Genomic DNA, 230,686 nt, shown 5'->3' with positions numbered 1-230,686 from the left:
ACCATGCTGCGTATCGAAGACAGCAGCGGCAAGCGGGTGATGTACAGCATGCTGCGCAACCGGGCCCACAGTAACGTGGCGTTCCTGCTGGGCGAGTCGTCACGCTACCAGCCGGGCCTGGACACATTGACTATCTATCCGGGGGTGATCAGCAGCTACCCGAACTTCATGTTCAACGTCCCGGCTGGTGAGGTCCCGGCCTTTGTCGAGGCCATGCAGAAGGTACGGCATCAGCCGGAGTTCGACCGGATCGTCGAGCGCTGGGGTATACGCCGCAGCCATCCGCTGTTCTGGAACTACTTCCATGACCTGGACCGCTATATCCGCGAGACCGAGCCACGGGAGGCGGGCGTGCTGGATATGAACAGGTATGAAAATCTTTAGGCGTCGGAATGTGGGACCGGCTTTAGCCGGGAAGGCATTTTCTGATCAAGAACATGTAGCGGGTGCACCGGCCCTTTCCCGGCTGAAGCCGGTCCCACAGGTCATTGCTGATCATAAAGCGGGGGCTATCAGCATGAGGAATGGGAAGGCTGAGAATCATTCCTGACAAAAATACTAGGACTTTGTGTGGCGCAGACGTTTGGCGTAGACTTGTGCCAAGTCTGCGAGGAATTTTTATGACCGCTATTACTATCACCGACGCTGCCCACGACTACCTGGCTGATCTGCTGCAAAAGCAGAATACCCCCGGTATCGGCATCCGCGTATTCATCACCCAGCCTGGCACCCAGTACGCTGAAACCTGCATTGCCTACTGCAAGCCCGGCGAAGAAAAGTCTGACGACAAGGCCATTGGCCTGAAAAGCTTTACTGCCTGGATCGATGGTTTCAGCGAGGCTTTCCTCGATGACGCCGTCGTCGACTACGCCACCGACCGCATGGGCGGCCAGCTGACTATCAAGGCACCGAACGCCAAAGTACCGATGGTCAACGCCGACAGCCCGATCAACGAGCGCATCAATTACTACCTGCAAACCGAGATCAATCCGGGCCTGGCCAGTCATGGCGGTCAGGTCACGTTGATCGACGTGGTTGAAGAGGGCGAGGCCAACGTTGCCGTTCTGCAATTCGGCGGTGGCTGCCAGGGCTGCGGTCAGGCTGACGTGACCCTGCGTGAAGGCATCGAGCGCACCCTGCTCGAGCGCATCCCGGAGCTGACCGGCGTGCGCGACGTGACCGACCATACGCAGAAAGAAAACGCTTACTACTAAGGCGTTCTCAGCTCGTAAAAACACCCCGCTAGAGTTGTTCTTTAGCGGGGTGTTTTGTTTTTGCAAACCGACAAAAAAGCAGGTGGGCATCTGTGGGACCGGCTTTAGCCGGGAATACGCCTTCCCGGCTGAAGCCGGTCCCACAGGGGAAATGCATTGATTAGGCTCGTGTTATTTATGGCCTATAGAGATGCGCATGCCCCGCCCGATACAGCGATGACTCACTGAAACTGTCGTTGGCCAGCACCCGGCCGACGATGATCAGTGCCGTACGGCGAAAGCCTTTGGCCTGAACTTTGTCATGGATATCCGCCAGGGTGCCGCTCACCCAGTCTTGATCCGGCCAGCTGGCGCGATGGACCACCGCGATTGGGCAGTCGCTGCCGTAGTGCGGCGTCAGTTCGGCGACGATCTTGCCCAGATGCTGCACCCCCAAGTGAATCGCCATGGTTGCCTTGTGTTGCGCCAGGCTGGCCAGTTCTTCGCCTGCAGGCATTGCGGTCTTGTCGGCGTAGCGGGTCAGAATCACGCTTTGCGAGATATCCGGCAGGGTCAGTTCGCTGCCCAACAGCGCCGCGCAGGCAGCCGTGGCGGTGACACCGGGGATGATCTCGAATGGAATTTCCAGCTCGCGCAGATAGCGAATCTGCTCGCCAATGGCGCCATACAGGCTAGGGTCGCCGGAGTGCACGCGAGCGACATCCCGGCCCTGTGCATGAGCGGATTTCATCACCTCGATGATCTGTTCCAGATGCAATTCGGCGCTATTGACCACTTGAGTGGCCTGATGCCCCTCGAGCACGGCTGTCGGGACCAGTGATCCGGCGTAAATAATCACCGGGCAACTGCTGATCAGACGCTGGCCCTTGACCGTGATCAGTTCCGGATCGCCGGGGCCTGCGCCAATGAAAAAAACGGTCATGGGCTCTCCGGATGAGCAGTGCTGCCGGCCAGGGCAAAGGTGGCTTCGGCGTTGTTCTGGCGCTTGATCAGCAGCCCGGTATTGCCGCCGCCCAGTTGTACCGCCAGGGCCAGGGCCGCGCTTTCGGCCACGCCCCAGCAGCCGGTACTGTCGAAAGACGCCTGGGAGCGATGGCTGAGCTGGCGCTCGAACGCCGACAGGTGCAGGGCATTGAACAAGACCAGGGGTTTTTCCAGGCGCTCGGCCAGTTCCAGCAGGCCGGGCTCGGCGCGTTTGTGCTCGATGGAGGTCAGGGCGTCGATGGCCGACAGGTCCGTGCCGAAGGCCTCAAGCTGTTGTTCGATCAGTTCCAGCAGTGTGTCGGTGGAGCAGCCGCTTTTGCAGCCGAGGCCAATCACCAGGGTGGGTGCGGGTGGATTCACGATAGCGTCCTCGATCGTCAGGCAGGCCGGGAGGAGACCATGCTGCGCCTTGTATCGTCAATTTCGAGGTGACAGGCGCCAGACATTGACCTGCCGCCGACCACTGCGTAGCCTTGCCGGTTCGAGGTTCCCTGACATGGCCTGCAAACGGCGGTCAGGGCTAAGAAGGGAACGCGGTGCTACTCCGCGGCTGCCCCCGCAACTGTAAACGGTCATATTCATCGCATAGCCACTGCGCAAGCGGGAAGGCGCGCTGAATGCCCGTCGCAACGCAAGCGACGCGCCGCCGTAAGCCAGGAGACCTGCCTCGCGAAATTCTCACTACAACCGGGCGGGGTGATCCGGTGGCGAATCGAACCACGCGCGCAGGCCGTCGGTTCTCGTCCTGCTTGCCCGCCGCTTTGCCAAAGGGCATCCGATGAAAACACTGGCCAAACTCCCCGTCACCATCGTCACCGGCTTCCTTGGCTCGGGCAAGACCACCCTGTTGCGGCACATGCTCGATAATGCCGAAGGGCGTCGCATTGCCGTGATCGTCAATGAATTCGGCGAGCTGGGCATCGACGGCGAAATCCTCAAGCAATGCAGCATCGGTTGCACCGAAGAAGAAGCCAATGGCCGCGTCTACGAGCTGGCCAACGGCTGCCTGTGCTGCACCGTGCAGGAAGAGTTCTTCCCGGTGATGCGCGAGCTGGTAGCCCGTCGCGGCGACCTGGACCATATCCTCATCGAAACCTCGGGCCTGGCCCTGCCCAAGCCCCTGGTGCAAGCCTTCCAGTGGCCGGAAATTCGCAACGCCTGCACCGTCGACGCGGTGATTACCGTGGTCGACAGCCCGGCTGTGCTGGCCGGCACCTTTGCCGCCTTCCCGGATCAGGTCGATGCCCAGCGCAAGCTTGATCCGAACCTGGATCACGAATCGCCACTGCACGAGCTGTTCGCCGACCAACTGGCCAGCGCCGACCTGGTGATTCTCAACAAGGCCGACATGATCGACGCCGAAGGCCTGGCTGCGGTGCGTGCCGAGGTCTCGCAAGAGCTGCCGCCAGCAGTCAAGGTTATCGAAGCCAGCAGCGGGCGCCTGCCGCTCAACGTTTTGCTGGGCCTGGAAGCCGAATCCGAAGTGCATATCGACGGGCGCAAGACTCACCACGATCATCACGAAGGCGACGACCATGACGATCACGACCATGACGCCTTCGATTCGATCTCGATCAAGCTGCCCGAGGCCAACGAAGCGCAGCTGCTGGCGGCCCTGAACCAACTGGTGGTGCAGCACGGCATTCTGCGGGTCAAGGGCTTCGCAGCCATTCCCGGCAAGCCGATGCGCCTGCTGATCCAGGGCGTGGGTACCCGTTTCGACAAGCATTTCGACCGTGCCTGGGCTGCTGACGAAGAGCGCGCGACCCATCTGGTGCTGATCGGCCAGGAACTGGATGCCGTGGTCCTCGAAGCCGCCTTGCGCGCTGCCATCGCAGGCTGACCCATGCACCTGCTGAGAACCCAGCCCGGCGGCTTTGTCCCCGATGACAGCATTGCCGACCTGGGCCAGACCCCGGCCGAGCTGGTGATTCTCTGCAGCGGCGATTCCCATCTGGCGCTGCTGGCGGAAACCGCGCAGCAGCTGCCCGACGACTACCCGAGCCTGCGCCTGGCCAACCCGATGCAGGTGCAGAATCACGCATCCGTCGACCTGTATGTTGATGAGGTGCTGCGCCACGCCAAGGTGATCCTGATTTCCCTGCACGGCGGCGTCGGCTACTGGCGTTACGGCGTCGAGCGTCTGGTGGAGCTGGCGGGGCGCGGTGTGCAGGTGATCATGGTGCCTGGCGACGACCGTCCGGACCCGGAACTCAGCGACCTGAGCACCGTACCCGCCGCCGATTCCGAACGCCTCTGGCACTTCCTGCGCCAGGGCGGTCGACACAATGCCTTGCAGCTGTATCAATTCATGGCCAGTCGCTGGTTGGGCCGTGATTATCCCTGGTCCGAACCGGTCAGCCTGCCGCGCACGGCGATCTACCATCCGCGTCTCGGCAGTGCCGAGTTGGCGGACTGGCAGCGTGACTGGCAGGCCGATCAGCCGGTGGTGGGCCTGTTGTTCTACCGCTCCCACCTGCAGGCGGCCAACACGGCGTTTATCGACGTGTTCTGCCAGCGCTTGCAGGCCCAGGGCCTCAATCCGCTGCCCATGGCCGTGGCCAGTCTCAAGGAACCGGGCTGCCTGAGCGTGGTGGAGGATTTGCTGGATCAGGTCGACGCCGAATTGATCCTCAATACCACTGGTTTCGCCCAGTCCAGCCCCGAGGCGCCGCATCTGCGGCCGTTCCGCCGCAATATCCCGGTGATCCAGGCCATCTGCGCCCAGGACAACGAAACAGCGTGGGCGGCCAGTGAGCAGGGCCTGGGTCCACGGGACTTGGCCATGCACATTGCCCTGCCGGAACTGGACGGGCGCATCATCAGCCGACCGATCAGCTTCAAGGACCTGGCCTGGCGCAGTGAGCGCAGCCAGAGCGACGTGGTCTGCTACCGCGCGCAACCGGAGCGCATGGATTTTGTCGCCGAACTGGCGCGGCGCTGGATTCTGCTCGGGCGCCTGAACAATGCGGACAAGCGCGTTGCCCTCATTTTGGCCAATTACCCGACCCGGGATGGCCGTATCGGTAACGGTGTTGGCCTGGACACCCCGGCCGCAGCGCTGAATATCCTGCGGGCCTTGCAGGCCGGAGGTTATCCCCTGGCAACGGAGTTGCCCGCGTCGGGCACCGAGCTGATCCAGCAACTGCTGGGCGGAGTCAGCAACGATCTGGACAATCTCGATCAGCGGCCCTGCCATCAGAGCATGGCCCTGGATGAATACCTGACCCGGTTCAACGCGCTGCCCGAGGCCAACCGCCTTGCCGTGACCGAGCGCTGGGGCGGTCCCGAGGCCGATCCGATGTTTCGCAGTGGGCGCATGATGATTGCCGGGCTGCGCTTTGGCCTGACTTTCGTCGGCATTCAACCGGCCCGGGGTTATCAGGTCGATGCCAGCGCGGTCTATCACGACCCGGACCTGGTGCCGCCCCACGGTTACCTGGCGTTCTACTTCTGGCTGCGCAAGGCCTATGGCGCCCACGCGCTGATTCACGTCGGCAAACACGGCAATCTGGAGTGGTTGCCGGGCAAGGGCGTCGGCCTGTCTGAGCAGTGCTGGCCGGACGCGATTCTCGGTGCGATGCCCAATATCTATCCCTTCATCGTCAACGATCCAGGGGAGGGTGCCCAGGCCAAGCGCCGCACCCAGGCGGTCATTATCGATCACCTGATGCCGCCCCTGACTCGCGCCGAGACCTACGGCCCGCTGCGCGATCTGGAGCTGCTGGCCGACGAGTACTACGACGCGCAACTGCTCGACCCGCGTCGCGCCCAGGAGCTGCAACGGGACATCCTCAAACTGGTGCGCGACAGCCATCTGGACCGCGAACTGGCATTGGACGACAACCTCGACGATCAGGCTGATGCGGCGATCTGGCTGCCGCGCCTGGACACTTACCTGTGCGACCTCAAGGAATCGCAGATTCGTGACGGCCTGCATGTGTTCGGCGAGTCGCCCGGCGGCCGTCTGCGCATCGATACCTTGCTGGCCTTGCTACGCATTCCCCGTGGCGATGGCCGTGGCGCCCAGTCGAGTTTGCTGCGGGCATTGGCCAAGGCCTTCGAGCTGGGCTTCGATCCTCTGGATTGCGAGCTGGCCGAAGCCTGGACAGGCCCGCGTCCGCAAGCGCTGCTGGCTGTCACGGATCAGGTCTGGCGCAGCGCCGGAGATACCCGCGAACGTCTGGAGCTGTTTGCCAGTGCCCTGATCGAGCGGGTGCTGTTGCAGCACGACTTGAACGATTTGCCGGCGCATGACGACCTGCGCCTGATTTTGCAGAGCCTGCGTGAACAAGTGGCACCGCGTCTGGACGCCTGCGGTCCGGCGGAGATGCAGAGCCTGCTGGATGCCCTGAGCGGCCGTTTCGTCCCGGCCGGGCCCAGCGGTGCGCCGAGTCGCGGGCGTCTGGATGTGCTGCCCACCGGGCGCAATTTCTTCTCCGTGGACGTGCGCAACTTGCCCACCACCACGGCCTGGCGCATCGGTTTCCAGTCGGCCAACCTGCTGCTGGAGCGGCATCTGCAGGATCATGGCGATTACCTGCGCCAGCTCGGCCTGTCGGTCTGGGGCACGGCGACCATGCGCACCGGCGGCGATGACATTGCCCAGGCCATGGCCCTGATGGGCGTGCGGCCGGTATGGGCCACGGGCAGCCAGCGGGTCGATGATTTCGAAATTCTGCCGCTGAGCCTGCTGGATCGGCCGCGTGTGGACGTGACATTGCGGGTCTCGGGTTTCTTCCGCGATGCCTTCGCCAACCTGATCCGCCTGTTCGACGCGGCGGTGCAGGCGGTGGCGGCCCTGGATGAACCGGATGACATGAACCCCCTGGCCGCCAGGGTGCGCGAAGAACGTTGTAGCCTGCAAGCCGACGGGCTCAGCGCCGATGACGCGGTGCGACAGGCCGGTTGGCGCATCTTTGGGGCCAAGCCGGGCGCCTATGGCGCGGGCGTGCAGAACGCTATCGACGGGCGCCTGTGGCAGAGCCGCGAGGATCTGGCCGAGGTTTATTTGAACTGGGGCGCCTATGCCTATGGCGCCGCCGATGACGGTACACCGGCCCGCGAGGGCTTTGCCCGACGCCTGTCCCAGGTCCAGGCGGTGCTGCAGAATCAGGACAACCGCGAGCATGACCTGCTCGATTCCAACGATTACTACCAGTTCCAGGGCGGCATGCTGGCGGCGGTGGAGAGTCTGAGCGGGCACAAAGTCGCCAGTTATCACGGTGACAACAGCCAGCCGGACCTGCCGAAAGTACGTACTCTCAAGGAAGAGCTGAACCGCGTCATACGTTCGCGGGCAGCCAATCCCAAGTGGATCGAAGGGGTCAAGCGCCATGGCTACAAGGGTGCGTTCGAGATGGCAGCGACGGTGGATTTCCTGTTTGCCTTCGACGCCACCACCGAGCTGATCGATGATCACCAATACGCGCTGCTGGCCGATGCTTACTTGCTGGATGATTCGACCCGAGAGTTCATTCGCCAGCATAACCCCGACGCCCTGCGCGACATGACCGAACGCATGCTCGAAGCCCAGCAGCGCGGGCTCTGGCAGGAGCCGGGGGATTATCGGGAAGCGCTGGAAAACCTGCTGCTGGATATAGAAGAGAACTGATGACAAGCATTGCCGACATCCCGCATTTTCCGTTGGCCGCCGTGGTCGGTGCCGATGAGCTGAAACTGGCGCTGTGCCTGACCGCCATCGACCCGAAGATCGGCGGTGTGCTGATCGAAGGGCCACGGGGCATGGCCAAGTCGACCCTGGCCCGGGGCCTGGCCGATCTGCTGGCCAGCGGGCAGTTCGTCACCTTGCCCCTGGGCGCCACCGAGGAGCGACTGGTCGGTACTCTCGATCTGGACGCGGCCCTGGGCGAGGGGCGGGCGCAGTTCTCGCCGGGCGTACTGGCCAAGGCCGATGGCGGCGTGCTGTATGTGGATGAGGTCAATCTGCTGGCCGATCATCTGGTCGATCTGCTCCTTGATGTGGCCGCCAGCGGCGTCAATCTGGTGGAGCGCGACGGCATCTCCCACCATCACTCGGCGCGCTTCGTGCTGATCGGCACCATGAACCCGGAAGAGGGCGAGTTGCGCCCGCAGTTGCTCGACCGTTTCGGTCTTAACGTCGCCCTCAGCGGGCAGACTCTGCCGGCCGAACGGAGCCAGATCATCCGCCGCCGCCTGGATTTCGACAGCGACCCGCAAGGCTTCTGCGCACAGTGGCAGCCGCAGCAGGAGCAACTGCAACAACGCTGCCAGCAGGCCCGTGTGTTGCTGGCGCAGATTGAGCTGGACGACAGCGCCTTGCAGGCCATCAGTGAGCGTTGCTTTACGGCCGGGGTCGATGGTTTGCGTGCTGATTTGGTCTGGCTGCGGGCGGCCCGGGCTCACGCTGCCTGGCGTGGCGCATGGGCCATCGACGAGCAGGATATCGAGGCCGTGGCCGAGTTTGCCCTGCGTCATCGGCGGCGCAACAGTCAGTCCAATGAGCAAAGCGCCCAGGCTCCGACGCCGCCGAATAATCAGTCGGCAGCCGACAAGCCCGACAATGCCCAGGGCCAGTGGGGCGAATTGACCGCCCAGGCCGTCGCTACCGGCCAGCGCCGTGAAGTGCCGAGCTGGCCAAAAAAGCCCTAGGCATCCGTCCTCAAGCAAGTTCGACGGCGGATGCCCAGCCCCGACCTGGTGCGTTGAGCGGCGGTAGCCGTGGCGCCATGGCTGCGGGCGAGCAGGGCGCCATCGCTTGGGTGCCGACCTTGCTGCGCGGGCGTCCGCGTCATCGTCATGAGTTGATTCGTCAGCCCCGCAGCCGTCGTGCACAGGAAATCTGGCTGTTGGTGGTGGATGCCTCGGCCTCGACCCGGCGCTCCCAGGCGTTAAGCAAAGCCAAGGGACTGCTGGCACAGATGTTCGATGAGGGTTATCGCCAGCGCGCACGGCTGGCCCTGCTCACCGCCAGTGGCAGCCAGGCCCGCTGGCAGTATCAAGGGCACAAGGCTTCCCGGGCGCTGCAACCCTGGCTCGACAGCCTCGGCGCGGTCGGCGGCACTCCGCTGCCGGAGGCCCTGCAACAGGCGGCCGACTGGTTGCAGCGGCGTGCGCGGCGCTATCCGGATGAAGTACAGCGGGTCTGGGTGCTGACGGATGGGCGTATCAAGGAAACTGCCGGGCTACCGCAGTTTGCCTGCCCGTGCTGCCTGATCGATATTGAACAGGGCCCGATTCGTCTGGGCCGGGCACAGCAACTGGCGGCGCAGTTAAATGCGCGGTATCAGGCGATAGATGATTTAAAGATTATCTGACTGAGAAACCAGAACATATACAGGGCTGTGGGACCGGCTTTAGCCGGGAAGGCGCCTTTGCTGGCTGAAGAGATGCTGTGAATGCACCCGCCTCTTCCCGGCTGAAGCCGGTCCCACAATGTTGCTCCTGCGAGATGCCGCAGACTCAGGCCGGCATGGTCCAAGGCTTCAGGTCGTAGCCTTCGTTGCTGATTTCAGCACGGGCTTCTTCCAGCCAGTTGGCCAGTTGCGCCTTGTCGGAGTAAGCGCTGCTCGGGATCTGTTTGCGGCCGATACGGGCGCTCATGCGGTCGACGACGGTCAGGTTGAGTACACCGTTACCGTCCTGGGGAGCCCAGGCAACGCATTGAAAAGGTTTGAAAGCGTTGCCTGCAATCAAAAGTACGTCGTTAAAGCGCAGTGGGGCGTTCATGGTCAATTCCTCAAGTGCCCGTATCAATTCAGGTCCGCCGTCGGTGGGCCTACCGCTCGGCCGGTTACTTGTGTTGATGACGGCAACCGGCACATGAGTCACACACAAAGCCGAAATTTTTCCGATTTTTTACAAAGCCGCGTCTTTCAACCCTTCCAGGTCAATCGCCGCCGAGATTTCAGAGCGCTGGCTAATAAGCGCGGCGCCACTAATTACTTTTCGATCTTGGCCATATAGTCAATCGGTACAAGGGTGTGTCAAAAACTTGCTAATGTAAATTTCGGAATCGCCAAGACACTGTTTTAAAAAGATTTATAACTCATGTCCGGTCAATTTGGCGCCAAGGAACCTATATGCATGATGCGGCTACATCGCGACGCCTGTTGATCGTCGATCCTTGCGACGATTGTCACCAGTTAATTCCCGTCCTGAAACTGGCCGGTTGGGCGGTTGACAGCTGTACCCTCGAAGACGCCCTGCGGCGCAGCTGCGACATCGGACTGATTCGCCTGATGCCTCAGCATTTCGAGCATCCCGACCTGGTCAAGGAGCTGATTACTCGCAGCAATACCGAATGGATTGCCGTGCTGACCCCGGATGACCTGCGTCGGGAGAAGATCGGTGACTTTGTTTGTGAGTGGTTTTTCGATTTCCATACCTTGCCATTCGACGTCGCCAGAGTGCAGGTCACGCTGGGGCGCGCCTATGGCATGGCACGCCTGCGCAGCCAGGGCGGTGTGCCGGCCAGTGCGCAGGAGCATGAAATGCTCGGTGACAGTCGCCCCATCCGCGAATTGCGACGATTGCTGAGCAAGCTGGCGCCCACCGAATCGCCTGTACTGATTCGCGGTGAAAGCGGCACCGGTAAGGAGTTGGTCGCGCGCACACTGCACAGCCAGTCCCATCGACGCAACAAACCCTTTGTGGCGGTCAATTGTGCGGCAATCCCTGAGCATCTGATTCACTCCGAATTGTTCGGTTACGAGGCGGGGGCGTTCAGTGGCGCCAAGGAAAGGCGGATCGGACGTATCGAGGCGGCCGATGGCGGCACCTTGTTCCTCGATGAAATCGGCGATCTGCCGTTGGACATACAGGCCAATCTGCTGCGTTTTCTGCAGGACAAGCAGATCGAGCGCATGGGCGGGCGCGAAGCGATACCTATTGATGTACGAATCATCGCCGCGACCCATGTGGACCTGGAGGCCGCCATTCGCAAGAAGCGCTTTCGCGAAGACCTGTATTACCGCCTGAACGTATTGCAGGTGGGGACGGCACCGCTGCGCGAGCGCCATGGTGACCTGGCCTTGCTGGCCAATCACTTTGCTCATTTCTACAGTCAGGAAACCGGGCGCAGGGCGCGCAACTTCAGTCAGGACGCGCTGATCGCCATGGGCAAGCATGACTGGCCGGGCAATGTTCGAGAACTGGCCAATCGGGTGCGGCGTGGCCTGGTATTGGCCGATGGACGGCAGATCGAGGCGGCGGACCTGGGGTTGCTGGGCGACGACGATATCGTCAGCAGCATGGGCACTCTGGACGAGTACAAGTCCCGCGCCGAGCGTCAGGCTTTATGCGATGTCCTGACCCGGCACAGTGACAATCTCAGCGTCGCCGCCAAGGTATTGGGTATTTCACGTCCGACGTTCTACCGCCTGCTGCACAAGCATCAAATTCGCTGATCCTGTTCCAGCAGTTGCTCTACTGCGGCAAAAGCCTGTTCACGGCGCGTATCCCAGTCGCCAGTAATAACCTGAAACGCCTGCTGATGACGTTCCAGCCAGTGCTGACTGTCAGCGAAGAATTTCTGCCGTTGGCCGAGTTGTGGTTGGCAGCGCTGACCATCACTGACCCAGTCGACACCTTCCGGCGCAAGCAGCAGGTGCAGATCATAGCGACGGCTCAACAGTTGCCCTTCCAGCCAGTCCGGGCAAGCACCGAACAACGCCTGGCTCCACAACATATTGCTCAACAGATGGGTGTCGAGAACCACCAATCGAGCGGCGGTAGCGCGGGCGGCATCTTCCCGGGCGAGCTGACCCCGGGCGATGGTATCGATATCGGCGTAGCAGGTGTCGCGGCGATGCAAATCGATGAACTCACGAACGTATTCGCCCACTACGAGGGCGCCGTACTGACGCTGTATCTCGGCGCTGAGCCAGCTTTTGCCGCTGGATTCAGGCCCGGTCAGGACCAGCACTTTCATGCCGTAGGCACCAACGCCCGGCGCCACTCACGCCAGCCGAGCACGGCCAGCAGGGTGAACAGGCCATAGAGCGCAGCCGTCGGGTATAGCGCCTTGTACAGAAACAAACCGACGAAAATCACATCGAGCAGGATCCACAGCGGCCAGCATTGCAGGCGTTTCTGCGCCATCCACACCTGAGCCACCAGGCTGAAACCGGTCAGGGCGGCATCCAGCCAGGGTTGTGCGGCGTCGGTGAAGTGCGCCATGGCGGCGCCCAGCAGCAGGCTGACGACTGCGCCTGCCGCCAACCCCGGCAGCATGGCTTGCACGGTCAGGACGCTGACCGCACGGGCCGGGGCCTGCTGGCGGCGGCTCCACAGTACCCAGCCATAGACTTGCAGGACCGCATAGATGACCTGCAGCAGCATGTCCGAGTAAAGCTTCACGTCGAAGAAGAACCAGCTGTACAGCAGCACCATGATCAGCCCGATCGGCCAGCACCAGAGGTTCTGCTTCACAGTGAGCCAGACGGCGATTACGCCGAGGGCGGATGCCAATAGTTCAAGGCCTGACAACGGCGACTCCTCGAAGGGCGAAAAAAATGGAGGGCGATTGTAAGCATTTGCGCCTGTGGGGTAGCCGAAAATATTTTGCAGCACTGCTCATTGTTGCGCGATGAGCGTTGTCACATGTTGTCTGCTAGCATCGCGCCGCTTTTCCCCGTCAGCCTTGACCGGCATTGAGCATGGCGGGGCGCCATACCTTGTTGGCCCTGTTTGCAGCCGTTTTTGTATACATATTAAGGATGCCTGCCACGCGCACGGCTTCCACTTGGGGGAATGATGGATCTTTGGACCGCCGCTCAGGCGTTGATACTCGGTGTGGTGGAAGGGTTGACAGAGTTCCTGCCGATTTCCAGCACCGGCCACCAGATCATTATTGCGGACTTGATCGGTTTTGGTGGCGAAAGGGCGATGGCGTTCAACATCATCATCCAGCTGGGGGCCATCCTGGCGGTGGTCTGGGAGTTCCGCCGAAAGATCCTCGATGTGATCATTGGCCTGCCCAAGCAGCGCCAGGCGCAACGTTTCACCGCCAATCTGCTGATCGCCTTCATGCCGGCGGTGGTGCTTGGGGTATTGCTCTCCGACCTGATTCACCATTACCTGTTCAACCCGATTACCGTGGCCACGGCGCTGGTGGTGGGTGGCGTGATCATGCTCTGGGCCGAACGCCGCGAGCATATGGTGACAGCGGAAACGGTCGATGACATGACCTGGAAGGAAGCCCTGAAAGTCGGCTGCGCGCAATGCCTGGCGATGATTCCGGGCACCTCGCGCTCCGGCTCGACCATCATCGGCGGTCTGTTGTTCGGCCTGTCGCGCAAGGCGGCTACCGAGTTTTCGTTCTTCCTGGCCATGCCGACCATGGTCGGCGCCGCCGTGCTGTCGGGCTACAAGTACTGGCATCTGTTCAAGCCCGATGACTTCGGGGTGATTGCCATTGGCTTCGTTACTTCATTCATCTTCGCGATGATTGCCGTGCGCGGACTGCTCAAGTTCATTGCCAGCCATAGTTATGCGGTGTTTGCCTGGTATCGGATTGCCTTTGGCCTGCTGATTCTGGCGACCTGGCAGTTTGGCTGGATTGATTGGTCGTCGGCGCAACCTTGAGCTTCGTCACGCCATAAATATTGGCCTGTTGGAGCGAGGCTTGCCCGCGAATTGAGCGCCGCGACAATTCAGACGTACCGCGTCGAGGCCTTCGCGGGCGAGCCTCGCTCCAACGAGGTAACAGCTCGGTGGAGCGAGATTTCCTGCCAGAGGGTAAAAATGCATTCAGATGTGCAGTGGCTCAAATTAAAACTGGCGATTTTCCTGGGCCTGTGTGCGTTGCCAGGAATAGGACTGGTATCGATGTGGCTCAAGGGCGGCTCGCGATTGCCAGCGCTGGCTTATCTGCTGGCAAGCGTACTGGCTTTTGCCTTGTATGCACGGGACAAGTATCAGGCGCGCAACGACGGCTGGCGCACCCCGGAGAAGGTCCTCCATGCCGCCGAGTTGTTGGGCGGCTGGCCGGGGGCGCTGTTGGCGCAGCAGGTGTTTCGCCACAAGACCCGCAAGGCGTCGTACCAAGTGCTGTTCTGGCTGATTGTGCTGCTGCATGAGCTGTTCTGGCTGGACCGGGTGTTGCTTGGCGGGACATTTATATCCCGCCATTTGTACTGACTCAGCTATCAAGCTTGAGCGCGATCTGCTGGCGTTTCGGCAGGCGTGCCACCACCAACTGGTGCGAGCGGGTCAGCAGGTCGGTCAGCTCGCTGTCGCTCAAGGGCGGTGGCAAGACCATGCTGATCCAGTGGGCGCGCGCCAGGTAGGGCGCCGGACGGATGCCAGGACGGTCGACGTAGCCGAGAAAGAGATTGCTGCCGACCTTGAACGCCAGGTCATCGCCCGACAGGCCCATGACCGCGAACATCTTGTTCGTGGCAATGGAAAACACCCGGACGCCGCCCCATTTATAGTCCTCCCGAGCGCCTGGCAGGCTCAGGCAAAAGGCGGCGATTGCTTCGATATCCATGCTCATCTCCTGTTCATGCGCCGTTGTCTTCGTATTTGAAGGCGCTGCTGACGTGCTCGATCCACGCTCTGACGGCGGGCAGCATACCCCGGCGTTGGGTGTAGGCTGCCTGCAGATTGCCGGCGGGCAGCGACCACTCGGGCAGTAGCTGGATCAGGCTGCCGTCGGCCAATTCCTTCTGGCAGTTCAACAGTGGCAGCATCGTCGCACCCAGCCCGGCCAAGGCCGCACCCTTGCGCATGGGAAAGTCATCTATGGCCAGGCGCGGTTCGGCGGAGAAATCCTGGCGTTCGCCGTCACGGTGGGTCAATTGGAAGTGCACCTTGCGCGCGGCGTCGATGGCTCCGAGGATCGGCAGCCTGGCCAAGTCATTCGGCGTGCGGATGTCATGGCCTGCGAGCAGTGCCGGGGAGGCTACCAGCAGTGCCCGGGCAGGGACCAGCTGGCGCACGATCAGTTGCGGGTCTTCGTCGCCGATGTCGCGTACGCGCAGGGCGACATCAATGCTCTCGTTGACCAGATCGACCCGCCGATTGACCAGCAGCATTTCCAGTTGCACCTGCGGGTGGCTGGCAAGAAATTCATTGACCACCGCCGACAGGTTCCACTGCAACATGCCTAACGGGCAGGATACCCGCAGGCGCCCGCGCGGCTCGGTGGACAGCGAGGCCACGGCCTCATCGGCCATTTCCGCTTCCAGCAACATGGCCTGGCAGTGAGTCAGATAGCGCTCGCCGACGGCAGTCAGCGCCAGTTTGCGTGTAGTGCGCTGCAGCAGGCTGACATTCAGGCGTTCTTCCAGTTCGGCAATGCGCCGCGACAGACGCGACTTGGGAATGCCCAATTCACGCCCGGCTGCGGCGAAACCGCCGTGTTCGACGACTTTGACGAAGTAGTAGAGATCGTTGAGGTCCTGCATGAGAAGTTCGACTGTTCTATGAGTGGGGCGAACCTTCGCATTGTTGCGGGTTGGTTGGCTATTGCTTTACGCAGTGGGACGATTTGCGCGGCTTCACTCAACTGCCATATCCGGGGGGGAATGTTGAAGTCGACGCAGCGCATACGGGCGCTACCAGGGATTGGAGCAAACAGGCATGGCAAAGATCATCAAGGCGAAGGCGTTCTGTAACGATGAAGTGGCTTATCTGGCCTGGGAAACCGACGGCAGGATCGATGGCTGCCTGGGTTTTCTGATCACGCGGATTTTTGTCGATACCGGCGAGCGGCGTGTGCTGCCGTCCTGGGTTGCCTTCAAGTCCCAGTCCAACCCCGGATGGGAAGAGCAGGACACCAGTGTCTGGCCCATTCAGAAGTTCTCATGGCGTGACCTGACGCTACGCAAAAGCCGTAATACCCTGGCCAGCCGAACCGGCCCGCTGCGGGTGCGCTATGAGGTTCGCCCCGTTGGCCCGTTGCAGGAAGGCCGGGAGCCGGTCCCGTCGACGGACACCGCGCAACCCGGCAAATACAGCGGCGAACCGATCCCGTTGGCGTTCTATGGAACGGCCATCGAGACCAATGAGATTGTCGCCAGCAACGATCATGGCGACGTCTCGGCGGGCTTCAACAATGGCATCCTGTCTACGCAAAATCTGCGCAAGCAACTGCATACCCCCAAGGGCAAGATGCCCAGTGCCGTGCAGCTGCGCAAACGTATCAGCGCCCCAAACGACCCTTTGCGCACCTTCCTGGCCGCAGATGTGCTGCCCATGTTGCGGGATATCTTTGTCCAGGCAGAAGCGCGAGACGGGCAGATCTACTGTGCGCTGTACGAATTGTCCGATCCTGAGTTGATCGATCTGCTTGTACAGCACGCCGGGCGCACTCATCTGATTCTGTCCACCGCCGGCTACGACGAGAAAAGCAAAAAATGGGACAGCACCAATGAAAAGCCCCGTGCACGCCTGCACGACGTGTTCAGCCCTGAGCGAATTCAGGACCGGATGTTCAATACGTCGTCAGGCATCGGCCATAACAAGTTCGCCGTTGTGCTGGTCAACGGCAAGCCCGAATCGGTCTGGAGCGGCAGCACCAACTGGACACCGAGCGGGTTATGCGCCCAGACCAACAACACCATCGTTTTTCGTTCGAGTGCAGTCGCCCAGGCATATCTGGACTATTGGTTCAGGCTGCTGAAGGACCAACAACCGCGTCCTGAGCCTCTTTATGCCAGCAACAAGGCTAATCAAGGCCCCGAGTTGCGCCTGGCCAATGCCACGCCGGTAGATGCGGCCATCAATCAGGGCGGTGTGCCGGTTCAGCTGTGGTTTTCGCCCAATACGCCGAATCGGGGGAGTCCTGCGAACAGGACGGTGCCGCCGGACCTTGCCGCAGTATTCGAGCTGATGTCCAAGGCTCGACAGGCGATATTTCTATTAGTGTTCAATCCGGGGCGGACCAGTGAGACCGGTGATGACCTGAACACCGCCGTCGCGGCCGCACTGACCTTTGGCCGACACCGCCCCGGCCTGTTGATCCAGGGCGCCATCAGTGATCCGACAGCGATGCCGGGTTACCAGAGCCCGGAGGCGGATGATCCCAAGGTGCCTGCATCTGCCGTGTTCTCCCCGCCGGGCCTGCCCAACGTGTTAATGGTGCGGGCAGAGGCCTTGCACGATCAGATCGGTGATTTCCAGAAGGAGTTGCCGGGTATTGGTCATGCCATCGTGCACGACAAAATTATCGTTATCGACCCGATGTCCGACAAGGACTGCGTGGTGATTACGGGAAGTCACAACCTGGGTTTCAAGGCGTCCTATGCCAACGACGAAAACCTGCTCATCGTGCGTGGCAACAAGTCCCTGGCCTGCGCCTATGCCGTGCATGTTCTCGATGTGGTCGAACACTATCGTTTCCGCGCCGTTCAGCAGGATCGCGCCCGCGAGGCCGGATTGAAGGGCAAAAGTGTGAAAAAGGCGGTGGATAAAGGCTTTCTGCGCGAGGACGACACCTGGCAAGACAAATACATCAATGCCGATGCACAGGACCTGCGCGCGTATCTGCTGGCTGGGGACTAGCCGCGCAGGGCGGTTCCCTTTGCTACCCGGATGACCAGGGCAGTGAAGCCGTAAACCGCCACGGCAGCGAAAATCAGAACCAGCAAGACCAGAATCAGCATGTTCGATGCTCCCCTTGGGCCAGCCGCAATGGCTGGCGTTGAATGAATGGGGCAAGGATCCGCCGAATGGGCGCGGTATAGAAACGAACATGGGTGATGGCGATAATCGATGGAGGCGATGGTTACGGGGCGGCGATCCGTTGGAGCAGGGCTTGCCCGCGAAGAACGATGACGCGATTAACCTGATAAACCGCGCCGCCCAATTCGCGGGCAAGCCTCGCTCCCACATAGAAGGTGCGCTACTGCAATCTATAGACTGTCCTGTTTATGGGACAAACTATCGCAAAAATGCAGACTAATCGTTAATTGATATGACCTGTAGGATTATCCCCACTTGATCGCCAAGTGGCGATTCTCACTTTGGGAAGCATTCATATGAAACTGTTGCATATCGATTCCAGCATTCTTGGTGATCACTCGGCCTCCCGTCAGTTGAGCCGCGCCGTGGTCGACGCCTACAAGGCTGTTGATGCCACCGCCCAAGTCAGCTACCTGGATCTGGCCAGCGAAGGCGCACTGGGCCATTTCAATGGTGCAAGCCTGGCCGCTGGCGGTACACCCGCCGATGCCCGCACTGCCGCGCAGAAGCTGGAAGCCGAAACCAACGAAGCGACCCTGCAGCAGTTCATCGATGCTGACGTCGTGGTGATCGGCGCGCCGATGTACAACTTCAGCATCCCGAGCCAGCTCAAGGCGTGGATCGACCGTGTTGCCGTTGCCGGGCGCACCTTCCGTTACACCGAAGCCGGTCCGGAAGGCCTGTGCGGCGGCAAGAAACTGATCATCGTGTCGACTTCCGGTGGCCTGCATGTGGGTCAGCCAACCGCCGCCGGTCACGAAAACCTGCTGCGTGTACTGTTCGGTTTCCTCGGTATCACCGATATCGAATTCGTCTTCGCCCACGGCCTGGCCTACGGTGACGAGCCGCGCGCCAATGCGATCACCGCTGCGCAGAAGCAGATCGCTGAAGAGCTGTTCGCGACTGCCTGATCAAGCCGCTGGCTTGTCAAATAAACTCCGTCACCTTGTTCAGGGCGACGGAGTTTTTTGTTTTATGGCCGGGCTCAACGTCAACGCCAGCACGCTCGCCAGGACGATGACGGTGCCAACGATAACCATGAGCCCAGGGCATTCGGCTAGAGCGATGGCGGCCATGGACATGGCGGTGGGCGGAATCAGGTAGAGCGCCAGGGCAGCGCGGCTGACATTGCTGTGTGCCAGCACATAGGCCCAGGCCAGATACGCCAGGGCACTGGGGAAAATCCCCAGGGTCAGCACGGCCAGGTTGGCCGGGGCGCAGGCATGTTGCGCGACCTGCCACAGGCCCGGCACATAGATCAGCAGCAGTGCCGTGCCCGACCAGACCGTGTAGCAGACGATGGTCAGCCCGCTGTAACGATGGCAATGACGTTTCTGCAGGGCGAAATACAGGCTCCAGGACAAGGCTGCCAGCGGAATCAGCAGGGCCTGTAGGTTCAGCCCGGCCAAACCATGATCGCCGCCAGCGACGATGGCAATGCCGAACAGGCCGCACAGCACGCAGGCCCACTGCCTGGCATTGACCCGCTCCTTGAACACAAAATGCGCCAGCAGCGTGCTGAACAGTGGCGTGGTTTGCGCCAGTACGCTGGCCGCCCCGGCACTGACACCCTGTTGTCCGTAATTGAGGGCAACGTGGTGCAGGCTTACGGCAAACAGACCGAGCAGGGCCAGTACCGGCAGATCTTGCAGGCGCGGCAGGGAAATACCCATGACCAACGCCACGCCAGCCATGAAGAGCGAGGCCACGATAAAGCGCAGCAGCGCCAGATGAGCGGGGCCGTAGTCGTGCAGCGCAATATGGACCCCCGTTGGCGAATAGGCCCAGCAGAGAATCACGAACAGCGTGGCCATGGCGATTTTCAGGGTGGGCCTGGGTCTTTCGGTTGCTTGAGCGGTGGGCGTGATGGCTTGCATGTCGCGACTCCTGAGCATCGAAGCGGCGAGTATCAAAAAGCCCTTGTCTCACTACAAGTGACTTAAACTGAGCTGACCATTCACTTTGAGTCAGTCATGGAAATCGCCCAACTGCGCATGTTCAAGACAGTCCACGACCTGGGCAGCATCGTCCGTGCTGCCGAGGTCCTGCACTGCGTGCCGTCCAATATCACCTCGCGGCTCAAGTCTTTGGAGCGGGAAATGGGGGCGACGCTGTTTTTCCGTGAAGGACGAGGCTTGCGCATCAGCCCGGCTGGCGAGGTGCTGCTGGACTACGCACGGAAAATCCTCGCCCTGGCCGATGAGGCCCGCCATGCCTTGGGGCCTGGCGCTGCACCCAGCGGCCCGCTGCGCATCGGTGCCATCGAGTCGAGCGCGTCCGGGCGGCTGCCCCGGCTGCTGGCCAAATACCATGCGCTGTACCCCCAGGTCTGCCTGGAGTTGAGCACCGGTAACTGGACCCAGTTGCTCGACGATATTCGCCATCGCCGGCTCGATGGCGCGATTGTCGCGGTAGACGTCGAGCGCCAGGGCCTCAAGCGCGCTGTGATGTACCGTGAAGACCTGATTCTGATCGCGCCGACGTCTGATGGTCCCATGCGTACGGCGGCCGATTTGCAGGGCAAGGCGATTTTCATGTGGCCTGCGGGCTGTCCCTATCGTTTTGCCCTGGAACAATGGCTGTTGCGCCATGAACAGGTGCAGCCAATCACCAGCATTGCCAGCTATGGCGCGATCGTCGGTTGTGTCAGTGCCGGTGCCGGGGTGGCCCTGGTGCCTCGCGGGATCTACGAGCAATACCGGGCCGGGGCGGGTTGGCAGGGCCATGAGTTCGCTGAACTGGCGAGTATCGACAACCTGTTCTACTGGCATGAAAGCGCCGGACGGCACCCTGCCCGTGACGCCTTTGTCGAGTTGTTACAGGCTGAGTTCAGGGAGCCCGTGACACGCTTTGAATAATCTTGTGACTTGCTGGCGCTGAATTTCTTCCTCTTACCCCCATTTGCGCCGTGACCTCTGGTCGCGCTGGAGGGTTGTTCTGAGTTGCGGATCTATATTTATTTGTTGGTAACGACGGAGTTTTCTGCTGCGGCAGCGGTCAATTCCGCAGAGGCTCCAGGATTTACGATTTTGTTACGAACGACGTTTCCTTATCGAAAGTAAGATAACGCCCTGAAGCTTGACCGACTTATCAGTTATTACCGGTGTGAAAAGTTGTAGTGGGTATCTGGCCCGACTTGTGCAGGGCTGTATCCCATGAAGGTGCGATAAGTGCGCCGTTGGCGGGTTTGCCGTGTTGTATGGGTGGAGTAGCAGTTCGAACTTGGAAGGGGTGGGCCTGACGATGGTACGTCTTTGTGCAGTGATGCTGGTGTGTCTACTCGATAGCCTGATTTCGGTGCAAGTGCAGGCCGAGGAGCAGTGGAGTGCGGGTTTCCACGAGTTGAGCTTCCTCGATCCCCTGGATTCCCAGCCGATGAAGGCCATTGCCTTCTATCCGTCCACGGACGACGAACAGGTCACCAAAGTCCAGGGCTATGAACTCCACGCTGGCGAAGATGCCCACATCGCCATGGGCCGTTTCCCACTCTTGATGTTGTCCCACGGCAACACTGGTACGCCGCTTGCGCTGCATGACCTGGCCACCTCTCTGGCGCGGCAGGGTTTTGTGGTGGTCGCGGTGCTGCACCCTGGCGATAACTATCTCGATCACAGCCGTCTGGGTGCCCTGAGCAACCTGTACGGCCGCCCCCTGCAGATTTCCGAAGCCATCAGCGCCGCGCTGGTCGATCCCATGCTGTCGCCTTACCTGAGCCCGCGTCAGGTCGGGGTGATCGGCTATTCCGCTGGCGGTGAGACTGCATTGATCCTCGCGGGTGCCCAGCCGGACCTGCAACGCTTGCGTGAATACTGCATCGAACGTCCGCAGGACCGCGACGCCTGCAAAACCCGGGGCGAGCTGCTGGTCGACCGTGATGACCTGCACGCCAAGGCCGACCCAAGGGTCCGTGCCCTGATGCTGATGGCGCCGTTGAGCCTGATGTTCGGCCGCCAGACCCTCAGTGATGTGCAGGTGCCAGTGCTGATGTATGCCGGTGATGGCGATGAACTGCTGGCTCTGGACAAGAACGCCCAGGCCTTGGCGCGCAAGCTGCCCAAGAGCCCGGAGTTCAAGCTGCTGGCCGGGGCAGGGCACTTTGTGTTCATGGCACCGTGCACCGACGAGCAACGGGCGACCATTCCGGTGATGTGCAACGACCGCGTGGGCGTGGACCGTGAAGATATCCATCGGCAACTGAGTTCCGATGCCGGTCAGTTCTTCGACAGCGCTCTGGGCGTATCGGAGCTGGCCGGGATGCAGACGGCGCATCGTGATCAGGGTGGGTCTGCACAGGCGAGTGCAGGGCTCTGATCAAGAGCACAATCATTTGCGCCGGAATGAGACGCACAAAGGGTTCAAATCGTACGGTGTCGTGCGCATCCCGCGCAGCTTTGGTAAATTCGCTTCCCGCCGTTACCCCGTAGCGCTTCGAACCCGGAAACCCCATGCCGAAGAAACCCGGAAAGTCCACGGTCGCCATGGACCTGTCCCTGCCGAAAAAAGCTTCCAGCCTTACCCTGATCGATGTTGCCAAGGTTGCCGGGGTTTCGCCCATGACCGTTTCCCGGGCCTTGCATCGCCCCGAATTGGTCAGTGAGGAGACCCGCGACAAGGTTCGCGAAGCCGTGCGCAAGACCGGGTATGTGTCGAACATGCTGGCCGGTGGCCTGGCCAGTAACAAGAGCCGTCTGGTGGCGATCTTTCTGCCGACCATTGCCAACTCCATCTTCGCTGACACTGTGCAGGCGCTGATGGACCGTCTTACCGAGGCGGGCTACCAGACCTTGCTGGGTCTTACCGGTTACTCCGCCGAACAGGAAGAGAAACTGCTGGAAGCGGTGCTGGGTCGTCGCCCCGATGGCATAGTCCTGACGGGTACGCTGCATACCGAGTCCAGCCGCCTGCGCCTGGCGCAGTCAGGCATCCCGGTAGTGGAGGCCTGGGACCTCAGTGAGCAGCCGCTGGACATGCTGGTAGGGTTCTCTCATGAGCAAGTGGGTGAAGAAACCGCGCGGCATCTGCTGGGCAAAGGTTACAAGCGCTTTGCCGTGGTGACCATCAGCGACCCCCGCGGTCTGCGGCGCTGCAACAGTCTGATTGCCGAGTTGCAGCGTCATGGCATCGAACAAGTGCCGATGCAGGTCATGACCCCTCCGGCGACCCTTGAGGTCGGCAGGGAAGGGCTCAAGGCGCTGCTCGATCACGGCGAGCGCCCGGATATCGTGGTGTGCAGTTCCGACACCATCGCCCAGGGTATTCTCGCCGAAGCCGCCAGCCGCGGCCTGCAGGTGCCGAGCGATCTTGCGGTCATGGGTTTCGGCGACTTGAGTAGCGCCGCGCAGGTCTATCCGGCGCTATCCACCGTGCGCGTCGATGGCAGCAAGATCGGCCAATATGTCGCCAAAGCGCTGCTGGATCGCTTCAAATACCCCGAAGGCAGCCACGACCCGGTGCGCGTCGACACTGGCTTTACCTTGATCGATCGGCAAAGTACCTGATCTCGTTTTTTTTAAAAAAACCTTGTTTTGTGGCGTTGAATGATTGCGCAATCAGTGTAAGATCGGCCCCAAGGTGATCTGCCTGCCGCGCAGTACCTTTTTTTTGAAGTCTTTATGATTGCGCAATCATTGCACTCACAAAGACCTCGGAGAAGGGCAGGCCAGCACTGCAACACCACACAATAAGGACAACAACAGTGAGCATTCCTACGCCGTCGATAGCGAGGACTAACGTCCGCTATCTCATCCTCGCGATGATCTTTATCGTCACCGTCTTCAACTACGTGGACCGCGCCACGCTGTCCATCGCCGCACCCGCCATGCGCGGCGATCTGGGCTTTGACGCGATCACCATGGGCATCGCCTTTTCTGCCTTCGGCTGGGCCTATACCAGCATGCAGATTCCTGGCGGCATCGTCCTCGATCGCTTCGGTTCCCGCGTAGTGCTGGGCATGAGCCTGATCATCTGGTCGGCCCTGACCTTCCTGCAGGGTTACGTGGACATGTTCAGCTCGGCCTTCCTGGCGCTGTTCGTCCTGCGCTTCCTGATGGGCGTGGCCGAATCCCCGGCGTTCCCGGCCAACAACCGCCTGACGGTGATGTGGTTTCCGCGTCACGAGCGCGGCCTGGCCACGGCTATCTTCCAGTCGGCGCAATACTTTGCCCTGGCCGCGTTTACACCGTTGATGGTGCTGCTGCTCAACAGTTTCGGCTGGCAGCATGTGTTCTTCTGGACCGGCGGCGCCGGGATCCTGATCGGCCTGCTGTGGTTCAAGATGGTTCATGAACCGCGCAAGGACAAACGCGCCAATCAGGCCGAAATCGACTACATCGAAGCCGGTGGCGGCCTGCCCAATATGGGCGACGTGAAGACGCCCTTTAGCTGGAAGCGGGTTCGCGCCATTGGTGGGAACCGCATGATGCTCGGCGTCTACCTGGGCCAGTTTTGCCTGACCTCCATTACCTGGTTCTTCCTGACCTGGTTCCCCACCTACCTGATCGAAGCCAAGGGCATGACCATGCTCAAGGTCGGCCTGGTCGCGGCGATCCCGCCGATTGCCGGCTGCCTGGGCGGCATGATCGGCGGCATCTGGTCGGACTGGATGCTCAAGAAAGGCTTCAGCCTGACCGCCGCACGCAAGACCCCGATCATCTGCGGACTGTTGCTGTCGAGCACCATCGTTGTCGCCAACTACACCCAATCGGTGCCGTTGGTGATCCTGGTGATGTCGGTGGCGTTCTTCGCCAAGGGCGTCGGCAACCTGGGCTGGTGCATCGTCGGTGATGTTTCGCCGAAACGGGCCATGGGCATCAGCGGGGCGATGTTCAACTTCTGCGGCAACATCGCCAGCATCGTCACCCCCATCGCCATTGGTGTGCTGGTCAATCAGCTCGGCTCTTTCGACTCGGCGCTGCTGTACGTCGGTGCCATGGGCCTGCTCGGCGCCTTTGCCTACCTGTTTATCGTCGGGCCGCTCAAGCGCCTGGAAATTGATGATGGTGAGGATGAGCCGCAGCCTGCTGTCGCGGTCCAGCCAACTCATAACTGACTGAATAACTGCAATTTGGTAGCCCTGTGGGAGCGTGGCTTGCCCGCGAAGAACGATACCTCGGTCTGGCAGGTACACCGCAGCGACTGTTTCGCGGGCAAGCCTCGCTCCCACAACGTCATGACAAGCCTTTTATTTGCCCCAAGGAGAGCCCTCATGCTCGCACAACAACAAAACCTCAAATCCTCCGATGACGATCGTATTGCCTGGGTCCGGGTGTCCTCAGTGTTCCTGCCCCTGGCCAACCCGATCAGTGATGCCAAGGTGCTCACCGGGCGGCAGAAGCCGATGACCGAAATCGCCATCCTGTTCGCTGAAATCGAAACGGTCGATGGTCATCGCGGTCTGGGTTTCAGCTATTCCAAGCGCGCCGGTGGCCCTGGCCAGTTCGCGCATGCCAAGGAAATCGCCCCGGCGCTGATCGGTGAGAACCCCAGCGATATCGCCAAGCTGTGGACCAAGCTGTGCTGGGCCGGTGCGTCGGTGGGCCGCAGCGGCATGTCGACCCAGGCCATCGGCGCCTTCGACGTCGCCCTGTGGGACCTCAAGGCCAAGCGCGCCAACCTGTCCCTGGCCCGCTTGCTCGGCGCCCAGCGTGATTCCGTACGCTGCTACAACACCTCCGGCGGCTTCCTGCACACCCCCCTGGAGCAACTGCTGCACAACACCGATATGTCCCGCGAGAAAGGTATTGGCGGTATCAAGCTCAAGGTCGGCCAGCCGGACTGCGCCCTCGACCTGCATCGCGTCAGCAGCGTGCGCAAGCACCTGGGCGATAACTTCCCGTTGATGGTCGACGCCAACCAGCAGTGGGACCGCCCGACCGCCCAGCGTATGTGCCGACGCTTCGAAGAGTTCAACCTGATCTGGATTGAAGAGCCCCTGGACTGCTACGACGCCGAAGGCCATGCGGCCCTGGCGCAACAGTTCGATACGCCCATCGCCACCGGGGAAATGCTCACCAGCGTCGCCGAGCACGCCGAGTTCATCAAGCTGCGCGGCGCTGACTTCCTGATGCCCGATGCGCCTCGCGTCGGCGGTATCACGCCCTACCTGAAAGTCGCGGCCATGGCCGAGCAGGCCGGTGTGATGCTGGCACCGCACTTCGCCATGGAGTTGCATGTGCACTTGGCGGCGGCCTATCCGACCGAGCCGTGGGTCGAGCATTTCGAGTGGCTGGAGCCGCTGTTCAACGAACGCCTGGAAACCCGCGACGGCCGCATGCTGGTGCCGACCCGTCCGGGCCTGGGCCTGTCCATGAGCGAACAGGTCAAGGCCTGGACAGCGCAAGAGGTGGAAGTGGGTATTCGCCCTTAAGCGATGAGAGCAGCTTGTGGGGCGCACTTCAGAAAGCCACAGCAATGTGGGACCGGCTTTAGCCGGGAAAGCACTGCCTTCCCGGCTGAAGTCGGTCCCACAGAAACGCTCCCTGCTTGTGTTTTATCAAGCGTCCTTATGCTGCAACTCGAACAGCAGCAGCGAGCGTGCCGTCACCGTGTAGTGACTATCAAATTCAAAGCTCTCCTGGCCGTGGATATCCGGGCGGTTGGTGTCGAGCAGGCACTTCCAGTCCTTGCCTTCTGGCACCGGCGGCAGGGTGAAGTTGACGCCGTCGTGATGGGAGTTGACCACCAGTAGCAGGGTCGCATCACCCCCGGGGCGACGGATACCGGTTTCCTGGGCGCGGCCGTCCATCAGCATGCCCATGCAACGGGCGTTGCGGTCTTCCCACTGCTCGATGCCCATTTCCTTGCCATCCGGCGCCAGCCAGGTGACGTCCTTGACCCCGATGGCCTCGTTGTAATCGCCCACCAGAAAGCGGTTACGGCGCAGGATCGGGTAGGTCTGGCGCAGTTTGGTCGCGCGCTTGACGAAGTCCAGCAAAGACTTGCCGTCCTCATCCAGATCCCAGTTGACCCAACCGATTTCGCTGTCCTGGCAATAGGCGTTGTTATTGCCGTGCTGGGTGCGGGCAAATTCGTCACCGGCGACCATCATCGGCGTGCCCTGCGCAAACAGCAAAGTGGCGAAGAAGTTGCGCATCTGGCGCAGGCGCAGCTCGTTGATTTCCTTGTTGTCGGTAGGCCCTTCGACACCATGGTTCCACGACAGGTTGTTGTTGCTGCCGTCCTGGTTGTTCTCGTCGTTGTCTTCGTTGTGTTTATCGTTGTAGGACACCAGATCGTGAAGAGTGAAGCCGTCATGAGCGGTGACGAAGTTCACCGAGACATAAGGCCGACGCCCGCGATGGTTGAACAGGTTGCCCGAAGCGGTCATGCGCGCGGCGAAGTCGGCCAGTTGGCCTTCGTCGCCTTTCCAGAAAGCCCGCACGGTATCGCGGAACTTGTCGTTCCACTCGGCCCAGCCCGGCGCGAAACGCCCCACCTGATAGCCGCCAGGACCGCAGTCCCAAGGTTCGGCAATCAGTTTGACCTGGCGCAGCACCGGGTCCTGACGGCAGGCGACGAGGAAACTGTGGCGCTCGTCAAAGCCATCGCGGTAGCGGCCGAGGATGGTGGCAAGGTCGAAGCGGAAGCCGTCCACGTGCATCTCCGTGGCCCAGTAGCGCAGCGAGTCGGTCACCAGTTGCAGGACGCAGGGGTGGCTCAGGTCCAAGGTGTTGCCGGTCCCCGAGTCGTTGATGTAGTAGCGCTTGTCATCGGCATTGAGGCGGTAGTACGAGGAGTTGTCGATGCCGCGCATGGACAGGGTCGGGCCCAGTTCGTTGCCTTCGGCGGTGTGGTTATAGACCACATCGAGAATCACCTCGAGCCCGGCATGGTGCATGTGCGCAACCATTTCCTTGAACTCGGCGATCTTGCCATGGGCCAGGTAGCGCGGGTCTGGGGCGAAGAAGGCGATGCTGTTATAACCCCAATAGTTGGTCATGCCTTTTTGCAGCAGGTGCTGGTCATTGACGAAGGCATGGATTGGCAGCAGCTCCACTGAAGACACACCCAGCTTGCGAATATGCTGGATTACGTCCTCGACCATCAGCCCGGAAAAGGTGCCTTTGAGCTCGTCGGGAACGGAAGGGTGACGCATGGTGTAACCGCGTACATGGGTTTCGTAGAGCACGGTGCGGTCCCAGGGCACGCTGACCCGCTGGTCGCGGCCCCAGGTGTAGGCCGGGTCGATGACCTTGCTTTTCGGCACGAACGGCGCGCTGTCGCGCTCATCGAAACTGAGGTCGCCATCGGGGTGGCCGATGGTGTAGCCGAACAGCGCTTCCGACCATTTCAGGCTGCCGACCAGTTGCTTGGCGTAGGGGTCAATCAGCAGCTTGTTGTGGTTGAAGCGATGACCGTTCTTCGGGTCATACGGGCCGTAGACCCGATAGCCGTAGATCAGCCCCGGGTGAGCGTCCGGCAGGTAACCGTGGAAGATTTCATCGGTGTATTCCGGCAGCTCGATACGTTCCAGCTCGACTTCACCGGTGGAATCGAACAGGCACAGTTCGACCTTGGTGGCGTTGGCGGAGAACAGCGCGAAGTTGACGCCCAGACCGTCCCAATTGGCGCCCAGAGGGAAGGGCAGGCCTTCGCGGATGCGCGACGTTGTAGCGGTCGGCTCAGCGGTGCTGGAACTGTTTTTGTGGGTGTCCTTTTTTGCGGTGCTGGCGTTTCGAGTACTCATAATTGTTCCTGACGTCAAAAGCTTTTCCGAGGGCGGCCGAAGCCGATATCGAAGCGCGAGCGCTTCAACAAAATCCGGGTCAAAGTGGATTCAGCCCGGCAAGCATGGAGAATGCTCGCCGGGCTAGTGAACAGCGGTTACCCCGCTGGGAGTCATGGCGCGGGTGGTTTGGCCGCCGGCTTCTTCGGGGCTGCTGGCTTTTTAGCCGCAGGTGCCGGTTTCACGGCTGCTGGCGCTGGCGGTTTCGCTGCAGGAGCGGCCGGTTTGGCCGCCGCAGGTGCTGCTTTTGGCTTGGCCGGGGCAGGCTTGGCTGCCGCTTTGGCCGGGGCTTTGGCAGCTGTCTTGGGCTCGGTCACGCCGTCGACCTTGGGCAGTTTTGGCTTGGCGGCCTTGCGTGTGGTGGACTTGTCCGGCGCCAGGGCTTCGGCTTCTGCCAGCTTGCGCGCCATTTCCCAGTGGCGCGCATCCTGGCCGTGAGGCTCACCCTCGGATTTCCAGATTTGATACGCGAATTCGCGGATTCTTTTTTCGTCGGCACTCATCTCGACACTCCCAGGTATTACAAAGATTGAATTAGCAAATTGGCAGAAAAGTTCTTGAACGCTGCGCTGAGCAACAGCGCCTTGTCAGTTGTGACTACGGTCTCAGAGAAAAGTCCCTTCCAACTTTGATTCGAATCAGCGAACGGCAAGATGACTCGTGTGTCGCCCCAACTGTCGGCAGTAATCAATGGAGTTTGGGCAGTGCCCAATAGTTCATGGATCAAGCGTGGCACTACAACAATGGCCCGCTCACCCTCGTGGATTCGAGCGAATGCCATGACTTGCCCGGCCTGGCTGCCTGTCACTTCCAGGGCCTGATACTCCCCATGACGGAACAACGCCGGATGTTCGGCCCGAAGCGTGAGCACTCGGGCAATCAGTTGTTGTTTGATGCGACCGTCCTGCCAATGATCCAGCAGTTCAGCCACGTCGCTGGTTTCGCTCAAGGCTGCCTGGCGCAGGGCATAATCCACTGGCCGCCGGTTGTCCGGGTCGACCAGGCTGAAGTCCCAGAACTCGCAGCCCTGATACAGATCCGGTACACCGGGTACTGTCATGCGAAGCAAGGTTTGCGCCAGGCTGTTCAAGGCGCCGGTAGTAGCAATACGGTTGGCCGTGGCCCCCACGGACTGACGCAAGGCCAGACCTTCGGGTTCCAGCAGCAGGCCATTGAGAAAGCTGCGGCAGGCACTTTCATAAGCTTCGTTGGGTGCACTCCAGCTGCTTTGTAGCTTGGCTTCGCGCAAGGCCTTTTCCTGCCAACGGGTCAGCCTCTCAGCATAGGCCTTGTAGTCCGCTTCGCTAGTCAGATCCAGCGGCCAACTGCCAAGCAAGGCCTGGTAAAGCATCAGCTCATCCCCCGGGCTGATGCTCACGCCGTCGCCACGCAAAGGTGTCGCCAGTTGCCGCCAGCGCTCGACCTGTTCGCCATACCATTCGGCACATTCGCTGAGTACGGCCAGACGCGTTCGGCTGTCTTCGCCACGCTTGTGGTCGTGGGTCGCCGTGGCCAGCAGGTTGTCGGGGAAGTAGTCATGCCGGGCGATGCAGGCTTGATGAAACGCCTCGGGCTCGGCACTGAAGTGCTGCGGGTGGAAGCCGACGTCATTGCGCGACAGCAGCACCGCCGAGCGATAGAACGAGGTGTCTTCCACTGACTTGGCGGCTACCGGCGACGTCAGTTGCTGAAAGCGCACGCAAGCATGGCGATACAGCTTGCGCAGACGGCCCACCGGCAAATCACGCCAGGCGATGCCACCGAGCCAGCGTTGCAGGTAGTCGAGCACCGGCCAGTCGGCTTCGCTGAGGGTAGTGCGCGCGCCGTCCATGGCCTGTTGGAAAAACAGGTCATCGAGAGTCGAGCGGCCACAGGCGCTGATATAGGTGCGGTAGATCGGGAAGTTGACGATCAGGGCCAGCAGGGCGCGGCGGATGGCGCCGAGAGTCAGGTCGCGGCTCATCAGGTCGCTGCGCGCTACTTGCAGCAGGGCCTGGGCGACACTTTCGAAATCCCCGGCCAGGGTGCCGTGCAGCACCAGGTCACGGGCGACCAGCACTTCCTGATCGAAGTCGGCAGTGCGCTCGCTGATGCGGCTCCACAGGCTGGCCAGGGCAGGCTGGCCCTTGGAGGCGTGTTGCAGCAGCGAGACCTGGTTCATGAACTCGTAGCCGGTGGTGCCATCGACCCCCCAGTCCCGGCGCAGCTCTTCATCGGCGCCGAGGATTTTCTCGACGAAGATCGGCAGGTGTTGCAGTTGCGTAGCGGCAGGGCGTTGACTCAACAGGGCGTCGACCCGACGACGCAGCTTGCGGCAGTAGCCCCGTGGGTCGGCCAGGCCGTCGATATGGTCAATGCGCAAACCATCGACCAGACCTTCGCTGATCAATTGGAAAATCTTGCCATGGGTGGCTTCGAAGACATTGGCGCGCTCGACCCGCAAACCGCCCAGCTCGTTGATATCGAAGAAACGCCGCCAGTTGATGTCATCACCGGCGGTGCGCCAGCTGGCCAGGCGGTAGTGCTGGGCTTCGAGCAACGCGTGCAGGCGCTGGAAACCTGCTTCGTTGCGCGAGTCGTAATGTTCGAGGATCGCCTCGATGGCCTTGGACACGGTCGGATCTTTGGCCAGTGCTGCCAGTTCGGTCTTGGCCTGGCGCGCCCGTTCGTAGGCCTGGGGGTATTGGTCCAGCGCAGTAAAGCGCTGGCCGATCTCCTGCAGGCGCGGCTCGTCGCTGCCTTTCAGCAGGTCGCCGTAAGTAATGGGGTTGATCGGGAAGTGATGCTGATAGTGCTCGATATGAAAGGTGCCCTGGGCGGCATCGAAGCGCAGGGGGATTTCGCCGGCCTGTAGCACGGTGCCGTAATCGGTGCTGAGGAACGGCAGCAGCAGTTGGCCCTTGAGCAAAGGGTCGGGGGAGTGCCACTGGATATCGAAAAAATCTTTATACGGGCTGCTGCGGCCCCATTCCAGCAGGTCCAGCCACCAGGGATTGTCCGAGCCGCCCACCGCCATATGGTTGGAGACGATATCGAGGATCAGGCCCATGCCTTGTTCGCGCAGAGCAGCGACGAGGCGGCGTAGGGCGTCTTCGCCACCCAGTTCCGGGTTGATCAGCCGTGGGTCGACCACGTCGTAACCGTGCATGGACCCGGCCCGGGCCTGCAACAGAGGTGAGGCGTAAATATGGCTGATGCCGAGCCTGGCGAAGTACGACACCAGTGGGATGGCGTCATCCAGGGTGAAGTCTTTATGGAATTGCAGGCGCTGGGTAGCGCGCAGGGGCGCAATGACACTCATCGATCACGATCCCCCGCTTGCAGACGGGACTGGGAAAGTATTTCCAGGCGACGCGCGGCGTCTTCGTTGTCCAGCAGGCGCGCACAGTCCCCCGCCAGTCGACGACGCCAGTTGGGGTGGGTGTCGATGGTGCCGGGAAGATTGGCTTGTTCCAGCACGCCCATGGCGTCTTCTATGGGCAACAACACCAATGGCGCGCGGGTATGACCCAGGTAGCGGATGCTGGCGTCGATGATCTGGGCGTCGTCGGCGTTCTCGGCGTCGAAATCATGATTATTCTGTGCCAGTGCCCGGCGCAGGCCCTTGATTTCGTGCTCGCGACCTTCGCGCCAGTGCTTCTCGCTCAGGGCGTCAACGTGCCCAAGGCGGCTGTTCCACTCGATATCCAGCTCGCTGAGCCAACCGGCCAGGGTCGGCAGGTCATGGGTACTGGTGGTGGCCAAGGCGTCGGCGGACCAGTCGAGGATTGGCTTGAAATGGGCGTTGTGCTGTTCGAACAACAACACGCGCATACCGAGGATGGCCCGAGCCGAAAGCTTGTCGTGCAGACCTTCGGGGACTGTGCCGAGGTCTTCGCCGAGCACGATCGCCTTGTGCCGCCAGGATTCCAGGCTGAGCAGGCGCAGCATGTCGTCCAGCGGGTAATTCAGGTAGGCACCTTCGCTGGGCGGCGAACCGAGGGGCACCACCCACAGGCGTTGCAGACCCATGACATGGTCGATGCGCAGGCCACCGGCATGGGCGAAATTGGCCCGGAGCATTTCGATAAAGGCGCGAAAACCGTTGCGCTGCAAACCCTCGGGAGAAAACGCGGAGATGCCCCAGCTTTGCCCGCTGCGATTGAGAATGTCAGGCGGCGCGCCCACGGTCAGGGCCGAGAGCAATTCATCCTGACGGCTCCAGGCCTGACTGCCGGCGCCATCGGCGCCCACGGCCAGGTCAGCAATCAACCCGACGCTCATACCGGCGCTGCGCGCTGCATGCTGTACGCGCTCAAGCCCGCGAGCGATCAGCCATTGGGCGAACGCATGGAAGCGGATCTGCACACTGTTTTGGTTGGCGAATTCGGCAATGGCTTCGCTGCGCGGATCCTTGAACGGCTCGGGCCATTCATGCCAGTTATCGCTGATGCCGAGGCTGGCACTGGCATCGCGCAGGGCTTCAAAACGGCAGTGGTTTTCCAGCGCCTCGCCGCCTCTGTGGCGGAAGCTGTTGAAGTCTTCGTGCAGCGGATGTTCACCGCCGCTGAAGTCTTCGAACAGCGCGCGCAGCAACAGCCATTTGGCGTGTGCGGCAACGGGCCAGTCGACCAGAGGCAGTTCGCTCAGACGCTTGAGTTCATCGGCCAGGCCGGTGCGTTCGATGGCGGCACGCAGGGCGCGTTCGCCAAGGATGATGCCGGGGGAGCAATACAGGCTGTTGAGAAACAGGCGGCTTGACGGAGAATAAGGGCTGAAACGCTGGGTATCGCTGGCGAACATGGCATGCAGCGGGCTGATGGCTACGGCATCGGCACCGCGCTCACCGGCGGCGCGCACCAATGATTCAAGAGCCTGGGTATCACCGAAGCCGCCATCATCTTCGCGACGCAGCGAGTACAGCTGCACCGTCAGGCCCCATGCCCTGGGCACGCGCTGATCGGTGGCCATGGCCAGGCTATAGCAAGTGGCCGGGGCGACGGCGATGGTCAGGTGTTGCCCGGCAATCGCCAGTTGTTGATAGCCGACTGCGGCCAAGGCAGGCAGCTCGGCCTGGGCAGTCAGTTGCGCTTCCAGCGTGGAACCGTCTTCCTGATGCAGGACGAAGGGAGTATGCGGCGTGAACCAGGAGGACAGGTCCAGTGCACTGCCATGGTCGACAGTCAGCAGCGGTGGGGCGCCTCGACTCAAGCGCGCGGCCTGCAACTGTTGCAGGCTTTGGTCGATGGCGGCGTCGTCATGGGCGGGGTGGCCGAGGCTCTCGAGCACCTTGCACAGCACCGGGTCACTGACTATCTGAGGCCGGCCGTTGGCATCAATCCAATTGACCGCCAGACCGGCCTCATGGGCCAGGGTCTGCAATTGCTCATTGTTCATCCTGTTCCTCCAGAACATCACTTGCTATCAGGCTGACAATGGCCGTGTAGGCATTGAGGGTGCCGCGGCGGGAAAGTTCGACTGAATCGGGGGCTGACTGAAACAGCACATTGGCCTCGGCCAGTTTCGCCGCGTCAACGCCATGGGCGCCGAGGTTCAGATCGATGCGCAGGATCTGTCCGTCGCCCATGCGCCAGCGGGCGCACAGCGCGCCATCGCCGAGGACATCAGCCCCCAAGGCCTGCGCCCCCGGCAGACGCGGGATGATATGGCGATGACGCAGTTCCAGCAGATGTTGGTACAGCGTCTGCCAACTGCGATGGTCCTGACCCTTGTCGGTTTCCAGATACAGGGCATCCAGGGCCGGGCGCGAGTGTTCGAAGGTCTGCAGGGCGTTGGGATCGGGAATCCGCTCGCGCTGCTGTTCATCGGCAAAGGCGGCAAAATCGGCGAACTCCGCCCGACGTCCTTCGCGTACCGCATCGGCGAGTTCGTCGTGGTGATCGGTGAAAAACAGAAACGGCTCGCTGGCCGCCCATTCTTCGCCCATGAACAGCAGCGGAATCATCGGTGACAGCAGGAGCAGGGCGGTGGCAGCACGCAGGGCCGGACCCTGGCACAGCTGGGAAAGCCGTTCGCCAAAGGCGCGATTGCCGACCTGATCATGGTTTTGCAGGAAAATAATGAAAGCGCTGGGCGGCAGATGGCCGCTTGGCTCGCCTCGCGTATGACCGTGGCGGGTTGGCTCGCCCTGATAGACGAAACCCTGACTGAGCAGGCGTGCCAGCTTCTGCGTAGGCTCCTTGGCGAAGTCGGTGTAGTAGGCGTCGGTTTCCCCGGTCAGCAACACGTGCAGGGTGTTGTGGGCATCGTCGTTCCACTGGGCATCGAAGCCGCGTTCGAGCAGGCTGGCCTGATTCAGTTCGTTTTCCAGCATCAGCCAGACATGCCTTGGCGCATCGATCTGTTGCCTGACTCGCTGGGCGAACTCCTGCAGGAAAGTCGGATCGTCGATGGCGTGCACGGCATCCAGGCGCAGGCCGTCGAAGCGGTATTCGAGTAGCCACATCAGGGCGTTATCGATGTAGTAGTCGCGCACCTCGCGCCGCCGAAAGTCGATGGCATCACCCCAGGGCGTCTTGATATCGCTGCGGAAGAAGCCCTTGGCGTAGCTGCCCAGATAATTGCCGTCCGGGCCGAAGTGGTTGTAAACCACATCGAGAATGACCATCAGGCCAAGACCGTGGGCGGTATCGATCAGGTGCTTGAGTTGTTCCGGCGTGCCGTATGACGACTGGGGTGCGTAGGGCAGGACCCCGTCGTAACCCCAGTTGCGTTCGCCAGGGAACTGCGCCAGGGGCATCAGCTCGATGGCTGTCACCCCCAGCTCGACAAGGCGGGCCAGGTGCAACTCGACCCCGGTGTAACCGCCGAGGCTGCCCACATGCAGCTCGTAGATGACCGCTTCGTGCCATGGCCGACCCTGCCACGCACTGTGCTGCCAGTGATAGGCCAGCGGGTCGACAACGATGCTCTGGGAGTGCGCGTCATCGACCTGCGCGCGGGAGGCCGGGTCGGGCACTTCCAGTTCACCATCGATGTTGTAGCGATAACGGCTGCCTGCCTTGCATTGCGTCTCAAGGACAAACCAGCCGTCGTTCTGCGGCAACATGGCCAAAGAGCGGCCGTCTTCTATTTCAACACTGACGTAATAGGCATCCGGTGCCCAGAGGGCGAACCGCACATGCTCGGGATCCAGCAACACGGCGCCGTGGCGCCAGCTCTCGTCCGTACGCAGAGGCATCCATTGTCCCCTTATTTCAGTAATGTAGTGTCACACCTGCGTTTTTCTTCAACAGATCCTGATACAGCTCGGCATAGGGTTCGACCGCTTGATGCCAGTTGAAGGGTGCAGCCATTGCCCGGCAGCGCATGGCGTTGAGCAGGGCAGGGTTGGCGAAGACCTTGAACGCGCGGCTCAGGGCTTCGGTGTAGCTTTCCACGCTGGATTCATTGAACAGGAAACCGGTGACGCCATCCTCGATGGTGTCGGCCAGCCCGCCGGTATTGCGTGCCACCGGCAGCGAACCGAAGCGCTGGGCATACATCTGGCTCAGGCCGCAGGGCTCATAGCGCGATGGCATCAGCAGGAAATCGCTGCCAGCAAACATGCGCCGGGCATCGGTCTCGTTGAAGCCGACACGCACGCCGATCTTTCCTGGATAGCGGGCCGCCAGCTCGCGCATGGCGTCCTCTTCTTCCGGTTCACCACGGCCGATCACGGCAATCTGGCCACCCTGGCTGACGATGTACTCGGCGACGCCGATGGTCAGGTCCAGGCCTTTTTGATAGACCAAGCGCGACACCACGGCAAACAGCGGGCCGCTGGACGGTTCCAGTTCGAACAGCTCGCGCACATGATCGGCGTTGATTTCCTTGCGCTGCCATTCATTGGGCGCAAAACGGCAGATCAGGTGTTCGTCGGTGGCCGCATCCCAGCTCGAATCGATGCCATTGGGAATACCGCTGAGCAGGCCTTTCTGTGCCTTGCTCTGCAGGAAGCCTTCCAGGCCGCAACCGAAGTCCGGCGTGGCGATTTCCTTGGCGTAGGTGGCGCTGACCGTGGTGATATGGCTCGCATACGCCATGCCGGCCTTGATAAAGGACAGCTTGCCGTAGAATTCCATGCCTTCGCTGCTCAGGGCTTCGTCGGGAATCCCCAGCTCGCGGCTCGAATGAGTGCTGACGGTGCCCTGGTAAGCCAGGTTATGGATGGTGAAGATGCTCGGCGTGGACTGGCCGCGCCAGCGCATGTAGGCGGGCGCCAGGCCAGCCGGCCAGTCATGGGCGTGAACCAGTTCAGGACACCATTGGGTCTTGACGGCACCGGCGGCGAAATCGGCGGCGGCCAGGCCCAGGCGGGCAAAGCGAATATGGTTGTCGGCCCAGTCACGGCCGTGGTTATCGCCGTAGGGCGTGCCTTCGCGTTCGTACAGTTCCGGGCAGATCAATACATAGATGACCAGGCCGTCCTTCATGTCCATGCGGCCGATCTTGCACGGCGGCAGTGCGGCATGACCACCCAGTTCACTGATCACATGGATAGGGTTGCCACTATTGAGGACTTGCGGGTAGCCGGGGATCAGCACACGGACGTCGTGCAGGTGACGCATGGCTCGCGGCAGAGCAGCAGATACATCGCCCAGGCCCCCGGTTTTCACCAGGTCAGCCAACTCGGAGGTTACGAACAGGATTTTGCGCCTGTTGATCTGCGAAATCGTTGGCTGTGAAGCAGGCAGTTGCAGCAGTGGAACGCTTGTCGTTGCGAAGACCGGCAGATGAGTCAGCTCGCTGGCCGGCTGATTAAAACTCTCTCCCTGTTGGGTTTTGACAGCGGCGCTTATCATCGATTTCTCCCATTTGATTCAGTGTCGGTGCAGCACATTGAGTTCTTATGTGGCCACTTCCTGTGGCCCGGCACAAAAGCCCTACGCAAGATCAATACCCATTTAATGTATGTGTGATGACAGTGCAGGGGTAAAAGGCGCCAATACCAAGGCCCAGCCATTAGCATAGGCGCTCTAACTAGCTGACCGGGGGCATATTCAGAAGTTTCGACTTTTTTTCTCGGAAATGTCTGGCATAAGGATTGGCGGCTTGTCTGTAGGGCTAAAACCGCAGAATGCCCAGGCCTGCAATCACGCCTTTGCGCCTTTTTGGGGCGCCGAAACAGGACCGAAAGGGCCGGATGACCGGTCGTCGGATTGTTTGACAATGCGCCCAGGCAGAGCGCAAAAGCGCTATATCGCTGCCCGATTTCAGCCACCGAATCTGCTTGATCACCTTGTGCGCTGCTTCGCGGTGCAGTCGAAGCACGATCATTGCGCAGTTAGAGACATTTCCTACGATCTGCTCGGAACATTTTGGCGCGCGGCACGATAGAATCGACGTCCGCAGGGCTGGCACGGCAAGCACGATCCAGTCAGGCCCATCTGTATTGAATGTTGAGAATGAGGTTGTAAATGGAAGCCCCAGAGGTGCTGGTATTACAGGCGAGCTACAGCAACCCGGTGCATGCCGATGCCATTGGTTTTGTGCTCAATCACTACGCAGAGGATGTCATGGGCGGGGGTAAGTCACTGCCTGCCGACACGCTGCAGCAACTGGCCGGTGAATTGGCCAAGCGGCCCCATGCTTTCAGCGTACTGGCGTTTGTGGCGGGCCAGCCGGTCGGTCTGATCAACTGCTTCGAGGGCTTCTCCACGTTCGCCTGTCGTCCGCTGGTCAATATTCATGACGTGGCGGTGATCGCGCAGTGGCGGGGCAAGGGCATCAGCCAGAAGATGCTGGCCAAGGTCGAGGAAATCGCTCGTCAGCGCGGGTGCTGCAAGTTGACCCTGGAAGTGTTGCAAGGCAACACGGCGGCCCAGGGGGCTTATCGCAAGATGGGCTTTGCCGGTTATGCGCTGGACCCGGAGATGGGCGATGCGATGTTCTGGCAGAAGGCGCTCTGAGGAGCGCCACACTGCAGTCTGTGGGACCGGCTTCAGCCGGGAAGAGGCCCGAACAGCCGATAGATATTCACTGCCTTGAATATCGCCTTCCCGGCTGAAGCCGGTCCCACATTCATCGATGCTATTTCTTCGCGACTTCAGGCGTAGGCGCGACAGGCGCAGGCTGGGTCGACTGGATCTGAGTGAAGTCGCGCAGATTCTTCGTATACGGATCGCCGATCAGGCGCGGGCGTTCCTTGAAGTCCAGGCTGACCAGGCTGCGGGTCGGGTCCAGTTCGTCGAAGCTCAGGCCGGCCAGTTGTGCCCAGGTATGGATCAGTTGGGAGCTGGTGTACGGGCGGCTCTTGATACTGCTGAAGTCCCAGTTATGGGTCTGCTGCCACTTCGGCGAGGCATAGACCATGAATGGCACGGTATACATCGGCACGGTCGGCGCAGCTTCGTTACGGCCCAGGACCTTGTGGCCCGGCGAGTCATAGACATCTTCGCCGTGGTCGGACAGGTACAGCAGGAAGCCGTTGGGGTCGGCCTTGGTGTATTCCTTTATCAGGCTGGACACGACGAAGTCGTTGTACAGCACCGCGTTGTCGTAGCTGTTGTATAGCTCCAGCTGGCTGTCGCTGATGCCGTCAGGCACGCCCTTGCGGTCGGTAAACTGCTCGAAAGTCGGCGGATAGCGGTACTGGTAGCTCATGTGGGTTCCGAGCAGGTGGACCACGATGAGTTTGCGCGGGGCTGGATCGTTCAGCGCCTTGGCAAACGGCTCGATGGCGTCACCGTCATACTGGCGGGCGTTCTGGTTGCGGTTGTTGTTCAGATAGGTCTGTTCATCCGCCTGTTCCGAGAACGTTGTCAGCATGGTGTTGCGCTTGGTCATGGTCTGCTGGTTGGTGATCCAGAACGTCTTGTAGCCCGCCTGTTTCATCACGCCGACAATGGACGGTGTCTTCAGGTACAGGTCCGGGTTCTCTTCGTCAGCAAAGGTCAGGACCTGTTGCAGCGCCTCGATTGTGTAGGGGCGCGGGGTGATCACGTTGGTGAAGACCTGCAACTGGTCCTTGAGCTGGTCCAGGTTCGGCGTGGTCTGCCGTGGATACCCATATAGATGCATGCGCTGGCGGTTGGTGGATTCGCCGATGACCAGAACCAGGGTCTTGGGAGCATCGGGCTGTTGTTCCTTGAGGTTTTTCAGCGGCGCGACCTTGCTGCTGCTCGACAGCATGTCCTGCATGTTGTCCAACTGCTGGGTATAGCGGTGGTAGGCCACCAGCATCTGCCATGGTACGGCCGGTTCGATGCGGCTTTCGAACGCTTCGATGCCGCCGGCGGTGTCATCATGTCGGGCCAGCTGTTTGGCCAGCGGATAGCCAATGATGCCGACCAGCAGTACCGCCGAGACTGCCAGCGCTCGGCCCTTGGGCATGTACACCGGGCGCAGGCGGGTCCACAGAAACACCGAGAACAGGGTATGGGCAATGAACGCCAGGACGATCCACCAGGCGAAATACTGGGTCATGTACTCGCCCGCTTCAGAGATGTTCGACTCGAACATGATGAAGATGACGCTTTGCGAGAACTCCTGCTGATAGATGAAAAAGTAACCCAGGCTGGCCATGGAGCACGCCCACAGCACGACACCGATGACTGCTGCCATGGCACGGGTCTTGTTCGGGAACAGCAGCATCGGCGCCAGCCAGATGCCGCTCATCACAAAGGCCTGGCGAAAGCCCGAGAAGCCGGAGGTGCCGGTGGAGACAATCAGCAGTTGGGTGATACCGGAGAAGTACCAGAAGAATACGAACAGCCAGGCCACGCCGGCCCAATCAAAACCTTTCGAGGTCGTAGCGCCCCGTTTCACTGTAGACATCAAGCACTCCAGCCTATTTCAGTCGCTTGCGCACGCCATCCTCACGGACGAGGTGACAAAGAAGCTGCAGTATTGCTATCGCGTTGTGAAAAAAGTGTCACAGAGGTGAAGTCGCTGCGGCCAAGTGCTGTCGGGAGCGTTACAATAGATGTCCAGTCGGACAACAAAAGACGTTGGAGTTTTGCGAGGGCGTTACGAGGGGCAAGCCGCCGATCGGGCTTGCCGCGGGGAGGGCGCGAAGAGAAGAAGGATCAGGCGTTCAGGGCGGCAGTGTTGCTCAACTGGGCCTGTTGCAGCATCAGTGTCAGATGCGCGACCTTGTTCTGCAGTTGTTCGCGTTCTTCCTTGAGCTTGCGCAGCTCGTCGCGACGGACTGTGACATACAGGGTTTGTGGTGCGATTGCTGGTAGTACTGTGCCCATTGCTCACCTCGCAAATGGCGGGATTCAACCTGAAAGACCTGGCGCCCTGACAAATTGTCGTTGCGTGTCTCTCTATCGGCGCTGATTCTGATTTCTTTCGGGCTGGAATGGAACTTTTTTATTTTTAATTGTCACGAACCGTTCCTGATCGCGAAAATACGCATTATCAGGCACGCTTCTGTCTAGCATTCCCTTTTCAGGGAACCGATACCCAATCTCTCCGGACTAACCCTTCACGCATCGGAATCGAGCGTGCCGGGCTATAAAGAGAGGCACTTCTTTTCATGAATCAAGGAGCACCTCTACATGCAACTCGGGATTATTGGACTGGGCCGCATGGGCGGCAACATTGCACGGCGTTTGATGCTCGATGGCCATACGACTGTGGTCTATGACCGCGACGAAGTCTCGCGCAAGACCCTGGCCGGTGAAGGCTCTACCGCCGTGAACGACCTGCCAGGCATGGTCGCCGCCCTGGAAAAGCCCCGTGCCATCTGGGTCATGCTGCCCGCCGGTGCGCCTACCGAGGACACTATCGAGACCCTCGGCCAATTGCTCGAAGCTGGCGATGTGATCATCGACGGCGGCAACACCTTCTATAAGGACGACGTACGTAGGGCCAAGGCCCTCGAAGAGAAAGGCCTGCACTATGTCGACGTCGGCACTTCCGGCGGCGTCTGGGGCCTGGAGCGCGGTTTCTGCATGATGATCGGTGGCGATGCTTCGGTGGTCGAACGCCTTGACCCGCTGTTCGCCACCCTGGCTCCGGGTATTGGCGACGTGCCGCGTACCAAGGACCGCAACTCTACGGATGATCGTGCCGAGCGCGGTTATATCCATGCAGGTCCCGCCGGGTCGGGTCACTTCGTCAAGATGATCCATAACGGCATCGAATACGGAATGATGCAGGCCTTTGCTGAAGGCTTCGACATTCTCAAGCAGAAAAACTCGGAAAACCTGCCGCCGGAACAGCGTTTCGACCTGAACATGGCCGATATCGCTGAAGTCTGGCGTCGTGGCAGCGTGGTTTCGTCCTGGCTGCTGGACCTGACCGCCGACGCCCTGGCAACCGATCCGAAACTGGATGCCTATTCCGGCGCCGTGGCTGACAGCGGCGAAGGTCGCTGGACGATCGAAGCCGCCATGGAGCAGGCCGTGCCGGTTCCGGTGCTGTCCAGCGCACTGTTTGCCCGTTTCCGCTCGCGTCAACAAAGTACGTATGGCGACAAATTGCTGTCCGCCATGCGCTTCGGTTTTGGTGGTCATAAAGAAGGGAAATAAACGATGGGGCTGTCGCGTACGCACGAATCCCGCAAGAAGACACCTGAAGTAGCTCCACCGACGACCTTGTTTCTGTTCGGTGCCCATGGCGATCTGGTCAAGCGACTGTTGATGCCGGCACTGTACAACCTGACCCGCGATGGTCTGGTGGACAAGGGGCTGCATATCGTCGGCGTCGATCACAATGCGATCAGCGACGCCGATTTTGCCAAGAAACTGGAGGATTTCATCCGCCAGGAGGCGGCAAAGAAAGGCAGTGAAGGCGCCGAAGTCCTGGATCCGAAGATCTGGGCCGATCTGGCCGGACGCATCAGCTACATACAGGGTGATTTTCTCGACGATTCGACGTACAGCGACATCGCTGCCCGAATCAAGAGCAACGGCACCGACAACGCGGTGTTTTACCTGGCCACGGCGGCGCGCTTCTTCAGTGAAGTCGCCACCCGCCTGGGTAAAAGCGGCTTGCTGGAAGAGGGCGATGAGTACTTCCGGCGAGTCGTCATCGAAAAACCTTTCGGCTCTGACCTGGCCAGCGCCCAGGCGTTGAACGCCTGTCTGCTCAAGGTCATGAACGAGAAACAGATTTACCGGATCGATCACTATCTGGGCAAGGAAACGGTGCAGAACATTCTGGTCAGCCGTTTCTCCAACGGTCTGTTCGAATCTTTCTGGAACAACCATTACATCGACCACGTACAGATTACGGCGGCGGAAACCGTCGGCGTCGAAACCCGTGGCAGCTTTTACGAAACCACGGGCGCCCTGCGTGACATGGTGCCCAATCACTTATTCCAGCTTCTGGCCATGGTAGCCATGGAGCCTCCTGCGGCGTTCGGCGCTGATGCCGTACGCGGGGAAAAAGCCAAGGTCGTCGGCGCGATCCGGCCCTGGAGCGACAAAGAGGCCCTGGCCAACTCGGTGCGTGGTCAATACGCCGCCGGCGGCAAGGGCGACAAGGCCGTGCCGGGCTATCGCGAGGAGGATCGCGTCGATCCCGCCAGCAATACCGAGACCTTTGCGGCTATCAAGGTGATGATCGATAACTGGCGCTGGGTCGGCGTGCCTTTCTACCTGCGCACCGGCAAGCGCATGAGCGTGCGTGACACCGAAATCGCCATCTGCTTCAAGCACGCGCCCTACGCGCAGTTCCGCGACACCGATATCGAGCGGCTCAAGCCCAACTACCTGCGCATCCAGATCCAGCCCAACGAAGGCATGTCCTTTGACCTGCAGGCCAAGCGCCCGGGGCCGACCCTGGAATTGCAGAACATCGAACTGGGCTTTGCCTACAAGGACTTCTTTGAAATGCAGCCTTCGACCGGTTACGAAACGCTGATCTATGACTGCATGACCGGCGATCAGACCCTGTTCCAGCGCGCCGACAATATCGAAAACGGTTGGCGCGCCGTGCAACCGTTCCTCGATGCCTGGGCCGCGCATCCCCATGTCGAGCTGTACAAGGCGGGTGAGGATGGCCCCGAAGCAGCCGATGAGTTGCTTTCCCGAGACGGCCGCGAATGGCACAGCATCGGATGAGCGATTCGACGCAACCCCTCATCCGTTTCCTGCTCTCCGATATCGATGGCACGCTGTTGCGCCCCGATCACAGCCTGAGCCAGGCCAATGTCGACGCCATTGCCCGTTTGCGTGCGGCAGGCATTCATTTCACCCTGGCCAGCAGTCGCCCGCCGAGGGCCATGCGTCAACAGATAGAGGCCCTGGGCATTGCCTTGCCGACGGTGGCCTTCAATGGCGGCAACCTGATCAATCCCGACGGCAGCCTGTTGCTGGCCCATCGCATCGATCCGGCGGCGGCTCGTACCACGCTCGAGTTGTTTGCCCGGCATCCAGTCTCGACCTGGCTGTTTGCCGATGATCAATGGTATCTGCTCGACCCCGAGGGCGATTATGTCGCCCATGAGCAGCACACCCTGGGTTACGGCCCGGTGCTGGTCGAGAGCTTCGAGCCTTATCTGGACCGGGCTGACAAGATTGTCGCCGCCAGCAAGGACTTCGAGTTGCTCAAGCGCCTTGAGGTCGAGCTTAATCCGTTGATCGAGGGCTCGGCCCATGCCGCGCGCTCCCAGGATTACTATCTGGATGTCACCGCCCTGGATGCCAATAAGGGCACCGCGTTGGCCTCACTGGCCGAGCTGCTGGGCGTGCCGCTGGCGCAGACGGCCGCTATTGGTGATGGCGGCAACGACGTCGCCATGTTCCGCCGCGCCGGTCTTTCCATTGCCATGGGCCAGGCCGAGGAGGGCGTACGCAGCCAGGCTGACCATGTCACCGGCAGCAATCTGCAGGACGGCGTAGCCATGGCAATCGAGCAATACATCCTGCCGCATTGAGTGGCATTGCGCTGCATGACCTCGGGTGGACAAGGTTTTATGGCTGCACTGATTGAAGACTATGCCCTGTTGGGCAATTGCAAGACCGCTGCCCTGGTGGCGCGGGATGGTTCGCTGGACTGGTTGTGTTTCCCGCGTTTCGATTCGCCGGCCTGTTTTGCTGCCTTGCTCGGCGAAACCGATAATGGTCGCTGGAAGATTGCCCCCAGTCAGGAGGTTCGGCATGTCCAGCGGCGCTATCTGGACGGCACCCTGATCCTGCAGACGCAATTCGAGACTGACACCGGCCGTGCCCGCCTGATCGAGTTCATGCCTATGGGTGCCGGCAACCATGTAGTGCGCATCGTCGAGGGTCTGGAAGGCGAGGTGAAGTTCGCCATGGACCTGACTATCCGCTTCGATTACGGCAGCTCCGTGCCCTGGGTGGAAAAGCACGACCCCCATACCCTCACGGCGGTGGCCGGGCCGGAGATGCTGGTGTTGCGTACGCCATCGGAGCTCGAGGCCATGGACCATCATACGACCAGCCATTTTCGCGTCGAAAGCGGCCAGCGGCGGGTCTTTACCCTCAGTCATCAGCCCTCCAACGAGCCGATTGCCGAGGCATTGGATGGTGAAGGCGTACTCAAGGAAGCCGAAGCCTTTTGGCTGGAGTTCTCTAATCGCTGCCCCGATGTCGGGCCATGGACCGAACAGGTCAAGCGCTCGCTGATCACCCTCAAGGCCATGACCTACCAGCCCACAGGCGGGATCGTTGCGGCGGTGACCACATCCCTGCCCGAGCAGATCGGCGGTGAGCGCAACTGGGATTACCGGTTTTGCTGGCTGCGGGATGCGACCATGACCCTGCTGGCCTTCATGAACCTCGGCTATTTTGAGGAAGCCAATGCCTGGCGCGCCTGGTTGATGCGCTCGGTGGCGGGTAATCCGGAGCAGATCCAGATCATGTATGGCCTGGGCGGCGAGCGGCGCCTGCCGGAGCTTGAGCTGCCCTGGCTCAAGGGCTATGAAGGCTCAGGCCCGGTGCGCATCGGCAATGGCGCGGCGACCCAGATGCAACTGGATGTCTATGGCGAAGTGGCGGATGCCATGACCCAGGCGGTCAAGGGCGGTCTGCCACGACCGCCGCGCAGTGTGGCGATTTCCAAGGTGATCATGCCGTTCCTTGAGGAGGTGTGGCATAAACCGGACCAGGGTATCTGGGAGATTCGCTCCGAGCCCCGGCATTTTACCCATTCCAAAGTCATGGCCTGGGTGGCGTTTGACCGCAATGCCAGCCTGATCGAGCAGTCTGCGAAGACCGCAGAAGAGCGTGAACTGGCCCGGCATTACCGTGGCGTGGCCGATCAGATTCATGCCGATGTCTGCGCGCACGGCTTCGATGCGCAAATGGGCAGCTTCGTGCAGACCTACGGCGGCAAGGAACTGGACGCCAGCCTGTTGCAAATCGCCCTGACCGGCTTCCTGCCTGCCAAGGATCCGCGGGTGATCGGCACCGTGGCGCATATCGAGCGCAGCCTGATGCAGAATGGCCTGTTGCTGCGCTATGACAGTGAGCGCAGTGACGACGGCGTCTCGGGTCATGAGGGCACCTTCCTGGTCTGTTCGTTCTGGCTGGCCGATGTCTACGTGTTGCTGGGACGCGAGGCCGAGGCGCGGGAGCTGTTCGATCGGCTGTGCGGGCTGTGCAACGATGTCGGCCTGCTGTCCGAACAGTACGACTCGCAAAGCCAGCGCATGCTGGGCAACTTCCCCCAGGCGTTCAGTCATATCGGCATTATCAATACCGCGTTGAACCTGCACCGGGTCGAGTGCCCGGCCAAGAGTCGGAGCGAGGCCTAGCGACTCAAATTGCATGGGTCAGAGGGCCTTGCGCAAAGTCAGGTTAATCCGCTGCTCCCCCAGCAGCGGATGACTGGCCTGTTTGATCGGCTGCACACCGTGAAAGCGCAGCCGGTCAACCCCGCCCCAGACCACCACATCACCATGAAACAGCGGCAGCCGTTGCGGTCTGTCGCTGCGCTCGAAACCGCCGAATTCGAAGATCGCAGCAATTCCCAGGGAAATGGAGACAACCGGCCAACCGTGGTCGGCTTCGTCCTTGTCCTGATGCAGGGACATCTTCGCCCCCGGCACATAGCGGTTGATCAGGCAGGCGTCGGGAACGAAACCGGGAAAGCCGCCCGCTTCAGCGGCAGCTTGGGCCAGGGTCATGAGTTCTTCGGGAATCTGCGGCCAGGGTGAACCGGTTTGCGGGTCCTGGGGGCTGTAGCGATAGCCTTGGCGTGACGAGGTCCAGCCGACACTGCCGCAACAGGTCATGGCTGCCGACATGGTAAAGCCGCCGGGGGTGACCAGATGGCGGAGTGGTGCTTGCCGTACGACCGTACGCAAGGCGGGCAGCAGGCTTTCGCTCAGGGGCAGGGCAAAGCCGCGCAGAATGACGGATTGCGGGCCGATCCGTTCGGTGCCGGTGAGTTGGGGTTGATCGTCGGCGAACAGGTCGAGGGTGGCGGGAGTTTCGGTCTCGTGTCGCATCTTAATGTGGGACCGGCTTTAGCCGGGAAAGGGCAGGTATGACCGAAACATTTTTCTCGGCATTCATATCGTCTTCCCGGCTGAAGCCGGTCCCACAAATAAAGCGCATGGCTTACAGCGCCTTGCTGACCTTGACGTCGGTGATGTGGTCGTCGCTGGCACCGTGCATTTTTTCCAGGGCGGCCCTGGCTTCGTCGACCGAGTTTGATTGCAACTGGGCAAACTCGAAGCGGCGCTCACCGTTCAGCTTATAGCTGACCGCGTATTTGGTCGTTGGGGTAGGCTGGCTCATGGAAACTCCTTCAGCTCAGGCGCGACGTCGAGCGACGCACGATCTTGATCGAGTGGGTAAAGGCGGTTTTGCGCCCACCGTTGCTGTCGGTCTTGCGCCCTGTGGTATCCAGGGTAATGTTCCAGAAGCCGGTGCTGGGCACGGTAATCTTGGCCGGAAACTTGTCGAATGCGCCGCCGTGGTAAGTGTGACGACCGCCATTCTTGAAGCTGCGGAAGTTGGCGTCGTTCATCAGACGGATATTGCAGAGCTGGGAGCACTCGATGACGACCAGATCGTCTTCGTTGAGGTGCTCGCGCTGGTGGACGAATTTCATGGGGACTCCGGGGACGCGCTTTTGGCGCGCTTTTGCAAAAAACCGAAACGATAGCACGCAGCGTCCCGGTATTTATGGTCGATTGCAGTTTTCTTGCAGACTTTCTCGCTAAATGTGTCTGGATCGGGATCTAATCGCGCCCCTGCTTGTCGTACGGCCTGCCGCAATTTTTGCTGCGGCCGCCGAAACCGCAGCAGGCGTATTACTTTTATCTGGAGGGATTGTATGAAACTGGCCGTTGTAATCCTGGCCTTGGCGATGACCGGTTGCGCCACTGTTGAGGACATCGAGCACACACCAGCGACCATGAGCGTGATGTCGGGCAAAAGCCCGCGTGAGTATGCAGACTGCTTCCTGGGCAAGATCGCCGATAGCCGCAAGCCGCCTCTGGTCGAGGCGCATCACGAGGGCCTGCAGATCATCGTGGCGCAGAAGTTCAGCGCTGACCCTGCGGCTATCCTCAATATTGAAAACCGTTCCAGCGGCAGCTCGATCAAGGTTTATGAGCGCCTGTCCAATATGCCGCTGCGACCCAAGGATGTGCAGCGGGCCGCGACCGCCTGTATTTCCGGCTGATGACTGAAGGCGTTACTTGCAGACTACGGTAACGCTGCGGCCTTTGTAGTTGCCGACGTCCACGCCCAGGGTCTTGTCGCTTTCCTTGGGTTGCGGGGTGCCGTCGGTGCCGACAATTTCATAGCCGGTGCCCGCGCAAGAGTCACTGGCTTTTTGATAGCAACTGGCCCAGGACATGGCTTCGCCGGAGCAGTCGATGCTCAGGCCCTGGCGGCCGTTTTTCAATGTGGTGTTGGAGGCGGTCGCGCAGCCGACCAGGCCCAATATTGCTGCAATGCATAACAATCTGATCATGATTTTTTTCGCGTATGTGGAGGGGTGAAGAACGCCTGTGCAACTGAAAGACTTCGACTGTGGCGGTATGCCATCGTTCCGGCATTTTCTGCACATTTCTCACCGAATCAAACTGAATTGAGCGGCGGCGCGGCATGATAAGGCTGTTGTCATCATGCTGTCGCCCGGACGTCATCTGTCTGCAATTGCAGTGCTGTGGAATTGCCACAAATTATGTGGGAGTTCCACCATGCAAATTTGCGTAATCGGTGCTGGGTATGTAGGACTGGTCACGGCGGCGTGTTTTGCCGAAATGGGCAACCGTGTTGTCTGCGTGGAGCGCGATGCACGGCGTGTCGCCGCGCTACGCCGGGGTGAATGCCCGATCTACGAACCTGGCCTGGAAGCGATCATCAAGGCGCAATTGGCCAGTGGACAGCTCAGCTTTACCGATCGGTTGGCTCAGGGTGTCGGGCGTGCCGAGGTAGTCTTCATCGCGGTGGGTACGCCGAGCAATGAAGATGGCTCGGCTGATCTGTCCCATGTGCTCAACGTGGCCGACGAACTGGGACAATGCCTGGACCGGTCGTGCGTGGTGGTGGACAAGTCGACGGTCCCGGTCGGCACCGCCGAGCAGGTGCAGGAGCGAATCAATCGGCACTTGGCCCGGCGTGATGTCCTGGGCCGGGTCAAGGTTGCCAGCAACCCCGAATTTCTCAAGGAAGGCTCCGCTATCGAGGATTTCATGCGTCCGGACCGCATCGTTCTCGGCTGCCCGGATGATGAATCGGCCGAGCTGCTGCATCGCCTGTATAGCCCGTTCCTGCGCAACCGTGAGCGCGCCATGGTCATGGGCGTGCGTGCGGCGGAGTTCAGCAAATACGCGGCCAATGCCTTTCTGGCCACGAAGATTTCCTTCATCAACGAAATGGCCGGGTTGTGCGCCCACCTGGATGTGGATATCGAACAGGTACGCCACGCCATCGGTGCCGACAAGCGTATCGGCACGCACTTTATCTATGCCGGTTGCGGTTACGGCGGTTCGTGTTTTCCCAAGGATGTGCGGGCGCTGATCAACACCGCCGAACAGCAAGGCTTCGATCCGCAAATTCTGCGCGCAGTGCAGGCGCGCAATGCGAAACAGAAGACGCTGTTGTTCGAGGCCCTGGTCCAGCACTTTGGCGGTTATCTACAGGGGCGAGTGGTCGCGCTCTGGGGGCTGTCGTTCAAGCCGGGCACCGATGATCTGCGTGAAGCGCCGAGCCTGGTACTTATTGACGCCCTGTTGGCGGCCGGCGCAAGGATTCAGGCTACAGATCCGGCAGCGATGTCTGCGGTGGCCGAGTATTATTCCCACGCAATCGAAAGCGGTCAGCTACGCTTGAGCGAGTCGTTGTACAGCTGCGCCGAGGGCGCAGACGCGGTCGTTCTGTTGACCGAGTGGAAGCAGTTTCGCCAGCCTGATTTCACCCGCGTAAGGGGGGTGATGCGAATGCCCGTACTGTTCGACGGTCGCAATATCTACGATTGCGTTGAACTATCTGGCCTGGGATTCCTCTACCATGGCATCGGACGGCCAGTAGCGGGCCATTGTAAGGTGACCGCTGCGTGATTAGACTGCGCCGCTAACACCCACAGCCCTTATCAAGGACTTTTATGATCAAGAAATGCTTGTTCCCTGCAGCCGGTTACGGCACTCGCTTTTTGCCAGCGACCAAAGCCATGCCCAAGGAAATGCTGCCGGTGGTCAACAAGCCACTGATCCAATACGGTGTGGAAGAAGCCCTTGCTGCTGGACTGACTGAAATCTCCATCGTGACGGGTCGTGGCAAGCGTGCACTGGAAGACCATTTCGATATCAGCTACGAGCTGGAACACCAGATCAAGGGCACTGATAAAGAGAAGTACCTGGTCGGTATCCGTAAACTGATCGACGAGTGCTCTTTCGCTTATACGCGTCAGACTGAAATGAAAGGCTTGGGCCACGCAATCCTCAGCGGCCGCCCACTGATCGGCAACGAAGCTTTCGCCGTAGTCCTGGCTGACGACCTGTGCGTCAATCTGGAAGGCGACGGCGTGCTGGCGCAGATGGTCAAGCTGCACAAGCACTACGGCTGCTCGATTGTTGCTATCCAAGAAGTCGATCCGCAGGAAACCAACAAGTACGGCGTCATTGCCGGTGAAGAAATCAAGCCGGGCCTGTTCCGCGTGACCGACATGGTCGAGAAGCCAAAGCCGGAAGATGCACCGTCGAACCTGGCGATCATCGGCCGTTACATCCTGACCCCGGATATCTTCGAGAAAATCGAGCAGACCGAGCCAGGCAAAGGCGGCGAAATTCAGATCACCGACGCCCTGATGAAGCAGGCTGCCGAAGGCAACGTGCTGGCTTACAAGTTCAAGGGCCAGCGTTTCGACTGCGGTGGTGCTGAAGGCTACATCGAGGCAACCAATTTCTGCTTCGAGAACATCTACAAGACCGGTAAGGTGAATCACATCGCAGGTCTTGAATAAGCACGATTTTAGTCGTGATGTTTAACGGCTGATTAATAGTGTTGTAGGGCAAAGCCACTTTCGGGTGGCTTTGTCGTTTCTGTCTTACACGGTTATGCTAGCCGTCTGATTAGGGAGACAGAAATGGCCTACGACTTTGACTTGTTTGTTATCGGTGCCGGTTCCGGGGGCGTTCGTGCTGCGCGTTTTGCTGCGGGCTTTGGTGCTCGCGTTGCGGTAGTCGAAAGCCGTTACCTGGGCGGGACCTGCGTCAACGTCGGTTGCGTGCCCAAAAAACTGCTGGTCTACGGCGCACACTTCGCTGAAGAGTTCGAGCAGGCCAAGAGTTTCGGCTGGACGCCAGGGGAGGCCGAGTTTGACTGGGGCACTCTGATTGCCAACAAAAACCAGGAAATCGAGCGACTCAACGGCATTTACCGCAATCTGCTGGTCAATAGCGGCGTGACCTTGCTCGAAGGCCATGGCCGCCTGCTGGGGCCGAATAAGGTCGAGGTCAATGGTCAGGCCTACAGCGCCGAACATATCCTCATTGCCACCGGCGGCTGGCCGCAGGTGCCGCAATTCCCCGGTAGCGAACACGCGATCACCTCCAATGAGGCGTTTTTCCTGCCGCAGCTGCCCAAGCGCATAGTGGTCGTCGGCGGCGGTTATATCGCCGTAGAGTTTGCCTCGATCTTCAACGGCCTGGGCGCGCACGTTACCCAGCTGTATCGCGGCGAGCTGTTCCTGCGTGGTTTTGACGGCAGCGTGCGCAAGCATCTACACGAAGAGCTGGTCAAGCATGGTCTGGACATCCGCTTCAATAGCGATGTCGAGCGCATCGACAAACAGGCAGATGGCAGCCTGCTCGTCACCCTCAAGGATGGCAGCACGCTGGAAACCGACTCGGTGTTTTACGCCACCGGTCGCCGGCCGATGCTCGATAACCTCGGCCTGGAAACCGTCGACATCAAGTTGAACAAGGATGGCTCCATCGCCGTTGATGAGCACTACCAGACCAGCGAGCCATCGATCCTGGCTCTGGGTGATGTCATTGGTGGTGTACAGCTGACGCCGGTGGCCCTTGCCGAGGGCATGGCCATTGCCCGTCGCCTGTTCAAGCCGGAGCAGTATCGTCCGGTCGATTATCGGCACATTCCCACTGCGGTGTTCAGCTTGCCGAATATCGGCACTGTCGGGTTGACCGAGGAAGAGGCGGTCAAGGCCGGGCATGAGGTGCAGATTTTCGAAAGCCGTTTCCGACCGATGAAACTCAGCCTCACCGACAATCAGGAACGCACCCTGATGAAGCTGGTAGTAGATGCCAAGACCGATGTGGTGCTGGGTTGCCATATGGTCGGGCCAGATGCCGGCGAGATCGTCCAGAGCCTGGCCATCGCGCTGAAGGCTGGCGCGACCAAGCGCATTTTCGACGACACCATTGGCGTCCATCCGACGGCTGCCGAGGAATTCGTCACCATGCGCAGCCCCGTGGCTCGCTAGGACTTCACCGTAATTGCTGTTGCCCGGGATTCAGGATGAAACCCGGGTTGTCTGGATTGACAGGACGGACCCACCGTGAAAAGCGCTAATACCTCGGCAGTCATGCCATTGCACCCCGTTGAGCGTGAAGATTTGGAACCTATGCGTCAGATCGATGCCCTGTGGGAGAGCGAGCGACAGTTCCGTACGCTGGCCGACAACATGAGTCAGTTGGCCTGGACGGCTGATCCCGCCGGGCATATCCATTGGTACAACGGCCGCTGGTATGACTATACCGGCGCGACTATGGAGTCCATGCAGGCTCTGGGCTGGGGCGCGGTGCATCATCCCGAGCATGGCGAACGGGTCATGGCGCGGTTGCGGCATTGCTTCGCTACTGGCTCTATCTGGGAAGACACCTTTCCACTGCGCAGCAAGGACGGGCGCTTCTGTTGGTTTCTGTCTCGGGCCTTGCCGATTCGTGATGAGCAGGGCCATATCACCCACTGGCTCGGCACGCACACGGATATCACCGCTCAGGTCAATGCCGAAGAGGCCCTGCGCGAGCTCAACGAAAGCCTGGAATTGCGGGTTGCCGAACGCACCCGTGAGCTGGCCGATATCAATCGTCTGCTGCAAGTCGAGATGGCCGAGCGGGCGCAGGCCGAAGAGGCGCTGCGTCATGCGCAGAAAATGGATGCCATCGGTCAGTTGACTGGTGGCATTGCCCACGACTTCAACAATATGCTGACCGGCGTGCTCGGTGCCCTGGATCTGATCCAGCGCCGGGTGGCGGCGGGGCGGGTGGGCGAGATTGATCGCTATATCAATGCTGCCGTAACCTCGGCCAACCGCGCGGCGGCCCTGACCCACCGCCTGCTGGCGTTTGCCCGGCGCCAGTCGCTCAATGCCTGTCCGGTGGACGTCAACCGCATGGTGGTGTCCATGGAGGAGTTGGTGCGCCGGACCATTGGTGAAAGCATCGAGCTGAAGATTGACCTTGCGGCACAACTGCCGATGACCCATACCGATGAGCATCAGCTGGAAAATGCCTTGTTGAATCTGGTCATTAATGCCCGGGATGCCATGCCCGGTGGCGGGCGCCTGTCGATTCGCAGTCGTTTGGCCTCGATTGCCGTGGCTCAGGATGGTTTGCCGGCGGGGCAGTACATCCAGCTCAGCGTGGAAGACACCGGCAGCGGGATCTCGGCGGATGTGATCGGGCAGGTGTTCGATCCGTTTTTCACCACCAAGCCGATTGGCCAGGGCACCGGGTTGGGCTTGTCGATGGTCTACGGCTTTATTAACCAAAGCGGCGGCCATGTGCAGTTGGATAGCGTTGAAAACCAGGGCACGCAAATTCATCTGTACCTGCCGCGCCATCTCGACGCCGGGCAAGGGGCGGTGGAGGCTGTCGATCTGCTAAACCCGCCTCGGGCCATTCAGGGTGAGCGGGTATTGGTGGTGGAGGATGAAGCCGCCGTACGCATGCTGGTGGTGGATGTGTTGCGTGAGCTGGGCTATTCGACACTGGAGGCAGCCGACAGCAAAAGCGCGTTGCCGCTCCTGCAAAGTGGCGAGCGTATCGACCTGCTAGTCAGTGATGTCGGCCTGCCGGGGCTCAATGGTCGACAGCTGGCGGAAATCGCCCGGCAGCACCGACCTGGTCTGCGGGTTCTGTTCATGACCGGGTATGCGCGCAATGCCCAGGTTCGCGGGGATTTCCTCGAGCCGGGCATGGATATGCTGACCAAGCCGTTTACCGTCGAAGAGCTGGCGCAGCGGGTGCGTCAGATGATTGAAGAGGGCTGATGGGCATGCACCGTTGAGGCGACTTGTGGGAGCAAGCTTGGTTGCGAAAGGGCCAGCGCGGAGTGAAGCTTCTGTAGGAGCTGCCGAAGGCTGCGATAGCGGTGTACCAGATAGACCCATTCGCAGCCTTCGGCCGCTCCTACAGGCCGTGTTTGTTGCGCGGCAGCGCGGTGTTGAGGACGAGGCGAGATATCCTCCGAGTCCAGTTTCAATCCGGATCTTTCGGTGACGTCACCTCTTCAGGCGCCACCTGACTCGCCCGCAAATTCTCCATGGTCACTTCAGCCTTGGCCAATAACAGCTCCAGCAGGCGATTCTGTTGGCGTTGCTCATTAAGTTGCTGACCCAACTGATCATTTTCCCGCTGGCTGGTATTCAGGCGCACCTCCATCAAAGCGCACTGTTGATGGGCCTGCTGGCTGCGTTCGCTGAGCTGACCAATCCTGATCTCGGACTTCTGTAACTGATCCCCCAGCTCGTCGTGCTCGCGCCGGGTGTTTCGAGCTTCGATCAATAGCCTTTCATTGTCGCGATTGAGCTGGGTGATTTCATCCTGGCGTACCGATGCGCTTTGCTGTGCCTGGCGCAGCTCCATCTGCAGTTGCTGCACCTGGCCTTCATGGCGGCGTTGCTCCTGTTCGCGCTGTTCTTTGACCGCGCTGCGGTAGTGCTCCAGAGCATCGCGGGCATGCAGGTGCTTTTCTTCCAGGGAGCGAATCTGTGCGTCCCGGTCTTGCAGGCGTGTATCCAGATCCTGGCAGGCCTGGTTCAGGCGAGCATTCTCGGTCTGTTGGGCATGCAAGGCGTCACGGGTGACGAGGAGGTCGCTGCCTTGCTGTTGCAATTCCGTGGTCTGGCGATTGTGCTGCGTCGCCAATTCCTCCAGCTGACGTTCGGCCTGGGCTACGGCCTCGCGCATCAAGCGTTCGCGCGCTTCCAGCCTGGCCAGGGCTTCATCTATGCGTGCCTGCCCCTGTTCCTGGATGCGCTGGCTGAGATGGCTGACCAGTTGCAACAGCTCATCATCAACGCTGATTTGCGGACTGTCGTGCCCTGGATGATCGCTGTCCAGCTCCTTCAGGTAGCGATGAATCGTGGTTTTCGAGCCGGTATTACCCATTTCGATACGTACTGCATCAATGCTTGGATGCTCGCCACGGGCCAGTAGCGCCTGCCGTGCTTTGTGCACCACCGCCTTGTTTACGCCGCCCCGTGCCATGTTTGCTCCTACGATTTCGTACTGTGGTACGTACTATGTAAGTACATACTACGATATCGTCTAAATCTAAGCTTTTATTCGTTGAATAACAAACGGGATATTGGCGTATTATCCCGTGTCATGAATTATTCTGGTCTGTGGGAGCGAGGCTTGCCCGCGAAATCGGTGTGACTGTCACATCCCGTTCGCGGGCAAGCCTCGCTCCCACAGGTCTCATAAACACCTTGGATTCTTCCATGAGCGAACTGGACCGCTATCTCGACGCGGCCACCCGCGACAACACGCGGCGCAGCTATCGGGCGGCAATCGAGCACTTCGAAGTCACCTGGGGCGGTTTCCTGCCCGCCACGGCGGATTCGGTGGCGCGCTATCTGGCAGCCTATGCGCCGACCCTGTCGGTCAACACCCTGAAGCTGCGCCTGTCGGCATTGGCGCAATGGCACAGCAGCCAGGGCTTTGCCGATCCAACCAAGGCGCCGTTGGTGCGCCAGGTACTCAAGGGGATTCGTGCGTTGCACCCGGCCCGGGAAAAACAGGCCGAGCCCTTGCAGTTGCAGGATCTTGAGCAGTTGATCGGCTGGCTGGAGCAGGAGGCTGCGCGCGCTATTGCCTGTCAGGATCGCGGCACGCTATTGCGCTGTCGCCGCGATGCAGCGCTGGTCCTGCTGGGGTTCTGGCGCGGCTTTCGCAGTGATGAGCTGTGCCGCGTGCAGGTCGAGCACGTCCAGGCGCGGGCGGGCATGGGTATTGAGTTGTACTTGCCGCGCAGCAAGAGCGATCGCGGCAACCTGGGCCGCACTTATCAGGCACCGGCCTTGCAACGGCTTTGCCCGGTGCAGGCCTATATCGACTGGGTCGATTGCGCGGGCTTGAGCCATGGCCCGGTGTTTCGCAGCGTCGACCGCTGGGGCAATCTGGGCGAGGAGGGGTTGCATGCCAGCAGCATCATCCCCATGTTGCGTCAGATGCTCGAGCGTGCCGGTATTGCCGCCGAGCGGTACACCAGCCACTCGCTACGGCGAGGCTTTGCGACCTGGGCCCAACGTAACGGCTGGGATCTCAAGTCGCTGATGAGCTATGTCGGCTGGAAGGACATGAAATCGGCTTTACGCTACATCGAGGCCACGCCCTTCACCGGTCTGGCAGCGCCCGCAGCGGATATGAAGATTTCATCTATTAATAAACATCTCTTATAGTGAAAACCAATCGGCGGCATCAGGTTTGCCAATGAGCCCTTGCCAACGATTGTGCGTAAGCTTCACTCCATCGAATTCACAACCCATCAGGAGATTCACCGATGCCTATCATCAACAGCCAAGTAAAACCGTTCAAAGCGACTGCCTTCAAAAATGGCGCTTTTGTCGACGTTTCGGATGCCGACCTGAAAGGCAAGTGGTCCGTGGTGTTCTTCTACCCAGCCGACTTCACCTTCGTTTGCCCGACTGAACTGGAAGACCTGGCTGACAACTACGACGCATTCCAGAAGCTGGGCGTTGAAATCTACAGCGTGTCGACCGACACCCACTTTGCCCACGCTGCCTGGCACAACACTTCGCCAGCCATCGGCAAAATCCAGTACACCATGATCGGTGACCCAACCCTGACCATCTCCCGCAACTTCGACGTGCTGATCGAGGAAGCAGGTCTGGCTGACCGCGGTACTTTCGTGATCAACCCAGAAGGCCAGATCAAAATCGTTGAGCTGAACGACGGTGGTGTTGGCCGTGACGCTTCCGAGCTGCTGCGCAAAATCAAGGCTGCTCAGTACGTCGCTGCTCACCCAGGCGAAGTTTGCCCAGCCAAATGGCAGGAAGGCGAGGCCACTCTGGCTCCGTCCCTGGACCTGGTTGGCAAGATCTGAGTCGTTTGAATCGGCTAGGGGCGCTGAGCTCTTGAGCACGTAAACCGCATCGCCCCAAAAAACGCCCGGGCGGTCATCGCCTGGGCGTTGTTTTTTCTACTCCAGTAAAAGGAAGCCGCAGCATGTTGGACGCCAATCTTAAAGCCCAGTTGAAATCGTACCTGGAGCGGGTTACTCGCCCCATCGAGATCGTCGCGTCCCTTGATGACGGCGCCAAATCTCGCGAAACCCTCGAGCTGCTCAACGAAATCGTCAGCAGTTCCAACAAGATCACCCTGAATACCGACGGCAACGATGCGCGTAAACCATCGTTTGCTCTGAATAGCCCAGGCGAAAACATCAGCCTGCGCTTTGCCGGCCTGCCCATGGGTCACGAATTCACCTCGCTGGTACTGGCGCTGCTGCAAGTTGGCGGCTACCCGTCCAAGGCCAGTGAAGACACCATCGCTCAGGCCCGTGGCTTGACCGGTGAGTTCAAATTTGAAACCTATTTCTCCCTGACCTGCCAGAACTGCCCGGACGTGGTCCAGGCGCTGAACCTGCTGGCCGTGCTCAACCCTAATGTGCAGCACGTCGCCATCGAAGGCGGTGCGTTCCAGGAAGAAGTGACCGAGCGCCAGATCATGTCGGTGCCGAGCATTTACCTGAACGGCGAACTGTTCGGCCAGGGCCGCATGGGTCTGGAAGAAATCCTCGCCAAGATCGACACCAGTGCCGGTGATCGTCAGGCCGAGAAGCTCAACGCCAAGGCCGCCTTTGACGTGCTGGTGATCGGTGGTGGCCCGGCCGGTTCCGCAGCGGCTATCTATGCCGCCCGTAAAGGCATCCATACCGGCGTTGCCGCCGAGCGTTTTGGCGGCCAGGTGCTGGACACCATGGCCATCGAGAACTTCATCTCGGTACAGCACACAGAAGGGCCGAAACTGGCCGTGGCGCTGGAAGAACACGTCAAGCAGTACGAAGTTGACATCATGAACCTGCAACGCGCTTCCCAGCTGATTCCCGGCAAGGAAGGCGAGCTGCACACCGTGAAATTCGCCAACGGCGCGACCCTCAAGTCCCGCACTGTGATTCTGGCCACCGGTGCCCGCTGGCGCGAAATGAACGTGCCGGGCGAGCAGCAATACCGCAACAAGGGCGTGGCGTACTGCCCGCACTGTGACGGCCCGCTGTTCAAAGGCAAGCGTGTGGCGGTGATTGGTGGCGGTAACTCCGGTGTCGAAGCAGCCATCGACCTGGCCGGTATCGTCTCCCATGTGACCCTGCTGGAGTTCGACGTGCAGTTGCGTGCCGACGCGGTGTTGCAGCGCAAGCTCAACAGCCTGCCAAACGTCACCGTGATCACCAACGCCCAGACTTCCGAAGTCACCGGCGACGGTCAGAAGGTCAACGGTCTGCGCTACAAGAACCGCCTGAACGACGAAGTGATTGATGTCGCGCTGGAAGGTATCTTCGTGCAAATCGGTCTGCTGCCGAACACCGAATGGCTCAAGGGCGCCATCGAGCTGTCGCCACGCGGCGAGATCATTGTCGATGCCCGCGGTGAAACCTCGATTCCTGGCGTGTTTGGCGCCGGTGACGTGACCACCGTGCCGTACAAGCAGATCATCATCGCCCTGGGCGAAGGTGCCAAGGCTTCGCTGAGTGCTTTCGACCACCTGATCCGGTCGTCTATAGAGTCCTGATCGCTTCGCCAACCATAAAAAACCCTGCCTGTTTGCACAGGCAGGGTTTTTTTTGTGTCTGTGGGACCGGCTTTAGCCGGGAAGGCATATGTGTACATCAAAGACATGGAGCGCTTGTACCGGCCTTTTCCCGGCTGAAGCCGGTCCCACAGACCTCATTTCAACGCAGGTGGTGGCGCCCTGTTTACATCGGTGCAGGCTGAATGATCTCTACCCAGTAGCCGTCCGGGTCCTTGATAAAGGCCAGGCTCTTCATGCGGCCATCGCTCAGGCGCTTCTGGAAGGGCACGTTCAGCGCTTCGAAGCGCGCACAGGCGCTTTGCACATCCGGCACCGAGATGCAGATATGGCCGAAGCCGCGTGGGTCGGTGTTGCCATTGTGGTAGCTGAACGCCGGATCGTTTTCGGTGCCGTGGTTGTGGGTCAATTCCAGGATGCCGGGAATCGACTTCATCCATTGCGTGCGGGCCGCATCATCGACAGGGATTTGCGCCTTGTCGACCAGAGCGAGGAAATACAGGCTGAATTCCGCTTCCGGGAAATCACGCTTTTCCACCAGGCTGAAGCCCAGGATGCGTGTGTAGAAGTCCAGGGAGGCGGTGGCGTCCTTGACCCGCAGCATGGTGTGGTTGAACACGAACTGACGGGTGGCGGCTTCAGGTTCAGCGGTCACGCCCGGGAAGGTGTTGAGTTCATGCAGGCTCATGGATGTCTCCGTTGAGGGGTGAAAAGATGGGCGAATGATACGGCGCAAGGCGGGTGGTGCAAACCTGTACATCGATATAAGTCCTTGCCTGTGGGCAGGGCAGGGGCTCAGAATTTCCGCCTCTTTGTTCTGGTAGCGCCCACATGATTCGCCTGCAATACCGTCGTTCATTCTTCGCTCTGTGCCTTGTGCTCGCCTCCGAAGCCGTCAATGCCGCCGACACCCTGGTTGTCTGGCCGGCGGACTGGGAAGTGGAGTCGTTGCCTGTGGCCGATGCGCAGTCGTCGCTGCAAATGAGACAGCGTGCAGTGAAAAAGGATCAGGCCGGTAATCCGGCAATGGTCGTAGAGTTGAGCCAGTCGCGCCTGCAGGCGGGCCATGAGGTCAATGTCCAGGGCGTGCTGCTGGAGATGCGCAAGGCGGTGCAGATCAATTTTGTCCGCAGCGGCTTCCAGAGCGTCTGTACCCAGGTGAAGCCCGGCACCCTCAGTGGTGTTGCCTCGGTGGAAACCACCTGCACCATTACCCAGAACGGCGGCCATGTCATGACCCAGACCCTGGTTGCCGCAGCGAGCAGGGAAATGGCCTGGTCACTGTCCTACGCAGGTTCCGCGCAGGGCTACGAAGCCAATAAGGAAGAGGTGCTGCGTATTCGCGATGGTTTGCGTCTGAATGTCGATCCTTAGCGGGAGGCTCGGCAGTAGCCGTCAGGAGGGCAGGTAAAAACGACAGGCATAAAGAAGCCCGCCGAGGCGGGCATGGGGTGCTAATCCTTTAGCTGCGTTCATCCTGTAAGAATCGATGTGAAAAAAATGTGAAGGATTACGCTGGTCTAGGCCAATTCCTCTCGTTAAAAGGAAGATTCCTACAAGCTAATTGGAAATGACGGGTATTTATTTCGGCGGAGTTACGGATTTGAGTTAGACGTCTTTGTTCTGTCAAGAACGCTTGCTAATAACAGTGCGATAGAACTTTATTGACGTCATTTTTCTAGCGCTTGCGCGTAAAAGAGATAACTTTAGTTGTAAGAATTGTCTGAGTGATCGCGGACTCTGTTTGCAGTTGCAGGAAATGAACGAAATTATACGGTTGCCGACGCTGTATAGCTGTCGCTTTGCTGAACGTATTTGATGATCCGCAGAGGGGGTCTTGACGGACAATAAAAAGCCCTGAATCAACAGGGCTTTTCAGATTGCAGCGCGGGATCAGGCACGCAGCCAGGAATCTACTGTGTCGACGCCATATTGCTCTTTCCACGACTTCAGGCCGCGATGATTGCCGCCCTTGGTCTCGATCAGCTCGCCGGTATGCGGGTTCTGATAGACCTTGACCACGCGTGCGCGGCGGCGTTTCGGGCCTGGCGCTACAGCGCTGATGGATGCGGTATTCGGGTCGAGGATAGCAATGATGTCGCGCAGACCCTTGTCGTAGCTCTTCATCAGCTCCTGGAGTTTCTGTTCGAATTCAATTTCCTTCTTCAGCCCGACGTCATTCTTCAAGGACTCCAGCTGCGCCAGCTGCTCTTGAAGGGCTTTTTCTGCTGCTCGAAATTCGGCAAGTCTGGACAAATAAAATACTCCGGCAATGGGGTGGCTGTGACCAGCCTGGCAAAGCGATAAGACTAGAAGTTCCGGCCGATTCGCTCATTGGTTCGCTACCCGGGTATCAATACGCGTTGACCTGTCACTGAAACTAAAGGGTCACTTCCAGTATCGCAACAGCTCAAGAGGGGTAGTTGTAATCGGTTGCGGGTAAATCATGCACGTTTTTTTCGAGTTAGAAAACACTCTGTATGCAATTGGCTTTATGAAATAAAAAACATGAACGCGACTTCCTACGCAAAAGGGTGTTGTCAGAGGAAGTCGCTTGTAAGTTATTTCTGATAACAGGGGGGCTGGCCGTGCTCTAGATTGGCACTACAGTCCCTGTTGCAGGGCGGGGTCGTCGGGGTTTTGCTGCTCTAACTCGGCGAGTAACACCTGCACTTTCTGTAACTGGCCGTTTTCTTTCCAGTAGCCGATGAGCAGCACCCGGGCGCGGCGGTCGGCCGGCTGGCGCTGGAGGATTTCCGCCAGTTGCTTCTGCGCCGCCTCCAACTGATCCTGATCGTGCAGGGCCACGGCCAGATCATAGCGATAGGCATTGTTCTCCGGGTCCAGTTCCAGCGCCTTGGTCAGGGCCAGCAGGGCATATTCGTTCTGGCCATGATGCAGCAGCCACATCCCCAGCGCATGCTGCAGCTGCGGCGACTGCGGATGGCGTTCCAGCCACTGGCTCAGGAGCTGGCGGGCCGGTTCGGTCTGGCCCTGGCGATCGGCGAGATTGATCAGGGCGATACCGGCCTGGACATTGTTGGGTTCCAGGTTCAGGGCCTGTTGCAAGGCTTTGTTTGCCTGCGCATAAGCCTCGTTATGCACGTAGAGTCTGGCCAGTTGCAGCAGGCTCTGACCGTTGGGGGGTTGGGCGGCCAAGGCTTGCTGATTCTGTTCGACAACCTTTTGCAGGGCCTCGTAATACAAGCCCAGGTCATCCGGCGACAGGTCCAGCAGGGCGCGTGCTGCGGCGAAACGCACGTTGGGCTCGGCGTCGTCGAGACAAGGGCCGAGCAGCAGGCTGCGTCGGGCACCGTCGGTAAGGCGTGCCCCGGCCTCGATGGCTGCCTGGCGAATCATGGGCGATGAATGGCGCAGGTCGGCGCCGAGCAGCTTCATGGACTGGGGGCCGGCGTAATTGGGCAGCTCGCTCAGCAGGCTGGCGCGGCGAATGTCGGAAAGATCTGTTCGAGCCAGCTGTTGATAGAGCACCCGTGCGGCGCCCGGCTTGCCGCCATGGGCCATTTCCAGCGCCTCGGTATAGGTATGGCTGAGCACTGGCTGGACAATGGCCGGAGTCGGGCGGCTGCGGCCCCACCACAGGCCGAGGATAATCGCGATCAATAGCACGGCCAGTGCGATGACGATTGTCCGGCGACGGGTCTTGGGATCAGCGAGGAAGCCTTGCGAGGGCAGTTGGGGCATACCGGTATCCACATCTTTGACGTCATGCAGCTTCGGGGAGTGTCCGGCGTGTGTCAAACGGCACTGGCCAAACAACAGGAAATATTGGGTGGTAACGCCACTTAAATGTGGGAGCCGAATCTGGTGGGAGATCCCGCCCCGTCTACGACGCCGCGCTGTCACGCAGCAAACACCCTGTGGGAGCAAGCTTGCTTGCGAAAGCAATTTTGCCGGTCACCGAAAAACTTGCAACCTGAACCGGCCCTTTCGCAAGCAAGCTTGCTCCCACAAGTCCCCCCGGTGTCAGGATAGTTGTCGCCTCTGCGAATTCTTAAACGCATTCCGGGGGCGGCAAGAGTATGGTCATGTCTTTCTACTCACCCGAACGAAAAGCATCACTGCTGAGAATGATGCTCCCGCCCCTGAGTCTCTCTGTAAAAGAGGTCTCACGGCGTGAGGGGTGCAGCGATGTTTCTCTCTATCAATGGCGCAAACAAGCTGCGGCGCAAGGAACTCAATTGTCCGAAACCAAGCAACCGTCGGAGAATTGGTCAGCCGAATCCAAACTGACGGTGATCATCGAAACATCGCCCCTGTCTGAGCTGGAGCTGGGCGAGTACTGCCGTCGCAAGGGAATTTTTCCCGAGCAAATTGCGGCCTGGCGTAACGCGTTTATCACCAACAGCTCTAATCAGCCGACCGCTAAAAAAGCAGAGGTTGGACAAGCGCGCGAGGATAAAAATCGTATCCGTGTTCTGGAGCGTGAGTTGCGACGTAAAGACGCGGCGCTGGCTGAAACAGCAGCCTTGTTGGTACTGCGAAAAAAGCTCAATGCCTACTGGGGGAACGACGACGAGGACAGCTGACCTTGTTGCCAGAACGGTATTTACTCGTGAGTTGGCTCAATGAAGCCATTACCGCGGGCGCCCGAAGGGCGCCTGCTTGTCAGGAAGTCGGCATTTCCCTGAGAACTTTGCAGCGCTGGAGCTTGCCGCTGGAAGTCCTTGCCGATGGGCGCACCACGACGCTCAGGCCAACACCCCGTAATGCACTCAGCGAGCTGGAGCGCCAAGGTATCGTGACGCTGTGCAGCAGCAAGGCTTATGCGCATCTGCCACCGAGCCAGATCGTGCCGCAGCTGGCTGATGAGGGACGCTATCTGGCCTCGGAAGCTACTTTTTACCGGGTGTTGCACACAGCAGGTCAGCAACAGCATCGCTCGCGCGCCAAACGTCCACAGCACCGTGCAACCCCCACGACGTATGCAGCAACATCGGCCAATCAGGTGTGGTCATGGGACATCACCTACTTACCCTCGCCGGTTCGCGGGCAGTTTTACTACCTCTACCTGATTGAGGATATTTACAGCCGCAAAGCCGTGGGCTGGGAGGTCTACGAAGCAGAAAGCGGGGAAAAGGCAGCAGCGTTACTGCAACGAAGCGTGACCCAGGAGCAGTGCTGGCGCCAACCGTTGGTGCTGCACTCGGATAATGGAGCGCCCATGAAGTCGGTGACGCTTCTGTCCAAAATGCACGATTTGGGAATAACACCTTCGCGGGGACGGCCACGCGTCAGCAACGACAACCCCTATTCGGAGTCGCTGTTCAGGACGTTGAAATATTGTCCGCAATGGCCCGTGAATGGGTTTGGAGGCCTGGACGAGGCGCGTACCTGGGTCAGAGACTTCATGACTTGGTACAACACAGTGCATCGCCATAGCCGAATCCGCTTCGTCACACCGACCCAACGGCATGACGGCAAGGACAAGGAAATACTTGCCCGCCGTCATGATGTTTACCGACTCGCCCGAGAGAAAAAGCCTGAACGATGGTCCGCTGAAACACGCAATTGGAGTCCGATCGGAACGGTCTATCTAAATCCTGAAAGGGAGCTCAGCGTGATCGTGAAAGTGGCATAGCAACACCGCCGACGCGACAACTACCTTGAAAAACGCCGAGTCATTCCAATTCAGTAGGTTGCGTTGTGTTTGATGAGAGCGAATTCGGCCCAACAGTTCGCGCTCAACCGCTGTTGTGCAGACAAAAAAAGCCCCGCGACCCTGAAGGGGCGCGGGGCTGTTGCAGCGGGGTAAACGTCAGGCCTGTGGCGACCAGCCGCCGCCCAGGGCCTTGTAGATCGAGACAATGCCGCGATACAGGTCGATTTCCGCCTGGGCCTGGGAGTCTTCGGCCGCCAGGCGCTCGCGCTCGGCATCCAGCAGCACCAGGAAGTCAGCTGTACCTTCGCGATACTGCACCGACGCCAGGTTGGCGGCGGAGCGGCTCGCTTCGCTCTGGCGAATCAGCGAGAGCAGGCGTTGCTGGCGTTTGTCGTAGTCGCTGAAGGCGTTCTCCGACTCTTCCAGGGCCAGCAGTACTTGCTGCTCGTAGTTCGCCAGGGAGCCTTCGGCATCGGCATTGGCGCCGCGCAGGCGGGCCCGCACGCTGCCCAGATCGAAGGCGGCCCAGGTGATGCTCGGGCCCAGGGTCCAGGCCCTGGCTGCCGACGAACCGATCTGCGAACCACGCCCCGCGGTGAAGCCGAGGAAGCCGCTGAGGCTGACCCGTGGGAACAGGTCGGCGGTGGCGACGCCAATCCGTGCGGTGGAAGCGGCCAGTTGGCGTTCGGCCGACATGATGTCCGGACGATGACGCAGTACCTGGGTCGGATCACCGATGGACAGGTTTTTCGAGATGGCCGGCAGCTTCGCCGGGCTCAGGTCGATCGACAGGGTTTCCGGACGCTCGCCCAGCAGAGTCGCGATACGGTTGCGCTGACGAACCTGTTCGGCCTGCAGTTGCGGCACCGTGGCTTCGACGGCAGCGAGGCGGGCATCGGCACGCACCACGTCCAGTTCGTTACCGACACCGGCATCACGCAATTGCGCGGTCACGCCACGGGAGTCCTGCTGGTTTTTCAGGTTTTCCCGGGCAATGGATTCGCGCAGTTGCGCGCCGCGCAGTTGGCCATAGGCATCGACCACTTCGGCCGTGAGGGTGACCTGCAGTTGATACAGGTTGGCCTCGGCGACCTGTTGATCGGCGTCGGCGGCTTCCAGTTCGCGCTGGATGCGGCCGAACAGATCGACTTCCCAGGCCATGTCCAGGCCCAGATCGTAACGTTCGCTGTGCACGCGGCGCTCGGTCACGCCGGGCTGCTGCCCCTTGCCCTGATCACTGCTGACCCGGCTGGTGACCACTGGCATGGCGTCGTTGCTGACGTCATCGCGGATGGCCCTGGCCGCTTTCAGGCGGGCGAAAGCCACGCGCAGTTCGCGGTTACCATTGAGCGACTGGGCAACCAGTTTGTTCAGGGTCGGATCGTCGAATTGCTGCCACCAGATGGTATCGACATGGCTGCGGTCAAAATTACCCGGGGCGGCGGCGGCAACCTTGGCCGGCGCCGTGTCCGGGGCCTTGTAGTCCGGGCCGACGGCACAGGCCGCCAGCGCCAGAACCAACAGGCTCGGGAGGAAGAGTTTCAACGCGCTCATTAATGCGCCTCCGGATTCAGGGTTTGCAGTCTTTGCGCCTTGGCCGCCTTGCGGGCTTCCTTGCGTTCGACGTGGTTGCGGATCAGGACAAAGAACACCGGGGTCAGCAACAGGCCGAAGAAGGTCACCCCGAGCATCCCGGAGAACACCGCTACACCCATGGCATGACGCATTTCAGCACCGGCACCGCTGGACATGACCAGTGGCACCACACCCATGATGAAGGCGAAGGAGGTCATCAGGATCGGCCGCAGACGCAGACGGCAGGCTTCCAGTACGGCTTCCAGCGGTGTCTTGCCCTTGCTTTGCTCGTCCTTGGCGAACTCGACGATAAGAATCGCGTTCTTACAGGCCAGGCCCACCAGCACGATCAGGCCGATCTGGGTGAAGATGTTGTTGTCGCTACCGGCAATGATCACACCGGCGATGGCCGACAGCAGGGTCATTGGTACGATCAGGATCACCGCCAGTGGCAGGCTCCAGCTTTCATACAGGGCAGCCAGTACCAGGAAGGCCAGCAGTACGCAGAGCGGGAAGACCAGCAGTGCGGTGTTGCCCGACAGGATCTGTTGGTAGGTCAGGTCGGTCCACTCGTAGGTCATGCCGTTGGGCAGTTCCTGCTTGAGCAGTTTTTCCATCGCCGCCTGAGCCTGGCCCGAGCTGTAGCCTGGACCTGCCGCACCGTTGATTTCCGCAGTGATAAAGCCGTTGTAGTGCATGACGCGGTCAGGGCCGGAGGTATCGGTGACCTTGAGCAGTGTCGCCAGGGGGATCATCTCGCCCCGGTTGTTGCGCACTTTCAGCTGGCCGATCTGGTCGGCTTCCTGACGGAACTGTTGTTCAGCCTGGATATTGACCTGATAGGTGCGACCGAAACGGTTGAAGTCGTTGGCATACAGCGAGCCCAGGTAGACCTGCAGGGTGTCGAAGATGTCGCTGATCGGCACGCCGAGGGTCTTGGCTTTTTCACGGTCGATGGCGGCGTCGACTTGCGGCACGTTCACGGTGTAGCTGGTGAACAGGGCAGCCAGTTCCGGCACGCTGCGACTTTTGCCGATGACGTTCATCGTCTCTTTATACAGCTCGTCGTAACCCAGGTTGCCACGGTCTTCGATCTGCAGGCGGAAGCCGCCAATGGTGCCCAGGCCCTGTACCGGCGGTGGTGGGAAGATCGCCATGTAGGCTTCCTGGATCGCCGCGTACTTGCCGTTGAGCTGACCGGCAATGGCGCCGGCTGATTCACTGGCAAGCTTGCGCTCTTCGAACGGTTTCAAGGTCACGAAGACGATGCCGGAGTTCGGGCTGTTGGTGAAACCGTTGATCGACAGGCCGGGGAAGGCCACCGCCGCTTCCACGCCCGGCTGCTTGAGGGCGATCTCGGACATGCGTTTGATCACGTCTTCGGTACGGTCCAGGCTGGCGGCATCCGGCAGTTGCGCGAAGGCAACCAGATACTGTTTGTCCTGCGGCGGTACGAAGCCGGTTGGTGTGGTGGTGAAGCCCAGCCAGGTCATGACGATCAGGCCCAGATACACCACGACGGCGATGGCGCTGAAGCGGATGACCCGGCCAACCGAGTTGACGTAGCCGTTACTGGCTTTGACGAAGAAGCGGTTGAACGGACGGAACAGCCAGCCACCCAGCAGCTTGTCGAGGAACCTGGAGAAGCCGTCCTTCGGCGCGCCGTGGGCCTTGAGCAATACCGCTGCCAGGGCAGGGGACAGGGTCAGGGAGTTAAAGGCCGAGATCACCGTCGAAATGGCGATGGTCAGGGCGAACTGCTTATAAAACTGACCGGTCAGGCCGGAGATGAAGGCCGCCGGGACGAATACCGCACAGAGCACCAGGGCCGTGGCGATGATCGGGCCGGTCACTTCACGCATGGCGATTTTGGTGGCTTCGAACGGTTCATGACCGAGTTCAATATTACGCTCGACGTTCTCCACCACAACGATGGCGTCGTCCACCACGATACCGATGGCCAGTACCAGGCCGAACAGCGACAGGGCGTTAAGCGAGAAGCCGAACAGATGCATCACGGCGAAAGTACCGATCAACGACACCGGTACAGCAACCAGCGGGATGATCGAGGCACGCCAGGTCTGCAGGAACAGGATCACGACCAATACCACCAGGATCAGCGCTTCGAACAGGGTGTGCACCACTGCCTCGATGGAACCGCGCACGAAGATGGTCGGGTCGTAGACGATGCTGTAGTCCATGCCTTCAGGGAAGCTTTTCTTCAGCAGTTCCATTTCGCCGCGCACTTCGTTGGAAATGTCGATGGCGTTGGAACCTGGGCGCTGGAAGATCGGGATCGCTACGGCCGGCTGGTTGTTCAGCAAGGAACGCAGGGCGTACTGGCTGGAGCCCAGTTCGACGCGGGCAATGTCTTTGACACGAGTGATTTCGCCGTTGTCGCCTGCGCGAACGATGACGTTTTCGAACTCTTCTTCAGTGACCAGACGGCCCTGAGTGTTGATCGACATCTGGAAGCTGGTGGCGCTCGGCGAGGGCGGGGCGCCCAGTTGACCGGCGGCTACCTGGCGGTTCTGCTCGCGAATGGCATTAACCACGTCTGTGGCCGTGATATTGCGCGAAGCGGTCTTGTTCGGGTCCAGCCAGACACGCAGGGAGTAGTCACCCATACCGAACAACTGCACGTCACCGACACCACCAAGACGAGCCAGCTCATCCTTGATGTTGAGTACCGCGTAGTTGGACAGATACAGCATGTCGTAACGCTGATCAGGGGAGGTCAGGTGGACCACCATGGTCAGGTCGGGCGATGCCTTGTCTACGGTGATACCGATACGGGTCACTTCTTCCGGCAGTTTCGGCTCGGTGCGGGTGACACGGTTCTGTACCTGTACCTGCGCGGTGTCCAGGTTGGTACCCAGGGCGAAGGTGATGGTCAGGGTCAGCTTGCCGTCGGAAGTGGCCTGCGAGGACATGTACAGCATGTTCTCGACGCCGGTGATGGCCTGCTCCAGGGGAGCTGCCACGGTTTCACCGATCACTTTCGGGTTGGCACCAGGGAAGTTGGCACGCACGACTACGGTCGGCGGCACGACTTCCGGGTATTCACTGATCGGCAACTGGAACAGCGAGATAGCACCGGCGATCAGGATCAGCAGCGAAAGTACCGCTGCGAAGATCGGTCGCGAGATAAAGAATTGAGAAAAATTCATCTAAGTTGTCCCTTAACCGCGTGGCGCAGCAACACTGGCGACTTTGTTGTCCAGTTTTGGCTGGACCTTCGGCAGGTTGCTGGCTTCAAGTGCTTGACGTTGTTGGAGCAGGGCGGCGAGGGTTTCCTTGCTGGCCATTGGCGTGTCCTGCGGGTCCACCGGGGAGCCTGGGCGTACGCGCTGCAGACCGGAGATAACGATGCGGTCATCCTTCTGCAGACCGCTGCGTACGATGCGCAGGCCTTCGAGTTTCGGGCCCAGCTCGACGTTGCGATAGTTCGCCTTGTTATCCTTGTCCACCACCAGCACGAATTTCTTGCCCAGGTCGGTGCCTACGGCGTCGTCCTTGATCAGCATGGCGGAGTAGGTGGCGCTGCCGACCAGTTTCAGGCGGGCGTACAGGCCCGGGGTGTATTCGCCCTTGCTGTTGTCGAACACGGCACGACCACGAATCGTGCCGGTCTTGGCGTTGACCTGGTTATCGACGAAGTTCATCTGGCCCTGGTGCGGGTTGTCGCTTTCGTTGGACAGGCCCATGTACACCGGCGTGGTCTGGCCGCGTTTGCCGTCGCGCGCCAGCTGGTTGTACTTGAGGAACACACGCTCGTCGGCGTCGAAGTAGGCGTAGACCTTGTCGGTGGAAACAACACTGGTCAGGGCGGTGGTATCGGCGGTGACGATGTTGCCGGCGGTGATTTCCGCGCGGCTGACGCGGCCGGAGATCGGCGACGTGACGCGGGTGAAGCTCAGGTTGAGCTTGGCCAGGTCCAGTTGCGCCTGGATACCAGCAACGGCGGCGCGGGATTCCTGGGCAGTGGTGGTACGCGAATCAGCCAGTTCGGCGGAAATGGCGTTGTTGGTGCGCAGACGTTCACCACGTTGAGCTTCGTTGTCGCTGCGGGTCGCGGCGGCGCGAGCTTGTTGCAGTTGCGCTTCCAGACGGCGCACTTCTGACTGGAATGGGCGTGGGTCGATCTGGAACAGCAGGTCGCCTTTCTTGACCAGGGCACCGTCGGTGAAAGCGACTTCATCAATCTGACCCGAAACGCGAGGGCGGACTTCCACGGTTTCCGGGGCTTCCAGGCGACCGGTGAACTCGTCCCACTCGTTGATCGGTTGTTCCAGGACCTTGGCCACGTTGACCTTGGCCGCCGCAGGGGCCGGGCCGGTCGCCTCAGGCGCCCGACCGCAGGCGCTGATCACGACCAGGGCCAGGGCGGCAAGGGGATAGCGCAAATGATTGAATGACTGAGACATGGGAAATTCCGCCGATTTTGTTGAGATGGGGCGGATTCTGTTCTGGCGGCTGGTATTGCACGAATCGAATGAAGCAAAGGTAAATATCATTCGGAATGATATGAGCCATCAATGGAATGCCATATCGATCTGACAGGGTCAGTCAATGGTCAGCGAGGGCTGTGCAGGGGTATGACCTGGCCTCATACCCCAAGGACTTTTAATGGTTACAGGCGCCGATTACGCCAGTGTTAAAAATCGCAAACCGGCTCATCACCCTCAACAATAACGAGCGTTTGCACCCATGAAAGAACTTGATCTGTATATCGGCGAAGGTTTCGAAGGCCCCGGCGTCAATGCCGCCCACATCAATATCCTCATCGGCCCGCGCAACGGTCCGGCCGGCCAGGCCTTTGCCAACAGCCTTGCTTCGCCGAGCCAGGGGCATTGCCCGTTCATGGTCATCGCCCAGCCGAATATCCCGGTCAAGCCCATGACCCTTTACGTCAATAAGGCCGCCATCGGCAGTGAATTGCATGGCAACGCCACCTGGGGCGCCTCTCAGGCCGGTATCGCCAAGGCCGTGCTCGAAGCCCTGCTCGATGGCACTTTGCCGCCGGAAGCCGAAGACGAGTGGGCCATCGTCACCGCCAACTGGGTCAACCCGTCCTGCGACGACCTCGATGCGGTCTATCTGAACAACTACAACGCCTGCCGCACCGCGATCCGTGCCGCCCTCACCGGTAAACCGGAAACCGCGCAACTGGCCGATGTGGTCAACCAGATCAGCAATCCTTTCTACACGCCAAAAGCCTGAGGTCCGCGCCATGCAATACATTCGTTTGGGCAACTCCGGCCTCGAAGTCTCACGCCTGTGCCTGGGCACCATGAATATGGGCACCCCGGACTGGAAACCGTGGATCTTCGATGAAAAGCAGAGCGAGCCCATCGTCGCCCACGCTCTGGACAATGGCGTCAACTTCATCGACCTGGCGGATTTCTACTCCGCAGGCGTCGGCGAAGAAGTGGTAGGGCGCATCGTCAAGCGCCTGGCGCGCCGCGAAGATCTGGTCATCACCACCAAGGTCGGCTATGGCACCCGCAGCGGTATCAACGCCAGCGGCCACTCGCGCAAGCACATCATGGACAGCATCGATGCGTCCCTTAAGCGTCTGAATATGGATTACGTCGATGTGTTCATGCTGCATTACTTCGACGTGAACACCCCGGTGGAAGAAACCATGGGCGCACTGAATGACATCGTGCGTTCCGGCAAGGCCCGTTATATCGGCGTCTCGACCATGCTTACCGGGCAACTGGCGAAGATCCTCATGGTTTGCGAGCGCAATGGCTGGGTCAAGCCGATCAATATGCAGTTGCAACTGAACTGCGCCTACCGCGAAGAAGAGCGCGAGATGATCCCGTTCTGCCGCGACCAGGGCCTTGGTGTCTCGGTCTTCAGTCCGCTGGCCCGGGGCCTGTTGACCGGTGACGTGCAGTCCACCCGCAACCAGACCGACTTCTTCACCCAGCAGATGTACAGCGACGAAGCCTCCTTCGAAATCGCCCATTCGGTACAGCGCGTGGCCCGTGCCCGTGGCGTATCCAATGCGCAGATCGCCCAGGCTTGGGTGGTCAATCATGCCGGTGTCGACTGCATGCTGGTGGGTGCCGACACTACCGCGCAGTTCGACAGCGCCCTGGCAGCTCTGGAAACCAGACTGGATGCCGAAGAACTGCACGAACTGGAACGCAACTACACGCCGTGCGACGTGATTAACGATTACACCGCCGGTAAACGTATCCTGCGCGCCGCCCGTCCGGGCCTGGCACGCTTCACCCTGAGCGAGGCCGTGGCATGAGTGCGCTGATCCGCAACGGCAATTTCATCGACGGTCAATGGTCCAGCGGTGGCGCCACATACCCGGTGCTCAACCCGGCCAATGGCGAACTGATTACCGAGGTGCAAAAGGCTGGCGCCGAGGACACCAACCGTGCCATCGACGCCGCTAACCGCGCCTTGCCCGCCTGGCGCAAGCTCACCGCCAAGGACCGCAGCCAGCGCCTCAAGCGCTGGAGCGAACTGATGCTGAGCAATCAGCAGGACCTGGCCACCTTGCTCAGCCGCGAACAGGGCAAGCCCCTGGCGGAAGCCATGGGCGAAGTGGTCTACGCCGCCAGTTTCCTCGAGTGGTTCGGCGAAGAAGCCAAGCGCGTCTACGGCGACGTGATCCCCAGCCCCAAGGCTGATGCACGGATCATCGTGACCAAGGAAGCCATAGGCGTGGTCGCGGCAATCACCCCGTGGAACTTCCCCCTGGCCATGGTCACCCGCAAGGTCGGCCCGGCGTTGGCGGCCGGTTGCACCATGATCCTCAAACCGTCGGAAGAGACCCCACTGTCGGCTTTCGCCCTGGGCGTACTGGCCGAACAGGCCGGAATTCCGGCCGGTGTCTTTAATATCGTCTCCGGTGATGCCGTGGCCATTGGCGGCGCGCTGCAAGCCTCCAGCGTGGTGCGCAAGCTGTCGTTCACTGGCTCGACCCGCACCGGCAAGCTGCTGATGCGTCAGGCGGCCGATACCTTGAAAAAGGTTTCCCTGGAATTGGGCGGCAATGCCCCCTTTATCGTCTTCGAGGACGCTGACCTGGATGCCGCCGTCAAAGGTGCCATGGCCTCCAAGTTCCGCAATACCGGGCAGACCTGCGTCTGTGTGAACCGCTTCTATATTCAGAATGGCGTCTACGAAGCCTTTACCGGCAAGCTGGCCGAAGCCGTTGCCGCCTTGCGGGTTGGCAGTGCCCTGGACGGTGAAACCGAGCAAGGCCCGCTGATCAACGCCGCGGCCCTGGCCAAGGTCGAACTGCACGTAGGCGATGCCCTGGAGAAGGGCGGCAAGCTGCTCTGCGGCGGTCGCCGCCATGGCCTGGGCGGCACCTTCTACGAGCCAACCATCATCACCGAAGCCAATGGCGACATGCTGATTGCCCAGGACGAAACCTTCGGCCCGGTGGCGGCCTGCTTCCGTTTCGGCGATGAAGCCGAGGTGCTGCAACGGGCCAATGACACGCCTTATGGCCTGTCGGCGTACTTCTACAGCCGCGATATCGGCCGCGTCTGGCGCGTGGCTGAAGGTCTGGAAGTGGGGATAGTCGGCATTAACGAAGGGATCATCTCCACAGAAGTCGCGCCCTTCGGCGGCATCAAGGAATCGGGTCAGGGCCGGGAAGGCTCTAAGTACGGGCTGGAGGATTATCTGGAGATCAAATATATGCTGATGGGTGGGCTGTAACCTGGCTGAATAAAAACGGTTTTCTGTAGGAGCGGCTTTAGCCGCGAGGGCGTCCTCGCGGCTAAAGCCGCTCCTACAGGGAATCACATTTATTCTGGCAATTATAATCCTCAGGGATTACTCACCAATTCCAGCCAATCGGTAAATAACCGCACTTTCGACAAGCCCTGCTTGTCATTAGCCACATCCAGCCAATAGCCGTAAGGGCCGAGCACTTCCACAGGAGTGATCGGCAGCAGGCTGCCATTGGCCAGTTCCTTCTCGATCATCTGCCGATCGATCACCGCCAGGCCGCCGCCGGCCAGTGCCGTATGGATCACCTGGTCCAGGGTGCTGAATTCCAGCCCGTGGGCGGCATCGATATCGTCCCGGCCCATGGCCGCCAGCCAGTTTTCCCAGACCTTGAGGCGTTTGCCGTCGTGGAGGATATGCAGCAGGGGAAAGCGCTTGAGGTCCGGCGGTTGGCCCTCGACAAATAACTCAGGACTGGCCACGGCGATATGCCGCTCCATGACCAGTAGCTGACTGTCGCAATGGCTGGCTGCAGCGAGGCCGAAGCGGATATGGCAGTCGACTTCCGCCAGGTTGTCGTGGTTGGCCTGGTGGGTGACGCTCAGGCTGATATCCGGGTAGCGCTGACAGAACGCGCGCAAATGCGCCGACAACCAACGAGTGGCCCAGGTCGGTGGCGCGACGATGCGCAGTCGCTGGCGCAGATTGGGCACGCGCACCGCCTGCAGCGCGCGCTCGACCTGATCGAAGGCATCGCTCAGATGGGGGAAGAGGGCCGTGCCGGCCTCGGTCGGGGACAGGCCCTGGGGTGTGCGTATAAAGAGCGCAACGCCCAGGTAGTCTTCGAACTGCTTGATCTGCCGGCTGACCGCGCCCTGGGTTACGTTCAGGCCAACGGCAGCCTGGTTGAAACTGCGATGCCGCGCGACCTCTTCGAAGACCCGCAGCATATTGAGGGAGGGGAGTTGGCGCATGGAGGTGGATTCCGCGGAGTGGCGCGCAATCCCTGTAGGAGCTGCCGAAGGCTGCGATAGCGGTGGATCAGACAAAACCAATCGCAGCCTTCGGCAGCTCCTACAGGGGAACGCATTTTCAATTCAAATGAATCACAGGCGACAAGATTGCGATTCTTTTAGAAGTAATACCCAATGTTCATATACAGCTGATTCTCCCACTGATTGGTCCCGCCAGCGCCCAGGCTCTGGGTATAGCTGCTGCCACCAATGTAGGGGTCGTTCTTGCCCATCAGCCATTCGGTGGCGATCCACAGCTTGCTCACCGAGAACGAGGTGCCGAGGATCATCCGTTGCGAGGTCTTGAAGTCGTCGGCGGATTTGTCGAAGGCGCTGTAGTTGGCGTACAGCTTTACGCCGCTGATCTGGTCGAAGAGGAACTTGCCGCTGACGTCGTAGCTGATATCGGCGACGTACAGGTTGGCGCGGCTGGCGACGTTATAGGTACCGTCGTAGCCGCCCAGGGTCACCAGTTCGTCGCTGCCGGGGTTGCGCGGCGACATCTGCTGGCGCGCCGCCTGCAGTTGCACGCCCCACGGGCCGTTCTTACCGATGTAGTGCACGGCCATGGCATTGCGGCGCCCGTTGTCGTTGGTATCTTTGTTTTCCAGGCTGGAGGTCAGGCCGGACAGGCCGATTTCCGATTTCCACGGGCCCAGGTCGAGGGCCTTGGCCACCCGCAGGACCACGATGTTGCGCTCCTGGTTGTTGCTGCCGTCGGCGACGTAGCTGTCGGCTTCGGAGACCACGCTGGAGTAGGTGCGGCCCTTGCTGGTGCCCTTGCCCTGCCACGCGGGGCGCACGTAGTAACCGGCCTGGATGTTCCAGTCGCCGCTTTGCTGGATGTACTTGGTACCGATTTCCTCTACGTCTTCCAGTCCGACCACGTTGCCCAGGGTTTCATAGAAGGTGCTGCCGAAGTATGGCTGCAGGCCGAACGGTACCTGGTTCAGGCCGACCTGGATCTGCTGGTCCGGGTTGAACTTGTAGCCGATCCACGCCGACTCGGCGAACTGAATATCACCGACGTTATTGGTGTACTTGTAGGGATAGGCGCGGCCGTAGAAGCGATACTTGGCGGCGCCGATCCAGGTGTCGGAGGTGTATTTGGCGGTGAGGAACGCGGTGTCGAAGTTGAACTTCTGGATATCGCGATCCGGGTCATAGTCCCAGCGGGCACGGATGGCGCCGCCGAGGTCGAGGTTGTCGGTGACCTGAATCGCCATGACCGGTGCAGCAAGGGCAGCGAGTACCGGGATCAGGAGGATGGAACCTATAGCCTTTGGTTTGGGTGTGCGCATGGTTGTGCTCCGCATTTATAGTTTTGACAGGCAACAGCAGTCCCTGCCACGGCAAGCGCCGCAGCAAGGGATAAACCGGGTGTGACCTCAGTTCGCCTGGGGGCGAATCAGTCTCAGGGGTGGGGAAGTGGCGGGGGCCGGGGGCGGCGGGGCAATGGCCGAAGCGCCGGGGGCCGCCGCCAGCAGGGTCTGGGTATAGCTGTTCTGCGGACGCAGCAGCACCTGCTCGGCGGTGCCGTACTCCACCACTTCACCCTGGCGCATCACCGCGATGTAGTCGCTGATCTGCGCCGCCACGCGCAGGTCGTGGGTGATGAACAGGATGCTCAGGTTCAGGCGCTGCTGCAGCTCGGCAAGCAACTCCAGGACCTGCTTCTGCACCGAGACATCCAGGGCCGACACGCTCTCGTCGGCAATCAGCACTTCCGGGCGCATGGCCAGGGCCCGGGCAATGCCGATGCGCTGGCGCTGGCCGCCGGAGAACTGCCGGGGCTTGCGCTTGAGGGCGTCGCGCTTGAGGCCGACCTGCTCCAGCAGATCGCCGGCTTCGGTCCAGGCGTCCTGGGTGGACAGCCCGCGCAATTGCGCGGCCCGGGCGATGATGTCGCCGACCCGATGGCGCGGATTGAGCGAGCCGTAGGGGTCCTGGAAAATCATCTGGATGCGCCGCCGGTTGGCTGCCAGGGCCGAGCCTTTCAGCGCGAGGAAGTCGGTTTCACCGATCCAGACATGCCCGCTGTCACTGTCCACCAGGCGAATGGCGGCCTTGACCAGGGTGCTCTTGCCCGAACCGGACTCGCCGACAATGGCCAGGGTCTTGCCCCGGGGCAGTTGCAGCGACACATCCTTGAGTGCCACCACCGAGCGGTCGCCGACCGTGTAGGTCTTGGTCAGATGTTCAATGCGCAGCGCCAGTTCACCGTCGGCGCTGGGCACATGCAGTTCGGGATGCAACGCCGGTACCGCAGCGATGAGCTTGCGTGTATACGGATGCGCCGGGGCGTTGAGCACTTGGTCGCGCTCGCCGATTTCCACCAGCACGCCGCCTTCCATGACTGCGATGCGATCGGCGATTTCCGCCACCACGCCGAAGTCGTGGGTGATGAACAGAATGCCGTGTTGACCGCGCCCGCGCAGATCGCGCACCAGTTTCAGGACTTGCGCCTGGGTGGTGACGTCGAGGGCTGTGGTCGGTTCGTCGGCGATCAGCAGATCCGGATTCATCGCCAGCGCCATGGCAATCACCACGCGCTGGCACTGGCCACCGGACAGTTGATGGGGAAAGCTGTTGGCGATCCGTGGCGGGTCGGGCAGGTGGGTGGAGTCGAGCAGGGCGAGCATGCGTTCGCGGCGCTCGCTGGCAGGCATGTCCGGGGCATGGATATCGAAGATTTCCTCGACCTGCTGACCGATCCGGATCGCCGGGTTCAGCGCCGCCATGGGCTCCTGGAAAATCATCGCGATGCGGTTGCCGCGCAACTGGCGCAGAGCCTCTTCACCCATACGGCAGATATCTTCACCGAGGAAGTCAATCACCCCTTCGCTGTGGCGCAGGCCACGGGCATAGTCGCCCATGATCGCCGCCGACAGTACCGATTTTCCAGACCCGGATTCACCGATCACACAAAGGATTTCGCCCTTGTGCACGTCCAGGCTCAGGCCCTTGACTGCGTGGCTGCGGTCAGCGCCGGCTGGCAGTTCGACGGACAGGTTGTCTACGCGCAGCACTTGCTGCCTGGTGTTATTGGCTTGGCTCATGCTCAGTTCCTCGCGCCTTTCTGGGCGCTTTCGTCCAGACCATCCGCCAGCAGGCTCAGGCCCAGCATCAGGGTGGAGATGGCAATGCACGGGAAGATCACCAGGTGCGGGAAAGCGATGGCCATGCTGCGGCCTTCATTGATCATGCCGCCCCAGTCCGGGGTCGGTGGTGGCAGGCCCAGGCCGAGAAAACCCAGGGCGCCGATCATGATCGCGGTGTAGCCGATGCGCAGGCAGAAATCGACGATCAGCGGGCCGCCACAGTTGGGCAGGATTTCCACCAGCATGATGCGCAGCGAGCCTTCTCCCTGGGTGATGGCGCTGAGCACGTAGTCGCGGGAGCGGATATCGATGGTCAGGGCGCGCATGATGCGGAAGATCGCCGGGGCACTGGTAAAGGTCACCGCGATGAGGATATTCAGCGCCGAGGCACCCAGGGCAATGATGATCACGATGTACAAGACCAGTACCGGAAACGACAGTACGGTATCGGCAACGTAGGACAGCAGAGCGTCGACCTTGCCGTTGAAGTAACCGGCGCACAGGCCCATGGCGATGCCCACGGCAAAGGCGGTGAGGGTGGCCAGGATCGACCAGAACAGCACGGTGCGGGTGCCCCAGATCAGCCGCGAAAGAATGTCGCGGCCGATCATATCGGTGCCCAGCAGAAAGTCCTGACCGGTGCCGTCGGGGGGCATCGGGGTCAGCAACGGTGTGAAGCTTTCCAGTGGATCATGAGGCGCCAGCCACGGCGCGAAAAGCGCCAGCAAGACCCAGCCGCCCACCAGCAGCAGGCCCAGCAGCGCCAAAGGATGTTTGAACGAATTCAGGAAGCTCATTGGCCACCTCCGCCGAGACTGCGCAGGGTGATGCGCGGGTTGAGCCAGGTGTAGGCCAGGTCCGAAAAGATCTTTGTCGCGCCGACCACTACGCCGCTGATCATGGCGCAGGCTTCGATCAGGTAGACGTCATGGTTCAGCGACGCGGTGTAGAGCAGTGAGCCGAAGCCCTTATAGGCAAAAAACACCTCAACGACGATGACGTTGGACAGCAGCCACGGGATGTACAGCATGATTACGGTGATCGGCGCGATCAGCACATTGCGCAGGGCGTGGCGCAGCACGATGCGTGAAACGGATGCGCCTTTGAGGCGGGCAGTGCGGATATACGGCGCCTGCATCACTTCGACCATGGACGCCCGGGTGATTCGCGCCAGATAGCCGATGCCGAACAGGCACAGCACCATCAGCGGCAGGATCAGCTCGGCGATATTGAAGCCGTCGCTCATGCTGCTGACACCTGGAAGCCAGTTCAGCCAGAAGACGAAGATCGCCGAGACGAACACCGCGCTGGCGAAGTCCGGGATCGAAGTGGTGACGATCGACAGGAATGACACCAATCGGTCCACCAGCGAGCCCTGGCGAATCCCCGCGAGGATGCCCAGGGTCAAGGCCACCGGGACCATCACCAGCAAGGCCAGGCCGGCCAGGGTCAGGGTCTGTTCCAGGTTGGGCAGCAGCAGGTCGATCACCGGCGCACGGAAGTGCACCGACGTGCCCCAGTCGCCGCTGACAAAGTCTTTCAGCCACACCAGGTAGCGCCACACGAAGGGTTGGTTGTAGCCATGTTCCGTCAGCCACGCCGCGCGCTGGTCCGGGGCGGAGTAGGGGCCCAGGACGTTGGTGGCGACGTCTTCGATATTCAGTTCCAGGGCCAGGAACACGATCACCGATACCGACAGCAGGGTTGCCACCAGTGCCAGTAATTTGCGCAAGAGAAAGTCAGCCATGCAGGCACGCTCCGTCTAGCAAGGGATGAAAGCTCGCCCGTGCAATGGGCGAGCAGCGTTCGAGTGATCGAGTCAGGCGCTCAACCACACCTCATCCATCGGGTAGAAGTCCGAAGGGTGGACCTTGAAGCCCTGCACCTTCTTGCTCGTAGCGGTGAACTTGTCGGCCCAGAACGGCTGCACCATGACGCAGGCGTCCTGCAGGATCTGTTCGACGTTCTGCATGGCCTGGGCCCGTTGTTTCGGGCCGATAATCGCCATGGCCTTGTCCAGGGCGGCGTCAAAGGCCGGGTCGCTGTAATGACTTTCGTTCCAGGTGCCGCCGCTGCGATAGGCCAGTTCCAGGGACATCACGCCCAGCGGGCGGTGCGCCCAATAGGTCAGGCTGAACGCCGCCTTGTCCCAGATCGGCCAGTATTGGGTGGCCGGGATCACCTTGAGGTTGATGCGGATACCGGCTTCGGCGCAGTTCTGCTGCAGGATCTGCGCACAGTCCTGCTCGTAGCGACCCTGAGTGTTGCCGACGATCAGGTCTATATCGATGCCATTGGAGTGCCCGGCGTCGGCCAGCAGCTTTTTCGCCGCCGCCACGTCACGTGCGCGCTTGGGCAGGGGGAAGTACTCGGGATGGGACGGCGCCACATGGTGGTCTTCGCCCGGCGTGCCCATGCCGCGATAGGCAATCTTGAGCATTTGCTCGTTGTCGGCGCAAAGCACCACGGCCTTGCGGATACGCAGGTCGTCAAAAGGCTTCTGATCGCAAGCCATGCGCATGACCACGGTCTGCGCTGACTTGCAGCTGAGCAATTGCGCGCCTGGCAGACGTTTGGCCAGGTCGAGTTCGGCCACGGTCACCCGGTACAGCACATCCACTTGCCCGGCCTGCAGGGCGGCCAAATGAGTGGAGATATCGGTGCCCATATCGACATAGCGCAGCTCGTCGAGGTTGGCCGGTTTGCGCCAGTAATCGGTACGCTTGGCGAAGGTCGCCTGCTTGTTCACGGCAAAGGACACCAGCTTGAAGGGGCCGGTGCCGATGGGGTTCTTGCTCCAGTCATCACCGTTTTTGAAGCTGCGATGGACCAGGGTGCAGGTGAAGGCGGCGAGCATTTCCGGGATGGCCAGGATTGCGCGCTTGAGCACCAGGCGGAACTGGAATTCGCTGACTTTCTCGAAGGCACTGATGTCCTGGAAGGCGGTGCGGTTGACCGACTTGGAATCGGCGGCGATCCAGCGCTGGATATTGTGCTGCACGTCGTCGGCGTTGAAATTGTCGCCGTTGCTCCACTTCACGTCCTGGCGCAGGTTGAAGGTCCAGGTCTTGAGGTCTTCGGAGGGGCTCCAGCTCTGTGCCAGGTACGGGTGAGTGATGTTGTCGGCATCGACCCAGGTGAGGAATTCCAGGGAGTTGCGCAGCAGGTTCGAGGCTTCGATCCAGGTGATCAGCATCGGGTCCTGGATTTCCTGGATGGCGCAGGCAAAACGCAGGCTGCCACCCTGGCGCGGCGCCACGGCATCGGCGGCCTGGGCCGGATCACCGAGCAGGGCGGAGCCGATAAAGCTGCTGGCGCTGGCGGCGGTGATGCCCAGCAGGGTGGCGGTGCGCAGGAACTGTCGGCGGTTGATCTCGCCGCTTCGCACCTGAGTGCACAGGTCGCTGACGGCCGGGTGCGGCTGAGCGCCGTCCAGGGTGACTAAGTCTTTCATAAGCCTCTCCGATACTTGCAAGTATGCGTTTTTCGACTGGCTGCCCATGGGGCAGTTGGCAGACGCGGTCGCTGTTCGATGAATCGAAACCGTCAGTGGCAGGCGCCGCGAAGGCGCTGGCAAAACAGACGTGAAACCGGCAGGCGCAAAGAAATCAGGAGGTAGGAAGCGGGATAAGACATGGGGCTGCTCTCATGTTGTTTTTATTTGAGATGGCCGCAGTTTTGTCATCCAGGCCCGGATCGACAAACGATAAATTTATCGGGCAAACATTCGATAAATGCATGTTGTCAGGCGCAGCCATGAACTAGACGTGTCTGATTGCCGGAGCGGCGGTTCCCTGGCTTTTGGATTGGAATGATTTGTGGGAGCAAGCCTGCTTGCGAAGAGGCCAGTACATCCGAGGGATATTCAACGACAAGCAGCCAGTCTTCGCGGGCAAGTCTCGCTCCCACACAACTATCTGCGTCTGTCGATATGAAAATCCCGACAACTCATGGGATGCTTGCCACCTGTTCGTTTGGCCCGAGTAACATTCATGAAACGCAAAATGCCCGCGCTCAATGCGCTCAAGGCCTTTGAAGTCGCAGGCAGCACCGGCAGCTTTACCCGCGCCGCCGAGCTGCTCAATGTCACCCAGAGCGCGGTCAGCCGCCAGGTTCGCCAGCTCGAAGAACAGCTGGGTGAGAACCTGCTGGAGCGGCGTCATCATTACCTCGAACTGACCAGCGCCGGCCGGGTGCTGCTGCGAGCGCTGCATCAATCATTCGATAAAATCGAGCTGACGGTACGCAGCATCCAGCAGAAAACCCACTCCAACCGTCTGCATATCAACGCGCCGCCGACCTTTACCAATCGCTGGCTGATGCCGCGCCTGGGTCGCCTGCGCGAGAAGCATCCGGAGCTGGAACTGAGCATCACCACGCGCCTGCAGGACAGCCTGGCGGAAACCAGTACCCTGGATTGCGCGATCCGTTTTGGCGACGGCGAATGGGATGGCCTGGACAGCTCATTGTTGATTCAGGAGCGGCATATCGCCGTATGCGCGCCAAGTCTTTACGCCCGGGAATGGAGCGAAGGCATCGACCTCAATCGCCTGACGTTACTGCATGTGCTGGCCAGGGAAGACCAACGTTACCTGACCTGGAAACACTGGCTGGACGCCGCACGCATCACCGGCGTCGATACCCAGGGCGGCTACGAATTCGACTTGCTGGATTTGGCCGTACGCGCCGCCATCGACGGCCTGGGCATTACCATCGCCGACTGGCATATGGTCGCCTCGGAACTGGCCAGCGGGCAGTTGACCCAGGTGCTGAATGTGCATGTGGACGGGCATCAATCCTACTGGCTGGTGACCCGCCCGGAACAGACCTTGATGCCGCAGTTGCAGCTGTTCAGCGAATGGTTGCAGCAAGAAATCTGGCTGGCGCAGCGGCAGTTGGAGCCGTCCCAGGCGGTCAATTGACTATAGCGAACCCTGTGGGCGCGAGGCTTGCCCGCGAATAGGCCCGTACACCAAACACATCCCATGGGGCTGATGCCGCCTTCGCAAGCCTCTCTCTCACGAATTGACTTTTGCAGGTAACCTGCATTTTTCGCATGTTAGCCCGCTCAATAAATCGTTTGTTCAACGCCCGGCAGATGCCAAGACTGCGGTTATTGGATAAAAATAACGATGGGCGATGCACATGCGATTCGAGCGAAATTTTGTTAACGGTCAGTTTATCGAGCCCGCCAGTGCCGAGCTGATCGCGGTCTGTAACCCTGCCACTGAAGCACCGGTGGGCCAGGTGTCTGCCGCCACGGCCGCTGAGGCGACGGCTGCAGTGGACGCTGCTGCAGCGGCACAGAAAGTATGGGGCCGCCTGACCAGCATCGAGCGCGGTGACCATCTACGGGCCTTGGCCGATGCCCTGGAAGCCCGAGCTGAACAAATCGGCGCCGCTCTGGCCGCCGAGTCCGGCAAGAGCCTGGCCGACGCCAGCAACGAAGCCCGCTATGCCGCGCAGATCACCCGCTACCACGCCGAATGGGCGAGACGCATCGAAGGCGAGATCATTCCCAGCGATACCCCGGACGAAAAGCTCTTCCTGCACCGCGAGCCGATTGGCGTGGTGGCGTGCCTGATTCCGTTCAACTATCCGGTCTACACCCTGCTGCGCAAGATCGCGCCGGCACTGATCGCCGGTAACACCGTGGTCGTGCGGCCGAGCAACAACACCCCGACCTCGGCGTTCGAGATCGCCAAGGCCGTGCAGCAGGCCGGTCTGCCTGCCGGTGTGGTGAATATCCTGACCATGGACCACGCCACCGCCGCCGCCGTTTGCACCCATAAAGCCGTGGGCTCGATCACGTTGACCGGCAGCGTCAACGCCGGACGTATCGTGCTGGATTACTGCAAGGCCAATATTGCCAAGCCGTCCCTGGAACTGGGCGGCAAGACCCCGGCCATTATCGAGGCCGATGCCGACCTGGAACTGGCGGCCAGCGCCATAATCGCCTCCAAGACCACCCATTGCGGCCAGTTGTGCACGGCGGTGGAGCGGGTCTATGTGCAGGAAAGCGTGTACGACCGCTTCCTTGCGCTGCTCAAGGAGAAGATCAGCGCCGTGCAGATCGGTGATCGCGCCAATGACGCCAGCCTGATGGGCCCGCTGGTCAATGCCCGAGCCCGTCAGGACATCCATGCCATGGTCGAGCGCGCCATTTCCGACGGTGCCGTGTTGGAAAGCGGTGGTGTGCTGCCGGAAGGCAAAGGGCATTTCTATCCGCCGACGCTGCTTAGTGGCTGCCGCCAGGATATGGAAATCATTCAGGAAGAAATCTTCGGCCCAGTGTTACCGGTGCTCAAGTACCGCGACATCGACGAAGCCCTGGCCATGGCCAACGACCATCAGTTCGGTTTGTCGTCGGTGCTGTATACCGAGAACTACCGCACCACCATGAAAGTCGCCGCCGCCATCGAGGCCGGCGAGCTGTACGTCAACCGCACCCCGGCCGATCCTTACCAGGGCTACCACGCCGGCTGGAAACGCTCGGGCCTGGGCGGTGATGATGGAAAGCATGGCATGTTGGAATTTACTCAGACCCGTCTTGTTGTCATGAAGTATTGATGGGGGCTGCGAGCTGCGAGCAAAGCAAAAGCGATCTGTGGTGGTTTTAAGCTTTTCGCTCGAAGCTCGAAGCTCATAGCCCGAAGCTCCCAGCCCAACCTATAAAAACAATTATCAGGACGCTCGCAATAGCGAGGCGCCGAAGGTCAACACGATGTCCAAACATGCCTCTCCCGCCACCGCCGTTCAGGGTTCTAACGCGGATTCATTCAGTAAAAGTGACAGGGCCAGTCGTTATTTCCAGTTGATGTTGCTGGTGCTCGCCGCCGGTGCGATCTATCCGATCCTGTACCTGCGCCAGGTCTACCAGACCACCATGCTCGAGGTGTTCCATATCAACCACAGCGAGCTGGGTTATCTGTACTCGATGCTGGGTACGATTTTTTTGCTCAGTTACCTGCCTAGCGGCTGGCTGGCGGACCGTATCGCGCCGCGCTTCCTGATCTTCTTTTCGCTGATCGCTACCGGTGCCCTGGGCCTGTGGTATTCCACGGCGCCGTCCCTGAGCGGGCTGATGATTATCTTTGCCTGCTGGGGCCTGACCACCGGGCTGACCTTCTGGGCTTCGGTGCTCAAGCGCGTGAAGATGATCGCCCATCACAGCGAACAGGGGCGTTTCTTCGGCATCCTTGATGGCGGTCGCGGGCTGGTCGAAGCGCTGCTGGCCACTGTCGCCCTGGGCCTGTTCGCCTATTCCACGCAGACGCGCGGCGAGTCGGCGGCCGAAGGCTTCAAGCATGTGGTCTATCTGTACGCCTTCGCCTGTATCGCCATCGGCTGCGTGCTGGTGCTGCTCAAGGACCCGAAACCTGCGGCCGATGCCGCCCGGCAAGAGCAGGGCGGTTTCAACCTGCTGGCGGACCTGACCACCCTGGTGAAAATCCCCGAGCTTTGGCTGGTCACCGCCATCGTGTTCTGCGGCTATCACATCTTCTGGGCCACCTATAGCTTCTCCGATTACCTGCAGGGAGGCGGCATGACCGCAGTCATGGCCGGGACCATCACCACCATCAAACTGTGGATGCGGCCGGTCGGCGGCATGGTCGGCGGCTGGCTGGGTGACAAGTTTTCCAATATCTCGGTACTGGTGGTGGCGCTGTTCCTTGCCAGCCTGGCGATGATCGGCCTGATTGTGTTCCCGGCGCTGAACAGCCTGAGCCTGCTGATCGGCACGGTGATCTTTATCGGCCTGATGACCTACGCCATTCGCGGCCTGTACTGGGCGATCCTCGACACCTGCAACATTCCCCTGCGGATCACCGGCCTGGCCATCGGTATTGTGTCGGTGGTGGGTTACCTGCCGGACACCTTTATCCCCCTGATCAACGGCTACCTGACCGAGCATTTCCCCGGCGCCTTTGGTTACCAGTTGTATTTCGGCTACATCGCCTGCGTTGGCCTGCTCGGGACCCTGGCGGCCCTGGCCCTGCGCGCGCGAGTCAAACGTCAATCCTTGAATAAAGCAGGTGCCTGAGATGAAAATCATCGCCCTTGAAACCCATATCGTCGCCGTACCGCCACCCCATATCGGCGGCATGTACTGGCTGTTCGTCAAACTCAGGACCGCTTGCGGCATCGAAGGCGTGGGCGAGATTTACGCCGCAACCTTCGGCCCCAAGGCCATGCTGCCGATCATCGAGGACGTATTCGAGCGCTACCTGCTCAACCACGACCCGCACCATATCGAGCGTTTCTTTCGCCAGGCCTATTCCAGCGGCTTCACCCAGCGCCCGGACCTGACCATGATGGGGGTGGTCAGCGGCCTGGAAATGGCCTGCTGGGACATCATCGGCAAGGCGGCAAACAAGCCGGTCTACGAGCTGATGGGTGGCAAGGTCAATGAGCGCCTGCGCTCCTACACCTACCTGTACCCGGTCAACAGCAAGGGCGAGTACGACTACGACGACCCGGACCTGGCCGCCGAGTGCGCTATCGAGAACATGAACAAGGGCTTCACAGCGGTGAAGTTCGACCCGGCCGGGCCTTACACCGCCTATTCCGGGCACCAGATTTCCCTGCAAGTGCTGGAACGCTGCGAGACCTTCTGTCGCAAGATCCGCGAAGCGGTGGGGGACAAGTGTGACCTGCTGTTCGGTACCCACGGGCAAATGGTGCCATCGTCGGCGATTCGCCTGGCCAAGCGCCTGGAGAAATACGACCCGCTGTGGTTTGAAGAACCGGTGCCACCGGGTCAGGAAGAGGCCATGGCCCAGGTCGCGGCCAAGACCAGCATTCCCATTGCCAGCGGCGAGCGCCTGACCACCAAGTACGAGTTCTTCAAGCTGTTGCAGGCAGGCGGCGCGTCAATCCTGCAAATGAACGTGGCGCGCTGCGGCGGCCTGCTCGAAGCCAAGAAGATCGCCAGCATGGCCGAGGCCTACTACGCGCAGATCGCCCCGCATCTCTATAACGGGCCGATTGGCGCCGCCGCCAGCTTCCAGTTGGCCACCTGCACGCCGAACTTCCTGATTCAGGAAAGCATCATGACCTGGGGCGGCTTCCATGCCGAAGTCCTGACCAGGCCGCTGCAATGGGAGGATGGCTACATCATCCCGTCCACCGAGCCGGGCCTGGGGGTGGAACTGAATATGGACGTGGTCCGCAAGCATTCGCCCTACACCGGCCACCGCCTGCACTTGCAAATGGCCCCAACCCCGGCTGACGTTAAAGACACCTCACCGGCCAAGGGCTGACAGCTTGAAGGGCTGAACGAAAACGGCTGTCTGTAGGAGTGGCTTTAGCCGCGAGGGCGTCCTCCCGGCTAAAGCCGGTCCTACCGCCGACACGTGGTGTCAGGGCCACGGCGGCAGCTCCCAGGTTTATTTGAATAACGACTTACGCGGTAACCGTGAATGACTTATGACTACATCATCGTTGGCGCAGGTGCCGCAGGCTGCGTGCTCGCCAACCGTCTTTCCGCTTCGGGCCGGCACAGCGTGCTGTTGCTCGAAGCCGGGGGCAAAGACAGCTCCCTGTGGTTCAGGATCCCGGTTGGCTTTGCCAAGATGTACTACAACCCGACCTTCAACTGGATGTACTACAGCCGCCCGCAAAAGCAGCTGAACAATCGGGAAATCTATGCACCACGGGGCAAGGTCCAGGGGGGCTCGGGTTCGATCAACGCGATGATCTACGTGCGTGGCCAGGCCCATGACTTCGACGACTGGGCGGCCAATGGCAACGACGGCTGGGATTTCAAGGATGTGCTGCCATATTTCCGCAAGCTGGAAAGCCATCCCCTGGGCGACAGCGAATACCACGGTGGCAGCGGCCCCATCAGCATCACGCCGATGAAGGGCCAGACCCATCCGATCTGCGACGTCTTTCTCAAGGGCTGCGACGAACTGGGCTATCCCCATAGCGATGACTTCAACGGTCCGCGCTTTGAAGGCTCGGGCATCTACGACGTCAATACGCGCAATGGCGAGCGCTGTTCCAGCAGCTTTGCCCATCTGCATCCGGCCCTGGGGCGCAGCAACCTGACCGTCGAACATTACGCCCTGGTCGATCGGGTGCTGTTCGATGCGGCCGGGCAACGCGCCATCGGGGTTGCCATTACCCAGCACGGCGTCGAGCGCAGCTTTAGCGCGAGCAAGGAAGTGATTCTGTGCGCCGGGGCGGTGGATACGCCCAAGCTTTTGCAACTGTCCGGCGTGGCTGATCAGGCCCTGCTGGCCAAGCACCAGATCCCCCTGGTCAAGCACCTGCCTGCCGTAGGCCAGAACCTGCAGGATCACCTGTGCGCCAGCTATTATTACAAGGCCAATATTGCGACCCTCAATGACCAGCTCAGTTCGCTGTTCGGCCAGTTCAAGTTGGGCCTCAAGTACCTGTTCACCCGCAAGGGCGCCCTGGCCATGAGCGTCAACCAGGCCGGCGGGTTCTTTCGCGGTAACGAGCAGCAGGCCAATCCCAATCTGCAGCTGTATTTCAACCCGCTGTCGTACCAGATTCCGAAAAGCAACAAGGCCAGCCTCAAGCCCGAGCCGTATTCCGGTTTTCTGTTGTGCTTCAACCCGTGCCGACCGACCAGTCGCGGGCAGATCGAAATCGCCTCGAATAACCCTCGGGACGCGGCGTTGATCGACCCCAACTACCTGAGCACGCAAAAGGATATCGACGAAGTCATCCAGGGCAGCCGCCTGATGCGCAAGATCATGCAGGCCCCGGCGCTCAAGGGCATCACCGTAGAAGAAGTGCTGCCCGGCCCGGCCACGCAAAGCGACGAGCAGATGTTGCAGTACTTCCGCGATAACAGCGGCTCGATCTACCACCTGTGCGGCTCCTGCGCCATGGGCGCCGATCCTCGGGTCTCGGTGGTGGACAAACGCCTGAAGGTCCATGGCCTGGACGGGCTGCGGATCGTCGACGCGTCGATCTTCCCCAACGTCACCTCCGGCAATACCCATGCGGCGGTGCTGATGGTGGCGGAGAAGGGCGCTGACCTGATTCTGCAGGACGCCTGATGTCTTGGCTGCGGGAGCCAGTCGCTGGCTCCCGTACCTGCATTCATGCGCAATATGGCAACAGTGTTTGTCCCTTCGCCGGCTACTTCCCTGAAAGTCGAACGCCTAGTATCGCTTCTACCGGATCAGCAACTTCGCTTTCCGGGGAAACTTACGAGGCTTTGATTATCATGAAACTTTCCAGTCTTGCTCTTGTTGTTCTGGCCGGTATGGGTGGCCAGGTGTATGCGGATGAAACCCAGGCGCCTGTCGCGACGCAAAGTGCAGCGGTTGAAACTTATACTTATGGTGCGACGCAGGATGTCAAAAAAGTCATTGCGATCACCCCGGCCGCCGATCAATGCGGTGCTGTCCCGGTGCAGATGACCTACGAGGACTCCCAGGGGCAGCGCCACATCCTGCAGTATCAAGTCATGGGTGGCGGTTGTTCCAACGGTTGATGGCCGTACAGGCAATGGAGGGTCGACACTCCATGGCTGCCCTGATCCGCTAAATTATCAGTCTCTGGAACCTGCAACTTTCTCATCCAGTGCCAGTAACTCTGGAATCAACTCCTTAAGAAACTCGACCCATGTGCGGGTTTTCGCATCGACGAACTTTCGTGACGGGTAGATCGCGAACACATTCAACTGTTCAAGGCGATAGTCCGGTAATACCCGTACCAATGTGCCTGCCTTCAAACCGTCTACTGCAGATGCAATCGGCTGAATGCCAATCCCCATGCCATGGGCAAGTGCGATGGTCATGCCGTCGGCGGTGTTGATATGCAGCGGCGACACCGGGATGCTCACTGTCTCTACGCCTTTTGGCCCCTCGAACGCCCAGTGCTCCACCGGCATCACCGTATTGACGATACGCAGGCAATCATGTGAACCCAACGCACCCGGACTGTCGGGCATGCCGCGTTTATCCAGATAAGCGGGCGAAGCGCAGAGGATGCTGTAGGTCGTGCCCAGGCGCTGGGCGACAAAGCCTGAGTCGGGCAGGTCCCGGGCCAGTACGATCGACATGTCGAAGCCTTCTTCCAGCAGGTCGGGTATGCGGTTGGTCAAGGTCAGGTCAAACATGACCGAGGGATAGAGCTGCCGATAGCTCGCCATCGCCTCCAGCACGTAATGATTGCCAATGGCTGACATGGCGTGGATCTTCAAGCGGCCCACGGGCATGACCTGGGCCGTGCCGGCTTCCTCATCCGCCTCGCGCACATCCTCGATAATCTTCTCGCAGCGTTGCAGGTAGCGCAGGCCCGCTTCGGTCAGGGCCAGGCGGCGGGTGGTGCGGTTGATCAGGCGCGCCTGCAACCTGGCCTCAAGGGCGGTAATGGCCTTGGACACATTGGTCGTGGTGGTATCCAGGAGTTCAGCGGCGGCGGTAAAGCTGCCGCTTTGCGCCACGGCCATGAAAAAACGCATGCTTTGGAAGGTATCCATTGCCGGTGTCTCGCAGGAGGATAAGGAGCAGGGCGGCGCCGAGCGGCTCGCCCTGTATCGGGGGTTACGGCTTGCGTGGAATAAAGCCGGGGACGCCGGTCTCAACCACCGAGTTGAAGCGTATCCGCGTGGTGATGCTGTCGCGGATTTCCGCCATGGCCTTGTGGGGCAGGGTAGCAATATCCATGTTCTCGCGGATATGAGCCGGTGTCGCGGAAGTGGTCAGGAAGGCTACGCCCCGTTGCACGGTCCAGGCCAGGGCGACCTGGGCCGGGGTTTTCTGCAGGCGCCGGGCGATGCCGGTGAGTACTGGATCTTCCAGCACATTCGGTTGCATGCCATGGCCGAGGGGGGCGAAGGCCAGGACGACAATGCCGTGGGCCTGGCAGAACTCCAGCAGTTCCCATTCCGGCAAATAAGGGTGGGATTCGACCTGGACCACGGCGGGCTTTATCCGCGCCACCGCGACAATCTGCTTCAGGGTGTCTAGGGTGATATCCGACAGGCCGATGGACTTGCAGCGGCCTTCATCGACCAGGCTCTCCATGGCCTGCCAGGTTTCTGCCAGCGTCACGCCCGCGTCATAGATGACGTGCCCCTGGAAGTCCCGTGGGTCCTGATTGTCGCCGGGCTCAAAAGCGAAGGGAGTATGGATCAGATAACAGTCGATGTAGTTGACCTGCAGGCGCCGGCAACTGGCCTCGAACGCAGGTTTGACCCGCTCGTGCCGGTGGTTGGTGTTCCACAGCTTGGTGGTGATGAACAGTTCTTCGCGCCTGACCAGCCCCGTGCTCAGGGCCTCGTGCAGGGCCACGCCGACTTTGTCCTCGTTGCGGTAGCGCTCGGCGCAATCGAAATGGCGAAAGCCGCTTTGCAGTGCGCAAGTGATGGCCGAGGTGGTCACTTCCAGGTCGCGGAACAGCGTGCCAAAGCCCACTGCGGGAATTTGCCCTGAGCCATTGTTCAGGACAAAGCGGGTAGTGCGAAGTTCGTCGTTGATGACTTCATAAGACATGATTTGACTCCATGGATCTGTGTCATCCCCGTGAGAGTGCGGGGAGGGTTTGCGGGAGGTGATGACGCTAGCGAGATAGAGCCTTGGCGACTTCGCCAGCGGCCAGTTGTTGCCCCAGCACGCCGACGCTATTGCCGCCCAGGGCAATAAACAGCTGCACGGTGTCGAGATAGCGCGCGGTCTTGACCCGAATCTGCCCGAGCAAGGCCTGCTCATAGGCGCGTTGCGCTTCCAGCACCGGCAGGATGCTGTTCGCGCCCTGGCGGTAGGCCTGTTGATTCAGTGACAGACTGGTCTGGGCGGCTTGCAGGGCTTGTTCCTGGGACTGGTTCTGCTCGGCACCGTGATTGATGGCCTGCAAGGTGTCCGCGACTTGGCCGAATGACTGAATTACGGTCTGCTGATAGCGGGCCAACGCGGCCTGATAGCCGTCGACTGCCGCCTGGCGTTCCGCTTGCAGCGTTCCACCGTTGAAAATCGGCGCGGTCAGCCCGGCGGCGAATCCCCACAGCGCCGCACCGCCATTGCCCGCTGCGGTCTGGGCCAGGGAGGCGGAGAGGGTGATGCGCGGATAGAGATTGGCCGTGGCCACGCCCACAGCGGCACTGGCCATATGCAGTTCCGCTTCGGCCTGGAGGATATCCGGGCGCTGGTGGGCCATGGCCGATGGCAGGCTGACCTGCAAGGCTGCCGGCAGAAAAAACTCATCGAGATCGAAGTCCGGCGGCACCCAGTCCGCCGGGCCTTTGCCTGCCAGGATCGACAGCGCATGGCGGGCCGCATCGCGCTGCAGCAGCAAGCCGGGCAACAGCGTACGGTCTTGGGCCAGGCGGGTCTCGGCCAGGGCCACATCGATCTGCGTGGCACTGCCGTAAAGATGGGCCTTGCGCACCAGCTCGAGGTTTTGCGAGTCATTGACCAGCAGCCGGTCCACGGCCTGCATCTGCGCCCTGGCCGAGGCCAGCAACAACGCCTGACGGGTGACGTTGCCGGTCAGGGTCAGATAGGCCGCTTCATAGCGATGCTGTTGCAGGGCGGTGAAGGCTTGCTGCTGTTCGACCTGGCGTTTGTTCGCGCCGAATACGTCAAGGTCGAAGGCCACGCGCGGGCCGACTCCGTAGAAGTTGCTGACCGCGGGCTCGGCGGCGTTATGGGTTTTTTCTCGACCGGCCTGGGCGGCAACGTCGATCTGGGGATACAAGACGCCCTCGGCAGCACTCACCGATGCGGCGGCCTGGCGCAGGGTCGCATCGGCGGCCACCAGTTGCAGATTGCCCTCGATGGCGCGGCGCATGACCTGATCGAGTCTGGCCGACTGAAACGCCGACCACCAGTCGCCCTTGGCGCTGCCGCCCAGCTCGACATATTGCTCGGCGCCATTGCGGCCCAGGCGTGCTTCGGCCTGGGTGTCATAGTGCTGCGACAGGCTTGGCGCCGGGCGGGCGAAGTCAGGGCCGACGCTGCAGGCGGACAACGAAACAAGGATCGCCAGGGCACTGAGGCTGATCTGCAACCGCTGCCCATGGATAACGCGCGTAGAAAATTTCATCTGGCTGACTCCATGAAGACTAGTGAGTGGCAACGGGTTTGCGCAGCAACACAATCAGCGGGCTGACCAGCAACATCGCCCACAGCAGGATCTTGAATTGGTCTATCACGGCAATGAATGCGGCCTGGCCGGTGATCATTTCGTTAAACCCGGCCAACCCGGCCAGGGACGCCCCCTGAGCGCCGCCGCCATAGGGCGTAAGGTGGCTGGCCAGTGCCGTATGCATGGCCTGGGTATTGTTGAAGAAGAAAATCTGCACGATAGCCACGCCCAGGGTGCTGCCGTAGACCCGGGCCAGATTGAACAGGCCGGTTGCTTCCGGGCGCAGCTGCGCAGGCAGGGTGCTGAAGGCAACGGCGCTGATCGCCGGCATCATTACACCGAGGCCGACACCCTGGATGGCGCCGGCCACGGCCACCGGCCGCCAGTCCATCAGGATCGAATAGCCGAGCATCAGCCAGTTGGCGTACACCACCAGAGCGATACCCGCCGCGACCAGCCAGCGGCGGTCAAGCCATGCCGGTACCCGGCCCATCAACACAAAGGCACCGACCAGGCCGACGCCCCGGGGAATGGTCAGGTAGCCGGTGCTGTCCGGCGGGAAGCCGAGGATTTCATCGAGCATCGGTGAGGTCAGGGCCATGGTCGACAGCAGCACGAAACCGAGGGCGAAGAAGATCGCGGTCGACAGCATGAAGTTGCGATCGCAAAACAGCGCCTTGCTGAGAAAGTGGGTTTTGGCGGTCAGCACATGCAGGCTGAACAGGTACAGGCCTGTGGCGCTGGCGATGGCTTCCAGGCAGATTTCTGTCGAGGCAAACCAGTCCAGGCGTTCACCCCGGTCCAGCAGCATCTGCAGGGCGATCATGGCCAGGGTGAAGGTGGCAAAACCGAAGAAGTCGAACGGTGGGCGCTGCTCGGCCTTTTTCTCGTTCAGCAGCAGCGTCACCACCAGCAGGATGTACACCGACAGCGGCAGGCTGATGTAGAACAGCCAGTGCCATGGGTAATGCTCGCAGATCCAGCCGCCCAGCGCGGGAGCGCTGACGATGCCGAACAGGCCCAGGGCGGTCCAGCGCGGGGCGAACTTGCCCTGTTGCGCAGGTGCCAGTGTCGCCATGGCAATGGCCATGGACAGCGGTGCCAGCACGCCGCCGGCTGCGCCTTGCAGGACCCGCGCACCGACAAATTGCAAAGGCGTGCTCGCCAGGGTGTCCAGCAGCAGGCCGAGCATGAACAGCAGCAATGCCGTCTGATAGACCCGCTTGAGGCCAAAGCTCGCGGCCAGCCACTGGGCGATGGGCAGGGTGATGGCACTGGCGGCCAGGTACGAAGTGAAGATCCAGCCCGCCTGATCATCAGTCATGGACAGGCTGCCCTGAATAAAGCGCAGGGCCGGGTTGGGCAGCGACAGATTGGCCGCCTGCATGTAAGTAGCGAGCAGGGCGACCAGTCGCAAGGCTCGGGCGCTGTTGTCCGACGGGCTTGCCGTCAGGGTGTTCATCAGGACTCCCCCGTGCCGAGCAGGGTCTTCAGCGGCTGCCACCAGGGCGGGCTGTAACCGGTGTCGATCCTGACCGTGGCGCTGGTGCCGGAGAACAGCGCCAGGGCCGGGTCGTTGTCATCCAGTTCAAGGCGCACCGGTACCCGCTGGACCACCTTGACCCAGTTACCGCTGGCGTTCTCCGGCGGCAGCAGGGCGAAGTCGGCGCCAGCGCCCGGGCTCATGCTGGTGACGTGGGCCTTGAAGCTGCGATCGGGGTAGGTATCGATGCGGATGGTCGCGGTCTGCCCGGTGCGCATATGAGTCATCTCGGTCTCACGGAAATTCGCCTCGACCCAGATCTGCCGGGGGCGCAGCAGGGCAAAGGCCGGGGTGCCGCTGTTCAGGTAGTTGCCAACCTGCAAGTCATCGACCTTGGCCACCACGCCATCATCCGGCGCATAGACCGTGGCGTAGGACAGGTACAACTGCGCTTCGTCGAGCCGGGTTTTCGCCTCGCGCACCGCCGGATGGCTATCGATGGCGATCTCCGGATTACCGTTCAGGGCCACGGCGGTACTGGCCAGTTGTTGTTCGATAGAAACCACCCGCTGCTGTGCGACCTTGAGATCGGTTTCGCCACGCTCGTACAGGGAACGGGACACGAAGTCGGTCGCCATCAGCGCCTTTTTGCGGGCGAATTCCTTCTGTTCGAAACCGGCCGACTCCCGGGCCCCTTGCAGTTCGGCCTGTTGTTGCCGGTAGCTGGCCTTGAGGCCCTGGATGCGCAGGCGAGCCACGCTCAGTTGCGCGTCGGCCCGATTGACCGCGATCTGCAACGGTTCCGGGTTAAGACGAAACAGCACCTGGCCCTTGTGCACGGCCTGGTTGTCTTCAACGGCGATCTCCACCACCTGCCCGGAAATTCGCGCATTGATCGCCGCCTTGGCGACCCTGGCGTAGGCATTGTCAGTAGAGACAAAGGCTTCATTGGCGCGGTAATGGCCGTAGCCGATGGCGGCGACGAGGGCGGGCACGCCGATCATCAGCCACGGCCGCAGTTTTTCCTTGAGGGTTTTGCCTGTGGGGCCGTCAGCCAGCTGCGCAGCGTGGGCGGAAATATCGATGGGTTTAGTCATGATCGAATGCCCCTTAATAATTACTGTTGGAAATCAAGGCCGTACGCGGCTGATGGGGTGACTCGGCCGCCGCTGTTTCGTCGTCGCCATACCCGGTTCGAGCGCTGCTGCAACAAAGCTGAAAACCAAGGAATTTCTGATTCCTTAATTTTGTGCGATGGTGTAAAAATATCCCCGCCGCCCTCTTCATGCAAGGATTTTGTACGACATGGCACAAAAAGATATTTCAGAGAAGAAAACCCGTGGCCGTCCCCGTGCCTACGATCCGCAGGCAGCGCTGGAGCAGGCACTGGGCGTGTTCTGGAAATCCGGCTATGCCGGTGCGTCACTGGATGGCATCGCCACGGCGGCAGGGATGAACCGGCCCAGCCTGTATGCCGCGTTCGGCGACAAGCATTCGCTGTACATCAAGGCCTTCGAGCAGTACTGGGGTGTGGCGGCCGCGGCCATGCACGCGGCGCTGGCGGACAGCAGCCTGAGCCTCAAGGAGGCGCTGATGGGCTTCTATGAAGGGCAATTGTCGATCTATTTCTCGGGAGAGGGCGAGCCGCGCGGCTGCTTTGCCATTGTCACGGCCACCAGCGAAGCCGTTGAAGATCCCGAGATTCGCCAGATCCTTGTCGAGCGTTTTGCCTTGCTCGATGCCGAGTTGGAAGCCCGCCTGCGTCAAGCCATCGACCGTGGTGAGCTGCCCGCCGATGCTGATCCGCAGGCGTTGACCACACTGGCCTCGGCGCTGCTGCACAGCCTTTCGATTCGCGCGCGTACCGGTAAGCCTCGGGATGAACTGACCGCTCTGGCGCGCAATGCGGTCAAGGTGATCTGCGGATGATCGGCCAAGCGGGCCGATGAAATCTGGATCGGTAGCTCCCTAAGCAATGGACAGCGCAGACTGGCGGTCTTAAGCTCGCGGGCTTGTCCGTTTGCCGAGCGTGCCATGCATACCGTGTTTGTTGTCGTGTTACCGATCTTTGCGCTGATTCTGCTCGGTTACCTGTGCCGCAAGACCAACCGCCTGGGGGATAGGGCTGCGTCCGAGATCAATCGCATGGTGGTCTGGCTGTGCCTGCCGGCGCTGCTGTTCAAAGTGACCGCCACCAGTACTTGGGAGCAGATCTGGCAGCCGGGGTTTGTCATGGCCTTCGCCGCAGGGTGCATGCTGGTGTTCTTCGCGACCCTGGCCTGGCGCCTCTATCAGCGCTATAGCCTGGTAGACGCCAGTATTGACGGCTTGAGCGCGGCCTACGCCAACACCGGCTATATCGGCATCCCGTTATGCCTGTTGGTGTTCGGCCAGTCTGGCCTGGAACCGGCGCTGATTTCGTCCCTGGTGGTGGTCTGCGTGCTGTTTGCCGTGGCAGTGGTGTGCATCGAGATCGGCCTGCAGGACGAAAAACACTTTGGCCGGGCCATGTGGACGGTGCTCAAGGCTTTGGCGAAAAACCCCCTGGTGGTCTCGCCCATAGCAGGCGCCTGCTGGGCCTCGACCGGCCTTGGCCTGGCCCAGCCGGTCATGCATTTTCTCGATATGCTCGCCACCGCGACTACGCCCTGCGCGCTGATCTCCCTGGGCCTGTTCCTGGCGCAGAAACAGCAAGGTCGGCAGAGCGGCGCATGGCCGCTGGTGGTGATCAAACTGGTCGGCCAGCCATTGCTCACCGGCTACCTGGCGTTCAAAGTTTTCCACCTGCCGACCCTGTGGGCCCAGGCCGCCTTGCTGCTCAGCGCACTGCCCACCGGCACCGGCCCCTTCATGCTGGCCGAATACTACGAGCGCGAAGCAGGGGTGGTGTCGCGCAGTATTCTGTTGTCGACTCTGTGTTCGCTTGGGACGTTGGCGGTGTGTCTGTATTGGTTGAATATCTGAGTTGCACTGCGAACTACGTAGGACCGGCTTTAGCCGGGAGGGCATCCGATTCAAAGGCGCTCTCCCGGCTAAAGCCGGTCCTACAGATTCGATTCCAATTCAGAGTGGCGTGTGCCCGGAGCGCGCTAGGTTCTGACCACCGCCTGATACTTCGCCACTAATAATCGATGTTGCAAGCGTCTTAGAAAGCCTGCCTCAAAGGCATCGCGCTGTTCGCCCAGTGGATAGGGGTAGCGGGTCTGGACCAGTTGCCACCATAGCGGCACACGGGAAGAGGCTTTCAGCCATTCTTCCGCGCTGGCTGCACCTTGTTCGATTTCCTCGGCGTGATGGACGTCCCAGGGCGTCGGGCTGTCGATATGTTCCCGTGCGGTGACGGAAATAGTCGGGCGCTGGGACTCGGGGATGGTCTTGAGGCGCAGCAATGCCAGGTCGTACAGGCTAAGGCCGTCCTGAATCAGCTTGCTGGCCAGTTGACCTTGGGTGGGATCATGTTCCAGCAGGTTCTTGGCGCCGCCCAGGCACAATTGCGCCGCATGTTGCAGGCGGTGGACGGCTTCGTTCTGGGTCAGTGAGCCGAGGTGAATCATATCGGCTGTAGGAAGGCTGGATAGCAGGCTGTAGTCAATCATGGAGAGGGCCTCCGGGATTGCCGGGTATCAGCTGGCGTAATGGGCGGTGCCCTTGGGTAAAAGGGAGATAATCCATTTCCTTATGTTCCTTCGTGTGATTAAGGAACCGACACCCGCCGTTGCGACACGGGATGGGTGGCGGACCGCGCAAGGGTCGCAAACCGGCACACGAAGGAACGCCGGCCAGGCCGAAGCCTGCCTCACGCGATCCACCATAGAAATGCAGCGGCAGACGCAAATGAAGATAGCGCCAGCGTACGGACTATGGCGCTAATCACGCCTTCGTGTAGTTGCAGGTTGCGACACCTGGCCACAGATTTTGCTGCGGCGGCGACAGGGTAGCGTCGAGTGTGCGGGGGATCAAGGGGTGGGGCCTTACCCTGGACCGATGTGGGACCGGCTTTAGCCGGGAAGACGATACGACAGACGCTAGAAATGTAGTGATCATGCCGACGTCTTCCCGGCTAAAGCCAGTCCCACAAAAAAGCATTTCAATTCAGATGGTTACATTTTGTATTAGAGAATGGTCTTACTCAAACCCATACAGCGCCACTGCGTTATCACGCAGGATCAGGGTGCGTTCGGCCTCGTTCGGCGCCCATTGGCCAAGCAGGTCGAGGATCGCGGCGTCATCGGGTTTCTGCTCGAGCGCCATGGTCGGGTGCGGCCAGTCCGAACCCCAGAGCAGTCGTTGCGGCTTGAGCTTGACCAGTGCGCTGGCCACGGTGCCGACGTCGGCGTAGGTCGGTGCGCCGACTTTCGAGCGGATATAGGGGCCGGACAGCTTGACCCAGACGCGGTCGGTGTCCAGCAGCCGGGTGATGCTCTTGAATGCCGCAGATTCGACGCCTTCGGGTTGCGGCACATGGCCCATATGGTCGATCACCAGGCGTGACGGCAACTTCAACAGACGCGACTCCAGATCGATCAATTGCGTGCCCGGCGCGACGATCTGCACGTTCCAGCCCAGTTCATTGACCCGTGCCGCCAGGCGTTCAAGGTCGCTCAAGGCCGCGCCGCCGTAGCTGAGGTTGAAGCGAATCCCGCGTACCCCGGCGTCATGCAATTGGCTCAAGGCCGTATCGGCAATGCTCCCATCGATCACTGCTACACCCCTTGCCGCGCCCTGGCTGCGGGCCAGGCCGTCGAGCATGCAGCGGTTGTCGGTGCCGTAGGTGGAGGGTGTGACGATGACCATGCGCTTGATGCCCAGGCGCTGCTGCAGTTGCTGGTAGTCGCTGAGCAAGGCGTTGGGCGGACGCAGGGTGGCATCGGCCGCCGCCGGAAAGCGGTCGTCGTACAGATGCATATGGGCATCGACACTGCCGGGTGGTGCGATCAGCCGTGGCCGTTCTTCTCCCGAGGAATAGAGCGTGCGGGCAAAGGCGGGGAGCGTCGCGAAAGCGCCGAGGGAGCCGGCGGCCTGGATAAAGCGACGTCGTGTAAAGGTCATACATGGATTCCTGTCTGGTTTTTATTTGTCTTGTGGTGCGACAGATCATGCATAAAAACGAAATGGTATTCCAATAATATTGATTTTACAGTCTGGTGCGTAGCGACAAAGTACGCCGCCAGCTGGGTCCGCAGGACATTGGATTAGGTATAAAACGGCGAGCTTTCGACCTGCGGTCGCACGACGTGGTTGACGGAAAATCAGCGAGGGGATAATTTTAAACGAAACGCCATTTCAAAATAAAAATACTGGAGTTTCCATGTCCGCGTCATTCCTCCTGCATTCCCCGCTGTTTTGCCCCGTTCCCCAGCCCAAGGAAAAGCCATGAGTTTCTTCGCGCCGCCGCCTTCCGTTACTGCCGAGGTCTTTACCCGCCTGCCTGAGCATTTTCGTGTCAGGCGCAAGACGGCATGGGCCAACGCCAATCGTCAGGGCCGCGAGATTGACTCGTTTCTCGAGGGGCCGTCATTCGATCGCGAAGGGCGCCTGTATGTGACGGACATTCCCTATGGGCGGATTTTCCGTATCGATGGCGACGGCGAATGGGAGCTGATGGCCGAGTACGATGGCTGGCCCAATGGCCTGAAAATCCATCAGGACGGGCGCGTCTTCATCACCGACTACAAGCGCGGCATCATGGTGCTGGACCCGCAGACCGGCGTTGTCACGCCGCTGCTGGAAAACGCCGGATCCGAGGGCTTCAAAGGCGTCAATGACCTGGTGTTCGCCCCCAATGGCGATCTGTATTTCACCGACCAGGGCCAGACCGGGCTGCAGGACCCTACCGGTCGCGTCTACAAACTGACCGCCGACGGTCAGTTGAGCTGCTTGCTCAATACCATTCCCAGCCCCAACGGTATCGTCTTCGACCCGAAGCACAATCACCTGTTGATCGCCGTGACCCGCGCCCAGCAGATCTGGCGCGTGCCCCTGGGCAATGGCCCGCTCACCGGCAAGGTTGGGGTTTTTGCTCAATTGCACGGCGGCCTCGGTGGCCCCGATGGCCTGGCGCTGGATGAGCAGAGCAACCTGTATATCGCCCATACCGGCTTTGGTTCGGTGTGGCGCCTGTCTCCGGTGGGCGAGCCGTTGCTGCGCATCGTGTCCGGCGCAGGCATCAGCAATACCAACCTGGCGTTCGGCGGCGAGGGCAATCGCTACCTGTACATCACCGAATCAGAGACCGGCAGCATCCTGCGCATTCAGGCGCCATTGCCGGGCCTGCAGATGTATTCCCATACCTGACGCGCCGTCAGTCACGTGCTCCCCAACAATTACAAAAGAGCAACGCCATGACCCTGCACACACAGCATGACCCCAACATCCCCTTGAGCGACGCAGAGGGTGAGCAACTGCTCAAGGGCGTCCTGCGCCGGATCGTCCCGTTCATTTTCCTGTGCTACGTGATCAGCTACCTGGATCGCACCAATGTCGGCTTTGCCGCCATCACGATGAACAAGGAATTGGGCCTGACCGCGACGATGTTCGGCTGGGCCGCCGGGCTGTTTTTCTTTGGCTACTTTATCTTTGAAATCCCCAGCAACCTGCTGATGCAGCGCTTTGGCGCTCGGGTCTGGATTGCCCGGATCATGATTACCTGGGGCTTGATTTCCATGGCCACCGCATTCGCCACCGGCCCGGTCAGCTTCGGTATCGCCCGGTTTTTGCTGGGTGTCGCGGAGGCGGGGTTCACCCCCGGCGTCTATCTGTATTTCACCCTGTGGTTTCCCGGAAAATGGCGCGCGCGGGCGACGGCGGCCTTTCTGCTGGGCATTCCGGTCGCCAATATCTTCGGTTCGCCGCTGTCGGGCTGGTTGCTGGATATTCACGGTTTCGCCGGGTTGCAGAGCTGGCAGCTGTTGTTGATTACCGAGGCTCTGCCGGCGCTGTTACTCGGGGTTGCCTGCCTGTTTGTGCTGGTGGATACACCGGCCAAGGCCAAATGGCTGAGTGAGCGGGAGAAGCAGTGGCTCGGCGAGCGTCTGGCCAATGAGCAGCGCGATATGACTGCCCGCTATGGCAACACCTTGCGCGGCGCCCTGACAGACAAGCGGGTCTTCGTCCTGGCCTTTATCAACTTCTGCTGCATTGTCGGTTCGGTGGGCATCGGTATCTGGCTGCCGCAGATCATCAAGGGGCTGGGCATGGGCAATTCCACTGTCGGCTTTGTCGCCGCGATTCCCTATATCACCGGCGCCTGCGCCATGACCCTGTGGGCGCGTCTGGCCAATCGCAGTACGCGGCGCATGCCTTATGTGATCAGTGCTTTGTGCCTGGCGGCCGTGGCGCTGGTGGCGAGCGGTTTTGTCGACGGCGCAGTGTTGAAAGTGGCCTGCCTGAGCGTGGCGGTGGCCAGTATCCTGGCCTTTCAGGCGACGTTCTGGGCAATCCCGTCAAGCTTTCTGACCGGCCGCGCGGCAGCCGGTGGCCTGGCGCTGATCGTGTCCATCGGCAATCTGGGCGGCTTTGCCGGGCCGTCGATGATTGGCTTGATCAAAGACTTCAGCCAGAGCTTCGCCGGGCCGCTGTTTGCCGTGGCCGCAGTGCTGCTGGTCGGCGCGTTGACCATGTTCCTGCTGGGCGACCCGGCCAGCCGTGAGCCGCGTCGGGGTAAAGAGATGGGTGTGGGGGAGGCGGCTGTTACACCATAGAAAATGAAATAAACCCTAGTCCGTGGGAGCCAGGCTTGCCCGCGAAGGCTTCGGTGTGGAGTGTCTGGGATAACGCGTCGTTCAGTTTGCGGGCAAGCCTCGCTCCAACGATCCATACGCCACTGTCCGGTTTTATCCTGGCCAGTGGCGTTCGCGTTTCTAGACTTTGGCGGCTTTTTTCGCCCGGGGTTTGGCCGGGGCGGGGGCGGGTTGTTCTACGGCCAGGGCCTCGCCGCCCAGACTGCGGGTCAGCTCCAGGGCTGCGCTCTGGAACAGCGGGTGCAGGGTCTGGGCCTGTTCGGCGGTCAGGCGGCTGGCCGGTCCGGACAGCACCAATGCGCCGATAAGGTTTTCCCCTGGGCCGAAAATCGGCAGTGCCATGGACGAGGCGTGTGGGTCCGTGGCGCCCACCGAGTAGATCGGCTTGATCATTTTCGCCGCCAGAGAGTAGGGCGTGCGCAGGGCTTCGGCACCGGCGGCACCGTCCATTGGCCGGGTATCGCCCGGTTGCAGATGCAGGCGCAGGTGATGGGGCGAGTTGACCCGGTACAGGCACATCCGGTAAGCGCCATGGCGTACATAGAAGGATGCGGTTTCACCGGTTTCCTGGGTCAGTCGGTGCAGCAGCGGGGTGATATGCCGCTCAAGGTCGAGGCCGTCCTGGTAGACGGTGTTCAGGCGCATGATTTCCGTTGCCAGTTGATAGCGCCCGTCGGCCATGCGGTTGATCAGGCCGTGGTTTTCCAGCGAGACCATCAGCCGCATGATGGTGCTCTTGATCAGCCCGGTGCGGGCGGCCAGTTCGGCCAGTTCCAGGGCGGTATCGCCCACCTTGAATGCGGTCAGCACGGTCAGCACCCGATCAGCCGAAGCAACCCCGGTGACGGCGGGACGCGGGCGGATTTTAACCATTGGATTTCCCCTTGTAGTGGCAGGCATCGGGTGATGCGTTATCAGGCTGCAAAATACTGCCATTACCGCTGAGGGGCAACGTGTAAGTACCTGAGCGGGAAGCCTGTTTGCATCAATGCAGAAGACGCCTGGAAGATTTTCCCGGCAGAAAAAAAGCTGCCGCCCGGATCGACTCCGGGCGGCAGCGATGCAGCGTTGACGATCTACGGTCAGTGCGCGTTGGCTTCCTGCTTGAACTCGGCATTGTCTGCCGATTCACGCTGTTGCCTGCGCCCCATGAGCAGCACCATCACGCCACCCGCCGCACACAGCGCCGCCAGAGGCAGCAGGGCGAGGGCGTAGCTGCCGGTGGCATCATGGATGGTGCCGTAGACGTTGACCATCACGCCGCCACCAATGAGGTTGGCCATGGCGCCAATGGCCGCCAGGCCCGCCGCAGCGGTGGAGGACGAAAGCCAGGTCGAGACCAGCGCCCAGAACGGCCCCTTCATGGAGTAGGCGCCGATCAGCACCATGGACAGCAGGCACACCGTTGCCACCAGGGATGAAGTGACCAGGGCCAGCAGCAACCCGGCAGTGATCAGCAGCAGAGTGAGTGCGGTGTGCCAGCGGCGTTCACCGGTTTTGTCGGAGCTGCGACCCCAGACGATCATCAGCACCGAGGCCAGGCCGTAGGGAATGGCGTTGACCAGGCCGATTTCCAGGTTGCTCAGGCCGAACGTCTTGAGCAATTGCGGCGCCCAGACGCTCATGGTGCTGCCCGCCGCCGAGGCGCCCGAGTAAATCAGTGCCAGCACCCAGATATGCTTGTGTCGCAGCAGTTTCCACAGCGAGATATGGCCGATGGCGGTCTTGCGGCTGCGCTCTTCGTCCAGGCGGCTGGTCAGCCAGGTGCGTTGCTCGGTGCTCAGCCAGTGGGCCTGTTCCGGCCTGTCGGTCAGCACGAACAGGCAGGCGATGCCGAGCAGTGTGGCCGGAATACCTTCAAGAATGAACAGCCAGTGCCAGCCACGCATGCCCAGCCAGCCGTCCATGCTCAGCAGCAGGCCGGACAGGGGCGAGCCGATGAAGTTGGCTCCGGGAATCGCCACCATGAAAATTGCCACCATGCGCCCGCGATAAGCCGCCGGCAGCCAGTAGGTGAGATACAGCAATACGCCCGGGAAGAAACCGGCTTCAGCGGCACCCAGTAGAAAGCGCATGACGTACAGCGAGTTGGCACCCTGCACGAAAGCGGTGCCTGCCGAAACAATGCCCCAGGTGATCATGATCCGGGCGATCCAGACCCTTGCGCCGAATCTCTGCAGGGCCAGATTGCTCGGTACTTCGACGAAGAAATACGAGACGAAGAACAGGCTGCTGGCCAGGCCGAAAATCGCCGGGGTCAGGCCCAGATCCTTGTTCATTTGCAAGGACGCCATGCCGATATTGCCGCGATCGATGATTGCCAGCAGATAACAGAGGATCAGAAACGGTAACAGTCGCCAGGCGACCTTGCGCATGGTCGAGCGCTCGATGGCGCTGATTTCGGTGGAGGTGACGGACATGACTCTCTCCCATTTTGTTTTTTTTGGAGAAGCGATACAGCAATCAGGGCTTCATCGGGTGAAGCCCAGGACGGCGCTGGCTTGATCAGCTCTGGAAGAGATGACGATTGACCACGGCGCGTGGATCCGGTGCGCTGCCGTTCCAGAAATTGACGATCTGCTGTACCGCCAGCAGTCCTACCCGATCCCGTGCTTCGGCAGTATTGGCGCCAACATGTGGGGTCGCGACCAGGGTCGGCAGGCCCCACAACGCTGAATCGGCCGGCGGCGGCTCGGGGTTGAAGGTGTCCAGCCCGGCTCCGGCAATCCGGCGAGTGCCAAGTGCCTCAACGAGGGCGTCGGTGTCAACCAGTTCGCCACGGGCGGTGTTGATCAGGATGCTGTTGGGGCGCATCTGGTTGAACTGCGCGGTGCTGAACAGGTTGCGGTTCTGCTCGGTCAGGGGGCAGTGCAGGCTGATGATATCGCTGTCAGCCACCAGGCTGTCGAAGTCACTGACCAACTCGACGTTGGCTTGGGCCGGCAGCTCCTTGAGGTAGGGGTCGTAGACCTTGACCGTCATGCGCAGCGGCGCAACCAACTCCATGAGAATCCGCCCGATGGAGCCCAGGCCGACCAGGCCGAGGGTCTTGCCCGACAGCTCAATGCCCACGGAAGTGGCCTTGTCCCAATGACCGTCGCGCATCCGCGCATCCAGCAGCGCCGTCTGCCGGGCCACGCTGAACATCAGGGCGAAGGCATGTTCGGCCACCGATTGTGCATTGGCGCCGAGGGCGATGGTCACGGGAATACTGCGCTCGGCGGCGGCGACAATATCGATGGTGTCGTAGCCGACGCCGTGCTTGGCAATGATCTGCAGCTTGGCCGAGGCATTGATCATGTCCCGGGTCAGCTTGCCCTGCCTGACGATGATGGCGTCGGGTTGCTCCCTGGCAATGATCGCGGTCAGTTCGTCTGCCGGGGCGTAAGGCGTGGTGGGAATGACACGGACACCCTGGGCAGCGGCGAAGGCCATGGCCTCGGCGGTCAGTTCGGGTCCGGTCAGGAGAAGGGTTCGGCTCATGTGCACACCTTGGCTTTATTTTGAGTGCGGTTGTGCCATTTGGCGGTCACAACGGTAGACAGAAACTACCATAATGAAATGGCGTTGCAATAAAAATGATTTTCATCGATGTTTTTTCATTCGGGTCGGCCTGCAGCCGAGACAGGCTAAAAGCTTTTACGATCAGGCCTGTACAACGGTCTGGCTCTAGGTTTCGCCTTTCGTCAGAGGGTTCTGTCGGTGCTCAATACGTCGAGTGCCCTTGCAGGAGTGAAATACTGGTGGTAATTTCGAAATGCCGTTCTATTTAAAGAGTTTCCGTTCTGATCTCTACGGCGCCATAAACATAAGAGGAATGCCCCATGTCCATTGGTTTCAGAGTCCTGAAGCAACCACGCAAAGTCGCCGCCGAGTGGGTTGAGCGCTATCGCTCAGTACCGGTCGCCAACGTCAGCGACTCGATGAACCGCATGACAGCCGGTGGCGCCCGCGTCCATGCCATGCACCGCAAAGGCGTGCTGGCAGGCCCGGCGCTGACGGTCAAGGCGCGTCCCGGCGATAACCTGATGCTGCATCACGCACTCGATATCGCTCAGCCGGGCGATGTGATCGTGGTCGACGCAGGGGGCGATCTGAGCAATGCCCTGATCGGTGAAATGATGGTCGCCTATGCGATCAAGAAGGGCGTGGCCGGCATCGTCATCAACGGCGCCATTCGTGACGCAGGTGCCATTGGCGCGGGGGATTTCCCGGTGTTCGCCGCTGGCGTCACTCATCGTGGCCCGTACAAAGATGGCCCGGGTGAAGTCAATGTGGCGATCGCCATTGACGGCATGGTCATCGAGCCGGGCGATCTGGTGATCGGCGATGAAGACGGCTTGCTGTGCGTGCCTTTCGATGAGGTCGCCGAGGTGTATGATCGCGCATCCGCCAAGCATGCCGCCGAGCAGAAACAGCTCGAGCAGATCGCCCAGGGCGAGAACGACCGCACCTGGGTCATGAAGTCTCTCATTCAAAAGGGTTGCCAATTTCCTTCCTGAGCGCTGACGCAAGGGCAGGTGGCAGTTCGCTTATAAAAGGCTTGTTGTGAACGCTGCTCTTCCACGCCAATGGCCAGCGCCGATCCGTGCGCTGAGTCACCCCAATTTCCAGATCTATTTCGTTGGCCAGGGGCTGTCGACCCTGGGCAAGTGGATTCAGCAGGTGGCCCTGTCCTGGCTGGCCTATCACTTGACTGGCTCAGCCGTGTTGTTGGGCACCATCGCCTTCCTGACCCTGTTGCCGCAGTTGCTGGTCGGCCCGCTGGCCGGCGCCTGGGCCGATCGCCATGACAAGCGCCGCCTGCTGATCGGCGTACAGGCTTTGCTCATGCTGCAGTCGCTGCTGCTGGCGGTGCTGACCTGGCAGCACTGGATCGGCCGGGAAGTGATCATTGTTATGGCGCTGGTCCTCGGTCTGCTCAATGCGCTGGAGACGCCGCTGAGACAGGCCTTGATCAGTGGCTTTGTCGATGATCCCAAGGACTTGCCCAACGCTCTGGTGCTCAACGCCATGTTGATCAACGCCGCGCGTTTTATCGGCCCGCCCCTGGCCGGGCTGCTGATCAACGGGTGCGGTGAAGCGGGCTGCTTCCTGCTCACGGCGGTGGCCTTCGGCATGTTGTTGATCGGCCTGGGCAAGGCCCGCAGTAGCCTGCAAGCCAGGGCCAGCGGCTCCACCGGCGAGATCTTCCGTGAAGGCCTGCGCTACCTGTGGGGCACCCTGAGCATTCGTCGGTTGCTGATTACCGTGGTCATGGTCAACCTGCTGGCCTCCTGCTACGCGGTGCTGTTGCCGATTCTGGCGAAAAACGTCTTTGCCGGGGACGCGCAAACCCTCGGCTGGCTATGGGGCGCCGCCGGGGCCGGGGCTTTTGTCGCGACACTGTTTCTTGCCTTCGCGGGCAGCTCGTCGAACCTGCAACGGGTTATCGTCGGCGGGACCATCACCTGCGCGTTGTCGCTCTGCGCTGTGGCTGCCAATCTGCCGCTGCTGCTGACCCTGCTTGCCTTGGCCGGCCTGGGTTTCGGCATCACCGTCAGCAACGTCAGCACCAACATGACCCTGCAAAGCACCGCCCCCGAAGCCCTGCGCGGCCGGGTGATCGCCTTCTATATCGCCATGCGCTTCGGCTTCGAAGCGATTGGCGGCTTGATGGCCGGGCTGCTGGCGGCGGCGCTGAGTGTGCAGTGGACGCTGGCGATTGCCGGGGTGTTGTTGCTGGGGTATCAGGTTGTGCTGTGGGTGGTTGGGCGCAGGTTCGTGTAGGAGTGGCTTTAGCCGCGAGAGCGCCCTCCCTGCTAAAGCCGGTCCTACGGTCCTCTATTTGCCAGGCCATCGTGCTGTGTCAAACACTTATGCGATTCAATCCTGCACAATCAACCCATGCTGCTGCGCCACATCCTTGTAAATGCCCTCCCGTCGTACCTCAGCCAACGCGTCGTTGAACCTTTCCATAAGCGCTTGTGCCTCTGGGTAGCGCGGCGAGGTCATAAGGTAGTTATTGCCCACCGCCAATGGCGTTTCCAGCGTATGGAAATCGGCCTGTTCTTGTGCAGGGAAGTTCTTGCGGATCATGTCCCAGCCGATATTGTCGACGGCGGGGACCATGTCGACACGGCCGGCGCGCAGTTTCAGAAAACTCTGTTCTTCGTTGTTGGCCAGGTCCAGGGCCAGACCTGCTTGAGCAAACAGGCTTTCATAGTAATAACTGCGCACGCCACCCATGCGGTAGGGCTTGAGTTCGCTCAGGCGCTGGAAGGTCTTGGGGAAGTGCGCGCCATTGGGGTTGTAGTAAAACAGCAGGGTTTGCTTGGCAAACAGCGATTGCGAGAACAGGAATTTGCTGTTGCGCTCGGGTGTGGGGACGTAGGGCATGGTCGCCCAGACTTGCAGGTTGTCGACGGCCAGTTCGCAGCGGGGCCAGGGCATGAAACGGAACTCGAAGGTCACGCCCATTTCCCTGGCGACGTGGCCGAGCAGGTCGGTGAGGAAGCTGTTCTGTGGGTTTTCGCTGATGTAGGGCGGGGCTTCGTTGGTGGCGATAACCAGGACCTGGGGGGCGGCCTGTGCGGTAACGCAGTTGAGTGCAGTGAGGCAGAGCAGCAACAGGCTTTGCACGCACATCTGTCGCAGCGCCTGAACGGCGGTTCTGGTCTGTCTGATCGCCATGCCCATCCGTTTGAGGGGGTGTTTATTCACCCTGGATGATTTTAGGCAGGTAACGGCATGTATCGTCCAACAATTTCTCTGATTATTGTAGAGGGTAAGAGGATTTAATCTGTGGGACCGGCTTTAGCCGGGAATACGCCTTCCCGGCTAAAGCCGGTCCCACAGGTTGGCCATTTCGGTGATGCGCTAAACAGCTATCTCCACGATGCTGCCATTAAGCCTCACTGGCCATACCTTCAACTGCTGCTCCGGATACTCCAGGCACTGCCCGTCGCTCAGGCGAAAGTGCTGCTTATATAAAGGCGAGGCAATCACCAGTTCGCCGGCCAGTTGGCCGATCAGGCCGCGACCAATCACATTGGCCTCGGACTTGGGGTCGCGGTTGTCGATGGCGAACACTTGCTGTTCGGTCTCGGGCAGGTAGAACAGGGCGATCTGTTCGTCGTTCAGCAGCGCGACGACGCCGGAGTTGGCGACCAGATCGCCGTGCTGACACAACGCTTGCCAGGTGATTGAGTGATGGTTGCTCATGCCAGGTTCTCCTCGGTAGCGCGGGCGATCAATTGCAGTTCTTCGCTGCGGGCCGGGCGGCGCTGGCCGCGTTCGCGGACGAATTGCACGGCCGGGTCGCCGCCTTTCTGGTTGACGAAAGTGCGGAAGCGTTTGAGTTTTTCCTCGTCCTGCAGGGTGTTGGCCCATTCGCATTCATAGGTGTCGACCACCTGTTGCATCTGCGCCTCCAGCTCGTCGCCCAGGCCCAGGCTGTCTTCGAGGATGACGTCCTTGAGGTAGTCCAGGCCGCCTTCCAGGGACTCACGCCAGACCGAGGTGCGTTGCAGTTTGTCGGCGGTGCTGATGTAGAACATCAAGACACGGTCGATGATGCGGATCAGGCTTTCGTCGTCCAGGTCGGTGGCGAACAGTTCGGCGTGACGCGGGCGCATGCCGCCGTTGCCGCAGACGTAGAGGTTCCAGCCGTGCTCGGTGGCGATCACGCCGATGTCCTTGCTCTGGGCTTCGGCGCATTCGCGGGTGCAGCCGCTGACGGCGAATTTGATCTTGTGCGGGCTGCGCAGACCTTTGTAGCGATTCTCCAGGCGCAGGGCCATGGCCACGCTGTCCTGTACGCCGTAACGGCACCAGGTGCTGCCGACGCAGGATTTCACGGTGCGCAGGGACTTGCCGTAGGCGTGACCGGTCTCGAAGCCGGCGGCGATCAGTTCGCTCCAGATATCCGGCAGCTCGTGCAGTTGTGCGCCGAACAGGTCGATGCGCTGGCCGCCGGTGATCTTGGTGTAGAGGTCGTATTTCTGCGCCACTGCGCCAATCGCGATCAGGCCCTGAGGAGTGATTTCACCGCCGGGAATGCGCGGCACCACCGAGTAGGTGCCGTTTTTCTGCATGTTGGCCATGAAGGTGTCGTTGGTGTCTTGCAGGGGGATCAGGGCCTTGGCGGTGATCTGCTCGTTCCAGCACGAAGCGAGAATCGAGCCGACTGCCGGCTTGCAGACATCGCAGCCGATATGGCCCTTGCCGTGACGGTCGAGCAAGGCTTCGAACGTACGAATGCCTTCAACCCGGACGAAGTGGTACAGCTCCTGACGGGTATGGGCGAAGTGTTCGCACAGGCTCTTGTCCACGGCGACGCCTCGGGCGCTCAGTTCATGCTCGACCACCTGCTTGATCAGCGCCTGGCAGCCGCCGCAACCGGTGGCGGCCTTGGTGCAGGCCTTGACCGAGGCAACATCGCTGCAGCCACTGTCGATGGCGGCGCAGACCTGGCCCTTGCTGACGTTATGGCAGGAGCACAGGGTGGCGGTGTCGGGCAGGGCGGCGGCGCCCAGTACCGGCGCGCCTTCACCTGCGGGCATGATCAGCGCCGCAGGGTCGGCGGGCAGGGTGATGCCGTTCTGCGCGTATTGCAGCAGGGTGTCGTAGTAACTGTTATCACCGACCAGTACCGCGCCAAGGACATGTTTGCCGTCAGCACTGACCACCAGGCGCCGGTAGCTGCCGGTGAGTTCGTCGATGTAGCGATAGCTGCGCGAGCCGGGCAGGGCGCCATGGGCATCACCGATGGAGCCGACATCGACGCCAAGCAGCTTGAGTTTGGTCGACATGTCCGCACCCTGGAACGACGCGCCTTCGTCACCGCACAATTGCGCGGCGACGCTGCGGGCCATCTGATAGCCCGGCGCGACCAGGCCGAAAATACTGCCATTCCAGGCCGCGCATTCGCCGATGGCATGGATGGCCGGGTCGCTGGTCAGGCACTGGCCGTCAATCGCCACGCCGCCGCGCTCGCCCAGTTGCAGCTCGCTGCTGCGGGCCAGGGCGTCCTGGGGCCGGATGCCGGCGGAGAACACGATAATGTCGGTTTCCAGGTGAGTGTCGCCGGCGAAATTCATCCGGTAGCGATAGTCCTCGCCCGCCGTGATGGACTGGGTGGCCTTGGACAGGTGCACGCCGACGCCGAGATCCTCGATACGTTTTTTCAGCGCCGCACCGCCGAAGTCATCCAGCTGTACGGGCATCAGCCGTGGCGCGAACTCCACCACATGGGCTTCCAGGCCGAGAGACTTCAGGGCATTGGCGGCTTCCAGGCCGAGCAGGCCTCCACCGACCACTACGCCCCGGCGCTTGCCTTCAGCGGCGGCGCGGATGGCGTCGAGATCATCGAGGGTGCGATAGACCAGGCGCGATGCTCCTTCGGCGCCCTCAACCGGCGGCACGAACGGATAAGAGCCCGTGGCCAGGACCAGTCGGTCGTAGGCAAAGGCGCCCAGCGTTGTAGTGATTTGCTTGGTTGCGCGGTCGATTGCCAGCACCGGCGTGCCCAGGTGCAGGGTCAGGCCCGGCTGTTGATACAGCTCGGCATCGCTCATGGCCAAGGCTTCGCAGTCGCTGCCGCTGAAGTATTCGGACAGGTGCACGCGGTCATAGGCGCGTTGGCGTTCCTCACCGAAGACCAGCACCTGGTACTGTTCCAGGGCGCCATTGGCAATCAGTTGCTCGACGCAATGGTGGCCGACCATACCGTTGCCGATCACGATCAGGACAGGTCGTTCAGTGGAATGAGTGAGTGCGTTCATGGGTATTCCCCCGGTCAGGCTTTGATCTGGTTTTCAGGCGCGCAAAAAAAAGCGCCCCAGACCTTTCGGTCTCGGGCGCCTTTGCCAAATAGAGAGGCTGCTTGTTCTGGGCAGCGACAGGAGTGACTAAGCAGGCTTTGTGCCAAGGTGCCGGACGCGGCGAAAACCGGGGTGTTGAAGAGGGTGTCGAGGTGATAGAGGTCCGTTATTGCCCCGCGCTGGGGCGTCGCGCTCCGTGATGGTGCTGCGAGTTCACTCCTGAGCCTGGGCCAGAAAGCGTTCGGCCATGTCGATCAGGCGTACGCCATTATTCATGGCGGCCTGTTGCATATGCTTATGAGCGGCCGGTTCGTCCAGTTGGAAACGGCTCATCAACAGGCGCTTGGCCTGCTCGATGGTTTTGCGCTCGGCCAGGGCGCTGCGGGCGGACTTGAGCTCGTCGCTGAGGCGATGCATGTGCCGTGACTGCTTCTGCAGCAATTCGAGTAGCGAGTGTTGCAGCGGGTCTTCAGCACTGGCCTGATCAAGGCTGCGCCCCTGCACGCTGAACAACAGCGGCTGAGGATCGACGGCGCGGGTGGCCAGGCGACTCAGCAGCGTGCGATGGTTGTCCAGTTCCTTGGCCGCGCGGTCCAGACGCTCCTGGCAGAGCTGGCGCAGGCCATCGGCGAGCAGCCCTTCAACACTGTGCATAGCGTCGATGCGCTGGCTGCACAGGTCAAACCACAGCTCGGCCAGACCCGGGTCCACGGTCTGTTCGGCGCTGGTGCGGCGGGCCATTTGCCGTAGTTGTTGCAACTGTCCGGCGTCGGCCTCGATCTGCTCCCAGCGTTGCTGCGCAACACTGTCGGCGTACTGACTGAATACCTCGCTGCAGCGCAGTTGGCTGCAACGCAAATGTTCCATCTGTTCGTGGCGCGCCGGGTCGAAGTAGCCGTTGGAAAAACCGACCGCCCCGCAGGCGCGCTCTTGGCCGGAAAGCTCCTTGCACTGCATGAAGTTGAACATGGCCACCAGGGCCCGAGTGATCTGCGGGTCGATGGCGGTGTCGGCGGCTTCGAACACCACGGCCAGCAGGCTGGCGATCAGGCGGCTGAAATTCTCGGTGGAGTCGACCACCGTGACGTTGACATCACGGACCTTGCGGCGCAGCGGCGGGAGGTCGTCCAGGCTGTGCAACATGTAGGCGAGGCGGTGGCAGAGACGCGCGCGGTCGGCGCCTTCGATATCCATCTGGTCCAGGTAACCGCGCACTGCCTGCTCGCACAGGCGCGCTTCGTCGCTGATCTGATCAAGGGTTGCCAGCAAGCGTGGCTGAGGCTGGCCGAGATACAGATTGGAAAAACCGCGTTCGCGCTGCATGGCATGCACCAGATTGCTCAGCAACGTGACCAGGGTGCAGGTGCGGGACAGCGCATCCAGGCCCTGCTTTTCGCAGCGACTGGCAGCGAGCATGAAACGCAGGGTGGCGGGCAGTTGTGGGTCTTGCATGTGAGGCTCCGATTCGCGTGGTGCATGGATTCCCATAGGCAAGAAAGGCGCCAATGCAGGGAGCAGCTGCAATCCGCGCTCAAGGTCAACTCCGTTACGGCTACCTCTAAGGCGAGCTGTTCCTCGCCCTGTGACTGACGAACCTGGCTGGTGTCTTGCAGCCACGGCGTTGTCAAAAATCAGAACAACCAGTCGACTAAAAGCTCACCGCCGGAAACCTCAAGCACTGTTCCGGTGACATAGGGATTGGTCATCAGAAATACCGCAGCGTGGCCGATATCGGCGATTGTGCCGACACGCCGGGCCGGGAACTTCGCTCTGACCCTGGCACGGATTGCTTCAACGTCGTCGGACGGCAGGGCATCCCAGAATTCTGTGTCGATAAAGCCAGGGCGTATGGTATTGACCCGGATGGGCGCCAGCTCCAGAGCGAGAGACTGCGACAAGGCATCCACCGCCGCGAATGTCGACGTCACTGCAGCCAGGCCGACTTTTGCCCTCGCACCGGTACCTCCTGTGAGAAACGTCATTGAGCCACCGGTTGCAAGGTGCGGCGCGGCGTAACGAGCGCAAGCCCAGGTGCCGAGAAACTTGCCATCCAGATAGCCACGTACACCCTGCATGTCCGAATCCATGAACGAGCCCCAAGATCCGATTTCCGGTCCTGCGGTTACAACGAGGTGGTCGATTTGTCCAATTGCTTCGAACGCGGCCCGGACTGCGGCCTCGTCACGCATGTCCAGGCGGACATGGTCAAACATGGAAAGATCGGGCCCGTGATCGACCGAACCATCCCGGCGACTGGCGACAGTGACGTGCGCACCCGCTGCGTGAGCTGCCTGGGCGACACCGAGACCGATCGCCCTTTTGCCGCCGACGACCACCACGTGTTTACCCGCGAGGTCAAACGACAGAGGTGCAGGGCTTGTTGGTGCTAATGCAATGTTACTCATATCCAATTCTCCTTGTGCGCTAAGAATACGTGCCGTCACGGACTCAAATTTGTGATGCCGTCATGTTGAGGTGAAGAATGGATCAAGACAATAATGCGAATATTCGGAACATCTCGGACAAATATTCTCAAGCGGGCAGATGATGGGATCTTTGAGTGGTATTGAATTTTTCGTGCAGGCGGCAGAGACCCGAAGCTTCTCCGAGGCGGGACGCAATCTGGGGGTCTCATCGTCGACCGTTGGAAAAAGCGTTTCCAGACTGGAACAGCGCTTAGGTATTCGCCTGTTTCATCGTAGTACTCGCACCATCACACTCACGGCTGAGGGGGAAATGTTCCTTGAGCGTTGTCGGCGCATTCTGTCTGAGGTCGAAGCTGCTGAGCTGGAGCTTTGCGAAACGCACGCGGTGCCGCGTGGGCGACTGCGTATCAGTCTTCCGTTAGCCAAAGAACTGGTAATGGCTACGCTGACTGCGTTCATGCGCCGTTATCCTGCTATCACGCTGGACGTGGATTTCTCGGATCGGCTGGTAGATGTCATTGACGAAGGTTTCGACGTGGTTGTGCGCACGAGTGAGATTTTTGATTCACGTCTCATGTCCCGAACGCTTGGTGATTATAGGCTGCTGCTAGTAGCCTCCCCGGCTTACCTGGAGCAGCGGGGAACACCGGCCAGTCCCGCTGAACTGGCGTACCACGCCTGCCTGCAGCACAGAGTTCCAACCGCAGGCATCCTGGAGCGTTGGCCTCTTAGAGCCGTAGAAGGAGAGATGGATTGGGTCCTGCCAACCTCAATGGTGTGCAATACCCCTGCTGCACTTCTGGACATAGCCGTTTCAGGGCTAGGTATCGCTTGTCTGCCAGACTTTATGGTGCGAGGCGCCGTTGAGCGGGGCGAGTTGGTTGAGATACTCGCTCCACACGTCGAACACCGCGGTACCTTTACGCTGCTTTGGCCGTCGAGCAAGTTCCTGTCACCGAAGATCCGGGTATTCATCGATTTCATCGTCGAAAACTTCGGTTTGACGTGAGCCGGCAACCCTATGTGTTTGATGAACGCTGCTTGCGGCGAGCGCTGAAACGGGACGATTACAGATGACGACATCACTTGGCTCCCACGAGGTTTTCATCATCCGACCGAAAATAGGCATCGGTCGCTTGCTCCTTGTCCCACTGCTTCGCCAGATACCTTGGGGCATCACGGCAGTCTTGTGCATCAGCTTATCGACCGGACTGTCGTTACCTGGGAGGGAATGGCCGGGCATCATCCTCTCGAGCCTTGTTGTAATGGGGTGGGTATATCGACTGGGCAGAGATATCAGGGAGCATGCTTCACTGGCTGTGGAGTCTTCCGGCGTGGCTTTGCTCGGCGGATATCGGCTAGCAAAACGCACACCGCTGCGCGTAGTGCTCAAACCCAACGGCCGCCCGGCAACTTTTCTTACGTCCTACAGCAACTATGTCGAGTATGAAAACGGGCGCTTGCTGATCGCTTGCCGTGTCGTCGGAAAAAAACTCAATCAACAGAAACAGCTTGCCTGTGAGCTGGCGGCGTTTCTGGGCGTATTTGCATATGTCGATGATGGTTCCGGACGATTGAAACGGTTAGCCGGGCAATAGCGAGGTTCCTGGCGCAACTGGGCAAATCAAGCTTTTTCCATTGCAGCGCACAACCCGTCTTTATTTGGCGGAGCTGGATTTGAACACGCCGCTGAGCACAAACGCATAGCGTTCCGGACGGATAAAGAAGGTGGTGCGGTCGCAGCAGCGCCCGTCGGCAAAGTAAGAGGTACGCTCCATTACGAGCAGCGCGGTGCCGCGTTTGACGTGCAGCGTCGTGGCCAGGCTTGTATCGGCTGTTTGCGCACGAATGGCCAGGTCGGCACGGGTGACGGCCTGGCCGGTGATCGATTCCAGGATCGAATAGATCGGTTGATGCTCAACATCTGTCCAGACCACGCTGGCCACTTCGGCCGGCAGATGGCTGCGGCCCAGGGCGATGGGTTCGTCGTCAACGAAATGCAGGCGTTCCAGCAGCAGGCAATCGCTCGCTGCTTCAAACAAACCGCGCAAGACTTCCGGGACGGGCTGCAGTTTATGGCTGATCACCTGCATGCTCGGTTTGAGCCCTTGCAACAGCAAGGCTTCATGAAAACTGCGCAACGCATCCAGACCGTGCCGAACCTGTTTTGCCGCGACGAACGTGCCTTTGCCTTGCTTGCGCTCCACCACGCCATCGTCGCTGAGTTTGCCCACCGCCAGACGCACTGTGACGCGGCTCACCCCAAAGCGTTCGCCCAGTTCGGCTTCTGACGGCAGTTTGCCCGAGGGTTCGAAATCGCCGCGCTGAATCTCCTCCAGCAAACGATGGGCGATCTGTTCGTAAAGCGAGGTGCTGCTGTCGCGAAGAATGGATGTGGACACGGTCGGCTTCCAGGGCCTCGGAGTGGGGCGGTGCGCCTTCACTTCTAAGGTTATAAAAATAGGTTATTGGGATAGCTTGTATTAATACGTATTATGTCAGGCATTCCCATTGTAAACGACCTGACGATACTTGCCATGCCCCACTCCCTGCCTTACGCACCGCCGCAAACTGACGCTCTGACGGTCGATGACATCAGTTTCAGCTACCCCAATGGGCATCGGGTGTTCAACGCTTTCAGCCTGAACGCCAGGCCGGGTGAGTTCGTCGCGATCCTTGGGCCGTCCGGCTGCGGGAAAACCACGTTGCTGAATCTGTTGTCGGGTTTTCAGCAACCGCAAAGCGGCCAGATCAGCATCAACCAGACTGCGGTGCGGCCGGAGCGCTCGGAGTTGGGCTATGTATTCCAGGCGCCGCAGTTGTTTCCGTGGCTGAGCGCGCTGGAAAACGTGCGTTTTGGCCTGCGCATGACGGGGCAGCTCAGCGAGGATCGACAACGTGCGCAAGCGTTGCAGTATTTGCGCCTGGTTGGTCTGGAGAGCGCGGCGCAGCGCTTGCCCCATCAGCTTTCGGGCGGTATGCAGCAGCGTGTCTCCCTGGCCCGGACATTGGCCTTGGAGCCCAGCGTGTTGCTGATGGATGAGCCTTTCGCCGCGCTGGATGCCATCAGCCGCAACAGTATGAATGAAGAGACCCTGCGGATCTGGGCCGAGCTGGGTCAGACGGTGCTGTTCATCACCCACGACATCGACGAAGCGGTGTTCCTGGCGGATCGGGTCATCGTGCTCAACATCGCTCCTGGCGGCATCCATAGCGAACTGGATATTCGTCTGCCGCGCCCGCGTTCCAACCTCAACACCCGTCGTCTGCCGGCTTTTCTCGATTACCGCAATGAGCTGATGGAGCGCATTTCCCACGTCATGGAGACGTCAGAAGCCGTCGCCAACCCCACCCGTCAACCCGAGTTAACCGCATGATCAAACGCTCGCTGCTTGCTCTTTCCTTGTCTGTTGCCGCATTGGCAAGCAGTACATGTGCCGTGGCCACCGATGAGAAGCCCCTGCGTGTGGGCTATGTCTTCGCCATGGCCAATGCCCCGGCGCTGATCGCCGACAAGCAGGGTTATTACCGCGAGGAAGGCTTGAACGTCGATCTCAAGGCCTTGGGCGATGGCCCGGTTATCCAGCAGGCATTGGCCGCCAATGAGCTGGACGTGGCCTATGTCGGCACGCCGCCGGTGTACCAATGGTTCTCCCGGGGCTTGCAAAGCCGGATTCTGGCCAAGGTCAATTACGGCCAGGCGGCGGTGATTGTCGACGCAAAAAGTCCGATCAACAGCCTGGAGCAACTCAAGGGCAAAAAACTCGCCGGGGTCAAGAAGGGCAGTGGCATGGACGTGCTGTTGCGCGGCTATGTACTGAAGGAAAAGGCCGGGCTCAACCCTGACAAGGACCTGGACATCATCGACATGCCACCCGGCAATATGAACGCGGCGCTGGAGCGCGGCATCGTCGACGCGGCTTTTTCCTGGGAGCCCTTTGTCAGCCAGTCGCTGCTGCGCGGGTCGAGCCGGATTCTGCTCGACGTCAACCAGGCGCTGCCGAATTACCCGTGGTACGTGGTGATCGCGCTGCCTAAAACCTTGCAGGAACGACCGGACGATGTGGTCAAGCTGCTGCGTGCCCACCGCAAGGCCATTGCGTTCCTCAACGAGCATCCCGACGAGTCGAATCGCATCATCGCCGAGGCGTTCAAGCTTGAAGCGGTACAAGGTCCCGACGGCAAGACCATTGCTCCTGAGGCCATCGTCGCCCAGGCGCGGACGCGATTGGGCTGGTCGGCGGACTTACAGCCTGCGGATATCCAATTCATCCAGCGCCTGATGAATTACTCCCACGATCTGGGCTTTATAGACACCACGCTCAAGACCGAGCAGATCGTGGATACCTCCTACCTGGAAAAAGCCTCGCGCTGAGTCTGAGCCTGTCATGTCCTTGCCAAAACCGAATTGGGGATGGGCTTCGCTGCCATTTCTGCTGTTGATCTGGGTGGCCCTGGCCAGCCGGTTTCCCACTTATATCCTGCCGCAGCCCTGGGATGTCGCGCGCGAAGCGCTGCGCTGGCTCAGCGACAGTTCGCTGTGGCAGCACCTCAGGGCGAGTGTGCTTGAAGAGGTCGGCGGCTTCTGCGCTGCGGTGGTTGTCGCGATTGTGCTCGGCACGGCCGGCGGCTTGTCTTCGCGCTTTCGCGATTTCATTTCGCCGCTCAACAGCCTGTTCATGGCCATTCCGCCTATCGCTTGGGCGCCACTGATCATGATCATTTTCGGCCTGGGTTATGTCTCCATCGTGCTGGTGATTTTCATTGCCGCGATGTTCCCCATGGCGGTGACCATCCAGGAAGGCGTGCAGAGCATTCGCGGCGGCGAAGTCCGCGCGGCGCGCACCTTGGGCGCTAACCCCTGGCAACTGCTGGCCCACGTTTACCTGCCGGCCTCATTGCCTTTCGTGACGGCGGCCTTGCGCATCGGTTTCAGCCAGGGCTGGCGCGCCCTGGTCGCCGCAGAAATGATCGGCGCCTCCCAGGGCATCGGCTGGATGGTCTCCACCGGCGGGCAGATTGGCAACAGCAGCCAAGTGCTGCTGGGCATCGTGCTGATCGGCCTGATTGCCTGGCTGATGGAAAGTTTTGTGTTCCGGCGCATCGAGCGTCACTACCAGAAGTGGCGCGTGCAGTAAGCATCGTCCTTTGCCTTCGAACCCTTTCCAACCTTCAGTGGACCACTGCACGAGGTGTCATGTGAGTAACGTATTCGATCCCCGCGAAGCCGGGCATTACATCGCCCCCCAGGGCCTCTACGAACGCAACAAGAAACGCCCGTTCCTCGGTAGCATCGACTGTGACCGAGACACCCTGATTGCCGGGCAATGGGATGAAATCACCCTGGTCTACGAGGTCGGCGGCAGCGGCCTGGCGGACGGCGCCTGGTTGAAACTGGCGTTCAAGTTCTACTCCGATTGGGCACTGTTTCAGACCTCGAATCCGGCCGGTCCCAACTACGTTAGTGCAGAGTATCAGGCGGGTGAACTCGTCCCCGGCCAGAGCCAGGCCACCGTGCAGCACTTGAAAGTGCGCTTTGACCAGAAGGGCCATGAACGGCCATTCCAGAAAGCGATCATTATCGACATCATCGACGGCTACCTGAACCCGGGCGACAAAATCACCATTCGCCTGGGCGACCGTCGTCAAGGCGGCGCAGGTACGCGAGTGCAGAGTTTCGTCGAGAAAGACTTCCGGTTCCGGCTGTTTATCGACCCGTTGGGCAGTTCGAAATTTGCCGAAGTGCCGGGCGATCCATTGCTGAACATCGTGCCGGGACCGGCGCAGAGTGTGCAGCTGATTGTGCCGCGCCTGGTCAGCGCCGGTGAGGCGTTCGACGTGCTGCTGCGGGTGGACGATGCCTGGGGCAACACGTGCCGCAACCTGCCGCTCAAGGGTGTGCTCACCCTGGTTGATCCTGAAGGCGGCGAGCGTCATCAACCGTTTACCCTGGCCAATGAAGGGTGGGCAACGGTGCGGCTCGACGGCTTTGATCTCGGTGCGGTGGGCGAGTGGCGATTGTCCGCCGAGGTGCAGGCGCCTGGCGTGCGTGGTGCCCAGGCTTTCGTCACGGTTGACCCGGCCGGCAGCGCATTGCGCGCGCTGTACGCCGACCTGCATGTGCACTCCGATGACACCGTGGGCACCAACGACACGCTCTACAATCTCAGTTACGGTCGCGATGTGGCCGGCCTCGATGTACTCGGCTACACCGCCAACGACTTCAATATCACCGAGCAACGCTGGGATCAGGCGGTGAAGCTGATTCATGAGCTCAACGAGCCCGGCCGCTTCGTCTGCTACCCCGGCACCGAGTGGTGCGGTAATTCCTGCGCGGGCGGGGACCGCAATGTGGTGTTCCTGCATGATCGCAAGCCCGAGTTTCCGTTCGACAATCAAGGGCGGTTGGTGCGCTCCTTTGAGTGGAACGAGTTCACTGCCGGCACTATCAAGCCGGGCGCCTGGCCAGTGGACGAGTTGTACGCGGCCTACGCGAAAGACCCGGAAGGTCACCTGATGATGCCCCATGTCGGCGGGCGCCGTTGCAACCTGGACTGGCACCACCCGGAGCTGGAACGCTTGATCGAAGTCGGCTCGGCCTGGGGCCAGTTCCACTGGGTCTACGCCGAAGCGCTGCAGCGTGGCTATCGGGTCGGCGCCGCGGCGAACAGCGATGAGCATCAGGGTCGTTGCGGCGGTGGTGTTCCGGCCACGGCAGTGTTTGGCTCTCGCGGCGGGTTGACGGGTGTGATTGCCGACGCTTTCGATCGATCAAGTGTCGGCAAGGCACTTCGTGCCCGTCGCACCTTTGCCACGACGGGCGAGCGTGCATTTGCCAGCCTGCGCCAAGGCCAGCACTTCATGGGTGAGGTCTTCACCGCCGATTCGAATGCGACGCTGGACTATCGATTGCTGGGCGAGGCGGGCTGGGAGCAGGTGGACCTGTTCGATGGCGATAAACTGATCTGGTCGCGCAATCTGCATCAGGAGCTGGGGTTTTCCGCCCAACGCATCCGGCTGCGCCTGGGGGGCGCACGCATCAAGGACCGCTATCGCGGCGCCTACTGGACCGGCGAAATTTGCGTGACGGGAGCGGTCATCAACGGTTTTCGCGCCTTGGGCCTCGATCACCCGGAGCAGACCGTATGGCGCAAGGACGCCACGACCCTGGCGTTTCGCACCGACACCAACGGCGACACCGACAGTATCGAAATCGACCTGTCGCAACTGGCCGGCGCGACGTTGCAGGTCCGCAGCCGCATCGACAACTACATCAAGGTCGGCGATCCTTCCGAACCGCAGCCCTACGTGCATGCACCGACGGTGCTGATGGAACTGTCCGGTGAAGAACTGCTGGCGCAATCCCAAGTGATCGAAGAGTTGCCAGGGGCTGAGCTCAAAGTCTCTCTGGAGCGGACAACCGCCGAAGCACTGCCTCGTGAGCTGCAGGGGAGAATCGACCTGGCACCACTCAATCTGCAAACGGGTCGCGAGCATCCACTGTTCATCTGCGCACGCCAACGCGACCAGTCCCGGGTCTGGACGTCGGCGTTGTTCCTGATGCTTGATTAAGGCCGCAGTGGGTTCAGTGGAATTCCGTTAGAGGCTGTCAGGATCCCCAAAAAACATCTGGATCCGCGACCGTAACCAACGCTCTCCCGGATCATTGTCCTGGGACCCGCGCCAGGCCATATGCAGCTCGAAGGTGCGCGTCTCTATCGGCAGTTCTTCGGCGCGTACGCCACCGGCAGCGGTGAGGACGGCGGCGGCGTAGTCGGGCACGGTGGCGACGATGTCGGTGCCGGTGAGCAGCGTGGCCAGGCCGTTGAACTGCGGCACAGCGAGCACGACATGGCGCTTGCGTCCGAGTTTTTCGAGGTTTTCGTCGATAAAGCCGCTCAGGTCACCGGCGAAGGACACCAGTGCATGGGGCCGTGCGCAGAAGTCGTCCAGGCTCAGGGCACCGGGCATGCTGTCGGCGCGCAGGAGTTTGGCGCGGCTCTTGCGCAGGACCTTGCGCTTGGCATTGGCCGGCAGGTCGTCGGTGTAACTGACGCCAATGGAGATTTCCCCGGATGACAGCAGGCCCGGCATCAGCAGGTAGTTGACGCGGCGAATCACCAGGACGATGCCGGGCGCTTCCGAGCGCAGGCGCTTGAGCAGGGCCGGGAGCAGGGCGAATTCGACTTCGTCGGACAGGCCAATGCGGAACACGGCAGTGCTGGTCGCCGGGTCGAACTCGGCGGCACGGCTGACGGCGGTGGAAATAGAGTCCAGCGCCGGGGACAGCAGACCGAAGATTTCCGTGGCCCGTGCCGTGGGTTCCATGCTGCGCCCGGTGCGCACGAACAGCGGATCATCGAACAGCCCGCGCAGGCGCGACAACGCCGCACTGATGGCCGGCTGGCCGAGAAACAGTTTTTCCGCAGCGCGGGTTACGCTGCGTTCGTGCATCAGGGTTTCGAAGACGATGAGCAGATTGAGGTCGACGCGACGCAGGTCGTTGCGATTCATGACGTGAATATCTCGTGCCGTTAGTCGATGCAGTAGCCGACGCCCGTGTGGGGAAACGTCCTACCGTTCAGCTCAGACGCGAATAGTACGAGCAAACGGGGGGATTGCGCATGGATAAATTCAGCGACATATCATCGATTTGCCCGCGACCTCTCATTTTGCAGGTGAGAAATAGCCTTCTGCCTGCCCTGACCGTACGCCGAAAACGCGGCACTCTGGCGGCCCGTGCGAGTCGTAACGGGTGCTGGCGGTCAGGAAACGACCCTGCGGCTTGCATTGTCGCGTGTACATGCCAACAATGGCCGCCCATGAATGTTCAGGCGTTTGACCCTGGTCAGGCGTTCTTTGTGGTCTGTCATTACCCTTGCAGAATCGATGACAGGCATGTCGACTATTAATAGCCACTGATAGTGTTACCGGCAAAGCCCGGATAGAGTTCATGGCATCAAGGTTTATAAGGCGAGGTTCGAAATGTCCCGCACGATTCGTTTTCATCAGTTTGGCCCTGCCGAGGTGCTCAAGGTAGAAGAGCATCCGGCCGCGTTGCCTGCGCCGGGTGAGGTGCAGGTGCGTGTCCAGGCAATCGGTATCAGCTGGTATGACGTGCTGTGGCGGCAAAACCTGGCTTCTTCTCAGGCACGCCTGCCGTCCGGTATGGGCCACGAAATGGCCGGTGTGGTGACGGCGGTGGGTGAGGGCGTCGAGGATTTCAAGGTGGGCGACAAGGTTGCCAGCTTTCCTTCGGCGGATCCGAACCAGCACCCGGTCTATGGCGAGCTGATCGTCCTGCCGCGTACGGCCCTGACCCGTTACCCCGACGTGCTGACCCCATTGCAGGCGAGCGTGCACTACACGCCGCTGCTGGTGGCTTACTTTGCCTACATGGACCTGGCCCGGATCAAACCGGGGCAAGTGGCCCTGATTACCGATGCCGGCCACTGCGCAGGTCCGTGCATGGTACAACTGGGCAAGGCCCTGGGTGTGCGGGTTATCGCCGCGACCAAGAACTCCGATGCGCGTGACTATCTATTGTCGCTGGGCGCCGAGAAGGTGGTGGTTACCGAAGAACAGGACCTGCTGATGGCGGTCAACAAGTTCACCGATAACCGTGGCGTGGATGTGGTGCTCGATGGCTTGGGCGGCCCGCAGATGTCGATCATGGGTGATGTTCTGGCTCCGCGTGGCAGCCTGATCCTTTATGGCTTGCAGGGCGGCAACCAGACTCCATTCCCGGCCTGTGCGGCGTTCCAGAAGAACATTCAGTTCTTTGTGCACTGCCTGGGTAACTTCACCGGCAAGCCGGAACTGGGTATCAACCAGGATGAAGCGGCCCTGCAACGGGCGTTGCGCGACATCAATCAGTTGACGGCAGACCGCGTGTTGCTGCCTCTGAAAATCCAGGTGTTCCCGTTCGACAACGTCGTCGAAGCGCACCGCTACATGGATGGTTGCCCGATCGGCGGCCGCGCAGTGCTCGAAGTCGAGCCTGTCTGAGTTTTTTATCCGGCGCTGAGCCTTTTTCCTCAGCCGCTTCGACAGAGGACTGCCACTGTCGAAGCGCTAAACGGCAGTTATTTCCTACAACTGGAAATGACGGACATTAGCCTGTAGCTGCACGCCCAGTTCCACTAACACAGCGCTGGATTGGGCGGTGTTGGCGCTGGAACTGGCCGTTTGCTCTGAAGCCGTACGCACTTGCACGATGCTGCGGTTTATCTGTTCGGCAACCGCTGTCTGTTGTTCCGCCGCAGCGGCAATCTGCAAATTCATCGCCTGAATCGTAGACACTGCCTGGGTAATCTTGCCCAGCGAGTCGCCTGCTTCACGTCCCAGATCGAGAGTACTTGCCGTCAGCGAGCGACTGGCCTGCATGAACTGCGCGGCGGTCTCCGCACCTTTGAGCAGGCGCTCGAGCAGACCATCGATCTTCATCGGCTACCACGGCGAAACCACGTCCGGCTTCTCCCGCCCGGGCCGCTTCGATGGCGGCATTGAGGGCCAGCAGATTGGTTTGCTCGGCGACGGATTTTATCACTTCCAGCACGCCGCTGATCTGCCGGCATTCACCCTCAAGTTCAAGCACCGCATCGGCACTGCGCGACACTTCGCCGTTGAGATGTTCCAGCGCCCGCACAGCCTGACCGACCTTTTGATCACCGCTCTGCGCTTCACGATCGGTTTCGGTGGCGGCCATGGACGCATCCTCGGCATTACGCGCCACGTCGTGAACGGTCGCAGTCATTTGATTCATGGCTGTAGCGACCTGATCGGTCTCGATACGCTGACGATCCACGCCCGCACTGGCCGCGTGAGTGGCTACCGATAATTGCTCGGCGGCGTCGCTTATCTGCACCACGCCCTGGGCGATGAAACCGATCAGTTGCCGAAGGTTCTGGGCCATTGCATCGATGCTGCGTTCCAGTTGCCCCAGTTCATCCTGACGATGTTCGACCTTGACGGTGCGCAGGTCGCCTGCGGCGATGCGGGTCGATGTCGCCAGCAGTTTGCGCAGCGGGCGAACGATCTGTCTGCTGATCAAGCATGCAGCGAGAACGCCCAACAACACGGCGAAAGCGCTGATCCCAAGCAGGGACCGCCGGGCCCGTGAGACGGCATCAGTCCGGGCTTCGAGCTGGTGACGGTAAAGCTCGCCGCTCACCGAACGCATGACCTGGCCTTGCTCTGCCAGGCTCTGGGCGGCGGCCTTGCTGTCGCGCATACCCTGGCGGAACAGGCCATAACCGGCCTGATACTGGCTCAGCGAATCGCCTGCGGTACGCAGAGTCGCCTGTTCGTCCGCCGGCGCCTTGTCGACCAGCCCGGCAAGGCCGTCGGCCAGATCCTTGAGCGCGCCGCTGGCCGCTTTGTCGGCGTCATCGGTCTGCTGAAAGACATAGCCCCGTACCAGATAGCGGATATTCAGCAGCTTTTGATTCAACTGACTGGCCAATTGAACACGCTGTACCAGTGTCGAATCCTGTGAAGTGCCGGCCAGTTTGGTGAAGGCAGCTTTCTGCAGTGCATCGAAGGCGGCGACCGTGGCATTGCCGGCGCTAACCAGTTGGCCCCGCGCGCTGTCGCGCCGTGCCTGGGCCTGGTTCAGCTGGCTGAAAGCTGCACGATAGCTTTGCAGCGCCTGCTGGATCTGGGTCAGACCCCGCTGCTGGCGGGCGTCCTGCAGGGCATGCAGGTTGTCATCAAGTTGGACCTGCATCTGGTCGATTTGCGCCTCCAGGCTTTTGGCCTGTTCGGGGGCGCCGCTGGCGATAAAGCGCTCAAGCTGGGCCTGGGCATCGAGCAGGAGCATTTCCAGATGGCTGAGGCGATAGCTGTCGTCGGCGTTGTCGACCATGCGGTCGGTGCTGCGCAAAAATCCGCTGATGTACGTTATTCGGTAGGCGGAAATCCGCTGATCGCTGCAGTGGTTCCGGCGTCTTACGGCCGAAAAACATATGACGGCTTGTTTCCACTGTTACCGGATTTGACCGTTTTTAACCGGACCTTGTAAGGGGGTGACCCTAACCCCGAAAGTGGATAAACAAAGTTGTCTAAGAACAATCAGGCGTGCGTGGAGGGTTATGTTTGTTGTTGTTGAGTTTTTAGTGGAAAAGATGAACTTTCAGTGCGGCGGCAAGCGTTATGCTGAGTTCGGGAGAGTGCCTGTCTGGCAGGGTGATGGATTGGTTTTTAGCCGTTTCCCCCGTGCCCATGGCGTGAAAGTCTGACTTTCAATGGGAATATTTAAACAAGGTTATTTAAACGGGTGCTGTTTAGTGTGCATTGAACTGCGCTGTATTTGCCTGCGTGTCTGTCCCTTGTAATTGTTGTGAGGCGATTGATAATGACTCGTTAATTATTACTCAAGGAATGAGCCATGGTCGGTGATCAGTCGGTTGTTCAATACGGCGTCGGTAGCGTGTGCGGAGCAGGCAAGTGGGTGCGCAAGCCATGATGAGTGCCATCCACGAACAGGCAATGAACTACGTCTACCAGCAAGTCCTGCAGCGCTTGTTGAGTTATTTCACCCGCGCTGAACGCACCGCCCTGCAATTGCTGATTCAGCGCCTGATAGTGGCCGCGGGCGGCGTGGAGCACATCTCCAGTTTCAAGGTCATGATTGCCTTCAGTGGCGGCAAAGACAGCGCCTATACCGTAGCCTTCCTGCGGGCCGCGCAACTGAGCATTGCAGGCCGTGCGCCGGGCACTTTCAATCTGCGTGTGGCCAATATGCGCCATATCGGCATGACGCCGGCGGTCATGGACAATATTCATCGTACCTATTCGGCACTGTTTCTCTACGACGATCCACGGGTGGAACTGCTGGCGGTGGATCAGCAGCATATCTATGCCTTCGAGCCCGACCTGCCGTTTTCCGCTTCGGCCCGGGAAAAGAACCGCTCGGACATGCTGCTCAGCGGCCACTTGAGCGGTGGCGACAGCCGTACCACCTTTTGCAACAGCTGCTATCTGAATGTCGCGGATTTCCTGGGGCGGGTGAGCACTTGGGGCAATGGTGTCGACGCTATTGTCAGCGGTGAGTCGCGCAAGGAGCAGAAGCAGTACGCCACGCGGATCATGCGCCTGGTGCAGCACATGGGGCAGGGCGCGGGCACCTGGCGCCAGCAGAACTTCGCCAGTGTGCTCCGAAACATCGGCAGTGTCGGTCAGACCTATTACCGCGAACTGTACGGCGACGCGCCCCAGGACAGTGGTCAGGTAACCCGACTGTTTGCCTGCCCACCGCAATCCGTGTCGCCGCTGTTTATCTCCCTGGCGGATCTCGTCAGTGGGCGAGCCGATGAACATTGGGGGCTGCTCACCGATTTTCTCGGCTTCCGCTTTGTCGACCTGGCCTTTAGCTTCAGCGAGTCGGACTGCGCCAATCCCTTGCTAATGGCGCACATGCACGGCTTGCGCAGTCAGTACCTACAGGATCGTGACTACGCCGACGGCATCGCCGAATATCTGGAGCTGGCGGCAAAATTGATGCGCAGCAAATGCATGCCGGTGCGGCTGATCAATCAGGCCATGGCCGCTTATGAGGGGCCGGAGCGCCTTGAAGAGCGGCGTACCCTGGCTGCCGCCTATGCCCTGGAGGGCTTCGGCCTGAATGAGGCGCAACTGGTGTGTCTGTTGTTTGCGCCCTTTGTCGGTCAGGGGCAGGGGCTTGAAGGATTTCTGCGCAGCTGTCATCCGGGCATGCTCGTGGCTTTGCCTGACCTGCATAAGGCCTTGTCTGGTTTGTCAGCGCCGGATCAAGTGGTGCAATGGCTGATCGACGTCAGCGGCTTGAACCTCAAGGGCCTGCAGAGCCTGTACGCCAGGCCGCGAATCGATTTTGCCGATCAGAGTTCGTTGATTGCCAGGGTCCGGGCCAGTGATCCGGACAAACGCCACATTCAAACCATCGATGCCATTACCGGCGAGGCCGTGTCCACGCTGCTGTCGGGACGCTGACCTTCAGTCCTGCGGTTTGATGCCCCTCTATTTATCTGAGCCTTGGATCTTTAATCCAGGGCGGACTGCCGTCGATGAACAACAAAATGGATTTCGCCTATCAGGCGGTATATCGCTATCTGTTGCGCCTGATCAACGAACAACCGGGCGATAGCACCACCCGTTTGCCTTCCCTGCGTCAGTTGGCCAAGCGCCTGCGTGTATCGATCTCGACGGTGCAGAGCGCCTACACCTTGCTGGAAAAGGAGGGGCGAGTGCGCTCGGTGGCCAAATCCGGGTATTTCGCCCTGGCCGCTGCCATGGATGTCGATGTCGGCTTCGATAGCGGCGACGCGGACTTGCTCGAGTCGCTGGATTGCGCTGCCCGGCGTTCGGGCATGTTGCTGTGGGGTCATGACGAGCCTTGGTTGCTCAAGCCCATGGATACGTCGTTGTTGGCGATGGAGCGTGAGCTGTTGCGCCATTGTCCACGGCCTTTCGATCCGGCGTTTCAGCCGTTTGGCGATATCGAACTGCGTACGGCTCTGGCGGCGCGCTATACGGTGTCGACCCAGCGCTGTTGGCTGCCGGAAAACGTCTATATCGGTGCCGATCTGTGCGGCATGTTGAGCATCGTCCTCGAAACCCTGCAATTACGCGGGGCGACGGTACTGGTGATGGCGCCCTGTTCGTGGCGGGTGTTGCGGTTGTTGCAGTCGTTCGCCATCCGCGTGCTTGAAGTCCCCCTCGAAACAGGCGGCGCGGTGAATTTGCCCGCGCTGGATCAGGCCCTGCTCAGTGAGCCGGTGGGGCTGGTCCTGATGCCGTCGTTGCTCAATTGTGCTCAGGGCAGCTGCCTGCCGTTGCACAATCAGCAGGGTCTGGCGCAGCTGTTCAATCGCTATCGGGTCTGGGTTCTGGAGGATGACAGCCATGGCGAGCTGACCTTCGAGATGCCTGCGCAGCATCTGCGCCATCTGATCGATCCCGAGCGCCTGATCATTATCGGCACGTTTGCCCAAATGCTCGGCTCCGAGGCGCCGTTCGGCTATTTGCTGTGCCAGCACTGGGCGCGACAGTGTCAGCAGCAATTGCTGTTACGCGCCTTTGCCTTGCCGGTGCTGCGGCAAAAGGCCCTGGCCCGGTTGTACGGCAATGGCACAGTGGATCAGCACCTGGCGCAGTTACGGCCAATACTGGAGCGCAAGATGCTCAGCCTGGCGAACTTGCTTGAGCATCGCTTGGGCCAGAGCCTGCATTTTGAGATGCCCAGGGGCGGCGCGGTGATCTGGGCCAACAGCGTGCAGCCGGTGGATATGCAACAGGTGTTCAGACTCTTGTTGCAGCGTCGCATCGTCATTGCGCCGGGTCAGTTGTTCAGCCTGCAAGGGCATTACCGGCAGCACCTTCGGATCAGCTATGCCATCGATTGGAGTGAGGACGTGGTGGCGGCCGTCGACGCCCTGGGCGAAGCGTTGCATCAGGCACGGCTTCACTGACGCGGGCAGGGGCCGCCGATCCATTAGGATTTGCCAGACTCGCCTCGTACCTGCTATCTGTACGCCCATCCAGTGTCATCCATCCAGGTTTGCAGCGCGCAGTGACCCTTCAGCCCCCCTTACTCCCGATTATCGAGCCGGCTCCTGTGCCGACAGTCGAGGCAGCTGTTTATCGGGTCGCGGTGCGCGCCTTGTGCGAGTTCACCGCCAAGACCGGCGATCTGGATCTGCGTTTCACCCCCGCTCCCACAGCCCAGGAAGGCATCGCCGGGCATCGCACGGTGGCTTCCCGGCGCAATGTTGCCTATCAGGCCGAGGTGACTCTGCAAGGCCAGTACCGGGAGTTGCAGGTCAAGGGCCGCGCTGATGGCTACGATCCCGAGAGCCATCAACTGGAGGAGGTGAAGACTTATCGTGGCGATTTCGATGCGATCCCGGCCAATCATCGACAGTTGCACTGGGCGCAATTGAAGGTCTACGGCTGGCTGTTATGCCAGCGCGAGCAACGTGCCGATGTGACCCTGGCCCTGGTGTATTTCAATATCGTCAGCGAAAAGGAAACCGTGCTGCGCGAGCGCCACGATGCCGAGTCGCTGCGGGTGTTCTTCGACGCCCAGTGCGAGGTCTTTCTTGATTGGGCCCGTCAGGAAATGGCCCACGTCGGACAGCGCAATCAGCTACTGAGCACACTGAAATTTCCTCATGCCGAGTTCCGCCACGGCCAGCGCAGCCTCGCCGAGACGGTGTACAAGGCGGTCAGCAGCGGCCGTTGCCTGATGGCCCAGGCGCCCACTGGCATCGGCAAGACCCTGGGCACACTGTTTCCCATGCTCAAGGCGATGCCGACCCGGCAACTGGACAAGGTTATCTTTCTCACCGCCAAGACGCCGGGGCGCAAGCTGGCTCTGGATGCGCTTGAGGTGTTGCGCGAGCGCGACCCGCAACTGCCGGTACGCGTGTTGGAACTGGTGGCGCGGGACAAGGCCTGCGAGCATCCGGACAAGGCCTGTCACGGCCAGTCGTGCCCTCTTGCCAGAGGCTTCTATGATCGCTTGCCGGCGGCGCGGCAGGCGGCGGTCAATGCGCCCTGGCTGGATCAGGCCGGGCTGCGGGACGTCGCTTTGCAGCATGAGGTCTGCCCGTACTACCTCAGTCAGGAAATGGCGCGCTGGGCCGATGTGGTCATCGCCGATTACAACTATTACTTCGATTTGAGTGCCTTGCTCTTCGGCCTTGCCCAGCTCAACCAGTGGCGGGTGGCGACGCTGGTAGACGAGGCGCACAACATGGTCGAACGCTGCCGGCAGATGTACAGCGCCAGCCTTGACCAGCGCAGCCTCGACAATTTGCGCGACAGCGCTGTGGAACCACTGAAAAAGCCCCTGCAGAAGCTGCACCGGGCATGGAACAGCTTGCACAAGGACCAGATACCGGACTATCAGGCCTATGCCACGCCACCGGACAAGTTCATCAATAGCCTGAGCCAGTGCGTTACCGCCCTGGGCGATTACTTCAACGACCATCCCCTGGCGCTGGAAGGGCCGCTGCAGAGTTTCTATTTTGAGCTGATTCAGTTCATGCGCATCGCCGAGCTGTTCGACGAGCACTTCATTTTCGATATCAGCAAGCGCGACGCGGGCCGACGCGAGCTGTCGCGGCTCTGTCTGCGCAACGTAGTGCCAGCAGCCTTTATCGGCCCGCGACTGAAGGCGGCGCGCAGTACCGTGCTGTTTTCCGCGACCCTCAGCCCGCGCCACTATTATGCTGATCTGCTCGGTCTGCCTGCCGACACTGCGTGGATCGACGTCGAGTCACCGTTCAATCGGCAACAGCTGGATGTGCAGATCATCAGCCGCATCTCGACGCGCTATACCCACCGCCAGGCGTCCCTGGCGCCCATCGTCGAGCTGATGGCCGAGCAGTTCCAGGCGCGACCGGGCAACTACCTGGCGTTCTTCAGCAGCTTCGATTACCTGCAACAGGTCTTTGAGCTGATGCAGTGCGACCATCCGCAGCTGCCGTTGTGGTCCCAGGCCCGGGGCATGAGCGAGGGCGAGCGTCAGGCCTTTCTTGAACGCTTCACGCCGCAGAGTCAGGGCATTGGTTTTGCTGTTTTGGGTGGGGCTTTCGGCGAAGGGATCGATTTGCCGGGGGCGCGGCTGATCGGGGCCTTTATCGCCACGTTGGGCCTGGCCCAGTTCAATCCGGTCAACGAACAGCTCAAGCAGCGCATGACTGCGCTCTATGGCGCCGCCGGTTATGACTACACCTATCTGTTCCCCGGCGTGCAGAAAGTGGTGCAGGCAGCAGGCAGGGTGATTCGTACGCAGCAGGATCGCGGTGTGGTCATGCTGATCGATGATCGGTTTGCTGAGCGTAAGGTGCTCAACCTGTTACCGGCCTGGTGGCAGCTCTAAAAGACTCAAGGGTTTAGGGATCGATAGGCGAGCAGGGTGGTCAAACTGCCAGTAAACTGTCGCCCATCACGTTTGTGGCTACTTTTCCTACACTGCCTATTTAAATTTCCCTGTCTGTCCATGGAGGTTTCGTATGAGTCTCAGTCCACTCGCCGGCAAGCTGGCTCCGGCACAATTGCTGGTCGATATTCCGCGACTGGTGACGGCCTATTACACCGGCCAGCCTGACGCCTCGGTGGCGACCCAGCGCGTAGCTTTCGGCACCTCTGGTCATCGCGGCACCTCCTTCGATTTGGGCTTCAACGAATGGCATGTACTGGCCATCACTCAGGCCATCTGCCTGTATCGCCAGGCCAATGGCATCGACGGCCCGCTGTTCCTCGGCGCCGATACTCATGCCTTGTCGACCCCGGCCAGTGCCAGTGCGCTGGAAGTGCTGGCCGCCAATGGCGTACAGGTGATGATCGCCGAGAACGACGAATACACCCCGACGCCTGCGGTGTCCCACGCGATCATTTGCTACAACCGGGGCCGCACCAAGGGCCTGGCTGACGGCATCCTGATCACGCCGTCGCACAACCCGCCGGAAAGCGGCGGCTTCAAGTACAACCCGCCTAACGGTGGCCCGGCCGAAAGTGACGTCACCAAGTGGATCGAAACCAAGGCCAACGAGCTGTTGGCGGCGAAACTGGCGGGTGTGCAGCGCGTCAGCTACGAACAGGCCCTGCGTGCCGACACTACCCATCGCCACGACTACCTCAATACCTATGTCGCTGACCTGGAAAATGTCATCGATATGGATGCCATTCGCGGCGCCGGTCTGCGTCTGGGCGTGGACCCACTGGGTGGGGCGGGGGTTAATTATTGGTCGGCCATCGCCGAGCACTACAAGCTCAATCTTGAAGTGGTGAACAAGTTCGTCGACCCGACGTTCCGCTTCATGACCGTCGACTGGGACGGCCGCATCCGCATGGATCCGTCCTCCAGCCACGCCATGCAGGGCCTTATCGGCCTCAAAGACCGCTTTCAGGTGGCTTTCGCCTGTGACCCGGACCACGATCGCCACGGCATCGTCACCCCGACCGGTGGCCTGCTGGCGCCGAACAACTACCTGGCAGTGTCCATCGATTATCTGTTCCAGAATCGTCCGCAATGGCGCGCCGATGCCGCCGTGGGCAAGACGGTGGTCAGCAGCGGTCTGATCGACCGTGTGGCCGCGCGCTTGGGTCGTCGCCTGTACGAAGTGCCGGTGGGCTTCAAGTACTTCGCTCAAGGCCTGTTCGAAGGTTCGCTGGGCTTTGGCGGTGAGGAGAGCGCCGGGGCTTCGTTCCTGCGCAAGGACGGTTCGGTCTGGACCACTGACAAGGACGGGCTGATTCCAGCGCTGCTGGCTGCTGAAATCACCGCGCGCAAAGGCCGTGATCCGAGCGAGATCTACAACGCACTGACTGAGGAACTGGGTGAGCCGCGCTCGATACGGGTCGATGCCAAGGCGAGCCCGGCGCAGAAAGCGCTGCTGAGCAAGTTGTCGCCGGAGCAAGTGACCTCCACTGAGCTGGCGGGGGAGCCGATCCAGAGCATCCTCAGTCATGCGCCGGGCAACGATCAGGCCATTGGCGGTCTGAAAGTGATGACCGCCAACGGCTGGTTTGCTGCGCGGCCATCGGGCACCGAGGATATCTACAAGATCTACGCCGAGAGCTTTGTCAGTGATGACCACCTCAAGCGCCTGGTGGCTGAGGCGCAGGTGTTGGTGGATGGGGCGATTGCGCCGAAATAAGCTGTGCGGTTGATTGCACGGGGCCGGCTGCAGCCGACTCCACCAATTCTCATACCGTCCGCATGAATAGATTCAGCGCAATATTGTGGGACCGGCTTTAGCCGGGAAGAAGTCATTAAAGGCACCTGATTTGTGTTGCCTTCATCCGACGCCTTCCCGGCTAAAGCCGGTCCCACATTTCTTTACAGGCCTCAGGCCACGTCGACCAAGACGATTTCACTGTCGTTGATCGCGGTTACCCGCAGCACGCGCTCGTCCTGGACAGCCACACCGTCACGGGCATTAGCCGTCACACCATTGACCTCAATGACGCCGGTGGCAGGCACCAGATAAGCGCGGCGACCCGCATCCAGATGGTACTCGGCGCTTTCCCCGGCTTTAAGGTTTGCAGCCACCAGGCGAGCGTTGGCGCGGATCCGCAGGGTCTGATCATCACCTTGCTTGCCGCTGGCCAGGGTCACGAAGCCTTCACGACTATCCTTGGGAAATGGCTTGGCACCCCAGGACGGCGGTGCGCCGGTTTCGTCGGGCATGATCCAGATCTGGAAGATCTTGGTCGCTTCGTTTTCCAGGTTGTACTCGCTGTGGGCGATACCGGTGCCCGCGCTCATGACTTGCACATCGCCAGCCTCGGTACGGCCTTTGTTGCCCAGGTTGTCTTCATGGGTGATGGCGCCTTCACGAACGTAGGTGATGATTTCCATGTCGCGGTGCGGGTGTTTCGGGAACCCGGTGCCGGCCTGGATCACATCGTCGTTCCATACCCGCAGGTTGCCCCAGCTCATGCGTTGTGGATCGTAGTACTCGGCGAACGAGAAGTGGTGATGAGCGTTCAGCCAGCCGTGGTTGGCGCCGCCCAGAGAATTGAAAGGTCGTAATTGCAGCATTGTGGCCTCCAGAGCAGGGCTGCCGGAGGGTGTCCGGGGCCTGCTGAACGTGGTTGATAGAGCCATTTTGCGGCGGTTATTGATCTAATAAAAGAGTAAATTATGCTTGATAACAATCGATATATTAGATGTTTTAAAGGATTCCTCGTTGGAGCGAGGCTTGCCCGCGGATAACGATAACGCGGTGCATCTGACCCACCGCATCACCCGATTCGCGGGCAAGCCTCGCTCCAACGCATTCAAGGGAGGGGCGTTGGAACCCGCTAACGCCCTGACAATCAAGCATTTAGCTGGAGCTCATTGGCAAATGAGGCGACCATAGGCACCCTTCGCCCTTGAGCCATTTCCGGAGCCTGCGTGCCTGTCGATACCCCGCCTGATTCATCGTCCTTGCTGGAACCCGAATTGATCCCGCCCCAGCGCCTGCCGCTGTTCAAACGCCTGCTGGCCCGGTTGGTCGGGCGCGGCCTCAATGGCCTGCGCGCCCAACACGTACCGTCCTGGCGTCAGGGGCGTGCCGATGGCTATCTCGATGGTCATCTGGAAGGCATGGACGAGGGGTATGCCGAGGGGCGCCGGGATGGCATCGAGGAGGGGCGCCAGGTGTTGCTGATTCGCGATACCCGGCCGGACGTACATCGCGGGCCCAAAGTCGACGATCACCTGTTCGACGACTGGCGGCTGGCCCTGACCCCGGAGTTGCGCAAGCAGATCAAGGCCGACGTTGCGCTCAAGCTGCCACCTCACGCGCAGCCCAGTGTCGCGCAATGGAAGATGATCTTCAGCGATACGCCGTCTACCTATGTGATCGCCGGGGCGGGTGCGGGCAAGTCGACCTCGCTGGTGCTGCGCATCATGCTGCTGCATCACTATCTGGGGTTCGAACTGGGCTCCATGACGGTGGTGACCTTTACCCGTGAGTCACGTCGGGACTTCATCAACAAGCTGATCGAAGTGATGGCCCTGTGGGGGCATAGCCTGGACCCGCGTCAGGCTCGTGAGCTGGTCAGGACCTTCCATTCGCGCATCCTGCCTGTAGTGCGCAGCCTGCCGGGTTTCGCCCAACTGCGGGCCTTCGAGAACCTCGGTAGCAACAACGAAGCGCTCGCTGATAGCAATCCATTCGACCTGCGTATCAACGACGCCCAGCGCCAGCAGATGAATCTGTGCTATCGGGATCTGTACGCGCAAAACCAGCGTTTTCGCGAAGTCATGCTGCCCCTGTATCGCCATGCCTTACAGCTCAAGGCCCTGGAAAGGGACCACCCTGATGTGCAGAAGCGCATGGCGGTCACCGAGCTATCCTCGAAACGGGATGAGGAGTTGTGCGATATCGTCGAAGACCTGTGGTTCCGTGCGGGTTGTTGGCCGATAAAAGGCATTAAGTCTAAGCGTCAAGTATTTGAAATAAATGGATTTTCATTCTGTGTTCATGGCTATCTGGAAGAGCTGGATGCCTGGGTTGTGTTGGGTTTTGATGGTACTGAAGATCAGCAAATGAAGCGTTCCGGAGCTAAATTGCCGGTCTGGGCAGAATGGGTGATAAAGCGTACCCTTTTTCAAGCTTTCTGCGATAAACCATTGATATGGTTGGATAAGTATCAAGATATCAAGCGCCTGCCCGCCGCGCTGGCCGAACAGGCGGTGGCCGGGCCTGGGTTCGATTACAAGCTCAAGGGCGAACTGAGTGCCGCGCCCTTGCTTGACTGTTTTGTCGCCGCCGCCAGCTTTATCGAGAACCTCGGTCTGGATGTACCGGCAGCCGTCGCCGAAATGAGTTTTGCCAGTGACGACCCCGACCGGTTTTTCTTTGAGGCCCTGAGCCTGTTCTGGAAAGCGTTCGAGGATCACCTGCTGGATCAGTCCCCGCCGGTGATGACCTATAACCGCATGTTCGCCCTGTTCGGTGAAAACACGCCGGAGAACCTCAAACTGGTGAGCAATGAGGTATTGCGTCCGCTGGCCCATTTGATGATCGACGAGTTCCAGGACGTGTCACCGCAGATCGTCTCATGGCTGCGCGCCAGCCTGCGGGAAATCCGTAGTCGTGGTCCGGCCATGCACGTAGGGCGTACGGCGCAGCGCTCGTCGCTGCTGTGTGTGGGCGACGACTGGCAGTCGATCTACGGCTGGCGCGGCAGCTCGCCGAAATACTTCATGGAGTTCCCCAAGGCGTTTTCCTCCCCGGCCACGACCAGGGTCATGCTCAGCGACAACTACCGCAGTCATCAGCACATCATCGATGCTGCCGAGCATATCGTCCGCGCGGCGCCGGCCATTGCCGGGAAAAAAGCCAAGGCGGCGGGCGCTGCACAGGAACTGCTGCCGGTCACGGTGCTGGATCGGGATGATCAGGTGCTAAGCCAGCGCGTGCTAGAGCATTACCACGACGGCGATTCCATCCTGTTGCTGTATCGCAAGAACAGCGAGAAGGCTTCGTTCAGCCCAGAGTTGCAGGCGCTGATCGACTTCGACCAGGGGCAGGCGCCCGGGCTGCGGCGCTTCAAACAATTGAGCTATCACAGTTCCAAGGGCTTGCAGGCCGATGCCGTGTTCCTGCTCGGTGACTGTCAGCACCTGACGCGCTCGCCCTACAAGAATCAGGTCTATCGTCTGGCCGGGCTGGGCGATGCTGGGGAGGCTGAGCCCTACGACAAGGCGCAGCAGGATGAAGTCCTGCGTCTGGCCTACGTCGCGATTACCCGTGCGGTACGTCATTGCTACTGGTTTATCGATAGCGCAGGCGGCGACGCGGCGAACGTGGCCAAGGCTTCGGACCGGGTAGCGACGGACAGGGCGTTTTTCGAGGACTTGCGCAGTAGCGTGAGTAATAAGGGCGTCGCCTGACGCCCATATGGGTGAGCCCGATGGTTCAGGAGAGTCGGGCGCTTTGGGAAGGGAAGAGTTCCAGTTCGGCCTCTATGGCTTCGATTATGACTTCGACGTCGGAGGCATTCATTACGGTTGAACAGGGCAGGCCGGCGATGGCTATGAGGGTCTCGCCGCTGGCGCGATCAAAAAGTCGCGCCACCATGCTACTGGGAGCATCCATGTTGGCCTCGAAGCCCACCGGATGGAAATACCAGCGCATCAGCTGACAGGCGTTGGGGAACGTGACTTTACTCATGGCTCTATTCATGGGCCCACCTTCTGAATTCAATCGAACAATTTACGAGCTCCAATAACGAAAGGCGCGATCTGCCAGACACCCCACCTGGCCTTTGGCCAAAGTGCGAATCTGATCAGACCGGATGGAAACTAAACGTAGCACCGGAAAAGGTATATCAGAAAGAATTCCCTGAGTTCAATGGAAAAAATTCTCATTTTTTGACGTGCATCAACTCCTATATTCCTGTCGGTTATTTAATCGGCAGGGTAAAGATGCTTTGATTTTTAAGGGCGAGATGGCGCTTCGCCAACGGCTTTGCGGGGGGGGGGGCAGAGGGATTTTTCCAGGTTGATCGTTTGCGCGCCTGTTTGGCGACTTGCCAACTGTAGGGTGTTGAACTAATCACTGCCTAAGCATTAATGCGTGTTACAGGGTGTTGTCGGAATAAAATTGGCGTCAGAAAATATATTTATATTTTGACTGGAGGAAGTTGGAAGAATGACCGATAAAGTTATTACAGCGCCGGGGACTCTGTTAATGGTCGCGCTCGCATGATCGAAAGGGCCTTGAGGTCCTCCACTCTGGTTGTTGCACGGATGCTCTCTACTGAATTTTTGAAGAGACCGATGCCATGTCGATACGCAATATGAATATCGCGCCGCGTGCATTCCTGGGGTTTGCCTTCATTGCCTTGCTGGTGATTGCACTGGGGGTTTTTGCGGTCAACCGGATGTCCGTCATCCGCCAGGCCACCACCGATATGGAAACCAACATGCTGCCCAGCATCGGTTTTCTCGGGGACATGACCGAGAACGCCTTGCGTCTGCGCATTACTGCTTTCCGCACACTGATCAATCGCGAGCCCGAAGCCCTTCGGCAAACCGATGAGCGCATTCGTGAGTTGATCGGCAAGTTGCAGAAGGCCACGGAAAGTTATGAGGCCTTGCCTTCCGATGGTGAGGAAAAACAACTCACCCTTCAATTCGATGCGACCCTGAAAAGCTATTTGTTGATTCAGCAACAGGTCCTGGATTTGTCCCATCAGGACAAGCTTGAGGAAATGCGAACTCTAATCAATACGCGTCTCAAAGAACACACCGACTTGCTCGGCGAACAACTTAATAAACTTGTTGCCATTAATAAGGACGGCGCCAAACAGGCGTCCGCTGTAGCCGGGGGCAACTATGATCGCGCCAATCTGGCGATTATCGGCGTTTGCGCTCTGGCGGTGTTGCTGACTGTGCTGCTGGCATGGATTCTCACCCGCAGCATTGTCGTGCCGCTGGAGCGTGCATTGCACGCCGCCCAGGCGATTTCCGAAGGCAACCTGACCCGCCCCATTGAAGTGGACGGTGGTGATGAGCCTGCGCGTCTGCTCGCTGCGCTGACGGTCATGCAAGGCAATCTGCGCCGGACCATTGAGCAGATCTCCGGTTCGGCCACGCAACTGGCGTCCGCGGCCACTGAGCTCAGCGCGGTGACGGAAGAGTCATCACGCGGTCTGCAACAGCAGAACGATGAAATCGAGCAGGCGGCCACGGCGGTCAATGAAATGACCGCAGCGGTCGAGGAGGTGGCGCGTAACGCGGTATCGACTTCCGAAGCGTCGCAACAATCCAATCAGACTGCCCGTCAGGGCCGCGACAAGGTGCTTGAGACGGTCAAGTCGATTCAGTCCATGGCTCAGGATATCCACGCGACCTCCGGGCTTGTGGAAGGCCTGGCGGCACAAGGCCGGGACATCGGCAAGGTACTGGACGTGATTCGCTCTATCGCCGAGCAGACCAACCTGCTGGCCCTGAACGCGGCCATTGAGGCTGCGCGGGCAGGCGAGGCGGGCCGCGGCTTTGCCGTGGTAGCGGACGAAGTACGCGCCCTGGCTCATCGCACGGCGCAATCGACCCGGGAAATCGAACAGATGGTCGCCGGCATCCAGACCGGCACCGGTGGGGCGGTGGACTCCATGGCCAGCAGCACCCAGCGCACCCAGGCCACTCTGTCCCTGGCCCGGGCCGCCGGTGAAGCACTGGAGCAGATTACCGACGCGATTTCCCAGATCAACGAACGTAACCTGGTCATCGCCAGCGCCTCTGAGGAGCAGGCTCAGGTGTCTCGCGAGGTAGACCGCAACCTGGTCAATATCCGTGATCTGGCGGCGCAGTCGGCGGCGGGAGCCAACCAGACCAGTGCAGCCAGCCATGAGCTTTCGCGCCTGGCGGTGGATCTCAACGTGATGGTGTCGAAGTTCGTGATTTGATTCAGGCCTGTGGGACCGGCTTCAGCCGGGAAGACGCGTTCCCGGCTGAAGCCGGTCCCACAGGGTGCACATCAATCCCGATAAAAAACCTGAACCAGGTGATAGCCAAACTTGCTTTTGACCGGCCCATGGACCGTGCGCAGGGGCTTTTTGAAAATCACCTGATCGATGGCGCCCACCATCTGGCCGGGTCGGACTTCACCCAGATCGCCGCCGCGCTTGCCGGACGGACAGGTGGAGTATTTTTTTGCCAGCACGTCGAAGGCCTCACCTTTGGCGATGCGTTGCTTGAGCTGTTCCGCCTCTTCGGCGGTCTTCACCAGAATGTGTCTAGCCTGGGCTTTCATTTCGTAATATCGCCAGTCAAAAAAGGCTGCCATTATGCCGGATGTCACGCCGAGGCGCGTCCGTGGGTAGTGTAGCGATCAAAGACTTTCTCATTTATCTCTGTGGTGTTGTTTATGGATTTTCCGGCGTTATTGAAGGTTCTGGCCAGCCAGGATGGATCGGACCTCTATCTTTCCACCGGCGCACCGCCCTGTGCGAAGTTCAACGGCGTTCTGCGCCCGGTCGGCACTGACAAGCTCAAGCCCGGTGAAGTGGCCATCGTTGCCGATAACCTGATGGATGAAGAGCAGCGGGCCGAGTTCCACCGCGAGCTGGAAATGAACCTGGCCGTGTCCCTGGCCGGTATCGGCCGGTTCCGCATCAATATCTTCATGCAGCGCAACGAAGTGTCGATTGTCGCGCGCAATATCAAGCTGGATATTCCCCGCTTCGAAGACCTGCACCTGCCACCGATCCTGCTTGATGTGATCATGGAAAAGCACGGTCTGGTGCTGTTCGTCGGCGCCACCGGTTCGGGTAAGTCGACCTCCCTGGCGTCGCTGATCGACTACCGCAACCGTCACGCCAGCGGCCACATCATCACCATCGAGGACCCGGTGGAATATATCCATCGGCACAAGAAATCCATCATCAATCAGCGCGAAGTCGGCGTGGATACCCGCAGTTTCCATGCGGCATTGAAAAACACCCTGCGCCAGGCGCCGGATGTGATCCTGATCGGCGAGATCCGTGACCGGGAAACCATGGAACACGCGCTGGCGTTCGCCGACACCGGTCACCTGGCGATTTCCACCTTGCACGCCAACAATGCCAACCAGGCGCTGGACCGCATCATCAACTTCTTCCCGGAAGAGCGCCGCCCGCAGTTGCTGCATGACCTGGGCAACAACCTCAAGGCTTTCGTCTCGCAGCGGCTGGTCAAGACCCATGACGGGTCGCGCCGGGCTGCCGTGGAAGTGATGATGGGCACGCCGACGGTGCGCGACTTCATTCAGCGTAACGAATTCGGCGAGCTCAAGGCATTGATGGAGAAGTCGTCGATCATGGGCATGCAGACCTTTGACAGTGCGCTGTTCGACCTGGTGGTCGAGGGCGCGATCAGTGAGGAAGAGGCTCTGAAGAACGCCGACTCGGCCAACAACGTACGCCTGCGCCTGAAACTGCACACCGAAGGCGGGGTGAAACCGACCATGAGCGCCGCGCCGCGAGCGCCCCGTGGGGCGACCAATATCAATTCAGCGGATTGGGGATTGGTGGGTGAGAATGATGGGTTGGAGCGGTAGTCAAGCTGTTCATCCATTCTGAGTTGGAATCCGGCTCCGCTCGACAATCGTTGTGCCGTTGGAGCGAGGCTTGCCCGCGAAATTAGCGACGCGGTATGCCTGACTCAATGCGTCAAGGCATTGGCGGGCAAGCCTCGCTCCAACGACGTACACCTATCACCGCGCCAACCACCCCCCATCCACATTCCACGCCGCGCCGCGTACCTGGCTGCCGGCTTCGCTGGCGAGAAACAGCACCAGTTCGCCTAGTTGTGAAGGCGTAACAAACTCCAGTGACGGTTGCTTCTCGGCCAGCAATTCATTTTTCGCTTGTTCCAGATCCCCTGTGGCCGCGCCTCGGGCGTCGATCTGTTGCTGCACCAGCGGGGTCAGCACCCAGCCGGGGCAGATGGCGTTGCAAGTGATGGGTGTGGTCGCGGTTTCCAGGCCGACTACTTTGGTCAAGCCGATGACCCCGTGCTTGGCCGCGACATAGGCGGCCTTACCCGTAGAGCCCACGAGGCCGTGCACCGAGGCGATGTTGATGATCCGTCCCCAGTTCTTGCTGCGCATGCCGGGCAGGCAAAGACGCGTGCTGTGGAACACCGAGGACAGATTGATGGCGATGATCGAATCCCAGCGCTCCACGGGGAAGTCCTCGACCGCGTCGACATGCTGGATACCGGCGTTATTGACCAGAATATCCACGCCGCCGAACTCGCGTTCGGCGTAGGCGATCATCTCGGCAATCTGCTCGGCCTTGCTGACATCCGCTGCATGATGACCGGCCTTGACGCCGAAGGCCTGGACTTGCGCCAGTGCCGCCGAAGCATCACCAAAGCCGTTGAGAATCAGGTTGGCGCCGGCCTTGGCCAGGCTCAGGGCAATGCCCAGGCCGATGCCGCTGGTGGAGCCGGTAACCAGTGCGGTTTTGCCGTGCAGACTCATATGCAGTTCCTCAAACAATGCCGGTGGCGTAGAAGGTGCCGATGACCACGAAAACGGCCAGGGTCTTGATGATGGTGATGCTGAAAATGTCGCGGTAAGCCTCGCGGTGGGTCAGGCCGGTGACGGCCAGCAGAGTGATCACCGCGCCGTTGTGCGGCAGGGTGTCCATGCCGCCGCTGGCCATGGCGGCGACCCGGTGCAGCACCTCCATGGGGATATTGGCTGCGTGGGCGGCGCTGATGAAGCTATCGGACATGGCCGCCAGGGCAATGCTCATGCCGCCGGACGCGGAACCGGTGATCCCGGCCAGCAAGGTGACGGTGATTGCTTCGTTGACCAGCGGGTTGGGAATGCTTTTCAGCGCATCGGCCAGTACCAGAAAGCCCGGCAGGGACGCGATGACCGCGCCGAAACCGTATTCCGAGGCGGTATTCATCGCCGCCAGCAGTGCACCGCCGACCGCGCTCTTGGTGCCCTCGGCAAGCTTGCTGCGGATGGCCGAGAAGCCGAAGGCCAGCACCATCAGGATCCCCACCAGCAACGCTGCTTCCACGGCCCAGATCGCCGTGACCTTACCGACTTCGGTCTGAATCGGCGCCGCCATGCCTGGCAGGGCCAGGGTGTGGGTCTTGCCGTACCATTGGGGAATCCACTGGGTGAACAACAGGTTCATGACCCCGACCAGCACCAGCGGCGACAGTGCTATCCACGGGTTGGGCAGCTTGATGTCTTCGGCGGTTTCCGGCTCGTTGCGCAGCTCGGTGCCATACCCCTCGCCAGCGCGCTGGGCTTTGTTGCGCTGACGCTGCAGGTACAGCAAACCGGCACAGACCACGAACAGCGTGCCGATCAGACCCAGCCAAGGCGCGGCCCAGGCCGTGGTGTTGAAGAAGGTGGTGGGGATGATGTTCTGGATCTGCGGGGTGCCGGGCAGGGCGTCCATGGTGAAGGAAAATGCGCCCAGGGCGATGGTCGCCGGGATCAGGCGCTTGGGGATATCGCTCTGACGGAACATCTCGGCAGCAAAGGGGTAGACCGCAAAGACCACGACAAACAGCGACACGCCGCCGTAGGTCAGCAACGCACAGACCAGCACGATCACCAGCATTGCCTGGCGAGTGCCGAGCAGGCGGATGGCCGCAGCAACGATGGAGCGGGAAAAGCCGGACAGCTCGATCAGCTTGCCGAACACGGCGCCGAGCAGGAACACAGGAAAGTACAGCTTGATGAAGCCGACCATCTTGTCCATGAACACCCCGGTAAACGCGGGGGCGACAGCGGCCGGGTCGGTCAACAGGACCGCGCCGAGAGCGGCGATGGGGGCAAACAGGATGACGCTGTAACCACGGTAGGCCGCCAGCATGAGCAGGGCCAGGGCTGCCAGGGCGATGATGACACTCATCGGGGATATCTCCAGTGTTGTTATTGTTTTTGGGTCGCGGGTAGACCGCACACTGGGTATAGCGGGTTTTGTGCCAGGTCGTTAACTGATTGATTTTTAACGGAATATTGTTGATCGCTAAAAAAATATCTCAAAATAGAGACTTGCACGAGCCCTGTGGGAGCGTGGCTTGCCCGCGAAGGGGTGGATCAGGCTCCAAAAATCAAGAGGATGTACCAATGTCTTCGCGGGCAAGCCGCGCTCCTACAACTACGGGACGCCGCAGAAGCACTGTCTCAACTTATAGACTCGAGTCTCTTTATTGAGATTCCGCCATCCCCAGCGCCGCCATCTTCTTGTACAACGTCGAGCGGCCCAGCCCGAGCTGGCTGGCGGCCTGGCCGACATTTCCCGCGCATTGCAGCAACGTGGCTTCGATCAATTGCCGGTCGAAGCGTTGCCGGGCCTGGCTGAAGGTCTCGAAGCTCTGCGGTATGGCCTGGTCCGGCGATGCCGCCAGCGGGCTCAGGTGGCCGATGGCAGTGCGGATGGCGCGCACATCAAGTATCGGCTCGTCGCTGAGCAGCGCGGCCCGTTCCAGAACATTGCGCAGTTCGCGGATGTTGCCCGGCCAGGCATGCTGCGCCAGCAGGGCCAAGGCGGCGGGATGCAACTCATGCTGGCTGCGCAGTTCTTCGAGAATGGCTTCGCTGAGGGCGGGCAAATCCTCCAGGCGTTCGCGCAGGGGCGGCACCTGGATCGGCAGGACACTCAAGCGGTAATACAGGTCGGCACGGAACGCGCCGCGCTTGATGGCTGCTTGCAGATCAATGGAGGTGGCGGCGATCACCCGTATATCGCTCTGTACCAGTTCATTGGAGCCTACGGCCTCGTATTCCTTTTCCTGCAAGACCCGCAGCAATTTGCTTTGCAGGGGCAGGGGCATGTCGCCGATTTCATCGAGGAACAACGTACCGCCCTGGGCCAGTTGCAATTTGCCTGGCCTGGCCTTGCGCTCGGCACCGGTAAAGGCGCCGGGGGCGGTGCCGAAGAACTCAGCCTCAAGCAGCGCTTCCGGGATGGCTGCGCTGTTGATGCTGACAAACGCCCTGTGCGCACGGGGCGAGGCGCTGTGAATGGCGTGGGCGAGCAATTCCTTGCCGGTGCCGGTTTCACCGAGCAGCAACACCGGCGACTCGGCGCTCGCACTGCGGCGGGCCCGGCGCTTGACCTCCAGGCTGGCAGCACTGGTACCGATAAAGTGCGCAAAGCTGTACTTGGCCTGGCGGGCACGCAGCAGGGAACGGGTCGAGGCCAGTTCCTGTTGCATGCTCTGGAAGCGCTTGAGCAGCGGTGACAGGGCGTGCAGCTCATCGAACAGGGCAAAGCCGATGGCACCGATCACCGCGCCGGCAGCGTCCTGGATCGGCAGACGCATGACCACCAGCGGGTCCTTGGCGGTGTCCATCATGTCCAGCAGGATCGGCCGGCCTTCGTTCACCACCTGACGCAGCAGGCTGCCGGGAATGACCTTTTCACAGGGCTGGCCCACCGCCAGAGAAGCATCTTGCAGGCCGAAGCGCCGGGCATAGCGCTCGTTGATCCAGACAATCCGTGCGTCCTTGTCGACGATGACCGTGCCTTCGCTGGATTGCTCGATGATCTCGAACAATGAACGTATCGCCAGCTGCCGTACCCGGCGATAGTCCTTGAGGTTGTCGTCGTTCATAAGGTCTTCCGTTACCTGGCGTCAGGTCCCCCGGGCTAGTTGAAACCCGGATGCGCGGCGGCCAGCAGCTCCTTGGTGTAGGGGTGTTGCGGTGAGTCGAAGACGTCGTGACTGGCACCGCGTTCAACCACTTTACCGTCCTTGACCACGATCAGGTCGTGGGCCAGGGCGCGGACTACCGCCAGGTCATGGCTGATAAACAGGTACGTCAGGCCGTGCTTTTCCTGAAGCTGACGCAAAAGCGCTACGACTTGTTTCTGTACGGTGCGATCCAGGGCCGAGGTCGGCTCGTCCAGCAGGATCAGCGCCGGTTTGAGCACCAGGGCACGGGCAATGGCAATCCGCTGGCGCTGGCCCCCGGAGAATTCATGGGGATAACGGTGACGGCTTTGCGGGTCGATGCCGACTTCCTCGAGGACGCGAATCACCTCGATCTCGCACTGCCCCGGTGTCAGCTGGCTATGCACTTCCAGACCTTCGCTGATGATTTGCGCCACGGACATGCGTGGGCTGAGGCTGCCGTAAGGGTCCTGAAACACCACTTGCATCTGCTTGCGCCAGGGCCGCATCTGCTTCTGATTGAGGCAGTCCAGAGGCTGACCCTGAAAGCGAATACTGCCACGCGAGGCCAGCAGGCGCAGGATTGCCTGACCAAGTGTCGATTTACCGGAGCCGGATTCGCCGACGATGCCCAGGGTTTTGCCGCGTTCGATGCTCAGGCTGATGTCGTCGACGGCCTTGAGGTATTCCTTGTGCCGCCGCAGGATGCCGCCGCCCATGGAGAACCAGACCCGCAGATTGTCCACTTCCAGAACCTTCTCGCGGCTGTCCCTTGGCAGCGGTTCGCCCGCCGGTTCGGCGTCCAGCAACAGGCGGCTGTAGGGGTGTTGCGGCTGTTTGAAGAGCAGATGGCAATTGGACTGCTCGACGATTTCCCCGGCGCGCATCACGCAGACTCGCTGCGCCACGCTGTGCACCAGGTTGAGGTCATGGCTGATCAGCAGCAGGGACATGTTAAGGCGCTGTTGCAGTTCCTTGAGCAGCAGCAGGATCTTGCGCTGCACGGTGACGTCCAGGGCCGTGGTCGGCTCATCGGCGATCAACAGTTCAGGCTCGCAGGCCAGGGCCATTGCGATCATCACCCGTTGCCGCTGGCCGCCGGACAGCTCATGAGGGTAAGCCTTGAGACGTTTCTGCGGATGCTGGATGCCCACCAGTTCGAGCAGCTCGATGATGCGCTTCTGCGCTGCCTTGCCGCTCAGGCCGCGGTGCAGCAGCAAGGTTTCGCCGATCTGCTTGGACACCGTGTGCAGCGGGTTCAGGGAGGTCATTGGCTCCTGAAAGATCATTGCAATGCGGTTGCCACGCAACTGACGGAGGGTCCGGGCATCGGCTCCCAGCAGTTGCTGGTCGCGATAGCGGATGCTGCCGGTGCTGACGGTGCCGTTCTGGGGCAGCAGTTGCAGGATCGAATGGGCTGTCACCGACTTGCCGGAGCCGGACTCGCCAACCAGGGCCAGGCATTCACCGGCGCGGATGTCCAGACACAGGTCCTTGACCACGGTCTGCCCGCTGAAGGCCACGCTGAGGTTGCGGATCTCGATCAGGTTTTCTGCGTTTTCGTTCATGTCGTCCGACATTCAGGACCTCGGATCAAAGGCGTCACGGAGCGCCTCGCCAATGAAAACCAGCAGCGACAGGATCAGCGCCAGGGTGAAGAACGCGGTCAGGCCCAACCAGGGCGCCTGCAGGTTCTGTTTGCCCTGGCCGATCAATTCACCCAGGGACGCGCTGCCCGCAGGCATGCCGAAGCCAAGGAAATCCAGGGCAGTGAGGGTGGAAATGGCGCCGGTAAGGATAAACGGCAGGTAGCTCAGGGTCGCGTTCATGGCGTTGGGCAGGATGTGCCGCAGGATTACCTTGCGGTCATCCAGGCCCAGGGCCCGGGCGGCCTTGACGTATTCCAGGTTGCGGCCTCGCAGGAACTCGGCGCGTACCACGTCGACCAGAGCCAGCCAGGAGAACAGCGCCATGATGCCCAGCAGCCACCAGAAGTTCGGTTCGACGAAGCCCGAGAGAATGATCAGCAGGTAGAGCACCGGCAATCCGGACCAGACCTCCAGCAAACGTTGGCCTATCAGGTCGACCCAGCCACCGTAATAACCTTGCAGAGCCCCGGCGGCGATACCGATCAGGGCGCTGATTGCGGTCAGGGCCAGGGCGAACAGGATCGACACCCGCGCACCGAAGATCACCCGGGCCAGCACGTCGCGGGCCTGATCGTCGGTGCCCAGCCAGTTGGTGGTGGTGGGTGGGCTTGGCGCCGGGCCGGAGAGGTCGTAGTTGGGCGTGTCGTCACTGAATGGAATCGGCGGGAACAGCATCCAGCCGCCGTCCTTGGTGATCAATTGGTGCACGTAGTCGCTGCGGTAGTCGGGCTGAAAGGGCAGTTGGCCGCCGAATTCCTGCTCGGTATATCGCTTGAGCGCCGGGAAGTACAGGGAGCCGTGGTAACTCACCACCAGGGGCTTGTCATTGGCGATCAACTCACCGCCCAGGCTCAGTACAAACAGGATGCAGAACAGCCACAGCGACCACCAGCCACGGCGGTTATTGCGAAAGCGTTCAAAGCGGCGACGGGCCAGCGGAGACAATTCGGACATCAGGCGTTCCTCGCGCTGAAGTCGATTCGCGGGTCGACCAGGGTGTAACAGATATCGCCAACCAGTTTTATCAGCAGGCCGAACAGAGTGAAGATAAACAGCGAACCGAACACCACGGGATAGTCCCTGGAAACGGCGGCTTCGTAGCTCATGCGGCCAAGTCCATCGAGGGAAAAAATCACTTCGATCAGCAGCGAACCGGCGAAGAACACGCTGATAAAGGCCTGGGGAATCCCGGAAACCACCAGCAACATGGCGTTGCGGAACACATGGCCATACAGCACCCGGCGCTCGGTCATGCCCTTTGCTCGAGCGGTGACGACGTACTGGCGGGTGATTTCATTGAGAAAGGAGTTCTTGGTCAGGATGGTCAGGGTGGCGAAACCACCGATCACCAGGGCCGAAACCGGCAGCACCAGATGCCAGAAATAGTCGGCGACCTTGCCGGTGGTGGACAGGGTGTCGAAGTTTTCCGAGACCAGCCCGCGCACCGGAAACCAGTTCAGCCAGGTGCCACCGGCAAAGACCACGATCAGCAGCATGGCGAACAGGAAGGCGGGCATGGCATAGCCGATGATGATTGCCGTGCTGCTCCAGATATCGAAATGGCTGCCGTGCTTGACCGCCTTGCGGATCCCCAGCGGGATCGACACAAGATAAGTGAGCAGGGTGGCCCATAGCCCGAGGGAGATGGACACTGGCATTTTCTGCTTGATCAGGTCAGTGACCTTGGCGCCGCGGAAGAAGCTGTTACCGAAATCCAGTTGCGCATAGTTCTTCAACATCAGCCACAGACGTTCGTGCAGGGGCTTGTCGAAGCCGTACTGGTGCTCGATTTCCTTGATCAGCTTGGGGTCCAGGCCGCGTGAGGCGCGGGACTGGGTGTTCATGGACTCGGCCGGTGCGGCGCCGGGGGCCATGGTCCCGCCAATCCCTTGCATACGTGCAATGGCCTGCTCCACAGGGCCGCCGGGTGCAGCCTGGACGATAAAAAAGTTGACCAGCAGGATGGCCAGCAGGGTAGGGATGATCAGCAGCAGCCTGCGCAATAGATAACCGAGCATCACTGCATCTCCGAAACAAGGGCCGAAGCGCCGCGCCTGGCGGCGAACTCTTCATTGGTCAGCGGGGTCGGGCTGACCTCCCACCAGGTGTCGATGGCCTCGCCATTGGCGGCCTGGATCTTCGGAATGCCGAATCGGTTCCACCATACGGTCGAGGAGCCGGGCGGGTAGTAATTGGGAATCCAGTAGTAGCCCCATTGCAGTACGCGATCCAGGCAATGGGCGTAGTTGACCATCTCGTTCTTGTTGTCGGCCTTGACCAGGCCACTGATCAGGCTATCCACGGCCGGGTCCTGCAAGACCATGTAATTGCTGGAGCCGGGATCGCGGGCGACTTTCGAGCCGAAATTATTGAACAGCTCAGAGCCGGGGGAGGACGACACCGAGTAGCCGGTGACGATCATGTCGTAGTCTCGGGCCATGACCCGGTTCAGGTATTGCGCGGCGTCGATGCGGCGAATGTCGAAATGGATGCCGATCTGCGCCAGTGAACGCTTGTAAGGCAGCAGCAGGCGTTCAAAACCGGCCTGACCGTTGAGGAAGGTAAAGCTCAGTGCTTCGCCTTTGTCGTTGACCAGTTCATCGCCCTTGGGCATCCAGCCGGCTTCTTCTAACAGGCCCAGGGCTTGTAACTGTTTGCCGCGAATCAGGCCGCTGCCGTCGGTCTTGGAAATATGGAACACCTTGGTGAACACCTCGGGCGGCACGCTGCCACGCAGGGGTTCGAGGATCGCCAGTTCGGCGGGAGTCGGCAGTTCGCTGGCGGCCAGTGGCGAGTTGGAGAAGTAGCTGTTCTGGCGGATGTACATATTGCGCATCATCTGCCGGTTGGTCCATTCGAAGTCCCACAGCAAAGACAGGGCTTCGCGCACGCGACGGTCCTGAAACATCGGACGATCGAGGTTGAACACGAAGCCTTGGGAGCTTTGCACCGCGCCCTTGGCCAGATGGGCCTTTTGTAACTTGCCTTCGCTCAGGGCCGGGCCGTCGTAGCGAATCGAATAGCCGGTGGCCGAGTATTCGCGGTTGTAGTCGTAGGCGCCGCCCTTGAGCAACTGGCGGGCGACGTCGGTATCGCCGAAGTACTCGACGCTGAATTCGTTGAAATTATAGAAGCCGCGGTTGACCGGCAGGTCCTTGCCCCACCAGTCCGGGTCGCGGGCAAAGGTGATGGTGCGGCCGGGATCGACCTTGGCCACCTTGTACGGGCCGCTGCCCAGGGGAATCTCGAATCCGCCACCGCCGGCAAAGTCACGGGTTTTCCACCAGTGCTCAGGAAATACCGGCAAGGACGCCAGGTCCAGGGGCAGGGTGCGGTTCTCGCTGTTCTTGAAATCAAAGCGGATCTGCGAGGGCGATTCGACTTCGACGTTCTTCACAGCCTCGAACTCGGTGCGGTACTGCATGCTGCCCTGAGTCATCAGCAGATCGTAGGTGTAGCGCACGTCTTCGGCGGTGATGGGTGTACCGTCGGCAAAGCGCGCCTTGGGATTGATATAGAAGCGCAGGGACAGGCCATCGGCACCGCGTTCCATTTTCTCGGCGACCAGACCGTAGACTGTGTAGGGCTCATCGAGGGAGCGCACCGCCAGAGGCGAATAGACCATGCCGCTGATCTGGGCCACGCCGGTGCCTTTGTCGGTATAGGGCATCAGGTGGTCGAACTGACCGATTTCCTGTGCCGAACGACGCATCGTGCCGCCTTTTGGCGCATCGGGGTTCACGTAATCGAAGTGCTTGAAGTCCGCAGGGTAGCGTGGTGCTTCACCGTAGACGGTCAGAGCATGTTGCGGTGCGGCAGACAAGGATTGAAAAGCCGAAGCCAGAGTCAGTGTTACAGCGATCAGCGATGAAAAAACAAAACGCATTACTCGAATCCTGACTGATAGCCGTACGCGGGTATCAGGGGTATGGGGCCAATAAAGAAACGCTTTGCGACTGCCAATGTGTGGTTGTCATTACCTGTGCTGCCAAGGTACCGGAAGCTGGGTACATTTGTAACCGCATGCTGCGTGTGGATGATGGAGCATCAAGATGGCAGGGTCCTGGCAGTAGCACAAACAGCGAATTGGGCAATTCTCAGCAATTTGCTTGCCTGAATCGTTCCGGACCCGCAAATACTGCCGCGCAAATGCAAACGGCCCGCCTGAAGGCGAGCCGTTTGTGGGTGTTTCACTGTTGCCAGGCCGTGGATCAGTCCTGACGGCTGGTCACTTCCAGCAGGTGATAACCGAACTGGGTCTTGACCGGGCCTTGCACGACGTTGATCGGCGCGCTGAAGACCACGGTGTCGAATTCCTTGACCATCTGGCCCGGACCGAACGAACCCAGGTCGCCGCCCTGACGGCTGGACGGGCAGCTGGAGTTTGCCTTGGCAACCTCGGCAAAATCAGCGCCGCCTTCGATCTGTGCCTTGAGCTCGTTGCACTTGTCTTCCGAGGAAACGAGGATGTGGCGGGCAGTAGCTTTAGCCATGGGAAAAATCTCCTTATCAAAAAAAAGAAACAGCCTACCGGATAAGGGCAGGCTTTTCCTGTTTTAAGTGCATGGATTATCTGTAGCGCAGCTTGTCCACGGCCTCGCGCAGCAGCTGTTCCGTGCTTTCCCAGCCCAGGCAACCATCGGTCACCGAAACGCCGTATTGCAAGGAATTGCTCAATGGCTGGCAGCCTTCGAACAGATGGCTTTCCAGCATCATGCCGATCAACGAGTTGTCACCTTCGAGACGCTGGGCCAGCACTTCATTGAAAACATGGGGCTGGCGCAGCGGGTCTTTGCCGCTGTTGGCGTGGCTGCAATCGACCATGATCCGCGAGGCAATACGATGCTTTTCCAGCCCGGCACGCACCTGGGCAACGCTCTGGCGGTCGTAGTTCGGGCCGCTATGGCCGCCGCGCAGGACAATATGGGTGTCCGGGTTACCAGATGTTTCGATGATCGCCGGATGCCCCTGGCGGTCAACGCCGAAATGCCGGTGCGGGTGAGCCGCAGAGCGCATGGCGTCACTGGCCACGCTGACGCCGCCGTCGGTGCCATTCTTGAAGCCGACCGGCATGGCCAGGCCGCTGGCCATTTCCCGGTGGATCTGCGATTCGGTGGTGCGGGCGCCGATGGCGACCCAGCTGAGCAGGTCATCGAAGTAGCCGGCCGCCATGGGTTGCAGCAGTTCGGTCGCAATCGGCAGGCCGCGACGGAGCATTTCGCGCATCAATTGGCGGGACAGGGTCAGGCCGCCGACCATGTCATCGCTGCCATCGAGCTGCGGATCGTAAGCCAGGCCTTTCCAGCCTACGGTGGTGCGAGGTTTTTCAATGTAGGCGCGCATGACCAGAAGCATCTGGTCGCTGACCTCGGCGGCCAGTTCGGCCAGGCGGTCGGCGTATTCAAGGGCCGATTGCGGATCATGGATGGAACAGGGGCCGACGACGACCAACAGACGGGAGTCTTCACCGTTGAGGATGGCGCGTACGGCGCGGCGATGGGCGGCGACTTGCTCGCTCAGAGCGGCATCCAGGGGCAGTTGGGTCTTGAGTTGCAAGGTGCTGGGCAGGCGTTGCGGGGCCGGCAGGCTGTCGAGCAAAGTGACGTTGTGCGCGGACAGATCGGACGATGGTTTTACGGCGACGGACGAATTCATGTTCTGGCTTCCTGGGCTGGCGGGTGCTTCCCGCTCAGGCCCTACTGGGGTGTTCGACAATTGGCCACATTGGCTGTAAGTGAGTTGCCACCTGGCAGTGACCGATCGGAGGCGGCTGGTTGGCCCGAACGGAGGCTGCTAAATCGCCAGGCGTAGCTGATGTCGTTGCGGTAATAAGTGGCGTAGTTCATGTCGTGATCCTCGATTCGATTCAGTTCAATGCGTTTTTCGGGAGCCTGAAAAAACAAAACCCCCGGTCGGGTAGCCGACCGGGGGTAGAGATTTTCTCTGGTTGGCGTCCCCTTGGTGATGGGCGCCGTTCAGGTATCAGGCGCGCCAGTGGCTAAACCAATACCCAAAATAAAAGCCGTTAACAGGAGCGGGTTGCGCAGTTTTCCAGGCAGCCGCCACGACCGAACGCTGAGTGTCGGCAGGGTGAAGCGGCTGTGAAGGAAGTGTTTGCAACATCATGCGTCTCCGTTGAATGGGGCTGAGCTTACTTCAGGCCGATGCCTTGATTCAATTGGAAATTTCAATCGTCTCGATTGAATCGGGCGGTTGTGGGACTGGCATGCATCGATCTTCGTCCTTAACATCGTCGGTTCGGTCAGTGCCCTGGAGCTTGCAGTGTCTTCTTCTGAAAAAACCGCCGTCTTGAGAATTGCCGCTGCGCAATCCACCTCCATCGCCGGTGATATCCAGGCGAATGTACAACGTCATATGCGGTTCATGCAGACGGCCATCGATGAGGGCGTGCAATTCCTGATGTTTCCGGAGTTGTCCTTGAGCGGCTACGAAGCGACCCTTGCCCGGGAAGTGGCCATCGACAGCGACGATGCGCGCCTGCTGCCATTGCGTGAACTGGCGGCGCAAAGCGGCATGGTTACGGTAGTGGGCGCGCCGCTCAAGGCGGCCGGTGGCGGCATTCTGATCGGCGCGTTGATCATCGATGTCAAGGGGCAAGTCAGTGTCTATACCAAGCAACATCTGCATGCAGGCGAAGAACTGACATTTACCCCAGGGCAGGGTGGACCGCTGTTGACTCTGGGTGACGAGCGCCTGGCCATGGCCGTGTGTGCCGATTTCGGCCAGGCGGAGCACCCACGACGGGCCGCCGCCTCAGGGGCGAACTTCTATATGGCCAGTGTGTTGATCAGCGAAGGCGGTTATGCCGCCGATAGCCGGATCCTGCGCGGTTATGCCGCAGAGCACCGCATGGCGGTGTTGATGGCCAACCATGGCGGGGTCACGGGCGGCTGGCAGTCTGCGGGGCGTAGCGCCTTCTGGGCACAGGATGGCGCGCTGGTGGGAGCGGCGCAGGGGGCGGGTGATCTGTTGCTGCTCGTCGAGCGCGATGCCCAAGGCTGGTCCGCGCGCACAGTCAACCTGGCCGGTTAAGGCCGATAGGGCGGGGGCGTTATTACTCCGGCTCAGCGAGTGTTTCGCCGGGGATGATGCCGATTTTCATCCCCAGCAGCACCGCTACTTTATGGGCTTCGCCGCGTCGACCTTTCTTGCGTCCAGACAGCACCTGATAGGTGGTGGCAGGGTCAATCTTGTTTTCCCGCGCAAACTCTTGAACAGATTTCCCCTGTTGTTCGAGCCAGGCCTTGGCTTGTGCAGCGGTGCGTATTCCGGGCATAGTTTAAAACCGTTCAAATCAGTTTAACTTCGTCTCAATTCTAACATTCGTAAGGATTGGGTCAACAGGATTATGCATTCAAATGAGTGGAATCGGTTTTCGATTAAGACAGGAAAGAGAGCGACTGGGGTTGTCTCAGAAAGCATTCGGCGAAATCGGCGGTGTCGAGGCAAATGCTCAGGGTAAATATGAAAACGGCGGTCGCGCGCCCAAGGCCGATTATCTGGCCGCCGTCGCAGCCCAGGGAGTGGACGTATTATTCGTGATTACAGGGGTCAGAACCCCTACCTCGGTGGATAATCTCAGTGCCGTTGAAGAAAAGGTGCTGGGCAGTTATCGCAGTCTTGGCCAGGAGGACCAGGACGCCATTCGGCGCCTGACCGTCACGATGGCCGAGCTTTCAGGCTCATATGCGGTTAAGAGCAGGCAGAAAACGGAAAGCAGCTGAGTCCGGAAACGCCTGTCTGTAAAAAGATTTTTCGGCAACACGAAGCAATGGTGATAGCGTGCCTACAGCGCTTTTGAAAATCGCTGTGTTACGGATCCGGTCAGGTGCTAGGTCTGGCTCATCGTTTTTGCTAAGGTGATTGGCATTTGTATGACTGTTTCGTGAGGTATCTGCTTGATAAAGGTGCTGGTTGTCGACGATCACGATCTTGTTCGGACGGGCATCACGCGCATGCTCGCCGATATCGACGGCTTGCAGGTTGTGGGTCAGGCCGACTCGGGTGAAGAGTCGTTGAAGAAAGCTCGGGAGCTCAAACCCGATGTCGTCCTGATGGACGTCAAGATGCCCGGTATCGGCGGCCTCGAAGCCACGCGAAAACTCATGCGCAGCCACCCCGATATGAAGGTGGTGGCTGTGACAGTCTGCGAGGAAGATCCGTTTCCGACCCGGTTGCTTCAGGCCGGGGCAGCAGGCTATATGACCAAGGGTGCAGGGCTGGCCGAGATGGTCCAGGCAATTCGCCTGGTATTCGCCGGCCAGCGCTACATCAGCCCGCAGATTGCCCAGCAACTGGCACTCAAGTCTTTTCAGCCACAGGTCAATAACTCGCCGTTCGATCTGCTCTCCGAGCGGGAAATCCAGATTGCCCTGATGATCGTCGGCTGCCAGAAGGTCCAGTCGATCTCTGACAAGTTGTGTCTTTCACCCAAGACCGTGAATACCTACCGCTACCGCATTTTCGAAAAGCTCTCGATCAGCAGCGATGTCGAGCTGGCTTTGTTGGCAGTACGTCACGGCATGGTCGATGCCAGCGCCTGAAATGATGACAGCGTTCGATCCAAGTGCCTTTCTCTCTACCTGCAGCGGCCGCCCCGGCGTTTATCGGATGTTCGATGCCGAGGAAAAACTGCTGTACGTGGGCAAGGCCAAAGACCTCAAGAAGCGTTTGGCCAGCTATTTTCGCAAGACCGGCCATGCGCCCAAGACCAGTGCACTGGTCGCGCGCATCGCGCAGATCGAAACCACCATCACGGCCAACGAAACCGAAGCCCTGCTCCTCGAACAGACCCTGATCAAAGAGTGGCGGCCGCCGTACAACATTCTGCTGCGTGACGATAAATCCTATCCCTACGTGTTTCTCTCCGATGGCGCCTTTCCACGGCTGAGCATTCATCGCGGGGCAAAAAAGGCCAAGGGCCGGTATTTCGGGCCTTATCCGAGCGCCGGGGCGATTCGCGAGAGTCTCAGCCTGCTGCAGAAAACCTTTCTGGTTCGTCAGTGCGAGGACAGCTACTACAAGAACCGCACCCGACCTTGCCTGCAATACCAGATCAAGCGCTGTAAAGGGCCTTGCGTCGGCCTGGTCGAGCCCGAGGTGTACGCTGAGGATGTACGCCACTCGGTGATGTTTCTCGAAGGCCGCAGCAATGCCCTGACCGATGAGCTCAATGCCGAAATGGAAAAGGCCGCCATGAGCCTGGACTTCGAGCATGCAGCCCAGGTACGCGACCAGATTTCCTTGCTGCGTCGGGTCCAGGATCAGCAAAGCATGGAAGGTGGCAGTGGCGATGTCGATGTGGTGGCAGCCTTCGTCAACCCCGGTGGCGCGTGTGTGCATCTGATCAGCGTTCGCGGTGGGCGTGTGCTGGGCAGCAAGAACTTCTTCCCCCAGGTGGGGATCGAGGAGGAGGTCGGTGAGGTGATGTCTGCGTTCCTGGCGCAGTATTTCCTCGGTGGTGTCGATCGCGAACTGCCCGGCGAAGTGATCGTTAACGTGGTTCACGACGACTTCCCGGCCCTGATCGAGGCCATCGAAGCTTCCCGTGGCAAGGAAATGACCATCAGCCATCGAGTGCGTGGCACCCGGGCGCGCTGGCAGCAATTGGCGGTGACCAATGCCGAGCAGGCGCTGTCCGCGAGGCTGGCCAACCGCTTGCATGTGGCGGCGCGCTTTGAAGCCTTGGCCGACGTGCTCAACCTCGACGAGCCGCCGCTGCGTCTTGAGTGCTACGACATCAGCCATTCCAGTGGCGAGGCGACGGTGGCGTCCTGCGTGGTTTTTGGTCCGGAAGGCCCGATCAAGGCTGATTACCGCCGTTACAACATCGAAGGCGTGACGGCAGGTGACGACTACGCCGCCATGCACCAGGCCCTGACCCGCCGCTTCAGTCGACTCAAGGCGGGCGAGGGCAAGTTGCCGGACATCCTGCTGGTGGACGGTGGCAAGGGCCAGTTGAGTATGGCCCGGGATGTGTTGAACGAACTGGCGGTGCCTGACCTGATCCTGCTCGGTGTGGCCAAGGGCACGACGCGCAAGGCCGGTTTCGAAACGCTCTACCTTAATGACGCCGCCCATGAGTTCACCTTGCCTGGTGATTCACCGGCCCTGCATCTGATCCAGCAGATTCGCGACGAAGCTCACCGCTTTGCCATTACCGGCCACCGCGCCCGCCGCGGCAAGACCCGTCGCACCTCGACTCTCGAAGGGGTAGCCGGTGTCGGGCCGACCCGGCGCCGCGACCTGCTCAAGCACTTTGGCGGCCTGCAGGAGCTGTCCCGGGCCAGTATCGAGGAAATCGCCAAGGCGCCGGGTATCAGCAAGAAACTCGCCGAGTCGATCTACGCCAATCTGCATAGCGAATAACTCACCGTCTCTCAGTGCCGCCAGGATCCGTGGGGCAGTTCAACCTCACGCTCGGCCGCTGCCAGTGCGGCAATGAGTTCGGTCCGTTTTAACGGGATGCAATAGGCCGGCTTGGCCCGCTCGAATCGCCAGCTGTCTTTCAACTCGCCGCCGTCCACCGTATCGAAACCGATATCGTTGAGCAGGCGGGTCACTAGCTCCTTCGCCGCTTGATCGTCCCCGGCGATGGGCAGCGCACGCCTTTGAGGGTCACCTGCAGGGCGCCCGTCGTCCAGCAGATCCTGGGCCAGAATGGCATTGAACGCCTTGACCAACCGCGCGCCATGCAGATGTGCGGCAATCATTTCGCTGGTGGTGCTTTCGAAATTGTCCAGTTCGGTGATATGGCCGTCGCGGTCGGGGTAGTAGTTATTGGCATCGAGGACGATTTTGCCTGCCAGCAGAGGCGCCGGAAGATCGCGATAGTGGGTAAAGGGGATCGCCACCAGCACGACTTCGCCAAAGTCTGCGGCCTGCTCGACGGTGCCGATCTGGCTGCCGCTAATACCGGCGGCCATGCTGGTCAGTGTCTTTGGCCCCCTTGAGTTGCTGAGCATCGCCTCGTGCCCGGCCGCCAGCAGCAATTGCGCCACGGCGCGCCCGATAAAACCTGCTCCGATAATGCCTACACGCATGGTCGTTACTCCTCTCGCTGATTGGAGGTCTAGAATGATTCACTTATAGAAGGCGATAAATTAGCAGGCAGGCGTTAGATTAATTACCAGGAGTAGGGAATGATTGATCGGTTGACCAGCATGGAAGCCTTTGTCGTGGCGGCCGAGGCAGGCTCTTACGCCGGTGCGGCGTTACGTCTGGGCATGTCGGCGCAGATGGTCGCCAAGCATGTCGCGGCTCTGGAATCGCGCCTTGGTGCTCGCTTGCTCAATCGCACCACCCGGCGGCAAAGCCTCACCGAACTGGGCACGGCCTATTATCAGCGCTGCAAACATATCCTCGCCGAAGCCGGGGAGGCCGATGCCTTGGCCCAGGTCATGAGCGCAACGCCTCGTGGCCGCTTGCGCATCGGCGCACCGGTCACCTTTGGTTCACATAGTCTGATGCCATTTGTTACCGCGTTCCTGCGCCAGTATCCGGAAGTGGAGATTGACCTGAACCTGACCGACCGCGCTGTCGATCTGGTGGAAGAGGGCTATGAGGCGGTATTTCGTATCGGCCCGATCGTCAACGACAGCCTGATCGCAAGACCCCTGGCGCCTTATCGATTGATTGCCTGCGCGGCGCCGTCCTACATTGCTGAGCGTGGCATTCCCCAGGTGCCCGCTGATTTATCCGTACATGATTGTCTGGGTTATGTGTACTGGTCGCGGCCTGCCGACAATCACTGGCAGTTCAGCCAGGGCGCGCAGACCTACAGCGTAAGTGCGCGCAGTCGCTTGCAGGTCAATGAAACCAAGGCGCTGTTGTCTGCCGCGCTGGATGGTTTCGGTATTGTCCTTGGCCCCGCCGACTTTCTTCAACCCTCCCTGACAGCGGGGCATTTGGTCAGGCTCTTGCCCGGTTATGACGGCCCCAGTCGTCCGATGCACCTGCTTTATCGTGGCGATCGGCAGATGACTGCCAAACTCAGGCGCTTCATCGATGCCGCCGTTGCCCATTTCGCTGCCACCTGAGGGCGGAGATCGAGGGCAGGGTCCCTGGAACTTTTTTAGACATGATCCGAATGAAGCCCGTAGAATGTGGCAACAGGTCTCGTCAGATATCTTTCTGAGTCAAATGCCCGCTCACCTCGCAGCCAGTTGTGCCGATGAATATCCCTAATCTGATCACCGTAATTCGCGTACTCCTGATTCCGATCTTTATCTTGCTGTTCTATTTGCCGTACCACTGGAGCTACACCGCTGCCAGTACGGTATTTGCCGTGGCCGCCGCCACCGACTGGCTCGATGGTTATCTGGCTCGCCGCCTGGAGCAGAGCACGCCGTTCGGCGCGTTTCTCGACCCGGTCGCGGACAAACTGATGGTCGCCGTAGCGCTGGTCTTGTTGGTCCAGGCCCACGCCAACTTCTGGCTGACCCTGCCTGCAGCGGTCATCATCGGTCGCGAGATCGTCATTTCCGCCTTGCGTGAATGGATGGCCGAACTGGGCGCTCGTGCCCAAGTGGCGGTATCCAACCTGGGCAAGTGGAAGACGGCGGCACAGATGCTGGCCCTGGTCATCCTGCTGGCCAATCCGCCCGCCGTGACCTTCTGGGTGGTGCTGGGCTATATCCTGCTGATGATCGCCGCCGGCCTGACCCTGTGGTCGATGGTTCAATACATGCGCGCTGCGTGGCCGCATCTGAAGACCACCACAGAAAAAAAATAAGTTTTTAAAACAAAGGGTTGACGTAATAATTTGAAACGCTAGAATAGCGGCCATCACCAAGACGCGGGAATAGCTCAGTTGGTAGAGCACGACCTTGCCAAGGTCGGGGTCGCGAGTTCGAGTCTCGTTTCCCGCTCCAAATATTGCGCTGCAGAGTTCCACTGAATTCTGCAAGCGATTGAAATCAGGACCTTCGGGTCCTTTTTTCGTTCCAGCGGGAACCACTGAAATCCTGCACTATCCGGTGCGTTATAAGTCCCGATTTAAGTCCCGAATGGGAATCTTGAATTTGGATGAGTACTGAATCGATTTGTTGCTGGCGCAGCTTGGATAACGAGATGAGCATCTGGTCCTGACTTTGTTCAGGAACTCGCTATGGCACTCTCGGATATGACCGTTCGGGACGCCCGAATCACTGGTAATGACTACACGTTAGGCGATACGGATGGGCTTGCGCTCAATGTTACGGCCCACGGCGGAAAAATCTGGCGTTTCAGATACCACCGGGCTGGCAGCACAAGCGCATGTCCCTGGGTAGTCATCCGCAAATCAGCCTTAGAGAAGCCTGAGCGCGACGTGATGAGGCGCGTGCCTTGGTTGCCCAAGGAGTCAACCCCTATGAGCACCATAAACAGCAACGCCGTGCTGTTCGGTTTGCGGCAGAGTATACCTTTGAGGCCATGTTCAATCAGTGGGTCGAGTTCCGCAGGCTGGACCTGAAGGAGGGCCGCCAGAGCACACTCTCGCAAATCTGCCATCGCTTGGTGGGCGGTCCGTCTACGACATCAATCGTCATGATCTGGTGCATCGACCGGTTGAACCCAAAACTCAGTGCAGTCGCTCAGTACTGGCTGGATTTGCCTCAATTGCCCGGGCAGTTACAAGCAATGTCCAAGATGGCCTTTATTTTTAAGTCGGAGGACTGAACGAAGTATGTTTTCTTACTTTTGCTGCAGAGTTTAACCAGAGCAGAATGGCTGCGAGAGAAGCGGTTATTATCAGCGTAAGCCACATGATAACCAATAGGGTGAAAGTGACACTGTTGTTTAACTCACGAAAAATGCCGAAGGCAAAAGCTGTGTACCAAGACACACCCGAAACTGCACCTGATGCGAGAAATAAGGTAGCTCTTATACGGGAAACCCCAAAGAGCAGGGGGCGACTCAAGTCGCGCAGTGCGTCTGGCAACACAAACGCGTGAATGATTATTCCATTGAGGGTCAGGACGATCACCACAATCACTTTCGCCCAAAGTTTAGGATTTTCAAACCTTTCCGGTGCCTCCAACGCGTAAAGAGCAAGGAAGCCCAGGCCTGAAAGCCACAGGAGGCATAGTCCAAGAGTGACCGCGTCGCTGATGAAGTGAAAGGTGCGTCCGATTTCAACGGGGAGGCTACCCTTACGCATCCAACGCAAAATCCAGAGGTCCAGCATCGTCGCCCCACCTAGACCGAAGCACATACCGAGCAGGTGCATACCTACAAGGAGTGTCAGAACCTTCAATCGAGGGAGTGGATCAGGCAACGGAACGCTAAGCGCAAGTGTGTCCGCAAGTAAGTAACCGCTGCTGCAGAGCGCAAGTAGGCCTCCGGAAATCATGAGAGACGTTCGTGTTTTCATTTATTACGACCTTAGGCTAGCGTTCTTATTTGAACGCGTGCACAGTTTGTTTGCTGGAGAATAAGGTCCTTGAATTCTCAATGTTATGGATATAAGTGATTGTCGTGAAAGGAAGTTAAAGCTTGCTCCGGTAAACTGCAATAAAGCTCAGGAAGGCACCGGTGCTTGAGCATCAATCAAACTATGGCGCTTCAACTCCTCCCAAAAGGCTGCCGGAATACCGACCTTCATCGCCTGTACATTGGAAACTACCTGCCCCTGCGAACGCGCCCCCGGAATGATCGCGGACACTTGTGGATGTGCCGCTGCGAACTGTAAGGCGGCAGTATGAATGTCGATGTCATGTCGGCTGGCAACCGCCATGATTCGCGCGCGCTTTTCTATCGCTCCGACAGGTAGATCCAGGCTGAAGTTATATCGGCTACGACCTCCCAGAAATCCGTCATTGAGTGGTGTTCCAACCATGACGCTGGTGCCCTTGCTTCTCAATGCCGGAAAGGTGTTGCGCAGTGCATCGCTGTGGTCAAGGAGGGAATAATGGCAAGCAAGCAACACGATGTCTGGCGTCGGGTCATTACTGGCCAGTGCCTGAACCACGGCGTTCGGCGTATTGACGCCGAAGCCCCATGCCTTGATGAGCCCTTCATCCCGCATCTTTTCAAGCTCAACCATCGCCCCTGCGCGCGCAATTCGATACGCCGCTTCCCATCCGCCTTCCAGCTCGGTGTTATCTGGTGAGATGTCGTGGATAAAAACGATATCGATACGTGGTAGCCCAAGACGCTGCAGACTGTCTTCCACGGAGCGTCGCGTGCCTGCTGCGGTGTAGTCATATTGGTAGTTGAAAGGGGCTGGCGACTTCCAGATGGCATGGTCCGCGCGCAGGCCACCCGCAGCCGTCAACACGCGGCCGACCTTGGTGGAGATCACATAGTCGTCTGGATCTTTGTCATGCAGGAAACGACCCAGACGATATTCACTCAAGCCAAACCCGTAGAACGGCGACGTATCGTAAAGCCTTACACCCGCATCCCAAGCCGCCTGCAGAACCAAGCCCGCCTGCTCGTCGCTGATCGGCGCAAAGATATTGCCGATCTGCGTCCCGCCCATGCCAAAGCGTTGAGGCGTTATGTATCTCATTGTATGAGAGGGCGCATTGAGGGGCAGGTCGCAACGCACGAGTCGGCCTTCAGTACGCATCGCGCTTCCATGCTCTGTCAGCAAAGTGGGCGCAGGGACTGCAGCCACCGAACCTGCGAAAGCCGATGGTGGCAGCAAAGCGGCTGCAACAACACCAGCGACCGAATAGGTAAGAAAATCTCGTCTGTCCATCCAAAACTTTCCTTTCGCGACTTAGGGGGCACGGCCTCATCGAAGCCGGTATTCGTGCTAGAAGTTAGAGCAATGAGGGTTAGCCGGGTGACCCTAATGCGCCATATTTTTTGCACAATCCTGCCGATGCACTTGCGCTGGTCACGCACTCTCAGCACACTCGGGCTTCCGTATATAGGGGGCATGTGATGACGAGCGGTTCCATCTCGCAGTTCCGTTCCAGCCATGTGCATTCCCTGAGCGTGCACGAACCCGCTCAGCCCAACGAACGCCTCCAGGCACTCAGGCGGCTTATCGAAAAAGTCAATTTGCAGATTGGCTTGGCCGAGGCTTGCACGACGTCGATTCCAGGCTTGACCTTTTATCGAGTGGCCGAACTAGGTACGCCCAAGTACTGCATTTATGAGCCTTGCGTGGCCATCATTCTGCAGGGCGCGAAGGAGATCGCGTTCGGCGAGGAAGCCTGTGAGTTCGGGCAAGGGGCGTTTTTTGTCACTTCGGTCGATATACCCACACTGGCTCGCGTTAATGCGGCTAACGAGCAAATCCCTTATTTATCAATTGTGTTGAAGCTCGATTTTTCCATGCTCAACGAGGTGATCCTGACCCTGGAACCTCAAAAGAAGGAAATGGCTACTGAGGCGCGGGGCTTCGTATCCGGTATGGCGACGAGTGAGCTGCTCGACGCGTTCGCCCGACTCTCCACGCTGATCGAACGACCACTTGAAGCAGGCCTGATGTCGGGCCTTATCAAGCGGGAGATATACGGTAGGTTGCTGCTCAGTGAGGCGGGGCATTTGTTGCGCAGCGTCACGCGCGATGGTTACCGAGACAAGGGCATCGTGAGAGCCATTGAGTGGCTAAAATATCACTACGACAAGCCGCTGCACGTGTCCGACCTCGCCGAACGATCAGGAATGGCCAGCTCTACCCTGCATCACCGTTTTCGCAAGTTGACAGGCACCAGCCCCATTCAGTATCAAAAATCGTTGCGGCTGCAAGCCGCGCGCAACCTGATGTTGACCGATAGGCTAGACGTGAACACCGCCGCGTTGCGGGTCGGCTATGAAAGCGTCGCCCAGTTCAGCCGCGAATATGCCCGGCGTTTCGGAGCCCCACCCTCCAGAGACATCAAGCACGCCCGGGAAAATGGTGGGCGGCTCGACTAGCCGCGCCAGGCGTGATTCGAGTATGTAAGGCGATGTGGAGAAACAATCAGCCCCCTCGTCCGTTACCTTGTCCTTGCGGCAAAGGGGACGAAGAGCGTGGTGCAACAAGTGACAAGAGCAGACTCACTCTCTTGGATGCAGAGTTCCAATGAATTCTGCAAGCGATTGAAATCAGGACCTTCGGATCCTTTTTCGTTGCGGCGGGAAACGCTGAAACCCGGCGCTGGACTGAACCCCGCGTAACCGGGCGGGTTCGGCCCGGACAGTGAACGTTGGACCCATGTTCATTTCTCCATAAAAAAACGGCCAGTTAAGGCCGTAAAGCGGGATGAACCGTTTCGTAAGATATTCAGCCTTTGTTATTGGGCACTGGAGAGAAGGCGAGGTGCGGGTGTCTGATGTTGCCAACCGCCGCCCAATGCTTTGAATGTGGCCACTGCAGCGCGCGCCGATTCCGTTTGTGCTTGTGCTCTACCATCAGATGCGGCTAACAGGTTCTCATCGGCATTCAGTACTTCGATCAGGCTCACCACGCCTTTTTCGTAGGCGGTGAACGATCTGTCCCGGGCTTTTGTAAAAGCAGCCTCGCCCTGTGCAAGATGTTTAGACTGCTGCTCGCGGTTGATCAGTGCGCAAAACGCGGTTTCTACATCCTCGGACGCCCTCAGCACCGATTGGCGATAGGCAGCTAACGCTTCGGCTTCCCGCCCCTTGGCCAGGTCAATCTGAGCGTTGATGCGGCCAAAGTCGAACAGCCTCCAGCGTAATCCCAATACCGCCGATGCCTGGTTGGCATCATTGGAGAAAAGATTTCCGCTGGAGACAGAGGTAGCGCTGCCTAACAGCGCCCCTACGGAAAACTTGGGGTAGTACTCGGAAATGGCTTCGCCGATGCGAGCGTTCGATGCCGCAAGTCGGCGCTCTGCGACGATCAAGTCTGGACGTCGGCGCAGCAGGTCGGCTGGAGAGCCCAGGCTGGCGAACTTTGGTACGTCCGGGATGCGTGTTGATGGGGTCAACAGCGCAGTATAAGTACCCGGTGGTTTACCCAGCATGACATCCAGAGCGTTCATTGCCGAATCAAGGCCAGCCTGAAGTACCGGCACAGTCGCTTGCGCCAGGTTCAGTGATCCTTGAGTCTGATTCAACTGCAGTTCAGCAGCCAGTCCTTTGGCATAGAGGTGTTCGATGGTGGTGAACAGCTGTTGTCGTGTCTCTACTTGCTTACGGGCAATTTCCAGGCGTGCTTGCATGCCGCGGATGCTGATGTAAAGGTCAGCAGTCTGCGCCACCACGGCCAGTCGTGTGGCAACTGCCGCCGCTTGGGAGGCCTGATAGTCGGCGATGGCTGCTTCTTTGCCTCGGCGCAATCCCCCAAATACATCCAGTTCCCAGCCAGCATTGAGATCAGCCTCATAAGCACTGCCGTAGCGGTTATAGGATGGATCTGAATTCAGCACTTGACCCAACGGTGTCTCCAGAGACTGTCGTGCTCTGGCCGCTTGGCCACTGATCGTAGCCGACGGCAAAAGCGCTGCATTAGCTGCTCCCAAACCCGCATGAGCCTGTTCGATCCTGGCTGTTGCCTGAGCTAAATCGAGGTTCTGTTCAAGGGCTCGATTGATTAACTGACTGAGAACGGGGTCATTGAAAGCGTCCCACCAAGCGGTGAGATCGCTGGGGGCTGCGTCAACTGTTCGTGTTGCCGGTGTAAGCGCTGAAAAATGCTCGGGCAATTCTACTTTGGGCGCTGAATAATCAGGGCCGACCGAGCAGCCCGCGACCATGCCGATACTGAGCAAAACGGCAAAACGGTAAGGGTGCATGTGACACCTGGCAAATGAGCGATTAGTGACCATATTACAATTTGGTCATGAGTTGTCAACAGTCCTGCGGGTGAGTAAGCTGATCCCATGAGCCCATTATCCGTTTCCTCGTCCAGCACCCGCGGTCCCGCCGAACACGATATCCGAGACCAGATTGTCGCGGCGGCCAACGAACATTTCAGTCAATACGGTTACAGCAAGACAACAGTCTCCGACCTCGCGAAAGCGATCGGTTTTTCCAAGGCTTATATCTACAAGTTCTTCGACTCCAAACAGGCGATTGGTGAGGCCATCTGCAGCAACTGCCTGTCGCAAATCATGGCGGCAGTGGAGGACGCTATCAATGGCGAGGGTATCTCGCCTACGGAGCGCTTTCGACGATTGGTCAAAACCCTGATAACCAAGGGTGTAGACCTGTTTTTCAATGATCGAAAACTGTATGACATCGCGGCGTTTGCTGCTTCGGAGAGCTGGCCCAGCTCGCAGGTCTATGACAGGCGAATCAAACACTTCGTACAGCACATTGTACGGGAGGGGCGTGAACTTGGAGAGTTTGAGCGCAAGACACCCCTGGATGAGACGGTAGAGTCGATTCATCTCGCTCTGCGTCCCTACATCAATCCTTTACTGTTGCAGTACAACCTCGACGTCGTTGAAGAGGCGCCCGGGCTCATCTCCAACCTCATTCTGCGCAGCCTGATGCCTTAAAAAGAGCGCTGGCTGCCGGGTTTATCTTTGCATTCCTAATTCAAGGCCGACTCTGCTGATCTCGCCTGATCATCAAACGGCTTTTATTTGTTCACCTTGTGACCATTGACATAATTGGTCACTTGAATAAGCATGGCGCATCTGTTTCCAAGAGGTCTCTATGATCCAGCGCCGCTCGACTTCATTTCTCTTCATCGGTTTATTACCGCTGGCCTTGGTTGCATGCAGCGAGGCGCCGCCTCCTGATCCTCGTCTTCAAGTGCCCTTGGTGCGTATCAGTCTGGTTCAGCCTTCTGTGCCTGAAACTCGCGTATACACCGGCGTCGTTGCGGCACGGGTTCAGAGTGACCTTGGTTTTCGAGTGCCGGGAAAGGTGACCGAGCGCCTCGTGGACACCGGCCAGAGCGTCAAGCGTGGACAACCACTCATGCGCATTGATGCGAACGATCTGACGCTGACAGCGCGAGCGCAGCAGGAAGCGGTGCTCGCAGCAATGGCTCGATCCCGGCAAACCACTGATGACGAGCTGCGCTACCGTGATTTGGTGTCTGTCGGTGCAGTTTCTGCCTCTGCTTACGCAGGGATCAAAGCGGCTGCCGACTCGGCCAAAGCTCAACTGAATGCAGCCAAAGCCCAGGCTGATGTCGCAAAAAACTCCACCGGTTATTCAACCTTGCTGGCCGATTCCGACGGCGTTGTTGTAGATACCCTGGCGGAGCCGGGGCAGGTAATAGGGGCAGGCCAAGTGGTGGTGCGTGTTGCCCATTCCGGGCAACGTGAGGCAGTCGTTCAATTACCTGAAACACTACGTCCGGCACTGGGATCGCCGGCGACCGTGCAGCTTTACGGGCTGGATCAGCACAAAGGGGCGGCGCATCTGCGCCAGTTGTCCGATTCGGCTGACAGGTTGACCCGCACATTTGAGGCGCGTTACGTGCTGGAGGGCGTACTCGCCGATGCCACGCTGGGGTCGACCATTTCGGTCGCCATCGGCGGTACGCCAACTGCCATCGACAGGGAAGTCCAGGTGCCCGTCGCCTCTGTCTATGACGCGGGTAAAGGTCCGGGTGTATGGGTCGTGAGCGGGGAGCCTGAGCAGGTGACCTGGCGCCCTGTAACGCTCCTCGGTTTGAGTGATGCAGAAACTGCACGTGTGACCGGTAATCTCAATATCAATGATCGTATTGTCGCGTTGGGTGCTCACCTTCTCAGCGAGGGCGAGCAGGTCAGGCCGCAGCTGGCGGGCAGCGCTCAGGCAGCGGTGGCTGAGGTGCGCCGATGACCGGCTTCAACCTGTCCGCACTGGCAGTGCGTGAGCGTTCGATCACGCTGTTTTTGATATTGCTGATCTCCATAGGTGGGTTGTACGCCTTCTTCAAGTTGGGGCGCGCGGAAGATCCTGCCTTCACCATCAAACAAATGACGGTGGTAACGGTATGGCCTGGCGCGACGGCTGGTGAGATGCAGGATCAGGTGGTGGAAAAGCTGGAAAAACGCATGCAGGAATTGCGTTGGTACGACCGGACTGAGACCTTCACTCGTCCGGGATTCGCGCTCACCACCGTCTATCTGCTGGATAGCACGCCGCCTTCTGCTGTTCCCGAGGAGTTTTACCAGGCTCGCAAGAAGCTCCATGACGAAGAGGCGGGGTTGCCGCCTGGCGTCATCGGCCCGATCGTCAACGACGAGTATGCCGATGTCACCTTCGCCCTTTATGCACTAAAGGCAAAGGGCGAGCCGCAACGATTGCTGGTTCGCGAGGCCGAGTCCTTGCGTCAGCGCCTGCTGCACGTGGCGGGCGTGAAGAAGGTCAATATCATTGGTGAGCAATCCGAGCGCATTTATGTGGAGTTGTCATACGAGCGTCTGGCGACGCTGGGGATTTCCGCTCGAGACATATTTAGCGCGTTGAATGCGCAAAACATGATGACGCCAGCCGGTTCGGTCGAGGCGAAGGGACCGCAGGTGTTCATTCGACTTGATGGTGCGTTCGATGATCTGCAGAAGATTCGCGACACGCCGCTGGCCATGCAGGGTAGAACCCTCAAATTATCCGATGTGGCCGAGGTCAGGCGTGGTTACGAGGACCCCGCCACGTTCATGGTGCGCAACAATGGCGAACCCGCCTTGCTGCTCGGTATTGTGATGCGCGACGGTTGGAACGGCCTCGATTTAGGCAGGGCGCTTGAAGCCGAGACAACGTCAATCAATGGGCAGCTGCCGTTAGGCATGACGTTGAGCAAGGTCACCGATCAGGCGGTGAACATAGACGCATCCGTCACCGAATTCATGATCAAGTTTTTCGCAGCGCTGGGCGTGGTTCTGCTGGTGTGTTTTGTCAGCATGGGGTGGCGTGTCGGCATCGTCGTCGCTGCGGCGGTGCCGCTGACCCTGGCGGCGGTTTTCATTGTCATGGCTGCAACAGGCAAGGACTTTGACCGCATAACGCTGGGGTCGCTGATTCTGGCGCTGGGGCTATTGGTGGACGATGCGATCATTGCCATTGAAATGATGGTGGTGAAGATGGAGGAGGGTTATGACCGCATCAAAGCCTCCGCCTATGCCTGGAGTCACACCGCGGCGCCTATGTTGTCAGGCACGTTGGTCACTGCAATCGGCTTTATGCCTAATGGCTTCGCCAAATCAACGGCAGGCGAGTACACCGCCAACATGTTCTGGATCGTCGGCATTGCGCTGATCACATCCTGGGTGGTGGCAGTGGTGTTCACCCCCTACCTGGGGGTGAAACTGCTACCGCAGATCAAGGTGCCTGAAGGCGGCCATACCGCGATTTACGGGACGCCCAATTACGTGCGTTTCAGGCGCGTACTGGGTGGGGTGATTCGTCGTAAAGGGCTTGTAGCGATCTCGGTGGTCGCTTTGTTCATTGTCGCCATTCTCGGCATGGGCGTGGTGAAGAAGCAATTTTTCCCGACATCAGACCGTCCCGAGGTGCTCGTTGAGGTGCAGATGCCTTATGGCACGTCCATTGAGCAAACTGATGCGGCAGCATCCGAAGTCGAGGCGTGGTTGGCGAAACAACCGGAAGCGCGGACAGTCACTGCCTACATTGGTCAGGGCGCTCCACGGTTCTATTTGGCGATGGCACCGGAGTTGCCCGATCCTTCTTTTGCAAAAATCGTTGTACTAACGGCCAATCAGCAAGAGCGCGAGGCTCTGAAGATCCGGCTGAGGCAAGCCGTCGCTGACGGCCTGGCTCCTCAGGCACGCGTACGTGCGACCCAGTTGGTATTCGGCCCTTACTCGCCTTACCCGGTGGCCTTTCGCGTCATGGGCCCGGATCTGACAGTACTGCGTGATATCGCCGGGCAAGTGCGCGAGGTCATGAAAGCCAGCCCGATGATGAGAACCGTCAATACGGACATGGGCGAGCGTGCTCCGGCACTTCACCTGACACTCAATCAGGATCGTCTGCCGGCATTCGGTTTGACCTCCGCAGAAGTTGCTCAACAGCTTCAGTTTCTGCTGACCGGAGCGCCCGTGACCCAGGTGCGCGAGGATATTCGCTCAGTCCAGGTGATTGCACGTTCAGCCGGCGACACTCGTTTGGACCCCTCGAAAATCGACGCCTTCACATTGACCGGAGCGCAGGGCCAACGGGTGTCGCTGTCTCAGATCGGCACAGTGGAGATCCGAATGGAAGAGCCCATTCTGCGGCGTCGTGACCGAACGCCAACCATCACCGTACGGGGTGATGTGGCTGAAGGGCTTCAGCCGCCAGATGTTTCCAGTGCGGTGATGAAGCAACTGCAACCGCTTATTGAACAGCTGCCTGAGGGCTATCGCATTGAGTTGGCAGGAGCGATCGAGGAGTCGGGTAAAGCGAACAAAGCGTTACTGCCGCTGTTCCCGATCATGATCGCGCTGACGTTACTCACCATCATTATTCAGGTGCGTTCGATGTCGGCAATGATGATGGTATTTGCCACAGCGCCTCTGGGCCTGATTGGCGTGGTGCCGGTGCTTCTGCTGTTCCAGCAACCCTTCGGGATCAACGCGTTGGTGGGACTGATCGCGTTGTCGGGGATTTTGATGCGTAACACGCTGATCCTCATAGGTCAGATTCATGCCAATGCGCAGGCTGGCCTGTCCCCTTATGACGCCGTGGTCGAAGCCACTGTGCAGCGTGCCAGGCCCGTCATTCTCACGGCGCTGGCGGCGATGCTGGCGTTCATCCCGCTGACCCATTCGGTGTTTTGGGGCACGCTGGCCTACACCCTGATCGGAGGTACGTTTGCCGGCACCGTGCTGACCCTGGTGTTCCTGCCCGCGATGTACGCCCTGTGGTTCAAGATCAAACCTGACACTCCGAAGGAGGTCCTGACACCCGCAGATGCTGCCTGACCGAGCCATGTGGTCCCGGATGGATGATCAGTGACCGAGCAGCACTTAACGAAGTACCGGATGAAGGATCGGCGTAGAGCATTGATCCGGGTCGTAAAGGCAGGTGGTGAAATCGTCCATGGCCGCGCGGAGCTGGCACGTTGCGACTATGCTCATTGCAGGTAGATTGCTGTTGGTAAATCCCGGGCACGATGGAGAACGGCATGAAGACTAAACCGATCCACAAAATCTTATGGCGCTTCGCTGGCTGCGTGAGCGGGCTGGTGTTGGTTGCTGCCAATCCAGCCCAGGCTGCCGACGGCGGCATCGCCGGCGGCTCTACAGCAAGCTATAGCATTGGGTTCAGCAACTCCTACGCGGGCAGCGATTTCCGCAAAGTGATGGTGAGCAACTGGCAGGAGATTGCGTCCCAGGCGCAAAAGGATGGCTTGATCCGCGAGGCTCCGGTGGTCAGTGCCAATAATTCGGCATCGGAACAAGCGGCCCAGATCCAGGACATGATAGTCAAGGGCGTCAACGCCATTGTCATCCTGGCCGCGTCCGACACGGCCCTCAACGGAGTTATTCGCGATGCTTGCAACGCTGGCATCGTGGTGGTCGTGATGGCCAGCCTGGTCACCGAGCGTTGCGTCTACACCGTGGACTACAACTGGTCTGCAATGGGGCGCGTGGAAATGGACTATATCGCCCAGCGCCTCAAGGGCAACGGAACGCTGCTGGAGATCCGCGGCATTGCTGGCGATGCCACCGATAAAAATATCAGCGATGGCATTCGCAAGGCCGCCAGCGACTATCCGGGCCTGAGGTTCGCCAAGACCGTGTACGGAAACTGGACGGGGTCCGTCGCACGCAAGGAGGTGGCGCTGGCGCTGCCGTCCCTGCCCGGCATTGATGCCGTTGCTACCCAGGGGGGCGACGGTTATGGCGCGGCCATGGCGTTCAAGTCGGCGGGACGCCCTTTGCCGATCATCGTGATGGGGAACCGTCAGGATGAACTTGCCCTGTGGAAACAGGAACGCGATGCCAATGGCTACGAGACCGTTTCCATTTCCGCTTCCCCGAGCGTCTCCCAGGTGGGTTTCTGGGTCGCTCAGCAGATTCTGGCCGGCAAGCAGGTGCCGAAGTTCGTCGAAGTGCCGCTGGTGCGCATCGATGCGAAGGACCTGGATGCCTGGCTCACCACTATGCCAGTGGGCGGTGCCGCCAATCCTGTGTATAGCCAGGCTTCTGTTGCGGCGATGATCGACGTGGCCATCAGTAATACGGCGCCGCCCGCGCCTTTGCCGGAGGTTATGAAGCAGTAGTGGTCGGCGGGGAACGGGGAGGCGAGGCACCATGCTGACATTCAAGCCAGCCAAGGACCGGCCCATTGCCGTCAAAATTGGCCTGGCGGTCGCGGCACTGGTGTTCCTGATGCTGGCGGTATCGCTAGTGAACCTCTATGGCCTGCGGGGCATGGTACGTGCGGTGGATTCCGCCAGCCATTCTGCGGAGATCCTTGCTTCGGTCAACGGGGCCACCGGGCGGGTGGAAAACTTCATCGCCACTCGCGACCAGGACAGCCTGTCCCAGGCCGAAGGTATGGTAGCGACGGCGATCGCCGGCCTCACCGCCATTCCTGTGGCCGAGGCGGAGTCGCTCAAGGGCAGTCTGGAGAGGCTCGACGCGGCGATAGCCGCCTTGCGGGCAGCGACCCTGACGATGGATGGCGAAACGGAGAACATGACAGCCAACTACGGGCGGATGCGAGAGGCGACGATCCTCGTCGAACAGGGCATCGCCGATGGGTTGAAGGGTCTCGACGCCCGCACCGCTGAGCTCGAGGCGCGGGTGAGTAACGTTGAAAGCGCCCGGCGCATCCTGGATATTCTGCGCAACGGTCAGCGGATCATCACCGTCAATGCGGCCAGGATTCTGGTGACCGGTGATGGGGCGGCCGCTACTGCTGCGCGGAACGCTGGCGCGGCACTCCAGCCCGTGGTCGAACAATTGCGCGAGGTGATAGGGGCGCCGCAGGCGAGAGAGATCCTGGACCAGTTGGCGGCGGCTATAGCTACTGCCAGTGTGGCGGTAGAGCACCTTGGCGAGGCTCCAAAGCTGCGAGGAGGCGAGGTTTTGCGAGAGCTTGCCGCCGTCGGGGATGTGGTCGAGCGCCTCGAGGCAATGATGGATGAAGTGGATGGGCAGGTTGCCCATGACGCAAGCGACATTCAGGCAGCCACCGGATTGCTGCACAATGCAGCGGCGTTGTCCAAGCGCTTCGCCGAGCGCGTTGCCACCCTGGAGGCGCAGACCTTGTCGTTTCGCCTGTCACCGTCGGCCGAGACCGCCAGCGCTGTGCGCGACATTCTTGACGAGCTCTCCCGTCTGTCTCGTGTTCTCCCTTCGTCCGTGGAGTTAAAAGCCAAGGCTACGCCCCTGACGGTCAGCGATCAGATTGCCGGCTACCGGGCGGCCTTCGCCAGGTTCCATCAGGCGAGTAACGCCTTGAGCGGCGCGCGCGACCAGGTTCGCAACGAGGCACGGAGTGCCGGCCTGTTGGTTGCGCAGTTCGTCGGCCAGGCGCGATCCGACGCTGTGGTTCACAATGATCGCGGCATGCTGGCGACGATAGTTGCAGGTACCGTCGCCATCCTGCTGGCTGGCGCCATCGCTTGGAGCACGTCGCGATTTGTCGCGCAGCCCATCGTCGCCCTGGCCTCGGTCATGCGTCGGCTTGCCGCTGGTGACCTCAATGCCAAGATCACCAGCGTCGGGCGCCGTGACGAAATTGGCATCATGACCCGCGCCGTACGGGTGTTTCAGGAGAATGCCCTGCGCATCCGGGTGCTGGAGGCCGAGGCCGAAGCCGAAAGACAGCAGGTCCAGGCCTCTTTGGAGAGAATGGTCGCCGAGCGGACCGACACCTTGCACCAGCAGACCGAGGTGCTCGAGGCGCAGGCCATCGAACTCATTCACGCGCGTAATCAGGCCGAGACCGCTAATCAGGCAAAAAGTGATTTCGTCGCCACGGTCAGCCACGAACTGCGCACGCCCCTGACCCTCATTCTCGCCCCCCTGGAGCAGCTCTCGGCGGCGGCCATCCCGCCATCAGATTGGCGTGTGCAAATCGACCGCGCCCAACGCAACGCGCTGCGCTTGATGAATCGGGTGAACGAGATCCTGGATTTCTCCAAGGCCGAAGCGGGCAAGTTTGAGTTGTGTCCATCGCCAATTGACTTGAACAAGACGGTGGGTGTGCTGGCCGAGGATGCCGCCATGGTGGCTGAGGGCAAAGGCTGCACCCTGACCAGCAGCATCGATCCCGCGCTCGGCACGGTGTACCTGGACCCCCGACATTTCGAGAAGATTCTTCTCAACCTGGTGAGCAATGCCATCAAGTTCACGCCCGCTGGCGGCACCGTGCACCTGGCAGTGACTCCGCTTGATGGCGATCGATTTGAACTTGCGGTGCAGGACTCAGGAATTGGCATCGCGCCTGACAAACTGCCGTTGCTGTTCCAGCGTTTTTCTCAAATCGACAATTCCGCCACTCGCCAATACAGCGGCACAGGCATCGGCCTCGCCCTGGTCAAGAATCTGGTCGAACTGATGGGGGGCGAAGTCGGTGTCAACAGCGAACCCGGACGGGGTTCGTGCTTCTTTGTTCGACTTCCGCTGGGGGCTGAGCAAAACACCGTGCCAACCGAAGCCAGCAATATGCAAGAGCGATCATCGTCAAGCACAACCGAGCAGCGTCACCTGCGTTTCGACGACGGTCGTCAGGGCAGTCGCAACGAGCGGACTTCGACGCAAGACACAGATGATGAGCAGGACCCGGAACACGCCTCGCGATCTAAAGTGCTTGTGGTAGACGACAGCCCGGAAATGCTGAGCTATCTCCGCGAACTTTTGCACGACGACTATATCGTCGCCACTGCATCTGATGGAGAGCAGGCCTGGGCACTCCTGCAGCGTCGACCCATCGATGTCGTCGTTTCGGATGTAATGATGCCGGAACTCGACGGCTTCGGCCTGACCGCCAGAATCAAGGCCAGCGCCGGTTTTGCCCATTTACCCGTGATCCTGGTGACCGCCCGCGGCGGCAGTGAGGCCTGCGTCTCCGGGCTTGAGAGTGGCGCCGATGACTATCTCGCCAAGCCCTTCTCGCCGCTGGAACTCAAGGCTCGCGTACGCGCGGCGCTACGCATGAGCCAGGTGCAAACCGAACTGCATGCCAAATCCCGTCAGGCGGGCATGGCCGAAATCGCCACCTCTGTGCTGCACAACGTCGGCAACGTCCTCAACAGCGTGAACGTATCGGCAGAACTGGTCAGCAGCCAGATGCGCGCCTCCAAAGTCCAGGGGCTGCGCAAGGTGGTTCAACTGATGAATGAACACGTCAATGACCTGAGCGATTTTCTCACCACAGACCAAAAAGGAAAGATGCTGCCCGACTATCTGCTCAAGCTGGCGGAGATGGTGACGGTAGAACAACAAGGCATCATCGAAGAACTCGGGCAACTCACCAAGGGCATTGACCATATCAAAACCATTGTCGCTGCCCAGCAGTCCTATGCCGTTGCTGTCAGTGTCGTCGAGACAGTGCCGGTCTCAGAGTTAATCGAGGATGCCTTGCGCATGAGCGCCAGATCATCGGCGCGCCAGGAGGTGACGGTGGTCAAGGAAATTGCCGACTTGCCCCTGCTCTCGCTGGACCGGCACCGGGTGCTGCTGATTCTGGTGAACCTGATCCGCAATGCCAGGCAGGCGTTGGACGGCGTGATCGATCGCAGCCCGTGCATTACGTTAGGCGCGTCTCTCGCTGAAGGGCCAGTATTGCGCGTCACGGTGACCGACAACGGCAATGGGATTGCGCCAGAACACCTGGCGCGTATCTTTACCCATGGCTTTACTACGCGCAAAGAAGGTCACGGTTTCGGCCTGCACAGCTGCGCGCTGGCCGCGCAAGAAATGGGTGGCAACTTGACCATGCACAGCGACGGGGTTGGACAGGGCGCAAGCTTTATCCTCGATATTCCCCTTGATGCTTCACAGAGCAAGTGATAGATACCGAACCGGCACGCAATCCACTTCTTCCGGCGAGAGACCGCTCCCGAGGAACGCTGTTTTTGGAGGAGGGCGGCCTCGCCGGCTAAAATTATGGACAAACTCACACAATATCGCGTTTTCCTCCAGGTCTCTGAAATGGGGAGTTTTATAAGGGCTGCTCACCTGCTGGAGTTGCCACGTGCCTCCGTATCGGCGGCTATTCAGGAGCTGGAGACAGATCTGGGTGCACGATTGTTGCATCGAACGACACGCCGAGTTCAACTGACGGCTGATGGCGCTCAGTTGCTGGAGCGCGTGCGGCAGTTACTCACGGATGCCGATGACATCCAGCAGCTGTTCCAGACGCATCAGCGCCAAGTGTCTGGGCGCTTGAATGTCGATGTGCCAAGTCGCATAGCCCGACGGTTGATCGCGCCGGCCTTGCCAAGTTTCAAGCGCAGTCACCCGCGACTGCAACTCGCACTGGGTTCCACGGACCGCTCTATCGATCTGGTACAAGAAGGAGTTGATTGCGTCGTGCGCATTGGCAATCTGCTGGACAGCAGTCTGGTCGCGCGGACGATAGGGCATATTGCACTGATCAACTGTGGCGCCCCTGACTATTTTCAGAAGCATGGTACTCCTCAAGAACCTGGAGAGCTGATGCAGGGGCATTTATCGGTAGGGTATGCCTCATCGAGTAACGGTCGTGAGTTGCCATGGGACTATTTATACCGTGGCGAGCGACGCGAGATGGCTGTACCCAGTTCGGTGATAGTCAATAATGCTGAAACCTACATCGCCTGTTGTCTGTCAGGTATGGGGTTAATCCAGATCCCCCGATTCGATGTACAGCACTTGCTGGACTCCGGACAGTTAGTGGAGGTCATGCCCGGCTTTCGGGCCGCTTCCATGCCGGTCTCGCTGCTGTATTCGCATCGACGTCAGCGTTCGAGGCGGCTGAACGCGTTCATCGAATGGTTTGAAGCATTGATGCAACCGCATCTTGAAGTTACAGAATCTGCTTCTTAAGCAATTGAAACGCCGTGCTGCCCGTCCAGTCCCCATGCCAATCCGGCTGACCTGCCTATCCTTCGCGTGCGGTGTTCGATCGTATAACCTCGCCCGGCATTAGTGTGCCCTGCTGGATTGTCTATCCAGGTAGTCAGGGCTTATTTAGCCGCTGTGTTTACCTACACTCGGAGCTCCCTTATACCCAAAGGAAATTCCCCATGGCTGACCATTCCATCAACGGCAAGACTATCGTTATCGCGGGTGGTGCGAAGAATCTCGGTGGTCTGATTGCGCGCGACCTTGCTGCACAAGGCGCCAAGGCATTGGTGATTCACTACAATAGTGCAAGCAGCAAGGCAGATGCCGACGAAACCGTTGCGGATATCAGGAAGGCGGGTGCTCAGGCAGTGGCGGTGCAGCTGGACCTTACAACGGCGGACGCTGTGGAGAAGCTATTCATAGAGGCCACTGCAGCGTTTGGTAAACCGGACATCGCCATCAACACTGTGGGTAAGGTGCTGAAAAAGCCTCTGTCAGATATCAGCGAAGCCGAATACGACGAAATGACCGCTGTTAACTCGAAGGCCGCATTTTTTTTCATTAAGGAGGCCGGAAAGCATCTCAACGATAATGGTAAAATTTGTACGATAGTTACTTCACTTTTAGGAGCCTTTACACCATTCTATGCAGCCTACGCTGGCACCAAGGCACCGGTCGAGCACTATACCCGTGCGGCCGCCAAGGAGTTTGGTGAACGCGGTATTTCAGTGACGGCGGTGGGGCCAGGACCGATGGACACACCCTTTTTCTACCCGGCAGAAGGCGCTGATGCCGTGGCATATCATAAAACCGCTGCGGCACTTTCACCCTTTAGCAAGACTGGTTTGACGGATATTCAGGATGTGGTTCCTTTCATTCGCCACCTCGTTAGCGATGGTTGGTGGGTTACGGGACAAACCATCCTGATTAACGGGGGCTACACCACCAAGTGAGCAGACTCAACCCTTGCTTGTGCGGGGCAAATGCGCCTGGGCTGAATTGATAAGAAGTCGTAAATAACGGTGACGCCTCAACAGTTTTCAAGGTGGGGCGTCAATACGCTCCGAATATAGGGATGATAAGGTTGCTGTTTATGTCAAATGGATTTTCACTGGAGCACCTGACCGTTACCAGGAAGCTGGGGCTGGGATTCGGATTGTTATTGGCATTAGTTGTATTACTCGCTCTGACAGGCTTCTACGGGCTGCGTGGTGACGGGCAGTCGCTGAAGCGAATCAATCGACTGGGCAGTCTCTTTGATCAAACTGTTTTCACGCGTGATGCTAACTTTATCTATGGTTTGACAGCGGATCCTGTGCAGATCGTTCGGCACGACGACAACTTGAAAACCATGCAACAGATACTCTCCAGCATATTGGATGAGATCCATACCGGAGGTTGGCCGCAGGAGGACCTGAACTCAGTAAAACGCTTGGACGAAAAACTTCGGGCGTACAGTGACAGCTACCTTCAGACACGGGCGGGGATCGACGCACGGAAAACCGTAATAACGTTGAATGAGTCGCTATCCTCCCTGCAAAACGAAATTAATGTGTTGTATGCGGCTGAAGAGACTCGCGCCAAGGCAAGTGTAGAGCTTATTGTCTCTGTTCTTGAGGGTGTCACATTGTTTGCATTGGTGTTGGGAGGGCTGACTGCCTGGGTCATCGGCCGCCAGATTGTTATTCCGCTCCAGCAGACATTGGTGGCGTCAGAGCGTATCGCCAATGGTGATCTTACTGTGGAGTTGTACAGTGAACGGGCTGACGAGTTGGGTCAGCTTCTGCGCTCGATCAACAACATGACTCAGCGTTTGCGTAACGTTATTTCTCAAATCGGTGGCAGTTCGCATCGGCTTGCCGCATCCGCCAGTCAGCTGGCAACTATCACGACACACACTCAGACGGGCATTGATAATCAGAAAAGTGAAACCGAGTCGGTAGCGACCGCCATGAGTCAGATGACGGCGACTGTGCTGGAGGTGTCTCGTCATTCGCAAGAGGCTGCCTGCGTGGCCAGGAAAGCCGATCTCGAGGCGAGTAATGCATTGGGTGTATCGCAGCAAGCGGTAGCACAAATAGAGGCGCTTGCCCGCGATGTGGGAGTTTCGGCCGGATCGATGGCCCATCTTCATCAGGAAAGTGAGCGTATTGGTGGTGTGCTTGATGTCATCAAAGCGGTTGCCGGGCAAACCAATTTGCTGGCGCTCAATGCCGCTATTGAAGCCGCTCGCGCGGGTGAGGCGGGACGCGGTTTTGCGGTGGTCGCTGATGAGGTGCGCAGTCTGGCGCAGCGTACTCAGCAGTCATCTGAAGAAATCGAAAGTCTGATCGAAGGGTTACAGCGTATCGTCGAAGAGAGTTCGCGAATGATGCAGGCCAGTGTGCAACAGACTCAATCGACCGTTGTTGGAGTGCGCAACACCGGGGATGCCTTGGGAGCTATCACGCAACAGGTATCTGACATTCAGCAAATGAGCATGTTGATTTCCACGGCTGCGGAGGAGCAGGCCGCGGTGGCAGAGGAGATCAACCGTAGCGTTTCGAATGTACGCGGAACTGCCGACCAGTCTTCGCAGGCAAGTGCTGAGATTGCTGCCTCCAGTGTTGAGCTGGCTGAGCTCGGAGGCGAGCTGCAAGGTCTGGTCAGGCGTTTCAAGGTGTAAAGCTTGGTGCAACATCGCTTTTACGCAAGCCGATTCCAGTTCCCGATCCGAAGATTTCCGGTGATTTGATTACCTCGCAGGCATAGGCGAATCCTTTGCCCTGCGGCTTCTTCAGAGGACCTTCGGATTCGGTATTTACCGTGCAATGGCGCACCGTTCAAAACGGAGCCTGGCCGCCTGCGAAAATCTTTTTACATTTATTTAATAGACTGATCAGCGCCGCCCGGTCCGGGTACTCACGTCCACCCATACCGCCAGCACCAGAATGCTGCCCTTCACAATCATCTGCCAGTAACTGTCCACGTCCAGCATCGACATGCCGTTATCCAGGCTGGTGATCACCAACGCCCCCAGTAAAGCGCCGTAGACCGTACCCGAGCCGCCGCGCATTGAGGTGCCGCCAATAAAGCAGGCGGCGATGGCGTCGAGTTCACCCATATTGCCCGCCGAGGGGGAGCCTGCGGCGAGGCGGGCGGTGTTGACCATGCCGGCCAGCGCGCACATCACCCCCATGATGCCGAAGATCCACAGTTTCACCGCCTGTACGTTAATGCCCGACAGGCGCGTGGCTTCCATGTTGCTGCCAACTGCATAGACGCGACGGCCGAACACGGTCTGGCTGGTGACGTAGCTGAACACGCCGAGCAGCACCAGCAACAGCAGCACCGGCACGGGGATGCCGTCGTAGCTATTCAGGGTCGTGACGAAACCGGCAAGCACGGCGCCGATCAACACCACGCGCAATACGTCGCGCACCAAGGAATGCGCGGCCAAACCATGCAGGGCACGGTTGCGTCGCTGTTTCCAGGTGAGGAACAGGGTCAGGGCAAACAGCAGGATACCGAGCCCCAGACCCACGGCATGGGGCAGATAGCCCTGGCCCACATACACCAGTGACGGCGAGACCGGCGCAATGGTCGTGCCGCCGGTAATCCCCAACAGGATCCCGCGAAACGCCAGCATGCCGCCCAGGCCGACAATGAACGACGGGATGCGCAGGTAGGCGGTCATATAGCCGTTGGCCAGCCCGATCATCAAACCGCACAACGCCACCAGGCTGAGGTTGGCCAGCAACGGTATGTGATAGACCACGTCCAGAATCGCCGCGAGTCCGCCGAGCAATCCGAGCAAAGAGCCCACCGACAAATCGATCTCGCCGCTGATAATCACCAGCACCATGCCACACGCCAGTATTCCGGTAATCGACATCTGCCGCAGCAGGTTGGAGAGGTTACGCGGGGTCAGGAAGCCGCCCTCGGTCTGCCAGCTGAAAAACAGCCAGATCACCGCGACGGCGATCACCAGGGCGAGCATTTTGTAGCGGGTAAAAAGGTGTTTGACCTGATTCATCTACGCGGTTTTCCGATTATTATTGTTTTGGCTGAGCGCGGCGGCCATGACCTGTTCCTGGGTGAGCCCCTGATTGATGAAATCGCCGCGTAACTGGCCGTCGCCGATCACCAGCACGCGATTGGATACCCCCAACACCTCTGCCAGCTCCGACGAAACCATGATGATCGCCACGCCTTCGGCCGCCAGGGCGCCCATCAGCTTGTAGATCTCATACTTGGCGCCCACGTCCACGCCGCGGGTAGGCTCATCGAGGATCAGCACTTTCGGTTTGGCCATGAGCATTTTCGCCAGCACGGCTTTTTGCTGATTGCCACCGGAGAGGCTGGTAATCGGCAGAAACGGGCTGGATGTCTTCAGGTGCATGCGGGCGATTTGCCGGTCGATGCTGCCCAGTTCGGCTTCGGCATCGATATGGCTCAGGTGGGCGTAGGTGTCGAGCACTGCCAGGGTGATGTTCTGACCCACACCCAGATCGGGGATGATGCCCTGGCGCTTGCGGTCCTCGGGCACCATGCACAGCCCGGCGCGAATGGATTTGAGCGGGGTGCGCGTATCGATCAGTTGGCCTTCCAGCCAGACTTCGGCGCTGTAGCGACCGGGGTAAGCGCCAAACAGCGCCGACACCAGCTCCGTGCGCCCGGCACCGACCAGACCGGCAATGCCGAGGATTTCCCCGCGCTTGAGCACGAAGGAAATATCGTCGACGCGCTTGCGCCTGGGGTTGTCCACGTCATAGCAGGTGACGTGGCGCGCCTCGAAAATAACGTCGCCGATGTCATGGGGTTCGGTGGGATAAAGGTTGCTCATCTCTCGACCGACCATTTGCGTGATGATCTGCGCGATATCCATATCGGCCATGGCGGTGGTCGCGATGTGCTTGCCGTCACGAATGACTGAAATGGTGTCACACACGGCGGCCACTTCATCGAGCTTGTGGGAAATGTACACGCAGGCCACGCCCTTGGCCTTGAGGTCACGGATGATGTCGAGCAGCACCTCGATTTCCGCGCGGGTCAGGGCCGAGGAGGGCTCATCGAGGATCAGCAGCCGCGCCCGTTTGTTCAGGGCCTTGGCGATTTCCACCAGTTGCTGGTAGCCACCGCCGTACTGGGAGACCGGCAGGGCGACGTTCATGTCCGGCACCTTGAGCTCACGCATCAGCGCTTCGGCGCGGTGGATCATCGCCGGGTAATTCATGCGCCCGCCGGGTAGCGTCAGTTCGTGGCCCATGAAAATGTTCTCGGCCACTGACAGGTCGGGCACCAGGGTCAACTCCTGATGAATGATGACGATGCCGGCAGCTTCGGTATCGCTGATGGACTGGGCCTTGAGCGGCTGCCCGTCCCAGAGGATTTCGCCCTCCCAGGTGCCGTACGGATAGACCGCCGACAGCACCTTCATCAAAGTGGATTTACCGGCACCGTTCTCGCCGCACAGGCCGAGGCATTCCCCCGGCCGCACTTTGATATCGATGCCGTTCAGCGCGTTGACACCGCCAAAGCTTTTGACGATGCCATTCATTTGCAGCAGATAGTGCGACATAGCAATGGCTCACACGAAAGGCCGATGGGGGCGGTTGCCTTGTTGTTGGAGCGAGGCTTGCCCGCGAATTGAACGACGCGATATGTCAGGCACATCGCCTCAACGCATTGCCGGGCAAGCCTCGCTCCAACGGGCACGGTTTGTTGCGCAACAGCGCAGCGCCTACAGCCCCATCTGCTCTTCGCTATAGAAACCGTCCTTCTCCAACAGATCGATATTGGCCTTGGTCAACGGCGTTGGATTGAGCAGGATGGTGTCGACCTTCTTGCTGCCGTTGTCGTATTGCGAGCTGTATGCAGGCTTTTCGTTGCGCGCCAGTTGCACCGAGAGCTTGGCGGCTTCCGATGCAATTAGTTTGAGCGGCTTGTAGACCGTCATGGTCTGGGTGCCATCGATCACGCGCTTGACGGCAGCGAGGTCGGCGTCCTGTCCGGAAATCGGCACCTTGCCCGCCAGCTTCTGCGCGGCCAGGGCCTGAATCGCACCACCTGCGGTGGCATCGTTGGAGGCAACGATGGCGTCGATCTTGTTACTGTTGCGGGTCAGGGCGTTTTCGACGATGCTCAGGGCTTCGGTGGGGTTCCATTCCTTGACCCACTGCTGGCCGACAACCTTGATATCGCCCTTGTCGATGGCCGGTTGCAGCACCTTCATCTGGCCTTCGCGCAGCACCTTGGCGTTGTTATCCGTCGGCGCGCCGCCGAGCAGGAAATAGTTGCCCTTGGGCGCCGCCTGCAGCACGCCGTTGGCCTGCATTTCGCCGACCTTTTCGTTATCGAAGGAAATATAGGCGTCAATATCGGCGTTGAGGATCAGCCGGTCATAAGAGACCACTTTGATATTGGCCTTCTTCGCTTCGGCGACAGCATTGGTCAGCACCGTGGCGTTGAACGGCACGATAACGATCACATCGACGCCGCGCGAGATAAGGTTTTCGATCTGGGAAATCTGCTTTTGCTCATTGGCATCGGCTGACTGCACAAAGACCTTGGCGTCGAGTTTCTCCGCCGCTGCGACGAAGTAATCCCGATCCCGGGACCAGCGCTCCAGGCGCAGATCATCAATGGAAAAGCCGATTTTCGGGTGGGCAGAATCGGCCATCACTGGCAGGGCGAGCAGAGCCAGGGCACTGGCGAGCAGGGTGCGTTCGAGTCTATTCATGGTGTTGCGTCCTTTTATTGTTGTTGGAAAAGACACAGCGTGATGCGGGTAGAACTGTAGAGCCTGTAGCGACCTTCGCGCGCAGAGATTTGTCGCGCGATTGTCACCGTGGGGTCAGCTGTAAATAAAACGATTCACGATCCCTTCAAGCATCTCCTGTCGACCGCTCACGGCTTGCGGGTTCAGTTCATGGGAAAAGGCATGTTCGGCCAGTGATTCGAGGCTGAATTCCCCCGCCAGCACGGACTTGCCCAACGGCTGCTGCCAACCGGCGTAACGTTGATCCTTGAACTGTTGCAGGCGGTCGTTCTGCACCATCGCCGCCGCGCGTTCCAGGGCGAGGGCGAGGGTGTCCATGGCGGCGACATGACCGTGGAACAGGTCAATCTGGTCCAAGCTCTGGCGGCGTACTTTGGAGTCGAAGTTGTAGCCGCCGTTCTTGAATCCGCCGGCCTTGAGGATTTCATAGGTGGCCAGGGTCATTTCTTCGACGCTGTTGGGGAACTGATCGGTGTCCCAGCCGTTCTGCGGGTCGCCACGGTTGGCATCGATGCTGCCGAAGATCCCCAGGGATACGGCGGTGGCGATCTCATGATGGAAACTGTGCCCGGCCAGGGTCGCGTGATTGGCCTCGATATTGACCTTGATCTCGTGTTCCAGACCAAACTCGTGGAGGAAGCCGAATACCGTGGCACTGTCGTAATCGTACTGGTGCTTGGTCGGCTCCTGGGGCTTGGGTTCGATCAGCAGATCACCCTTGAAGCCGATCTTGTGCTTGTGCTCCACCACCATGCGCATAAAGCGCCCGAGTTGTTCGCGCTCGCGCTTCAGGTCGGTATTGAGCAGGGTTTCATAGCCTTCGCGGCCGCCCCACAGCACATAGTTGGAACCCTTGAGGCGCAGGGTGGCGTTCATCGCGCTGAACACCTGAGCGGCGGCGTAGGCGAACACTTCAGGGTCCGGGTTGCTGGCGGCACCGGCGGCGAAACGCGGGTTGCTGAAACAGTTGGCGGTGCCCCACAGCAACTGGATGCCGGTCTGTTCCTGATGGCGTTCCAGGTGGTCGACCATCTGCGCGAAGTGGTTGCGATACTCCTTGAGCGAGCTGCCTTCGGGCGCGACATCGGTGTCGTGGAAGCTGTAGTAGTCGATGCCCAACTTGGAGAAAAACTCAAAGGCCGCTTCTGCCTTGCCGATGGCCAGCTCCATGGGGTCGCCGCTGCGTTGCCATGGGCGTTTGAAGGTGCCCACACCGAACATGTCGGCACCGGGCCAGACGAAGGTGTGCCAGTAGCAGGCCGCCATGCGCAGGTGTTCACGCATGGGTTTGCCGAGGATCAGCTTATTGGCGTCGTAATGGCGAAAGGCTAGGGGAGAGTCGCTGCTGGGGCCTTCGAAGCGAACGGTCTCGACATCGGGGAAGTACGTCATAGCGTTTTCCTTATTGTTCTTGGCGGTGTCTCGATACTAGCAACGCTCCTTGGCCCGCCGATTACGATAATCACCAGGGTACAGTGCGTTTTTGCGTATTGAGCTCTGGCGCAGGTGGGCCTAGTCTGTGCTGATCGGCTGAGGACAAAAACAATGAAAACCCTACCGCCCGTTCACCGCATCGCCCTGTTGTTCAACGGCAGCAAGATCTACGACCGCGGCATCATCACCGGCATCGGCAATTACCTGAGCAGCACTCGCGCGTCCTGGGACCTGTTCCTGGAAGAGGATTTTCTCTGCCGCCTGCGTGGTATCGAACGCTGGCAGGGCGACGGCATCATTGCCGACTTCGACGATCCGTTGATTGGCGAGGCGTTGGCCGGAAGCAAGTTGCCGGTGGTGGCGGTGGGGGGCTCCTATGAGGACGCGCGGGCTTACCCTGACGGCATCCCCTATGTGGCCACCGACAATTACGCATTGATGAAGCTGGCGTACGAGCACTTGATCGAGGCCGGCCTGACCCGCTTTGCCTGTTTCAGCCTGCCGCCGGCCCAGGCCAACCGTTGGGCCCAGGAGCGGGAAAACGCCTTTCGCCGCCTGCTGCAGCGCGATGGCCTGCATGTCGAGATCTACCGGGGCCTGGGCACCAGTGCGCCGCTCTGGGACAGCGCCGTAGAACAGCAGATCGCCTGGCTGCACAGCCTGCCCAAGCCGGTCGGCATCATCGCCGTCACCGATGCCCGTGCCCGACAGTTGCTGCAAGCCTGCCTCACGGCCGGTATCGCTGTGCCGGAGCAGGTTGCGCTGATCGGCATCGATAACGACCCGCTGACCCGCACCCTTACGCGGGTCCCCCTGAGTTCGGTAATCCAGGGCACCGAGACCATGGGCCGCACGGCTGCGGCACTGCTGCATCAGATGCTTCACGGCAAAGCCTGCGCGGGCACGCAGATTCTTGTCCCGCCGGACGCGATCAATGTGCAGGCGTCGAGCCTGCATCAACCCTTGGGCAACCCTTATGTGATGCAGGCGTTGCTGTTTATCCGTCAGTACGCCTGCCAGGGCATCAAGACCGCACAGGTGGCGGCCTACGTCGGTGTATCACGCTCCTCGCTGGAGCTGCATTTTCGCAAGGAGCGTGGCCGCAGCGTGCATGACGAGATTCTGCGTTTCAAACTGGCGGCAGCGGCCAATGGCCTGGAGCACAGCGACTCGGCGATTGCCGAGATTGCCCAGAAGTGCGGTTTCAAATCGGCGCAGTACCTGCACACGGTGTTTCGCCGCGAGTTTGGCTGTACGCCGCGCGAGTATCAGCAAGTGCCTGGAAACTTTGCCGGCTACGGTCATACGTCACCGGACCTGCATCGGATAAACCCATAAGGGAGGGTTTGTGGCGAACATGGATGCGTTCAAAAACATCAATGCTTCTCATTAAAACCATCGAGAAAGTTGCGCGCTATTGGGAGGTCTTTGATCGAACAGCAAAAAGAAAATTAAAAGCGTGTCTATATATAAGCGTGCGGGCTTTTTTCACGAATATTTCACACGCTGTAATCATAGGATGCAGGCAGGGAAATCACTAAATCTACCTCAATGCCAAGTAGATGGCGTCAATTAGTAGGCGTTAGAGCGGCGCATGATGCCAAAGTATTATATCTATTATTTGTGGTATGGCGAATAGTCCGAAGTAGAGTTGCCGATGCTTGATAGGGTGATGGCAGCAGAATTTTCAGGAGGCCGGATCCGGGTAATTCCACATGGCGGAGTGTCGATAAAACGCTGAGGGATAGCCTCATAAGAGTGTTTTGCAAATAATAGGCGCCGCCTGCAAATATTCTAATTAAGGTTGGTGAAAATCACTCAAGCCATGGAGGCACTATAGATAAATCATATAATAAATATCTGTGAGGCCTGCCATGATGACTTGTAGTGAGCTATACCCGTTTGGCTTCGACATTGTGTACAGGCCCTCCTGGAGGGATCCTGCCGCTGCCATCCAGCCCATGTCCAAATACAAGGGTCACTTTGACGATCATGTATTTCAGGCTTTTTTAAAGTGGGTGGGGATATACCCTGTGAGGCCCATCGCTCAGCTGAAAATGCGCTGCTGACGCCTAAGGTAAAGTTATTCTTCTTGCCGGTTTTGAATATCCATTTAAAAACCAGAATCGTCGAGCGTGTTCCCGGCCGGCGGTACGGGTTTAAAAATACTGAGTCGCTATGGCTGGAACATAGCGACTATCAGAAAGTTTAGTCTCACTCTATAGCTGTCATCTCATGGTCGAGGCGTTACTTGCTCCCCGACCACTGAGGCAAGCAGCAGATAACGGGCAGTGTGCCGAGCGTGCAAATACATCTGAACACCGACGTCAGTGACGTCGGCATTGATTGCCGTGGAGGCGACACCATGAAATTCAACTCATTGCAGACGCGAATTTGTTTTACCGCAGGCCTGTGCCTGTTTATATCATCGGCCAGCCTGGTCCTTTATGGGCTTTTCTCGGCCACGGCCAACGAAAAATATGTGTCTGGAGAAGTGGCGACGCTGATTGAGAACTCAACGATACGCGAAGTGCAAAACCTTGCAGAGTCTCGCGCCAATGCTATCCAGGCAAAGTTGCAAAATGCACTGGACGCAGCGCGAACACTGGCCAATACATTCGCAGCCAGTAAAACCGTACACAGCCCGCTGGTATTGGGCCGGGAGCAAATGAATAGCATGTTGCTCAGCGTGCTTAAAGACAACCCCGACTTTAACGGCACTTATAGCTGTTGGGAACCGGACGCAGTGGACGGGCAGGATCAAGGGTTTCGCAAGGATGAAGGGGGCAATAATCCGTCAACTGGACGCTTTACACCTTATTGGACACGCAGTGCCGATGGCCATATTGCCGTACAGCCCCTTGTGGAATATGACTCCCAGGCTCGCCATCCCAACGGTGTACCCAAGGGTGGTTGGTATTCGGGGCCACGCGATACGCAGACAGAAAATGTATTGGACCCCATCCCTTATATCGTGCAAGGCAAGAACGTATGGCTGACTACGCTTTCCGTGCCGATTCTGGTCGATGGCAAGTTTTACGGAGTGGTGGGGGCCGACTTTGATATCTCCTTTATTCAGAAACTTACCGAACAGATGTCCGCCAGCCTTTACGGTGGCAAAGGCTCTGTCTCGATACTGAGCCATCAGGGACTGGTGGTCGCTGACAGCCAGCGTGCCGATCTGATCGGTCAGCCGCTCAGTGGCCTGCTGCCCGATACCTGGCAAAAAAGACTGGCCGATATTCAGGGTGGGCGCGCTGAAAGCCGGCTCAATCAGGACAGCCAGAATATTGAAGTGTTGATGCCTATTCAGCTGGGCCGCACCGGCAAACCGTGGGCCATATTAATCCGTCTGCCCAAGGCAGTAGTGATGAGTCAGGCAATCGTGCTTGAGCAGGAGATGCAGTCACGTAGTCTCAACAACAGCATCTGGCAGATAGCGGTGGGGGTGACTATTTCTCTGCTGGCCTTGGCCGCCCTCTGGATTGCCACCGCTAAAATCGTTGGACCGATTCGTGAAGCGGCGGCGTTGGCTGCGAACATCAGTCTGGGCGACTTTTCTCGGCGCCTCATTCAACGATCCGAGGATGAAGTCGGCCAGTTGGCGTTTGCCCTCAATGACATGTCGGAAAGCCTGCAACGCCAGGTCCGAGTGGCTGAGCGTATTTCTGAGGGCGATCTTGATCTGGAGGTCCGTCTCTCGTCGCCTCAGGACACTTTGGGCAAGTCCCTGGAGAAAATGGTCAGCAACCTGAACAGCCTGATTTCGCAAGTGCAGGTCAGCGCCACACACATCACCGGTAGCTCCGCCCAAGTCACCGATCTGAGCCAGTCGCTGTCGGATGGTGCCTCCAATTCCGCTTCCTCGATTACCGAAATCAGCGCAGTGATGACACAGATGGCTGCGCAGACGTCGGACAACGCTGCCAATGCCAAAAAAGCCGACGAGCAATCTCAGGCGTCACGTGCCGATGCGGGTGAAAGTGACAAGTTGATGAGCGAGTTGATTGCCGCCATGGCTGAAATCGACAATTCAGGCAAAGACATCACCGCCATTATCACCACCATCGACAACATTGCGGCGCAAACCAATCTGTTGGCATTGAACGCGGCCATCGAGGCTGCCCGAGCCGGGGAGCTGGGTCGTGGCTTTGCGGTAGTTGCCGATGAAGTCCGTAGCCTGGCCGCTCGCAGCGCCGAGGCGGCGCAGCAAACGGCAGCCTTGATTGCCGACTCGTCGACCAAGACCCAACGCGGCATGATCATCGCCGGGCGCACGGCTGACTCCCTGCGCAACATCGTCAGTGGAACCACAACGGTCTCAAACCTGGTGTCGCTGATCTACCAGGCGTCCAGTGAACAGGCCTCCGGTCTGCAGCAGGCCAGCCTTGGCCTCGAACAGATTGACGAGGTCACGCAGCAAAATCAGTCCAACTCCCAGGAATGTGCGTTGGCCGCCAGGAATCTTTCGGAACGGGCGAGCGCTATGCAACTGGGGCTCAGCCGTTTCAAAGTCAAAAACACCCACGGTATTTAAACCTGCTATGTGATCGTTAACGGCCGAAGGAAAATCCTATGCCTGCCCTGACTAACTACAAAATCAGTTTTACCCAGCATGGCGTTGAACAAACGCTGTACATCAGCGCAGATGATTGCGGTGAGGCGCATAAGTGGCGCTATGTCGCTGACAGCCTGGGCATCGTTTATCGCAGCGATCCCGGGAATGTCATGCTTTCCCACGCCATTAGAAATCTGGTCGAAGCAAAGGGCGTCAGTGACGTGGAAGTACAGGCTGTGGTTACTGCGCCAAGGCCATAACTAAAATGCTCCGTATCTTTCGAGGCGGAGCATTTTTGACCGCTTTCGCAGCTTGTATCAGGGCGTGCTCGCCAGCGCTCCGGTTACCTGCTTTATATTGCCCTCCAGCTCGGCCAGGGGATCCTCCCCATCGACTTGCAGGACCAGCAATCGGCTGCCGCCAGCGCTGATCGCGGCTTTCACCGCCTCGGAAGGCGGGCGATGGTGGATGACCAAGGCCACGCTGTTGTCCTTGAGCTTCTTCTGCAACTGACCCAAGGCTTCGGCGCTCCACTCGTTGTCGGGGCGGGCGTCGGTTTCCAGCAGCTCCAGATTCAGCCCGCTGACCAGATAGCCCAGGTGATCGCTGAGACTGACCACGCTTAGGTTGTCGGCCCTGGCCAGTTGCGCTTCGGCTTCGGCACTGATCTTCAGCAGGCGTTGCTTGAGGGCGGCCAGGTTGCCGTCGATTTTTGCCTTGGCATTGGGTGCCAGGCGTACCAGGTCCGCCGCCAGTACATCACCCATACGCCCCAGGTTATTGCTCGACTGCCAGGGCTGGCTGTTCAGGCCATCGCTTGTCCCGGACTGCAGGGCGATGCCGGGCAGGGCGCCGTCCACCGGGCGGGCGGCGTCGATTTCGACAATGCGGATATTGCTGCGCCGGGCATGGATGTACAGCGGATCATCCGGCCAGATCGAACGCAGGCCGACGGCAGCGTCAGCGCCGACAGCCAGTGTGCCCAGCTCCGGCGCACCCCGGCCGCTGAAATAGGCGGCCTGACGCGAGCCGGGCAGGCTGGCCGGGGCGGCGCGTTCCAAGACGACGTCGGTGCCTTGCAGCAGCAACTGGCTCAGGCCGAAGGTCACCGGCAGCGATGCCAGTACCCGGACGGAGGTTTTTGACTCGGCGTTGACCGCCAGCGGCAGGCTGGACAGGGTCAGAACCAGAAGCAGGTGACGAAATGATCGATGCATTTATCCGATATTCCCTTTCAGGCTGGGCACGGTGCTGCGGGCAATCGCCGCCAAGGCGAAGGCGCAACCGGCGACCAGGATGATGGCCGCACCCGAAGGCACCGGCAGGTCGAAGACGATGGGCAGGAGGATGCCGCAGAGGGTGCTGACAGTGGCAATCAGCACCGAGATCCAGAAGAAGCCCTTGAGCGACTGGCTGAGCAGGCGCGCGGCCGCCGCCGGAATCACCAACAGAGCGCCCACCAGAATCGCGCCGATGACTTTTACCGCCGCAACGGTGATCAGGGTCACCAGCACCACGAACAGGTAGTCCAGAGTCTTCACGGCCACGCCGCGCACTGCCGCCAGTTGCGGATTGAAGCTGGCGAGCATGATGCGGTTGTACAGCGGCAACGCCAGGGTCATGACCAGCGAGCCGACAATCGCCAGCACCAGCAGGTCATTGCCATTGACCGTCAGCACCGAACCAAACAGCACGTTTTCCAGAATGTGCACGTTGATCTTGCCCGCCAGCATCAGCAACAGGCTTGCCCCCAGGGCCAGGGACACCGAGAGAAACACGCCGATCAGGGTGTCCGGTGCCAGGCCGGTGCGGTTGCGCAGGTAATTGAGCAGCACGCCGAACAGCAGGCAGTAACCGAACAGGCTGCCGTAGGGGCCGGTGTAGGGCTCGCCCAACAGAATGCCAACCGCTACGCCAGTGAGCGCTGCGTGGCCCACTGCCTCGGAAAAGAACGCAAAGCGCTTGACCACGACAAGGGTGCCGAGGCCGCCCAGGACCGGTCCGATCAACAACCCGGCCAGCAGCGCATTGACCACGAAACCATAGGCCAGCACGGCGGGCAGGTAGCCGGAGGCGGCGGCGTCCTGAATCAACAGGCGAAAGGCTTCATAACTCATGGGCCGATGCTCCCGTGGCTGCCGCGGGGATGAGTGGAAAACAGCGTCAATAGTCGCTCCGGGGTCAGGGCCAGGGCGGGCGGGGCGTCGAACAGCACCCGGCGATTAAGCCCGGTCACTCGTTCGGCCAAGCGTTTGACGGCGGCCAGGTCGTGCTCGATCCACAGCACTGTCACGCCGCTGCGGCTCCACTCGCCGAGCAGGCGCTCGAAGACCTGAATACCGGCTTCGTCCAGGGCTGACATGGGCTCGTCGAGGACCAACAGCTGCGGTGCCGGAATCAGGCCCTGGGCCAGCAGCACGCGCTGACGCTCGCCACCGGACAACGCGCCCATGCGCCGTTTGCGCTTGTCCTGCATGCCGACCCGCTCCAGCGCTTCACCGATGGCCGTGGCGTAATGCCTGGACAGACCGAGAAAGGCCGGCCGACGCTGGCACATGGCAGCCATGAAATCGTCGACAGTCATGGGCAGGCCCCGGTCGAACTCCAGGGCCTGGGGCACGTAACCAATAATCCCGGCGGCCTGGGCCGGGGGCTGCGACCACTCCAGGCTTAGACGGCCCGAATGGGGCATCTGTCCGAGCAGGGTTTTGATCAGCGAACTCTTGCCGCCGCCATTGGGGCCGACCAGCGCGTGGACGCTGCCGGGGCTGACCCGAAAACTCACGTCGTCGAGGATGGTGGTGCGTCCCAGGGTCAGCTTTACGCCTTCGAAGTGGATGCCCGGGCCGTTCATTCGCAGGTTTTCGGCCATGGTCATGCGCCGGACTCCTGAATGGCTCGCACAACGGTGTCGAGGTTGTGGGTCATTTCTTTTTCGTATTTATCGGCGCTGTATTCGCCGTAGGAAATATGCGACAGCGGATACAGACGCACACCGGATTCACGCTGGATGGTGTCGACATACGTGGAAGGGAAATCCATCTCCGAGAAGATCACTTTGACATCCAGCTCGCACAGCTGGTCGATGGTCTTCTTCAACTGGCTGGGGCTGGGCTCAATGCCATGGGCCGGCTCGACCACCGCCGTCACTTCCAGGCCGAACTCGCGCAGCAGGTAGTCGTAGGCCGCATGCACCGTGGCCACGCGCAGGTCGGCGTTGGGCGCCTGGGTCAGCTTGGCCAGGGCGTCGGCACGGATCTGCCGCAGGCGCTTGCCGTAGGCCCGGGCATTGCTGGTGTAGGTGGCGGCATTGACCGGATCAAGCTTGCCCAGCTCCCGGGCGATATTATTGACCTGGGCGATGGAGGCGCTGATGGACAAGAAGGTGTGGGGGTTGACCACTTTGCCCGCACCCCGTGCCGCCGTGCCGGTAGCGGCCAGCAATGGCACGTTTTCGTTGGCTTCGATAATGGCGATATCAGGCTTTTCACTGGCCTGAATCATGCGGTCGGCGAAGTCGTCATGGCCGACACCATTAAGCACGATGACGTCCAGGCTGCCGATGCGCTTGATGTCTTCGGCGCGAGGCTCGTAGGCATGGGGGTTGAATCCTGCAGGAATCAGCGGCACCACCTCGGCCTTGTCGCCGACGATATTGGCGACATAGCTGTAGTACGGATGCAGGGTGATGCCGATACGCAGGCGCTTGGCCTCATCGCCATGGGCGGACAGGGCCAGCAAGGGAGACAGCAACAGGCCCAGCAGAAGCAGGCGGCGCTGACGCAAAACAGATGACAGGGACATGAGCAGGGGGCTTCCCATTAAAATCGATGTTCATTTGAATTGGAGCAAGTCTGTGGGACCGGCTTTAGCCGGGAATACGACTTCCCACGGTCCTGTGTTTGTTGTGTCGCAGGTATCAATGCTGATGCTGGCGCTGACGCGTCACCCCGGCATCGAACTGCGCGACCACTTGCTGCCAGCCCGCCGCAATCAAGGCCTGATCACCCAGATCAATCGGCGCATTCAGGGACTTGGCGCGGTTCAGCCAGATATCCGCCGCTTGCCCGGCACCAGTGACCCGCAGCAGGAACGAGCCCGCCGTTGCCGGTTGCTGGCTCAGGCCCAGGTAGGCGCGTTGTTCGAGCAACTGCCAGGCATGGCCGCCGCGGCTCACCGAACTGGCGTCCCGGGCAAACGGCGCGAAACCTTCGCCAGCCAGTGCCGTAGGCTCGGGCAGGGCAGGTTGTTCCTCTTGCAGCAGGTGAATCTCGTCGAGGGTTACCCGCAGGTCGGCGTAGATGCCTTGTTCACCGGGGGTCAGATCGCGCCGGGCATCGATCTGATACGTCTGGATGGCGGTGACGTCCTGGCTCTCGCGATGCCAGAACACCACCGAACCGGCGCACGCCAGTACGATCAGGCAAAACAGCAACACATACAGGGTTTCATGACCGGCACCGGCCGGGCGAATGACTTGGGTCGTGACGGTCGCGGTCATTTTGGCTGGATATCCCCTTGGTCGACTTCCACGACGTGGCCGGGACCAGCGTCGAACAGCACATAGAACTCGCCTGCGGGCTTCTTGAAGGTCAGGGTCGAATCCGGCCCCAGCTTGCCCGGCACCAGAATGCTTTCGTCATATCCGATCACATCCAGGGTTACCCCCGGTGCGCCGCTGCCGTCGGAAAAACCGCCGGTACAGCGAATCTGCTCACCGTCAATTTCTTTGCATTCGCACAGTGGGTTATGGGCCAGGGCCTGGGTGCTGACCCCGGCGCACAGCATCAACAAGAGCGCGGCGGCGCGCCTGGCCGTTGCAACAATCATGGTTTGCCTCCTTGTTGGGCGAGCCAGGCGGCGGTTGCCGGAGATGCCTGGCTCAGGGGAATCGACGCTTGATGCATGGAACCGTCCCAGCCTTCCATGGTGATCCATAGGGCGTCGTCGGTTGAAGCGTGCTTGGGGATCGGTACGCTGGCGCCCGCGCGATAGGGCGTACCAAAGAAGATCGCCCCTGCGGTTCGCAGGCTGCGCGGCTTGCCGATGCGCAGGTACGTGGCCTTGACCTCATTGGCGCAGGCCTTGCAGAGCGCGGCATTGAAGCTCTTCATGTAGCCGGCCGGACCGTTGAGCAGGGGCGCCTCGTCACGCAGTTCGGCCAGGCGCAGGCTCCAGGGGCCGACCTGGATTTCGCCGATGTCCCGCGCACCCAGGCCACTTTCACCGCGGAACATCGCCACATCGGCGAAGTATTTCGGCATGAAGCCCAAGGGAATCAGCAACAGCAGGATATTCAGGTGGAAACGCCATTTGTGCCACAAGCGGCGCCGCGCGGAAGGGCTCACAATCGTATTGGCCTGGCTCACACGGTGCCCTCCACGGTTTCGGGTTGGCTGACCGCTGCGGCGCGTTTCGCTGGCGGCCGAGTTGCGTGGTTGCTGCGCTTGAGTGCGGCAAGGGTGGCCAGGGCGGTACGTTTACTCCAGATCAGCAAGCCGCTGAGGACCATCATGCTCAGCAGCAGGCCGAAGAAGAACCAGATCAGCTTGACCCAGAGGCCGCCGAAATCCCCTGTGTGCAGGGGCCGCATTGACTCGGTGACAAACTCCAGGCCGCTGCGGTCGGACAGTAAGTGGCTGCTGTCGAGGGTGCCGCTGTAAGGGTTGATCCTCGCGCTCTGGTTCATCAGCGGATACCAGCCACGGCCGCCGATGGACAGGTAGCTGTAGACGTTGCCGGGCAGAATGACGTAGCTGACGTCGAAGCCGGGGATGGTCCGGGTCGTCAGCTCGATGGCACGGTCGACGCCTATGCTCGGCGCGGGGTGACCATCGGCGGAGGTTGGCACGTTTTCCCGGGCGATGGCCGGCGCCACCGGTTCGCTGGAAATACTGATCTGGTTATCGGACAGAATGGCCTGGATCAGGAACCAGGTGCCGGTGATGGAGATCACGGCAATGAACCAGATCGACCAGATGCCGCTCAGGCGATGGAAATCGCCCCAGAAAATCCGCGCGCCCTGGCGCAGGGTCGGGTTGAAGAAACCTTTCCAGAACTTCTTGTAGACCACCAGCCCGGTGACCAGTGAGGCCAGCATCGGCAGGCCGAGCAGCGAGACCAGATACCAGCCCCAGCTGTAACCACTGGTAAAGGGCACCAACCACCAACCGTGCAGGGCGCGGGTAAAACCCTGGAAGTCGAATTTCGGGCTGATGCCCTGAACCACCCCGGTGTACTGATTGACGTAGACGGACACCGAGCGGCCATCCGGGTAGCCGACTTTCACTCGCAGGGCGAAATGGGGCTCTTGCGGTGTGCGAATGTTCTGCACCAGCGCCTCGGGTTCGGCTTTTCTGATGGCCGCGACGACCTGATCGTAGCTCAGGGCCACGGCGTCCTCGGTAGGCTTACTGGCACGCACATCGGGGTTGGCCAGCCAGACGATTTCCTGGCTGACCACTGCCAGGGTGCCGGTGACACACACGATCAGCACGAAAAACCAGATAGGCAGCGCCAGCCAGCTATGGACGAGAAACCAGAGTTTCGAGCGTGACTTCTTGGACATTGAATACGCGTCTTTGTACGAGGAGTTGAGCCCATGGGCATGGGGTTGCCCTGCACATGAGCAGGGCACGGCCTGGCCAAAAAAGACCTGCCTCAATAACAAAGACGAATGAGAATCGAAAAACCCTACGCCAATATGAAAGAAAATGTTTCGGGGCGGGCGCATGCCGTTGTCAGATCCGCCTCACAGCCCTTCAGGCGCGTCGTATCAGTCGAGATAAACCCGCTGTCCGCTGTCAGACGAGACCTTGGCCGCATCAAGGAAGCGATGCATACGCACGGCATCGGCAAAGGTTGCCGCGCCATGGGTGCCGTCGGCCAGATCCTGGGCATAGGCGTAATAGAGTTCGCCCAGTTCGAGCACCGCCGAGGGCAGGTTCGACGCGGGCAGGCGCAGGTAGCTGGCGGGGACGGGCAGGGGTTGCAAGGCGAGATTGTCGCCATGGGCGCCCTCGATCCGGTAGTCGTCACCCACATCGCCAAAGGCATTGTTATTGGTGATGCGCAGATCACCTTGGTCGCCGGTAATATCGATTTGCACACCTGAGGCGTTGCGCTTGCCACCTTCGATCTGGATCGAGACCACGGCGCCGTCCTCCATGCTGCCCGTCAGGACCAGTTGGTCCGGAGCTGTGCTGTTAAAGACTTCACCGGTTTCCTTGATCGTGACGTTGGCGAATTGGCTGACCTGCAAGCCGGAGATAGCGGTCGGCCAACCCGTGGCGGTAAATAACATATCGAGAAAGTGCCCGGAATAAATGGAAACCGCACTGGAAAAGTTCTCCTCAGGAATCGTCCAGCGCAAGGCATTACTGCGAAGAGCCTGGAAGTAATTCATGCTCACATGAATACGCACCGAGCGCAGTTTGCCGACATAACCCTGTTGCAGCAGATCCTGCAGATAACGGTTATGCGGGGCATGGCGACGTTGCAAGCCGACGATATGGCGCACACCGGCTTTCTCCGCGAGGCGTATCAATTCCTGTGAGTCTGTGGTGCGGGTGGTCAATGGCCATTCGCAATAAACGTCTTTGTTCGCCGCAATGGCCGCACGCACGCTCTGTTCATGCTGGGGTGCGGTATTGAGCACCACGACCAGATCAACTTCGGGGTTTTCCACCAGTTCGGCCAGGCTCTCGGCCACCTGTTTGAAGCCGAATTCTTCGGCGGCGGCCTCGGCGCGCTCACGGCGTTCGCTGTACACCGCTTGTAGCTGATACTGCGGCAGCAGGCTGAGCACGCGCAGGTGGCCATGGCGTGCCCAGTTGCCGACGCCGACAATACCGACGCGAATAGGGGGCTGGGTGGAGTCTGTATTAGTTTGAGTCGACATCGACGTCTCCCTGGGGGATTGAATTAATCGACTGCAAACTTATATCGGCCTATTCAAGGGAAAAAGAGTGCGCAGATCCAATCACTCTGGACATAAGTGTCTTGAATGGCCGATTGCCGCTGTTTTGTCCGAAGTGTCTGGAGGCCTGGGCGGTTTTTATAGCGACAAGGGTGAATTAGCCTTGCTGGCAACTTATCAGACAGTCCAGAGGATAATCACCGTGAGTGAACCTGAAACAAGTGCATTAACTATCTTTGCTGCCGAAACAACGCCCGCGGCTACTTCCAGCCTGCGCCAGTGGTTATCGGTTTTTTCCGTGGCCGTTGGTGCATTCGCCTTCGTGACCACGGAGTATCTGCCGGTGGGTGTATTGCCGCAGATCGCCCGGGAGCTGTCGATCACCGATGGCACGGCCGGCCTGATGGTGACGGTGCCCGGAGTCGTGGCGGCGATATCGGCTCCGGCGATCATGATCGGTGCCGGGACCATTAATCGGCGACACCTGCTGCTGGGCCTTGCTCTGTTGCTGGTGCTCTCCAACCTGATCAGCGCCACCGCGTCGGGGTTGCTGCCGATGCTGCTGGGTCGCGGCCTGCTTGGCGTGTCCCTGGGCGGCTTCTGGGCCGTGGCCATCGCTGCTGCGGGGCGTCTGGTTGCGCCGGATAAAGCGGCCAGGGCCACGGCAATCATCTTTGCCGGTATTACCTTCGCCACGGTACTGGGCGTGCCCTTTGGCACTTTTATCAGCACCTTGTTCTCCTGGCGGGCGTCGTTCCTGGCCACCGCGCTGCTGGCATTGGTTGCGCTGCTGGCGCAGTTTCTTACCCTGCCATCGCTGGAATCCAGTGAAGGGCTGCGGGTCAAGGCACTGCTGAGCTATGTCGGTAGAGGCATGGCGCAACGCAGCATCCTGCTGATGGGCCTGGTCATTGCCGCGCATTTCACCGCCTATACCTATATCGCGCCGTTTCTGCTGCAGGACGCCGACTTCGGCAGCGGTACCATTACCCTGGTATTGCTCGGCTTTGGCCTGCTCGGGATGCTGGGTAACTTTGCTGTGGCGACCACAATCAATCGCCACCTGCCGTTTTCTCTGGGGAGCATGGTGGTGCTGATGGTCATCGCTTTGCTGAGCCTGCCTTGGCTGACTGGCAGCAGCGTTGCCGTCATCGTCGCCGTATTGGGCTGGGGTCTGGCCTACGGCGCGATTCCCCTGAGTCTGAGTACCTGGATGCAGCACACCTCGCCACGTCTACCTGAGGCCAGTTCGGCCATGCTGGTGATGACCTTCCAGACCGCTATCGCCTCGGGCTCGTTGTTCGGTGGACTGGTGGTCGATCATGGCGGCATGGCAGCGACGCTATGGTCCGGTGCGGTCCTGGGGGTATTGGGGCTGCTGGTGATGCTCAGCTTCGGCTTGGGGAATGCGCGATTGCTGGAAAAACTGCGGGGTTAATGCCGCGCACCAAGAATTCGCTCCTACTGCATTATTTCCTACCTTGAGCGGTAATTATTCATACGGGTAACGCACCTGTTTCATAAGTCTTATGCGCGTTACGTCACTTACGTCACTTACGTAAGTTATGTAACTTGCATAACTGCCAACAGCCGTTTTATTTCTGGATATTGCAGTCATCACTATGATGAGGAAGTGGCATGTAGGACTTGTCTATTTTTATTTCTGTTTCGAACTTTTTGATTTTTCGTCATAGGCCAAGACTATCATGGAGGTTATGCAACGACTCCAAGCCTTTAAATTCGAACTCATGCCAACCGGCGACCAGCAGCGTGATATGCGCCGCTTCTGCGGGGCATGCCGCTTTGTGTTCAATAAGGCCTTGGCATTGCAGAAGGAAAATCATGAAGCGGGGAACACATTCATCGGCTATGTAGCGATGGCAAAAAGACTCACCGCTTGGCGCAACGGCGCAGAAACACCCTGGTTGAAAGAGGCCCCTGTACACCCGCTGCAACATGCGCTCAAAGATATGGAGCTGGCCTATAAGAATTTCTTCGAACAACGTGCCGACTTCCCCCGTTTCAAGAAAAAAGGCTCGGGAGGTAGCTTCCGTTATCCAGACTCCAAGCAAATCAAACTGGATCAGGACAACTCACGCATTTTCCTACCCAAGCTTGGCTGGGTGCGTTACCGCAACAGCCGCCAAGTGCTTGGTGAGCTGCGCAACGCTACCGTGAGTCAGTCAGGCGGCAAGTGGTTCGTAAGCATTCAAACTCGCCGTGAAGTCGAACAAGCAACACCGCACGGCAATGCGGTCGGCATAGACATGGGTATTTCGCGCTTTGCCACGCTTTCGGACGGTACGTTCTTTGCGCCGCTCAACAGCTTCAAGCGCCATGAAAACGCTTTGCGTAAAGCCCAGCAGGCGATGAGCCGAAAAACCAGATTCAGCCGTAATTGGAAACGAGCAAAAGCCCGTGTTCAGCGCATTCACAGCCATATCGGTAACGCTCGCCGCGACTACCTGCACAAAACCACGTCCAGCATCAGCAAAAACCACGCGATGGTCTGTGTCGAGGACTTGCAGGTTCGCAATATGTCCAAGTCATCGGCAGGGGGCAGTGAGCAACCAGGCAGGAATGTTCGGGCCAAGTCAGGTCTGAACAAAGCGATTCTCGACCAGGGTTGGTTCGAGTTTCGTCGGCAACTGGACTACAAATTGGCATGGAAGGGTGGATACCTCGTTGCAGTTGCACCGCACTATACGAGCCAGACCTGCCCATGCTGTGGGCATGTCTGCAAGGATAACCGGCAGACACAGGCCCAGTTCCGGTGTGTCGAATGTGGTTTCGAGGATAACGCCGACGTTGTTGGTGCGATCAATGTTTTAAGGGCAGGACATGCCCGGTTCGCCTGTGAAGTGAATGGTGCTGTAAGGCCGTCAGCAGCAGGAACCCAGCGAGGTGAGTTAGCCCTAACGGGCTAAACACGGTAGGAATCCGCTTCCTTTCCAGCTTGTCTGGCGAGGCCCTGCGTAGCAGGCCGAGAGGGAGGGGAGGATGTCAAGACGGTCGGTTTCACCCCTGCAAAATATGCTGCTTGAAATAATCAATCAGCGCCCTGAGCTTCGGCGCCGCCTGTTTCGACGACGGCCAGAGCATCCACAGGTCGCCGCTATGCACCGTGTAGTCGGCCAGCACCACTTGCAGCCGACCATCCTTGAGCGGCGCCCTGATCGAGAAGTCGGGCAGGCAGGCAATGCCAACACCATCCAGGGCCAGATAGGTAAGGGGATCCATGGTGGTGCAGGTGATGGTTTTCGACAGCGCCAGATCAACCGGCTCTTCGTCGACCTGCAACGGCCAGCGTTCGATCATGCCGGTGGCGGGAAACTTGTGCAGCAGGCAAGCGTGGCGGGCCAGCTCATCGGGGTGTTGCGGCTCGCCGTGACGTGCCAGATAGTCCGCAGACGCGACCAATTGCAGCCGGTATTCGCCCAGTTTTCGCGCCATCAGTCGTGAGTCCTGGGGCGTACCGGTACGGACCACGGCGTCAAAGCCTTCTTCGATCACGTCGACCATGCGATCGGACATATCGACATCCAGTTCGATCTCCGGATACGCACGAATAAAACCGGCCAGCAACGGCATGATCAGGTTGCTCTGGATCGGCACGCTGAGCCTGATCTTGCCCCGTGGCGTGGCGGACAGCTGCAATAACTCGATCTGCGCTGCTTCCAGTTCACTGACGATGCGCTTGCAGCGATCAAGAAACAGTTCGCCTTCCACGGTCAGGGTGACACTGCGGGTGCTGCGGTGAAACAGCCGTACGCCCAGGCGTTCTTCCATCCGCGATACGCTTTTGCCCACGGCCGAGGAGGACACCTCCAATAGCCGTCCGGCCTCGGTAAAGCTGCGGGTTTCGGCGACCTGAATAAACGCAGTGATGCCGCTCAGGCTGTCCATCATGGTGATCACCTTTTGGCCGGACCACTGTCAGGCTGCTGAAATGGCGCTCAGTGTGTTCTTGTTACGTGCATGTTTCAAAGCGTTTTGCGGGCAGTGGGCAGCTGACCCGAGGCAGATACATTGACGCACTGCTATAAAACGCTACTCAAGTTTGAAGTGTCGCTGCGCTGCAAGATTGGTGCGCCGCAGCGCTTGTTATTGCCTCTACTACTCCAGAGGCCTCCACGCCTCCCTGGCCTTCCATTACGTTGGATACACTGCGCTATCAAGGCAACCGATGGAAATTACAGCTTTTTTTCCTCTGACGGTTGACAGGGCCAACGAAGACGTACAGAATTGCGTCCATTCCCGAGTCAGGGGATAGAAAAAACCTTTAGATTTCAAAGAGTTGGAAGATAGGTAAAAGAATTTTCCAGTTCAGAGTTGTACGCGTTGAGTGTTGTGTCTTGACACTGAGCGTTTGGGGCCGAGTAGCAAAATGGTTATGCCGCGGATTGCAAATCCGCTTACGCCGGTTCGATTCCGACCTCGGCCTCCACCTCTAAGAACCCCGCAGATTAACGTCTGCGGGGTTTTTTATTGGGCGCGGAAAAGTCGAAAGTGTTCCGCATATCGCCAAATGCGTTCCGCATACCGCGATTATGGGGTCGGCTTTACGATCTCTCCGACACGTCGGTAGACGTCTCTGGTGATCCTCTCTGAGGAGTGACCGAGCAGTTTGCTGGCCTGGGAAATGTCTTCTATATCCGAGGCCGCTCTTGGCCGAATATCCCGGAACTGAAACGCCTTGATACGTAAAGCCAGGTCCTGGTGGTGAGGGGAGTTACAACGACAGAAATGGCTTCGTACACCCGATGACAACCGGAGCGGAGAGTGGAGCTCCGTGTCGTCATGCCCTTTGCCTTCCACGCATGACTCTCTCAAAAATGAAACCTAACAAATGTTAGATAGGGGTTGACTCGGGGTAGCGTTCCCTCTATGGTTTGTTTACCTAACGTTAGTTAGGTTTCTAAGCCACCAACCTCCAGGATCGACCATGACTTCTAAACTTCAACTCTTCACCTCTCCTTCGGCCTTCCCCAACCCGCAGCGCCTGCGCCTGTTCATGCACGAAAAGGGCATCGCTGATCAGTTCGACGAAACCATCTATGACATGGCCCCAGGGGGCGAGCAGCGTGGCTGGCGTCACCTCAACATGAATCCGTGGGGCGAGACTCCCACGCTCCAATTGGCGGACGGAAGCTTCATTTCTGAAACGGCTGCCATCGTTCGTTATCTCGACCAGTCCTATCCCGGTCGCAAGATCATGGGCGAGAGCGCACTAGAGCAAGGGCTCGATAATATGTGGGACAACCGGGTCTGGGTGCACATCCTGTACCGGATCGTCACGGCGTTTCACGTGTTGCACACCGGGCTCGGTTTCAAGCTCGAACTTACCAAAAACGAGGCTTGGGGCGAGCACTGCCGCAAGGAAGCGTTGGCCCATGCTGCGCTGGTCAACCGTCATCTGTCCGACGGCCGCGAATGGTTGCTGGGCGGGGATGCACCCACCTTCTCCGACATCACCCTGGCAACCGCAATCGCGTTCTCCAAATTCCCGGTCAACGCTACCCCTCTGGATGAGCGTTTCGAGTTTCTGGACGCTTACTGGAAGCGCTGGCAGAAGCGCTCTAGCTTTAAGGCTGCCTACGCTGATCGCAGTAGTGGTATTCCTGAGCTGGACTCGCTGGCCGAATAACGGCGAGTGAGTAGCTCCGCAACCGTCGGGACCGCCGTTGCATGGCGTTCTCGACGGACGCTGGCAACGACCAAACCGTCGGCACTCAGAAAACGACAGGTTCCACATTCCCGCCGTAGCAGAGAAAGGCTGCGCGTTATCTCCCTTCCAGCGACGCCAAGTCTACCTAACCAAAGGTAGGCTTTTGATATAGCATGGTCGTACACCATCTGAGACATCGTCCTCATGACGAAAGGCACCACAATGACCACCAACGCACGCGAGGCCATCCTGTTGGCCGCCAAGAACATTGCCCAGTCACAAGGCTTCAATGGCTTGAACTTTCGCGACCTTGCCCAAGAGGTAGGGATCAAAGCGGCGAGCATTTACTACCACTTTCCTAGCAAAGCCGATCTTGGTGTTGCTGTTGCCAAGAGATATTGGGAGGACGGCGCGGCCGCACTTGAGACGATTTCCGAAGAAAACCCGAACCCGATAGACGCTCTACGTCGTTTTCCTGAGATTTTTCGTCGCTCACTGGAAGCAGATAATCGCCTTTGCCTGGGCAGCTTCATGGGCGCGGAGACGGATAACCTGCCAAACGAGATGACAAAGGAAATGCAGACATTTGCGGACGTCAACATCGCTTGGCTAACCAAGCTTCTTTCGGCCGCGAAGGTATGCAAGCCGGAGAACAGTGAGGCTCGAGCACGTGCCATTTTTGCAGCCGTTGCTGGCGCTCAGCTCATCGCAAGAAGTCGGTCTGACATCTCGCTGTTCGACACTTTGATCGAAGCCTACCGCGCGTCCGGGCCTCTGCCAGCATAGGTAACGGAAGACAGTTTTCTTGTGTAGGAGTGCAGGGTAGTGACGCAGTGATACGGCACCTTTGGTCGTCGCGCTTGCAGTGGTATATCCCCGCCGCCAAGGCGGGAGGGACGCCATGGCTACCCACGAACCCGGCCCGGCACCGGGTTTTTGTGTCTGGAGAACCATGTGCATCAACCAAGCGCAGCTCCTGCATATCCTCCCCAGCGCTCGCCCGATCGCGGCAACCATAGATTTACAGACGTGTTTGTTTACCTGGTTCTGCATCGGCACAAGCTCAAACTAATCGCTGATTTCCTCATCGATGGCATGTTTGCGGTAACCGCAAACGCAGGTCAGTTTCAGCGCCCTGGCGTCCATTCTGCTTGGGTGCTGAACCTGGTTATGAGGATGGCAGGGCGCTGCAAAAGCGAGATGCTGTTAGATTGGCGTTTCTAAAGACGAAGGTGCAGGGATGAAAATTCGTAAGGTATTGGTTGCAACGATTGCCGTATTGCTCTCTTCACCCGCTCTATCGTCGGCCTGGGAATACTTCGATCTCAAGGAGAACACTGGCCACGCTGCCAGACAAAGAGTAAAGGCCACCGATAATGAATCGACAGGTCTGACTATGACGGTCGTCCATGAGAGTGAACAACAATCCGGCGTTGTGTTTACCCTTGAAAGCGACCAGCTCGATTGCACTGACGAAGATTGCAAAATGACCGTCCAGTTCGATGTGGGGACGGTGAAGATCATCGATATCGTTCCCGATCATGCCCGCCCCGGCAAATTTGCCCCGGTCCAGAGCGCCGCCTTCTCAGGTGCGTTGACCATGGCCCAAAGGCTGTCGATCGAACTTCCGGTCAAATCACGAGGGATCGTAATGTTTGAGCTAAACGTCGCTGATCTGCGCCTCAAACGCACAATCAATCCGGCGTTCACGTTTGCCGGGTTGAAGTTGGGGGAGGTGGCGGTGGGTATGTCCGCAGCGTTCAAGCCGGATCAGATCAGCCCTGCGCTGGACTGCCGTAAAGCCAGTCACTTAAGCGGGTTTATTCCCGGACGGGATCAGATCAGTGCCCGAGTCTGCCTTTTTGCCGGGCTCTTTTATGAAGTAGCCATACAGTCAAAAAATCGCGAAGAGTACGAATCCATCGCGGCTTACTTAATCAGTTTTTATGGCGGAGCAGGGTTTGATTCTGCTTATCCGGCATTGCTGATGGGTGCCGAAGATATCGCCAGTCACACCAGTCACGTGGCGTTCTGGCGAAAGGATCAGTCGGAATTTGAGGGCTATTTTTATGTGACTGACGATGTGATCGACTTTCTGGTGCCAAAGAACCTGAAGTTGATCCGCGGCGCCAGGAAGCCCGCTTCACAGTAGGCTTCCAATGTGCGGGTTACCTGACCTCGTCACACATGCTCATGGACGCTGTGCGCTGGCCGCAGGAGCCGGGACAGTGACAGTGACGGCTGCCACCGAATCCGCAGACAATGCCGCGACAATCTCTTTGTCGTCCAGCACGTTAAGGAGGGCGTTGGAGCCTGCAAGAATGTAGTTATTGATCTGGAGGGTGCTCTTGACACTTTTGCTCGCCAACTCTTTGCCGGCCCCATCTATTACGCTTGCGGTAATGTCGTAGTCGAAGCGGATGCGCATGTAGGCATCGCTTTTCCACTCGCGGACGGTCAGCACCAGCAGCTTTTGCCCAGGCTCTGCGTCGAGGGTCGAATAGACCACTTTGGCATTGATCGACGCGTGTTCCAGGGATACTCGTATCGCTTCAGCAAGGTCCGAAGATAACGGCAGGCCGGTCAAGGTGTTGATATTGAAAGGGTTATAATACAGAGCCCGCAATGTACCCACGTAGATCGGTTTCTTGTCGCCGGAGATAACGTAAGGGCGCTGATCGATCACGTTGATCGCGATAGGCTTGGAGGTGTGTGCAGACGTGGTGGTAGTGGATTGTCGGTAATCGAGTTTATGGCCGAATGCGCAGCCGCCAAGGGTGGCGAAGGCGAGCAGCATCAAGACTGCGCGAAGCAACATGGAGGAATTCCGTTTCATGGGGAGGACGGTGATTCTAACTCGCTATCACTGTGCATCACCATGTCAGATAGCGGCCCGGTTACTAATCAGGCCGCGCTGGTTACTTGCTCGGGCTATAGACATGGCGTCCGAGGCTTTCGACCGATAGTTTTTTCTTGTTACCTGCAACCACCGCGCGCTGCCGCAAATAATAATCGACGCTCCCCGCCAGCCACATCGAATAGGTCAGTAACTCGACGCCTTCTTCTACGGTGGTCTTGGCCAGGCGTGCATAGCCATCGCCCAGAATCGCGTGCCATAGCGCACCCATGCCGAAAATCCGGGAGAACACCAGAATGCCCAGCCCGGTCGAAAGCGTGCCGAAAGCCGGCGTGCGGCTGAACGCTGACAGTGCGGCAAAAGCGTTATCACGATTGCTGGCGTTGAAGCCTTTGACCAGACAAGCGATAGCGATCAGGGCGAAGGGCAGGCACCAGGCACTATGGCTGATGGGATCGAACAGGCCGTCGAGTTCGCGCATCAATAAGCAGGCAAAAAAACCGCCCGCCAGGAGCTTGAAGCCTTTCTGGCTAGTGTCACCCGGCGAAAACCAAAAGAGCAGCGCACAGACAAAAAGCATCAGTTCCTGGCTGATTTCGGTGAAGGAGATTTCCAGAATTTCTGTATGAAAGATCGCGACGTCGAGCCATATCATCGTCAGTGCCAGCCCAACCAGGACAAGCCTGAGGAGCAGGCCCAATGATGCTGATTTCAGGTCTTCAAAATCTGCATTCTGCAAGGACACCCTGGAGAGGGTTAAGTCGTTGCCAGCCCTTTTAGAAATAGGCTTCTCGGTGCATTGAGGCGTTATGGCTGGATATCCAAACGGCTAGAGTTTGCACGGATTATTAATTCAAAAGGAAGATCGCATGTAAGTCTTCTCTTTCTGTTATGTGGGAAGTTTCTGTGATTGATGCTTGAACCTCCCATGACCACTAGCTAATTGCTAGCTTTCACCCGCTCCCCAAAGGTCTTGGGGTCAGGGGCGTGACATGGCTATTAAAAAAAGAACTTATCGAACCAGGGCCAGAGCCAGGGCGTTGCGCGATTTCACCGAGCGCAAAGTCGTGCATGAGCGGGGCGGAGACGTATTGCGCCTGGAGAACCAGCAGATGGAGGAATTGCAGGCGTTTCTCGCGTCCTGCTCGGAGGACGAAAAGCTGCTGTTTATCAAGATGTACGTCGAGGAGGTGATGTGCCTGGAGCACAGGGTGTTGCGGCGGGCGGGGCGTAAAAGCAGTGTTGTGGACTGGTTGATCGGCGGCTTGCTTGTGCTGCTGATGCTGTTGCTTGTTTTTTCACCCAAGTAGCCCGGTCATGGGCTTTGCAGGACCAGGCCTGCAAAGCCTTTGGGTTACTCAGTTATCGTGTCTTTTGTGCGACTTCTTGTCACCGCCCATGCTGCCAGCGATTGCGCCGCCAGCAGCGCCACCGAGGCCTGCGCCGATCGTCCCACCGGTGCTGCCGCCCAGCTTATTGCCCAGCAACGAACCGCCTGCCGAACCCAGGCCACCGCCGATGGCTGCCTTGACCTTGGTGCCTTTCTTGGCGCCGACCGCGCTGCCTGCTGCGCCGCCAACACCGGCACCCAGTGCTGCACCAGTGCTGCCGCCCATTTTCTGGCCGACGATATTGCCCAGCGCACCGCCCAGACCGCCACCCACGGCTGTAGAAGCCTCGCCAGCCAGTGCGCCTTGCACAACCAGCAATCCAAGAACCAGGGCAGGGAATGTCAAACGCATGATATGAACCTCGGGAATACGATGAAGAGTGATTGATAGCTGTGTTGCAGTGTAAGCCTGAATCTGGTCGATAGTGGCGTTTTGATTGCTTTTGCGCCTCTTGCGCGCACTGTCGCATTTCTGCCGAGGGGGACCGTCAGAGGGGACGGAGGAAAATCAGGCAGCAGAAACAACAAGGGCCTACGTGAGAAACTCACGCAAGCCCTTGATTTATATATGGTGCCCCGAGCCGGGGTCGAACCGGCACGTCCAAAGGACGAGGGATTTTAAGTCCCTTGCGTCTACCAATTTCGCCATCGGGGCGGTAGCGCCAAGGCAGGGAATATATACATCCCTCCCCAGTGAAGCAAGCCGACTGTCCAGGAAAGTGCGACAAAATCCTGCACGCATGCGTGTGCAAAAATGTCGAAAAATCATGAATCTACGTATCGTTGGTGGATTTACTCAAGCCAATACCTTACGCAAAAACGGCGCCGTCCGACTTTCCTTATTGCCCGCCACCGTCTCCGGCGTGCCGCTCACCACAATCCTGCCGCCTTTATCCCCGGCCCCCGGTCCGATATCGATGACCCAGTCGCTCTGGGCCACGACGCGCATTTCATGTTCGACCACGACCACCGTATGGCCGCCATCGACCAACTGGTTGAGTTGCTTGAGCAGGCGATCAACGTCGCTCGGGTGCAGGCCCGTGGTGGGCTCGTCGAGGACATAGAGGGTCGCGCCGCGCTGGTTGCGTTGCAGTTCGGTGGCGAGTTTGATGCGTTGCGCTTCGCCGCCGGACAGTTCGGTAGCGGGTTGGCCGAGGCGCAGATAGCCCAGGCCGATATCGCGCAGCACGGTCAGGGCGCGCAGGATGCCGGGCTCGTCGGCGAACACGGGGAGGGCGTCATCGACGGTCAGTTGCAGTACCTGGGCGATGTTCAGGCCTTGCCATTGTATGGCCAGGGTTTCTTCGTTGTAGCGGCTGCCGTGGCAGGTCGGGCAGGGCGCATAAACGCTGGGCATGAACAGCAACTCGACGCTGACAAAACCTTCGCCTTCGCAGTTCGGGCAACGGCCCTTGGCGACGTTGAAGGAGAACTGCCCGGCGTCGTATTGCCGGGCCTGCGCCTCGACGGTGGCGGCGAACAGTTTGCGCACGTTATCGAACAGCCCGGTGTAAGTCGCTAGGTTGGAACGCGGCGTGCGGCCGATGGGTTTCTGATCGACCTGGACCAGACGGCGAATCGCCTGCAGCCCGGCCACCACCTGGCCGCTGCTGGTCTGGGGCGTGTCGTCTTCCAGGCTAGGTGCTTCGTTGTCGTTGTTGGCGCGGGTCTGGCCGAGATGTTCGCCGACCAGCTCGAGCAAGGCGTGGCTGACCAGGCTGGATTTGCCCGAGCCGGAAATCCCGGTCACGGCGGTAAAGCAGCCCAGCGGGAACTCGGCGCTCAGGTTGTTCAGATTGTTGCGGGTAATGCCTTCCAGGCGCAGCCAGTCCTTGTGTTGGCGCCGAGTGTGCTGACGGGTATCGGGCTGAGCGAACAGGTGCAGGCGAGTCCGTGAGGCCTCCACCTGCTCCAGTCCTGCAGGCGGGCCGCTATACAGCACCTGGCCACCATGCTCGCCTGCGGCGGGGCCGACATCGATCAGCCAGTCGGCACGGCGCATCGTTTCCAGATCGTGCTCGACGACGAACAGCGAGTTACCGGCGGCCTTGAGCCGTTGCAGGGCGTTGAACAGGGCTTCACCGTCGGCGGGATGCAGCCCGGCGGACGGCTCATCCAGTACATAGATAACGCCGAACAGCTGCGAACCCAGTTGCGTCGCCAGGCGCAGCCGTTGCAGCTCCCCTGAAGACAGGGTTGGTGTACTGCGTTCCAGGGCCAGATAGCCCAGGCCAAGATCGGTGAGGGTACTGACCCTGGCCAGCAGGTCCTGGGCGATGCGTTGGGCGGCGAGCTGTTTCTCCACGGACAAGTCCGGGTTGCCTGTGCTCTGTTGCGCCACTGGACGCAGAATTTCGGCCAGTTGCAGCAGCGGCATCTGTGCCAGTTGGCCGATGTCGTAACCGGCGAACGTGACCGACAGCGCCGCTCGGGTCAGGCGTTTGCCGTCACACAGTGAGCAGGGGCTGCCGATCATGAACTGCGAGACCCGCTTCTTCATCAGCGCACTTTGTGAGTGGGTGAAGGTATGCAGGATGTAGCGCCGGGCGCCGGTGAAGGTGCCCTGGTAGCTGGGCTCGAGTTTGTGCTTGAGGGCTTCGCGGGTCTGGGCCGGGGTCAGACCGGCATACACCGGCGCGGTGGGTTGTTCTTCGGTGAACAGAATCCAGTCGCGCTGCTCCTTGGGCAGGCCGCGCCACGGAATATCGACGTCATAACCGAGCGTGACGAGGATGTCGCGCAGGTTTTGCCCCTGCCAGGCGGTAGGCCATGACGCTACCGCGCGCTGGCGGATGGTCAGGGAGTCGTCCGGGACCATGGTCTGTTCAGTGACCTCGTACACCCGACCCAGACCGTGGCACTGCGGGCAGGCGCCCTGTGGCGTATTGGGCGAAAAGTCTTCGGCATACAGCATGGTTTGGCCGGCCGGATAGTGACCGGCCCGGGAATACAGCATGCGGATCAGGCTCGACAGGGTCGTGACGCTGCCCACCGAAGAGCGCGTACTCGGCGTACCGCGCTGCTGTTGCAGGGCGACGGCCGGCGGCAAGCCTTCGATCGAGTCAACATCCGGCACGCCGACCTGATCGATCAGGCGCCGCGCGTAAGGTGCCACGGATTCGAAATAGCGCCGCTGGGCCTCGGCGTACAAGGTGGAAAATGCCAGTGATGACTTGCCCGAGCCAGACACGCCGGTGAACACCACCAAGGCGTCCCGGGGAATATCCACGTCGATATTTTTCAGGTTGTTCTCACGGGCGCCGCGCACCCGGACCAGGCCTCGGTTGATCGGGCTGGCCAGGAGGGCGTCATCGGGGGCGTCGTGCTGTGAAGTCATGGGCGGCCTTCATCGGGAGTCAATAAGTGTTATGTGGCTGATTTGTATCAAATGCTGTTGTGTTCTGACGATTTTTTGTAGGAATAGTCTCTTTGTTTTCACTGAAAAACCGACTGAGTGGTCTGGATAGGGATTGGCTCCACGCTTTTTGCGAGACTTGCGGGCCCAAGACAAACGGAGCAGGCAGGTCCATGAAAGAACTAGGTACGCGATTGAGAGCAGAGCGCAAGCGTCTGGGATTGTCGCAGCAGGCGCTCGGCGCCATGGGCGGTGTGGCGGCCAATGCCCAGGGCAAGTATGAGAGTGGTGAGCGTTTACCCAAGGCGGACTATCTGGTGGCGCTGGCCAGGGGCGGGGTGGATGTGCTCTATGTGCTGACCGACCGCATGGATCACGATGTGCGCAATCCCGAGGCGGTTATCACCCCGCAGGATGTCTTGCTCAAGGAGGTGGAGATGGCGGTACGGTCGTTTACCGTGGCGATGGAGACCGCCAAGCGTTGAAATGGCCTGTGGGATTTATGCCAGCACCGCCACCGCCTTGATCTGTGCCCACAAGCGCTGGCCCGGACAGATCTGCAAATGATCAAACGAGTAGCGGGTGATCCGCGCCAGCAGCGCTGTGCCCTCGGCGTCCAGGCGTAGCAGGACGTGGGCGGCATTGTCAGCGGCGATCTGGCTGACCACGGTCACCGGCAGGCGGTTGAGGATGCTGCTGGGTTCGTCGCCCAGCAGGCTCAGGCTGACATCCCGGGCCTGGACCTTGCAGCGCAGAGCCTTGCCCACCGCCAGCGCCGCGTGGGTCACGCGCATCTGCAGGGCACTGCCGGGCAGGTTCACGCTCACCAGCTGGTACTTGTCGTCATAGGCGCTGACCACCCCCTCGATCACCACGCCAGCGTCATCGCCCATGGCCAAGGGCAGGTCCAGGCGCGCCAGTGTCTCGCCGATGGGACCGCTGGCAATGGTCCGACCCTGCTCAAGTAAGACCAAATGATCGGCCAACCGTGCGACTTCGTCCTGGGAATGGCTGACGTACAACATGGGGATCTGCAGCTCATCGTGCAGACGTTCCAGATACGGCAGGATCTCGTTTTTACGCAAGCTATCCAGCGCCGCCAGCGGTTCGTCGAGCAACAGCAGACGCGGGCTGGTGAGCAGGGCGCGGGCAATGCCAACGCGCTGGCGTTCACCGCCGGAGAGCTTGTCGGGGCGCCGTGCCAGCAGGTGGTCGATGCCCAGCAGTTCGGCCGCCTGATGCAATTGGATGCGTCGATCACTGGCAGCGATGCGTTTCAGGCCGAACTCCAGATTGCCCTGCACCGAGAAATGGGGAAACAGACTGGCTTCCTGAAACACATAGCCCAGTGCACGTTTGTGTGGTGCCAGGAAAAACCCCCGGTCACTGTCCTGCCAGACTTCGTCGTTGATCCGTATATAGCCGTGCCCGGTTTTTTCCAGGCCGGCCACGCAGCGCAGGCAGGTGGTCTTGCCCGACCCGGAGTGCCCATACAAAGCAGTAACGCCGCGACCAGGCAGGCTCAGGTCGATATTGACGCTGAATTCGGGGTAGGCCACGCGCAGGCGGATTTCGATGGGAGAGGTCAAGAATCAGCTCCAGCCGGCCTTGCGCGTGCCGCTGGAATACAGCACCAGCAGCACCAGAAATGAAAAGACCAGCATGGCCGCCGCCAGCCAGTGGGCCTGGGCGTACTCCATGGCCTCGACATGATCGAAGATCTGTACCGAGACCACGCGGGTCTTGTCGGGGATATTGCCGCCAATCATCAGCACCACACCGAATTCGCCGACGGTGTGGGCGAAGCCGAGAATGGCCGCAGTGACAAAGCCCGGTCGGGCCAGGGGCAGCATGACGGTGAAAAAGGTGTCCAGCGGATTGGCGCGCAGGGTCGCGGCCACTTCCAGCGGACGTGTGCCAATTGCCGCGAATGCGTTATGCAACGGCTGCACGACAAAGGGCATGGAATAGAGCACCGAACCGATCACCAGCCCGGTGAAGCTGAAGGTCAGGGTGCCCAGGCCCAGGGCCTGGGTGAACTGGCCCACGGCGCCGTTGGGCCCCAGCAACAGTAATAAATAGAAGCCGATCACCGTCGGCGGCAGCACCAGTGGCAGGGCCACGATGGCGCCGACGGGCCCCTTGAGCCAGGAGCGGGTATGGGCCAGCCACAGGGCGATGGGTGTACCGACCAACAACAGAATCAGGGTAGTCAGGGACGCCAGCTTCAGGGTCAGTCCTATCGCCGCAAAGTCGGCCCCGCTCAACATTTACAGCTGATACCCGTAGGACTTGATCACGGCAGCGGCTTTCGGACCTTTCAGGTACTCGACCAAGGCCTTGGCGGCGGCGCTGTCCTTGCCTTTGTTGAGAATCACCGCGTCCTGTTTGATCGGTTCATACAAGTTGGCCGGAACGATCCACGCCGAACCGCTGGTGACCTTGCCGTCCTTGTAGATCTGCGACAGAGCGACGAAACCCAGCTCGGCATTGCCGGTGGAGATGAACTGATAAGCCTGGGTGATGTTCTGGCCTTCAACGATTTTTGTCTGGGTAGCTTCGGTCAGGCCCAGTTTGGCCAGGGTCTGGGTAGCGGCCAGGCCGTAAGGGGCAGCCTTGGGATTGGCGATGGACAGATGCTGGTAGGCGTTTTTCTTCAGCACTTCGCCTTTGTCGTCGACATAACCATCCTTGGCCGACCACAGCGCCAAGGTGCCGACGGCGTAGGTAAAGCGCGAGCCTTTGACCGTATCGCCTTCCTGCTCCAGCTTGGCCGGGGTGCTGTCGTCGGCGGCGAGGAACACTTCGAACGGCGCGCCATTCTTGATCTGGGTGTAGAACTGCCCGGTAGCGCCATAGGCGGCGACCAGTTTGTGGCCGGTGTCTGCTTCGAAATCCTTGGCGATAGCCTGGATCGGCGCGGTGAAGTTGGCGGCAACGGCCACCTGGACTTCGTCGGCAAAGGCTGAATTCATCGCCAGAGTGGCGACGACCGCAGCAAGGGACAGACGGGTAGACAAGCGCATGAACAGCTCCAGGGTGTTGTTTTGGGGAGGAATAGTGCCGGGGCAGGGCTATATAACTGAATATATAGCGCTGGCACGATTCACGGAAGCCCGGTTTAACGGCACGAGAGCTTCTCCAAGGCGGAGATAGCCATTTGCCGGGTCAACGCCTCTGCTGACAGCTCATGCTTGATGCCCAGCGCCTGGCCCGCCCACAGGTTCATGAAGTCGCCACTGCCGGTCGGTTCCGACTTGGCCCGTAGCGGCATCAAGGCACCGCCCGCCAGGGGGAAACGTGGCGCCAGATCGCTCATGGGGCCCAGTTCGCGCATCACCCGATTCATGATGCCCCGGGCAGGGCGACCGGTGAACATATTGGTCACCGCGGTTTCGCTGTCCTTGGCCTTGCTCAGAGCGACACGGTGTGGCGCGGTCAATTTTGCTTCCGGGCAGAACATATAGGCGGTGCCGACCTGCACGGCTGAAGCACCGAGCATGAAGGCTGCAGCCACCCCACGGCCATCGGCGATAGCGCCTGCGGCAATCACCGGCACGCTCACTGCATCGACGATCTGCGGGATCAGGGCAAAGATGCCGACCTGGGTTTCCAGACGATCGCTGAGAAACATGCCGCGATGACCACCGGCTTCATAGCCCATGGCGATGATCGCATCGCAGCCGCGCTCTTCGAGCCAGATCGCTTCATCCACCGTGGTCGCGGAGGCAATTACCTTGGCGCCGGTGGCCTTGACCCGATCCATGAATGCCTTGGGCGGCAGGCCGAAATGGAAGCTGACCACTTCCGGCTTGAGTTCTTCTACGAGGGCACAGCTGCTTTCCTCGAAAGGCGCGCGGTTGGAGACCGGTGTCGGCGCGTCAAAGTCGGCACCGAGTTCGTGATAATACGGGCGCAGCGCCAGTTTCCATTGCAGGGCGCGGTGCTCGTCCGGTTCCGGTGGCTGATGGCAGAAAAAGTTCAGGTTCAGCGGCGCGCGGGTGCCTTGACGGATCAGCGCGACTTCACTGCGAATCTGTTCTTCGGTCAGCAGCGCGCAGGGCAGGGACGGCAGCCCCCCGGCATTGCCCACCGCAATGGCCAGGACCGAGCCGGAGGGTCCGGCCATGGGCGCTTCGAGGATCGGCAGTTCAATGCCGAACAGGGTCAGGATGCGGGTGTCGGGCCAGGCAGTCATTGTCTTCTCTCCATGATCTTGGGGATGGTTGAGCAGCGGCACAAGGTTAACAGGGTGGCATTCTTTAGTCGTATTTGAATTAAGAGACGATCAGTCTATTATTCAAAATATGACAACAGAAGCCCCCCAGACACAACATCTGCCTCGACGCCCCGGCCGTCCGCCTCGTGTCGACCGGGACAAGCTGCACACCCGTGAGCTGCTGATCCGCTGCGGCACCGAGGTGCTTACTGAGCAGGGCTTCATGGCCACCGGCCTGGATTTCATCCTCAAGCGCGTCGGCGTGCCCAAGGGCTCGTTCTATCACTACTTTGACAGCAAAGAAGCCTTCGGCCAGGCCGTGCTGGAAAATTACGCGGCATTCTTCGCCCGCAGGCTGGATCGCTGGTTACTGGATGAAAGCCTGACACCCCTGGAACGGCTGGTGGGTTTTGTCCAGCAAGCCAAGGCCGGGATGGCTCGCTACGATTATCGACGCGGCTGCCTGGTGGGCAATCTGGGGCAGGAAGTCAGCGTCCTGCCGGAAATCTTTCGCCCGCGACTGGAAGCGATTTTTCTCGACTGGCAGGCCCGCCTGACGGTGTGTCTGCAGGCGGCGCAGGCGCATGGCGAACTGGCCATGGGCGCCGATTGCGTCGAGCTGGCCGCCTATTTCTGGATTGGCTGGGAAGGCGCGGTACTGCGCGCCCGGCTGGTGAAAAGCGATGTTCCCCTGAATACCTTCATTGCGGGGTTCCTGCGCGGGTTGCCGCAATGAATTGTTTGGCCTATTAAAAGACGATCGGTCTAAATTATCGGAGGCGTCATGTTCAAAGGCATTTTGATCGAAAAAGACGACGGCGGTTATCGCGCCGCACTGACAGATATCAGCGAAGACTCGCTGCCGGAAGGTGATGTCACTCTGGACGTTTCCTACAGCACTCTGAACTACAAGGATGGCCTGGCGATTACTGGCGCCAGCCCCGTGGTACGCAGCTTTCCCATGGTGCCGGGGGTTGATCTGGTCGGTACGGTGCAGGACAGCCGCGACCCTGAGTTCAAGGTCGGCGACCAGGTGCTGCTCAATGGCTGGGGCGTTGGTGAAGTGCATTGGGGCGGTCTGGCGCAGAAGTCACGCCTGCAGGGTCGCTGGCTGATCCCGCTGCCGAGCGCGTTTACGCCTGCCCAGGCCATGGCCATCGGTACGGCGGGCTACACCGCGATGCTCAGCGTGATTGCTCTGGAAAAGCACGGCGTCACCCCGGACAAGGGCGAGATTCTGGTCACCGGCGCCAATGGCGGCGTCGGCAGCTTTGCCATCGCGCTCCTGGCCCGCTTGGGCTACACAGTGGTGGCATCTACCGGTCGTGTGGCCGAAAGTGATTACCTCAAGCAACTGGGCGCTGCCGAAATCATCGATCGCGCCACCTTGTCCGAGCCCGGGCGACCGCTGGCCAAGGAGCGTTGGGCTGGTGCCATCGACTCGGTTGGCAGCCATACCCTGGCCAATATCTGCGCCAGCACTCGCTACCGCGGCACCGTCGCCGCCTGTGGTCTGGCTCAGGGTATGGAGTTTCCCGGCTCGGTGGCGCCCTTTATCCTGCGCGGCGTCACTCTGGCCGGGATCGACAGTGTCAACCGGCCACGGGAAGACCGCCTGGAGGCTTGGGCACGCTTGGCAACTGATCTTGATCAATCCTTACTGCCGCTGATCAGCCATGAGATCGGCTTGAGTGAGGTGCTGGAAGTGGCCCCGCAGATTCTTGCAGGCAAGGTGCGCGGGCGGGTGGTGGTCAATCTGGCGCGCTGATCAGCCTGCGAGCACCGGCGGCAGGGTCCCCAGCAATGACACCGCCGCCACGGCGGCAAAGCCGAACAGGCATTCGACGGCGATACTCAGCTTGAGAATGCCGATGGGGCGCTGCGGGTCGAGCAAAACCAGTCGATTGAACAGGGCCAGGGCCAACATGCACAGGACCATGGCCAGTTTGATCGACAGGATCAGGCCGAAGCCTGCGAATGCCGGGCTGGGCCAGAGCGCGCCGCTGAGGGCGCGGACGTTGATCAGTCCGGTAACGATGATCGCCGCCACCAAAAAATAGCCGACACCGCTGAAGCGCAGGAGCAGGGCGCGTTTATCGGTGTCGCGATCGCCAGCCAGGAGCATCAGCAGAACCAGCCCGCCGAGCCAGGTGGAAACGGCCAGCAGATGCGCGGCTTGATTGAGTATCAGCAGCAGGCCTTCGAGACCGTCGAACATGGCGCCATGGCCGACTGGCGCCAGGGTCAACAGCAGCAGGGTGCTCAGCGACAATCGCCAGGCCGTTGCGAGCGGGCTCAGCAGGGCAATTAATAGCAGCACATTAAGCGCCAGATGCCAGCTCCAGACATGACCAAAGAAGGTATTGCCCAGCACCAGCAGTACGGTCTGCGGATCGAGACCCTCTTGCCAGTTACCGCCCATGCTGGCAGCGGTCAGCAATAGCCAGGCGATGCCACTGAGCAGGCCTGCAGCAGCGAGCCAGTGCAGACCTTTCTCCAGTTGTGCATCGTTTCGTCCGATGCCGTTACGCCCCAGCAGCGCAGCGAACAGCGCGTGCCGACACAAACACAGCCCGAACAGGACCAGCACCACGCAAAAGTGCAGGAAACGGCAGAGGATCAGCGCGTCTTGCATGGATGCGCTTACGGGGCGACGGTAAAGCTGTAGCTGCCTTCGCTCTTGTGGGTATCGACCGAGACGGCGTGCCATTCGATCTTGTATGAACCGGCACCCAGGGGCGCGGCAGGGGTAACGATGAGGATTTTCTTGTCGTTTGGGTCAGTGCTGACATTGGCCGTGGCCTCGACTTCGGTCTTGCCGCCGACGGTGGAGGTGATGCTGATCTTGGTGAATTTCTCTTCAACGCCTTCGGAGAAAGTCAGGCGCAGTTCCTTGACGGCGGGGACGGTGCTGTCGGCGGCAGGCAGTTGGCTTTCCAGATGCGCATGGGCGAACACCGATGGCGCGGTGGCCAGGGTTGCGAACAGAGTCAGGGCGACCAAGGTGTGCTTCAGGCGTTGAGCAGACATGCGGGTACCTTTTAAAACGAATGGGCAGAAACGAGGGCGTTACTAGACCAGAAAGCGCCGCATGACTCCAGCGTCAGGCCGCGCTTTTTCACGTAGGAAGTCGCTGCCGGAGGCGTTCGGAGAGGCTGCGTAACTCGTCAGGCGGATTGTGCCCGATAAGCATGAAGGCATGCCTGTCGGTGGACCAGAACTCCACGTTCATGCCCAGTCGCTGTTCGCTGCCGCGAGTGGGCGTGCCCTGCGCGTTGGCGGTGATACACAGGGCCAGGGCACCGAATTGCGGGTCCAGATAAGTAATCTGGGCGATGGGCACGCCGTCGTATTCGAGGATTTGAGCGCGCTTGAGTTGCGCCTGCGCCAGGTCGACGCGCCCGGTGTCCAGGGTCAGGCCCAGATGCTCGCCGACCGAGGCCAGTTGATGGTTCTGCGCATCAGTGTCCGGATTGAGATTTTCCAGGGTCTGTGCGGTATACAGCGCCATATATTCAGCCACCACACCGCGCCAACCGCGGCTGTTCGGTGGCGGCGTGCGTGAAGCAAGAAACAGACGATCGGCCAGTACCCCGGCTAGCATGCAGCTGGCCGCCACGGCAAAAAAGCGCCGTCGACTCAAACCAGGAGTGGCAGGTTTCGCCGGTGTCAGATTTTCGAGCATGGCGTGCAGCCGCTCCTGGGGCGCTTCGACCAACAGGCTGTCGAACGCCTGGCGAAATGGCAATTCGCTGCCGCGTAACAGTTCAAGTCGTGCGGCAAGCTGCGGCTGCTGTTGCACGGCCGCATCGACGCTGGCGCGTTGTTGCGGGCTCAGTTCGTCATCGATATAGGCCACCAGATCTTCATCGGCGACCGGAGTGAGGGGCAGATCATTCATGGCCGTTCTCCTGCCAATACGCTCGGCGAGCTGTCCAGGGAGGCATGGGCGCGCGCGCCTTGCGCCAGTTTGAGGCGGGCGCTGGCCAGGCGGCTCATCACCGTACCTACGGGCACTTGCAGCACTTCGGCGACTTCCTTGTAGGAAAGGCCTTCAACGTAAGCGAGAAATACCGTTTCCCGCTGGGCCTCGGGCAGGGCGTTGACCTGACGGATCACTTGGCCAGCCAACACCTGTTGTTCGGCAATATATTCGCCGTCCACGGACAGGGCTTCGTCGATATCGACAAAACCCTGGCCCTGGCGCACCCGTTGTGAGCGGATTTCGTTGAGCCATATCGAGTGCAGGATCGCCAGCAACCAGCGGTCCAACCGGGTGTCGGGCCGATACTGCGCCGCGCGCTCCAGGGCGCGCACACAGGTGGCCTGGACCAGGTCGTCAGCGACGTGGCGCTGGTGTGACAGCAGCAGGCCATAGCGCCACAGGCGTGGCAGGTATTGGCCCAGTTCTGTCCTGAGCTGTGCATCGCTGGCTATGGCGACCTCCGGTCAGGTGCGCAGGTTTTCAAGCGGACTTCAGGTGCGTGAAGCGTTATCGATGGCTTCGGCCAGGTCACGGTATTCCTCGCAACTGGTGCTGCACAGGGTTTTGATGGTCTGCAGCTGTTCCTGGGCCAGGTCCATGCGGCCTTTGATCACATAGGCTTCACCCAGGTATTCACGGACCTGGGCGTAATTGGGATCCAGCGCCACCGATTTCAGGTAGTAGCCGATGCCTTCATCAGTACGCCCCAATTTGCGCGTGGCATAGCCGCGATAGTTCAGGGCCTTGGCGGTATTGGGCTCCTGCAGGGTATCGAGCAGGCTCAGGGCTTCCTCATAGCGTTCGGCCTTGGCCAGGCGGTAAGCGTAGTCGGTGCGATCGGCATCGGAAGCGGCTTTGCTCAGTTGCGGCACGCATTTGTTGGTCTTGCTGTCGCGAACCTGGCCTTTCGGGCAGTCAGGCTTGGGCGGCGAATCTTCATCGCCGGAAGCCTGGGCCTGGAAGCTGGTCATGGCGGCGGTGAGGCAGCCGGCCAGCAGCAGGGTGCGGTTGAAGAGTGAAGTATTCATCGGCGTATCTCCTGAGGAGTTGGGCGTGCACTTGGGTAAACACCCCTGTTCGCGGTTTTATTCATCGGCCCTGCAAAAAAATCAGCGGCGTGATGCAGGCAGCATCCGGCGCAGGGTCGGATCCTTCAGAACAGAGTGATGAATCAGCGCGGCGCAGGCGTGCAGACCGGCGAGGATGATGATCACCCAGGCCACCTTGTCGTGCAGGCCGCCGAGCACATGGGCGAAGTCGTGATCCGTGGCCAGCGGAGAGGGAATGGCAAACAGGCCAAAAAACTCGAAGCGCTCACCCTGAGCCCAGCGAAACATAAAGCCTAGTGCAATTTGTGCGAGCAACAGGCCGTACAGGGCCAGATGGCCGAGCCTGGCCAGCAGGCGGGTGGCGGGGGAGCCGTTGGCGGGCAGGTGAGTACCGATGAACAGCCGCCAGACGATCCGCAACACAATCAGCACGGCCAGGGCGATCCCCAGGGAAATATGCACCGATTGCAGACCGCGGCGCAGGTCCGTGCCCTTGTCCAGGTTTTCCCAGATATGGGCGCTGGCAAACAGAAAGATCACGGTCGCGGCGGTCAGCCAGTGGAACCATTGAGTCAGGCGGTCATAACGTTCATGGCCGGGGGAGTGCAGGTCGTTCATGGGTAACCCTCTGTGGTGTCTGATGGTTAACACCGCAGGGGGAGGGTTTATTCGCAGAGGCCGTAAAAATATTTACTGCTTGCCGCGTAACACGGTGGGACCGGCTTTAGCCGGGAAGGCTTGGGCAGGGTCGATACATCTCCATCGTCTGTCCAGATGTCTTCCCGGCTGAAGCCGGTCCCACAAAAAGTGCCTCCCTTATACCTTGAAGAAACTCACCCGATCCGTCAGCACATCCGCCAGGTTCGACAGCTCCAGGCTCGAGCGCGCGACCTGATTGGAGCCCACCGCAGCCTCCATGGCAGAGTCGTGGATGCGGTGGATATTCAGGCTGACATCCTGAGTGGCGACACCTTGCTGTGCCGAAGCCGTGGCGATCTGCGCGTTCATGCCGTTGATTGCACTGACTTCGTGACGAATCTGAATAAGGGCGCTTTGCGCCAGACGGGTCTGCTCCACGGTGCGCTGGGCCATCTGGCGGCTGTCATGCATCAGCCCGGCGGTCTTGCCGGCGCCTGTCTGCAACTGGCCGACCATTTCGCGGATTTCCCGGGTCGAGTCCTGGGTCCGGGTCGCCAGGGAGCGCACCTCATCGGCAACCACGGCAAAGCCACGGCCTGCCTCACCGGCCCTCGCGGCTTCGATAGCGGCGTTAAGGGCCAACAGGTTGGTGCGCTCGGCAATGGAGTTGATCACATCGACTATGCCCTCGATCTGCTGGCTGTCCTGGGCCACCTGACCCACTGACTGTGCTGCCGCTTCCAGGGTCTGGGCCAGTTCGCCCATGGCGCTGGCGGTGCCTTCGACCACCTGTTTGCCTTTTTCCACTTCCAGATCGACGTTCTGCGTGGCATTGGCGGCCTGACTGGCATAACCGGCCACTTCATGCACAGTGGCATTCATTTGCGAGATCGCGGTAGCCATGCGCTCGGTTTCGCTGGTTTGCAGGCGCATCTGCTCGCTGTTGCTGTCCGAACTCGAACGCAGCTGCGACGACGAACCCATCAGTTCCATGGCCACCGAGCGTACCTGGGTAATGGTCGCGGACAGATGCGTGGTGGTGGCTTTCAGGGCGCCCATGACGCTGTCCGGGTATTTGGTTTCGATAGTGTCGTTGAGTTCGCCACTGGCCAGGCGGCGGATCAGCCGGGCCACTTCGTGGGGCTCGGCGCCCAGGGTCGATTTGATGCTGGTGATAATCATCAGCGAGGCAATCACGCCAATGATCACCGCTACGGCCGTGGCCAGGGAAATCAGCAGGGCAAAATGCGAGGCGGTTTCGCGGACGAAGCCGACGTCCTTGCCGATCGAGGCTTCTTCATGGTCGATCAAAGCGTTGATACGGTTGAGCCAGTCCTTGTACAGCCCGGAAACCTGGGTCATCAGCAGGGTTTGCGCCTTGTCCTGCTCGCCTTGCTGGCGCAGCTTGAGCAGCGCGTCAGTGGCCGCCAGGGTGGCGCGTTCGCTGGCCTTGATGTCGTCCAGAAGTTTTCTTTCTTCGCCGCTGGCGCCTTTGCTCTGGAAGATCTGATCCATGGGTGTTGCCGAGGCTTGGTAGAGGGCGTTGAGCCGCTCGATATCACGCAGGTGTATCGCCAGATTGTCTTCGCTGTGCACCAGTACGGCATCGCGGATAGCGATGGCGCGGTCATGCACGCTGCCGCGGAAGTTGATGGCATAGCGCTGTTTGATCGAGGCGTCTTCGCTGACACCGTTCAGGGTGTTTTCGATCAATCCGACACGTTGCACGCCGATGGCGGCGACGGCAATCATGAGGGCCAGGACCAGGCCGAAACCCAGCCCGAGTCTTTTGGCGATTGTAAATTGTTTGGACATAAGGCCTTCCGGACGACAGGGGAGAAGAGTGAGTGATTCTACTAAGCCATCACTTTGTCGCTCTTTTACACTGTCAAGTGAAGATCGGCTCGCTGTTTTTAACTATCAACGCCATCGATTCGACATTATCTACAATTGATCGAACGTTAATCGTTGCCTATGTTGGTCCCTTGATCTTGCGTCGCATGGTGTAGCGTGGCGCTATCGATTTTTCTCTGCAGAGGCTCTGGCATGCGCTTTTCCCCTTTTGTCGAACGAATCGCCGGGCATGGTGTGGCAGCCTGGGACATTCACCACGAAGCTTTTGAGGCCCAGCGGCAGGGCAGCGATGTGCTGATTCTCAGCGTTGGCGATCCGGATTTCGCCACGCCTGACTTCATTACCAAAGCTGCCGTGGGCGCCTTGCAGGCAGGTGATACCCATTACACGGATATCGCCGGACGCCCGGATCTGCGCCAGGCCATCGCCGGGCGTTACAGCAAGCGTCTGGGGCGCGAAGTGTCGGCGGCCAGCGTGATTACCCTGGCGGGGGCGCAGAATGCCTTGTTCGCTGCATCCCTTTGCCTGTTGCAGGCTGGTGATGAGGTACTGGTGCTCGATCCGATGTACGTCACCTACGAAGCCACCCTCAAGGCCTCAGGTGCGACGCTCGTACGGGTGACCTGCGATGCCGACGATGGCTTTCGCCCCGACCTGCAAAGGCTGGAGGCGGCTATTACCGCTCATACAAGGGCGATATTCCTGTCCAATCCGAACAATCCTACCGGTGTCGTTCTTAATGCCGACGAGTTGCGAGGCATCGCCCGACTGGCGATTGCCCATGATCTATGGGTAGTGGTGGACGAAGTCTACGAAAGCCTGTGCTACGAGCGCGAACACGTCAGCCTGGCAAGCCTGCCGGGCATGGAAGAACGCTGCGTCATTGTCTGCAGCCTGTCCAAGTCTCATGCCATGACCGGCTGGCGCATAGGCTGGCTGGTAGCGGCGCCTGAGTTGGTGGCCCATGTCGAGAACCTGTCGCTAAGCATGCTTTACGGCTTGCCGGGGTTCGTCATGGAAGGCGCCCTGGCAGCGGTCCTGGCCCATGACGAAGTCACCCGGGACATGTGCGAGGTCTATCGGCGCCGCCGCGACCTGGTGGTCGAGAGCCTGGGAGCATGTGCGCAGTTGAAAGTGCTCAAACCTGATGCAGGGATGTTCGTGCTCGTCGATGTGCGCGGCACCGGTCTCGGCTCCCTGGATTTTGCCTGGCGGCTGTACCGTGAAGGGGGTGTTTCGGTGCTCGACGCGGCGGCTTTTGGCGAGCCGGCCCAGGGTTTCGTGCGCCTGTCCTTTACCCTCAGCGAGGCCCATCTTGCGCGCGCCTGTGAACGTATCAAAGCCTTTGTCGGCGGGCTGTAGTGCAAGTTGCGGGCATAAAAAAAGCCACCTCACTGAGCAATGGGGTGGCTATAAAGGCGTTACCAAAGGAATGATGAAGTGGAGCAACTGCTCAACCGCTTATCTGCTGCGGATAACAGAAAACAATTGAGCTGCTGAATTCATCGGGGCCAACGTTACCATCGCTGCGCAGAATCAAACTATTACGAAGATCGATAGTGACTATCACTAATTCGACAAGATTAAATCGGAGAGAAAATGTTACAAAATTGTCGCAAGGGTGAGCAAATCCTATACGGATCGACCGTAGCGAATATAAGAATCGGGTCAAAGACCTGTGGTATAGCCGTGGCGTTTCAATAACGGCAACATTAAACTTTTTTCATCTGCCGTCGTTCTTCTACCCGTATTTCGTTGTTGCCTGAGTTGCGGGACAAGCCCTGTTTCTCGGCATTAACGGCTACAGGTACACATTTGAAACAGGGGAAAACAATGACGTTCATGAAGTGGAATCTCGTCACGCTCGCGGTCTCTCTAGGCGTGAGTCAAATGGCCATGGCCGCTGTGGTCAGTGACCAGTCGACGGCCACAGGTTTTGTCGAAGGTAGCAGCCTCAATATCCACCTCAAGAATTACTACTTCAATCGCGACGGCAAGAATGGCGGTGGCGATCGCAGGGACTGGACCCAGGGTGTACTGGGTAATTTCAGCTCCGGTTTCACCCAGGGCACCGTCGGTGTCGGCGTTGATGCCTACGGTTACTGGGGCCTTAAGCTCGATGGCGGCGCAGGCACCAGCGGCACCGGCAACCTGCCAGTGCGCAACAATGGCGAGCCTGAAGACCAGTACGGCACCGCTGGCGGCTCGGTAAAAGTGCGTATTTCCAAGACCGAATTGCACTACGGCGACCTGCAACCTACCGCGCCGGTCTTCGCTGCCGGTGGTTCGCGTCTGTTTCCACAGACCGCGACCGGCTTCAATCTACTGAGCAGCGAGATCGCGGGTCTTGACCTGGATGCTGGCCATTTCACCAGCAGCAACGGCCCGGTCACTACCAACCACGATCAGGAGCTGTATGCCTCCTATGCCAACGTGGCGGCCAATAGCATCGACTATGCCGGTGGCAAATACGCGATCTCGGACAATCTGACCGTTAGTCTTTACGGTTCCAAGCTCGAAGATATCTGGGATCAGTACTACGCCAATACCAACTGGACCTTGCCGATCTCTGATCTGCAATCGTTGAACTTCGATTTCAACATCTATCGCACCAACGATACCGGTTCAGCCAAGGCGGGCGATATCAGCAACACGACCTGGTCCCTGGCGGCGGCTTACTCTTTCCTGAGTGCTCACACCGTTACGCTGGCGTTCCAGAAAGTTCATGGCGATACGCCATTTGACTATGTAGCGTTTGGCCATAACGGCCCCGGCGATACCGGTGATTCGATTTTCCTCGCCAACTCCGTGCAGTACTCTGACTTCAACGGTCCGGGTGAGAAATCCTGGCAGGTTCGTTATGACCTGAACATGGCAACTTATGGCGTTCCTGGCCTCAGTTTCATGACTCGCTATATTACCGGTGATGATATCGACGGCAGCCATATGGCGGCCAACAGCCCATATCGCAACTACGGATATGGCGATGATGGCAAACATCACGAGATTAACCTGGAAGCCAAATATGTCGTGCAATCGGGGCCGGTCAAGGATCTTTCATTGCGTATGCGTCAGTCCTGGCACCGTGCCAATGCCGACCAGGCTGAAGGCGATATCAATGAGTTCCGTCTGATTGCCGATTACCCGATCAACATCTTCTGATGTGAGGGTACGCGCCAGGCCGGTCGCAATGACTGCCTGGCGCTTGTTGGACTAGATAAAGCTGAAGCCGATACCCGGCAGACCTCTGATTTCGGCCAACGCCACACCCGGCTCCGTTGGGAAATGCATTCCCGTGTAGGAGCCGGTGGTGATGACGATGTCCGGCGTCAGGGTCAGGCCCTGGCTGGTGTAGTGGTTGACCAGCCACGGCAGCAGGCGACGTGGATCGCCGGCCGGGTTGACGCCATCGCCGGGCACGATGTCTTCGTCGGCATAGGTAAAGCTCAGCGCGGGCTCGATAAACGGGAACGCCGCGTCGTAATCGATGAAATCCCCCACTATCAGTGCGCCATGGTTGAGCAGATCAGCGAGGGACAGCATTGGCTCGACTTTCGGCCAGGTGTTGATCCGGCTGGCAACGATCTCGATGGTCGTGCCCATGGAACCGATGGCCCCCAGCACCTCGGCATCGCTATAAGGCTCATCGCGCGGGGTAAAGGCGCGGTTCAGACGAAAGGCGATTTCCAGCTCAATGGCCGGCTTGGTGTAGGCCGCGAACTCAAGCTCAGCGCCACTGGCCAACAGGCAATCGGCTGGCAGCATCGCGCCCTGGATCGGTCCCGTGGACGATTTCGACCCAAGTTTCCAGCCCCCGACTTCAGATCCGCGCAAGCGCAGGACTTCCTGCTGCACGGCGTAAGACGCCGGTTTGTCAGCGGGGATCTGTTCCGGGCTGATGGTGCGGCGGTTCTGATAAGCATCGACGAGCAGTGCGGCAAGAGACGAGTGATTCACGCGAGCGCATCCTTGAGGCTGATGAATGAAGATCTGACCAGAGTAGCGATGAAGGGGGCAGGGCGCTACCGGCATGAGGTGATACACGGCCCCTACAGGGATTGGCGTCGTCCTCGAAGCCCGCACAAGGATGCAATACCGGCCGCGTTTTCTATGGGATCAAGGCGTTTTTGCTGCGGAGTCGACGCTGTTGGACAAATACGCGCCCCATCAATGGCTGCCCTCGGAAAAGCCTTTCGTCCCCGGCTCGCCCTCGACCCCGGAGCACAGCCTGCCTGAGCGTTTTGCCTTTGCTTTCATCAGCGTGTTGCTGGGGGTTACCGGCGGCCTGGGCAATGCCATGGTCACGGTCAATCTGCCCTATCTGCAGGGTTATCTGTCCGCCGATACGCCGGAGATTGCCTGGCTGCCTGCGGCCTATTACATGACCTATGTGTCGATGAATCTGATTCTGGTGCGGTTTCGTCAGCAGTTCGGCCTGCAACTGTTCACCGAGCTGTTCCTGCTGTTGTATGTGCTGGTGACCTTTGCCCATCTGTTCGTCAATACCCTGGATTCGGCCATTGCCGTGCGCGCGGTGCATGGCATGGTCGGCGCGTCCCTGACCTCGCTCGGGCTGTTCTACATGATTCAGGCCTGGCCAGGGAAATGGCGCCTGCGTGCGGTGGTGCTGGGTTTTGGCTCGTCGCAACTGGCGATTCCCATCGCCCGCATGGTCTCCATGAACCTGTTGCAGATCGATGAGTGGCGCGGCCTGTACGTATTCGAACTGGGTCTGGCGCTGTTGTCTTTTGCCTGCGTGTTTGCCCTCAAGTTGCCGCCGGGGGATCGCAGCAAGGTGTTCGAGAAAATGGATTTCCTCACCTTTATCCTGCTGGCCAGTGGCGCGGCGCTGTTCTGCGCGGTGCTGTCCCTGGGGCGGATCGACTGGTGGTTCGAGGCGCCATGGATTGGTGTGGCGAGTGCCGGTTCGATCCTGTGCATCTGCGCGGGGCTGGCTATCGAACGCAACCGGGCCCGGCCCATGCTCAATCTGAAATGGCTGGGCAGCGCCAATATCATCAAGCTGGCGTTGGCTGTAGTCCTGATTCGCGTAGTGCTGTCGGAACAGGCTATCGGCGCCGTGGGCTTCCTGCAGTTGTTTGACTTGCAGAACGATCAATTGCAGACGCTCTTTGCCGTGATTCTGCTGGCCAGTATTGCCGGGCTGATCACCAGTGCCTGGACCATCGACCCGGCGCACTTGATGAAGCCTTTGGTGATTTCCCTGGCGATGATGGCCGCAGGAGCCTGGATGGACAGCAGTGCCACCAACCTGACCCGCGCCTCGAACATGTATATCAGCCAGTTTCTCCTGGCTTTCGGCGGCGCCTATTTCCTCGGCCCGACCCTGATCACCGGCCTGGGCGGAGTGATCGCTGATTCGCGCAACCTGGTGAGTTTTACCGTGTTGTTCAGCATGACCCAGAACATCGGCGGGCTGGTCGGTTCGGCGGCGCTGGGGACGTTCCAGACAGTGCGGGAAAAGTTTCACTCCAGCCAGTTGGTGGAGCATCTGGCAGGCACTGAGCCATTGGTGGCGGGAAGGGTGCAACAGGCGGCGTCAGCCTATGCAAAGATACTGGCCGACCCCGGCGCGCAGCAGGTGGCGGGGCTGCGCTCGATTGCTGCAGCAGCAACCCGGGAGGCCAATATCCTGGCGTATAACGACGTGTTCCTGGTGATTGCCGTGGTAGCAACCGTAACCATGTTGTGGATTTTCAGCCGGGCGATGTGGGCGCGGTTGAATCCGGTGAAGGTTTGATCAGGTTCTGCCGGTTCAGCGAAGATTTGTGGGACCGGCTTTAGCCGGGAAGGGGCCCGATACATCCGCCGAATTTGTTTCGCCAGATAGAATCGTCTTCCCGGCTAAAGCCGGTCCCACAAAAGCACGTCCTGCAAAAAGCGCGGTATCAACCCTGTTCGCAATTCTCACCCATGCGGGTGTATTGCAGGTCATGGCGCGCACCTTTGCTATCGACGTAGACCATATGCGCTTCTTCCGGGCCGCAGCTGCTGGCCGCCTGGTTGGCATTGGTGCTGGTGATGCTGATTACCTTGGCGATATCCAGATTCTGCGAGTAGTTGTACTGCTCGCTCTGAGCGGTTGCGGCGGCTGGCGCCTCGGCGGCAGCAGCAAAAAGACTGAACATCGACAAGGCGGCAAACATTACGTATTTCATGGGATTCTCCGGTACAACAAAATGCGGCAGGCAAGGCGCGAAGTGATCATGTTTCTTCGCTGTTGGGATAATTCTAGGCCGCTGCCTGGCAACTTCTGAAATGGTGCTTAGTGATAGGCGCCATCATCAGAAGTGATACCTGCGAGTACCTGCTTCATTGCCAAAAGTTCAATAGTAAAAACCCGGGCGTCTGCCACGCAGGCCACGTACTGCGCGGGGGTATCGAAAATTTAGATGCTAATCATCGCTTATAACTATTAATCGGATAGCCGCCTTCTATCGACAACTTGCATCCTCCAGCCCACCAACAGCGCACGGGCTTGAAAATGCAAAAGTTCGAGATACATCGCAAAACAAACTTCGATGGGCTGGTTCATGAATATGGACTGGATGGCAATCGCTTATTGCCCTGGCAGGGTTATCCGATGCCATTTGCCGGAGGCTGGTGCGTCGTGCGCCCAGGCACCTCCAGCGAGGCCCATACCCAGATCGACCAGGAAATCTTCATCGCCATCAAGGGGCGGGCGAAGCTGGTGGTCGGGGAGCGTGAAATGGAATTCGCGGTCGGCGACATTGCGGCGATCCCGAAACACACCAACCACTACGTGATCAACGACTCGGACGAGGACTTTCACTTTTACGTGGTCTGGTGGGACATGAACTACGTCAACGCCTTCGTTGCCGGGCACAACGAGAAAACGGGGTGCCTCGATGACTAAGTTCGTGGTCACCATCACGCCGCCGACTCCCAACGGCGACCTGCATATCGGCCATATCGCCGGACCCTTTCTCGGCGCCGATGTATTTGCCCGGGTACAACGCCAGCGCGGTCATGACTGCGTGTTGCTGTCCTATTCCGACGATTATCAGTCGTACATGCTGCGCAAGGGCCTGGAGACTGGCACGGACCCGGTGCAACTGGCGCGCAGCAATACCGATCGCATCGAAGCGTCCCTGGCGGCGATCAATATCCGTCCGGATAACTGGATGCGCCCTTATCGCAATCCGTACTTCGCCGACGCCGTACGCGAGGTGTTTGAGAACGCGCACAGGGCAGGCTTTATCGAATTTCGCGATTCCATGGAGCCCTATTGCCCGGATTGCGACCGTTGGGGTTACGAAGCCTTTGCTCGGGGCCTGTGCAATTACTGCGGCGCCGAATCCGATGCCAGC

The 230,686-nt window shown here is 59.8% G+C and carries 189 protein-coding genes, 3 tRNA genes, 10 pseudogenes and 1 riboswitch (2 of these 203 cut by a window edge); of the genes and pseudogenes, 99 read left to right on the top strand and 103 right to left on the bottom strand.

Annotation, left to right across the window (positions count from 1 at the left end):
• Positions 1-384 carry the end of a fatty acid cis/trans isomerase gene (locus AC1Z24_RS18495; protein WP_483742100.1) on the top strand. It extends 1,905 nt beyond the left edge of the window, so 384 of the gene's 2,289 nt are visible here — the last part of the coding sequence; its start codon lies beyond the left edge, outside the window; it ends in the stop codon at positions 382-384.
• 236 nt (positions 385-620) lie between these two features.
• The gene (gene nfuA / locus AC1Z24_RS18490; protein ID WP_259103197.1) at positions 621-1,214 is read left to right on the top strand and encodes a Fe-S biogenesis protein NfuA; all 594 of its coding nucleotides are present in this window, start codon (positions 621-623) and stop codon (positions 1,212-1,214) included.
• 175 nt (positions 1,215-1,389) lie between these two features.
• Here the strand turns inward: nfuA and cobM are convergent, their stop codons facing one another.
• Complete coding sequence (gene cobM / locus AC1Z24_RS18485; RefSeq protein ID WP_483742099.1) at positions 1,390-2,136, bottom strand: precorrin-4 C(11)-methyltransferase; 747 nt, start codon at positions 2,134-2,136, stop codon at positions 1,390-1,392.
• On the bottom strand, positions 2,133-2,558 hold the full coding sequence (locus tag AC1Z24_RS18480; RefSeq protein WP_483742098.1) for a cobalamin biosynthesis protein: 426 nt from the start codon (positions 2,556-2,558) through the stop codon (positions 2,133-2,135). The genes cobM and AC1Z24_RS18480 overlap by 4 nt, the downstream gene beginning before the upstream one ends.
• 107 nt (positions 2,559-2,665) lie before the next feature.
• Positions 2,666-2,882: riboswitch (cobalamin riboswitch) on the top strand.
• A gap of 94 nt (positions 2,883-2,976) precedes the next feature.
• On the opposite strand from AC1Z24_RS18480, the gene cobW reads away from it, so the two are divergent.
• Genes cobW through AC1Z24_RS18460 form a run of 4 tightly spaced genes read left to right on the top strand, consistent with a single transcriptional unit; the run spans position 2,977 to position 9,496 of the window.
• A complete protein-coding gene (gene cobW, locus AC1Z24_RS18475) occupies positions 2,977-4,041 on the top strand; it encodes a cobalamin biosynthesis protein CobW (protein ID WP_483742097.1) in 1,065 nt (354 codons plus the stop codon).
• Between the two features lie 3 nt (positions 4,042-4,044).
• Complete coding sequence (gene cobN / locus AC1Z24_RS18470) at positions 4,045-7,812, top strand: cobaltochelatase subunit CobN (RefSeq protein ID WP_483742096.1); 3,768 nt, start codon at positions 4,045-4,047, stop codon at positions 7,810-7,812.
• Positions 7,812-8,831, top strand: coding sequence for a magnesium chelatase ATPase subunit I (locus AC1Z24_RS18465; protein WP_483742095.1), 1,020 nt, complete (start codon positions 7,812-7,814; stop codon positions 8,829-8,831). Before cobN ends, AC1Z24_RS18465 begins: the two co-directional genes overlap by 1 nt.
• Positions 8,832-8,884: 53 nt before the next feature.
• Positions 8,885-9,496, top strand: coding sequence for a vWA domain-containing protein (locus AC1Z24_RS18460; protein WP_483742094.1), 612 nt, complete (start codon positions 8,885-8,887; stop codon positions 9,494-9,496).
• Between the two features lie 145 nt (positions 9,497-9,641).
• Here AC1Z24_RS18460 and AC1Z24_RS18455 read toward each other — a convergent pair whose 3' ends face one another.
• Positions 9,642-9,908: a hypothetical protein gene (locus AC1Z24_RS18455; RefSeq protein WP_259103191.1), complete on the bottom strand. Its 267-nt coding sequence runs from the start codon at positions 9,906-9,908 to the stop codon at positions 9,642-9,644.
• A 353-nt stretch (positions 9,909-10,261) separates the two neighbouring features.
• Here AC1Z24_RS18455 and AC1Z24_RS18450 point away from each other — a divergent pair, with 353 nt between their 5' ends.
• On the top strand, positions 10,262-11,587 hold the full coding sequence (locus AC1Z24_RS18450; protein WP_483742093.1) for a sigma-54 dependent transcriptional regulator: 1,326 nt from the start codon (positions 10,262-10,264) through the stop codon (positions 11,585-11,587).
• Here the strand turns inward: AC1Z24_RS18450 and AC1Z24_RS18445 are convergent.
• Positions 11,575-12,111: an AAA family ATPase gene (locus AC1Z24_RS18445; RefSeq protein WP_483742092.1), complete on the bottom strand. Its 537-nt coding sequence runs from the start codon at positions 12,109-12,111 to the stop codon at positions 11,575-11,577. The two genes, AC1Z24_RS18450 and AC1Z24_RS18445, sit on opposite strands and share 13 nt — an antisense overlap.
• A complete protein-coding gene (pnuC, locus tag AC1Z24_RS18440; protein ID WP_483742091.1) occupies positions 12,108-12,668 on the bottom strand; it encodes a nicotinamide riboside transporter PnuC in 561 nt (186 codons plus the stop codon). Before pnuC ends, AC1Z24_RS18445 begins: the two co-directional genes overlap by 4 nt.
• 267 nt (positions 12,669-12,935) lie before the next feature.
• Here pnuC and AC1Z24_RS18435 point away from each other — a divergent pair, with 267 nt between their 5' ends.
• Together AC1Z24_RS18435 and AC1Z24_RS18430 are read left to right on the top strand one after the other, a co-directional pair.
• Entirely contained in the window at positions 12,936-13,766 is an 831-nt protein-coding gene (locus tag AC1Z24_RS18435; RefSeq protein ID WP_483742090.1) for an undecaprenyl-diphosphate phosphatase, read from the top strand.
• Positions 13,767-13,925: 159 nt separating this feature from the next.
• Positions 13,926-14,321: a DUF1294 domain-containing protein gene (locus AC1Z24_RS18430; protein ID WP_483742089.1), complete on the top strand. Its 396-nt coding sequence runs from the start codon at positions 13,926-13,928 to the stop codon at positions 14,319-14,321.
• A gap of 1 nt (position 14,322) precedes the next feature.
• Here the strand turns inward: AC1Z24_RS18430 and AC1Z24_RS18425 are convergent, their stop codons facing one another.
• Together AC1Z24_RS18425 and AC1Z24_RS18420 are read right to left on the bottom strand one after the other, a co-directional pair.
• The gene (locus tag AC1Z24_RS18425; RefSeq protein ID WP_483742088.1) at positions 14,323-14,673 is read right to left on the bottom strand and encodes an MmcQ/YjbR family DNA-binding protein; all 351 of its coding nucleotides are present in this window, start codon (positions 14,671-14,673) and stop codon (positions 14,323-14,325) included.
• 13 nt (positions 14,674-14,686) lie between these two features.
• Entirely contained in the window at positions 14,687-15,592 is a 906-nt protein-coding gene (locus AC1Z24_RS18420; protein ID WP_483742087.1) for a LysR substrate-binding domain-containing protein, read from the bottom strand.
• A gap of 175 nt (positions 15,593-15,767) precedes the next feature.
• Here AC1Z24_RS18420 and AC1Z24_RS18415 point away from each other — a divergent pair, with 175 nt between their 5' ends.
• Together AC1Z24_RS18415 and AC1Z24_RS18410 are read left to right on the top strand one after the other, a co-directional pair.
• Positions 15,768-17,690, top strand: a complete 1,923-nt coding sequence (locus AC1Z24_RS18415) for a phospholipase D-like domain-containing protein (protein ID WP_483742086.1) — start codon at positions 15,768-15,770, stop codon at positions 17,688-17,690.
• A gap of 476 nt (positions 17,691-18,166) precedes the next feature.
• The gene (locus AC1Z24_RS18410) at positions 18,167-18,781 is read left to right on the top strand and encodes an FMN-dependent NADH-azoreductase (RefSeq protein WP_483742085.1); all 615 of its coding nucleotides are present in this window, start codon (positions 18,167-18,169) and stop codon (positions 18,779-18,781) included.
• Between the two features lie 39 nt (positions 18,782-18,820).
• Here AC1Z24_RS18410 and AC1Z24_RS18405 read toward each other — a convergent pair whose 3' ends face one another.
• Positions 18,821-19,747, bottom strand: a complete 927-nt coding sequence (locus AC1Z24_RS18405) for a DMT family transporter (protein ID WP_483742084.1) — start codon at positions 19,745-19,747, stop codon at positions 18,821-18,823.
• Positions 19,748-19,843: 96 nt separating this feature from the next.
• Between AC1Z24_RS18405 and AC1Z24_RS18400 the strand changes: the two genes are divergently transcribed.
• The 5 genes from AC1Z24_RS18400 (at position 19,844) to AC1Z24_RS18380 (ending at position 26,235) form a co-directional block, all read left to right on the top strand.
• Positions 19,844-20,728: a LysR family transcriptional regulator gene (locus tag AC1Z24_RS18400; protein ID WP_483742083.1), complete on the top strand. Its 885-nt coding sequence runs from the start codon at positions 19,844-19,846 to the stop codon at positions 20,726-20,728.
• Positions 20,729-21,113: 385 nt separating this feature from the next.
• Entirely contained in the window at positions 21,114-22,181 is a 1,068-nt protein-coding gene (locus AC1Z24_RS18395; protein WP_483742082.1) for an alpha/beta hydrolase family protein, read from the top strand.
• A 134-nt stretch (positions 22,182-22,315) separates the two neighbouring features.
• Positions 22,316-23,368, top strand: coding sequence for a LacI family DNA-binding transcriptional regulator (locus AC1Z24_RS18390; RefSeq protein ID WP_483742081.1), 1,053 nt, complete (start codon positions 22,316-22,318; stop codon positions 23,366-23,368).
• Positions 23,369-23,622: 254 nt separating this feature from the next.
• A complete protein-coding gene (locus AC1Z24_RS18385; RefSeq protein ID WP_483746663.1) occupies positions 23,623-24,918 on the top strand; it encodes an MFS transporter in 1,296 nt (431 codons plus the stop codon).
• A gap of 156 nt (positions 24,919-25,074) precedes the next feature.
• Positions 25,075-26,235, top strand: coding sequence for an L-talarate/galactarate dehydratase (locus tag AC1Z24_RS18380; RefSeq protein WP_483742080.1), 1,161 nt, complete (start codon positions 25,075-25,077; stop codon positions 26,233-26,235).
• 126 nt (positions 26,236-26,361) lie between these two features.
• Here AC1Z24_RS18380 and glgX read toward each other — a convergent pair whose 3' ends face one another.
• The 6 genes from glgX to glgA form a co-directional block, all read right to left on the bottom strand.
• Positions 26,362-28,554 carry a glycogen debranching protein GlgX gene (glgX, locus tag AC1Z24_RS18375; RefSeq protein WP_483742079.1) on the bottom strand — a complete coding sequence of 731 codons (2,193 nt, stop codon included), beginning with the start codon at positions 28,552-28,554 and terminating at the stop codon, positions 26,362-26,364.
• A 152-nt stretch (positions 28,555-28,706) separates the two neighbouring features.
• Positions 28,707-29,096, bottom strand: coding sequence for a DUF2934 domain-containing protein (locus AC1Z24_RS18370; RefSeq protein WP_483742078.1), 390 nt, complete (start codon positions 29,094-29,096; stop codon positions 28,707-28,709).
• Between the two features lie 17 nt (positions 29,097-29,113).
• Positions 29,114-31,894, bottom strand: coding sequence for a malto-oligosyltrehalose synthase (locus AC1Z24_RS18365; protein WP_483742077.1), 2,781 nt, complete (start codon positions 31,892-31,894; stop codon positions 29,114-29,116).
• Positions 31,891-33,969, bottom strand: a complete 2,079-nt coding sequence (gene malQ / locus AC1Z24_RS18360; protein WP_483742076.1) for a 4-alpha-glucanotransferase — start codon at positions 33,967-33,969, stop codon at positions 31,891-31,893. Before malQ ends, AC1Z24_RS18365 begins: the two co-directional genes overlap by 4 nt.
• On the bottom strand, positions 33,959-35,773 hold the full coding sequence (gene treZ / locus AC1Z24_RS18355; RefSeq protein WP_483742075.1) for a malto-oligosyltrehalose trehalohydrolase: 1,815 nt from the start codon (positions 35,771-35,773) through the stop codon (positions 33,959-33,961). Before treZ ends, malQ begins: the two co-directional genes overlap by 11 nt.
• Before the next feature lie 16 nt (positions 35,774-35,789).
• Positions 35,790-37,376: a glycogen synthase GlgA gene (gene glgA / locus AC1Z24_RS18350; protein ID WP_483742074.1), complete on the bottom strand. Its 1,587-nt coding sequence runs from the start codon at positions 37,374-37,376 to the stop codon at positions 35,790-35,792.
• Between the two features lie 615 nt (positions 37,377-37,991).
• Here glgA and AC1Z24_RS18345 point away from each other — a divergent pair.
• The gene (locus tag AC1Z24_RS18345) at positions 37,992-38,483 is read left to right on the top strand and encodes a GNAT family N-acetyltransferase (protein WP_483742073.1); all 492 of its coding nucleotides are present in this window, start codon (positions 37,992-37,994) and stop codon (positions 38,481-38,483) included.
• Positions 38,484-38,604: 121 nt separating this feature from the next.
• On the opposite strand, the gene AC1Z24_RS18340 is transcribed toward AC1Z24_RS18345, so the two are convergent.
• Together AC1Z24_RS18340 and AC1Z24_RS18335 are read right to left on the bottom strand one after the other, a co-directional pair.
• Positions 38,605-40,350 carry a phosphoethanolamine transferase CptA gene (locus AC1Z24_RS18340; protein WP_483742072.1) on the bottom strand — a complete coding sequence of 582 codons (1,746 nt, stop codon included), beginning with the start codon at positions 40,348-40,350 and terminating at the stop codon, positions 38,605-38,607.
• 251 nt (positions 40,351-40,601) lie between these two features.
• Positions 40,602-40,772, bottom strand: coding sequence for a DUF6026 family protein (locus tag AC1Z24_RS18335; protein WP_259103147.1), 171 nt, complete (start codon positions 40,770-40,772; stop codon positions 40,602-40,604).
• Positions 40,773-41,078: 306 nt separating this feature from the next.
• Between AC1Z24_RS18335 and gnd the strand changes: the two genes are divergently transcribed.
• Genes gnd through AC1Z24_RS18315 form a run of 4 tightly spaced genes read left to right on the top strand, consistent with a single transcriptional unit; the run spans position 41,079 to position 46,246 of the window.
• Positions 41,079-42,053 carry a phosphogluconate dehydrogenase (NAD(+)-dependent, decarboxylating) gene (gene gnd / locus AC1Z24_RS18330; RefSeq protein ID WP_483742071.1) on the top strand — a complete coding sequence of 325 codons (975 nt, stop codon included), beginning with the start codon at positions 41,079-41,081 and terminating at the stop codon, positions 42,051-42,053.
• A gap of 3 nt (positions 42,054-42,056) precedes the next feature.
• Positions 42,057-43,589 carry a glucose-6-phosphate dehydrogenase gene (gene zwf, locus AC1Z24_RS18325; RefSeq protein ID WP_483742070.1) on the top strand — a complete coding sequence of 511 codons (1,533 nt, stop codon included), beginning with the start codon at positions 42,057-42,059 and terminating at the stop codon, positions 43,587-43,589.
• Complete coding sequence (locus tag AC1Z24_RS18320; RefSeq protein ID WP_483742069.1) at positions 43,586-44,404, top strand: HAD family hydrolase; 819 nt, start codon at positions 43,586-43,588, stop codon at positions 44,402-44,404. Before zwf ends, AC1Z24_RS18320 begins: the two co-directional genes overlap by 4 nt.
• A gap of 39 nt (positions 44,405-44,443) precedes the next feature.
• Positions 44,444-46,246, top strand: a complete 1,803-nt coding sequence (locus AC1Z24_RS18315; RefSeq protein ID WP_483742068.1) for a glycoside hydrolase family 15 protein — start codon at positions 44,444-44,446, stop codon at positions 46,244-46,246.
• An 18-nt stretch (positions 46,247-46,264) separates the two neighbouring features.
• Here the strand turns inward: AC1Z24_RS18315 and alkB are convergent, their stop codons facing one another.
• The 3 genes from alkB to AC1Z24_RS18300 form a co-directional block, all read right to left on the bottom strand.
• Complete coding sequence (gene alkB / locus AC1Z24_RS18310) at positions 46,265-46,942, bottom strand: DNA oxidative demethylase AlkB (RefSeq protein WP_483742067.1); 678 nt, start codon at positions 46,940-46,942, stop codon at positions 46,265-46,267.
• 112 nt (positions 46,943-47,054) lie between these two features.
• On the bottom strand, positions 47,055-47,234 hold the full coding sequence (locus AC1Z24_RS18305; RefSeq protein WP_483742066.1) for a hypothetical protein: 180 nt from the start codon (positions 47,232-47,234) through the stop codon (positions 47,055-47,057).
• Positions 47,235-47,244: 10 nt separating this feature from the next.
• Positions 47,245-47,550 (bottom strand): DUF1883 domain-containing protein, encoded by a 306-nt coding sequence (locus AC1Z24_RS18300; protein WP_259103133.1) that lies wholly within the window; start codon positions 47,548-47,550, stop codon positions 47,245-47,247.
• 225 nt (positions 47,551-47,775) lie between these two features.
• Here AC1Z24_RS18300 and AC1Z24_RS18295 point away from each other — a divergent pair, with 225 nt between their 5' ends.
• The gene (locus tag AC1Z24_RS18295) at positions 47,776-48,126 is read left to right on the top strand and encodes a hypothetical protein (protein WP_483742065.1); all 351 of its coding nucleotides are present in this window, start codon (positions 47,776-47,778) and stop codon (positions 48,124-48,126) included.
• A gap of 12 nt (positions 48,127-48,138) precedes the next feature.
• Here the strand turns inward: AC1Z24_RS18295 and AC1Z24_RS18290 are convergent, their stop codons facing one another.
• Positions 48,139-48,420 (bottom strand): hypothetical protein, encoded by a 282-nt coding sequence (locus tag AC1Z24_RS18290; RefSeq protein WP_259103129.1) that lies wholly within the window; start codon positions 48,418-48,420, stop codon positions 48,139-48,141.
• Positions 48,421-48,649: 229 nt separating this feature from the next.
• On the opposite strand from AC1Z24_RS18290, the gene AC1Z24_RS18285 reads away from it, so the two are divergent.
• The 4 genes and pseudogenes from AC1Z24_RS18285 to AC1Z24_RS18270 form a co-directional block, all read left to right on the top strand.
• A complete protein-coding gene (locus tag AC1Z24_RS18285; RefSeq protein ID WP_483742064.1) occupies positions 48,650-50,011 on the top strand; it encodes a UDP-glucose dehydrogenase family protein in 1,362 nt (453 codons plus the stop codon).
• Positions 50,012-50,055: 44 nt separating this feature from the next.
• Entirely contained in the window at positions 50,056-50,913 is an 858-nt protein-coding gene (galU, locus tag AC1Z24_RS18280) for a UTP--glucose-1-phosphate uridylyltransferase GalU (RefSeq protein ID WP_483742063.1), read from the top strand.
• Positions 50,914-51,036: 123 nt separating this feature from the next.
• Entirely contained in the window at positions 51,037-52,395 is a 1,359-nt protein-coding gene (gene gorA / locus AC1Z24_RS18275) for a glutathione-disulfide reductase (RefSeq protein WP_483742062.1), read from the top strand.
• Positions 52,396-52,530: 135 nt separating this feature from the next.
• Positions 52,531-54,186, top strand: a pseudogene (locus tag AC1Z24_RS18270) (hybrid sensor histidine kinase/response regulator); the annotation flags it as partial.
• Positions 54,187-54,394: 208 nt separating this feature from the next.
• On the opposite strand, the gene AC1Z24_RS18265 reads toward AC1Z24_RS18270, so the two are convergent.
• Positions 54,395-55,405 carry a DNA-binding protein gene (locus AC1Z24_RS18265; RefSeq protein WP_483742061.1) on the bottom strand — a complete coding sequence of 337 codons (1,011 nt, stop codon included), beginning with the start codon at positions 55,403-55,405 and terminating at the stop codon, positions 54,395-54,397.
• Positions 55,406-55,641: 236 nt separating this feature from the next.
• On the opposite strand from AC1Z24_RS18265, the gene AC1Z24_RS18260 reads away from it, so the two are divergent.
• From AC1Z24_RS18260 to ahpF, 3 genes are all read left to right on the top strand, one after another.
• Positions 55,642-56,601 (top strand): site-specific integrase, encoded by a 960-nt coding sequence (locus AC1Z24_RS18260; protein WP_483742060.1) that lies wholly within the window; start codon positions 55,642-55,644, stop codon positions 56,599-56,601.
• A gap of 101 nt (positions 56,602-56,702) precedes the next feature.
• On the top strand, positions 56,703-57,266 hold the full coding sequence (ahpC, locus tag AC1Z24_RS18255) for an alkyl hydroperoxide reductase subunit C (RefSeq protein ID WP_259103120.1): 564 nt from the start codon (positions 56,703-56,705) through the stop codon (positions 57,264-57,266).
• A 122-nt stretch (positions 57,267-57,388) separates the two neighbouring features.
• A complete protein-coding gene (gene ahpF, locus AC1Z24_RS18250; RefSeq protein ID WP_483742059.1) occupies positions 57,389-58,951 on the top strand; it encodes an alkyl hydroperoxide reductase subunit F in 1,563 nt (520 codons plus the stop codon).
• Positions 58,952-59,135: 184 nt separating this feature from the next.
• Here ahpF and gloA read toward each other — a convergent pair whose 3' ends face one another.
• Positions 59,136-59,657, bottom strand: coding sequence for a lactoylglutathione lyase (gloA, locus tag AC1Z24_RS18245; RefSeq protein ID WP_483742058.1), 522 nt, complete (start codon positions 59,655-59,657; stop codon positions 59,136-59,138).
• Between the two features lie 143 nt (positions 59,658-59,800).
• On the opposite strand from gloA, the gene AC1Z24_RS18240 reads away from it, so the two are divergent.
• Entirely contained in the window at positions 59,801-60,343 is a 543-nt protein-coding gene (locus tag AC1Z24_RS18240) for a DUF4946 domain-containing protein (RefSeq protein ID WP_483742057.1), read from the top strand.
• 519 nt (positions 60,344-60,862) lie between these two features.
• Here the strand turns inward: AC1Z24_RS18240 and AC1Z24_RS18235 are convergent.
• On the bottom strand, positions 60,863-61,225 hold the full coding sequence (locus tag AC1Z24_RS18235) for a histone-like nucleoid-structuring protein, MvaT/MvaU family (RefSeq protein WP_259103110.1): 363 nt from the start codon (positions 61,223-61,225) through the stop codon (positions 60,863-60,865).
• Between the two features lie 348 nt (positions 61,226-61,573).
• Entirely contained in the window at positions 61,574-62,674 is a 1,101-nt protein-coding gene (locus AC1Z24_RS18230) for a tetratricopeptide repeat protein (protein WP_483742056.1), read from the bottom strand.
• Positions 62,675-63,018: 344 nt separating this feature from the next.
• Here AC1Z24_RS18230 and AC1Z24_RS18225 point away from each other — a divergent pair.
• Positions 63,019-64,571 (top strand): IS3 family transposase gene (locus AC1Z24_RS18225; protein ID WP_483742055.1). Its coding sequence is split into 2 segments (ribosomal slippage): positions 63,019-63,481 and positions 63,481-64,571, totalling 1,554 coding nucleotides; the frame shifts between segments, so codons are not numbered across the junction.
• Positions 64,572-64,748: 177 nt separating this feature from the next.
• Here the strand turns inward: AC1Z24_RS18225 and AC1Z24_RS18220 are convergent.
• From AC1Z24_RS18220 to mexE, 3 genes are read right to left on the bottom strand one after another with little or no spacing between them, the layout of a single operon-like run.
• Entirely contained in the window at positions 64,749-66,146 is a 1,398-nt protein-coding gene (locus tag AC1Z24_RS18220; RefSeq protein WP_483742054.1) for an efflux transporter outer membrane subunit, read from the bottom strand.
• Entirely contained in the window at positions 66,146-69,337 is a 3,192-nt protein-coding gene (locus AC1Z24_RS18215) for an efflux RND transporter permease subunit (protein WP_483742053.1), read from the bottom strand. The genes AC1Z24_RS18220 and AC1Z24_RS18215 overlap by 1 nt, the downstream gene beginning before the upstream one ends.
• 12 nt (positions 69,338-69,349) lie before the next feature.
• Positions 69,350-70,594, bottom strand: a complete 1,245-nt coding sequence (gene mexE / locus AC1Z24_RS18210) for a multidrug efflux RND transporter periplasmic adaptor subunit MexE (protein WP_483742052.1) — start codon at positions 70,592-70,594, stop codon at positions 69,350-69,352.
• 283 nt (positions 70,595-70,877) lie between these two features.
• Between mexE and fae the strand changes: the two genes are divergently transcribed.
• Genes fae through AC1Z24_RS18195 form a run of 3 tightly spaced genes read left to right on the top strand, consistent with a single transcriptional unit; the run spans position 70,878 to position 73,865 of the window.
• Complete coding sequence (gene fae, locus AC1Z24_RS18205) at positions 70,878-71,390, top strand: formaldehyde-activating enzyme (RefSeq protein WP_483742051.1); 513 nt, start codon at positions 70,878-70,880, stop codon at positions 71,388-71,390.
• A gap of 10 nt (positions 71,391-71,400) precedes the next feature.
• Positions 71,401-72,435: an aldo/keto reductase gene (locus tag AC1Z24_RS18200; RefSeq protein WP_483742050.1), complete on the top strand. Its 1,035-nt coding sequence runs from the start codon at positions 71,401-71,403 to the stop codon at positions 72,433-72,435.
• The gene (locus AC1Z24_RS18195) at positions 72,432-73,865 is read left to right on the top strand and encodes an NAD-dependent succinate-semialdehyde dehydrogenase (protein ID WP_483742049.1); all 1,434 of its coding nucleotides are present in this window, start codon (positions 72,432-72,434) and stop codon (positions 73,863-73,865) included. Before AC1Z24_RS18200 ends, AC1Z24_RS18195 begins: the two co-directional genes overlap by 4 nt.
• A 110-nt stretch (positions 73,866-73,975) precedes the next feature.
• Here the strand turns inward: AC1Z24_RS18195 and AC1Z24_RS18190 are convergent, their stop codons facing one another.
• The 6 genes from AC1Z24_RS18190 to AC1Z24_RS18165 form a co-directional block, all read right to left on the bottom strand.
• The gene (locus tag AC1Z24_RS18190; protein ID WP_483742048.1) at positions 73,976-74,851 is read right to left on the bottom strand and encodes a LysR substrate-binding domain-containing protein; all 876 of its coding nucleotides are present in this window, start codon (positions 74,849-74,851) and stop codon (positions 73,976-73,978) included.
• A gap of 158 nt (positions 74,852-75,009) precedes the next feature.
• Positions 75,010-76,191 (bottom strand): hypothetical protein, encoded by a 1,182-nt coding sequence (locus AC1Z24_RS18185; RefSeq protein ID WP_483742047.1) that lies wholly within the window; start codon positions 76,189-76,191, stop codon positions 75,010-75,012.
• 87 nt (positions 76,192-76,278) lie between these two features.
• Complete coding sequence (locus AC1Z24_RS18180) at positions 76,279-77,949, bottom strand: dipeptide ABC transporter ATP-binding protein (RefSeq protein WP_483742046.1); 1,671 nt, start codon at positions 77,947-77,949, stop codon at positions 76,279-76,281.
• A gap of 2 nt (positions 77,950-77,951) precedes the next feature.
• Complete coding sequence (locus AC1Z24_RS18175; RefSeq protein WP_483742045.1) at positions 77,952-78,788, bottom strand: ABC transporter permease; 837 nt, start codon at positions 78,786-78,788, stop codon at positions 77,952-77,954.
• Positions 78,785-79,738, bottom strand: a complete 954-nt coding sequence (locus AC1Z24_RS18170) for an ABC transporter permease (RefSeq protein ID WP_483742044.1) — start codon at positions 79,736-79,738, stop codon at positions 78,785-78,787. The genes AC1Z24_RS18175 and AC1Z24_RS18170 overlap by 4 nt, the downstream gene beginning before the upstream one ends.
• A gap of 72 nt (positions 79,739-79,810) precedes the next feature.
• Positions 79,811-81,445 (bottom strand): ABC transporter substrate-binding protein, encoded by a 1,635-nt coding sequence (locus AC1Z24_RS18165; protein ID WP_483742043.1) that lies wholly within the window; start codon positions 81,443-81,445, stop codon positions 79,811-79,813.
• 538 nt (positions 81,446-81,983) lie between these two features.
• Here AC1Z24_RS18165 and AC1Z24_RS18160 point away from each other — a divergent pair.
• The 6 genes from AC1Z24_RS18160 (at position 81,984) to AC1Z24_RS18135 (ending at position 89,467) form a co-directional block, all read left to right on the top strand.
• Positions 81,984-82,913, top strand: coding sequence for a LysR substrate-binding domain-containing protein (locus tag AC1Z24_RS18160; RefSeq protein WP_483742042.1), 930 nt, complete (start codon positions 81,984-81,986; stop codon positions 82,911-82,913).
• A 223-nt stretch (positions 82,914-83,136) separates the two neighbouring features.
• Positions 83,137-84,561, top strand: coding sequence for an aldehyde dehydrogenase (aldA, locus tag AC1Z24_RS18155; protein WP_483742041.1), 1,425 nt, complete (start codon positions 83,137-83,139; stop codon positions 84,559-84,561).
• Between the two features lie 154 nt (positions 84,562-84,715).
• A complete protein-coding gene (locus AC1Z24_RS18150; protein WP_483742040.1) occupies positions 84,716-86,035 on the top strand; it encodes an MFS transporter in 1,320 nt (439 codons plus the stop codon).
• 1 nt (position 86,036) lies between these two features.
• Positions 86,037-87,254, top strand: a complete 1,218-nt coding sequence (locus tag AC1Z24_RS18145; protein WP_483742039.1) for a mandelate racemase/muconate lactonizing enzyme family protein — start codon at positions 86,037-86,039, stop codon at positions 87,252-87,254.
• A gap of 159 nt (positions 87,255-87,413) precedes the next feature.
• Positions 87,414-89,027 (top strand): GMC family oxidoreductase, encoded by a 1,614-nt coding sequence (locus tag AC1Z24_RS18140; protein ID WP_483742038.1) that lies wholly within the window; start codon positions 87,414-87,416, stop codon positions 89,025-89,027.
• Between the two features lie 170 nt (positions 89,028-89,197).
• A complete protein-coding gene (locus AC1Z24_RS18135) occupies positions 89,198-89,467 on the top strand; it encodes a DUF2790 domain-containing protein (RefSeq protein ID WP_483742037.1) in 270 nt (89 codons plus the stop codon).
• Positions 89,468-89,524: 57 nt separating this feature from the next.
• Here the strand turns inward: AC1Z24_RS18135 and AC1Z24_RS18130 are convergent, their stop codons facing one another.
• The 5 genes from AC1Z24_RS18130 to AC1Z24_RS18110 all read right to left on the bottom strand — a co-directional run bounded on the left by AC1Z24_RS18130 (position 89,525) and on the right by AC1Z24_RS18110 (position 95,643).
• Positions 89,525-90,457, bottom strand: a complete 933-nt coding sequence (locus AC1Z24_RS18130) for a LysR family transcriptional regulator (protein ID WP_483742036.1) — start codon at positions 90,455-90,457, stop codon at positions 89,525-89,527.
• Positions 90,458-90,521: 64 nt separating this feature from the next.
• Positions 90,522-91,472 carry an aldo/keto reductase gene (locus tag AC1Z24_RS18125; RefSeq protein ID WP_483742035.1) on the bottom strand — a complete coding sequence of 317 codons (951 nt, stop codon included), beginning with the start codon at positions 91,470-91,472 and terminating at the stop codon, positions 90,522-90,524.
• Between the two features lie 67 nt (positions 91,473-91,539).
• Entirely contained in the window at positions 91,540-93,021 is a 1,482-nt protein-coding gene (locus tag AC1Z24_RS18120; RefSeq protein ID WP_483742034.1) for an efflux transporter outer membrane subunit, read from the bottom strand.
• A 19-nt stretch (positions 93,022-93,040) separates the two neighbouring features.
• A complete protein-coding gene (locus AC1Z24_RS18115) occupies positions 93,041-94,525 on the bottom strand; it encodes a DHA2 family efflux MFS transporter permease subunit (protein ID WP_483742033.1) in 1,485 nt (494 codons plus the stop codon).
• A complete protein-coding gene (locus tag AC1Z24_RS18110) occupies positions 94,525-95,643 on the bottom strand; it encodes an HlyD family secretion protein (protein ID WP_483742032.1) in 1,119 nt (372 codons plus the stop codon). The genes AC1Z24_RS18115 and AC1Z24_RS18110 overlap by 1 nt, the downstream gene beginning before the upstream one ends.
• 208 nt (positions 95,644-95,851) lie before the next feature.
• Between AC1Z24_RS18110 and AC1Z24_RS18105 the strand changes: the two genes are divergently transcribed.
• Both AC1Z24_RS18105 and AC1Z24_RS18100 read left to right on the top strand, forming a co-directional pair.
• Positions 95,852-96,475, top strand: a complete 624-nt coding sequence (locus AC1Z24_RS18105; RefSeq protein ID WP_483742031.1) for a TetR/AcrR family transcriptional regulator — start codon at positions 95,852-95,854, stop codon at positions 96,473-96,475.
• 105 nt (positions 96,476-96,580) lie between these two features.
• Positions 96,581-97,510 (top strand): AEC family transporter, encoded by a 930-nt coding sequence (locus AC1Z24_RS18100; protein ID WP_483742030.1) that lies wholly within the window; start codon positions 96,581-96,583, stop codon positions 97,508-97,510.
• A 125-nt stretch (positions 97,511-97,635) separates the two neighbouring features.
• Here the strand turns inward: AC1Z24_RS18100 and AC1Z24_RS18095 are convergent, their stop codons facing one another.
• A complete protein-coding gene (locus AC1Z24_RS18095) occupies positions 97,636-98,142 on the bottom strand; it encodes a LasR-specific antiactivator QslA (protein ID WP_483742029.1) in 507 nt (168 codons plus the stop codon).
• 529 nt (positions 98,143-98,671) lie between these two features.
• The gene (locus AC1Z24_RS18090) at positions 98,672-99,595 is read right to left on the bottom strand and encodes an amidohydrolase family protein (RefSeq protein ID WP_483742028.1); all 924 of its coding nucleotides are present in this window, start codon (positions 99,593-99,595) and stop codon (positions 98,672-98,674) included.
• Positions 99,596-99,919: 324 nt separating this feature from the next.
• On the opposite strand from AC1Z24_RS18090, the gene AC1Z24_RS18085 reads away from it, so the two are divergent.
• Both AC1Z24_RS18085 and AC1Z24_RS18080 read left to right on the top strand, forming a co-directional pair.
• Positions 99,920-100,840, top strand: a complete 921-nt coding sequence (locus AC1Z24_RS18085; RefSeq protein WP_483742027.1) for an SMP-30/gluconolactonase/LRE family protein — start codon at positions 99,920-99,922, stop codon at positions 100,838-100,840.
• A gap of 47 nt (positions 100,841-100,887) precedes the next feature.
• A complete protein-coding gene (locus AC1Z24_RS18080) occupies positions 100,888-102,246 on the top strand; it encodes an MFS transporter (RefSeq protein WP_483742026.1) in 1,359 nt (452 codons plus the stop codon).
• Between the two features lie 159 nt (positions 102,247-102,405).
• Here the strand turns inward: AC1Z24_RS18080 and AC1Z24_RS18075 are convergent, their stop codons facing one another.
• The 3 genes from AC1Z24_RS18075 to AC1Z24_RS18065 all read right to left on the bottom strand — a co-directional run bounded on the left by AC1Z24_RS18075 (position 102,406) and on the right by AC1Z24_RS18065 (position 105,768).
• Positions 102,406-103,158 (bottom strand): IclR family transcriptional regulator, encoded by a 753-nt coding sequence (locus AC1Z24_RS18075; RefSeq protein ID WP_483742025.1) that lies wholly within the window; start codon positions 103,156-103,158, stop codon positions 102,406-102,408.
• 209 nt (positions 103,159-103,367) lie between these two features.
• Positions 103,368-104,705 carry an MFS transporter gene (locus AC1Z24_RS18070; protein WP_483742024.1) on the bottom strand — a complete coding sequence of 446 codons (1,338 nt, stop codon included), beginning with the start codon at positions 104,703-104,705 and terminating at the stop codon, positions 103,368-103,370.
• Positions 104,706-104,790: 85 nt separating this feature from the next.
• Entirely contained in the window at positions 104,791-105,768 is a 978-nt protein-coding gene (locus tag AC1Z24_RS18065) for a hydroxyacid dehydrogenase (protein ID WP_483742023.1), read from the bottom strand.
• Between the two features lie 341 nt (positions 105,769-106,109).
• Between AC1Z24_RS18065 and AC1Z24_RS18060 the strand changes: the two genes are divergently transcribed.
• Complete coding sequence (locus AC1Z24_RS18060; RefSeq protein ID WP_483742022.1) at positions 106,110-106,787, top strand: RraA family protein; 678 nt, start codon at positions 106,110-106,112, stop codon at positions 106,785-106,787.
• A 46-nt stretch (positions 106,788-106,833) separates the two neighbouring features.
• Positions 106,834-108,054 carry an MFS transporter gene (locus tag AC1Z24_RS18055; protein WP_483742021.1) on the top strand — a complete coding sequence of 407 codons (1,221 nt, stop codon included), beginning with the start codon at positions 106,834-106,836 and terminating at the stop codon, positions 108,052-108,054.
• A 96-nt stretch (positions 108,055-108,150) separates the two neighbouring features.
• On the opposite strand, the gene AC1Z24_RS18050 is transcribed toward AC1Z24_RS18055, so the two are convergent.
• The 5 genes from AC1Z24_RS18050 to AC1Z24_RS18030 all read right to left on the bottom strand — a co-directional run bounded on the left by AC1Z24_RS18050 (position 108,151) and on the right by AC1Z24_RS18030 (position 114,493).
• Positions 108,151-108,957, bottom strand: a complete 807-nt coding sequence (locus AC1Z24_RS18050) for a substrate-binding periplasmic protein (RefSeq protein ID WP_483742020.1) — start codon at positions 108,955-108,957, stop codon at positions 108,151-108,153.
• A gap of 186 nt (positions 108,958-109,143) precedes the next feature.
• Positions 109,144-109,488, bottom strand: coding sequence for a nitrite reductase small subunit NirD (gene nirD / locus AC1Z24_RS18045; protein WP_483742019.1), 345 nt, complete (start codon positions 109,486-109,488; stop codon positions 109,144-109,146).
• The gene (gene nirB / locus AC1Z24_RS18040; RefSeq protein WP_483742018.1) at positions 109,485-112,049 is read right to left on the bottom strand and encodes a nitrite reductase large subunit NirB; all 2,565 of its coding nucleotides are present in this window, start codon (positions 112,047-112,049) and stop codon (positions 109,485-109,487) included. The genes nirD and nirB overlap by 4 nt, the downstream gene beginning before the upstream one ends.
• 252 nt (positions 112,050-112,301) lie before the next feature.
• Complete coding sequence (locus AC1Z24_RS18035; protein WP_483742017.1) at positions 112,302-113,540, bottom strand: nitrate- and nitrite sensing domain-containing protein; 1,239 nt, start codon at positions 113,538-113,540, stop codon at positions 112,302-112,304.
• 179 nt (positions 113,541-113,719) lie between these two features.
• Complete coding sequence (locus AC1Z24_RS18030; RefSeq protein WP_483742016.1) at positions 113,720-114,493, bottom strand: SDR family oxidoreductase; 774 nt, start codon at positions 114,491-114,493, stop codon at positions 113,720-113,722.
• Positions 114,494-114,635: 142 nt separating this feature from the next.
• Here AC1Z24_RS18030 and AC1Z24_RS18025 point away from each other — a divergent pair, with 142 nt between their 5' ends.
• Both AC1Z24_RS18025 and AC1Z24_RS18020 read left to right on the top strand, forming a co-directional pair.
• A complete protein-coding gene (locus AC1Z24_RS18025; RefSeq protein ID WP_483746662.1) occupies positions 114,636-115,523 on the top strand; it encodes a LysR family transcriptional regulator in 888 nt (295 codons plus the stop codon).
• 64 nt (positions 115,524-115,587) lie between these two features.
• Positions 115,588-116,112 carry a hypothetical protein gene (locus AC1Z24_RS18020; protein WP_483742015.1) on the top strand — a complete coding sequence of 175 codons (525 nt, stop codon included), beginning with the start codon at positions 115,588-115,590 and terminating at the stop codon, positions 116,110-116,112.
• A gap of 60 nt (positions 116,113-116,172) precedes the next feature.
• Here AC1Z24_RS18020 and AC1Z24_RS18015 read toward each other — a convergent pair whose 3' ends face one another.
• Positions 116,173-116,916, bottom strand: coding sequence for a GntR family transcriptional regulator (locus tag AC1Z24_RS18015; protein WP_483742014.1), 744 nt, complete (start codon positions 116,914-116,916; stop codon positions 116,173-116,175).
• A 135-nt stretch (positions 116,917-117,051) separates the two neighbouring features.
• On the opposite strand from AC1Z24_RS18015, the gene AC1Z24_RS18010 reads away from it, so the two are divergent.
• The 4 genes from AC1Z24_RS18010 (at position 117,052) to AC1Z24_RS17995 (ending at position 122,086) form a co-directional block, all read left to right on the top strand.
• Positions 117,052-117,891 carry an ABC transporter ATP-binding protein gene (locus AC1Z24_RS18010; RefSeq protein ID WP_483742013.1) on the top strand — a complete coding sequence of 280 codons (840 nt, stop codon included), beginning with the start codon at positions 117,052-117,054 and terminating at the stop codon, positions 117,889-117,891.
• Positions 117,888-118,889, top strand: a complete 1,002-nt coding sequence (locus AC1Z24_RS18005) for an ABC transporter substrate-binding protein (protein WP_483742012.1) — start codon at positions 117,888-117,890, stop codon at positions 118,887-118,889. The genes AC1Z24_RS18010 and AC1Z24_RS18005 overlap by 4 nt, the downstream gene beginning before the upstream one ends.
• Positions 118,890-118,902: 13 nt before the next feature.
• A complete protein-coding gene (locus tag AC1Z24_RS18000) occupies positions 118,903-119,652 on the top strand; it encodes an ABC transporter permease (RefSeq protein WP_483742011.1) in 750 nt (249 codons plus the stop codon).
• 61 nt (positions 119,653-119,713) lie between these two features.
• Entirely contained in the window at positions 119,714-122,086 is a 2,373-nt protein-coding gene (locus AC1Z24_RS17995; protein ID WP_483742010.1) for a hypothetical protein, read from the top strand.
• Positions 122,087-122,113: 27 nt separating this feature from the next.
• On the opposite strand, the gene AC1Z24_RS17990 is transcribed toward AC1Z24_RS17995, so the two are convergent.
• Positions 122,114-123,028, bottom strand: coding sequence for a LysR family transcriptional regulator (locus tag AC1Z24_RS17990; protein WP_259103044.1), 915 nt, complete (start codon positions 123,026-123,028; stop codon positions 122,114-122,116).
• 471 nt (positions 123,029-123,499) lie between these two features.
• Between AC1Z24_RS17990 and AC1Z24_RS17985 the strand changes: the two genes are divergently transcribed.
• A complete protein-coding gene (locus tag AC1Z24_RS17985) occupies positions 123,500-124,522 on the top strand; it encodes a zinc-dependent alcohol dehydrogenase family protein (protein ID WP_483742009.1) in 1,023 nt (340 codons plus the stop codon).
• An 84-nt stretch (positions 124,523-124,606) separates the two neighbouring features.
• Here the strand turns inward: AC1Z24_RS17985 and AC1Z24_RS17980 are convergent.
• Together AC1Z24_RS17980 and AC1Z24_RS17975 are read right to left on the bottom strand one after the other, a co-directional pair.
• A pseudogene (locus tag AC1Z24_RS17980) lies at positions 124,607-125,159 on the bottom strand (methyl-accepting chemotaxis protein); the annotation flags it as partial.
• 309 nt (positions 125,160-125,468) lie between these two features.
• Positions 125,469-126,335: pseudogene (locus tag AC1Z24_RS17975) on the bottom strand (methyl-accepting chemotaxis protein); the annotation flags it as partial.
• Positions 126,336-126,606: 271 nt separating this feature from the next.
• Between AC1Z24_RS17975 and AC1Z24_RS17970 the strand changes: the two are divergent.
• From AC1Z24_RS17970 to pgm, 5 genes are all read left to right on the top strand, one after another.
• Positions 126,607-126,753, top strand: a complete 147-nt coding sequence (locus AC1Z24_RS17970; RefSeq protein WP_483742008.1) for a hypothetical protein — start codon at positions 126,607-126,609, stop codon at positions 126,751-126,753.
• A 226-nt stretch (positions 126,754-126,979) separates the two neighbouring features.
• The gene (locus tag AC1Z24_RS17965; RefSeq protein WP_483746661.1) at positions 126,980-128,485 is read left to right on the top strand and encodes a hypothetical protein; all 1,506 of its coding nucleotides are present in this window, start codon (positions 126,980-126,982) and stop codon (positions 128,483-128,485) included.
• 74 nt (positions 128,486-128,559) lie between these two features.
• The gene (locus AC1Z24_RS17960) at positions 128,560-129,963 is read left to right on the top strand and encodes an aminotransferase-like domain-containing protein (RefSeq protein ID WP_483742007.1); all 1,404 of its coding nucleotides are present in this window, start codon (positions 128,560-128,562) and stop codon (positions 129,961-129,963) included.
• 146 nt (positions 129,964-130,109) lie between these two features.
• The gene (locus AC1Z24_RS17955; RefSeq protein WP_483742006.1) at positions 130,110-132,380 is read left to right on the top strand and encodes an ATP-dependent DNA helicase; all 2,271 of its coding nucleotides are present in this window, start codon (positions 130,110-130,112) and stop codon (positions 132,378-132,380) included.
• Positions 132,381-132,513: 133 nt separating this feature from the next.
• Positions 132,514-134,160: a phosphoglucomutase (alpha-D-glucose-1,6-bisphosphate-dependent) gene (pgm, locus tag AC1Z24_RS17950; RefSeq protein ID WP_483742005.1), complete on the top strand. Its 1,647-nt coding sequence runs from the start codon at positions 132,514-132,516 to the stop codon at positions 134,158-134,160.
• A 191-nt stretch (positions 134,161-134,351) separates the two neighbouring features.
• Here the strand turns inward: pgm and AC1Z24_RS17945 are convergent, their stop codons facing one another.
• The gene (locus AC1Z24_RS17945; protein WP_483742004.1) at positions 134,352-135,047 is read right to left on the bottom strand and encodes a pirin family protein; all 696 of its coding nucleotides are present in this window, start codon (positions 135,045-135,047) and stop codon (positions 134,352-134,354) included.
• 408 nt (positions 135,048-135,455) lie between these two features.
• On the opposite strand from AC1Z24_RS17945, the gene AC1Z24_RS17940 reads away from it, so the two are divergent.
• The gene (locus AC1Z24_RS17940; RefSeq protein WP_483746660.1) at positions 135,456-137,894 is read left to right on the top strand and encodes a UvrD-helicase domain-containing protein; all 2,439 of its coding nucleotides are present in this window, start codon (positions 135,456-135,458) and stop codon (positions 137,892-137,894) included.
• Between the two features lie 25 nt (positions 137,895-137,919).
• Here AC1Z24_RS17940 and AC1Z24_RS17935 read toward each other — a convergent pair whose 3' ends face one another.
• Positions 137,920-138,174 carry a DUF1652 domain-containing protein gene (locus AC1Z24_RS17935; protein ID WP_259103022.1) on the bottom strand — a complete coding sequence of 85 codons (255 nt, stop codon included), beginning with the start codon at positions 138,172-138,174 and terminating at the stop codon, positions 137,920-137,922.
• 613 nt (positions 138,175-138,787) lie between these two features.
• On the opposite strand from AC1Z24_RS17935, the gene AC1Z24_RS17930 reads away from it, so the two are divergent.
• Entirely contained in the window at positions 138,788-140,413 is a 1,626-nt protein-coding gene (locus tag AC1Z24_RS17930; RefSeq protein ID WP_483742003.1) for a methyl-accepting chemotaxis protein, read from the top strand.
• Between the two features lie 71 nt (positions 140,414-140,484).
• On the opposite strand, the gene AC1Z24_RS17925 is transcribed toward AC1Z24_RS17930, so the two are convergent.
• Positions 140,485-140,760, bottom strand: coding sequence for a peptidylprolyl isomerase (locus AC1Z24_RS17925; protein ID WP_037009819.1), 276 nt, complete (start codon positions 140,758-140,760; stop codon positions 140,485-140,487).
• Positions 140,761-140,874: 114 nt separating this feature from the next.
• Here AC1Z24_RS17925 and AC1Z24_RS17920 point away from each other — a divergent pair, with 114 nt between their 5' ends.
• On the top strand, positions 140,875-142,044 hold the full coding sequence (locus AC1Z24_RS17920) for a PilT/PilU family type 4a pilus ATPase (RefSeq protein WP_483742002.1): 1,170 nt from the start codon (positions 140,875-140,877) through the stop codon (positions 142,042-142,044).
• A 156-nt stretch (positions 142,045-142,200) separates the two neighbouring features.
• On the opposite strand, the gene AC1Z24_RS17915 is transcribed toward AC1Z24_RS17920, so the two are convergent.
• The 9 genes from AC1Z24_RS17915 to AC1Z24_RS17875 all read right to left on the bottom strand — a co-directional run bounded on the left by AC1Z24_RS17915 (position 142,201) and on the right by AC1Z24_RS17875 (position 153,445).
• Entirely contained in the window at positions 142,201-142,971 is a 771-nt protein-coding gene (locus AC1Z24_RS17915) for a 3-hydroxybutyrate dehydrogenase (RefSeq protein WP_483742001.1), read from the bottom strand.
• A gap of 10 nt (positions 142,972-142,981) precedes the next feature.
• On the bottom strand, positions 142,982-144,373 hold the full coding sequence (locus AC1Z24_RS17910) for a GntP family permease (protein ID WP_483742000.1): 1,392 nt from the start codon (positions 144,371-144,373) through the stop codon (positions 142,982-142,984).
• Between the two features lie 298 nt (positions 144,374-144,671).
• On the bottom strand, positions 144,672-146,081 hold the full coding sequence (locus AC1Z24_RS17905; protein WP_483741999.1) for a sigma-54 interaction domain-containing protein: 1,410 nt from the start codon (positions 146,079-146,081) through the stop codon (positions 144,672-144,674).
• Positions 146,082-146,116: 35 nt separating this feature from the next.
• Positions 146,117-147,709: an ABC transporter ATP-binding protein gene (locus tag AC1Z24_RS17900; RefSeq protein WP_483741998.1), complete on the bottom strand. Its 1,593-nt coding sequence runs from the start codon at positions 147,707-147,709 to the stop codon at positions 146,117-146,119.
• A 12-nt stretch (positions 147,710-147,721) separates the two neighbouring features.
• Entirely contained in the window at positions 147,722-148,744 is a 1,023-nt protein-coding gene (locus AC1Z24_RS17895; RefSeq protein WP_259102996.1) for an ABC transporter permease, read from the bottom strand.
• Positions 148,744-149,808, bottom strand: coding sequence for a microcin C ABC transporter permease YejB (locus tag AC1Z24_RS17890; protein WP_483741997.1), 1,065 nt, complete (start codon positions 149,806-149,808; stop codon positions 148,744-148,746). The genes AC1Z24_RS17895 and AC1Z24_RS17890 overlap by 1 nt, the downstream gene beginning before the upstream one ends.
• Positions 149,808-151,676: an extracellular solute-binding protein gene (locus tag AC1Z24_RS17885; protein ID WP_483741996.1), complete on the bottom strand. Its 1,869-nt coding sequence runs from the start codon at positions 151,674-151,676 to the stop codon at positions 149,808-149,810. The genes AC1Z24_RS17890 and AC1Z24_RS17885 overlap by 1 nt, the downstream gene beginning before the upstream one ends.
• A 325-nt stretch (positions 151,677-152,001) precedes the next feature.
• Positions 152,002-152,283: a peptidylprolyl isomerase gene (locus AC1Z24_RS17880; RefSeq protein WP_039758565.1), complete on the bottom strand. Its 282-nt coding sequence runs from the start codon at positions 152,281-152,283 to the stop codon at positions 152,002-152,004.
• Positions 152,284-152,359: 76 nt separating this feature from the next.
• Positions 152,360-153,445 (bottom strand): 3-deoxy-7-phosphoheptulonate synthase, encoded by a 1,086-nt coding sequence (locus tag AC1Z24_RS17875; RefSeq protein ID WP_483741995.1) that lies wholly within the window; start codon positions 153,443-153,445, stop codon positions 152,360-152,362.
• A gap of 627 nt (positions 153,446-154,072) precedes the next feature.
• Between AC1Z24_RS17875 and AC1Z24_RS17870 the strand changes: the two genes are divergently transcribed.
• A complete protein-coding gene (locus tag AC1Z24_RS17870) occupies positions 154,073-154,843 on the top strand; it encodes a carbon-nitrogen hydrolase family protein (RefSeq protein WP_483741994.1) in 771 nt (256 codons plus the stop codon).
• Positions 154,844-154,865: 22 nt separating this feature from the next.
• Here AC1Z24_RS17870 and AC1Z24_RS17865 read toward each other — a convergent pair whose 3' ends face one another.
• The gene (locus AC1Z24_RS17865) at positions 154,866-155,087 is read right to left on the bottom strand and encodes a DNA-binding protein (protein ID WP_483741993.1); all 222 of its coding nucleotides are present in this window, start codon (positions 155,085-155,087) and stop codon (positions 154,866-154,868) included.
• 82 nt (positions 155,088-155,169) lie between these two features.
• Here AC1Z24_RS17865 and AC1Z24_RS17860 point away from each other — a divergent pair, with 82 nt between their 5' ends.
• The 3 genes from AC1Z24_RS17860 (at position 155,170) to uvrC (ending at position 158,179) form a co-directional block, all read left to right on the top strand.
• A complete protein-coding gene (locus AC1Z24_RS17860; protein WP_483741992.1) occupies positions 155,170-155,535 on the top strand; it encodes a helix-turn-helix domain-containing protein in 366 nt (121 codons plus the stop codon).
• Positions 155,536-155,709: 174 nt separating this feature from the next.
• Positions 155,710-156,354, top strand: coding sequence for a response regulator transcription factor GacA (gene gacA, locus AC1Z24_RS17855; protein ID WP_483741991.1), 645 nt, complete (start codon positions 155,710-155,712; stop codon positions 156,352-156,354).
• A 1-nt stretch (position 156,355) separates the two neighbouring features.
• Complete coding sequence (uvrC, locus tag AC1Z24_RS17850; RefSeq protein WP_483746659.1) at positions 156,356-158,179, top strand: excinuclease ABC subunit UvrC; 1,824 nt, start codon at positions 156,356-156,358, stop codon at positions 158,177-158,179.
• Between the two features lie 11 nt (positions 158,180-158,190).
• Here the strand turns inward: uvrC and AC1Z24_RS17845 are convergent, their stop codons facing one another.
• Entirely contained in the window at positions 158,191-158,853 is a 663-nt protein-coding gene (locus tag AC1Z24_RS17845) for an NADPH-dependent F420 reductase (RefSeq protein WP_483741990.1), read from the bottom strand.
• A gap of 99 nt (positions 158,854-158,952) precedes the next feature.
• On the opposite strand from AC1Z24_RS17845, the gene AC1Z24_RS17840 reads away from it, so the two are divergent.
• From AC1Z24_RS17840 to AC1Z24_RS17825, 4 genes and pseudogenes are all read left to right on the top strand, one after another.
• Positions 158,953-159,849 carry a LysR family transcriptional regulator gene (locus AC1Z24_RS17840; RefSeq protein ID WP_483741989.1) on the top strand — a complete coding sequence of 299 codons (897 nt, stop codon included), beginning with the start codon at positions 158,953-158,955 and terminating at the stop codon, positions 159,847-159,849.
• 134 nt (positions 159,850-159,983) lie between these two features.
• Positions 159,984-160,544 carry a CDP-diacylglycerol--glycerol-3-phosphate 3-phosphatidyltransferase gene (gene pgsA, locus AC1Z24_RS17835; protein ID WP_259102981.1) on the top strand — a complete coding sequence of 187 codons (561 nt, stop codon included), beginning with the start codon at positions 159,984-159,986 and terminating at the stop codon, positions 160,542-160,544.
• Positions 160,545-160,607: 63 nt separating this feature from the next.
• Positions 160,608-160,683: transfer RNA gene (locus tag AC1Z24_RS17830), tRNA-Gly, on the top strand.
• A gap of 236 nt (positions 160,684-160,919) precedes the next feature.
• Positions 160,920-161,349 (top strand): annotated as a pseudogene (locus tag AC1Z24_RS17825) (integrase arm-type DNA-binding domain-containing protein); the annotation flags it as partial.
• A gap of 104 nt (positions 161,350-161,453) precedes the next feature.
• On the opposite strand, the gene AC1Z24_RS17820 reads toward AC1Z24_RS17825, so the two are convergent.
• Both AC1Z24_RS17820 and AC1Z24_RS17815 read right to left on the bottom strand, forming a co-directional pair.
• Positions 161,454-161,978, bottom strand: coding sequence for a hypothetical protein (locus AC1Z24_RS17820; RefSeq protein ID WP_483741988.1), 525 nt, complete (start codon positions 161,976-161,978; stop codon positions 161,454-161,456).
• A gap of 333 nt (positions 161,979-162,311) precedes the next feature.
• Positions 162,312-163,295, bottom strand: coding sequence for an aldo/keto reductase (locus AC1Z24_RS17815; RefSeq protein WP_483746658.1), 984 nt, complete (start codon positions 163,293-163,295; stop codon positions 162,312-162,314).
• A 389-nt stretch (positions 163,296-163,684) separates the two neighbouring features.
• On the opposite strand from AC1Z24_RS17815, the gene AC1Z24_RS17810 reads away from it, so the two are divergent.
• Entirely contained in the window at positions 163,685-164,665 is a 981-nt protein-coding gene (locus tag AC1Z24_RS17810; RefSeq protein WP_483741987.1) for an AraC family transcriptional regulator, read from the top strand.
• Between the two features lie 359 nt (positions 164,666-165,024).
• On the opposite strand, the gene AC1Z24_RS17805 is transcribed toward AC1Z24_RS17810, so the two are convergent.
• A complete protein-coding gene (locus tag AC1Z24_RS17805; protein ID WP_483741986.1) occupies positions 165,025-166,491 on the bottom strand; it encodes an efflux transporter outer membrane subunit in 1,467 nt (488 codons plus the stop codon).
• A gap of 87 nt (positions 166,492-166,578) precedes the next feature.
• On the opposite strand from AC1Z24_RS17805, the gene AC1Z24_RS17800 reads away from it, so the two are divergent.
• From AC1Z24_RS17800 to AC1Z24_RS17755, 10 genes and pseudogenes are all read left to right on the top strand, one after another.
• Positions 166,579-167,199, top strand: a complete 621-nt coding sequence (locus AC1Z24_RS17800) for a TetR/AcrR family transcriptional regulator (protein WP_483741985.1) — start codon at positions 166,579-166,581, stop codon at positions 167,197-167,199.
• A gap of 160 nt (positions 167,200-167,359) precedes the next feature.
• Positions 167,360-168,481, top strand: a complete 1,122-nt coding sequence (locus AC1Z24_RS17795) for an efflux RND transporter periplasmic adaptor subunit (RefSeq protein ID WP_483741984.1) — start codon at positions 167,360-167,362, stop codon at positions 168,479-168,481.
• Entirely contained in the window at positions 168,478-171,564 is a 3,087-nt protein-coding gene (locus tag AC1Z24_RS17790) for an efflux RND transporter permease subunit (RefSeq protein WP_483741983.1), read from the top strand. Before AC1Z24_RS17795 ends, AC1Z24_RS17790 begins: the two co-directional genes overlap by 4 nt.
• A 203-nt stretch (positions 171,565-171,767) precedes the next feature.
• The gene (locus tag AC1Z24_RS17785; RefSeq protein WP_483741982.1) at positions 171,768-172,868 is read left to right on the top strand and encodes a substrate-binding domain-containing protein; all 1,101 of its coding nucleotides are present in this window, start codon (positions 171,768-171,770) and stop codon (positions 172,866-172,868) included.
• A gap of 31 nt (positions 172,869-172,899) precedes the next feature.
• Positions 172,900-175,164, top strand: a pseudogene (locus tag AC1Z24_RS17780) (ATP-binding protein); the annotation flags it as partial.
• Positions 175,156-175,752 (top strand): annotated as a pseudogene (locus AC1Z24_RS17775) (response regulator transcription factor); the annotation flags it as partial. The pseudogenes AC1Z24_RS17780 and AC1Z24_RS17775, both read left to right, overlap by 9 nt.
• On the top strand, positions 175,753-176,610 hold the full coding sequence (locus AC1Z24_RS17770; RefSeq protein WP_483746657.1) for a sensor histidine kinase: 858 nt from the start codon (positions 175,753-175,755) through the stop codon (positions 176,608-176,610). It abuts the pseudogene before it with no gap.
• A 96-nt stretch (positions 176,611-176,706) separates the two neighbouring features.
• Positions 176,707-177,627 carry a LysR family transcriptional regulator gene (locus AC1Z24_RS17765; RefSeq protein ID WP_483741981.1) on the top strand — a complete coding sequence of 307 codons (921 nt, stop codon included), beginning with the start codon at positions 176,707-176,709 and terminating at the stop codon, positions 177,625-177,627.
• A 200-nt stretch (positions 177,628-177,827) separates the two neighbouring features.
• Complete coding sequence (locus AC1Z24_RS17760) at positions 177,828-178,601, top strand: SDR family oxidoreductase (RefSeq protein WP_483741980.1); 774 nt, start codon at positions 177,828-177,830, stop codon at positions 178,599-178,601.
• 122 nt (positions 178,602-178,723) lie between these two features.
• Positions 178,724-180,313 (top strand): methyl-accepting chemotaxis protein, encoded by a 1,590-nt coding sequence (locus AC1Z24_RS17755; RefSeq protein WP_483741979.1) that lies wholly within the window; start codon positions 178,724-178,726, stop codon positions 180,311-180,313.
• Positions 180,314-180,526: 213 nt separating this feature from the next.
• Here AC1Z24_RS17755 and AC1Z24_RS17750 read toward each other — a convergent pair whose 3' ends face one another.
• The 4 genes from AC1Z24_RS17750 to xylA form a co-directional block, all read right to left on the bottom strand.
• The gene (locus AC1Z24_RS17750; RefSeq protein WP_259102980.1) at positions 180,527-181,663 is read right to left on the bottom strand and encodes a sugar ABC transporter permease; all 1,137 of its coding nucleotides are present in this window, start codon (positions 181,661-181,663) and stop codon (positions 180,527-180,529) included.
• A complete protein-coding gene (gene xylG, locus AC1Z24_RS17745; RefSeq protein ID WP_483741978.1) occupies positions 181,664-183,208 on the bottom strand; it encodes a D-xylose ABC transporter ATP-binding protein in 1,545 nt (514 codons plus the stop codon). It lies immediately after the preceding gene.
• Between the two features lie 162 nt (positions 183,209-183,370).
• On the bottom strand, positions 183,371-184,369 hold the full coding sequence (gene xylF / locus AC1Z24_RS17740) for a D-xylose ABC transporter substrate-binding protein (RefSeq protein WP_483741977.1): 999 nt from the start codon (positions 184,367-184,369) through the stop codon (positions 183,371-183,373).
• Positions 184,370-184,483: 114 nt separating this feature from the next.
• Complete coding sequence (xylA, locus tag AC1Z24_RS17735) at positions 184,484-185,800, bottom strand: xylose isomerase (RefSeq protein ID WP_483741976.1); 1,317 nt, start codon at positions 185,798-185,800, stop codon at positions 184,484-184,486.
• Between the two features lie 153 nt (positions 185,801-185,953).
• Here xylA and AC1Z24_RS17730 point away from each other — a divergent pair, with 153 nt between their 5' ends.
• The 4 genes and pseudogenes from AC1Z24_RS17730 (at position 185,954) to AC1Z24_RS17715 (ending at position 190,660) form a co-directional block, all read left to right on the top strand.
• Positions 185,954-187,180, top strand: a complete 1,227-nt coding sequence (locus AC1Z24_RS17730; RefSeq protein WP_483741975.1) for a XylR family transcriptional regulator — start codon at positions 185,954-185,956, stop codon at positions 187,178-187,180.
• A gap of 1,027 nt (positions 187,181-188,207) precedes the next feature.
• Positions 188,208-189,422, top strand: a pseudogene (locus AC1Z24_RS17725) (cache domain-containing protein); the annotation flags it as partial.
• A gap of 42 nt (positions 189,423-189,464) precedes the next feature.
• Positions 189,465-190,379, top strand: a complete 915-nt coding sequence (locus tag AC1Z24_RS17720) for a methyl-accepting chemotaxis protein (protein ID WP_483746656.1) — start codon at positions 189,465-189,467, stop codon at positions 190,377-190,379.
• A 38-nt stretch (positions 190,380-190,417) separates the two neighbouring features.
• On the top strand, positions 190,418-190,660 hold the full coding sequence (locus AC1Z24_RS17715; RefSeq protein ID WP_483741974.1) for a hypothetical protein: 243 nt from the start codon (positions 190,418-190,420) through the stop codon (positions 190,658-190,660).
• Between the two features lie 57 nt (positions 190,661-190,717).
• On the opposite strand, the gene AC1Z24_RS17710 is transcribed toward AC1Z24_RS17715, so the two are convergent.
• From AC1Z24_RS17710 to AC1Z24_RS17670, 9 genes are all read right to left on the bottom strand, one after another.
• Positions 190,718-191,617: a metal ABC transporter solute-binding protein, Zn/Mn family gene (locus tag AC1Z24_RS17710; RefSeq protein WP_483741973.1), complete on the bottom strand. Its 900-nt coding sequence runs from the start codon at positions 191,615-191,617 to the stop codon at positions 190,718-190,720.
• Complete coding sequence (locus AC1Z24_RS17705; protein ID WP_483741972.1) at positions 191,618-192,517, bottom strand: metal ABC transporter permease; 900 nt, start codon at positions 192,515-192,517, stop codon at positions 191,618-191,620.
• Positions 192,514-193,278, bottom strand: a complete 765-nt coding sequence (locus AC1Z24_RS17700; protein WP_483741971.1) for a metal ABC transporter ATP-binding protein — start codon at positions 193,276-193,278, stop codon at positions 192,514-192,516. Before AC1Z24_RS17700 ends, AC1Z24_RS17705 begins: the two co-directional genes overlap by 4 nt.
• Positions 193,275-194,204 carry a metal ABC transporter solute-binding protein, Zn/Mn family gene (locus AC1Z24_RS17695; RefSeq protein ID WP_483741970.1) on the bottom strand — a complete coding sequence of 310 codons (930 nt, stop codon included), beginning with the start codon at positions 194,202-194,204 and terminating at the stop codon, positions 193,275-193,277. Before AC1Z24_RS17695 ends, AC1Z24_RS17700 begins: the two co-directional genes overlap by 4 nt.
• Positions 194,205-194,319: 115 nt before the next feature.
• On the bottom strand, positions 194,320-194,901 hold the full coding sequence (locus AC1Z24_RS17690) for a DUF6162 family protein (protein WP_483741969.1): 582 nt from the start codon (positions 194,899-194,901) through the stop codon (positions 194,320-194,322).
• On the bottom strand, positions 194,898-195,230 hold the full coding sequence (locus AC1Z24_RS17685; protein ID WP_483741968.1) for a hypothetical protein: 333 nt from the start codon (positions 195,228-195,230) through the stop codon (positions 194,898-194,900). The genes AC1Z24_RS17690 and AC1Z24_RS17685 overlap by 4 nt, the downstream gene beginning before the upstream one ends.
• Complete coding sequence (locus AC1Z24_RS17680; RefSeq protein WP_483741967.1) at positions 195,227-195,769, bottom strand: thiamine pyrophosphate-binding protein; 543 nt, start codon at positions 195,767-195,769, stop codon at positions 195,227-195,229. Before AC1Z24_RS17680 ends, AC1Z24_RS17685 begins: the two co-directional genes overlap by 4 nt.
• Entirely contained in the window at positions 195,766-196,968 is a 1,203-nt protein-coding gene (locus AC1Z24_RS17675) for a PepSY-associated TM helix domain-containing protein (protein WP_483741966.1), read from the bottom strand. Before AC1Z24_RS17675 ends, AC1Z24_RS17680 begins: the two co-directional genes overlap by 4 nt.
• A gap of 207 nt (positions 196,969-197,175) precedes the next feature.
• A complete protein-coding gene (locus AC1Z24_RS17670; protein ID WP_483741965.1) occupies positions 197,176-198,300 on the bottom strand; it encodes a Gfo/Idh/MocA family protein in 1,125 nt (374 codons plus the stop codon).
• Positions 198,301-198,520: 220 nt separating this feature from the next.
• On the opposite strand from AC1Z24_RS17670, the gene AC1Z24_RS17665 reads away from it, so the two are divergent.
• A complete protein-coding gene (locus AC1Z24_RS17665) occupies positions 198,521-199,756 on the top strand; it encodes an MFS transporter (protein ID WP_483741964.1) in 1,236 nt (411 codons plus the stop codon).
• A 277-nt stretch (positions 199,757-200,033) separates the two neighbouring features.
• Complete coding sequence (locus AC1Z24_RS17660; protein WP_483741963.1) at positions 200,034-201,245, top strand: RNA-guided endonuclease InsQ/TnpB family protein; 1,212 nt, start codon at positions 200,034-200,036, stop codon at positions 201,243-201,245.
• Positions 201,246-201,336: 91 nt separating this feature from the next.
• Here the strand turns inward: AC1Z24_RS17660 and AC1Z24_RS17655 are convergent, their stop codons facing one another.
• On the bottom strand, positions 201,337-202,224 hold the full coding sequence (locus AC1Z24_RS17655) for a LysR family transcriptional regulator (RefSeq protein WP_483746655.1): 888 nt from the start codon (positions 202,222-202,224) through the stop codon (positions 201,337-201,339).
• A gap of 467 nt (positions 202,225-202,691) precedes the next feature.
• Between AC1Z24_RS17655 and AC1Z24_RS17650 the strand changes: the two genes are divergently transcribed.
• Positions 202,692-202,765, top strand: a tRNA-Cys gene (locus AC1Z24_RS17650).
• A gap of 101 nt (positions 202,766-202,866) precedes the next feature.
• Here the strand turns inward: AC1Z24_RS17650 and AC1Z24_RS17645 are convergent.
• A pseudogene (locus AC1Z24_RS17645) lies at positions 202,867-203,031 on the bottom strand (integrase); the annotation flags it as partial.
• A gap of 232 nt (positions 203,032-203,263) precedes the next feature.
• Here AC1Z24_RS17645 and AC1Z24_RS17640 point away from each other — a divergent pair.
• The 3 genes from AC1Z24_RS17640 to AC1Z24_RS17630 all read left to right on the top strand — a co-directional run bounded on the left by AC1Z24_RS17640 (position 203,264) and on the right by AC1Z24_RS17630 (position 206,138).
• Positions 203,264-203,965, top strand: a complete 702-nt coding sequence (locus tag AC1Z24_RS17640; protein WP_483741962.1) for a glutathione S-transferase family protein — start codon at positions 203,264-203,266, stop codon at positions 203,963-203,965.
• Between the two features lie 243 nt (positions 203,966-204,208).
• The gene (locus tag AC1Z24_RS17635; protein WP_483741961.1) at positions 204,209-204,772 is read left to right on the top strand and encodes a TetR/AcrR family transcriptional regulator; all 564 of its coding nucleotides are present in this window, start codon (positions 204,209-204,211) and stop codon (positions 204,770-204,772) included.
• A 454-nt stretch (positions 204,773-205,226) separates the two neighbouring features.
• A complete protein-coding gene (locus AC1Z24_RS17630; RefSeq protein ID WP_483741960.1) occupies positions 205,227-206,138 on the top strand; it encodes a hypothetical protein in 912 nt (303 codons plus the stop codon).
• Positions 206,139-206,177: 39 nt separating this feature from the next.
• On the opposite strand, the gene AC1Z24_RS17625 is transcribed toward AC1Z24_RS17630, so the two are convergent.
• Together AC1Z24_RS17625 and AC1Z24_RS17620 are read right to left on the bottom strand one after the other, a co-directional pair.
• Positions 206,178-206,804 (bottom strand): hypothetical protein, encoded by a 627-nt coding sequence (locus AC1Z24_RS17625; protein ID WP_483741959.1) that lies wholly within the window; start codon positions 206,802-206,804, stop codon positions 206,178-206,180.
• Between the two features lie 100 nt (positions 206,805-206,904).
• Complete coding sequence (locus AC1Z24_RS17620; RefSeq protein ID WP_483741958.1) at positions 206,905-207,582, bottom strand: hypothetical protein; 678 nt, start codon at positions 207,580-207,582, stop codon at positions 206,905-206,907.
• Positions 207,583-207,835: 253 nt separating this feature from the next.
• Between AC1Z24_RS17620 and AC1Z24_RS17615 the strand changes: the two genes are divergently transcribed.
• Positions 207,836-208,153: a hypothetical protein gene (locus tag AC1Z24_RS17615; protein ID WP_483741957.1), complete on the top strand. Its 318-nt coding sequence runs from the start codon at positions 207,836-207,838 to the stop codon at positions 208,151-208,153.
• A 48-nt stretch (positions 208,154-208,201) separates the two neighbouring features.
• Here AC1Z24_RS17615 and AC1Z24_RS17610 read toward each other — a convergent pair whose 3' ends face one another.
• From AC1Z24_RS17610 to AC1Z24_RS17600, 3 genes are all read right to left on the bottom strand, one after another.
• The gene (locus AC1Z24_RS17610) at positions 208,202-208,585 is read right to left on the bottom strand and encodes a bacteriocin (RefSeq protein WP_483741956.1); all 384 of its coding nucleotides are present in this window, start codon (positions 208,583-208,585) and stop codon (positions 208,202-208,204) included.
• Between the two features lie 217 nt (positions 208,586-208,802).
• Positions 208,803-208,888 (bottom strand) — tRNA-Leu (locus AC1Z24_RS17605).
• 141 nt (positions 208,889-209,029) lie between these two features.
• Complete coding sequence (locus tag AC1Z24_RS17600) at positions 209,030-211,570, bottom strand: excinuclease ABC subunit UvrA (RefSeq protein WP_483741955.1); 2,541 nt, start codon at positions 211,568-211,570, stop codon at positions 209,030-209,032.
• A gap of 191 nt (positions 211,571-211,761) precedes the next feature.
• Here AC1Z24_RS17600 and AC1Z24_RS17595 point away from each other — a divergent pair, with 191 nt between their 5' ends.
• On the top strand, positions 211,762-212,073 hold the full coding sequence (locus AC1Z24_RS17595; RefSeq protein ID WP_483741954.1) for a helix-turn-helix domain-containing protein: 312 nt from the start codon (positions 211,762-211,764) through the stop codon (positions 212,071-212,073).
• A 15-nt stretch (positions 212,074-212,088) separates the two neighbouring features.
• Here AC1Z24_RS17595 and modC read toward each other — a convergent pair whose 3' ends face one another.
• The 4 genes from modC to AC1Z24_RS17575 form a co-directional block, all read right to left on the bottom strand.
• Positions 212,089-213,177, bottom strand: coding sequence for a molybdenum ABC transporter ATP-binding protein (gene modC / locus AC1Z24_RS17590; RefSeq protein WP_483741953.1), 1,089 nt, complete (start codon positions 213,175-213,177; stop codon positions 212,089-212,091).
• Between the two features lie 3 nt (positions 213,178-213,180).
• Positions 213,181-213,858 carry a molybdate ABC transporter permease subunit gene (gene modB, locus AC1Z24_RS17585; protein WP_483741952.1) on the bottom strand — a complete coding sequence of 226 codons (678 nt, stop codon included), beginning with the start codon at positions 213,856-213,858 and terminating at the stop codon, positions 213,181-213,183.
• On the bottom strand, positions 213,859-214,608 hold the full coding sequence (gene modA / locus AC1Z24_RS17580) for a molybdate ABC transporter substrate-binding protein (protein ID WP_483746654.1): 750 nt from the start codon (positions 214,606-214,608) through the stop codon (positions 213,859-213,861).
• A gap of 101 nt (positions 214,609-214,709) precedes the next feature.
• A complete protein-coding gene (locus AC1Z24_RS17575) occupies positions 214,710-215,786 on the bottom strand; it encodes an NAD(P)H-dependent flavin oxidoreductase (protein WP_483741951.1) in 1,077 nt (358 codons plus the stop codon).
• Positions 215,787-215,895: 109 nt separating this feature from the next.
• Here AC1Z24_RS17575 and acuR point away from each other — a divergent pair, with 109 nt between their 5' ends.
• A complete protein-coding gene (gene acuR / locus AC1Z24_RS17570) occupies positions 215,896-216,543 on the top strand; it encodes an acrylate utilization transcriptional regulator AcuR (RefSeq protein ID WP_483741950.1) in 648 nt (215 codons plus the stop codon).
• Positions 216,544-216,591: 48 nt separating this feature from the next.
• Positions 216,592-217,575 (top strand): acrylyl-CoA reductase (NADPH), encoded by a 984-nt coding sequence (gene acuI / locus AC1Z24_RS17565; RefSeq protein ID WP_483741949.1) that lies wholly within the window; start codon positions 216,592-216,594, stop codon positions 217,573-217,575.
• Here acuI and copD read toward each other — a convergent pair whose 3' ends face one another.
• From copD to AC1Z24_RS17525, 8 genes and pseudogenes are all read right to left on the bottom strand, one after another.
• Positions 217,576-218,442 carry a copper homeostasis membrane protein CopD gene (gene copD / locus AC1Z24_RS17560; RefSeq protein ID WP_483741948.1) on the bottom strand — a complete coding sequence of 289 codons (867 nt, stop codon included), beginning with the start codon at positions 218,440-218,442 and terminating at the stop codon, positions 217,576-217,578.
• Positions 218,443-218,450: 8 nt separating this feature from the next.
• Entirely contained in the window at positions 218,451-218,837 is a 387-nt protein-coding gene (gene copC / locus AC1Z24_RS17555; protein ID WP_483741947.1) for a copper homeostasis periplasmic binding protein CopC, read from the bottom strand.
• An 88-nt stretch (positions 218,838-218,925) separates the two neighbouring features.
• Positions 218,926-219,708, bottom strand: a complete 783-nt coding sequence (locus AC1Z24_RS17550) for an anti-sigma factor family protein (protein WP_483741946.1) — start codon at positions 219,706-219,708, stop codon at positions 218,926-218,928.
• Positions 219,705-220,214: an RNA polymerase sigma factor gene (locus AC1Z24_RS17545; protein WP_483746653.1), complete on the bottom strand. Its 510-nt coding sequence runs from the start codon at positions 220,212-220,214 to the stop codon at positions 219,705-219,707. The genes AC1Z24_RS17550 and AC1Z24_RS17545 overlap by 4 nt, the downstream gene beginning before the upstream one ends.
• A 69-nt stretch (positions 220,215-220,283) precedes the next feature.
• Positions 220,284-220,763, bottom strand: a complete 480-nt coding sequence (locus AC1Z24_RS17540; protein ID WP_409033921.1) for a tetratricopeptide repeat protein — start codon at positions 220,761-220,763, stop codon at positions 220,284-220,286.
• Positions 220,764-220,901: 138 nt separating this feature from the next.
• Positions 220,902-221,459: a cytochrome b gene (locus AC1Z24_RS17535; protein ID WP_483741945.1), complete on the bottom strand. Its 558-nt coding sequence runs from the start codon at positions 221,457-221,459 to the stop codon at positions 220,902-220,904.
• Between the two features lie 198 nt (positions 221,460-221,657).
• Positions 221,658-222,245, bottom strand: coding sequence for a methyl-accepting chemotaxis protein (locus AC1Z24_RS17530; protein WP_409033920.1), 588 nt, complete (start codon positions 222,243-222,245; stop codon positions 221,658-221,660).
• Between the two features lie 588 nt (positions 222,246-222,833).
• A pseudogene (locus AC1Z24_RS17525) lies at positions 222,834-223,232 on the bottom strand (MCP four helix bundle domain-containing protein); the annotation flags it as partial.
• A gap of 294 nt (positions 223,233-223,526) precedes the next feature.
• Between AC1Z24_RS17525 and AC1Z24_RS17520 the strand changes: the two are divergent.
• Positions 223,527-224,684 (top strand): annotated as a pseudogene (locus AC1Z24_RS17520) (pyridoxal phosphate-dependent aminotransferase); the annotation flags it as partial.
• Between the two features lie 483 nt (positions 224,685-225,167).
• The gene (locus AC1Z24_RS17515; RefSeq protein ID WP_483741944.1) at positions 225,168-226,496 is read left to right on the top strand and encodes an OprD family porin; all 1,329 of its coding nucleotides are present in this window, start codon (positions 225,168-225,170) and stop codon (positions 226,494-226,496) included.
• 51 nt (positions 226,497-226,547) lie between these two features.
• Here the strand turns inward: AC1Z24_RS17515 and AC1Z24_RS17510 are convergent, their stop codons facing one another.
• On the bottom strand, positions 226,548-227,291 hold the full coding sequence (locus AC1Z24_RS17510) for a 2-keto-4-pentenoate hydratase (RefSeq protein WP_483741943.1): 744 nt from the start codon (positions 227,289-227,291) through the stop codon (positions 226,548-226,550).
• Between the two features lie 187 nt (positions 227,292-227,478).
• Here AC1Z24_RS17510 and AC1Z24_RS17505 point away from each other — a divergent pair, with 187 nt between their 5' ends.
• Positions 227,479-229,095 (top strand): MFS transporter, encoded by a 1,617-nt coding sequence (locus AC1Z24_RS17505; protein WP_483746652.1) that lies wholly within the window; start codon positions 227,479-227,481, stop codon positions 229,093-229,095.
• Positions 229,096-229,243: 148 nt separating this feature from the next.
• Here AC1Z24_RS17505 and AC1Z24_RS17500 read toward each other — a convergent pair whose 3' ends face one another.
• A complete protein-coding gene (locus tag AC1Z24_RS17500; RefSeq protein ID WP_413300761.1) occupies positions 229,244-229,513 on the bottom strand; it encodes a DUF2790 domain-containing protein in 270 nt (89 codons plus the stop codon).
• Between the two features lie 326 nt (positions 229,514-229,839).
• Here AC1Z24_RS17500 and AC1Z24_RS17495 point away from each other — a divergent pair, with 326 nt between their 5' ends.
• Both AC1Z24_RS17495 and AC1Z24_RS17490 read left to right on the top strand, forming a co-directional pair.
• The gene (locus tag AC1Z24_RS17495) at positions 229,840-230,232 is read left to right on the top strand and encodes a cupin domain-containing protein (protein ID WP_483741942.1); all 393 of its coding nucleotides are present in this window, start codon (positions 229,840-229,842) and stop codon (positions 230,230-230,232) included.
• Positions 230,225-230,686 carry the start of a methionine--tRNA ligase gene (locus AC1Z24_RS17490; RefSeq protein ID WP_483741941.1) on the top strand. The gene runs 1,038 nt beyond the window's last position, so only the first 462 of its 1,500 coding nucleotides appear in the window; it begins with the start codon at positions 230,225-230,227; its stop codon lies off the right edge, out of view. Before AC1Z24_RS17495 ends, AC1Z24_RS17490 begins: the two co-directional genes overlap by 8 nt.

This window comes from Pseudomonas sp. JL23, from assembly GCF_056933585.1.
This window is presented reverse-complemented; position numbering and strand designations above follow the sequence as displayed.

Excerpts from the sequence above, each read along its gene's own strand:
- nfuA (WP_259103197.1), top strand. The coding sequence starts at position 621 with ATGACCGCTATTACTATCACCGACGCTGCCCACGACTACCTGGCTGAT.
- cobM (WP_483742099.1), bottom strand. The coding sequence starts at position 2,136 with ATGACCGTTTTTTTCATTGGCGCAGGCCCCGGCGATCCGGAACTGATC.
- cobW (WP_483742097.1), top strand. The coding sequence starts at position 2,977 with ATGAAAACACTGGCCAAACTCCCCGTCACCATCGTCACCGGCTTCCTT.
- cobN (WP_483742096.1), top strand. The coding sequence starts at position 4,045 with ATGCACCTGCTGAGAACCCAGCCCGGCGGCTTTGTCCCCGATGACAGC.
- AC1Z24_RS18465 (WP_483742095.1), top strand. The coding sequence starts at position 7,812 with ATGACAAGCATTGCCGACATCCCGCATTTTCCGTTGGCCGCCGTGGTC.
- AC1Z24_RS18455 (WP_259103191.1), bottom strand. The coding sequence starts at position 9,908 with ATGAACGCCCCACTGCGCTTTAACGACGTACTTTTGATTGCAGGCAAC.
- AC1Z24_RS18450 (WP_483742093.1), top strand. The coding sequence starts at position 10,262 with ATGCATGATGCGGCTACATCGCGACGCCTGTTGATCGTCGATCCTTGC.
- AC1Z24_RS18445 (WP_483742092.1), bottom strand. The coding sequence starts at position 12,111 with ATGAAAGTGCTGGTCCTGACCGGGCCTGAATCCAGCGGCAAAAGCTGG.
- AC1Z24_RS18435 (WP_483742090.1), top strand. The coding sequence starts at position 12,936 with ATGGATCTTTGGACCGCCGCTCAGGCGTTGATACTCGGTGTGGTGGAA.
- AC1Z24_RS18430 (WP_483742089.1), top strand. The coding sequence starts at position 13,926 with ATGCATTCAGATGTGCAGTGGCTCAAATTAAAACTGGCGATTTTCCTG.
- AC1Z24_RS18425 (WP_483742088.1), bottom strand. The coding sequence starts at position 14,673 with ATGGATATCGAAGCAATCGCCGCCTTTTGCCTGAGCCTGCCAGGCGCT.
- AC1Z24_RS18420 (WP_483742087.1), bottom strand. The coding sequence starts at position 15,592 with ATGCAGGACCTCAACGATCTCTACTACTTCGTCAAAGTCGTCGAACAC.
- AC1Z24_RS18415 (WP_483742086.1), top strand. The coding sequence starts at position 15,768 with ATGGCAAAGATCATCAAGGCGAAGGCGTTCTGTAACGATGAAGTGGCT.
- AC1Z24_RS18410 (WP_483742085.1), top strand. The coding sequence starts at position 18,167 with ATGAAACTGTTGCATATCGATTCCAGCATTCTTGGTGATCACTCGGCC.
- AC1Z24_RS18405 (WP_483742084.1), bottom strand. The coding sequence starts at position 19,747 with ATGCAAGCCATCACGCCCACCGCTCAAGCAACCGAAAGACCCAGGCCC.
- AC1Z24_RS18400 (WP_483742083.1), top strand. The coding sequence starts at position 19,844 with ATGGAAATCGCCCAACTGCGCATGTTCAAGACAGTCCACGACCTGGGC.
- AC1Z24_RS18395 (WP_483742082.1), top strand. The coding sequence starts at position 21,114 with ATGGTACGTCTTTGTGCAGTGATGCTGGTGTGTCTACTCGATAGCCTG.
- AC1Z24_RS18390 (WP_483742081.1), top strand. The coding sequence starts at position 22,316 with ATGCCGAAGAAACCCGGAAAGTCCACGGTCGCCATGGACCTGTCCCTG.
- AC1Z24_RS18385 (WP_483746663.1), top strand. The coding sequence starts at position 23,623 with ATGATCTTTATCGTCACCGTCTTCAACTACGTGGACCGCGCCACGCTG.
- AC1Z24_RS18380 (WP_483742080.1), top strand. The coding sequence starts at position 25,075 with ATGCTCGCACAACAACAAAACCTCAAATCCTCCGATGACGATCGTATT.
- glgX (WP_483742079.1), bottom strand. The coding sequence starts at position 28,554 with ATGAGTACTCGAAACGCCAGCACCGCAAAAAAGGACACCCACAAAAAC.
- AC1Z24_RS18370 (WP_483742078.1), bottom strand. The coding sequence starts at position 29,096 with ATGAGTGCCGACGAAAAAAGAATCCGCGAATTCGCGTATCAAATCTGG.
- AC1Z24_RS18365 (WP_483742077.1), bottom strand. The coding sequence starts at position 31,894 with ATGAGTGTCATTGCGCCCCTGCGCGCTACCCAGCGCCTGCAATTCCAT.
- malQ (WP_483742076.1), bottom strand. The coding sequence starts at position 33,969 with ATGAACAATGAGCAATTGCAGACCCTGGCCCATGAGGCCGGTCTGGCG.
- treZ (WP_483742075.1), bottom strand. The coding sequence starts at position 35,773 with ATGCCTCTGCGTACGGACGAGAGCTGGCGCCACGGCGCCGTGTTGCTG.
- glgA (WP_483742074.1), bottom strand. The coding sequence starts at position 37,376 with ATGATAAGCGCCGCTGTCAAAACCCAACAGGGAGAGAGTTTTAATCAG.
- AC1Z24_RS18345 (WP_483742073.1), top strand. The coding sequence starts at position 37,992 with ATGGAAGCCCCAGAGGTGCTGGTATTACAGGCGAGCTACAGCAACCCG.
- AC1Z24_RS18340 (WP_483742072.1), bottom strand. The coding sequence starts at position 40,350 with ATGTCTACAGTGAAACGGGGCGCTACGACCTCGAAAGGTTTTGATTGG.
- AC1Z24_RS18335 (WP_259103147.1), bottom strand. The coding sequence starts at position 40,772 with ATGGGCACAGTACTACCAGCAATCGCACCACAAACCCTGTATGTCACA.
- gnd (WP_483742071.1), top strand. The coding sequence starts at position 41,079 with ATGCAACTCGGGATTATTGGACTGGGCCGCATGGGCGGCAACATTGCA.
- zwf (WP_483742070.1), top strand. The coding sequence starts at position 42,057 with ATGGGGCTGTCGCGTACGCACGAATCCCGCAAGAAGACACCTGAAGTA.
- AC1Z24_RS18320 (WP_483742069.1), top strand. The coding sequence starts at position 43,586 with ATGAGCGATTCGACGCAACCCCTCATCCGTTTCCTGCTCTCCGATATC.
- AC1Z24_RS18315 (WP_483742068.1), top strand. The coding sequence starts at position 44,444 with ATGGCTGCACTGATTGAAGACTATGCCCTGTTGGGCAATTGCAAGACC.
- alkB (WP_483742067.1), bottom strand. The coding sequence starts at position 46,942 with ATGCGACACGAGACCGAAACTCCCGCCACCCTCGACCTGTTCGCCGAC.
- AC1Z24_RS18305 (WP_483742066.1), bottom strand. The coding sequence starts at position 47,234 with ATGAGCCAGCCTACCCCAACGACCAAATACGCGGTCAGCTATAAGCTG.
- AC1Z24_RS18300 (WP_259103133.1), bottom strand. The coding sequence starts at position 47,550 with ATGAAATTCGTCCACCAGCGCGAGCACCTCAACGAAGACGATCTGGTC.
- AC1Z24_RS18295 (WP_483742065.1), top strand. The coding sequence starts at position 47,776 with ATGAAACTGGCCGTTGTAATCCTGGCCTTGGCGATGACCGGTTGCGCC.
- AC1Z24_RS18290 (WP_259103129.1), bottom strand. The coding sequence starts at position 48,420 with ATGATCAGATTGTTATGCATTGCAGCAATATTGGGCCTGGTCGGCTGC.
- AC1Z24_RS18285 (WP_483742064.1), top strand. The coding sequence starts at position 48,650 with ATGCAAATTTGCGTAATCGGTGCTGGGTATGTAGGACTGGTCACGGCG.
- galU (WP_483742063.1), top strand. The coding sequence starts at position 50,056 with ATGATCAAGAAATGCTTGTTCCCTGCAGCCGGTTACGGCACTCGCTTT.
- gorA (WP_483742062.1), top strand. The coding sequence starts at position 51,037 with ATGGCCTACGACTTTGACTTGTTTGTTATCGGTGCCGGTTCCGGGGGC.
- AC1Z24_RS18265 (WP_483742061.1), bottom strand. The coding sequence starts at position 55,405 with ATGGCACGGGGCGGCGTAAACAAGGCGGTGGTGCACAAAGCACGGCAG.
- AC1Z24_RS18260 (WP_483742060.1), top strand. The coding sequence starts at position 55,642 with ATGAGCGAACTGGACCGCTATCTCGACGCGGCCACCCGCGACAACACG.
- ahpC (WP_259103120.1), top strand. The coding sequence starts at position 56,703 with ATGCCTATCATCAACAGCCAAGTAAAACCGTTCAAAGCGACTGCCTTC.
- ahpF (WP_483742059.1), top strand. The coding sequence starts at position 57,389 with ATGTTGGACGCCAATCTTAAAGCCCAGTTGAAATCGTACCTGGAGCGG.
- gloA (WP_483742058.1), bottom strand. The coding sequence starts at position 59,657 with ATGAGCCTGCATGAACTCAACACCTTCCCGGGCGTGACCGCTGAACCT.
- AC1Z24_RS18240 (WP_483742057.1), top strand. The coding sequence starts at position 59,801 with ATGATTCGCCTGCAATACCGTCGTTCATTCTTCGCTCTGTGCCTTGTG.
- AC1Z24_RS18230 (WP_483742056.1), bottom strand. The coding sequence starts at position 62,674 with ATGCCCCAACTGCCCTCGCAAGGCTTCCTCGCTGATCCCAAGACCCGT.
- AC1Z24_RS18220 (WP_483742054.1), bottom strand. The coding sequence starts at position 66,146 with ATGAGCGCGTTGAAACTCTTCCTCCCGAGCCTGTTGGTTCTGGCGCTG.
- AC1Z24_RS18215 (WP_483742053.1), bottom strand. The coding sequence starts at position 69,337 with ATGAATTTTTCTCAATTCTTTATCTCGCGACCGATCTTCGCAGCGGTA.
- mexE (WP_483742052.1), bottom strand. The coding sequence starts at position 70,594 with ATGTCTCAGTCATTCAATCATTTGCGCTATCCCCTTGCCGCCCTGGCC.
- fae (WP_483742051.1), top strand. The coding sequence starts at position 70,878 with ATGAAAGAACTTGATCTGTATATCGGCGAAGGTTTCGAAGGCCCCGGC.
- AC1Z24_RS18200 (WP_483742050.1), top strand. The coding sequence starts at position 71,401 with ATGCAATACATTCGTTTGGGCAACTCCGGCCTCGAAGTCTCACGCCTG.
- AC1Z24_RS18195 (WP_483742049.1), top strand. The coding sequence starts at position 72,432 with ATGAGTGCGCTGATCCGCAACGGCAATTTCATCGACGGTCAATGGTCC.
- AC1Z24_RS18190 (WP_483742048.1), bottom strand. The coding sequence starts at position 74,851 with ATGCGCCAACTCCCCTCCCTCAATATGCTGCGGGTCTTCGAAGAGGTC.
- AC1Z24_RS18185 (WP_483742047.1), bottom strand. The coding sequence starts at position 76,191 with ATGCGCACACCCAAACCAAAGGCTATAGGTTCCATCCTCCTGATCCCG.
- AC1Z24_RS18180 (WP_483742046.1), bottom strand. The coding sequence starts at position 77,949 with ATGAGCCAAGCCAATAACACCAGGCAGCAAGTGCTGCGCGTAGACAAC.
- AC1Z24_RS18175 (WP_483742045.1), bottom strand. The coding sequence starts at position 78,788 with ATGAGCTTCCTGAATTCGTTCAAACATCCTTTGGCGCTGCTGGGCCTG.
- AC1Z24_RS18170 (WP_483742044.1), bottom strand. The coding sequence starts at position 79,738 with ATGGCTGACTTTCTCTTGCGCAAATTACTGGCACTGGTGGCAACCCTG.
- AC1Z24_RS18165 (WP_483742043.1), bottom strand. The coding sequence starts at position 81,445 with ATGAAAGACTTAGTCACCCTGGACGGCGCTCAGCCGCACCCGGCCGTC.
- AC1Z24_RS18160 (WP_483742042.1), top strand. The coding sequence starts at position 81,984 with ATGAAACGCAAAATGCCCGCGCTCAATGCGCTCAAGGCCTTTGAAGTC.
- aldA (WP_483742041.1), top strand. The coding sequence starts at position 83,137 with ATGCGATTCGAGCGAAATTTTGTTAACGGTCAGTTTATCGAGCCCGCC.
- AC1Z24_RS18150 (WP_483742040.1), top strand. The coding sequence starts at position 84,716 with ATGTCCAAACATGCCTCTCCCGCCACCGCCGTTCAGGGTTCTAACGCG.
- AC1Z24_RS18145 (WP_483742039.1), top strand. The coding sequence starts at position 86,037 with ATGAAAATCATCGCCCTTGAAACCCATATCGTCGCCGTACCGCCACCC.
- AC1Z24_RS18140 (WP_483742038.1), top strand. The coding sequence starts at position 87,414 with ATGACTTATGACTACATCATCGTTGGCGCAGGTGCCGCAGGCTGCGTG.
- AC1Z24_RS18135 (WP_483742037.1), top strand. The coding sequence starts at position 89,198 with ATGAAACTTTCCAGTCTTGCTCTTGTTGTTCTGGCCGGTATGGGTGGC.
- AC1Z24_RS18130 (WP_483742036.1), bottom strand. The coding sequence starts at position 90,457 with ATGGATACCTTCCAAAGCATGCGTTTTTTCATGGCCGTGGCGCAAAGC.
- AC1Z24_RS18125 (WP_483742035.1), bottom strand. The coding sequence starts at position 91,472 with ATGTCTTATGAAGTCATCAACGACGAACTTCGCACTACCCGCTTTGTC.
- AC1Z24_RS18120 (WP_483742034.1), bottom strand. The coding sequence starts at position 93,021 with ATGAAATTTTCTACGCGCGTTATCCATGGGCAGCGGTTGCAGATCAGC.
- AC1Z24_RS18115 (WP_483742033.1), bottom strand. The coding sequence starts at position 94,525 with ATGAACACCCTGACGGCAAGCCCGTCGGACAACAGCGCCCGAGCCTTG.
- AC1Z24_RS18110 (WP_483742032.1), bottom strand. The coding sequence starts at position 95,643 with ATGACTAAACCCATCGATATTTCCGCCCACGCTGCGCAGCTGGCTGAC.
- AC1Z24_RS18105 (WP_483742031.1), top strand. The coding sequence starts at position 95,852 with ATGGCACAAAAAGATATTTCAGAGAAGAAAACCCGTGGCCGTCCCCGT.
- AC1Z24_RS18100 (WP_483742030.1), top strand. The coding sequence starts at position 96,581 with ATGCATACCGTGTTTGTTGTCGTGTTACCGATCTTTGCGCTGATTCTG.
- AC1Z24_RS18095 (WP_483742029.1), bottom strand. The coding sequence starts at position 98,142 with ATGATTGACTACAGCCTGCTATCCAGCCTTCCTACAGCCGATATGATT.
- AC1Z24_RS18090 (WP_483742028.1), bottom strand. The coding sequence starts at position 99,595 with ATGACCTTTACACGACGTCGCTTTATCCAGGCCGCCGGCTCCCTCGGC.
- AC1Z24_RS18085 (WP_483742027.1), top strand. The coding sequence starts at position 99,920 with ATGAGTTTCTTCGCGCCGCCGCCTTCCGTTACTGCCGAGGTCTTTACC.
- AC1Z24_RS18080 (WP_483742026.1), top strand. The coding sequence starts at position 100,888 with ATGACCCTGCACACACAGCATGACCCCAACATCCCCTTGAGCGACGCA.
- AC1Z24_RS18075 (WP_483742025.1), bottom strand. The coding sequence starts at position 103,158 with ATGGTTAAAATCCGCCCGCGTCCCGCCGTCACCGGGGTTGCTTCGGCT.
- AC1Z24_RS18070 (WP_483742024.1), bottom strand. The coding sequence starts at position 104,705 with ATGTCCGTCACCTCCACCGAAATCAGCGCCATCGAGCGCTCGACCATG.
- AC1Z24_RS18065 (WP_483742023.1), bottom strand. The coding sequence starts at position 105,768 with ATGAGCCGAACCCTTCTCCTGACCGGACCCGAACTGACCGCCGAGGCC.
- AC1Z24_RS18060 (WP_483742022.1), top strand. The coding sequence starts at position 106,110 with ATGTCCATTGGTTTCAGAGTCCTGAAGCAACCACGCAAAGTCGCCGCC.
- AC1Z24_RS18050 (WP_483742020.1), bottom strand. The coding sequence starts at position 108,957 with ATGGCGATCAGACAGACCAGAACCGCCGTTCAGGCGCTGCGACAGATG.
- nirD (WP_483742019.1), bottom strand. The coding sequence starts at position 109,488 with ATGAGCAACCATCACTCAATCACCTGGCAAGCGTTGTGTCAGCACGGC.
- nirB (WP_483742018.1), bottom strand. The coding sequence starts at position 112,049 with ATGAACGCACTCACTCATTCCACTGAACGACCTGTCCTGATCGTGATC.
- AC1Z24_RS18035 (WP_483742017.1), bottom strand. The coding sequence starts at position 113,540 with ATGCAAGACCCACAACTGCCCGCCACCCTGCGTTTCATGCTCGCTGCC.
- AC1Z24_RS18030 (WP_483742016.1), bottom strand. The coding sequence starts at position 114,493 with ATGAGTAACATTGCATTAGCACCAACAAGCCCTGCACCTCTGTCGTTT.
- AC1Z24_RS18025 (WP_483746662.1), top strand. The coding sequence starts at position 114,636 with ATGGGATCTTTGAGTGGTATTGAATTTTTCGTGCAGGCGGCAGAGACC.
- AC1Z24_RS18020 (WP_483742015.1), top strand. The coding sequence starts at position 115,588 with ATGACGACATCACTTGGCTCCCACGAGGTTTTCATCATCCGACCGAAA.
- AC1Z24_RS18010 (WP_483742013.1), top strand. The coding sequence starts at position 117,052 with ATGCCCCACTCCCTGCCTTACGCACCGCCGCAAACTGACGCTCTGACG.
- AC1Z24_RS18005 (WP_483742012.1), top strand. The coding sequence starts at position 117,888 with ATGATCAAACGCTCGCTGCTTGCTCTTTCCTTGTCTGTTGCCGCATTG.
- AC1Z24_RS18000 (WP_483742011.1), top strand. The coding sequence starts at position 118,903 with ATGTCCTTGCCAAAACCGAATTGGGGATGGGCTTCGCTGCCATTTCTG.
- AC1Z24_RS17990 (WP_259103044.1), bottom strand. The coding sequence starts at position 123,028 with ATGAATCGCAACGACCTGCGTCGCGTCGACCTCAATCTGCTCATCGTC.
- AC1Z24_RS17985 (WP_483742009.1), top strand. The coding sequence starts at position 123,500 with ATGTCCCGCACGATTCGTTTTCATCAGTTTGGCCCTGCCGAGGTGCTC.
- AC1Z24_RS17970 (WP_483742008.1), top strand. The coding sequence starts at position 126,607 with ATGTTTGTTGTTGTTGAGTTTTTAGTGGAAAAGATGAACTTTCAGTGC.
- AC1Z24_RS17965 (WP_483746661.1), top strand. The coding sequence starts at position 126,980 with ATGAGTGCCATCCACGAACAGGCAATGAACTACGTCTACCAGCAAGTC.
- AC1Z24_RS17960 (WP_483742007.1), top strand. The coding sequence starts at position 128,560 with ATGAACAACAAAATGGATTTCGCCTATCAGGCGGTATATCGCTATCTG.
- pgm (WP_483742005.1), top strand. The coding sequence starts at position 132,514 with ATGAGTCTCAGTCCACTCGCCGGCAAGCTGGCTCCGGCACAATTGCTG.
- AC1Z24_RS17945 (WP_483742004.1), bottom strand. The coding sequence starts at position 135,047 with ATGCTGCAATTACGACCTTTCAATTCTCTGGGCGGCGCCAACCACGGC.
- AC1Z24_RS17935 (WP_259103022.1), bottom strand. The coding sequence starts at position 138,174 with ATGAGTAAAGTCACGTTCCCCAACGCCTGTCAGCTGATGCGCTGGTAT.
- AC1Z24_RS17930 (WP_483742003.1), top strand. The coding sequence starts at position 138,788 with ATGTCGATACGCAATATGAATATCGCGCCGCGTGCATTCCTGGGGTTT.
- AC1Z24_RS17925 (WP_037009819.1), bottom strand. The coding sequence starts at position 140,760 with ATGAAAGCCCAGGCTAGACACATTCTGGTGAAGACCGCCGAAGAGGCG.
- AC1Z24_RS17920 (WP_483742002.1), top strand. The coding sequence starts at position 140,875 with ATGGATTTTCCGGCGTTATTGAAGGTTCTGGCCAGCCAGGATGGATCG.
- AC1Z24_RS17915 (WP_483742001.1), bottom strand. The coding sequence starts at position 142,971 with ATGAGTCTGCACGGCAAAACCGCACTGGTTACCGGCTCCACCAGCGGC.
- AC1Z24_RS17910 (WP_483742000.1), bottom strand. The coding sequence starts at position 144,373 with ATGAGTGTCATCATCGCCCTGGCAGCCCTGGCCCTGCTCATGCTGGCG.
- AC1Z24_RS17905 (WP_483741999.1), bottom strand. The coding sequence starts at position 146,081 with ATGAACGACGACAACCTCAAGGACTATCGCCGGGTACGGCAGCTGGCG.
- AC1Z24_RS17900 (WP_483741998.1), bottom strand. The coding sequence starts at position 147,709 with ATGAACGAAAACGCAGAAAACCTGATCGAGATCCGCAACCTCAGCGTG.
- AC1Z24_RS17895 (WP_259102996.1), bottom strand. The coding sequence starts at position 148,744 with ATGTCCGAATTGTCTCCGCTGGCCCGTCGCCGCTTTGAACGCTTTCGC.
- AC1Z24_RS17890 (WP_483741997.1), bottom strand. The coding sequence starts at position 149,808 with ATGCTCGGTTATCTATTGCGCAGGCTGCTGCTGATCATCCCTACCCTG.
- AC1Z24_RS17885 (WP_483741996.1), bottom strand. The coding sequence starts at position 151,676 with ATGCGTTTTGTTTTTTCATCGCTGATCGCTGTAACACTGACTCTGGCT.
- AC1Z24_RS17880 (WP_039758565.1), bottom strand. The coding sequence starts at position 152,283 with ATGGCTAAAGCTACTGCCCGCCACATCCTCGTTTCCTCGGAAGACAAG.
- AC1Z24_RS17875 (WP_483741995.1), bottom strand. The coding sequence starts at position 153,445 with ATGAATTCGTCCGTCGCCGTAAAACCATCGTCCGATCTGTCCGCGCAC.
- AC1Z24_RS17865 (WP_483741993.1), bottom strand. The coding sequence starts at position 155,087 with ATGCCCGGAATACGCACCGCTGCACAAGCCAAGGCCTGGCTCGAACAA.
- AC1Z24_RS17860 (WP_483741992.1), top strand. The coding sequence starts at position 155,170 with ATGAGTGGAATCGGTTTTCGATTAAGACAGGAAAGAGAGCGACTGGGG.
- uvrC (WP_483746659.1), top strand. The coding sequence starts at position 156,356 with ATGATGACAGCGTTCGATCCAAGTGCCTTTCTCTCTACCTGCAGCGGC.
- AC1Z24_RS17845 (WP_483741990.1), bottom strand. The coding sequence starts at position 158,853 with ATGCGTGTAGGCATTATCGGAGCAGGTTTTATCGGGCGCGCCGTGGCG.
- AC1Z24_RS17840 (WP_483741989.1), top strand. The coding sequence starts at position 158,953 with ATGATTGATCGGTTGACCAGCATGGAAGCCTTTGTCGTGGCGGCCGAG.
- pgsA (WP_259102981.1), top strand. The coding sequence starts at position 159,984 with ATGAATATCCCTAATCTGATCACCGTAATTCGCGTACTCCTGATTCCG.
- AC1Z24_RS17820 (WP_483741988.1), bottom strand. The coding sequence starts at position 161,978 with ATGCTGGACCTCTGGATTTTGCGTTGGATGCGTAAGGGTAGCCTCCCC.
- AC1Z24_RS17810 (WP_483741987.1), top strand. The coding sequence starts at position 163,685 with ATGACGAGCGGTTCCATCTCGCAGTTCCGTTCCAGCCATGTGCATTCC.
- AC1Z24_RS17805 (WP_483741986.1), bottom strand. The coding sequence starts at position 166,491 with ATGCACCCTTACCGTTTTGCCGTTTTGCTCAGTATCGGCATGGTCGCG.
- AC1Z24_RS17800 (WP_483741985.1), top strand. The coding sequence starts at position 166,579 with ATGAGCCCATTATCCGTTTCCTCGTCCAGCACCCGCGGTCCCGCCGAA.
- AC1Z24_RS17795 (WP_483741984.1), top strand. The coding sequence starts at position 167,360 with ATGATCCAGCGCCGCTCGACTTCATTTCTCTTCATCGGTTTATTACCG.
- AC1Z24_RS17790 (WP_483741983.1), top strand. The coding sequence starts at position 168,478 with ATGACCGGCTTCAACCTGTCCGCACTGGCAGTGCGTGAGCGTTCGATC.
- AC1Z24_RS17785 (WP_483741982.1), top strand. The coding sequence starts at position 171,768 with ATGAAGACTAAACCGATCCACAAAATCTTATGGCGCTTCGCTGGCTGC.
- AC1Z24_RS17770 (WP_483746657.1), top strand. The coding sequence starts at position 175,753 with ATGAGCCAGGTGCAAACCGAACTGCATGCCAAATCCCGTCAGGCGGGC.
- AC1Z24_RS17765 (WP_483741981.1), top strand. The coding sequence starts at position 176,707 with ATGGACAAACTCACACAATATCGCGTTTTCCTCCAGGTCTCTGAAATG.
- AC1Z24_RS17760 (WP_483741980.1), top strand. The coding sequence starts at position 177,828 with ATGGCTGACCATTCCATCAACGGCAAGACTATCGTTATCGCGGGTGGT.
- AC1Z24_RS17755 (WP_483741979.1), top strand. The coding sequence starts at position 178,724 with ATGATAAGGTTGCTGTTTATGTCAAATGGATTTTCACTGGAGCACCTG.
- AC1Z24_RS17750 (WP_259102980.1), bottom strand. The coding sequence starts at position 181,663 with ATGAATCAGGTCAAACACCTTTTTACCCGCTACAAAATGCTCGCCCTG.
- xylG (WP_483741978.1), bottom strand. The coding sequence starts at position 183,208 with ATGTCGCACTATCTGCTGCAAATGAATGGCATCGTCAAAAGCTTTGGC.
- xylF (WP_483741977.1), bottom strand. The coding sequence starts at position 184,369 with ATGAATAGACTCGAACGCACCCTGCTCGCCAGTGCCCTGGCTCTGCTC.
- xylA (WP_483741976.1), bottom strand. The coding sequence starts at position 185,800 with ATGACGTACTTCCCCGATGTCGAGACCGTTCGCTTCGAAGGCCCCAGC.
- AC1Z24_RS17730 (WP_483741975.1), top strand. The coding sequence starts at position 185,954 with ATGAAAACCCTACCGCCCGTTCACCGCATCGCCCTGTTGTTCAACGGC.
- AC1Z24_RS17720 (WP_483746656.1), top strand. The coding sequence starts at position 189,465 with ATGTCGGAAAGCCTGCAACGCCAGGTCCGAGTGGCTGAGCGTATTTCT.
- AC1Z24_RS17715 (WP_483741974.1), top strand. The coding sequence starts at position 190,418 with ATGCCTGCCCTGACTAACTACAAAATCAGTTTTACCCAGCATGGCGTT.
- AC1Z24_RS17710 (WP_483741973.1), bottom strand. The coding sequence starts at position 191,617 with ATGCATCGATCATTTCGTCACCTGCTTCTGGTTCTGACCCTGTCCAGC.
- AC1Z24_RS17705 (WP_483741972.1), bottom strand. The coding sequence starts at position 192,517 with ATGAGTTATGAAGCCTTTCGCCTGTTGATTCAGGACGCCGCCGCCTCC.
- AC1Z24_RS17700 (WP_483741971.1), bottom strand. The coding sequence starts at position 193,278 with ATGACCATGGCCGAAAACCTGCGAATGAACGGCCCGGGCATCCACTTC.
- AC1Z24_RS17695 (WP_483741970.1), bottom strand. The coding sequence starts at position 194,204 with ATGTCCCTGTCATCTGTTTTGCGTCAGCGCCGCCTGCTTCTGCTGGGC.
- AC1Z24_RS17690 (WP_483741969.1), bottom strand. The coding sequence starts at position 194,901 with ATGACCGCGACCGTCACGACCCAAGTCATTCGCCCGGCCGGTGCCGGT.
- AC1Z24_RS17685 (WP_483741968.1), bottom strand. The coding sequence starts at position 195,230 with ATGATTGTTGCAACGGCCAGGCGCGCCGCCGCGCTCTTGTTGATGCTG.
- AC1Z24_RS17675 (WP_483741966.1), bottom strand. The coding sequence starts at position 196,968 with ATGTCCAAGAAGTCACGCTCGAAACTCTGGTTTCTCGTCCATAGCTGG.
- AC1Z24_RS17670 (WP_483741965.1), bottom strand. The coding sequence starts at position 198,300 with ATGTCGACTCAAACTAATACAGACTCCACCCAGCCCCCTATTCGCGTC.
- AC1Z24_RS17660 (WP_483741963.1), top strand. The coding sequence starts at position 200,034 with ATGCAACGACTCCAAGCCTTTAAATTCGAACTCATGCCAACCGGCGAC.
- AC1Z24_RS17655 (WP_483746655.1), bottom strand. The coding sequence starts at position 202,224 with ATGGACAGCCTGAGCGGCATCACTGCGTTTATTCAGGTCGCCGAAACC.
- AC1Z24_RS17640 (WP_483741962.1), top strand. The coding sequence starts at position 203,264 with ATGACTTCTAAACTTCAACTCTTCACCTCTCCTTCGGCCTTCCCCAAC.
- AC1Z24_RS17635 (WP_483741961.1), top strand. The coding sequence starts at position 204,209 with ATGACCACCAACGCACGCGAGGCCATCCTGTTGGCCGCCAAGAACATT.
- AC1Z24_RS17630 (WP_483741960.1), top strand. The coding sequence starts at position 205,227 with ATGAAAATTCGTAAGGTATTGGTTGCAACGATTGCCGTATTGCTCTCT.
- AC1Z24_RS17625 (WP_483741959.1), bottom strand. The coding sequence starts at position 206,804 with ATGTTGCTTCGCGCAGTCTTGATGCTGCTCGCCTTCGCCACCCTTGGC.
- AC1Z24_RS17615 (WP_483741957.1), top strand. The coding sequence starts at position 207,836 with ATGGCTATTAAAAAAAGAACTTATCGAACCAGGGCCAGAGCCAGGGCG.
- AC1Z24_RS17610 (WP_483741956.1), bottom strand. The coding sequence starts at position 208,585 with ATGCGTTTGACATTCCCTGCCCTGGTTCTTGGATTGCTGGTTGTGCAA.
- AC1Z24_RS17600 (WP_483741955.1), bottom strand. The coding sequence starts at position 211,570 with ATGACTTCACAGCACGACGCCCCCGATGACGCCCTCCTGGCCAGCCCG.
- AC1Z24_RS17595 (WP_483741954.1), top strand. The coding sequence starts at position 211,762 with ATGAAAGAACTAGGTACGCGATTGAGAGCAGAGCGCAAGCGTCTGGGA.
- modB (WP_483741952.1), bottom strand. The coding sequence starts at position 213,858 with ATGTTGAGCGGGGCCGACTTTGCGGCGATAGGACTGACCCTGAAGCTG.
- AC1Z24_RS17575 (WP_483741951.1), bottom strand. The coding sequence starts at position 215,786 with ATGACTGCCTGGCCCGACACCCGCATCCTGACCCTGTTCGGCATTGAA.
- acuR (WP_483741950.1), top strand. The coding sequence starts at position 215,896 with ATGACAACAGAAGCCCCCCAGACACAACATCTGCCTCGACGCCCCGGC.
- acuI (WP_483741949.1), top strand. The coding sequence starts at position 216,592 with ATGTTCAAAGGCATTTTGATCGAAAAAGACGACGGCGGTTATCGCGCC.
- copD (WP_483741948.1), bottom strand. The coding sequence starts at position 218,442 with ATGCAAGACGCGCTGATCCTCTGCCGTTTCCTGCACTTTTGCGTGGTG.
- copC (WP_483741947.1), bottom strand. The coding sequence starts at position 218,837 with ATGTCTGCTCAACGCCTGAAGCACACCTTGGTCGCCCTGACTCTGTTC.
- AC1Z24_RS17550 (WP_483741946.1), bottom strand. The coding sequence starts at position 219,708 with ATGAATGATCTGCCCCTCACTCCGGTCGCCGATGAAGATCTGGTGGCC.
- AC1Z24_RS17540 (WP_409033921.1), bottom strand. The coding sequence starts at position 220,763 with ATGACCAGCTTCCAGGCCCAGGCTTCCGGCGATGAAGATTCGCCGCCC.
- AC1Z24_RS17535 (WP_483741945.1), bottom strand. The coding sequence starts at position 221,459 with ATGAACGACCTGCACTCCCCCGGCCATGAACGTTATGACCGCCTGACT.
- AC1Z24_RS17530 (WP_409033920.1), bottom strand. The coding sequence starts at position 222,245 with ATGGGCGAACTGGCCCAGACCCTGGAAGCGGCAGCACAGTCAGTGGGT.
- AC1Z24_RS17515 (WP_483741944.1), top strand. The coding sequence starts at position 225,168 with ATGACGTTCATGAAGTGGAATCTCGTCACGCTCGCGGTCTCTCTAGGC.
- AC1Z24_RS17500 (WP_413300761.1), bottom strand. The coding sequence starts at position 229,513 with ATGAAATACGTAATGTTTGCCGCCTTGTCGATGTTCAGTCTTTTTGCT.
- AC1Z24_RS17495 (WP_483741942.1), top strand. The coding sequence starts at position 229,840 with ATGCAAAAGTTCGAGATACATCGCAAAACAAACTTCGATGGGCTGGTT.